The 208,083-nt window shown below is 63.5% G+C and carries 190 protein-coding genes, 4 tRNA genes, 5 pseudogenes and 5 riboswitches (1 of these 204 cut by a window edge); of the genes and pseudogenes, 129 read left to right on the top strand and 70 right to left on the bottom strand.

The annotated features are described in order from the left end of the window. The 6 genes and pseudogenes from ACSJJT_RS08945 to ACSJJT_RS08920 form a co-directional block, all read right to left on the bottom strand. Positions 1-1,109: prenyltransferase/squalene oxidase repeat-containing protein (locus ACSJJT_RS08945; protein WP_435917962.1), on the bottom strand; the 1,109-nt coding region annotated here is incomplete at its 3' end. An 80-nt stretch (positions 1,110-1,189) separates the two neighbouring features. After that, positions 1,190-1,323: riboswitch (cobalamin riboswitch) on the bottom strand. A gap of 181 nt (positions 1,324-1,504) precedes the next feature. Continuing rightward, positions 1,505-1,582: pseudogene (locus tag ACSJJT_RS08940) on the bottom strand (2-oxoglutarate synthase); the annotation flags it as partial. Positions 1,583-1,709: 127 nt separating this feature from the next. Further along, positions 1,710-1,973, bottom strand: a pseudogene (locus ACSJJT_RS08935) (hypothetical protein); the annotation flags it as partial. Positions 1,974-2,019: 46 nt separating this feature from the next. Beyond that, a pseudogene (locus ACSJJT_RS08930) lies at positions 2,020-3,155 on the bottom strand (hypothetical protein). A 153-nt stretch (positions 3,156-3,308) separates the two neighbouring features. After that, positions 3,309-4,403 (bottom strand): 2-oxoacid:ferredoxin oxidoreductase subunit beta, encoded by a 1,095-nt coding sequence (locus tag ACSJJT_RS08925; RefSeq protein ID WP_435917961.1) that lies wholly within the window; start codon positions 4,401-4,403, stop codon positions 3,309-3,311. 1 nt (position 4,404) lies between these two features. Continuing rightward, positions 4,405-6,357 carry a 2-oxoacid:acceptor oxidoreductase subunit alpha gene (locus tag ACSJJT_RS08920; RefSeq protein WP_435917960.1) on the bottom strand — a complete coding sequence of 651 codons (1,953 nt, stop codon included), beginning with the start codon at positions 6,355-6,357 and terminating at the stop codon, positions 4,405-4,407. Positions 6,358-6,519: 162 nt separating this feature from the next. On the opposite strand from ACSJJT_RS08920, the gene ACSJJT_RS08915 reads away from it, so the two are divergent. From ACSJJT_RS08915 to mptB (ACSJJT_RS08900), 4 genes are read left to right on the top strand one after another with little or no spacing between them, the layout of a single operon-like run. After that, a complete protein-coding gene (locus ACSJJT_RS08915) occupies positions 6,520-6,918 on the top strand; it encodes an NADH-quinone oxidoreductase subunit B family protein (RefSeq protein WP_435917959.1) in 399 nt (132 codons plus the stop codon). Next, positions 6,915-7,559 carry an NADH-quinone oxidoreductase subunit C gene (locus ACSJJT_RS08910; protein WP_435917958.1) on the top strand — a complete coding sequence of 215 codons (645 nt, stop codon included), beginning with the start codon at positions 6,915-6,917 and terminating at the stop codon, positions 7,557-7,559. Before ACSJJT_RS08915 ends, ACSJJT_RS08910 begins: the two co-directional genes overlap by 4 nt. After that, the gene (locus ACSJJT_RS08905) at positions 7,556-7,864 is read left to right on the top strand and encodes a 4Fe-4S binding protein (RefSeq protein WP_435917957.1); all 309 of its coding nucleotides are present in this window, start codon (positions 7,556-7,558) and stop codon (positions 7,862-7,864) included. Before ACSJJT_RS08910 ends, ACSJJT_RS08905 begins: the two co-directional genes overlap by 4 nt. After that, complete coding sequence (gene mptB / locus ACSJJT_RS08900) at positions 7,861-9,450, top strand: polyprenol phosphomannose-dependent alpha 1,6 mannosyltransferase MptB (RefSeq protein WP_435917956.1); 1,590 nt, start codon at positions 7,861-7,863, stop codon at positions 9,448-9,450. Before ACSJJT_RS08905 ends, mptB (ACSJJT_RS08900) begins: the two co-directional genes overlap by 4 nt. 155 nt (positions 9,451-9,605) lie before the next feature. Here the strand turns inward: mptB (ACSJJT_RS08900) and ACSJJT_RS08895 are convergent, their stop codons facing one another. Continuing rightward, entirely contained in the window at positions 9,606-9,806 is a 201-nt protein-coding gene (locus ACSJJT_RS08895; RefSeq protein WP_435917955.1) for a hypothetical protein, read from the bottom strand. Between the two features lie 207 nt (positions 9,807-10,013). Between ACSJJT_RS08895 and ACSJJT_RS08890 the strand changes: the two genes are divergently transcribed. Continuing rightward, entirely contained in the window at positions 10,014-10,949 is a 936-nt protein-coding gene (locus tag ACSJJT_RS08890; protein WP_435917954.1) for an enoyl-CoA hydratase/isomerase family protein, read from the top strand. A gap of 1 nt (position 10,950) precedes the next feature. Here the strand turns inward: ACSJJT_RS08890 and ACSJJT_RS08885 are convergent, their stop codons facing one another. Together ACSJJT_RS08885 and ACSJJT_RS08880 are read right to left on the bottom strand one after the other, a co-directional pair. Then, positions 10,951-11,844, bottom strand: a complete 894-nt coding sequence (locus ACSJJT_RS08885) for an exodeoxyribonuclease III (protein ID WP_435917953.1) — start codon at positions 11,842-11,844, stop codon at positions 10,951-10,953. A gap of 53 nt (positions 11,845-11,897) precedes the next feature. Continuing rightward, on the bottom strand, positions 11,898-12,314 hold the full coding sequence (locus ACSJJT_RS08880) for a GNAT family N-acetyltransferase (protein WP_435917952.1): 417 nt from the start codon (positions 12,312-12,314) through the stop codon (positions 11,898-11,900). 157 nt (positions 12,315-12,471) lie between these two features. On the opposite strand from ACSJJT_RS08880, the gene ACSJJT_RS08875 reads away from it, so the two are divergent. From ACSJJT_RS08875 to tuf, 25 genes are all read left to right on the top strand, one after another. Beyond that, positions 12,472-12,552 (top strand) — tRNA-Tyr (locus ACSJJT_RS08875). 200 nt (positions 12,553-12,752) lie between these two features. Next, positions 12,753-12,825 (top strand) — tRNA-Thr (locus tag ACSJJT_RS08870). A gap of 63 nt (positions 12,826-12,888) precedes the next feature. Beyond that, positions 12,889-12,963: transfer RNA gene (locus tag ACSJJT_RS08865), tRNA-Met, on the top strand. Between the two features lie 55 nt (positions 12,964-13,018). Beyond that, the gene (rpmG, locus tag ACSJJT_RS08860) at positions 13,019-13,189 is read left to right on the top strand and encodes a 50S ribosomal protein L33 (protein WP_004809087.1); all 171 of its coding nucleotides are present in this window, start codon (positions 13,019-13,021) and stop codon (positions 13,187-13,189) included. Positions 13,190-13,305: 116 nt separating this feature from the next. Beyond that, positions 13,306-13,734 carry an FAS1-like dehydratase domain-containing protein gene (locus tag ACSJJT_RS08855; RefSeq protein WP_435917951.1) on the top strand — a complete coding sequence of 143 codons (429 nt, stop codon included), beginning with the start codon at positions 13,306-13,308 and terminating at the stop codon, positions 13,732-13,734. Further along, positions 13,731-14,147, top strand: coding sequence for a MaoC family dehydratase (locus ACSJJT_RS08850; protein ID WP_435917950.1), 417 nt, complete (start codon positions 13,731-13,733; stop codon positions 14,145-14,147). The genes ACSJJT_RS08855 and ACSJJT_RS08850 overlap by 4 nt, the downstream gene beginning before the upstream one ends. After that, positions 14,144-15,274: a UDP-N-acetylmuramate dehydrogenase gene (locus ACSJJT_RS08845; RefSeq protein ID WP_435917949.1), complete on the top strand. Its 1,131-nt coding sequence runs from the start codon at positions 14,144-14,146 to the stop codon at positions 15,272-15,274. Before ACSJJT_RS08850 ends, ACSJJT_RS08845 begins: the two co-directional genes overlap by 4 nt. 102 nt (positions 15,275-15,376) lie before the next feature. Continuing rightward, positions 15,377-16,642 carry an aspartate aminotransferase type Ic gene (locus ACSJJT_RS08840; RefSeq protein WP_435917948.1) on the top strand — a complete coding sequence of 422 codons (1,266 nt, stop codon included), beginning with the start codon at positions 15,377-15,379 and terminating at the stop codon, positions 16,640-16,642. A 133-nt stretch (positions 16,643-16,775) separates the two neighbouring features. Then, positions 16,776-17,972 (top strand): LCP family protein, encoded by a 1,197-nt coding sequence (locus ACSJJT_RS08835; RefSeq protein WP_435917947.1) that lies wholly within the window; start codon positions 16,776-16,778, stop codon positions 17,970-17,972. A 108-nt stretch (positions 17,973-18,080) separates the two neighbouring features. Next, positions 18,081-18,153, top strand: a tRNA-Trp gene (locus ACSJJT_RS08830). A gap of 93 nt (positions 18,154-18,246) precedes the next feature. Continuing rightward, complete coding sequence (secE, locus tag ACSJJT_RS08825) at positions 18,247-18,906, top strand: preprotein translocase subunit SecE (protein WP_435917946.1); 660 nt, start codon at positions 18,247-18,249, stop codon at positions 18,904-18,906. 23 nt (positions 18,907-18,929) lie between these two features. Beyond that, on the top strand, positions 18,930-19,832 hold the full coding sequence (gene nusG / locus ACSJJT_RS08820) for a transcription termination/antitermination protein NusG (RefSeq protein ID WP_435917945.1): 903 nt from the start codon (positions 18,930-18,932) through the stop codon (positions 19,830-19,832). Between the two features lie 147 nt (positions 19,833-19,979). After that, positions 19,980-20,411, top strand: a complete 432-nt coding sequence (gene rplK, locus ACSJJT_RS08815) for a 50S ribosomal protein L11 (protein WP_435917944.1) — start codon at positions 19,980-19,982, stop codon at positions 20,409-20,411. A gap of 74 nt (positions 20,412-20,485) precedes the next feature. Continuing rightward, positions 20,486-21,184: a 50S ribosomal protein L1 gene (gene rplA, locus ACSJJT_RS08810; RefSeq protein WP_435917943.1), complete on the top strand. Its 699-nt coding sequence runs from the start codon at positions 20,486-20,488 to the stop codon at positions 21,182-21,184. Between the two features lie 315 nt (positions 21,185-21,499). Next, on the top strand, positions 21,500-22,114 hold the full coding sequence (rplJ, locus tag ACSJJT_RS08805) for a 50S ribosomal protein L10 (protein WP_003866501.1): 615 nt from the start codon (positions 21,500-21,502) through the stop codon (positions 22,112-22,114). A gap of 13 nt (positions 22,115-22,127) precedes the next feature. Next, a complete protein-coding gene (gene rplL / locus ACSJJT_RS08800) occupies positions 22,128-22,523 on the top strand; it encodes a 50S ribosomal protein L7/L12 (protein WP_435917942.1) in 396 nt (131 codons plus the stop codon). A gap of 323 nt (positions 22,524-22,846) precedes the next feature. Continuing rightward, positions 22,847-26,326: a DNA-directed RNA polymerase subunit beta gene (gene rpoB / locus ACSJJT_RS08795; protein ID WP_435917941.1), complete on the top strand. Its 3,480-nt coding sequence runs from the start codon at positions 22,847-22,849 to the stop codon at positions 26,324-26,326. Positions 26,327-26,494: 168 nt separating this feature from the next. Further along, positions 26,495-30,376, top strand: coding sequence for a DNA-directed RNA polymerase subunit beta' (locus ACSJJT_RS08790; protein WP_435917940.1), 3,882 nt, complete (start codon positions 26,495-26,497; stop codon positions 30,374-30,376). Positions 30,377-30,689: 313 nt separating this feature from the next. Then, positions 30,690-31,238 carry a hypothetical protein gene (locus tag ACSJJT_RS12200; protein WP_500861879.1) on the top strand — a complete coding sequence of 183 codons (549 nt, stop codon included), beginning with the start codon at positions 30,690-30,692 and terminating at the stop codon, positions 31,236-31,238. Positions 31,239-31,564: 326 nt separating this feature from the next. Beyond that, positions 31,565-31,936: a 30S ribosomal protein S12 gene (gene rpsL, locus ACSJJT_RS08780; RefSeq protein ID WP_002514884.1), complete on the top strand. Its 372-nt coding sequence runs from the start codon at positions 31,565-31,567 to the stop codon at positions 31,934-31,936. A 3-nt stretch (positions 31,937-31,939) separates the two neighbouring features. Further along, the gene (gene rpsG / locus ACSJJT_RS08775) at positions 31,940-32,410 is read left to right on the top strand and encodes a 30S ribosomal protein S7 (RefSeq protein WP_435917939.1); all 471 of its coding nucleotides are present in this window, start codon (positions 31,940-31,942) and stop codon (positions 32,408-32,410) included. Positions 32,411-32,543: 133 nt separating this feature from the next. Beyond that, positions 32,544-34,637 carry an elongation factor G gene (gene fusA, locus ACSJJT_RS08770; RefSeq protein WP_435917938.1) on the top strand — a complete coding sequence of 698 codons (2,094 nt, stop codon included), beginning with the start codon at positions 32,544-32,546 and terminating at the stop codon, positions 34,635-34,637. Positions 34,638-34,886: 249 nt separating this feature from the next. Next, entirely contained in the window at positions 34,887-35,384 is a 498-nt protein-coding gene (locus ACSJJT_RS08765; protein WP_435917937.1) for a hypothetical protein, read from the top strand. A gap of 113 nt (positions 35,385-35,497) precedes the next feature. Further along, positions 35,498-36,025 carry a hypothetical protein gene (locus tag ACSJJT_RS08760; RefSeq protein WP_435917936.1) on the top strand — a complete coding sequence of 176 codons (528 nt, stop codon included), beginning with the start codon at positions 35,498-35,500 and terminating at the stop codon, positions 36,023-36,025. 176 nt (positions 36,026-36,201) lie between these two features. Further along, the gene (gene tuf, locus ACSJJT_RS08755) at positions 36,202-37,395 is read left to right on the top strand and encodes an elongation factor Tu (RefSeq protein WP_435917935.1); all 1,194 of its coding nucleotides are present in this window, start codon (positions 36,202-36,204) and stop codon (positions 37,393-37,395) included. A gap of 183 nt (positions 37,396-37,578) precedes the next feature. Here the strand turns inward: tuf and ACSJJT_RS08750 are convergent, their stop codons facing one another. The 3 genes from ACSJJT_RS08750 to ACSJJT_RS08740 form a co-directional block, all read right to left on the bottom strand. Further along, positions 37,579-39,240, bottom strand: a complete 1,662-nt coding sequence (locus ACSJJT_RS08750) for an alpha/beta hydrolase (protein WP_435917934.1) — start codon at positions 39,238-39,240, stop codon at positions 37,579-37,581. Between the two features lie 187 nt (positions 39,241-39,427). Next, positions 39,428-41,395, bottom strand: coding sequence for a bifunctional metallophosphatase/5'-nucleotidase (locus ACSJJT_RS08745; RefSeq protein WP_435917933.1), 1,968 nt, complete (start codon positions 41,393-41,395; stop codon positions 39,428-39,430). Positions 41,396-41,497: 102 nt separating this feature from the next. Further along, positions 41,498-43,210, bottom strand: a complete 1,713-nt coding sequence (locus ACSJJT_RS08740) for a glutamine--tRNA ligase/YqeY domain fusion protein (protein WP_435917932.1) — start codon at positions 43,208-43,210, stop codon at positions 41,498-41,500. A 128-nt stretch (positions 43,211-43,338) separates the two neighbouring features. On the opposite strand from ACSJJT_RS08740, the gene gltX reads away from it, so the two are divergent. Next, a complete protein-coding gene (gene gltX, locus ACSJJT_RS08735) occupies positions 43,339-44,757 on the top strand; it encodes a glutamate--tRNA ligase (protein WP_435917977.1) in 1,419 nt (472 codons plus the stop codon). A gap of 56 nt (positions 44,758-44,813) precedes the next feature. Here the strand turns inward: gltX and ACSJJT_RS08730 are convergent, their stop codons facing one another. Next, positions 44,814-46,718: a 6-carboxyhexanoate--CoA ligase gene (locus ACSJJT_RS08730; protein WP_435917976.1), complete on the bottom strand. Its 1,905-nt coding sequence runs from the start codon at positions 46,716-46,718 to the stop codon at positions 44,814-44,816. A 562-nt stretch (positions 46,719-47,280) separates the two neighbouring features. On the opposite strand from ACSJJT_RS08730, the gene rpsJ reads away from it, so the two are divergent. The 25 genes from rpsJ to ACSJJT_RS08605 all read left to right on the top strand — a co-directional run bounded on the left by rpsJ (position 47,281) and on the right by ACSJJT_RS08605 (position 64,088). Beyond that, on the top strand, positions 47,281-47,592 hold the full coding sequence (gene rpsJ, locus ACSJJT_RS08725; protein WP_002514870.1) for a 30S ribosomal protein S10: 312 nt from the start codon (positions 47,281-47,283) through the stop codon (positions 47,590-47,592). Between the two features lie 11 nt (positions 47,593-47,603). Beyond that, positions 47,604-48,275: a 50S ribosomal protein L3 gene (gene rplC / locus ACSJJT_RS08720; protein ID WP_435917931.1), complete on the top strand. Its 672-nt coding sequence runs from the start codon at positions 47,604-47,606 to the stop codon at positions 48,273-48,275. Further along, positions 48,272-49,177 (top strand): 50S ribosomal protein L4, sunset domain variant, encoded by a 906-nt coding sequence (rplD, locus tag ACSJJT_RS08715; RefSeq protein WP_435917930.1) that lies wholly within the window; start codon positions 48,272-48,274, stop codon positions 49,175-49,177. Before rplC ends, rplD begins: the two co-directional genes overlap by 4 nt. After that, a complete protein-coding gene (gene rplW / locus ACSJJT_RS08710) occupies positions 49,174-49,482 on the top strand; it encodes a 50S ribosomal protein L23 (protein ID WP_435917929.1) in 309 nt (102 codons plus the stop codon). The genes rplD and rplW overlap by 4 nt, the downstream gene beginning before the upstream one ends. A 26-nt stretch (positions 49,483-49,508) precedes the next feature. Further along, entirely contained in the window at positions 49,509-50,345 is an 837-nt protein-coding gene (rplB, locus tag ACSJJT_RS08705; protein WP_435917928.1) for a 50S ribosomal protein L2, read from the top strand. A gap of 15 nt (positions 50,346-50,360) precedes the next feature. Further along, entirely contained in the window at positions 50,361-50,642 is a 282-nt protein-coding gene (rpsS, locus tag ACSJJT_RS08700; RefSeq protein ID WP_002516048.1) for a 30S ribosomal protein S19, read from the top strand. Positions 50,643-50,659: 17 nt separating this feature from the next. Continuing rightward, positions 50,660-51,121: a 50S ribosomal protein L22 gene (gene rplV / locus ACSJJT_RS08695; protein WP_435917927.1), complete on the top strand. Its 462-nt coding sequence runs from the start codon at positions 50,660-50,662 to the stop codon at positions 51,119-51,121. Position 51,122: 1 nt separating this feature from the next. After that, a complete protein-coding gene (rpsC, locus tag ACSJJT_RS08690) occupies positions 51,123-51,935 on the top strand; it encodes a 30S ribosomal protein S3 (protein ID WP_435917926.1) in 813 nt (270 codons plus the stop codon). A gap of 1 nt (position 51,936) precedes the next feature. Further along, a complete protein-coding gene (gene rplP / locus ACSJJT_RS08685; protein ID WP_435917925.1) occupies positions 51,937-52,356 on the top strand; it encodes a 50S ribosomal protein L16 in 420 nt (139 codons plus the stop codon). Beyond that, complete coding sequence (gene rpmC, locus ACSJJT_RS08680; RefSeq protein WP_435917924.1) at positions 52,356-52,604, top strand: 50S ribosomal protein L29; 249 nt, start codon at positions 52,356-52,358, stop codon at positions 52,602-52,604. Before rplP ends, rpmC begins: the two co-directional genes overlap by 1 nt. Before the next feature lie 2 nt (positions 52,605-52,606). After that, positions 52,607-52,879: a 30S ribosomal protein S17 gene (gene rpsQ, locus ACSJJT_RS08675; protein WP_435917923.1), complete on the top strand. Its 273-nt coding sequence runs from the start codon at positions 52,607-52,609 to the stop codon at positions 52,877-52,879. 382 nt (positions 52,880-53,261) lie between these two features. Further along, positions 53,262-53,630: a 50S ribosomal protein L14 gene (gene rplN, locus ACSJJT_RS08670; RefSeq protein WP_435917922.1), complete on the top strand. Its 369-nt coding sequence runs from the start codon at positions 53,262-53,264 to the stop codon at positions 53,628-53,630. Then, on the top strand, positions 53,631-53,999 hold the full coding sequence (gene rplX, locus ACSJJT_RS08665; protein WP_435917921.1) for a 50S ribosomal protein L24: 369 nt from the start codon (positions 53,631-53,633) through the stop codon (positions 53,997-53,999). Further along, positions 53,996-54,628, top strand: a complete 633-nt coding sequence (gene rplE / locus ACSJJT_RS08660; protein ID WP_435917920.1) for a 50S ribosomal protein L5 — start codon at positions 53,996-53,998, stop codon at positions 54,626-54,628. Before rplX ends, rplE begins: the two co-directional genes overlap by 4 nt. Before the next feature lie 7 nt (positions 54,629-54,635). Then, positions 54,636-54,821 (top strand): type Z 30S ribosomal protein S14, encoded by a 186-nt coding sequence (locus ACSJJT_RS08655; RefSeq protein ID WP_002515981.1) that lies wholly within the window; start codon positions 54,636-54,638, stop codon positions 54,819-54,821. A 175-nt stretch (positions 54,822-54,996) separates the two neighbouring features. Further along, positions 54,997-55,404, top strand: a complete 408-nt coding sequence (gene rpsH / locus ACSJJT_RS08650; RefSeq protein WP_435917919.1) for a 30S ribosomal protein S8 — start codon at positions 54,997-54,999, stop codon at positions 55,402-55,404. A 28-nt stretch (positions 55,405-55,432) separates the two neighbouring features. Beyond that, on the top strand, positions 55,433-55,975 hold the full coding sequence (rplF, locus tag ACSJJT_RS08645; RefSeq protein ID WP_435917918.1) for a 50S ribosomal protein L6: 543 nt from the start codon (positions 55,433-55,435) through the stop codon (positions 55,973-55,975). A 1-nt stretch (position 55,976) separates the two neighbouring features. After that, a complete protein-coding gene (gene rplR, locus ACSJJT_RS08640; RefSeq protein ID WP_435917917.1) occupies positions 55,977-56,360 on the top strand; it encodes a 50S ribosomal protein L18 in 384 nt (127 codons plus the stop codon). Positions 56,361-56,384: 24 nt separating this feature from the next. Further along, positions 56,385-57,032, top strand: coding sequence for a 30S ribosomal protein S5 (rpsE, locus tag ACSJJT_RS08635; protein WP_435917916.1), 648 nt, complete (start codon positions 56,385-56,387; stop codon positions 57,030-57,032). After that, on the top strand, positions 57,032-57,214 hold the full coding sequence (rpmD, locus tag ACSJJT_RS08630) for a 50S ribosomal protein L30 (RefSeq protein ID WP_435917915.1): 183 nt from the start codon (positions 57,032-57,034) through the stop codon (positions 57,212-57,214). Before rpsE ends, rpmD begins: the two co-directional genes overlap by 1 nt. A 1-nt stretch (position 57,215) precedes the next feature. After that, positions 57,216-57,656 (top strand): 50S ribosomal protein L15, encoded by a 441-nt coding sequence (rplO, locus tag ACSJJT_RS08625; RefSeq protein ID WP_435917914.1) that lies wholly within the window; start codon positions 57,216-57,218, stop codon positions 57,654-57,656. A gap of 314 nt (positions 57,657-57,970) precedes the next feature. Next, positions 57,971-58,954 (top strand): ABC transporter permease, encoded by a 984-nt coding sequence (locus ACSJJT_RS08620; RefSeq protein WP_435917913.1) that lies wholly within the window; start codon positions 57,971-57,973, stop codon positions 58,952-58,954. A gap of 12 nt (positions 58,955-58,966) precedes the next feature. Further along, the gene (locus ACSJJT_RS08615; RefSeq protein WP_435917912.1) at positions 58,967-59,974 is read left to right on the top strand and encodes an ABC transporter permease; all 1,008 of its coding nucleotides are present in this window, start codon (positions 58,967-58,969) and stop codon (positions 59,972-59,974) included. Then, the gene (locus ACSJJT_RS08610; protein ID WP_435917911.1) at positions 59,971-62,106 is read left to right on the top strand and encodes an ABC transporter ATP-binding protein; all 2,136 of its coding nucleotides are present in this window, start codon (positions 59,971-59,973) and stop codon (positions 62,104-62,106) included. The genes ACSJJT_RS08615 and ACSJJT_RS08610 overlap by 4 nt, the downstream gene beginning before the upstream one ends. A gap of 269 nt (positions 62,107-62,375) precedes the next feature. Then, the gene (locus ACSJJT_RS08605) at positions 62,376-64,088 is read left to right on the top strand and encodes an ABC transporter family substrate-binding protein (RefSeq protein ID WP_435917910.1); all 1,713 of its coding nucleotides are present in this window, start codon (positions 62,376-62,378) and stop codon (positions 64,086-64,088) included. Between the two features lie 81 nt (positions 64,089-64,169). Here the strand turns inward: ACSJJT_RS08605 and ACSJJT_RS08600 are convergent, their stop codons facing one another. Both ACSJJT_RS08600 and ACSJJT_RS08595 read right to left on the bottom strand, forming a co-directional pair. After that, the gene (locus ACSJJT_RS08600) at positions 64,170-64,841 is read right to left on the bottom strand and encodes a hypothetical protein (RefSeq protein ID WP_435917909.1); all 672 of its coding nucleotides are present in this window, start codon (positions 64,839-64,841) and stop codon (positions 64,170-64,172) included. Positions 64,842-64,879: 38 nt separating this feature from the next. After that, on the bottom strand, positions 64,880-66,769 hold the full coding sequence (locus tag ACSJJT_RS08595; protein ID WP_435917908.1) for a prenyltransferase/squalene oxidase repeat-containing protein: 1,890 nt from the start codon (positions 66,767-66,769) through the stop codon (positions 64,880-64,882). After that, a riboswitch (cobalamin riboswitch) is annotated at positions 66,755-66,990 on the bottom strand. Its footprint overlaps the gene before it by 15 nt. Next, positions 66,989-67,103, top strand: a riboswitch (cobalamin riboswitch). Its footprint overlaps the riboswitch before it by 2 nt. Positions 67,104-67,211: 108 nt before the next feature. On the opposite strand from ACSJJT_RS08595, the gene ACSJJT_RS08590 reads away from it, so the two are divergent. Continuing rightward, complete coding sequence (locus ACSJJT_RS08590; protein ID WP_435917907.1) at positions 67,212-69,659, top strand: leucine-rich repeat domain-containing protein; 2,448 nt, start codon at positions 67,212-67,214, stop codon at positions 69,657-69,659. Positions 69,660-69,790: 131 nt separating this feature from the next. Here the strand turns inward: ACSJJT_RS08590 and ACSJJT_RS08585 are convergent, their stop codons facing one another. From ACSJJT_RS08585 to ACSJJT_RS08530, 12 genes are all read right to left on the bottom strand, one after another. Further along, positions 69,791-70,489 (bottom strand): hypothetical protein, encoded by a 699-nt coding sequence (locus tag ACSJJT_RS08585; protein ID WP_435917906.1) that lies wholly within the window; start codon positions 70,487-70,489, stop codon positions 69,791-69,793. Next, positions 70,489-71,442 carry a VWA domain-containing protein gene (locus tag ACSJJT_RS08580; protein WP_435917905.1) on the bottom strand — a complete coding sequence of 318 codons (954 nt, stop codon included), beginning with the start codon at positions 71,440-71,442 and terminating at the stop codon, positions 70,489-70,491. Before ACSJJT_RS08580 ends, ACSJJT_RS08585 begins: the two co-directional genes overlap by 1 nt. Next, positions 71,439-72,428, bottom strand: a complete 990-nt coding sequence (locus tag ACSJJT_RS08575) for a vWA domain-containing protein (protein WP_435917904.1) — start codon at positions 72,426-72,428, stop codon at positions 71,439-71,441. The genes ACSJJT_RS08580 and ACSJJT_RS08575 overlap by 4 nt, the downstream gene beginning before the upstream one ends. Further along, positions 72,419-72,886 carry a hypothetical protein gene (locus ACSJJT_RS08570; protein ID WP_435917903.1) on the bottom strand — a complete coding sequence of 156 codons (468 nt, stop codon included), beginning with the start codon at positions 72,884-72,886 and terminating at the stop codon, positions 72,419-72,421. The genes ACSJJT_RS08575 and ACSJJT_RS08570 overlap by 10 nt, the downstream gene beginning before the upstream one ends. Beyond that, the gene (locus ACSJJT_RS08565; RefSeq protein WP_435917902.1) at positions 72,883-73,818 is read right to left on the bottom strand and encodes a DUF58 domain-containing protein; all 936 of its coding nucleotides are present in this window, start codon (positions 73,816-73,818) and stop codon (positions 72,883-72,885) included. The genes ACSJJT_RS08570 and ACSJJT_RS08565 overlap by 4 nt, the downstream gene beginning before the upstream one ends. Continuing rightward, positions 73,815-74,831 carry an AAA family ATPase gene (locus ACSJJT_RS08560; RefSeq protein ID WP_435917901.1) on the bottom strand — a complete coding sequence of 339 codons (1,017 nt, stop codon included), beginning with the start codon at positions 74,829-74,831 and terminating at the stop codon, positions 73,815-73,817. Before ACSJJT_RS08560 ends, ACSJJT_RS08565 begins: the two co-directional genes overlap by 4 nt. Beyond that, positions 74,815-75,774 carry a hypothetical protein gene (locus ACSJJT_RS08555; RefSeq protein ID WP_435917900.1) on the bottom strand — a complete coding sequence of 320 codons (960 nt, stop codon included), beginning with the start codon at positions 75,772-75,774 and terminating at the stop codon, positions 74,815-74,817. The genes ACSJJT_RS08560 and ACSJJT_RS08555 overlap by 17 nt, the downstream gene beginning before the upstream one ends. Beyond that, on the bottom strand, positions 75,771-77,171 hold the full coding sequence (locus ACSJJT_RS08550; RefSeq protein WP_435917899.1) for an ATP-binding cassette domain-containing protein: 1,401 nt from the start codon (positions 77,169-77,171) through the stop codon (positions 75,771-75,773). Before ACSJJT_RS08550 ends, ACSJJT_RS08555 begins: the two co-directional genes overlap by 4 nt. Next, the gene (locus tag ACSJJT_RS08545) at positions 77,168-78,148 is read right to left on the bottom strand and encodes a hypothetical protein (protein WP_435917897.1); all 981 of its coding nucleotides are present in this window, start codon (positions 78,146-78,148) and stop codon (positions 77,168-77,170) included. The genes ACSJJT_RS08550 and ACSJJT_RS08545 overlap by 4 nt, the downstream gene beginning before the upstream one ends. Next, positions 78,145-79,098, bottom strand: coding sequence for a hypothetical protein (locus ACSJJT_RS08540; protein WP_435917896.1), 954 nt, complete (start codon positions 79,096-79,098; stop codon positions 78,145-78,147). The genes ACSJJT_RS08545 and ACSJJT_RS08540 overlap by 4 nt, the downstream gene beginning before the upstream one ends. Further along, complete coding sequence (locus ACSJJT_RS08535) at positions 79,095-80,234, bottom strand: hypothetical protein (RefSeq protein ID WP_435917895.1); 1,140 nt, start codon at positions 80,232-80,234, stop codon at positions 79,095-79,097. Before ACSJJT_RS08535 ends, ACSJJT_RS08540 begins: the two co-directional genes overlap by 4 nt. 280 nt (positions 80,235-80,514) lie before the next feature. Continuing rightward, positions 80,515-81,168 (bottom strand): hypothetical protein, encoded by a 654-nt coding sequence (locus ACSJJT_RS08530; RefSeq protein ID WP_435917894.1) that lies wholly within the window; start codon positions 81,166-81,168, stop codon positions 80,515-80,517. Between the two features lie 170 nt (positions 81,169-81,338). Between ACSJJT_RS08530 and secY the strand changes: the two genes are divergently transcribed. From secY to ACSJJT_RS08460, 14 genes and pseudogenes are all read left to right on the top strand, one after another. Next, positions 81,339-82,661 carry a preprotein translocase subunit SecY gene (gene secY, locus ACSJJT_RS08525; protein WP_435917893.1) on the top strand — a complete coding sequence of 441 codons (1,323 nt, stop codon included), beginning with the start codon at positions 81,339-81,341 and terminating at the stop codon, positions 82,659-82,661. Further along, positions 82,658-83,227, top strand: a complete 570-nt coding sequence (locus ACSJJT_RS08520; protein ID WP_435917892.1) for an adenylate kinase — start codon at positions 82,658-82,660, stop codon at positions 83,225-83,227. Before secY ends, ACSJJT_RS08520 begins: the two co-directional genes overlap by 4 nt. Position 83,228: 1 nt before the next feature. Beyond that, a complete protein-coding gene (map, locus tag ACSJJT_RS08515) occupies positions 83,229-84,068 on the top strand; it encodes a type I methionyl aminopeptidase (RefSeq protein WP_435917891.1) in 840 nt (279 codons plus the stop codon). 195 nt (positions 84,069-84,263) lie between these two features. Next, complete coding sequence (locus ACSJJT_RS08510; protein ID WP_435917890.1) at positions 84,264-85,115, top strand: endonuclease domain-containing protein; 852 nt, start codon at positions 84,264-84,266, stop codon at positions 85,113-85,115. A 36-nt stretch (positions 85,116-85,151) separates the two neighbouring features. Next, positions 85,152-87,248, top strand: coding sequence for a prolyl oligopeptidase family serine peptidase (locus ACSJJT_RS08505; protein WP_435917889.1), 2,097 nt, complete (start codon positions 85,152-85,154; stop codon positions 87,246-87,248). Positions 87,249-87,403: 155 nt separating this feature from the next. Continuing rightward, the gene (infA, locus tag ACSJJT_RS08500; protein WP_002514837.1) at positions 87,404-87,625 is read left to right on the top strand and encodes a translation initiation factor IF-1; all 222 of its coding nucleotides are present in this window, start codon (positions 87,404-87,406) and stop codon (positions 87,623-87,625) included. A gap of 78 nt (positions 87,626-87,703) precedes the next feature. Continuing rightward, positions 87,704-87,817, top strand: a complete 114-nt coding sequence (gene rpmJ, locus ACSJJT_RS08495; protein ID WP_002514836.1) for a 50S ribosomal protein L36 — start codon at positions 87,704-87,706, stop codon at positions 87,815-87,817. 379 nt (positions 87,818-88,196) lie between these two features. Then, positions 88,197-88,571, top strand: a complete 375-nt coding sequence (gene rpsM / locus ACSJJT_RS08490) for a 30S ribosomal protein S13 (RefSeq protein ID WP_435917888.1) — start codon at positions 88,197-88,199, stop codon at positions 88,569-88,571. Between the two features lie 71 nt (positions 88,572-88,642). Then, complete coding sequence (gene rpsK, locus ACSJJT_RS08485; protein WP_303196835.1) at positions 88,643-89,050, top strand: 30S ribosomal protein S11; 408 nt, start codon at positions 88,643-88,645, stop codon at positions 89,048-89,050. A 30-nt stretch (positions 89,051-89,080) separates the two neighbouring features. Continuing rightward, the gene (gene rpsD, locus ACSJJT_RS08480) at positions 89,081-89,686 is read left to right on the top strand and encodes a 30S ribosomal protein S4 (RefSeq protein ID WP_435917887.1); all 606 of its coding nucleotides are present in this window, start codon (positions 89,081-89,083) and stop codon (positions 89,684-89,686) included. Positions 89,687-89,944: 258 nt separating this feature from the next. Continuing rightward, complete coding sequence (locus ACSJJT_RS08475) at positions 89,945-90,961, top strand: DNA-directed RNA polymerase subunit alpha (RefSeq protein WP_435917886.1); 1,017 nt, start codon at positions 89,945-89,947, stop codon at positions 90,959-90,961. Between the two features lie 378 nt (positions 90,962-91,339). Next, positions 91,340-91,780 (top strand): annotated as a pseudogene (gene rplQ / locus ACSJJT_RS08470) (50S ribosomal protein L17); the annotation flags it as partial. A 132-nt stretch (positions 91,781-91,912) separates the two neighbouring features. Further along, positions 91,913-93,151 (top strand): glycosyltransferase, encoded by a 1,239-nt coding sequence (locus ACSJJT_RS08465; protein WP_435917885.1) that lies wholly within the window; start codon positions 91,913-91,915, stop codon positions 93,149-93,151. Further along, positions 93,148-93,780 (top strand): hypothetical protein, encoded by a 633-nt coding sequence (locus ACSJJT_RS08460; protein ID WP_435917884.1) that lies wholly within the window; start codon positions 93,148-93,150, stop codon positions 93,778-93,780. The genes ACSJJT_RS08465 and ACSJJT_RS08460 overlap by 4 nt, the downstream gene beginning before the upstream one ends. A 44-nt stretch (positions 93,781-93,824) precedes the next feature. On the opposite strand, the gene ACSJJT_RS08455 is transcribed toward ACSJJT_RS08460, so the two are convergent. Both ACSJJT_RS08455 and ACSJJT_RS08450 read right to left on the bottom strand, forming a co-directional pair. Continuing rightward, positions 93,825-95,189, bottom strand: coding sequence for an MFS transporter (locus ACSJJT_RS08455; RefSeq protein ID WP_435917883.1), 1,365 nt, complete (start codon positions 95,187-95,189; stop codon positions 93,825-93,827). 355 nt (positions 95,190-95,544) lie between these two features. Beyond that, a complete protein-coding gene (locus ACSJJT_RS08450) occupies positions 95,545-96,165 on the bottom strand; it encodes a superoxide dismutase (RefSeq protein WP_435917882.1) in 621 nt (206 codons plus the stop codon). Positions 96,166-96,499: 334 nt separating this feature from the next. On the opposite strand from ACSJJT_RS08450, the gene ACSJJT_RS08445 reads away from it, so the two are divergent. Both ACSJJT_RS08445 and ACSJJT_RS08440 read left to right on the top strand, forming a co-directional pair. Next, a complete protein-coding gene (locus ACSJJT_RS08445) occupies positions 96,500-97,186 on the top strand; it encodes an ABC transporter ATP-binding protein (protein ID WP_435917975.1) in 687 nt (228 codons plus the stop codon). Beyond that, the gene (locus tag ACSJJT_RS08440) at positions 97,168-98,787 is read left to right on the top strand and encodes an ABC transporter permease (RefSeq protein WP_435917881.1); all 1,620 of its coding nucleotides are present in this window, start codon (positions 97,168-97,170) and stop codon (positions 98,785-98,787) included. The genes ACSJJT_RS08445 and ACSJJT_RS08440 overlap by 19 nt, the downstream gene beginning before the upstream one ends. Here ACSJJT_RS08440 and ACSJJT_RS08435 read toward each other — a convergent pair. From ACSJJT_RS08435 to trmB, 6 genes are all read right to left on the bottom strand, one after another. Further along, on the bottom strand, positions 98,771-99,598 hold the full coding sequence (locus ACSJJT_RS08435) for an ECF transporter S component (RefSeq protein ID WP_435917880.1): 828 nt from the start codon (positions 99,596-99,598) through the stop codon (positions 98,771-98,773). The genes ACSJJT_RS08440 and ACSJJT_RS08435 overlap by 17 nt on opposite strands. Continuing rightward, the gene (locus tag ACSJJT_RS08430) at positions 99,595-101,250 is read right to left on the bottom strand and encodes an ABC transporter ATP-binding protein (RefSeq protein WP_435917879.1); all 1,656 of its coding nucleotides are present in this window, start codon (positions 101,248-101,250) and stop codon (positions 99,595-99,597) included. Before ACSJJT_RS08430 ends, ACSJJT_RS08435 begins: the two co-directional genes overlap by 4 nt. Continuing rightward, on the bottom strand, positions 101,247-102,509 hold the full coding sequence (locus ACSJJT_RS08425) for an energy-coupling factor transporter transmembrane component T (RefSeq protein WP_435917878.1): 1,263 nt from the start codon (positions 102,507-102,509) through the stop codon (positions 101,247-101,249). Before ACSJJT_RS08425 ends, ACSJJT_RS08430 begins: the two co-directional genes overlap by 4 nt. A gap of 74 nt (positions 102,510-102,583) precedes the next feature. After that, the gene (locus tag ACSJJT_RS08420) at positions 102,584-103,204 is read right to left on the bottom strand and encodes a class I SAM-dependent methyltransferase (RefSeq protein ID WP_435917876.1); all 621 of its coding nucleotides are present in this window, start codon (positions 103,202-103,204) and stop codon (positions 102,584-102,586) included. Continuing rightward, positions 103,204-104,040: a tRNA pseudouridine(38-40) synthase TruA gene (gene truA, locus ACSJJT_RS08415; RefSeq protein WP_435917875.1), complete on the bottom strand. Its 837-nt coding sequence runs from the start codon at positions 104,038-104,040 to the stop codon at positions 103,204-103,206. The genes ACSJJT_RS08420 and truA overlap by 1 nt, the downstream gene beginning before the upstream one ends. Further along, the gene (gene trmB, locus ACSJJT_RS08410) at positions 104,037-104,861 is read right to left on the bottom strand and encodes a tRNA (guanosine(46)-N7)-methyltransferase TrmB (protein ID WP_435917874.1); all 825 of its coding nucleotides are present in this window, start codon (positions 104,859-104,861) and stop codon (positions 104,037-104,039) included. The genes truA and trmB overlap by 4 nt, the downstream gene beginning before the upstream one ends. A gap of 252 nt (positions 104,862-105,113) precedes the next feature. Here trmB and ACSJJT_RS08405 point away from each other — a divergent pair, with 252 nt between their 5' ends. After that, complete coding sequence (locus tag ACSJJT_RS08405; RefSeq protein ID WP_435917873.1) at positions 105,114-105,407, top strand: DUF1540 domain-containing protein; 294 nt, start codon at positions 105,114-105,116, stop codon at positions 105,405-105,407. A 117-nt stretch (positions 105,408-105,524) separates the two neighbouring features. On the opposite strand, the gene ACSJJT_RS08400 is transcribed toward ACSJJT_RS08405, so the two are convergent. After that, positions 105,525-106,424: a hypothetical protein gene (locus ACSJJT_RS08400; protein ID WP_435917872.1), complete on the bottom strand. Its 900-nt coding sequence runs from the start codon at positions 106,422-106,424 to the stop codon at positions 105,525-105,527. 236 nt (positions 106,425-106,660) lie between these two features. Further along, a complete protein-coding gene (locus ACSJJT_RS08395; RefSeq protein ID WP_435917871.1) occupies positions 106,661-107,608 on the bottom strand; it encodes a putative endonuclease domain-containing protein in 948 nt (315 codons plus the stop codon). Positions 107,609-108,106: 498 nt separating this feature from the next. On the opposite strand from ACSJJT_RS08395, the gene rplM reads away from it, so the two are divergent. From rplM to ACSJJT_RS08375, 4 genes are all read left to right on the top strand, one after another. Beyond that, entirely contained in the window at positions 108,107-108,550 is a 444-nt protein-coding gene (gene rplM, locus ACSJJT_RS08390; RefSeq protein WP_435917870.1) for a 50S ribosomal protein L13, read from the top strand. Positions 108,551-108,572: 22 nt separating this feature from the next. Then, the gene (rpsI, locus tag ACSJJT_RS08385) at positions 108,573-109,094 is read left to right on the top strand and encodes a 30S ribosomal protein S9 (protein ID WP_435917869.1); all 522 of its coding nucleotides are present in this window, start codon (positions 108,573-108,575) and stop codon (positions 109,092-109,094) included. A gap of 303 nt (positions 109,095-109,397) precedes the next feature. Further along, positions 109,398-110,750, top strand: a complete 1,353-nt coding sequence (glmM, locus tag ACSJJT_RS08380; protein WP_435917868.1) for a phosphoglucosamine mutase — start codon at positions 109,398-109,400, stop codon at positions 110,748-110,750. Positions 110,751-110,859: 109 nt separating this feature from the next. Beyond that, the gene (locus ACSJJT_RS08375) at positions 110,860-111,528 is read left to right on the top strand and encodes a hypothetical protein (protein ID WP_435917974.1); all 669 of its coding nucleotides are present in this window, start codon (positions 110,860-110,862) and stop codon (positions 111,526-111,528) included. Between the two features lie 37 nt (positions 111,529-111,565). Here ACSJJT_RS08375 and coaA read toward each other — a convergent pair whose 3' ends face one another. Both coaA and ACSJJT_RS08365 read right to left on the bottom strand, forming a co-directional pair. Further along, positions 111,566-112,549: a type I pantothenate kinase gene (gene coaA / locus ACSJJT_RS08370; protein ID WP_435917867.1), complete on the bottom strand. Its 984-nt coding sequence runs from the start codon at positions 112,547-112,549 to the stop codon at positions 111,566-111,568. 129 nt (positions 112,550-112,678) lie between these two features. Then, positions 112,679-113,695 (bottom strand): esterase/lipase family protein, encoded by a 1,017-nt coding sequence (locus ACSJJT_RS08365; protein ID WP_435917866.1) that lies wholly within the window; start codon positions 113,693-113,695, stop codon positions 112,679-112,681. Between the two features lie 179 nt (positions 113,696-113,874). Here ACSJJT_RS08365 and glmS point away from each other — a divergent pair, with 179 nt between their 5' ends. Then, positions 113,875-115,722 carry a glutamine--fructose-6-phosphate transaminase (isomerizing) gene (glmS, locus tag ACSJJT_RS08360; RefSeq protein WP_435917865.1) on the top strand — a complete coding sequence of 616 codons (1,848 nt, stop codon included), beginning with the start codon at positions 113,875-113,877 and terminating at the stop codon, positions 115,720-115,722. A 65-nt stretch (positions 115,723-115,787) separates the two neighbouring features. Here glmS and ACSJJT_RS08355 read toward each other — a convergent pair whose 3' ends face one another. From ACSJJT_RS08355 to ACSJJT_RS08340, 4 genes are read right to left on the bottom strand one after another with little or no spacing between them, the layout of a single operon-like run. Next, entirely contained in the window at positions 115,788-116,561 is a 774-nt protein-coding gene (locus tag ACSJJT_RS08355) for an amino acid ABC transporter ATP-binding protein (protein ID WP_435917864.1), read from the bottom strand. After that, the gene (locus ACSJJT_RS08350) at positions 116,558-117,223 is read right to left on the bottom strand and encodes an amino acid ABC transporter permease (RefSeq protein WP_435917863.1); all 666 of its coding nucleotides are present in this window, start codon (positions 117,221-117,223) and stop codon (positions 116,558-116,560) included. Before ACSJJT_RS08350 ends, ACSJJT_RS08355 begins: the two co-directional genes overlap by 4 nt. Beyond that, complete coding sequence (locus tag ACSJJT_RS08345) at positions 117,207-117,866, bottom strand: amino acid ABC transporter permease (RefSeq protein ID WP_435917862.1); 660 nt, start codon at positions 117,864-117,866, stop codon at positions 117,207-117,209. The genes ACSJJT_RS08350 and ACSJJT_RS08345 overlap by 17 nt, the downstream gene beginning before the upstream one ends. A gap of 24 nt (positions 117,867-117,890) precedes the next feature. Beyond that, the gene (locus tag ACSJJT_RS08340; protein ID WP_435917861.1) at positions 117,891-118,817 is read right to left on the bottom strand and encodes a transporter substrate-binding domain-containing protein; all 927 of its coding nucleotides are present in this window, start codon (positions 118,815-118,817) and stop codon (positions 117,891-117,893) included. Between the two features lie 265 nt (positions 118,818-119,082). Between ACSJJT_RS08340 and ACSJJT_RS08335 the strand changes: the two genes are divergently transcribed. Continuing rightward, positions 119,083-119,430, top strand: coding sequence for a holo-ACP synthase (locus ACSJJT_RS08335; RefSeq protein ID WP_435917860.1), 348 nt, complete (start codon positions 119,083-119,085; stop codon positions 119,428-119,430). 101 nt (positions 119,431-119,531) lie between these two features. After that, the gene (locus tag ACSJJT_RS08330; protein ID WP_435917859.1) at positions 119,532-120,659 is read left to right on the top strand and encodes an ROK family protein; all 1,128 of its coding nucleotides are present in this window, start codon (positions 119,532-119,534) and stop codon (positions 120,657-120,659) included. A gap of 13 nt (positions 120,660-120,672) precedes the next feature. Here ACSJJT_RS08330 and ACSJJT_RS08325 read toward each other — a convergent pair whose 3' ends face one another. Genes ACSJJT_RS08325 through ACSJJT_RS08310 form a run of 4 tightly spaced genes read right to left on the bottom strand, consistent with a single transcriptional unit; the run spans position 120,673 to position 126,087 of the window. Beyond that, on the bottom strand, positions 120,673-122,034 hold the full coding sequence (locus ACSJJT_RS08325) for an ABC transporter substrate-binding protein (RefSeq protein ID WP_435917858.1): 1,362 nt from the start codon (positions 122,032-122,034) through the stop codon (positions 120,673-120,675). Between the two features lie 10 nt (positions 122,035-122,044). Then, complete coding sequence (locus tag ACSJJT_RS08320; RefSeq protein WP_435917857.1) at positions 122,045-122,983, bottom strand: carbohydrate ABC transporter permease; 939 nt, start codon at positions 122,981-122,983, stop codon at positions 122,045-122,047. 7 nt (positions 122,984-122,990) lie between these two features. Continuing rightward, positions 122,991-123,899 carry a carbohydrate ABC transporter permease gene (locus tag ACSJJT_RS08315; RefSeq protein WP_435917856.1) on the bottom strand — a complete coding sequence of 303 codons (909 nt, stop codon included), beginning with the start codon at positions 123,897-123,899 and terminating at the stop codon, positions 122,991-122,993. Between the two features lie 28 nt (positions 123,900-123,927). Then, positions 123,928-126,087 (bottom strand): alpha-galactosidase, encoded by a 2,160-nt coding sequence (locus ACSJJT_RS08310; protein WP_435917855.1) that lies wholly within the window; start codon positions 126,085-126,087, stop codon positions 123,928-123,930. Between the two features lie 188 nt (positions 126,088-126,275). Between ACSJJT_RS08310 and ACSJJT_RS08305 the strand changes: the two genes are divergently transcribed. Continuing rightward, positions 126,276-127,721, top strand: coding sequence for an NAD(P)H-hydrate epimerase (locus ACSJJT_RS08305; protein WP_435917854.1), 1,446 nt, complete (start codon positions 126,276-126,278; stop codon positions 127,719-127,721). A 14-nt stretch (positions 127,722-127,735) separates the two neighbouring features. Here ACSJJT_RS08305 and ACSJJT_RS08300 read toward each other — a convergent pair whose 3' ends face one another. After that, complete coding sequence (locus ACSJJT_RS08300; protein ID WP_435917853.1) at positions 127,736-128,875, bottom strand: glycosyltransferase family 4 protein; 1,140 nt, start codon at positions 128,873-128,875, stop codon at positions 127,736-127,738. Positions 128,876-129,975: 1,100 nt separating this feature from the next. Between ACSJJT_RS08300 and ACSJJT_RS08295 the strand changes: the two genes are divergently transcribed. Continuing rightward, positions 129,976-131,445 (top strand): DEAD/DEAH box helicase, encoded by a 1,470-nt coding sequence (locus ACSJJT_RS08295; RefSeq protein WP_435917973.1) that lies wholly within the window; start codon positions 129,976-129,978, stop codon positions 131,443-131,445. A 27-nt stretch (positions 131,446-131,472) separates the two neighbouring features. On the opposite strand, the gene ACSJJT_RS08290 is transcribed toward ACSJJT_RS08295, so the two are convergent. Beyond that, the gene (locus ACSJJT_RS08290) at positions 131,473-132,153 is read right to left on the bottom strand and encodes an HNH endonuclease family protein (RefSeq protein ID WP_435917972.1); all 681 of its coding nucleotides are present in this window, start codon (positions 132,151-132,153) and stop codon (positions 131,473-131,475) included. 208 nt (positions 132,154-132,361) lie between these two features. Here ACSJJT_RS08290 and tsaE point away from each other — a divergent pair, with 208 nt between their 5' ends. From tsaE to ACSJJT_RS08260, 6 genes are all read left to right on the top strand, one after another. After that, complete coding sequence (gene tsaE / locus ACSJJT_RS08285; RefSeq protein WP_435917852.1) at positions 132,362-133,252, top strand: tRNA (adenosine(37)-N6)-threonylcarbamoyltransferase complex ATPase subunit type 1 TsaE; 891 nt, start codon at positions 132,362-132,364, stop codon at positions 133,250-133,252. Beyond that, entirely contained in the window at positions 133,252-133,920 is a 669-nt protein-coding gene (gene tsaB / locus ACSJJT_RS08280) for a tRNA (adenosine(37)-N6)-threonylcarbamoyltransferase complex dimerization subunit type 1 TsaB (protein ID WP_435917851.1), read from the top strand. Before tsaE ends, tsaB begins: the two co-directional genes overlap by 1 nt. After that, a complete protein-coding gene (locus ACSJJT_RS08275; RefSeq protein WP_435917850.1) occupies positions 133,917-134,378 on the top strand; it encodes a GNAT family N-acetyltransferase in 462 nt (153 codons plus the stop codon). The genes tsaB and ACSJJT_RS08275 overlap by 4 nt, the downstream gene beginning before the upstream one ends. After that, a complete protein-coding gene (gene tsaD, locus ACSJJT_RS08270; protein ID WP_435917849.1) occupies positions 134,371-135,414 on the top strand; it encodes a tRNA (adenosine(37)-N6)-threonylcarbamoyltransferase complex transferase subunit TsaD in 1,044 nt (347 codons plus the stop codon). Before ACSJJT_RS08275 ends, tsaD begins: the two co-directional genes overlap by 8 nt. A 132-nt stretch (positions 135,415-135,546) precedes the next feature. Next, entirely contained in the window at positions 135,547-136,881 is a 1,335-nt protein-coding gene (locus ACSJJT_RS08265; protein ID WP_435917848.1) for a C1 family peptidase, read from the top strand. Positions 136,882-137,035: 154 nt separating this feature from the next. Continuing rightward, a complete protein-coding gene (locus ACSJJT_RS08260) occupies positions 137,036-137,530 on the top strand; it encodes an NUDIX hydrolase (protein WP_435917847.1) in 495 nt (164 codons plus the stop codon). Positions 137,531-137,552: 22 nt separating this feature from the next. On the opposite strand, the gene ACSJJT_RS08255 is transcribed toward ACSJJT_RS08260, so the two are convergent. Next, complete coding sequence (locus ACSJJT_RS08255) at positions 137,553-137,978, bottom strand: hypothetical protein (protein ID WP_435917971.1); 426 nt, start codon at positions 137,976-137,978, stop codon at positions 137,553-137,555. Positions 137,979-138,229: 251 nt separating this feature from the next. On the opposite strand from ACSJJT_RS08255, the gene ACSJJT_RS08250 reads away from it, so the two are divergent. The 5 genes and pseudogenes from ACSJJT_RS08250 to groL all read left to right on the top strand — a co-directional run bounded on the left by ACSJJT_RS08250 (position 138,230) and on the right by groL (position 143,587). After that, complete coding sequence (locus ACSJJT_RS08250) at positions 138,230-139,417, top strand: THUMP-like domain-containing protein (RefSeq protein WP_435917845.1); 1,188 nt, start codon at positions 138,230-138,232, stop codon at positions 139,415-139,417. Positions 139,418-139,440: 23 nt separating this feature from the next. Next, positions 139,441-140,199 (top strand): annotated as a pseudogene (locus tag ACSJJT_RS08245) (LppM family (lipo)protein); the annotation flags it as partial. Positions 140,200-140,580: 381 nt separating this feature from the next. Next, positions 140,581-141,471, top strand: a complete 891-nt coding sequence (locus ACSJJT_RS08240; RefSeq protein WP_435917843.1) for an LppM family (lipo)protein — start codon at positions 140,581-140,583, stop codon at positions 141,469-141,471. 212 nt (positions 141,472-141,683) lie between these two features. Next, complete coding sequence (gene groES, locus ACSJJT_RS08235; RefSeq protein WP_002514778.1) at positions 141,684-141,980, top strand: co-chaperone GroES; 297 nt, start codon at positions 141,684-141,686, stop codon at positions 141,978-141,980. A gap of 11 nt (positions 141,981-141,991) precedes the next feature. Continuing rightward, complete coding sequence (gene groL / locus ACSJJT_RS08230; RefSeq protein ID WP_435917840.1) at positions 141,992-143,587, top strand: chaperonin GroEL; 1,596 nt, start codon at positions 141,992-141,994, stop codon at positions 143,585-143,587. A 372-nt stretch (positions 143,588-143,959) separates the two neighbouring features. Here groL and ACSJJT_RS08225 read toward each other — a convergent pair whose 3' ends face one another. Beyond that, positions 143,960-145,699 carry an alanine/glycine:cation symporter family protein gene (locus ACSJJT_RS08225; protein ID WP_435917839.1) on the bottom strand — a complete coding sequence of 580 codons (1,740 nt, stop codon included), beginning with the start codon at positions 145,697-145,699 and terminating at the stop codon, positions 143,960-143,962. 270 nt (positions 145,700-145,969) lie between these two features. Between ACSJJT_RS08225 and mptB (ACSJJT_RS08220) the strand changes: the two genes are divergently transcribed. From mptB (ACSJJT_RS08220) to ACSJJT_RS08205, 4 genes are all read left to right on the top strand, one after another. Then, positions 145,970-147,463: a polyprenol phosphomannose-dependent alpha 1,6 mannosyltransferase MptB gene (gene mptB / locus ACSJJT_RS08220; protein WP_435917838.1), complete on the top strand. Its 1,494-nt coding sequence runs from the start codon at positions 145,970-145,972 to the stop codon at positions 147,461-147,463. Between the two features lie 96 nt (positions 147,464-147,559). After that, positions 147,560-149,074 carry an IMP dehydrogenase gene (gene guaB, locus ACSJJT_RS08215; protein ID WP_435917837.1) on the top strand — a complete coding sequence of 505 codons (1,515 nt, stop codon included), beginning with the start codon at positions 147,560-147,562 and terminating at the stop codon, positions 149,072-149,074. Between the two features lie 34 nt (positions 149,075-149,108). After that, positions 149,109-150,212 carry a GuaB3 family IMP dehydrogenase-related protein gene (locus ACSJJT_RS08210; protein ID WP_435917836.1) on the top strand — a complete coding sequence of 368 codons (1,104 nt, stop codon included), beginning with the start codon at positions 149,109-149,111 and terminating at the stop codon, positions 150,210-150,212. Positions 150,213-150,270: 58 nt separating this feature from the next. Next, on the top strand, positions 150,271-150,636 hold the full coding sequence (locus tag ACSJJT_RS08205; protein ID WP_435917835.1) for a chorismate mutase: 366 nt from the start codon (positions 150,271-150,273) through the stop codon (positions 150,634-150,636). On the opposite strand, the gene cysE is transcribed toward ACSJJT_RS08205, so the two are convergent. Further along, on the bottom strand, positions 150,626-151,198 hold the full coding sequence (gene cysE / locus ACSJJT_RS08200; protein WP_435917834.1) for a serine O-acetyltransferase: 573 nt from the start codon (positions 151,196-151,198) through the stop codon (positions 150,626-150,628). The two genes, ACSJJT_RS08205 and cysE, sit on opposite strands and share 11 nt — an antisense overlap. Positions 151,199-151,399: 201 nt before the next feature. Here cysE and guaA point away from each other — a divergent pair, with 201 nt between their 5' ends. Next, complete coding sequence (guaA, locus tag ACSJJT_RS08195; protein WP_435917833.1) at positions 151,400-152,953, top strand: glutamine-hydrolyzing GMP synthase; 1,554 nt, start codon at positions 151,400-151,402, stop codon at positions 152,951-152,953. 65 nt (positions 152,954-153,018) lie between these two features. On the opposite strand, the gene ACSJJT_RS08190 is transcribed toward guaA, so the two are convergent. The 8 genes from ACSJJT_RS08190 to ACSJJT_RS08155 form a co-directional block, all read right to left on the bottom strand. Further along, positions 153,019-153,345 (bottom strand): PspC domain-containing protein, encoded by a 327-nt coding sequence (locus ACSJJT_RS08190; protein WP_435917832.1) that lies wholly within the window; start codon positions 153,343-153,345, stop codon positions 153,019-153,021. Between the two features lie 182 nt (positions 153,346-153,527). After that, positions 153,528-153,791, bottom strand: coding sequence for a GlsB/YeaQ/YmgE family stress response membrane protein (locus tag ACSJJT_RS08185; RefSeq protein WP_435917831.1), 264 nt, complete (start codon positions 153,789-153,791; stop codon positions 153,528-153,530). Positions 153,792-153,935: 144 nt separating this feature from the next. Further along, positions 153,936-155,198 (bottom strand): phospholipase D-like domain-containing protein, encoded by a 1,263-nt coding sequence (locus ACSJJT_RS08180; RefSeq protein ID WP_435917830.1) that lies wholly within the window; start codon positions 155,196-155,198, stop codon positions 153,936-153,938. Positions 155,199-155,277: 79 nt separating this feature from the next. Then, on the bottom strand, positions 155,278-155,931 hold the full coding sequence (locus ACSJJT_RS08175; RefSeq protein WP_435917829.1) for a methionine ABC transporter permease: 654 nt from the start codon (positions 155,929-155,931) through the stop codon (positions 155,278-155,280). Further along, a complete protein-coding gene (locus ACSJJT_RS08170) occupies positions 155,931-157,010 on the bottom strand; it encodes a methionine ABC transporter ATP-binding protein (protein WP_435917828.1) in 1,080 nt (359 codons plus the stop codon). The genes ACSJJT_RS08175 and ACSJJT_RS08170 overlap by 1 nt, the downstream gene beginning before the upstream one ends. A 30-nt stretch (positions 157,011-157,040) precedes the next feature. Beyond that, positions 157,041-157,985, bottom strand: coding sequence for a MetQ/NlpA family ABC transporter substrate-binding protein (locus tag ACSJJT_RS08165; RefSeq protein WP_435917827.1), 945 nt, complete (start codon positions 157,983-157,985; stop codon positions 157,041-157,043). A 341-nt stretch (positions 157,986-158,326) separates the two neighbouring features. Beyond that, positions 158,327-158,438: riboswitch (SAM riboswitch) on the bottom strand. A 125-nt stretch (positions 158,439-158,563) separates the two neighbouring features. Beyond that, a complete protein-coding gene (locus ACSJJT_RS08160; protein WP_435917826.1) occupies positions 158,564-159,562 on the bottom strand; it encodes a sugar phosphate isomerase/epimerase family protein in 999 nt (332 codons plus the stop codon). A 30-nt stretch (positions 159,563-159,592) separates the two neighbouring features. Continuing rightward, positions 159,593-160,795, bottom strand: coding sequence for a Gfo/Idh/MocA family protein (locus tag ACSJJT_RS08155; RefSeq protein ID WP_016666004.1), 1,203 nt, complete (start codon positions 160,793-160,795; stop codon positions 159,593-159,595). Between the two features lie 191 nt (positions 160,796-160,986). Here ACSJJT_RS08155 and ACSJJT_RS08150 point away from each other — a divergent pair, with 191 nt between their 5' ends. From ACSJJT_RS08150 to ACSJJT_RS08135, 4 genes are all read left to right on the top strand, one after another. Continuing rightward, positions 160,987-162,027, top strand: coding sequence for a LacI family DNA-binding transcriptional regulator (locus tag ACSJJT_RS08150; protein ID WP_435917825.1), 1,041 nt, complete (start codon positions 160,987-160,989; stop codon positions 162,025-162,027). A gap of 123 nt (positions 162,028-162,150) precedes the next feature. Then, positions 162,151-163,083, top strand: coding sequence for a sugar phosphate isomerase/epimerase family protein (locus tag ACSJJT_RS08145; protein WP_016666002.1), 933 nt, complete (start codon positions 162,151-162,153; stop codon positions 163,081-163,083). Positions 163,084-163,131: 48 nt separating this feature from the next. Continuing rightward, complete coding sequence (locus ACSJJT_RS08140) at positions 163,132-164,139, top strand: Gfo/Idh/MocA family protein (RefSeq protein ID WP_435917824.1); 1,008 nt, start codon at positions 163,132-163,134, stop codon at positions 164,137-164,139. A gap of 86 nt (positions 164,140-164,225) precedes the next feature. Continuing rightward, positions 164,226-165,095, top strand: a complete 870-nt coding sequence (locus tag ACSJJT_RS08135; protein WP_435917823.1) for a sugar phosphate isomerase/epimerase family protein — start codon at positions 164,226-164,228, stop codon at positions 165,093-165,095. A gap of 183 nt (positions 165,096-165,278) precedes the next feature. Here ACSJJT_RS08135 and ACSJJT_RS08130 read toward each other — a convergent pair whose 3' ends face one another. From ACSJJT_RS08130 to ACSJJT_RS08120, 3 genes are all read right to left on the bottom strand, one after another. Beyond that, positions 165,279-166,007: a sulfite exporter TauE/SafE family protein gene (locus ACSJJT_RS08130; protein ID WP_435917822.1), complete on the bottom strand. Its 729-nt coding sequence runs from the start codon at positions 166,005-166,007 to the stop codon at positions 165,279-165,281. A gap of 140 nt (positions 166,008-166,147) precedes the next feature. Next, positions 166,148-167,224, bottom strand: coding sequence for a transaldolase family protein (locus ACSJJT_RS08125; protein ID WP_016665998.1), 1,077 nt, complete (start codon positions 167,222-167,224; stop codon positions 166,148-166,150). Between the two features lie 102 nt (positions 167,225-167,326). After that, positions 167,327-168,070 carry a GntR family transcriptional regulator gene (locus ACSJJT_RS08120; RefSeq protein ID WP_016665997.1) on the bottom strand — a complete coding sequence of 248 codons (744 nt, stop codon included), beginning with the start codon at positions 168,068-168,070 and terminating at the stop codon, positions 167,327-167,329. Positions 168,071-168,290: 220 nt separating this feature from the next. Here ACSJJT_RS08120 and iolC point away from each other — a divergent pair, with 220 nt between their 5' ends. The 4 genes from iolC to iolD are packed head-to-tail and all read left to right on the top strand — an operon-like array spanning position 168,291 to position 172,931. Further along, positions 168,291-169,277 (top strand): 5-dehydro-2-deoxygluconokinase, encoded by a 987-nt coding sequence (gene iolC / locus ACSJJT_RS08115; protein WP_435917821.1) that lies wholly within the window; start codon positions 168,291-168,293, stop codon positions 169,275-169,277. Further along, positions 169,274-170,161 carry a Cgl0159 family (beta/alpha)8-fold protein gene (locus tag ACSJJT_RS08110; protein WP_016665995.1) on the top strand — a complete coding sequence of 296 codons (888 nt, stop codon included), beginning with the start codon at positions 169,274-169,276 and terminating at the stop codon, positions 170,159-170,161. Before iolC ends, ACSJJT_RS08110 begins: the two co-directional genes overlap by 4 nt. Continuing rightward, on the top strand, positions 170,158-171,033 hold the full coding sequence (gene iolB, locus ACSJJT_RS08105) for a 5-deoxy-glucuronate isomerase (RefSeq protein ID WP_063279534.1): 876 nt from the start codon (positions 170,158-170,160) through the stop codon (positions 171,031-171,033). Before ACSJJT_RS08110 ends, iolB begins: the two co-directional genes overlap by 4 nt. Beyond that, positions 171,033-172,931, top strand: coding sequence for a 3D-(3,5/4)-trihydroxycyclohexane-1,2-dione acylhydrolase (decyclizing) (gene iolD, locus ACSJJT_RS08100; protein WP_016665993.1), 1,899 nt, complete (start codon positions 171,033-171,035; stop codon positions 172,929-172,931). Before iolB ends, iolD begins: the two co-directional genes overlap by 1 nt. A gap of 157 nt (positions 172,932-173,088) precedes the next feature. Here the strand turns inward: iolD and ACSJJT_RS08095 are convergent, their stop codons facing one another. After that, complete coding sequence (locus ACSJJT_RS08095) at positions 173,089-173,325, bottom strand: hypothetical protein (RefSeq protein WP_435917820.1); 237 nt, start codon at positions 173,323-173,325, stop codon at positions 173,089-173,091. 490 nt (positions 173,326-173,815) lie between these two features. Between ACSJJT_RS08095 and ACSJJT_RS08090 the strand changes: the two genes are divergently transcribed. The 4 genes from ACSJJT_RS08090 to ACSJJT_RS08075 all read left to right on the top strand — a co-directional run bounded on the left by ACSJJT_RS08090 (position 173,816) and on the right by ACSJJT_RS08075 (position 180,011). After that, a complete protein-coding gene (locus ACSJJT_RS08090) occupies positions 173,816-175,309 on the top strand; it encodes a CoA-acylating methylmalonate-semialdehyde dehydrogenase (protein WP_435917819.1) in 1,494 nt (497 codons plus the stop codon). Positions 175,310-175,672: 363 nt separating this feature from the next. Next, the gene (locus ACSJJT_RS08085) at positions 175,673-176,884 is read left to right on the top strand and encodes a Gfo/Idh/MocA family protein (protein ID WP_065673822.1); all 1,212 of its coding nucleotides are present in this window, start codon (positions 175,673-175,675) and stop codon (positions 176,882-176,884) included. Positions 176,885-177,036: 152 nt separating this feature from the next. Continuing rightward, positions 177,037-178,644: an MFS transporter gene (locus tag ACSJJT_RS08080; RefSeq protein ID WP_036975443.1), complete on the top strand. Its 1,608-nt coding sequence runs from the start codon at positions 177,037-177,039 to the stop codon at positions 178,642-178,644. A 230-nt stretch (positions 178,645-178,874) separates the two neighbouring features. Then, entirely contained in the window at positions 178,875-180,011 is a 1,137-nt protein-coding gene (locus ACSJJT_RS08075; protein WP_435917818.1) for a zinc-binding dehydrogenase, read from the top strand. 127 nt (positions 180,012-180,138) lie between these two features. Here ACSJJT_RS08075 and ACSJJT_RS08070 read toward each other — a convergent pair whose 3' ends face one another. Further along, positions 180,139-181,002, bottom strand: a complete 864-nt coding sequence (locus tag ACSJJT_RS08070; protein ID WP_016665987.1) for a sugar phosphate isomerase/epimerase family protein — start codon at positions 181,000-181,002, stop codon at positions 180,139-180,141. Between the two features lie 198 nt (positions 181,003-181,200). Here ACSJJT_RS08070 and iolG point away from each other — a divergent pair, with 198 nt between their 5' ends. From iolG to purH, 11 genes are all read left to right on the top strand, one after another. Continuing rightward, complete coding sequence (gene iolG / locus ACSJJT_RS08065; protein WP_016665986.1) at positions 181,201-182,187, top strand: inositol 2-dehydrogenase; 987 nt, start codon at positions 181,201-181,203, stop codon at positions 182,185-182,187. A gap of 114 nt (positions 182,188-182,301) precedes the next feature. Further along, the gene (pcrA, locus tag ACSJJT_RS08060; RefSeq protein ID WP_435917817.1) at positions 182,302-184,791 is read left to right on the top strand and encodes a DNA helicase PcrA; all 2,490 of its coding nucleotides are present in this window, start codon (positions 182,302-182,304) and stop codon (positions 184,789-184,791) included. A 247-nt stretch (positions 184,792-185,038) separates the two neighbouring features. Beyond that, positions 185,039-186,214, top strand: coding sequence for an ADP-forming succinate--CoA ligase subunit beta (gene sucC, locus ACSJJT_RS08055; RefSeq protein ID WP_435917816.1), 1,176 nt, complete (start codon positions 185,039-185,041; stop codon positions 186,212-186,214). A 3-nt stretch (positions 186,215-186,217) separates the two neighbouring features. Next, on the top strand, positions 186,218-187,111 hold the full coding sequence (gene sucD, locus ACSJJT_RS08050; protein WP_435917815.1) for a succinate--CoA ligase subunit alpha: 894 nt from the start codon (positions 186,218-186,220) through the stop codon (positions 187,109-187,111). Between the two features lie 153 nt (positions 187,112-187,264). Next, on the top strand, positions 187,265-188,779 hold the full coding sequence (locus tag ACSJJT_RS08045) for a cell division protein PerM (RefSeq protein WP_435917814.1): 1,515 nt from the start codon (positions 187,265-187,267) through the stop codon (positions 188,777-188,779). A 105-nt stretch (positions 188,780-188,884) separates the two neighbouring features. Further along, positions 188,885-189,018, top strand: a riboswitch (FMN riboswitch). A 74-nt stretch (positions 189,019-189,092) separates the two neighbouring features. Further along, entirely contained in the window at positions 189,093-190,088 is a 996-nt protein-coding gene (ribD, locus tag ACSJJT_RS08040; RefSeq protein ID WP_435917813.1) for a bifunctional diaminohydroxyphosphoribosylaminopyrimidine deaminase/5-amino-6-(5-phosphoribosylamino)uracil reductase RibD, read from the top strand. Positions 190,089-190,096: 8 nt separating this feature from the next. Further along, positions 190,097-190,696: a riboflavin synthase gene (locus ACSJJT_RS08035; protein WP_435917812.1), complete on the top strand. Its 600-nt coding sequence runs from the start codon at positions 190,097-190,099 to the stop codon at positions 190,694-190,696. Beyond that, entirely contained in the window at positions 190,690-191,958 is a 1,269-nt protein-coding gene (gene ribB / locus ACSJJT_RS08030) for a 3,4-dihydroxy-2-butanone-4-phosphate synthase (RefSeq protein ID WP_435917811.1), read from the top strand. The genes ACSJJT_RS08035 and ribB overlap by 7 nt, the downstream gene beginning before the upstream one ends. Positions 191,959-191,977: 19 nt before the next feature. Further along, the gene (gene ribH / locus ACSJJT_RS08025; RefSeq protein ID WP_435917810.1) at positions 191,978-192,493 is read left to right on the top strand and encodes a 6,7-dimethyl-8-ribityllumazine synthase; all 516 of its coding nucleotides are present in this window, start codon (positions 191,978-191,980) and stop codon (positions 192,491-192,493) included. A 9-nt stretch (positions 192,494-192,502) separates the two neighbouring features. After that, positions 192,503-193,132 carry a phosphoribosylglycinamide formyltransferase gene (purN, locus tag ACSJJT_RS08020; RefSeq protein WP_435917809.1) on the top strand — a complete coding sequence of 210 codons (630 nt, stop codon included), beginning with the start codon at positions 192,503-192,505 and terminating at the stop codon, positions 193,130-193,132. After that, the gene (gene purH / locus ACSJJT_RS08015; RefSeq protein WP_435917808.1) at positions 193,129-194,679 is read left to right on the top strand and encodes a bifunctional phosphoribosylaminoimidazolecarboxamide formyltransferase/IMP cyclohydrolase; all 1,551 of its coding nucleotides are present in this window, start codon (positions 193,129-193,131) and stop codon (positions 194,677-194,679) included. The genes purN and purH overlap by 4 nt, the downstream gene beginning before the upstream one ends. 110 nt (positions 194,680-194,789) lie before the next feature. On the opposite strand, the gene ACSJJT_RS08010 is transcribed toward purH, so the two are convergent. Together ACSJJT_RS08010 and ACSJJT_RS08005 are read right to left on the bottom strand one after the other, a co-directional pair. Beyond that, complete coding sequence (locus tag ACSJJT_RS08010) at positions 194,790-195,110, bottom strand: hypothetical protein (RefSeq protein ID WP_435917970.1); 321 nt, start codon at positions 195,108-195,110, stop codon at positions 194,790-194,792. Between the two features lie 307 nt (positions 195,111-195,417). Further along, a complete protein-coding gene (locus ACSJJT_RS08005) occupies positions 195,418-197,919 on the bottom strand; it encodes an alkaline phosphatase family protein (protein ID WP_435917807.1) in 2,502 nt (833 codons plus the stop codon). A gap of 85 nt (positions 197,920-198,004) precedes the next feature. Here ACSJJT_RS08005 and ACSJJT_RS08000 point away from each other — a divergent pair, with 85 nt between their 5' ends. From ACSJJT_RS08000 to ACSJJT_RS07990, 3 genes are read left to right on the top strand one after another with little or no spacing between them, the layout of a single operon-like run. Continuing rightward, complete coding sequence (locus tag ACSJJT_RS08000) at positions 198,005-198,967, top strand: hypothetical protein (RefSeq protein ID WP_435917806.1); 963 nt, start codon at positions 198,005-198,007, stop codon at positions 198,965-198,967. Positions 198,968-199,025: 58 nt separating this feature from the next. Then, positions 199,026-199,889: a bifunctional methylenetetrahydrofolate dehydrogenase/methenyltetrahydrofolate cyclohydrolase gene (locus ACSJJT_RS07995; RefSeq protein ID WP_435917805.1), complete on the top strand. Its 864-nt coding sequence runs from the start codon at positions 199,026-199,028 to the stop codon at positions 199,887-199,889. Then, the gene (locus ACSJJT_RS07990) at positions 199,886-200,218 is read left to right on the top strand and encodes a DUF3017 domain-containing protein (RefSeq protein WP_435917804.1); all 333 of its coding nucleotides are present in this window, start codon (positions 199,886-199,888) and stop codon (positions 200,216-200,218) included. Before ACSJJT_RS07995 ends, ACSJJT_RS07990 begins: the two co-directional genes overlap by 4 nt. A gap of 49 nt (positions 200,219-200,267) precedes the next feature. Here ACSJJT_RS07990 and ACSJJT_RS07985 read toward each other — a convergent pair whose 3' ends face one another. From ACSJJT_RS07985 to ACSJJT_RS07975, 3 genes are all read right to left on the bottom strand, one after another. Further along, the gene (locus ACSJJT_RS07985; RefSeq protein ID WP_435917803.1) at positions 200,268-201,623 is read right to left on the bottom strand and encodes an aldehyde dehydrogenase family protein; all 1,356 of its coding nucleotides are present in this window, start codon (positions 201,621-201,623) and stop codon (positions 200,268-200,270) included. 428 nt (positions 201,624-202,051) lie between these two features. Beyond that, positions 202,052-203,035 (bottom strand): malate dehydrogenase, encoded by a 984-nt coding sequence (locus ACSJJT_RS07980; protein ID WP_435917802.1) that lies wholly within the window; start codon positions 203,033-203,035, stop codon positions 202,052-202,054. Positions 203,036-203,186: 151 nt separating this feature from the next. Next, positions 203,187-204,038 carry a formyltetrahydrofolate deformylase gene (locus ACSJJT_RS07975; RefSeq protein WP_435917801.1) on the bottom strand — a complete coding sequence of 284 codons (852 nt, stop codon included), beginning with the start codon at positions 204,036-204,038 and terminating at the stop codon, positions 203,187-203,189. 205 nt (positions 204,039-204,243) lie between these two features. Between ACSJJT_RS07975 and ACSJJT_RS07970 the strand changes: the two genes are divergently transcribed. The 4 genes in view from ACSJJT_RS07970 to ACSJJT_RS07955 are tightly spaced (at most 20 nt apart) and all read left to right on the top strand, a layout consistent with a single transcriptional unit that may run on beyond the window. Beyond that, positions 204,244-206,454 carry an NADP-dependent isocitrate dehydrogenase gene (locus ACSJJT_RS07970; protein WP_435917800.1) on the top strand — a complete coding sequence of 737 codons (2,211 nt, stop codon included), beginning with the start codon at positions 204,244-204,246 and terminating at the stop codon, positions 206,452-206,454. A 20-nt stretch (positions 206,455-206,474) separates the two neighbouring features. Further along, positions 206,475-206,663 carry a hypothetical protein gene (locus ACSJJT_RS07965; RefSeq protein ID WP_435917799.1) on the top strand — a complete coding sequence of 63 codons (189 nt, stop codon included), beginning with the start codon at positions 206,475-206,477 and terminating at the stop codon, positions 206,661-206,663. Then, positions 206,656-208,059, top strand: coding sequence for a hemolysin family protein (locus ACSJJT_RS07960; RefSeq protein WP_435917798.1), 1,404 nt, complete (start codon positions 206,656-206,658; stop codon positions 208,057-208,059). Before ACSJJT_RS07965 ends, ACSJJT_RS07960 begins: the two co-directional genes overlap by 8 nt. Then, positions 208,056-208,083, top strand: partial view of an aminoglycoside phosphotransferase family protein gene (locus ACSJJT_RS07955; protein ID WP_435917797.1) — the start only. It continues 1,211 nt past the right edge of the window; the window shows 28 of its 1,239 coding nt (coding positions 1-28); its start codon is at positions 208,056-208,058; its stop codon lies off the right edge, out of view. The genes ACSJJT_RS07960 and ACSJJT_RS07955 overlap by 4 nt, the downstream gene beginning before the upstream one ends.

Here is a 208,083-nt window from a genome sequence, read left to right as displayed (position 1 = left end):
GGGGGTTTGCCGGACCATGTTGAGGCGTAGCCGTGGCCGGTGATGGCCATGATTGCTTGGTCGGTGGCCATGATGTTGGGTTCGTGGTCGTTGCGTTGGGCTTGCCATGCGCCGACTTTCGTGAGGTTTTGTTGGCGGATGAGCCATTGTTTGACGGTTGTCATGTCTTCGCCGCGTTCTGCGAGTGCGCTGGCGAGCATGCCGGTGGAGTTGGCGGCGGAGTAGGTTTCCCAGTAGTCCCCGTCGTCGTGGGTTTTGGTGTTGAGTGCCCATTGGGTGGCGTGGTTGGCGGCTGTAGTGATTTTGGTGTTGTAGTTGTCTGGGATGAGGTGTGGGTTGTGTTGGAGGAGGGTTAGGTCTGATAGGGCGATACCGGTGTAGTCGGGGTCGCCGACGAAGGTCGTGGTGCCGTCGTGGTTCTTTTTGGTGTAGCCGAAAGCGCCGGCATCGGTGCCTCCAGTGCCCTGGGTGGACAACAGCTTGTCGATAATTGTTTTCGGTACTGGGCGGTTGGCTCGGGTTAGTGCGATGGTGATGAGGTGTGGGCCCCAGTACATGGTGACGCGGCGTTGCATGTTGGGGTTGGTGTCGTTGATGTAGCCGGCGAGTTTGATCCACAGGTTTCCGGTTTCCTTGCCGAGGAAGTAGGTGGGGTCGTCTCCGAGGATTTCGGCGGTCATGATGACTTTTGCCAGGCCGGCCGGGTTGTTTTCGATGTATTTCGGGCCGGTTTTTTTGAGGGCTGTGGTCATTTCTGTGACGGTGTCGGGGTGGGCATCGGAGCCGACCAGGGCGATGATGCCGTCAGCGATGCCGCCGGCTTGTCTGTAGTTCTTGGGGTCTTGTTTCCATTTGTTGGCGAGCCAGTCAGCGGCTTTTGCGACGTAGGTGCTGGTGGCGGCGGTGTCGTTGATCGATCCGGGCCACATGGCGCCTTTGACTGGGTTGGTTGGTGGGTTGAAGCAGTAGGGGGTGGAGCCGTCGTCGGTGGTGGTGAGGGGTGTGTGTGATGGGGTGGATGGTGGGTTGGCGAATGCTGATGTTGTGAATGGTGATGCGATGAGTGCACCGGCAGCGAGGCCGGCGATCCATCGAGTGAGTCTGAGCATGTGGCGGGTCTTCTTCCTGAGGCTGCGTTGCGGACAGGGAAGGCTCCCGGGTCGAACTCACCGCAGTCCTCGACGGTGTGTGATGTTCCTTCGACAACCCAGGTACTCCGACTCGGGGGTGGGCCCCTCACGGTTGCGGGTCAGTTCCGGTATCGCACCGAATTCCCCTGTGGCTGCGGTGCCAGCACCGCCCAAGGTGACGTGGATCGTCGGTCTTGGAGGGTACTGCCTGGCACAGAGTACACCTGTTAGGTGTCGGTTACCGGTCAGCACGGTGGCTAGAGCGGCGTCGTGGGAGTCTTGGTCGGTGGTGTCCCCGGCGGCGAGCTGGGCTTGGGTGCGGGCTTGGTCGTCGTAGGTGGGGGCGATTCTCATCGCGGAAGATGCCGATTGGGGTGTGCGCGGTCGGAGTCTATGGCGCGAGCCACGAAGGAGCATCCGGCACCCAGGGCCACGGCCAGGCTGGTGCGCGGCCATGGAGGAGTGCATATCGCAAGGTATTCATGCGGCACGGGAAGTCGATCAGCGTGGAACATCCTGGATCCACGAGGCTGGGTAACTGTCCGGATCCGCTCAAGGGTGCATGGGAATCACCAAGGGCTACACCGTCTGACGAGGCTTGATAAGCGAGATGAGGATTCCGAGAAGGCAAAGAACCCCGGACAATATCGCCGACATCACGTCCGCCCGATCCTTGATCGGCCATGACCACCAGGATGTGTAATTTTCCGTTCTCCCCAACAGAAAGCTTGTCAGAACCCAGATGATTGCAGGGGTGGATGACAATTTCTTGATGCCAATGGCGTTTGTGAGAAGGTTGAAGCCGGACAGCCCAACGATGTTGCGGGTGGAGACAATTCCGATGATCGATTGCGCGCCCAGGCTCTCCAACCAAGCGCTATGTGTCCTCTCAGCATTTTCGCAGTCGAGATCGATAATCTTCGAAAATCCTGGCTTGGTCCTGGATGGACAGCCGATCCATGGACTTCAGCCATTCGCGCGTCTCAGGAGAAAACTCCTGACCCGTCATCGCTATTCCCGAATGTTTCGTCAGTCAGGCGACGACGCGATCCTGAGTGTCGAGAACCCAGACTGCCACCTGATCTTTGTGGTCCTGACACGGGGCGATGGCCAATCCCGAGGCAACGGTCATAACCGCCTTCGACGGCGGCTCAGATACGGATATCGCAGATGTCGACCGCCACATGGTTTCGTGGGTTGATTCCTGCGCACCTTGCCTGTATTCCTTGGGGACGTGCTCTCCACGCTGTGTCTGCTTTCCGGGCCACGGGGCCCAACAGCTCGAGATCGTGAGATTCCCACGCGCACACCACGGGATCACTATCTCTCAGACAGATCTGTGGTCCGGTTCGGGGGCGGGCAGCGGACCTATGCCTTTGGCCGTGTGAAAGCCGATGAACGCCGTCGCAACCAATCCAATAATCAGGGTCACGGTGATACGTGCATGATGATTCCGTCTTCCTGCAATGAGGGCCAGGGTTGACACGATGAGGATCCCACCTGCCATCGTCATTCCAGCTGTGAGGACTCGAGGATTCAACATCTCACCTACGTGCAGCAGCCCATGTAGTAGCCAAAAAGATATCGCAGCTTCATGACCGATACGGCTGGCCCATACAAGACGAGGATGAAGGGCAGGAGAAAGGCCGTTGGTGCTGACAGTGCCAGCGGCCACGATGCCCCAATGGCAGCACCGAAGACGCCCCATGCGAGCATCCAAACGGCACCGATGGCCGACATTTCCATGATCTGGTTTCCAGATCCTGACGCCAGAACAGAAATGCCTACGGCCACGGTCGATGGGAGAACGGCGATGGCCCACCATGGAAGGATGATTCGCAGTCGAGACCTCCCGGTCGGTGTGGTGAGGATGTGACCTTCGGTGAACCTCCGAAGTTCCAGGCAAGCTCCCAGAGCCACGGGTCCAACGATCATCATGAAGGCGTAGAGCACGCTCGCAGATCGCTCGATGTCTGACGGTGAAGGAGGATTTCCCAACGCTCCGTAACACCATATGAGAATCATGACAGGTAAAAGGCGAACGCCATAGGATCGTCTTTACGAGATTTAGCCAAATATCCCTATGGAAGGTGTGGGTGTGGGGTACGATTCATGAGTCGGCCCCGGAGGAGTCGTCCCGCGATGGTGTGTTTGACTTCTCCGGGATGCGTGCCTTGCTCAGGTGTTTCGTTCCCGCACCTGCCACGTATCCGTACCGAGGAGCAGGCGTTGGAGTCTCTTGTCGCGATCCTGCGGTGTGGTGGTGTCCCCGGCGGCGAGCTGGGCTTGGGTGCGGGCTTGGTCGTCGTAGGTGGGACGCTCGACGTCGCGGAAGATTCCGACCGGAGTCTGGCTGACGATGACGCCGTCATCCAGGTGAGCAAGCTCGAAGGCCAGCGACGGGTCAGCACGGTGGGAGTCGTGGACGAGGATGTGGTCCATGCCGACTTCGGTGATGTCTGCGACCGTCAACTCGCCAGTGACGGGGTCGCGGACTACGCCGCGGGTACCGTCAGCGCCGACGAGGATCGGCTCGCCGTCGACCAGTCGGATGAGGTGCTGGTTGGCTTCGGGTCCTTTGTAGTTGTCGAAGGCGCCGTCGTTGAAGATGGGGCAGTTCTGGTACATCTCGACAAATGAGGTGCCGCGGTGTTTGGCGGCTGCTGTGAGCACTTGGGCGAGGTGTGCGCGGTCGGAGTCTATGGCGCGAGCCACGAAGGAACATCCGGCACCCAGGGCCACGGCCAGCGGGTTGAACGGGGTGTCGATGGAGCCCATCGGCGAGGATTTGGTGACCTTGCCGGCCTCCGAGGTGGGTGAGTACTGGCCCTTCGTCAGTCCGTAGATCCGGTTGTTGAACATGAGGATCGTCAGGTTGACGTTGCGCCGCATGGCGTGGATGAGGTGGTTGCCGCCGATGGAGAGGGCGTCACCGTCACCGGTGATGACGAACACGGCCAGGTCAGGGCGCGAGACTGCGACTCCTGTCGCGATGGCCGGTGCGCGGCCATGGATGGAGTGCATACCGTAGGTATTCATGTAATACGGGAAGCGCGAGGAGCAGCCGATGCCCGAGACGACGACGGCATTCTCCTTGGCAATGCCCAGATCCGGCAGGATGCCCTGGAAGGTGGACAGGATTGCGTAATCGCCACAGCCGGGGCACCAGCGCACCTCCTGGTCGGAGGCGAAGTCGCGACGTTTCAGTGACTCGATCGCCAGCGGCACACCGGCAAGTCCGGCGGGACGGTCCTCGGTGGTGATGTCAGTCATCTCAGGCCTCCTTGGTCTCGTCGTTGCAGTACTGGCACAGTTCCTCGCACAGGTCGGCCGGGGAGATCGGTAGCCCGCGCACCCGCGAGATCGTCTTGACGTCGACGAGATACCTCGAACGCAACAACATGGCGAACTGGCCGGTGTTCATCTCGGGGACGACGACCCGGCGGTAACGATGCAGTAGGTCGCCCAGGTCCTCGGGCAGCGGGTTGAGGTGACGCACGTGGGCCTGAGCGATGGACAGGCCACGAGCACGGACTCGACGCACCGCAGCGGTGATCGGACCGTAGGTGGAACCCCAACCCAGCACCAGGACGTCAGCGTCACCGGACGGATCGTCGACGACGGTCGGCGGAATGGTCCTGGCGATGCCCTTCACCTTGGCGGCACGGGTGGCGACCATGTCCTCGTGGTTGGACGGGTCGTAGGAGATGGCGCCAGTGCGGGCCGACTTCTCCAGACCGCCGATGCGATGCTCCAGACCCTTGGTGCCGGGCAGGGCCCACTGACGGGCGAGGGTCTGTGGATCGCGGTGGTACGGCATGAATCGCGGCGAGCCGTCGGCAGCGGTGGAGTTGGGCTCGGTGGCGAAGTTCGGGTCGATGCGCGGAATCTCAGCCAGATCCGGCACCTTCCACGGCTCTGCACCGTTGCCGAGGTAGCCGTCGGACAACATGATGACCGGAGTGCGGTAGGTCACAGCGATCCGACAGGCCTCCAGAGCGGTGTCAAAGCAGTCCGACGGGGACTTGGCCGCGAGCACCGGGACGGGGGACTCACCGTTGCGACCGAACATCGCCTGCAGCAGGTCAGCCTGCTCAGGCTTGGTCGGCATCCCGGTCGACGGGCCGGCACGCTGCACGTCGACGACCACGAGCGGCAGCTCGGTCATGACGGCCAGGCCGATGGCCTCGGACTTGAGGCTCATACCAGGTCCAGAGGTCGTCGTCACACCCAGGGAACCGGAGAACGAGGCGCCGATCGCAGAGCTGACGCCCGCGATCTCGTCCTCGGCCTGGAACGTGACGACGTTGTGGGACTTGCGCTTGGACAGCTCGTGCAGGATGTCGGAGGCCGGGGTGATGGGGTATGAGCCCAGGAAGAGCTGCAGCCCGGCCCGATTGGCACCAGTGATGAGGCCATAGGCGGTGGCGAGGTTTCCTGTGATCTGACGATAGGTGCCTTCGGGCATCGGGGCCGGTGCCACCTCGTAGCGGACCCGGAACAGCTCGCAGGTCTCACCATAGGCATGTCCGGCCTTGAGGGCGGCGATGTTTGCGTCACGGATCTCCGGTTTGGAGGCGAACTTGCCGACCAGGAACTTCTCCGAGGGGCCGAGCGGGCGTCCGTAGAGCCAGGTCAGCAGACCCAGGGCGAACATGTTCTTGGCTCGTTCGGAGTTCTTGCGACCGAGATCAAACGGTTCGACGGCGGCCACGGCCAGACCGGTGAGGTCCAGCTCGACGACCTGGTAGGACTCCAGGGTGCCGTCGTTGCGTGGGTCCTCGGCGTACCCGACCTTCTTCAAGTTCTTCGCGGTGAACTCGGCGGAGTCGAGGATGATGAGGCCGCCGCGGTGAAGATCGTCGAGGTTGGCGGCCAGGGCAGCCGGGTTCATGGCCACCAGGACGTCGGGCTGGTCACCCGGGGTGGCGATGTCGTAATTGGCGAAATGCACCTGGAAGCTCGAGACCCCCGGGACGGTGCCTTGGGGAGCACGAATCTCAGCGGGGAAGTTCGGTAGGGTCGAGATGTCATTGCCGTGGATGGCGGACTCAGCGGTGAAGCGGTCACCGGTCAACTGCATGCCGTCGCCGGAATCGCCGGCAAATCGAATGACGACTCGGTCGAGGGACTGGACCTCTCGCTCGTCAGTGGTGTGATGTGCCGTGTCGGTGGAAGGCACTCTGACCTCTTTTCTCGTCGCGGGACTCCGGTGGGGACGTGTCACGTGGTGACGAATGGTCGTACCCGCGAGGCGCGTCCGGATGCTTCGGAACCGGCTCCCAACGCTACCATCGCGCCTCTGCTCATCGAACTTGGCCGTCGTCAGGGTTGAGCGCCTCCCCACAGCGCGGATTTCCCTGGACGATGTCGTCGCTACGATGGCCCGGTGGAGTTCATCGACTGGTTTGCCGACGGGTCCGTGTACGTCGTCGACCTCGCCATGGCCTGTTGTGGGGTCGAGAGCGGGGTGGCGGTGCCGGTTGCGGCTCCCACACGTCAGGACGCCCCCTCAGGGTCGCTGGTCGTCGCGGTGGTGTCGGGAACCATCTCGACGGTGTTGGCGCCCGTGGTCCGCTCGACCATTGAAACCTTGCGTGAGGACCATCCGGTCGACGTCGTGGCCTTCGGTGCCTGTGCCTGTGCTGGTGGCCCCTACTGGGATTCATCGGGAGTCGTTGACGGGCTGCCCGCCATCGGTGTCGAGGCCGATCACTGGATTCCCGGTTGTCCGCCGAGCCCGGACGCCCTCACCAGTTTCCTGTCCTCCTCCCGGGAGGCAGCATGACCTCCGTTGATGTCGCTGCTGACACATGGCACGACGCCGTGGCCGAGGCGATCGCCACCCACCCGTGGCTGGCCCATCTGACGGCCATCGACGGTGCCGGCGAACGTGGCCAGGACCCCGACATCATCGTCGTCTGTCGATGCGAGGACCATGGCGGGGAGGACGTCACCGTGTCGACCCGTGTGCCTCGCGATGGCGGAAGTCTCGACTCCGTCGTCGACATCGTGGCCGGAGCCGCTTGGTACCAGCGGGAGATTCACGACTTCTTCGGGGTGACATTCGTCGGCTCAGGGGCTGACGATCGCGCCCTCCTCATTCACGACGCGCCCATACCGCCGCTGCGCAAGGAGGTCGTGCTGGCGCAACGAGCCGAGACGACTTGGCCCGGTGTGGCCGACCCGTCCACCTCCAAGTCGGCGAGCCGACGCCGTGCCCTGCCAGCCGGCGTTCCCGACCCCGACACCTGGCGGCGTATCAAGGATGGCGAGGACATTTCCGATGTCGAGGTCGTCGAGGCCATGTCGGGACGACGTCCACGATCGCGCGCCGGACGAGACGCCGGAGCCACACGAGCCGCACGAGGACACGCCACGCGCGAACAGAGCCCCCGGGAACGGACCACACGGAGGAGGCGGGTATGAGGCATTCCGCCATCGCTCTCGATGTTGACGCCTGCACCTCCTGCGTCATCTGCGCCCGCGCATGTCCGGCCTGGTGCATCACCATTGACGCCCACAATGAATCCGTTCCCGACTCGGACGTCCGCCGTCCCCGAACCGTCGCCGTCCTCGACGAGTTCACCATCGACTGGGGACTGTGCATGTACTGCGGGATGTGCATCGAGTCGTGTCCCTTTGACGCCCTGGCATGGAGTGACGAGCGGGTACCGGACTCGACGACGCGAACAGGCCTCGTCAGCGCGTGGGGATCGGATGGTGACCGGTGAAGCAGCCGGTGGGCTGGCGTCGACGCATCCAAGTCAAGTGGTTTGCCTATCTGCGCGCCTGGCGGTCCCGGTCGGTCCTGGAGGGACTGGGCGGGACGATTCTCATCACCGCTGGATCCCTGACCCCGGCGTATCTACCACTGAACTCACCGTGGTGGTCCCGTCTCGACGAGGCCGGTCTGCGTGGCTCGACCTGGCGCATCGTCGGGACCCTCCTTGTCCTCGTCGGCGTCGGTTTGTTGGTGGACTCCTGGCTTCGCTTGCGTCCGGGCCGTGAACCCCGTGGCCTCGCTGCCGAGCCACTTCCCACACATGTGCGTCGGTACTTCAAGCATCGTCCGGGGATCCGTGCCGGGCTGCACCCGTGGGCCGTCCTCGGCGTGTGGGGCTTGCCCTTTCTGCTCGCCCCACCCATCTTCAGCCACGACGCCTACTCCTACGCGGCCCAGGGATGGTTGCTGGAGAACGGCATCAGCCCGTATGAGGGGTACCCGGGGCTGTTGCCCGGTGCCTTCGCCGACCAGGTGGCCCAGGAGTGGCGGTACACCAAGACCCCGTACGGCCCTCTGGCCTTGGCTGTGCAGCACCTGATCGTCCATCTCACCGCTGACAATCCCTACTGGTCCGCGGTGTTCATGCGAATTCCAGCCCTTCTCGGCGTCATCGCCATCGGCCTGTTGATGTCGCGGGTGGCGCGCAGGGTCGGTCGTGACCCGCACTTTGCCGCCTGGTTCTCCACCCTCAACCCGATCCTCGTCGTCGACTTCATCGGAGGCGCCCACAATGACTCCCTCATGATGGGGCTGGTCGTCATGGGGCTGTGGTTGGCATGCATGACGAGCTGGTCGTGGCTCGTCGGGGCGCTCCTCGTCGGGGTGGCGGCGGCCATCAAGCAGCCGGCGTTCATGGTCGCTGTCGCGCTGCCGTTCATTCGTCATCCCATGGAGTCGTGGCATCCCCCTCACCTCGTCCCAGCGGTGGGGCGCATGGTGGGATCGCTCGCCGTGTCCGTGGCCGTGTTCGCGGGTATCTCGTGGGCATCCGGTTTGGGATTCGGGTGGTATCACGCCGTCGACGTCCCGGGCATGGTGCTGACGGTTTCGCCATTCACCCTCGTCGGTATGGGGGTGCGCATGATTCTGGGGCTCTTCGGGGCTCACCAAGCGGCGGCCGCTGTCATCCCCATCACCCAGGCGATCGGCGTACTGGTCGGAGCCGCGCTCCTGGTCGTCATGGCGATTCGGCTGCTGCCCCGCAAGCCGCTGTCCTTCCTGGCTCTGGGATTCCTGGTCGTTGCACTGAGCGCCCCGGCCCTGCACTCGTGGTACGTGCTGTGGGGGGCGCTGTTGTTGCCGTTGATCGACGAAGCTGCCCGATATGTGCGTCCGGCAGTATGGACCACCGTCATCCTGCTGTCCTTCGACGCCGTCAACCTGTCGTGGCGCAACAGTGCGGTGGCCCTTGGGGTCGCTCTGGTCCTGGTGCTCGCCGCTCGACTGGTCTGGCATGAGCGCAGCCTGGGACAAGGATGGACGCACAAGGATGTCCACGTCCCGCATCGGCACACACCTCACGAAGAATCATGACCGGTACTCTGCTGCCACGTCCGTGACCATTGCGGCTGAGAGTTCCCGGACCTACCGCAAGGCGACCTGGAATCTCCACGAGTGGTCTGACGACCCCGTCGCACTTCAATGCTTGGTCACCAAGGTGGGTGTGTGGCCACCGTCTCATCGAGATCTCACCCTGGGGTACCGATGGGACCAGGTTCATGAGAAGGCCGGGGGCACTCGCGCTCGTCGCCTCCGACTTCATGGGCGACCGCATCAACGAGTTGCTCGGCCACCCCGCCGAAGATCCTCACGGCGACCAGCTCGGCGAACAGCACGGTACGCAGCAGCGACCGCGTCGTCGGCGAGGTCGGACAGGGCGTGGACATCATGGGTGGACATGATGAGTGCTCCTCCCCGGTTGGCAAGGTCGTGCAGAAGATGCACGATCGCCGCTTCGCTGCGGTTGTTGGCCCTGGTAGAGGGCTGCCAACACGCAATCACGGCACCGAGCTTGGTGATCGACTCGACTGCAGACCGTTGCTGGCAATGTTCCTCGCGACGGCCTGCAGCACGGTGAAGGTGGCAGGCTTGGGGTCATGGATGAGGTGAAGATCAGCGGTGGCGATGACGTGGCGATCACCTTGGATCGTCCCCGAGCCATCAATTCACTGTCCGGTGAGATGCTGGTGGCCATCGGCAAGGCCGTCGAAGACTCGCCGCGCAGCATTGACCTGTCAGGTGCGGGAGAGCGCGGCTACTGCTCCGGCGCCGACATTCGAGAGCTCAGGTCGCTGGCTTTGGAGGACCCCGAGGCCGCAGGCGACTGGCTGGATTTCGAGTACGACGTCGATGCGGCGATCGCTGCGGTCGATTCCGGAACCGCGCATCTGCACGGGATCTCCATGGGCGGTGGCCTGGGTCTGGCCCTTCGCCTCAAGCAGGTCGAGGCGCACGAGGATCTCGTCCTGGCGATGCCGGAGACGGGAATTGGTCTGTGGCCCGACGTCGGCGTGTCGTTCGAGCTGTCGCGCGCCCCGCGCCTGGTTGGGCGTCACCTGGCCATGACGGGAGCCGCGATTGATGCAGCGTCAGCGCTGTGGGCCGGCCTGGTGGACGAGGTCGTTGGCACTGACGGCAACGCTGTCGACGTCGATCCGGCCACATGCCAGCTCGCCCACGACGCGGTGTGGATTCAGGAGTGCTACAACACCGATGACCCGGTCGAGGTGTGCCGTCGTCTGGCCGATCGCCCGGAGGATGCCGCACGTAGGGCCGCCGAGCACATCGCCACACGCTGCCCGCTGTCGGTGGCCGTCGCGCTGGCCGCCGTCATCAAGGCCGAGGGGGCGTCAGGTTTCGCCGAGGTCCTGGAGACCGACCGTGCCCTGGGACGCTCCTTCATGCGCAACTCGGACTTCTGTGAAGGGGTGCGGGCCCAGCTGGTCGACAAGGACCGCGACCCACATTGGTCTCACCAGAGTGTGGCGGATGTCCGCGCGCGTCGTGTCGAGGAGATGTTCGACCCGTCCTGACTCATAGGTCATAGTCGACGACCACGGCCGCGTGGTCGGAGGTGCGTTCGGAATAAGAGGGGTCCCGGTCGATCTCGGCCATGACAGCCTTCTTCGCCAGCTCCGGTGAGGCCAGGTGATAGTCGATACGCCATCCGGTGTCATTGACGAAGGCCTTGCCGCGCCAGCTCCACCAGGAGTAGGGGCCGTCGACATCAGGGTGCTGGGCGCGCACGACGTCGACGAGGGTGTCAGGGGAGAGGATGGTGTCGAACCACTGCCTCTCCTCTGGCAGGAATCCCTCGTTGCGCTGGTTGGACTTCCAGTTCTTGAGGTCGGCGTTCTCGTGAGCGATGTTGAAGTCACCCATGACGAGGAAATGACGCCCCAGGGTCGCGCACTCCTGGCGATGGGTCGCCAGGTGTTCACGGAATCCGGTCAGAAACGTCATCTTGCGGTCCTGTTTCGCCATGGACTTCTCGTCCTTGGGGTCCGGAGTGGCTCCTTTGGGCAGGTACAGGCAGGCGACGGTGAGGGGTACGTCGGCGAGATCCACCTCGATGTATCGCCCTTCGTCAGTGAAGGGAACCAGTTCAACCGGTAGTCCGTCGGTGTTTCCGGGGCGAACCTCGTCGAGATTGGGTGCCTCCCCGGGGGCCATGAAGAGGTGGGTTCCCCACGACCTCACCTCGGCCGGTGCGGTGCGGGTGAGCAGGGCGACGCCGTTACGTCCGGCCAGTGAACCCGGCGCCCAGGAGACGTGGGCGTCACCGAATGCCCCCTCCGGGAGATCCGCGGGACGGCAGCGCACCTCCTGCAGGCCGATGACGTCGCAGTCACGGGCCTCCATCCAGTTGGAGAATCCTCGTTTCAGGGCAGCTCGGATGCCGTTGACGTTGAAGCTGGCGATGCGCATGGACAGAGTCTGTCACAGGGAGATGACGCAGCGACGTGACGACGGCTCCGGCATCACTCGTAGAGGTACCTGACGAAGGCTTTTCCCTCCTCTCGGGCGATGTCATGGAGTCCACACGACTCGTAAAAGGAGACGATTCCCGGGACGTCGTCGCAGAGCAGGACGATCTGTCGCAGACTCGAGTAGTGCTCCATCATCGACATCAGCAGGTGTCGGCCAATCCCCTGTCGCTGCCATGTCGGATGAACCAGTAGATCCTGGATGAGGGCAACCTGGACGCCGTCGGAAATGGCCCGCGAGAAGCCGATGAGCTGTCCGTCGATCCTGGCGCATCGCAGCTGGTCGACTCGGTCGAGCAACCCCTCCATCTTGTACGGATGGGCGGTGTAGGCCGTCCAGCCAACCGAGGTGTACAGGGTCATCAATTCGTCGAGATGAGGGTGCTGATGGTCATAGGAGATGCCGGACACGGTGGCATCGTAACAACCTGTCTCGTGGGTGGGGGAAGCCTCACTGCAAGGCCACGTGCAGCGATCTCGGTTGGTCTGCCCGTCTCATTGACAGGCCGGATTGGTCACGGTGACGGCATGCCTGCTAGTATTTTCGATCGCTGGCTCGTGCCAGCACGGCAGGTTGCCCGAGTGGCCAAAGGGAGCGGTCTGTAAAACCGTCGGTTCGCCTACGTTGGTTCGAATCCAACACCTGCCACACAACCCCCGGGTCGGATGGATTCGGGGGTTGGTTTCGCCAAGGCTGGATACGTGACCGAATCGTTCGGCTGGGAAAGCAATTGAGGCGGAACGATCCGACCAAAAATGGTTTCCCACGAGGGATGTCACCCCGGCGGTCAGGGGAATCGTGTTTTGATTTGCCAACGATCGGAAGCTCGTGTAGTTTTCTCATTCGTTGCCCCTATAGCTCAGTAGGCAGAGCGTCTCCATGGTAAGGAGAAGGTCAGCAGTTCGATTCTGCTTGGGGGCTCTGGGTGTGAATCGGTTCCACTTACCCGGTGGGCTGGGCCCGAATGGGTGCCGAGGATCACATGGCGGGGTAGCTCAGGGGTAGAGCAAGCGGCTCATAATCGCTGTGTCGCGGGTTCGATTCCCGCCTCCGCTACCAAACAAACCGGGGAAACTCGGGAGCGCACACTCCACACGGCTCGAAAGTAGGAAAGATGGCCAAGAAGTCCGGCGACGTTCGCCCGAAGATCACGCTCGCCTGCACCGAGTGCAAGGAGCGCAACTACATCACCAAGAAGAACCGCCGTAACAATCCTGATCGCATGGAGATGGCGAAGTTCTGCCCGCGCTGCCACAAGCACACCGCGCATCGCGAGACGCGCTGACGTCGGGTCGTCAAGCCACGAACCTTTGACGAGGGGTCACCTGGGGGTGGCCCCTCGCTGATGTGTTCGTTGTCAAGCATTCTGGGTCGTCGGAGGTCTGGGATAGCCTGAATGACATGCCGATCAGTCCTGATGACGTCGGGCGCACGTATCCGACGACAGACCCCTACCTCGTTACTGCGGAGAAGATCCGGGAGCTTGCCACCGCGCTGGGCGACACGGCTCCGGCCTACCAGGGTGATGACCCCATTGCCCCGCCCACATTCGCCATGGTCCTGGCGTCCCGGGCATGGGAGCCATTGTTCGACGACGAACAGCTTGACCTCCGGCTGGAGCACATGATCCACACCGATCAGTCCTTCAACTGGATCCGTCCGCTTCACAAGGGCGACGAGGTCACCTCGACGCTGAAGATCACCTCGGTTCGTATCCGGGGCAACACCGACATCGTCGGCATCGACGTCTCCTTGGACCACGTCAACGGCGAACACCTCGGCAATGCCACCTCGACCCTGTGGCACACCCGTCCGGAGGCGAGTGCATGAGCGTGCAGCTGACGGAAGGCCAGACATTCGGGCCGCGCACCATTGACGTCACCCGGACCACCTTGGTCCGTTACGCCGGTGCGTCAGGGGACTTCAATCCGATCCACCACAGCGACCGTGCTGCCCGCGAGGCCGGCATGGAAGGCGTCATCGCCCACGGCATGTGGACGATGGGGGCGGCCCTGGGTGCCGTCATCGAGTGGGTCGGGGGGCCTGAACGGGTGCTGTCCCAGCGAGCTCGCTTCACCCGCCCGGTGCTCGTCCCCGACACCAAGGGGGGCGCCTCCATCGAGGTGGCCGCCACGGTTCGAAAGGTTGTCGATGACACCGCGACCCTGGGTGTCGACGTCAAGTGCGACGGACAGTCCGTTCTTGGACGAGTTGAGGTCGTCGTCAAGCAGGAGGAGCAGTGAGCACCACTGTCATCGGCCCCTATGAGGACGACGACCCCACCGAGGCATGCAGCACCATCCACCACGAGGCGATCGGCGCGACGACCACACTCACAGGAGGGGACGACGTCCCGCTCGCCCCGCTCACGACGTTCAACGTGGGTGGTCCGGCCCGTCACCTCGTCATTGCCACGACCAGTGACGAGCTCCTGCACACCGTCCGCGACTGCGATCGACGCGGTGAACCCTGCCTTGTGCTCGGCGGTGGCTCCAACGTCCTCGTCGGCGACGACGGATTCGACGGCACTGTCGTGCGCGTCGCGACCTCGGGACTGTCCGCCGAGGTGTCCTCGTGCGGCGGTGCCCTGGTAACGGTTGCCGCCGGTCAGGTCTGGGACGATTTCGTCGTCCACGCCATCGAGCAGGAGTGGATCGGCCCGGAGTTCCTCTCCGGCATACCCGGCCTTGTCGGTTCGACGCCCATCCAGAATGTCGGTGCCTATGGCGTCGAAGTCAGCGAGTTCATCGCCCGGGTTCGTACCTGGGACCGTCGCGATGACACCCAGCGCACCTTCACCGCGGATCAGTGCGGCTTCGGTTACCGGTCCAGCCGGTTCAAGGCCGAACCAGACCGATATGTCGTCCTGGACATCACCATGCAGTTCAACCTCGGTACCCGGTCGCTGCCGGTACGCTACGCCGAGTTGGCGCGTCGCCTGGGGGTCGAGCCGGGGGAGAGGGTCGCCACCTCCAAGGTGCGCGAGACGGTCCTGGAGGTGCGCGGGGGCAAGGGTATGGTCCTCAACCCTGATGACCACGACACCTGGAGTGCGGGGTCCTTCTTCACCAACCCTGTGGTGGCTCCCGACAAGGTTCCGGAGGCTGCACCCTCCTTTCCCCAGCCTGATGGTCGTGTGAAGACCAGTGCCGCATGGCTCATCGACCACGCCGGATACGGCAAGGGGTTCAGGGTGGCCGAGAACTCCCCGGCCAGCCTGTCGACCAAGCACGTGCTGGCCCTGACCAACCGTGGCAACGCCAGCTGCGACGATCTCACTGCTCTGGCACGCACCCTCATCGAGGGGGTTCGCGACGCGTACGGCATCACATTGGTGCCTGAACCGCGCCTCGTCGGGTGCGTCATCTGAGGTCGATACAACTCATCCAGCCCGATGACCCTCCAACCTCGCAGTGGCCGAGTTTGGAGGGTCGCCTGTTGTCGTGGTGGGTCCAAGGGTCAGAATTGGCCTATGACGACCTCGCTGACTGACTTGTCCCCCGATGACCTGTCCGCCCTGCACGAGCAGCTGAGCGGCGAGTATGCCGAGCTCGTCGCCCGTGGTGCCTGTCTCAACATCACCCGCGGCAAACCTTCCCCGGCACAGCTTGACCTCAACGCGGACCTGCTGACGATGGATGTTCCCTCCCACGCCGAGGACGGCCAGGATGTCCGCAACTACGGAGGCAGCCGCGGACTCCCTGAGATACGTCGCATCTTCGGCGAACTGTTGGGGGTCGACGTCGACCACATCATCGCCGCCGACAACTCCAGCCTGTCGATCATGCACGATCTCGCGATGTTCGCCTTCGTCCATGGCATCGCGAGTGAGGAACCGTGGTTCGGCCAGAACGTGAGGTTCATCGCCCCGGTCCCGGGCTACGACCGCCACTTCGCCATCTGCGAGCACCTCGGAATCGAGATGATTCCGGTGGAACTGGGGGAGCACGGCCCCGACGTCGACGAGGTGGCCACGCTGGCCGCCGACCCGTCCGTCAAGGGCATGTGGGTGGTACCGATGTACGCCAACCCGAACGGCGTCGTCTATGACGAGCAGACCGTTCGTGCTCTGGTGTCCATGCCTGCCGCCCCCGACTTCCGTATCTGGTGGGACAACGCCTATGCCCTGCACCACCTGACCGACGCCGAACGTCCACCGCTGCCGGTGCTGCAGTGGGCTGAGGAAGCTGGTAACCCTGATCGCGTGTTCGAGTTCGCCTCGACCTCCAAAATCACCTTTGCCGGCGACGGCATCTCCTTCCTGGCCTCCTCGAAGGCCAACCTGGACTGGTACCTGGGGCACGCCGGGATCCGCTCGATCGGCCCTGACAAGGTCAATCAGCTGCGTCATGCGAAGTACTTGGGTGACGCCGAGGGTGTTCGCAGGCTCATGCGCGCCCACCGCGAGATTCTCGCCCCGAAGTTCGCCCTCGTCGACGAGATCCTCACCAACCGTCTCGGCGGTCGTGAGGTCGCCACGTGGACTCATCCGGCCGGCGGGTACTTCATCACCCTTGACGTCATGGATGGTACGGCTTCTCGCGTGGTGTCCCTGGCCAAGGAAGCTGGTATCGCTCTCACCCCAGCCGGGGCGTCACATCCCCTCCACGATGACCCGCACGATCGCACCATCCGTCTGGCACCGTCCTTCCCTGGCATGGACGAGCTGCGTGAGGCCATGGAAGGCGTCTCGACCTGCGTCCTGCTGGCAGCCGCTGAGAAGCTCCTCGCCAACTGAGAGGCCATTCTGCAATCTTGCGAAACCCCCTTATGATGGCCCCGCACACTCTTGGTAGGTGTGTGGGGCCATTGGCGTTGCGTATCCTGAAGGCCAACTGGTTCGCTGAATGTCAGCAGGAGGGGGCATACCCATGGCTCACGACGACGGACTCAATCTGTTCAACGACCCGGACGACTTCGAGGGCGAGAATGGCAATGCCCCTGATGCCAGTGCCGCGCCTCGTCGTGGACTCCCCGCCGAGGATGCTGAGCCGACTGCCGGACGGCGCGGTTATGACCCAGGCGAAGAGGACGCCACCGTCGACGAGCTCTTCGAGGAGCGCTCCGACGATGATGCCGGGGGCCGTGCGGCTTCGGCAACCGAGGCCAAGCGCAAGCGTCGTTGGCCGAAGGTCTTCCTCGCCATCGTCCTGGCGTTGCTGCTCGCCGTCGTCGGCATCATCGCCTACTACCTGCGGTCGATCAATGCCGGCATGAACAACCTCAACCGGGCTCCGGTGGCCGTGCAGGGCACCCGTCCGCCCTCGGTCGAGACCGGTGCGCGGACGTTCGTCCTCGTGGGCTCAGACTCCCGCGGCTGGGATCGTGGCCGTTCCGACACCCTCATGGTTGCCTATCTTCCCGCCAATCGCGAGAAGCTGTACCTCGTCAGCTTCCTGCGTGACATGTGGGTGACGATCCCGGCCAATGACGTCGTCAAGAAGGATTCCAAGGCCAAGATCAACGCTGCCTACTCGTGGGGTGGGGTGCCTCTGACGATCAAGGTGTTGGAGGAGCTGACGAACGTCAAGATGGACCACGGCGTCGTCATCGACTTCAATGGGTTCAAACAGCTCAGCAGGGACCTCGGCGGCATCCAGGTCTACAACTCGCAGGAATTTGACAGCCTCGGTCACCACTTCGACAAGGGCAGCGTCACCCTTGAGGGCGACGCGGCCTTTGCCTACGTCCACGAACGCAAGAGTCTCACACATGGTGACGTGGACCGTGCAGCGAACGAGCGCGCCGTCCTCACCGCGATGATCGACAAGATCTTTTCGATGGACACGCTGACGAACCCGAAGAAGTTCTCCCAGGTGGTCTCCGACGTCGGCTCGACGATGACGGTCGACGATGCGCTCACCAACAAGGAGGTGCGCAAGCTGGCCACCAGCCTCAAGTTCGACTCCGGGGCTGGCATCGTCTCCGTGCAGGCCCCGATCAAGGGTTACGGCAAGTCAAAGGACGGGCAGCAGTACGACATCGTCGACGAGGCTGGTATGCAGGAGTTGGCGCAAGCGATGCGGACTGACACCATGGACCAGTACGCGGCCAAGCATCCTGCGTGATGGATGGTTGCCAGGGAGTGCCGGAAAGGGCCTGCGAGTCTGATTCGACGTGAGACCGGATTCTCTCCTATACTCCCTGTGCTGGCGTTACCACCCAGGCAGCGCCGAAGGGCACTAGCTCAATTGGCAGAGCAGCGGTCTCCAAAACCGCAGGTTGGGGGTTCAAGTCCCTCGTGCCCTGCGAGACGCATGTGCGGGGCGTATCCCTGGTGCGCAGCCGTGGCGAAATCCTGATCCACGGCACCAACCGTCAGACAGGACCCGAAGGAACAGCGTGACCGACGAGAAGCGAAACCCCAGTGGCGGAGAAGATCCTTCCGTCGAGGGCGAGCTGTCCTTGAGGGGAGAGGATCTCGCATCCCGCAACCTTCCGGAGACTGAGGAGTACGACGTCGTTGATCCCGAGGCCGAGGAGTTGACGACTCCTGACGATGTCGTCGACAAGACTCCTGACAAGGCCGACCCCGAAGACATGGTCGTTGACGATCCTGAGCAGCTCGAGGAAGCTGAGAAGGTTGCCGCCTCCGCTCGGTCCAGCCGCCCTGTCCGCAAGAAGGACGCCGTCGGGAGGCCCGCCCGTCATGGCAAGCCGGTGCGCAAGGGCGTCAGGAAGGCTGACGACGCCGATGAGGAGCCCGTGTCCGCTTCTGCCGCCAAGTCCGCTGGCTCCGAGCCGAAGCGCGAGTTGACCAAGGCTCCGGTCCGCAAGCAGAGCAGCAAGCAGAAGCCTGCCGAGCAGGGCAGCAAGCGTACTGGCCCGGTGACCTTCACCAGGCAGTCGGTTGCTGAGCTGCGCAAGGTCAAGTGGCCCACCGGTGACGAGCTGGGTCAGTACTTCCTCGTCGTTCTCGTCTTCGTTCTGCTCATCATCGCTTACGTCAGTGGCCTGGACGTCCTCTTCGGATGGATCATCATCAAACTTTTTGGCAACTGACGATCACATTGGAGAATTGACCTGTGACTGACAGCCCCCATTTCAGCGAGAACGACGACGTCGAGATCAACCTCGACGCGTTGACCCCCGACGAGACCGAGAAGAAGGACGACGAGGTCGAGATCGACCTCGGAGACCTCGGCGAGGAGGACTCCGCCAAGGAGCCCGAGATCAACCTCGACTTCGGTGACGACAAGGCCGAGGACACCTCGGACGACGACATCGCCCGTAACCTCGGTATCGGCCAGGCGGCCGACGACCAGGACGAGCCCGACGAGGACGAGTTGGCCAGCGCCGGCAACCAGGATGCCGTTGACGCCGCCATCGAGGAACTGCGCGACGAGCTGTCCTCGAAGTTCGGTGAGTGGTACGTGCTGCACACCTACTCCGGCATGGAGAACAAGGTGAAGCAGAACCTTGACGCTCGCGTGCAGAACTTCAACATGGAGGACTACATCTTCGAGACGGTCGTTCCCACCGAGGAGGTCGTTGAGATTCGTAACGGCACGCGCCGGACGATCACCAGGGTGTACCTGCCCGGGTATGTGCTGGTGCGCATGGACCTGACCGACGACTCGTGGGGCATCGTGCGCCACACCCCGTCGGTGACCGGGTTCGTCGGTCAGTCGGCCACCCCGATCCCGCTGACCTTCGACGAGGTCGTCAAGATGCTGACGCCGTCGGTTGTCGCCAAGGTCGCCCATGACAACGCCGACAAGGCTCCCTCGCCCAAGGCCAGGCCGAAGGTCGAGGTTGCCGATTACGAGGTCGGCGAGTCGGTGCAGATCACCGATGGTCCCTTCGCCGGCGTTCCGGCTCAGATCACCGAGATCAACACCAACAACCAGCGCGTCAAGGCCTTGGTCGAGATCCTCGGACGTTCCACCCCGGTGGACCTGGAGTTCAACCAGATCGAAAAAATCTGACCCAACATTGTGTCTGATCCTCATTTTGGACGCACCGGCCGAGTCGCTTAGACTGGGTCGGTGCGTCTGTCTCCGGACGCTCGTCACGCCCGGACTCGCACTGACGGCATCAACCGGTGCCGTCACCACCGAAAGAAGGACCCATCAATGCCTGCTAAGAAGAAGGTAGCGGCTCTCGTCAAGGTCGCTCTCCAGGCTGGACAGGCCACCCCGGCCCCGCCAGTCGGCACCGCTCTTGGTCCCCATGGTGTCAACATCATGGAGTTCTGCAAGGCCTACAACGCTCAGACCGAGGGACAGCGCGGAAACGTCGTCCCGGTCGAGATCACCATCTACGAGGACCGCACCTTCAGCTTCGTCCTCAAGACCCCGCCTGCTGCCGAGCTCATCAAGAAGGCTGCCGGAATCAAGAAGGGCACCGAGAACCCGCTGACCCACAAGGTCGGCAGGATCACCAAGGATCAGGTCCGCGAGATCGCCGAGACCAAGATGCCTGACCTCAATGCCAACGATGTCGAGGCCGCCATGAAGATCGTGGCCGGCACTGCCCGCTCCATGGGCGTCGATGTCGAGGCCTGAGACCCACAACCCACAGACAGTTTTTGTGGAGGGGCACGCGCTGCCCTCACCACACCTGGTGAAAGGAACCAGATATGAAGCGCAGCAAGGCATACCGCGCAGCCGCCGAGAAGGTGAACGTCGACCAGCTCTACTCCCCGGAGGAGGCTCTGAGCCTGGTGTCATCGGGCGCATCGGCCAAGTTCGACGAGACCGTCGATGTGGCTGTTCGTCTCGGCGTCGACCCCAAGAAGGCTGACCAGCTGGTCCGCGGTACCGTCAACCTTCCCAACGGCACTGGCAAGACGGCACGGGTCCTCGTCTTCGCCACCGGTGAGAAGGCCGAGGCCGCCCGCGCCGCGGGCGCCGATGAGGTCGGTGACGACGACCTCATCGCCAAGGTTCAGGGCGGATACCTGGACTTCGACTCCGTGGTCGCCACCCCGGACATGATGGGCAAGGTCGGTCGTCTGGGCCGCGTCCTCGGTCCCCGTGGCCTGATGCCGAACCCCAAGACCGGCACCGTCACCATGGACGTCGCCAAGGCCGTCGCCGACATCAAGGGCGGCAAGATCGAGTTCCGCACCGATCGCTACGCCAACCTCCACTTCCTCATCGGAAAGGTGTCCTTCGGGCCGGACAAGCTGACTGAGAACTACTACGCCGCTCTCGACGAGATCCTGCGTCTCAAGCCGAACGCCGCCAAGGGTCGTTACCTGCGCAAGGTGACCGTCTCCTCGACGATGGGTCCGGGCGTGCAGATTGATCCTGCCTCCGTTCGCGTCGCTGAGTGACCAACGTACTCACGCAACGGCCCCCCGTAGCGCTCTGGTGCTACGGGGGCCGTTGCGTGAGTCAGCAGTGGCGCTCCCGCCCAATTTGGTTCACCGTCCTCGGTCGGTTATGCTTTTGTCGTTGCCGTAGACCGCTGGTCGGAATTTCCGCCAAGCATCCGGAGCGATGGATGGCCCGCGCAGGTGAACGTCGAGATGACCTTGTTGCCCCGTCGTGCGCCTGTGCACCGGGGTTTTTCTGTTTGTCCTCCCTACGGCTTCGACGTTGGCAGTTCATCTGCCAGTGTGACGTACGAGAAGTGGGAAGGAGACCCAATGGCTAGGCCTGACAAGGTCGCCGCGGTCGCTGAGCTGAAGGAGAAGTTCTCCTCGGCCGACGCCACCGTGCTGACCGAGTACCGCGGTCTCTCCGTGTCGGCGCTCAAGGATCTGCGCCGTTCACTGGGGAGTGACGCCACCTACGCCGTTGCGAAGAACACCCTCACCCGCATCGCCGCCAAGGAGGCGGGTATCGAGGGACTCGACGACCAGCTCGTCGGCCCCACCGCCCTCGCCTTCATCAACGGTGACGTGGCCTCCGTGGCCAAGGGTCTGAAGAACTTCGCAAAGGACAACCCGCTCCTGGTCATCAAGGGCGGCGTGATGGACGGCAACGTCCTCGACGCCGACCAGGTCAAGAAGCTTGCCGATCTCGAGTCCCGTGAGGTCCTCCTCGCCAAGCTCGCCGGTGGCCTCAAGGCCAACCTCACGAAGGCCGCTGTGGTCTTCAACGCCCTGCCGTCCAAGGCCGCCCGCGGCCTCGGCGCCCTGCAGGAGAAGGCTGCTGCTGATCCGTCCGTGATCGGTGGAGCTGGAGAGGCTTCCGACCAGGAGCCCAAGACAACCGAGACCCCTGAGGCGTCCGCCGCCCAGGACAACACCAACGAGTGAAAGGACGCCCATCATGGCGAAGCTCAGCAACGAAGAGCTCCTTGACGCTTTCAAGGAGATGACCCTCATCGAGCTCTCCGAGTTCGTGAAGCAGTTCGAGGAGACCTTCGACGTCTCCGCTGCCGCCCCCGTGGCTGTCGCCGCTGCTGCCGGTGCTCCGGCTGCCGGTGGCGAGGCCGTTGCCGCTGAGGACGAGAAGGACGAGTTCGACGTCATCCTCGAGTCGGCCGGCGACAAGAAGATCCAGGTCATCAAGGAGGTCCGTGGCCTCACCAGCCTGGGTCTGAAGGACGCCAAGGACCTCGTCGAGGGCGCTCCGAAGCCCGTCCTCGAGAAGGCCAAGAAGGAAGACGCCGAGAAGGCCAAGGAGGCTCTCGAGGCCGCCGGCGCCACCGTCACCCTCAAGTGACAGTCCTCGCGTAGCGACTGTTCCAACAGGCCGAAGACCTGCGTCACCCATGGGTGACGCAGGTCTTCGGCGTTGTGGGGGGAGTGGCAGACGTGTCCACCGACCCCTGAACGAGGCCGTTTGGCGAGTCGGGTTGCGTCCGTGGCCGCTATCGGGCACAGTTTGGATGCGCTACTGACGCCGATTTGCATGACCCGTCAACGTTGACATATAGTTTTTCCTTGCACCATAGCCAGCGATCGCCCATGCTTGACATGGGCGGTTTGTCATGCCCCCAGGCCGGCCGACGGGTCGGTTGTAGGAGTTCTCGGAAGGACCGCACATTGGCCGCCACGCGCACTGCGTCGAAGAACACCAACGCCATTTCGCCCCAGTCGGGACGAATCTCATTCGCCAAGATTCACGAGCCGTTGGAGGTTCCCAACCTTCTCGACCTGCAGGTTGAGTCGTTCAACTGGCTCGTTGGCAACGAGATATGGCAGTCCCATGTGGACGCCGCCCTAGCAGAGGGGCGAACCGACACCAACACCAAGTCCGGCCTCGAGGAGATCTTCGAGGAGATCTCCCCGATCGAGGACTACTCCCAGACGATGTCCCTGTCTTTCCGCGACCACCGTTTCGAGGATCCCAAGCACAGCGTTGATGAGTGCAAGGATCGGGATGCCACCTATGCGGCCCCGCTGTTCGTGACCGCGGAGTTCATGAACAACGAGACCGAGGAGATCAAGTCCCAGACGGTCTTCATCGGTGATTTCCCGCTCATGACCTCGAAGGGCACCTTCATCATCAACGGCACCGAGCGTGTCGTCGTCTCCCAGCTCGTGCGTTCCCCGGGCGTCTACTTCGAGAAGTCCGCGGACAAGACTTCCGACAAGGACATCTTCACCTGCAAGGTGATCCCGTCGCGTGGCGCCTGGCTCGAGTTCGAGATCGACAAGCGTGACACCGTCGGCGTCCGTCTGGACCGCAAGCGCAAGCAGAATGTCACCGTCTTCCTCAAGGCCCTCGGCTGGACCGCTGATCGTATCCTTGAGGAGTTCGGCGACCACGAGTCGATCCGTCAGACCCTCGAGAAGGATCACGGTGTCGAAACCCAGGACCAGGCCCTCCTGGACATCTACAAGAAGCTGCGTCCTGGTGAGCCGCCGTCGCGCGACGCCGCCCAGCAGTTGCTGGAGAACTACTACTTCAACCCGAAGCGATACGACTTGGCCAAGGTCGGTCGCTACAAGATCAACAAGAAGCTCGGCCTGTCGTTGCCGTTCGACCAGCAGGTGCTGACGATCGACGACATCGTCGCCACCATTCACTTCGTGTGCGCCCTGCACGAGGGTACCGAGACCCTGCCGCGCGAGGGACGCGATGACATCGTCGTCGAGCCCGACGACATCGACCACTTCGGCAACCGTCGTCTGCGCACCGTCGGCGAGCTCATCCAGAACCAGCTCCGTACCGGCCTCGGCCGTATGGAGCGCGTCGTGCGTGATCGCATGACCACCCAGGACATTGAGGCCATCACCCCGCAGACCCTGATCAACATCCGTCCGGTGACGGCCGCGATCAAGGAGTTCTTCGGAACCTCCCAGCTGTCGCAGTTCATGGATCAGAACAACCCGCTGGCTGAGATGACCCACAAGCGCCGTCTGTCGGCCCTGGGCCCCGGTGGTCTGTCCCGTGACCGCGCCGGCATGGAGGTTCGAGACGTTCACCCGTCGCACTACGGTCGTATGTGCCCGATCGAGACCCCTGAGGGTCCGAACATCGGTCTCATTGGTTCGCTGGCCTCCTTCGCCCGCGTCAATGCTTTCGGCTTCATCGAGACCCCGTACCGCAAGGTCATCAACGGTCAGGTCACCGACGAGGTCGTCTATCTGACCGCTGACGAGGAGGATCGTCACGTCATCGCCCAGGCCAACGCCAAGGTCGACGACAAGGGCCACTTCGTCAACGACCGCGTCCTGGTGCGTCAACGTCACGGCGAGGCCGATGAGGTCCCGAACTCCGAGGTCGACTACATGGACGTCTCCCCGCGCCAGATGGTGTCGGTGGCGTCGGCCCTCATCCCGTTCCTTGAGCACGACGATGCGTCCCGAGCCCTCATGGGCGCCAACATGCAGCGTCAGGCCGTGCCGCTGGTGCGCACCGAGGCTCCGTTCGTCGGAACCGGTATGGAGTACCGCTGTGCGGTTGACGTCGGCGACGTCACCCTCGCCGAGAAGGCCGGTTCGGTCCTGTCGGTGAGCGCTGACCTCATCGACATCGCCTGTGACGACGGCACCTACCAGACCTACAAGCTGGAGAAGTTCCGCCGCTCCAACGCCGGTACTTGCATCAACCAGCGTCCGCTGGTCAAGGTGGGCCAGCGCGTTGAGGTCGGTACCCCGCTGGCTGACGGCCCATCCACCGACAAGGGCGAATTGGCGCTGGGCCGCAACATGCTCGCTGCCTTCATGCCGTGGCAGGGCCTCAACTACGAGGACGCCATCATCTTGTCCCAGCGCATCGTTTCCGACGACGTCCTCACCTCGATCCACATCGAGGAGCACGAGGTCGACGCCCGCGACACCAAGCTGGGTGCCGAGGAGCTCACCCGGGACATCCCGAATGTCTCGGAGGACATGCTGGCGAACCTGGACGAGAACGGCATCGTGCGCATCGGCGCCGAGGTCGGCACCGGCGACATCCTGGTCGGCAAGGTCACACCGAAGGGCGAGACTGAGCTGACTCCTGAGGAGCGTCTGTTGCGCGCCATCTTCGGTGAGAAGGCCCGCGAGGTCCGCGACACCTCCCTCAAGGTTCCCCACGGCGAGGAGGGCACCGTCATCGGCGTGCGCGTCTTCGATGCCGAGAACGGTGACGAGCTGGCCCCCGGCGTCAACCAGATGGTTCGCGTCTACGTCGCTCAGAAGCGCAAGATCTCCATCGGTGACAAGCTGGCCGGACGCCACGGCAACAAGGGCGTCATCTCGAAGATCCTGCCCGTCGAGGACATGCCGTTCCTGCCTGACGGCACCCCGGTTGACATCATCCTCAACCCCCTGGGTGTGCCATCGCGAATGAACGTCGGTCAGGTGCTCGAGATGCACCTGGGCTGGATCGCTCACTCCGGCTGGGACATCACCCAGGCCGAGGGTGACTGGGCCGAACGTCTGCGCGAGGTCGGCCTCATCGACGTCCCCGAGGAGTCGCGTCTGGCCACCCCGGTATTCGACGGCGCCACCGAGGAGGAGATCACCGGTCTGCTGCAGTACGGTCATCCGACTCGTGACGGCGACATGCTCGTCGACGTCGACGGCAAGGCCACCCTCTTCGACGGCCGTACCGGAGAGCCCTTCCCGTCCAAGGTGGGTGTCGGCTACATGTACATGCTCAAGCTGCACCACCTGGTCGACGACAAGATCCACGCTCGTTCCACCGGGCCGTACTCGATGATCACCCAGCAGCCCCTTGGCGGTAAGGCTCAGTTCGGTGGTCAGCGATTCGGCGAGATGGAGGTGTGGGCCATGGAGGCCTACGGTGCCGCCTGGGCGCTGCAGGAGCTGCTCACCATCAAGTCCGATGACGTTCCGGGCCGTGTCAAGGTCTATGAGGCGATCGTCAAGGGCGAGAACATCCCTGAGCCGGGTATCCCCGAGTCGTTCAAGGTGCTCGTCAAGGAGATGAAGTCGCTCTGTCTGAACGTGGAGGTGCTCAACTCGGAGGGCCAGGAGATCGACCTGCGCACTTCCGATGATGACACCCGGTCCGGTCTGGGCATCGACATCGGGCGTCGTCCCGGCGCCGACAACGCCATGGCCGACTGACCTGCCCACTGAGCCGGGACGACGATGCTGTCCCGGCCCCCTGAACACAGTCCGCTTGACGGGGGTGGGGACGGGCCCGGACAACCCGCCCCACACAGACACCCCGACTGGAACCCCTCCTGACGAGGAGGGGCCACCACTCACTCATGTGGGGGAAAGAGAACAATAGTGCTGGACACCAACTACTACGACCGGTTGCAGATCGGCCTGGCCACGGCCGACCAGATCCGTACGTGGAGCCACGGCGAGGTCAAGAAGCCCGAGACCATCAACTACCGCACCCTCAAACCCGAGCGTGACGGCCTGTTCTGTGAGAAGATCTTCGGCCCGACCCGCGACTGGGAGTGTTACTGCGGCAAGTACAAGCGCGTTCGCTTCAAGGGCATCATCTGTGAGCGCTGTGGCGTCGAGGTGACCCGTTCCAACGTGCGTCGTGAGCGCATGGGACACATCGAGCTCGTGGCCCCGGTGACCCATATCTGGTACTTCAAGGGGGTTCCCTCCCGGCTGGGGTACTTGCTCGACGTTGCGCCCAAGGACCTCGAGAAGGTCATCTACTTCGCGGCGTACATGATCACCGCCGTCGATGAGGAGGCCCGCCACCGCGACCTTCCTTCTCTGGAGGCCAAGGTGCAGACCGAGCGCTCGCGCCTGGAGCAGCGCCGTGACTCCGAGCTCGAGGCCCGCCGGGTCAAGCTCGAGGAGGACATGGCCCAGCTCGAGGCTGACGGGGCCAAGGCTGACGTTCGTCGCAAGGTCAAGGACGGCGCCGAGAAGGAGCTCAAGCACATCGAGACCCGCGCCCAGCGTCAGATCGATCGCCTGGACGCCGTGTGGGACCGCTTCAAGAACCTCAAGGTCCAGGACCTCGAGGGCGACGAGATTCTCTACCGCGAGATGAAGTCGCGCTTCGGCAAGTACTTCGAGGGTTCGATGGGTGCCGAGGCGATCAAGCGTCGTCTGGGTGACTTCGACCTGGCTGGTGAGTCCGAGAAGTTGCGCGACATCATCAAGACTGGCCGGGGCCAGAAGAAGACCCGTGCCCTCAAGCGCCTCAAGGTCGTGCAGGCCTTCCTCGACTCCGGCAACTCGCCGGAGGGCATGGTGCTGGACTGCGTCCCGGTCATCCCGCCGGACCTGCGCCCGATGGTGCAGCTCGACGGTGGCCGCTTCGCCACCTCGGACCTCAACGACCTCTACCGTCGCGTCATCAACCGAAACAACCGCCTCAAGAGGCTGGTTGACCTCGGTGCCCCGGAGATCATCGTCAACAACGAGAAGCGCATGCTCCAGGAGGCCGTCGACTCCCTGTTCGACAACGGCCGCCGTGGACGCCCGGTGAGCGGCCCTGGCAACCGTCCGCTCAAGTCGCTGTCCGACATGCTCAAGGGTAAGCAGGGACGTTTCCGTCAGAACCTGCTCGGTAAGCGCGTCGACTACTCCGGCCGTTCCGTCATCGTCGTCGGCCCGCAGCTCAAGATGCATCAGTGTGGTCTGCCCAAGACCATGGCCCTGGAGCTGTTCAAGCCCTTCGTCATGAAGCGTCTGGCCGACCTCGAGCACGCCCAGAACGTCAAGTCCGCCAAACGCATGGTCGAGCGTCAGCGTCCGGTGGTGTGGGACGTCCTCGAGGAGGTCATCAAGGAGCACCCGGTTCTGCTGAACCGTGCGCCTACCCTGCACCGTCTGGGTATCCAGGCCTTCGAGCCCCAGCTCATCGAGGGCAAGGCCATCCAGCTTCACCCGCTCGTCTGCTCGGCCTTCAACGCTGACTTCGACGGTGACCAGATGGCCGTGCACCTGCCTCTGAGCCCCGAGGCCCAGGCCGAGGCCCGAGTCCTGATGCTGTCGACGAACAACATCCTCAAGCCCGCTGACGGTCGCCCGGTCGCTCTGCCCTCGCACGAGATGATCATCGGTGCCTACTACCTGACGATGGCCCTTGACGGCCTCAAGGGTGAGGGACGTGCCTTCTCCTCGCTGGCCGAGGCGATCATGGCCCATGATCTCGGGGAGCTCGAGGTTGGTGCCAAGATCAAGCTGCGTCTCAAGGATGTCGTGCCGCCGCACGGCGAGACGGTTCGCGCTGACGGCTCCGTCATCCTCGACACCACCCTGGGACAAGCTCTGTTCAACGAGGTGCTGCCGGACGACTACCCCTACGTCGACTACCTCGTCGGCAAGAAGCAGATTGGCAAGATTGTCAACGACCTCAGCGAGCGGATGACCCAGCTCGAGGTGGCCCACGTTCTCGACAACCTCAAGAACATCGGTTACAAGTGGGGTTCGCTGTCCGGCGTGACCGTCTCCATCGGTGACGTCCAGACCCCGCCGACCAAGCCGGAGATCCTGGCCGGGTACGAGGCTCGCGCCGCCAAGGTCGACCGTGAGTACGATCGCGGCGCCGTGACCGAGGAGGAGCGTCGTCAGGACCTCATCCAGATCTGGACCGAGGCCACTGCCGAGCTGACCGCTGCCATGGAGGCCAATTTCACCCAGACCAACCCGATTCACATGATGGTCGACTCGGGCGCCCGAGGTTCCATGACCCAGATGCGTCAGATCGCTGCTATGCGTGGCCTGGTGGCTGACCCGAAGGGCGACATCATTCCTCGCCCGATCAAGTCGAACTTCCGCGAGGGCCTGACGGTTCTGGAGTACTTCATCTCCACTCACGGTGGTCGCAAGGGACAGGCCGACACCGCTCTGCGTACCGCTGACTCCGGTTACCTGACTCGTCGGCTGGTCGACGTGTCCCAGGACGTCATCGTCCGCGAGGAGGACTGTGGCACCTCCCGGGGCATGCCCAAGACCATCGCTGTCGATGACGGCAACGGCAACCTGGTGCGTGCCGAGGGGCTGGACACTGCGGTGTACGCCCGCTGTCTGGCTGCCGACGCCGTCGACGCCAATGGCAATGTCGTGGTGGAAGCCAACTCCGATCTCGGCGACGAGGAGATGTCCAAGCTCATCGCCGCCGGCATCTCGCAGATCAAGGTGCGGTCGGTACTCACCTGCACTGCAGCCCAGGGCTGCTGCGCCCGGTGCTACGGACGTTCGCTGTCGACCGGTCACCTGGTTGACGTCGGCGAGGCCGTGGGCATCATTGCGGCCCAGTCGATCGGTGAGCCCGGCACCCAGCTGACGATGCGTACCTTCCACACCGGTGGTGTCGCCGGTGATGACATCACCCAGGGTCTTCCCCGTGTCGTCGAGCTCTTCGAGGCCCGTAGCCCGAAGGGCAAGTCGCCACTGGCCGAGGCCGCTGGTGTCATCCGCATCGATGAGTCCGACACCCGTCGTAAGCTCATCCTGGTGCGTGACGACGGCGAGGAGGACGTGGAGTACGTGCTACCGCGTCGTGCCCGTCTCGAGTTCGACCTCGACGGCACCCACCGTGTCATTCGTGACGGCGTGCGGGTGGCCGCCGGCGAGCAGCTCATGGGTGGTACCGCCGACCCGCAGGACGTCCTGCGCATCTCCGGTGTGCGCCGGGTGCAGGAGTACCTCGTCAAGGAGGTCCAGAAGGTCTACAACACCCAGGGTGCTGGCATCCACGAGAAGCACATCGAGATCGTCATTCGCCAGATGCTTCGCCGCATCACCGTCATCGAGTCCGGTGACACCCAGATGATGCCGGGTGAGTTGGTGGATCGTAACTCCTACGAGAACGCCAACCGTAAGGCTGTTGCCGAGGGCGGTCGCCCTGCGGAGGGCCGTCCGGTGCTCATGGGCATCACGAAGGCTTCGCTGGCCACCGAGTCCTGGCTGTCGGCCGCCTCCTTCCAGGAGACAACGAAGGTGCTCACTGATGCCGCCATCAACGGCAAGACGGACACCTTGGTCGGCCTCAAGGAGAACGTCATCCTCGGTAAGCTCATCCCGGCTGGTACCGGCCTGGAGGTGTACCGCAACATGCGGGTGGAGCCGACCGCGGAGGCCAAGGCTGCTGCGTTCACGATGAACTACGACCCGTTCGACTACGACTTCGGTTCGGGGTCGGGTGCGGCTGTTCCGTTGGACGACTTGGACCTGGGTCCGATGGCCTGATCTGACTGACCCTTGGGAGCGGGGCGGTGCCGAAAACGGTGTCGCCCCGCTCTCGTCGTCTCGGGTGTGTCGTCGGGGCTGAAAAGGGTGGAGTGCCCCTGGTCGGTATGACGAGCTGGTGGCGTCCTTGATCCGCGACGCAAGTACCAAGGAGTGAGGCAAGCACCAAGAAGTATGAGCCCCGTGTCCATCGTGGGCGCTGGACTCGCCCCTGTTCTCAAGGCCAGGGACGTTGCCGAATTGTTGGCTGTCCCACCCGTGTCGTAAACTTGTCCGAGTATGAATACCGCTGGTATCGTTAGGGGATGAAGGAATGAAGCGCGCAGTTGTCGCAGGTGCCGTCGTGGCGTGTCTGGGAATGGCTGGCGCCGTGTCGGCCGCCACCAGTGCTCATGCGCAGAGCGCACCCGTTCCCACTCCGACGTCCCGAGCGACTGCAGACGCCCGCCCGACTCATCGTGCATCGGTGCATGTGAGTGTCGGCGTCAGCCGGTCGCCTCACCGTCGCGTTATCGTGCCCCCGGAGGTTCACGGCGGCACCATCCACCTTCCGAACATCAGTGCCGGCCCCATCGTACTGCCGACCATCAAGGGTGGGACGATCACCCTCCCCGACATCAACGGTGGCACCATCACCCTTCCCGATGTCAGTGGGCGGCCCATCGTCCTGCCGAAGATTGAAGGTGGGGTGGTGAGCATCCCGCCGATCGTGTTCCCCTCCCTGCACGCCTCGGGTGACATTCACGTCAACGGAACGATCAAGGGGCAGGTCAACGGCAAGAGCCATGGCAACTTCCTGGCTGCGGGTGACATGGGTGCTCCTGCCTCCCGTCCGGTGGCGCTTCCTCGTACGGGCGTCTGAGGAACAGCTGACGGTGACCCGTGGAGTTGAGCTCCACGGGACTGTCGCGATGCCTTTTCGACGCACCTCGTCGCAGCGACGGCGAGTTTGACCCTCTGCAACCCGGGGGATACGCTGTTAGCGCGTGTCCGGATCAACCGGGCACTTGTGCGTGCCCTGGCATGGCGACACACGACCACTCGAGTTGCTGCGAGAAGGTCCGCCCGTGCGGAGTTCGCACGGCACTTCCAATCTGCAGCGAGGGGCAGCGGTGATCCCGACGCAGCGATGGAGAAGTGCGAAGCCAGGGAATTCCGAACCCACCAGACGGAAAGAGATACCAGCCGGTGCCTACAATCCAGCAGCTGGTCCGCAAGGGCCGCACTGACAAGATCAGCAAGAACAAGACGCCTGCCCTCAAGGGCTCGCCGCAGCGTCGTGGCGTGTGCACCCGCGTGTACACCACGACGCCGAAGAAGCCGAACTCGGCTCTGCGAAAGGTTGCCCGTGTGCGCCTGTCGTCGGGCATCGAGGTCACGGCCTACATCCCCGGTGTCGGACACAACCTCCAGGAGCACTCGATGGTGCTCGTGCGTGGCGGTCGTGTGAAGGACCTCCCGGGTGTGCGTTACAAGATCGTCCGCGGCTCCCTCGACACCCAGGGTGTCAAGGGCCGCAAGCAGGCCCGTAGCCGCTACGGTGCCAAGAAGGAGAAGTGATCCATGCCTCGTAAGGGACCCGCGCCGAAGCGTCCAGTGATGGTCGATCCCGTCTACGGATCTCCTCTCGTCTCCCAACTCGTGAGCAAGATCCTTCTCGACGGCAAGAAGACTGTCGCCCAGAACATCGTTTACACCGCCCTTGAGGGTTGCCGCGCCAAGACCAACACGGATCCGGTGCAGACCCTCAAGCGCGCGCTCGACAACATCAAGCCCTCCTTGGAGGTGAAGTCCCGTCGCGTCGGCGGTGCCACCTACCAGGTGCCGGTCGAGGTCAAGCCCGCTCGCCAGACCACCTTGGCCTTGCGTTGGCTGGTGGCCTTCTCCCGTGAGCGTCGTGAAAAGACCATGGCTGAGCGTCTCATGAACGAGATCCTTGACGCCTCCAACGGTCTCGGTGCTTCCGTGAAGCGCCGTGAGGACACCCACAAGATGGCTGAGGCCAACCGCGCCTTCGCCCACTACCGCTGGTAATTGTCGGGCCCCCTTCCTGTCAGGAAGGGGGCACCATCACGTCCAGCCCAGAAAACCTCGCGGTTCACCGCAGGTTCATCTGCGTCGAGCATCATACGAAGACCACTAACTCCAAGATTCGAGGTCAAGAACAGTGGCCAAAATTGACCTGAGCAAGGTTCGCAACATCGGCATCATGGCCCACATCGATGCCGGCAAGACGACGACGACTGAGCGCATCCTCTACTACACCGGTAAGTCCTACAAGATTGGTGAGACCCACGAGGGCAACGCCACCATGGACTGGATGGAGCAGGAGCAGGAGCGTGGTATCACCATCACGTCGGCTGCCACCACCACCTTCTGGCACGACACCCAGATCAACATCATCGACACCCCCGGACACGTGGACTTCACCGTCGAGGTGGAGCGTTCCCTGCGTGTTCTCGACGGTGCCGTCGCCGTCTTCGACGGTGTGGCCGGTGTCGAGCCGCAGTCGATGACCGTGTGGCGTCAGGCCGCCAAGTACGGCGTGCCGCGTATCTGCTACGTCAACAAGCTTGACCGCACCGGTGCCGACTTCGATCACGCCGTGCAGACCATCAAGGACCGCCTGCACGCCATTCCGGTTCTGCTGCAGCTGCCGATCGGTGCCGAGGACAAGTTCGTGGGGATCGTTGACCTCGTCGAGATGAATGCCAAGACTTGGCGTGGCGAGACCGAGCTCGGCGCTCACTACGAGACCGAGGACATCCCGGCCGACATGAAGGATGAGGTCGAGGCCGCCCGCGCCGATATGCTCGAGACCGTCGCCGAGAACGACGAGGAGTTCATGGAGCTCTACCTCGAGGATCCGGACTCGGTGACCGTTGATCAGCTCAAGGCTGCCATTCGACGCGGTGTGCTGGCTTCCGCCTTCACCGCCGTCACCTGTGGCACCTCGTTCAAGAACAAGGGTGTGCAGCCGCTGCTCGACGCCATCGTCGACTACTTGCCGTCCCCGCTCGACGTCCCGGCCATTTCCGGCTTCAAGCCCGGTGACGAGTCCGTCGAGCTCCAGCGGCGCCCCTCCGACGAGGAGCCGCTGTCGATCTTGGCCTTCAAGATTGCCTCCGACCCGCACCTGGGCAAGCTGACCTTCGTGCGCGTCTACTCCGGCGTCCTGCACGCTGGTGGTCAGGTGCTCAATGCTACCAAGGGCAAGAAGGAGCGCATCGGCAAGATCTACCAGATGCACGCCAACAAGCGCGAAGAGATCGAGAGCATCGGCGCAGGCATGATCTGCGCCGTCATGGGCCTGAAGGACACCACCACTGGTGAGACCCTCTGCGACCCGAACAACCCGGTCATCCTCGAGTCAATGACCTTCCCGGCCCCCGTGATCGAACAGGCCATCGAGCCGAAGTCGAAGGCCGACCAGGAGAAGCTGTCGAACGCCATTCAGCGTCTCGTCGAGGAGGATCCGACCTTCCGCGTCCACACCGACGAGGAAACCGGCCAGACCATCGTCGCCGGCATGGGTGAGCTCCACCTGGACGTCTTCATCGACCGCATGAAGCGTGAGTTCCACGTCGAGGCCAACATCGGCAAGCCGCAGGTCGCCTACCGCGAGACCCTACGCAAGCCGGTCGAGAAGTACGAGTACACACACAAGAAGCAGACCGGTGGTTCTGGCCAGTTCGCTCGTGTCATCATCGCGATCGAGCCTCAGAGGCCCGGCTTCGGCTACGAGTTCGTCAATGCCGTCACTGGCGGTCGCATCCCCAAGGAGTACATCCCCTCGGTCGACGCCGGTATCCAGGAGTCCATGCAGTTCGGTGTTCTCGCCGGCTACCCGGTTGAGGACGTCAAGGTCACCCTGCTCGATGGCGCCTACCACGAGGTCGACTCCTCCGAGATGGCCTTCAAGATCGCCGGATCGATGGCCTTCAAGGAGGCTGCTCGTAAGGCCAACCCGGGTCTGCTCGAGCCGTTGATGGCCGTCGAGGTGACCACCCCCGAGGACTACCTCGGTACTGTCATCGGTGACCTCAACTCCCGTCGTGGCCAGATTCAGGAAATGGTCGAGGAGCACGGAAACAAGGTCGTGCGCGCCTTGGTCCCGCTGTCCGAGATGTTCGGATACGTCGGTGATCTGCGTTCGAAGACCTCCGGGCAGGCTACCTACTCGATGGAGTTCGACTCCTACGGCGAGTGCCCGTCCACCGTTGCTGATGAGATCATCGCCAAGGCCAACGGGGGCAAGTGAGCCCACGGTCGTAACTGACTGACAATTCGGCCCGGTCCCGCATCTGCGGTGCCGGGCCGAATTGTCGTCGGCGGCGTCACATTTCGGACTGACGATCACCTGAGCGGAAACAGATTAGTGCCCTCACCGAAATCAGGTGCAGACACGGTGCGCTGGTCGCCGTCGCGAACCCGATCGCCATCGTGGTGATGTGAGGCAGACGGGGACACCGTCATGGATGCCCATGTGACAACGGGAAGGTCAGAATGGATGATTCGGGAAGGATCGGCGACGGCATCCGCGCTGCGCCGCGGTATTGCTGTGCTGTGTGCCATGGCCGCTTCTGTGCTGTCGGGGTGCGGTGCCGTTGTCACTACGAAGTTGGGCGTCAAGGACGATGGCTCGGGAGCGCGGGTGATGACCGCGACGTATACCAATGACGACACGGACGAAGCCAAGAAGGTGTTCGCCATCAGCCCTGATCGGATCGAGAAGAGCATCAAGAAGCACCTTCCCTCGCAGCTGACGTTCAAGGGACTCAATGTCAGTGGCAAGACGATGACGGCGACCTTTGAACTGGACTTCTCCACTTATGACGACTATCTCGCGAAGGTGCGTGCCCTGACCGTTGGCTCCTCGCACGAGGATCCACACTCTGACGTCCAGAAGATCAACACCCCCCTCGTTCAAGGCGTGGTGGGCAATGAGGACTTTGCCTCTAGCCACCTTCCAGAAAGACTGCGCGACAGTGGAAGCCGCGATGCGTAGGTCAAGAAGATCACCGTCGACCCTACGGATGTGAATACCCTCAACAAGAGGGTGGCCCAGGCCCTGGGAATAGTTCGAGCGACATCAAGCTGACAACCGACGACGCTCATCCGATGGACGCGGACAGCAGTTCCGACCATCCCAGTCTCGGTGTGCCGGTGAAGCTGACGGCGAAGCCGACGTGTTCAGCCATCTGCACGCGCAAGAAGGATGCCATCGACACCAAGAGCAGCGCCGTGACCACGACGGTCGATCCTCAGGGAGAGGTGTCCTCGCTGGACATCGTTCCCGGTAACGCGGCCTACAGGGTTGCGTTGAGCCACGGCAGTTCTGCGAATGGCCACAAGGAACAGATCTGGAAACCGCAGGATTCCGACAGCAGTGAGTTCAAGGCAGCGGCGAGTACCTGGAAGCTGGCCCCACTCATCGCCTGGGGCGTGGTGCTCCTGGTCAACAGGGATGCCCGAATCCTCCTGGCTGGCCGGGCGCCAGTGGTCAACGGTGGCAGGGTAATCCACCACCGGCGGCGAACCCGCCTCAGGCTGACATCGGTCGGTGGAATGGGCCGGACGGCAACTGAGGGTTCCCGACGGCGCGTCGGCCTGCATGGCTCGACGTACCGTCATCCTGGGGGTGGTTGAGAAGAATTGCGTACGTGCTCGCGTGGGTTTGACTATCGCGGGCAGGTGTAGAACGATAGGACAAGTTCCCTGACCTCTGGTCGGGGGCCCGTCCAGAAACGTTCCTGGGAACCTCCCAGGAATATCCACATGACGCGTCCCGTGCACAAGCGGGCGACATTCCAGAAGGAGCCCCAGTGGCAAAGGCCAAGTTCGAGCGGACCAAGCCGCACTGCAACATCGGCACCATCGGACACATCGACCACGGCAAGACGACCCTCACCGCGGCGATCTCCAAGGTGCTGCACGACAAGTACCCGGAGCTGAACGAGGAGTCGCCGTTCGACCAGATCGACAAGGCTCCCGAGGAGCGTCAGCGCGGCATCACGATCTCGATCGCTCACGTCGAGTACCAGACCGAGAAGCGTCACTACGCTCACGTTGACTGCCCCGGTCACGCTGACTACGTCAAGAACATGATCACCGGTGCTGCCCAGATGGACGGCGCCATCCTCGTGGTTGCCGCCACTGACGGCCCGATGCCCCAGACTCGCGAGCACGTCCTCCTCGCCCGCCAGGTGGGTGTGCCGGCCATCGTCGTTGCCCTCAACAAGTGCGACATGGTTGACGACGAGGAGCTCATTGAGCTCGTCGAGATGGAGGTTCGCGAGCTGCTGACCTCGCAGGAGTTCGACGGTGACAACTGTCCCGTTGTCCGCATCTCCGCCTTCCAGGCCCTCCAGGGTGACGAGAAGTGGACCCAGTCCATCCTCGACCTCATGGACGCCGTTGACGAGTACATCCCGGCTCCCGAGCGAGACCTCGACAAGCCCTTCCTCATGCCGATCGAGGACGTCTTCACCATCACTGGTCGTGGCACCGTTGTCACCGGTCGTGTTGAGCGTGGCGTCGTCAAGCCCGGCGAGGAGGTCGAGATTGTCGGTATCCACGAGAAGACCCAGAAGACCACCGTCACCGGTGTTGAGATGTTCCGCAAGATCCTCGACGAGGGTCGCGCTGGTGAGAACGTCGGTGTTCTGCTCCGTGGCACCAAGAAGGAGGACGTCGTTCGCGGCATGGTCCTCTGCAAGCCCGGTTCCACCACTCCGCACACCGACTTCGAGGGCCAGGTTTACGTCCTGAAGAAGGACGAGGGTGGCCGTCACAAGCCATTCTTCTCGCACTACAGCCCCCAGTTCTTCTTCCGTACCACGGACGTGACTGGCACTGTTGAGCTCCCCGAGGGCACCGAGATGGTCATGCCTGGTGACAACACTGACATGACTGTCCACCTGATCCACCCGGTCGCCATGGAGGAGCGGCTCAAGTTCGCCATCCGTGAGGGTGGCCGCACCGTTGGTGCCGGTCGTGTCACCAAGATCATCAAGTGATGTGATCTGAGCTTTTCGACGAGGCCCGTCCCCACGTGGGGACGGGCCTCGTCGCACATCCGGGTGGGACGGAAGGGACCGGGCAAGACGTGGCCTGCATCTGGGGCAACTGGCCTCATGCCGCCTGTTCCTGACACCGGTCACAAGACACGACTTCCGCGCCTGGCCGAGAGGGGCCGGCGATCACCCAGGAGCCGACGTCTCGGGGATCACCTTCGCGATGGCATCCATGGTGTGACGATCGCAATGAATGCCGAGGACTGCCGACCACACGGGGATGAGCTCGCTGTGGTAGTTGTGCCCGTGTCCGCCGGGCGGGGTCGTCGACAAAGCCATGTCGGCCGTGACCTGCCAGAAACTCGACCATGGGGTCCAGTGAATGTGAGGATTGACGTCGTTGCCAGCGCGCTCGCGCATCCAGTCGGGTTCTGACCAGATCATCTCGGGGGACCACCACGTCACCGGATCGGACGGGTGCTGTACATAGGCGATACGCGTGTGCGCTGACCACGGGGGATAGGCGGCTCCCCAGTGATCGTGGTGGACCTCGCCCGGGTTGCCCATGAACCTCACGATTCGGCCATTGTCGATCACGGGGACGATGGCGGGGGAACCCTCTCGTCGGTTCGCCTCCAAGCCCTTCCAGATCGGCGTGAACCCGGGCGTCCCGACCCACACCGCACCGTCCACCTTGGAGATCATCTCGTCAATGGACGTAAAGGCCGACTGACCACCGTAGGACCCCAGCGACACCCCGCTCGTGTAGAGCTTCGGGCGAGTGTGCGGGTCCAGGGTGGCCCAGTAGTCATGGATGACGTTGAACAGGGCCTGGGCGCCTTCTTTGGGCGATTCGCGGTCCAGGAGGAAGGCCCCGACACTGCCCAGGTACGAGTACTGCATCGTCGCCGTTGCGCAGTCGCCACCGGTCAGATACTCCACCGCCGACACCGACCACTCCTCGATCCAGCCCGACCCGGTGCCGTTCTGGACGACGAGCACCTTGCGATTGAAGGCGTCAGTACGGATGAGCTCGGCGAGCACGCCATTCGCTTCTGCAATGTAGTCGCGACGGGAATTGAGTCCGGCGTAGACGCGGATTGGCTCCTTGGCCGGCTGGCCGGTGATCTTCTCGATCATGGAGGCATCAGGGCCGTTGGCGACGACATCCTTGCCTTCCCGACCCAAGCTGTCCCAGGTTTGAAGTGAGGCGGGGGATCCAGACCGAAGGGGTGACGTCGGGGGTTTCCGTCCGGCCGCTGTCTGCGCATTGGTCTCAGCCATGACGTGGGCCACGGCATTGGCCGTCGTCCTGACAATGACGTTGTTCGTCGCCCACAGCAGGACAGAGACGCTCAGCACCACGACGACAATCGCGAGCACGGGCTGGGCGATGAAACGGTGCACTCCGGTGTACAGACTTCGGATGCCCTGAGCGATGAGACGGATGAGCAGTACGGTCGCGGCGAACAGGATGAGACCGGTGAAGACGCCGACGGTCTGTGCGACCCAGACCTTTCGAGGTAACCCAACTGCCTCGGAGACGATCTTCTGCTGGCGTGTGCACCACACGAACATCCACAGCGAGATGAGGGCGAGGATGGCGTACCAACTACGCCGGATGCCACGTACGGCATTCGTCGAGACCGTCACCTGCAACCGTGTGATCTCGGCCAGCCACCGAGAGATCCGCCCAATGAGTCCGCCGACACCGTAGGCGAGAAGGGTCGACAGCCAGACGTTGATGGCCACCATCCACCAGGTCCGGGGAACCAGAGATGGTGTAAGAGCCGTCCAGAGGCCGAACAGAGCGAAGACGAGGCCAGCAACACTGGCACGGCGCAGCACCCTCGCCGGCCAACGTCGGTTGGTCAGCTGAGCCGGGAGTCCATGCTTTGGATCCCGTGGAACGATGTGGGTTGTCAGCGCTGTGTCCTTTCAGTGTCAGTGCCACAGCACACTCTTCCACGTCGTGGGGACAGTAAGGGCCTCGGCCCGCCACTCCTGGGCGGGCCGAGGCCCAGTTGTGGTCTCATCAGAGGCCAGTGCTCGGCAAAGTGGTGGGGCTATCGCCGGAACTGGGCTGGGACCCCTCACCGGGGTCCACGTCCTTGCCAGACGTGCTACCCGGCTTACCGCTGGTCGGCCAGGTCTGTCCGGTCGTGGTGATGAACCAGTTGAGATCGAAGAAGTCCTTCGGGTCGATGCTCTTCATCGTCGAGGCGGTGTCGATGAGCAGCTGACGGATCTCGAGGATCTCGTTCCAGACGACCGGGGCTTGCGCGACGTGCGGGTAAGTGCCGCCACCGCTCACGCGGTAGTTGTTGATGGCCAGGACGAACTTCTGCTCGTCGGTGACCGGCTCGCCCTGCCATGACAGACCCAGGATGCGCTTGCCGATCGGTTGTGAGATGTCGATGGAGTACTTGACACCCGTGACGACGTCGTAGTTGTAGTCCCACACCGGCTTGCCCTGGTAGTCAGCCTGGGTGTCGCCGCCCTCACTGGCCGGAGCCGGGTTGACGGTGGCGCCCTTCTTGACCCGCTTGAAGTACTTTGCGGAGTACTCCAGGTAGTCCTTGAGCTGCTTACCGGTGAGGAGGATGCTCGCCAGCGTGTTGTCGAAGACGTACAGGCCGGCAATGTCCTTGATCTTGACGTCACCCTTCGGGAAGGCGGCGGTACGGGAGAATGGCGACACCTGGGCGATGACCGGGATGCCGCCATATGTGCCACCCGTGATGGCCTTGGCGACGGTGTCGGCCTCGACCTTGCCGATGAAGTCGAGGATTGGGGTGTCCTCAACCATCGAGCGTTCGGTCGTGAGCTTCGTCGTCGAGGTGGCGACGACCGAGTTGACGTATTCGACGGTGGCTTGGTGGTCAGCGTACAACTCGGCGTCGGACGCGAACTCCTTGTCCTCCTCGACGTCGCGGGTGTAGCGCGGCTTGACGGCAACCTGGTCGTGGAGCACGCAGGCCTTGCCGGTGGAGAAGTCCAGCGGGATCGTCACCTGGGACACCGAACGGGCCCAGTAGTCGGGCTGGGTGATGACGACCTTGTGACCCGAGACGCCATTGACGATCTCGACCGGGTCGTCCTGGTGCGTGTGACCGATGACGACGACGTCGACCTCGGGAACGGACTTGGCCAGGACGGTGGCGTCGTTCTCCGGCAGACCCTTGTGGATCGGGGTGGCTTGGTCTTCAGAGAGCCCGGCGTGGATGAGGACGACGATGACGTCGGCTCCGTCCTTGCGTAGTTTGACCGAATATGTGGCAGCCGTCTTCACCGGATCGGCGATGTCGACCCTGTCGGTCAGATTCGCCTTGTCCCAGACCATCGATCCAGGGGTCGTGACGGCGACGACGCCGACCTTGACCTGGCGGCCGTCAACGGTCTTGGTGAGCATGAGGGTGCCCTGGGTGAGCGGCTTGCCGGTCTTGAGGTCGATGACGTTGGCGCACAGCAGGGGAGCCTTGAGGTCACTCTTGTAACGGTTGAGCTCCTTGAGTCCGTAGTTGAACTCATGGTTGCCGATGTTGGCGGCGTCGTAGCCGACGAGATTGTACGCCCGAGCCATGACCTCGGTGGGACCGAGTTTTTCAGGCTGCCTGGCCGAGAGGTAGGTCAGCGGGGTGCCCTGAATGGTGTCGCCGTTGTCGAGCATGACGACGGAGTCGGCGCCCCTTTCAGCACGGACCTTCTTGACGATGGTGGCCACTCGACTCACACCCAACGGAGCCGAGGAGCGCGCCTTGTGCGACGGCGGGTAGGGGGCGTCAGCGAAGTAGTCCCAGTCGAAGACGTGACCGTGGATGTCCGTGGTGGCCAGCACCGTCAGCGCTGCGGCGCCGACAGCGGAGCCCGATGCCTGCGGAGCGGACGACGTCGACGGCGACGCGAAGGAATTTCCGACAGCGGTCATCGCAAGCCCTGCCCCGAGGGTGCCGGTCAGCACGGCGCGACGCGACAGGTTGGTACCACGTGGGTTGTCATGCACCGAGGATGTCCTTTCAACGAGATGGGAAGTGGCACCATCCTTGCCGAAAGAAGTGACAGACGGGTGACAATGTGATGGATTGCTACGGTCAACATCGCGTCGTCAGCCCTGACGTTTCTGCAGCTGGGCCCATTCGTCACGAAGACCAACGGTGCGGTGGAACACCGTGGTGTCCTGGTCTGCCGCGAAATACCCCAGCCTCTCGAACTGAACGACCTCGCCAGGGACGACATCTGCCAGGGCTGGCTCAGCCATCACGGTGGTGAGGGTCTGGCGCGAATCCGGGTTGAGGTCGTCGAGGGCCTCGCCGCTCTCGGAACCTGGAATCGCCGCGGTGAAGAGACGGTCGTAGAGGTTGGCGGTCACCGGCACGGCGTGGGCAGCTGAGACCCAGTGCATCGTCGATTTCACCTTGCGACCGTCGGGGGCGGTCCCGCCGCGGGACTGCGGGTCGTAGCTGGCGTGAACCTCGGCGATGGCGCCGTCGGGGTTGGTGACGACGTGAGTGGCCGTCACCAGGTAAGCGCCACGCAGACGAACCTCGCGTCCGGGAGAGAGGCGGAAGAACTTGCGGGGCGGGTCCTCGCGGAAGTCGTCGGCCTCGATCCACAGCTCACCGGTGAAGGGGACGTGACGGGTTCCGTCGTCGGGGTTCTCCGGGTTGTTGACGAGCTGGAACCACTCAACGACCGGGTTGCCGTTCTCGTCGGTAGGCCAGCCGTCGAGCACCAGCTTGAGGGGGTGCAGGACAGCCATGCGGCGCTGCGCGGTCGCGTTGAGCTCGCGGCGTACGAAGGACTCGAACTCCTCAATGGCCTTGACGGAGTTGTTCTTGGTGGTGCCGACGGCCTGGCAGAAGGCGCGGATGGCGGCAGCCGGGTAGCCACGACGACGCATGCCGCGCAGGGTGGGCATGCGGGGGTCGTCCCAACCATCAACGACACCGTCGGTCACCAGGGACTTGAGACGACGCTTCGAGGTGATGGTGTGGGTCAGCTCGAGGCGGGCGAATTCGCGCTGTTTGGGGGCCGGGCCGTCGAGCGGTACGTGGGCGAGGAACCAGTCGTAGAGGGGGCGGTGGCTGTTGAATTCCAGGGAGCACAGCGAATGAGTCACACCTTCGATGGCATCGGACTGGCCGTGGGCCCAGTCATAGGTGGGGTAGATGCACCACCTGGCGCCGGTCGAGTGGTGGGCCTGGTGGCGAATGCGGTACATGACGGGGTCGCGCAGCCACATGTTCTCGGCCTGCATGTCGATCTTGGCGCGCAGGCAGCGGGACTCGTCCGGGAACTCACCGTTGCGCATTCGCTCGAGCAGGTCGAGGGACTCCTCGGCAGGACGGTCGCGGTAGGGGCTGTTGATACCGGGCTTGCCGTAGCCACCCTTCTGCTCACGGATCATCTCGGGGGACTGGTCGTCGACGTAGGCCAGGCCCTCGCCGATGAGGTACCGAGCCCACTCGTAGAGCTTGTCGAAGTAGCTGGAGGCGTGAACGACCCGGGCGGGGGAGTATCCGAGCCATTCGATGTCCTCGATGATCGACTGGACGTACTCAACCTCCTCGGTGCCGGGGTTGGTGTCGTCCAGACGAAGGTTGCAGATGCCGTCGAAGTCCTCGGCGACGCCGAAGTCGGTGACGATGGCCTTGGCGTGGCCAATGTGCAGGTAACCGTTGGGCTCGGGTGGGAACCGGGTCTGGACCCGTCCTCCGTAGGTGCCCTGTTCGTTGTCCGCGCGAACGACCTGACGAATGAAGTCCGAGCCGGACTCGGCTCGGGTGCCGGGAGCCGGGGTTCCAGTGGGTTCTGCCATGGCGGGAACCTTACCGGAGTCTGTCGGTACTTCCCGATAGACTCCGAGGTATCATGACTGACTTGCATCCCGCGCGCACGCGCGTCGCTCCTTCGCCCACCGGAGATCCCCACGTCGGCACGGCGTACATGGCCCTGTTCGACAAGGCGTGGGCACAGCGCACCGGTGGCCAGTTCGTGCTGCGCATCGAGGACACCGATCGCAGCCGTCTGGTGGAGGGCTCGGAGGAACAGATCTACGAGACCCTGGACTGGTTGGGCCTGTCCCCCGACGAGTCGCCGCTGAGTGGTGGACCGTACGAACCGTACAAGCAGTCCGAGCGGTTGGACACCTACAAGCCGCTCGTCGACAAGCTCATCGAGTCGGGCCACGCCTACCGCTGCTGGTGCTCCCAGGAGAGGCTCAAGGAACTGCGCGAGGAGCGCGCGGCTGCGAAGTCCTCGGACACCGGTTACGACCGCATGTGTCTGGGTATGTCCAAGGAGGAGCGGGCCAAGCTGCCGGGCTTCACCGAGACCCCGGTCGTGCGCATGCTCATTCCCGAGGACGTCGACCTGGAGTTCGACGACCTCATTCGTGGCAAGGTACACGCCCCTCGGCCCGACGATCAGGTGATCCTCAAGGCTGACGGGTTCCCGACCTACCACATGGCTGTCGTCGTTGACGACCACCTCATGGGCATCGACACCGTCGTGCGCGGTGAGGAGTGGATCTCCTCAACCCCCAAGCACCTGCTGCTCTACAAGTGGTTGGGCTGGGAGGCGCCCAAGTTCGCGCACATGCCGCTGCTGCGCAACACCGACAAGTCCAAGATCTCCAAGCGCAAGAACCCCGCCGCGCGACTGATGTGGTTCCGTGAGCAGGGTTACCTGTCCGAGGCGCTGCGCAACTTCCTGCAGCTGCTGGCCTATCCGACGATCGCCGAGGGCCAGGAGATGGAGGACTTCGACTCCTTCGTCGAGCGGTTCGACTGGGCGAACATCTCCACCGGTGGGCCGGTCTTCGACGTCATCAAGTTGGACTGGCTGAACGGGCAGTACATCCGTGGTCTCGAGGCCGAGGACCTCACTGACCGTGTGCTCGAGTACGCTGACCGCACCGGCCAGGCCCAGGAGGTGCTCGGTCGTGACCTCACCGGGCAGGACCGCGAGGTCATTCACGCCGCGATGCCGCTCATTCGTGAGCGTCTGGTCCTGTTGTCGGAGGCGCTGCCGAAGCTGGCCTTTCTCCTGACTGACGACGACGCCCTCGCCTTCGACGAGGATTCCGTCTCCAGGCTCAAGGCCGGGGCTGACGAGATCCAGCGCGCGTCCACCGAGGTCCTCAAGGAGCTTGATGACTTCACCTGTGACGTCATTCAGGCCGCGCTGCGAGCCAAGCTGTGTGACGAGATGGGCATCAAGCCGCGTCTGGCCTTCACCCCGGTGCGCGTCGCCGTCACCGGGTCGCGGGTCTCCCCGCCGCTGTTCGAGGCCATGGAGATCTTGGGCAAGGAGTCGACGCTTCGTCGTATGGAAAGGTTCTGTGCCGAACTGGGTTCCCGGTGATCTGAACCTTTCAGACAGAAGGGTGCGTCCGAAGTGATGTCGGACGCACCCGCTCTTCACACGACGTCAAGGACCTCGCGCAGTGAGGCGACCAGGGCGTCAATGTGTGCATCGGTGTGTTCGGCGGTCACGCACACCCGCAGGATTGCCTCACCCCTGGGGACTGCCGGGTAGCGGATTGCTCCGATCATGAGTCCTCGTCGGGCCAGCTCCTCCTGGGCCGAGACGGCACGATCCTCGGGGCCCACAGGAATCCTGATGATCGGACCGACGTCGTTGGCCGTTGAAGTGGTGATGAGCCCTGCCCTGGTCAGGAGTCGGCGTGCCCGGGAGACGTTGCCCTGCAGGTTCTGCACCCGGGAGGAGTCGGTTCTCAGGAACCGGATGGCCGCTGTCACTGCGGCCGCGACGGCGGGGGAGGGGGCGCTGGAGAACACGTACCCTCGTGCGCAGTGTCGTATCAGCGTTGCCAAGGTCTCGTCCACACAGACGAAACCTCCCTCGACACCGAGAGCCTTGCTCGCCGTTGCGAGCAGGACGTCTGGTCGCAGTTGCCGGGACAGGCCCTCTGTGACGCCTCGTCCGGTGGGCCCGACGGTGCCTATCCCATGCGCGTCATCAACGACGGCGAGAGCGCCGTGACGGTGGGCAATCTTCACCATGTCGGCCACAGGGATGACGTCGCCGCTCATGGAAAAGACCCCTTCGGTGAGTACGAGGGCCCTGTCAGTGGTCGCTCGAGCAAGAGCGGCGTCGACAGCGTCGAGGTCAGCGTGGGGGACGACGACGGTGCGTGCCCGCGCCAGTCGACACCCGTCGATGAGGCTGGCGTGGTTGTCCGCATCGGAGACGACGGTGACGTCAGGACCCGCCAACAGCTGCAGGGTCGCGAGATTCGCCTGGTAGCCGCTGGCCATGAGGACCGCTCGGGGATACCCCAACCATGTGGCGATCTCGTCCTCGGCATGGTGGTGTGCCACTGAGGTGCCCGTCGTGAGACGTGAGCCACCAGAACTGCATCCCAGCTCACCGACGGCGTTGATCATGGCCTGCCGGACGGTCGGCTCGGTGGACATGCCGAGGTAATCCGAGGAGGAGAACAACAGGGCCGGGCCGTCGGTGGTGACGGCGTCGGGTAGTTGGGGTGAGGCAAAGGTGCGGGGCCGACGTTCCAGACCGGCATTGCGCCATGCCTTCAGGCGCCCAGCGACGTGATCGTGCCAGCACGTGGTGGTGTGAGTGCCGCAAGGATGGGTCGCGGCGTTGACGAGAACCGGGTGGTTCTCCAGCCAGTTCGTGATCATGGCGGGATCGGCGCATGAGGTGTCGACGAGGATGACACGACCACCATTGGGATCACCCTCGGCCTTGACATTGGTCACCGTCGTGTACACCCCGTCAACGCAGACATAGCCACGGGTGTAGTGGAGATCGTCGGAGATGCACAGTTCCGCGACGACTCCGGGTGCAGCAGCAACCTTGCTCGCAAGGAGAACTGCTTCGTGGTGGTGCTTCTTGCGTGCCAAGGTCCTCCCTGGAGCAGATTCGGTGAGGTCTCCGAATCGAGTCACCCGTACGCCACGCAGCGGGTCGGCCTCCAGCCGTCGTCCACTACCCACCTCGACCATGGCGGCTCCGCGCATCGTCGGCCCGGCGGTGAGAATGCGTAAGGTCTCGTCGGGATGGGGAACGAATCGGGAGAGGACGTCACGGAAGTGGCGATGTGCGGAGTCGACGTCAGGACATTCCTCGATGTCGGTGGGCAGGGCAGGGATGACAGTGGGATCGACGTCGAGCTGATCCAGGCTGAGACGGACCTGTCGAGCCGTGACGGTGTGGCCAGGCAACAGCGCGCGTTGGGTGAGACCCGCCACGGTCTGGCCGATCATGTCCGGGGACACCAGTGACTCGGCCCCACTGACGTGGTAGGGCTCGTCGTCAAGCATCCCGGTGGCGCGCATTCGCACACTCCACCAAGGCGCAGGGTGAGGGCCGTGCTCCGGAACTGGCATGATGACTCCTTGACCTCGGTAACCGACCATTGTTGAACACCATTCAATTCTTGCAGGGCGGGGGAGGTTCGTCAGGCTGATTTGCCTTGCAGGTCCATTGATGACAAACTGTAAAAGTTGCTCCGAACGGGGCTGCAGTGTGTCACACCCATGATCCTCGAGATCGGGTCCGGCCACTGTCAAGCCCGACGGCAGAGGTGTCACCACCACGGTGAGTCCGCTGTCGGACCCACGGAAGCGGGTCGGCGTCGGAAACCGGCAGACAAATCCACAGTGTTCACGGGGTCCTCAACGGCTGGTGAGCGGTGGGTGTTCTGCGGTTCGTGATGCGCGACACGCCCGAGCGCGTGGGTCGGGGAGGGGCGACGTGACCTCTCGGTTTTCACGTCAGTGGAAATCGTCAGGTTGGGACCAACGAGGACTTCGGTCCTCACGCCGGAACCCTCTGGGCGTACCGGACTCCCACGCCAGGGAATCTTGGACGCGGCAGAGACGAGTAGAAGGAACAACTGTGGCGGGACAAAAGATCCGCATCAGGCTGCGGGCCTACGACCACGAGGTCATCGACTCGTCGGCGCGCAAGATCGTCGACACGGTGACCCGCACGGGCGCCAAGGTCGCCGGCCCGGTGCCGCTGCCGACCGAGAAGAACGTTTTCTGTGTGATCCGTTCGCCCCACAAGTACAAGGACAGCCGCGAGCACTTTGAGATGCGCACCCACAAGCGGCTCATCGACATCCTCGAGCCGACTCCGAAGACGGTCGATTCGCTCATGCGTCTCGATCTGCCGGCCGGGGTCGACATCGAGATCAAGCTTCCGTGAGGTTGAGCACCATGACCAATGAACGCACTGTCAAGGGCGTGCTGGGCACCAAGCTCGGCATGACCCAGCTGTGGGACGAGCACAACAAGCTCGTTCCCGTGACCGTCATCCAGGCCGGGCCGTGTGTCGTCACCCAGGTGCGCACCCCTGAGACCGATGGCTACTCCGCCGTCCAGCTTGGCTTCGGGGCCGTCAAGGCCAAGAACGTCACCAAGCCGGAGGCTGGCCACTTCGACAAGGCTGGTGTGACCCCTCGACGTCACCTCGTCGAGCTGCGCACCGCCGATGCCTCTGAGTACACCCTGGGCCAGGAGATCACCGCTGACGTGTTCTCCGAGTCCGATTTCGTCGACGTCACCGGCACCAGCAAGGGCAAGGGCACCGCTGGCGTCATGAAGCGTCACGGCTTCGGCGGCCTGCGTGCCACCCACGGTGTGCACCGCAAGCACCGCTCGCCGGGCTCCATCGGCGGCTGCTCGACGCCAGGCAAGGTCATCAAGGGCCTCCGCATGGCCGGCCGCATGGGTGCCGAGCGCGTGACCGTCCAGAACCTGCAGGTTCACGCCGTCGACGCCGAGCGCGGGATCATGCTGGTCCGCGGCGCTGTCCCCGGCCCGAAGGGGTCCCTGCTCGTCGTCCGTAGCGCCGCCAAGAAGGCCGCCAAGAATGGGGATGCCGCATGAACGAGACCAAGACCATCGACGTCCTCGACGTCAAGGGCAGGAAGGCCGGATCGGCTGAACTTCCCGGTGATGTCTTCGACGCGAACACCAACATTCCGCTGATCCACCAGGTCGTCATCGCCCAGCTCGCGGCTGCCCGTCAGGGCACCCACGCCACGAAGACCCGTGGTCTGGTCTCCGGCGGTGGCAAGAAGCCGTGGCGTCAGAAGGGCACCGGTCGTGCCCGTCAGGGTTCGACCCGTGCACCGCAGTGGGTCGGCGGCGGAACGGTTCACGGTCCGCAGCCGCGCTCCTACGCCCAGCGCACCCCCAAGAAGATGGTGGCTGCTGCTCTGCGTGGCGCCCTGTCCGACATGGCTCGCGACAACCGCGTCTTCGTCGTGACCTCCCTGGTTGACGGCGGCAAGCCCTCGACCAAGCAGGCCAAGGCCGTCCTCTCGGGTCTCGCCGAGCTCCGCAAGGTGCTCGTCGTCCTGGATCGCAGCGAGGAGATCGCCTGGCTGTCCGTGCGCAACCTCAGCGAGGTCCACGTGCTGGCCGCCGATCAGCTCAACACCTACGACGTCGTTAACGCCCGGACCATCGTGTTCAGCCAGGCCGGGCTCGATGCCTTCGTCGGTGCGCGCAGCGCCAGCACCCAGGCCCTGGCCGCTGAGCCGGAGGTCCCGGAGACCAACGTTGCCGACCAGCATCCCTACGGTGAGGACTCCTTCCGTGGAGACAACCCGCCGGCCGGATTCGACATCAAGGGCAACGAGGACTCCATGAAGTTCCACGCCCCGACGTCGCCCTGGTACGGACGCACCATCGCTGAGGTGTGGTTCCGCTCCGCCGAGGCTGCTGAGGCCGCTGGCTTCGTCAACGCCGTCAAGTCCGACTCCAACAAGGAGGACGTCAAGTGAGCGAGCTGAAGATCCGAGATCCCCGGGACATCATCCTCGCCCCGGTCGTCTCCGAGAAGAGCTACGGCCTGCTCGACCAGAACAGCTACACGTTCCTGGTCAAGCCGACTGCCAACAAGACCGAGATCAAGATCGCGATCGAGCAGATCTTCGGTGTGAAGGTCACCTCGGTGAACACGATGAACCGCAAGGGCAAGGCGCGCCGCACCCGCTTCGGCATGGGCAAGCGTCCCGACACCAAGCGCGCCATCGTGACCGTTGCCGAGGGTGATCGCATCGACATCTTCACCGGCCCGGTCGCCTGAGCCGCGAGAGAAGGAACGAAGTACCAATGGGTATCCGCAAGCACAAGCCCACCACTCCGGGCCGTCGCGGCTCGAGCGTGTCGGACTTCGTCGAGCTCACCCGCTCGACCCCCGAGAAGTCCCTGCTCGTTGCCAAGCCCAAGACCGGTGGACGCAACAACACTGGCCGCATCACCACCCGTCACATCGGTGGTGGACACAAGCAGGCCTACCGCATCATCGATTTCAAGCGTTACGACAAGGACGGCGTGCCGGCCAAGGTCGCTCACATCGAGTACGACCCGAACCGCACCGCTCGCATCGCCCTGCTCCACTACGCCGACGGTGAGAAGCGCTACATCATCGCCCCCGATGGCGTCGGTCAGGGAACCGTCGTGATGTCTGGCTCCGAGGCCGACATCAAGCCGGGCAACAACCTGCCGCTGCGCAACATCCCGGTCGGTACCACGGTTCACGCCGTGGAACTGCGCCCAGGCGGTGGCGCCAAGATGGGTCGCTCCGCTGGTGCGTCGGTGCAGCTGGTCGCCCGCGAGGGCAAGTACGCCACCTTGCGCCTCCCCTCCGGTGAGATGCGCATGGTCGACATTCGCTGCCGCGCCACCATCGGCGAGGTCGGCAATGCCGAGCAGACCAACATCAACTGGGGCAAGGCTGGCCGTAACCGCTGGAAGGGCATCCGCCCGACCGTCCGTGGTGTGGTCATGAACCCGATCGACCACCCGCACGGTGGTGGCGAGGGTCGTACCTCCGGTGGTCGTCACCCGGTGAGCCCCTGGGGCAAGCCCGAGGGTCGTACCCGTAACAAGAACAAGGCGAGCAGCCGTCTCATCGTGCGTCGCCGCAAGTCCGGCAAGAAGCGCTGATTGGGAGTCTGAGACATGCCACGCAGTCTGAAGAAGGGCCCCTTCGTCGACGAGCACCTGGCCAAGAAGGTCACTGCCCAGAACGAGGCGGGCACGCACAACGTCATCAAGACCTGGTCGCGTCGGTCCATGGTTACCCCCGACATGATCGGGCACACCATCGGCGTGCACGACGGTCGCAAGCACGTCCCGGTTTTCGTGACCGAGTCGATGGTCGGGCACAAGCTCGGAGAGTTCGCCCCGACCAGGACCTTCAAGGGTCACGTCAAGGACGACAAGAAGGCGCGCAGGCGCTGACGAGAGGGATCTGATTTATGAGCAACACTGAGAGGCCCAGCCGTCGCGCCGCCCTGCTCGGCGATCGCCCCGGCTCGTACGCCATCGCGCGTCACGTTCGGATGAGCGCCAGCAAGTGCCGTCGCGTCGTCAACCTGGTTCGCGGAATGGACGCCGTTGACGCGGTGACCATGCTGAAGTTTCAGCCGCAGGCCGCGGCCGAGCCGGTTCGCAAGGTCATCGCCTCGGCCATGGCCAACGCCGAGCAGACCGAGGGTCTGCGCGCCGACGACCTGTACATCTCGCAGGCCTTCGTCGACGAGGGCGTCACCATGCGCCGCATCCGTCCCCGCGCCAAGGGATCCGCCAGCCGAATCCTGAAGCGTTCCGCCCACATCACCGTGGTTGTCGAGCCCAAGGACGCCCGTCCGGCCCCCAAGAAGGCCAAGAAGGGTCGCCCGGCTGCTGCAGCCAAGTCCGAGACCGAGAAGGGAGCCTGACATGGGCCAGAAAATCAATCCCCATGGTTTCCGTCTCGGTGTGACGACCGATCACAAGACCCGCTGGTACGCCGAGAAGCAGTACGCCGAGCTCGTGGGTGAGGACGTCAAGATCCGCGAGTGGCTTCAGAAGAACCTGGAGCGCGCCGGTATTTCGTCCATCGAGATCGAGCGTCGCTCCGAGCGCGTGACCATCTTCCTCTATGCCGCCCGCCCGGGTATCGTCATCGGGCGTAACGGCGCCGAGGCCGAGCGCGTGCGCGGTGAGTTGGAGAAGCTCACGGGCAAGCAGATTCAGTTGAACATCCTCGAGGTGAAGAACCCCGAGACCGACGCCCAGCTCGTCGCCCAGGGAATCGCCGAGCAGCTTGCTGCCCGTGTCGCCTTTCGTCGCGCCATGCGCAAGGCTCAGCAGTCCGCCATGAACGCTGGCGCGCTTGGCATCCGCATCAAGTGCTCCGGTCGTCTGGGTGGCGCCGAGATGAGCCGTTCCGAGGGTTACCGCGAAGGCCGTGTGCCGCTGCACACCCTGCGCGCCGACATTGACTACGGCTTTTTCGAGGCCCGCACCACCTTCGGCCGCATTGGCGTCAAGGTGTGGATCTACAAGGGCGATGTCACTGGCACCCGTGCCGAGCGCGCTGCCCAGAAGGCTGCTCATCAGACCGCCCAGGGTGGACGCGGCGGACGCGGTGGCAACCGTCGTGGCCGGGGCGATCGTCCCGACCGTCGCGGTGGACGTCGTCGCGCCGAGGCCGCCAAGCAGCAGCCCGCCGAGACCTCGGCCCCGCAGACCGAGAACGCAGGAGCCTGACATGTTGATTCCTCGTCGAGTGAAGTACCGCAAGCAGCACCATCCCAAGCGGACCGGTGCTGCCAAGGGTGGCACCCAGTTGGCCTTCGGTGACTACGGCATCCAGGCCATTGAGGGCGGATACCTGACGAACCGTCAGATTGAGGCCGCCCGTATCGCCATGACCCGCTACATCAAGCGTGGTGGAAAGGTGTGGATCAACGTCTACCCGGACCGCCCGATGACCAAGCACCCCGCAGAGTCCCGCATGGGCTCCGGCAAGGGTACGCCTGAGTGGTGGATCGCCAACATCAAGCCCGGACGAGTTCTCTTCGAGCTGTCGGGTGTGCCGGATGACGTGGCCCGTGAGGCCATGCGTCTGGCCATCCACAAGCTGCCGATGAAGGCTCGTTTCATCTCCCGTGAAGGCGGTGACAACTGATGCCCAAGCTTTCTGCTGCAGAGCTGCGCCAGCTTTCCGGTGAAGAGTTGCGCAACAAGGTTCGCGAACTCAAGGAGGAGCTGTTCGGGCTGCGTTTCCAGTCGGCCACCGGCCAGCTCGAGAACACGGCTCGTCTGCGTGAGGTCCGCAAGGACATCGCTCGCGTCTACACCGTGCTCCAGGAGCGCAACCTGAACATCGTCGATGATCCCGACGCCACCAATCCCGAGAACGACAAGGAGGCCTGAGTATGAGCGAGAACACCGCTGAGCGGACGACCCGCCGCAAGGTCCGTGAGGGACTGGTCGTGTCCGACAAGATGAACAAGACGATCACCGTCCTGGTCGAGGACCGTGTCAAGCATCCGCTGTACGGCAAGGTCATGACCAAGTCCGTGCGTCTCAAGGCTCACGACGAGAAGAACGAGGCCGGCATGGGCGACCGCGTGCGGATCATGGAGACCCGCCCGCTGTCCGCCACCAAGCGCTGGCGTTTGTTCGAGATCGTCGAGAAGGCCAAGTGAGTCGCTGGTGAGTTGCGAGGCAGGGCGACCCATCCGAAAAGGGTGGGTCGCCCTGTTGAGTGTGGGGCCTGGCCGGGTCGCCGATCCGGGTAGGGCTGCGGACACCGCCGCCACACCAGGTCACCGCCAATTCGCAATCGCCGACGAAGCGAGTTAAACTGCACAAGTTGTCTTGCGACTGTGCCCACCTTCAAGCACAGCGCGGAGCCCCTGACCTCACGGAGACGGGGACACCGTGCGCCGCCCGAGGGTGGCGGGACCTCTCGCGGACGACAGCCGCGTACCCCCTGAGGTGCGGGTTGCCTCCTGGCAAAATCCAGGGGGTTCGTGTTCAACGGTCCTACCAGGCCCGGGAGGGAACCAGTGGGACGAAGGAGAAGACATGATCCAGCAGGAGACGCGACTCAAGGTCGCCGACAACACTGGTGCGAAGGAGCTCCTCTGCATCCGTGTTCTCGGTGGATCCAAGCGTCGCTACGCCTACCTCGGTGACACCGTCGTGTGCACCGTCAAGGACGCCATCCCCGGCGGAAATGTGAAGAAGGGCGAGGTCGTCAAGGCCGTCGTCGTTCGTACCGTGAAGTCGCACCGCCGTCCCGACGGGTCCTACATCAAGTTCGACGAGAACGCCGCCGTGCTACTCAAGAACGACGGGGAGCCTCGTGGCACCCGTATCTTCGGCCCCATCGCCCGCGAGCTGCGCGAGAAGAAGTTCATGCGCATCGTCTCGCTCGCCCCGGAGGTGATCTGAGTGAAGTCCCTCAACATCAAGAAGGGTGACCGCGTCAAGGTCATCGCCGGAAACGACAAGGGCACCATCGGTGAGGTTCTCTCGGTGGACCCGGCCCGTGGGCGCGTCGTCGTCGAGGGTGTGAACATCCGTAAGCACCATCGTCGTGACATGCCCACCCCACAGGGCGGCACCACCAAGGGCGGAATCATCCAGTCCGAGGCCCCGATCCACGTCTCGAACGTCCAGCTCGTGACCAAGGTTGACGGCAAGGACGTTGTGACCCGCGTTGGCTACCGCCGCGAGGACGTCACCAAGCGTCGTCCCGATGGTTCTGAGTACGCCGCTCAGCGCAGCGTCCGCTACCTCAAGAAGGAGGAGGCCAAGTGAGCACCGACGCCTTAGCGCACGAGATGCCTCGTCTGAAAAAGCAGTACCGCGAGCAGATTCGTCCGGCCATGCAGGAGGAGTTTGGCTACAAGAACCCGATGCTCATCCCCGGTCTCGAGAAGATCGTGGTGAACATGGGTGTTGGGGACGCCGCTCACGACTCCAAGGTGATGGACGGTGCCGTTCGCGACATCACCGCCATCACTGGCCAGAAGCCGCAGGTCACCAAGGCCCGCAAGTCCATCGCTCAGTTCAAGCTGCGTGAGGGACAGCCCATCGGCTGCCACGTCACCCTTCGCGGCGACCGCATGTGGGAGTTCGCTGACCGTCTTCTGACCTTGGCCCTGCCTCGCATCCGTGACTTCCGCGGCCTCAACTCGAACCAGTTCGACGGCAAGGGCAATTACACCTTCGGCCTGTCCGAGCAGGTCATGTTCCTCGAGATTGACCAGGACAAGATCGACCGTGTCCGTGGCATGGACATCACGTTCGTGACCACTGCGCAGACGAACGAAGAGGGCAAGGCCCTGCTCAAGCACCTGGGATTCCCGTTCAAGGCAAAGGATGACCCGAAGAAGGCGAAGGCCAAGCGCGGTCCCGCCTACTACGCCAAGAAGAAAAAGAAGTGAGGATCTGATGGCCAAGACAGCTCTGAAGGTCAAGGCGGCCCGTAAGCCCAAGTTCGGTGTCCGTGCCTACACCCGTTGCCAGCGCTGCGGTCGTCCGCACTCGGTGTACCGCAAGTTCGGCCTGTGCCGAATCTGCCTGCGCGAGATGGCCCACGCCGGTCAGCTCCCGGGTGTCACCAAGTCTTCCTGGTGACGAGCGCGCGACCGTCAAGGACGCAGATCCACGGGCCCTACCAGGCTCCGGCGGGTTGGTAACCCGCCCCACACACACGTGAACAACACAGAAGGTCCCCGTGGCCGGAACTCGGACGAGACAGTCCGGAAGACGACAGGAGGGAAACCGCTGTGAGAAAGAGGCCAAACCAGCCATGACCATGACTGACCCGATCGCAGACATGCTGACTCGTCTGCGTAACGCCAACCAGGCGTACCACGACCAGACGGCGATGCCTCACTCGAAGATCAAGGCCGGCATTGCCGAGATCCTCAAGTCCGAGGGGTACATCGCCGACTACAAGGTCAACGAGCCCAAGGAGGGCGAGGTCGGCAAGACGCTGACCCTCATCCTGAAGTACGGCGAGAACCGTGAGCGCTCCATCGCTGGCGTCCGCCGTATCAGCAAGCCCGGACTTCGCGTCTACGCCAAGTCCACCGCCCTGCCGAAGGTGCTCGGCGGCCTGGGCATCGCCATCATCTCCACCTCTCAGGGACTGCTCACTGACAAGCAGGCCCATGAGAAGTCCGTGGGCGGGGAAGTCCTCGCCTACGTGTGGTGACCGTCGACGAGACAGATAGGAGTAATCAATGTCGCGCATTGGCAGGCTTCCCATCGCCGTCCCGTCCGGTGTCGAGGTGAAGCTTGATGGGCAGGACGTGGAGGTGAGGGGTCCGAAGGGAACCCTGAGCCTTACCGTTCGCGAGCCCATCACCGTGAGCAAGGACGATGAGGGACAGATCGTCGTTGAGCGTCCGGATGACGAGCGGGAGAACCGCTCGCTGCACGGCCTCACCCGTACCCTCGTCAACAACATGGTCATCGGTGTGACCGAGGGCTACGAGAAGAAGATGGAGATCCAGGGCGTGGGTTACCGCGTGCTGTCCAAGGGTCCCAAGCAGCTCGAGTTCAACCTCGGCTTCTCGCACCCGGTGATCGTTGACGCCCCGGAAGGAATTACCTTCGCCGTCGAGAATCCCACCAGGTTCTCGGTCCAGGGCATCGACAAGCAGGTCGTGGGCGAGACTGCGGCCAACATCCGTAAGATTCGTAAGCCGGAGCCCTACAAGGGCAAGGGTGTGCGTTACGAGGGCGAGAACGTCCGTCGCAAGGTTGGAAAGGCAGGTAAGTGACATGGCAAGCACCCTGACTGTTCGCAAGAGCCTGTCCGACCGCACCAAGGCACGTGCTCGTCGCCAGGCCCGTGGTCGCAAGAAGATCTTCGGGACCGTCGAGCGTCCCCGCATGGTCGTGACTCGTTCTTCGAAGCACGTCTTCGTCCAGGTCATCGACGATGTTGCCGGGAACACCCTCGCGTCGGCGTCCACCATGGAGGCCGAACTGCGCGAGATGTCCGGAGACAAGACCGCCAAGGCTGCCCGAGTGGGCACCATCATCGGTGAGCGCGCCAAGGCCGCCGGCATCGACAAGGTCGTCTTCGACAAGGCCGGGAACCAGTACCACGGGCGGATCGCCGCGCTGGCCGATGCGGCCCGCGAGGCCGGTCTCGACTTCTGACCCACGAAAGGCAAGTGAGCAACGATGAGTGGAACCCAGCGCCGCGGTGGCGGTGCAGGTGGTGAGCGTCGTGGCCGTGACAACCGTCGTGGCCAGAACGATCGCAACCGCAATCAGAACGAATATCTCGAGCGCGTCGTGTCGATCAACCGCGTCGCCAAGGTGGTCCAGGGTGGCCGTCGCTTCAGCTTCACGGCGTTGGTCGTCGTGGGAGACGGCGAAGGCACCGTGGGTGTCGGCTATGGCAAGGCCAAGGAGGTGCCCGCGGCCATTGCCAAGGGCGTTGAGGAGGCCAAGAAGCACTTCTTCAAGGTGCCGCTGGTCGGTCGTACCATCACCCACCCGGTGATCGGTGAGAAGGCTGCCGGTGTCGTCATGCTGCGTCCGGCTTCTCCCGGTACCGGTGTCATCGCCGGTGGTTCGGCCCGTGCCGTTCTCGAGTGCGCCGGCGTGCAGGACGTGCTCGCCAAGTCCCTCGGCTCCTCCAACGCGATCAACGTGGTTCACGCCACTGTCGCCGCGTTGCAGCAGCTCGAGGAGCCCGAAGAGGTTGCCCGTCGCCGTGGCAAGTCCGTTGAGGACGTCGCCCCGGCAGCCATGCTGCGCGCCCGTAAGGAGGCCGACGAGGCCGCCGCTGCCGTCCGCATGGAGGAGAAGGCAGGGGTCAACTGATGAGCAAGCTGAAGATTACCCAGATCAAGTCTGGCATCGGCACGAAGCCGAATCATCGTGAGACCTTGCGCAGCCTCGGACTGAAGCGCATCGGTGACACGGTCATCAAGGAGGACCGCCTCGAGTTTCGCGGCATGGTCCAGACCGTTCGTCACCTCGTCACCATGGAAGAGGTGGACTGACATGGCTATTGAGCTCCATGATCTCAAGCCCGCTCCTGGCGCCCACAAGGCCAAGACCCGCGTTGGTCGTGGTGAGGGCTCCAAGGGTAAGACCGCTGGTCGCGGTACGAAGGGTACCGGCGCACGCAAGAATGTGCCCGAGTTCTTCGCTGGCGGCCAGATGCCGATTCACATGCAGGCCCCGAAGCTGGGCGGGTTCCACAACCCGTTCCGCACCGAGTACCAGGTCGTGAACCTGGACAAGGTCGGGGCCCTGTTCCCCAAGGGCGGCAAGATCACCGTTGATGATCTCGTCGCCGTTGGTGCCGTCCGTGACAACGAGCTCGTCAAGGTTCTCGGAACCGGCGAGCTGACCGTCAAGGTTGATCTCGTTGTCGACGCCTGGTCCAAGTCGGCCCAGGAGAAGATTGAGAAGGCTGGCGGCAGCGTCACCAAGCGGTGACGTGACCTTCGTGTGACGTCGTGAACACGACTGAATGACGTGCGAGGGACGGGAAACCTGACCGTTTCCCGTCCCTCGTGTCATCTGCCGGGGCAACGCACGTGCAATGACGACATGCCTTGCCCTTGTGACCTCAGCAGACTGGCCCAGGGGTTGGGTGTGTGTAAGATCACACGCATCAAACGGCCAGCGTGCCGAGATGACCCCATGCCAGACCGTGTGCAGCGGCACGACCTGCCGCCTGGGTTACGGCCACCCGCCTGCGGCCCACCTGCCCTCCCAGCAGGCACTGCACACTGTGAGAAAGGACGATCGTGCTCAAGTACGTGGTGCGTCGCCTCATCAATTACGTCGTGCTGTTGTTCGTTGCGGTTTCCTTTGCATACCTGCTCGCCTCGTATGCCCTGGACCCGCGCAACGCTTTCGACCAGACGAATCCCAAGCTCAACTGGACGGCGATCAACCAGTCACTGACCAACTACAACATCAATCCCGACACCAGCATCTGGGTGCGGTACGAGCGATGGTTGAAGATGGTCTTCCTGCACTGGAACTGGGGCTGGACCCCACATGGTGACTCGATCAACTCGCTGATTGGCACCCGCATTGGTGTGTCCGTCCGTCTGGTGATCTGCGGAACGATCATTGGCATGGTCGGTGGTGTCGCCGTCGGCGCATGGTCGGCTGTGCGCCAGTACTCGGTTGCTGATCGAATCGTGTCCTTCCTGTGTCTGCTGCTCATCTCGACGCCGACGATGGTGTTGGCCGTCCTGCTGCAGCTCGGTGCCATTCAGTTCAACCAGGCAACCGGCACGCAGTTCTTCCAGTTCATCGGTGAGGTTGGATCTCACGGAGACTACGTCGGAGCCGAACTGTTCAGCCGGATGCAGCATCTCCTCCTACCGACGATCTCCCTGTCGGCGTTGAGCTTGGCGAGTTACTCGAGATACCAGCGCAACTTGATGCTCGACACCCTCGGTGCCGACTACGTCCGTACCGCTCGAGCCAAGGGTCTGCGCAAGGGACGCGCCATTCGTCACCACGCCCTGCGCAATGCCATCATCCCGATGGCCACCTACTTCGCCTTCGGCGTGGCCAACATCTTCGTCGGTGCCACCATCTCCGAGCAGGTGTACGCCTGGAACGGTGTCGGTTCGTACTCAGTGATGTCGATCCAGCAGAACGACATCAACGGATCTGTTGCGGTGGTCGCCTTCTCCGGCCTCTGCACGCTGACCGGTGCCCTGTTGTCCGACATCCTCATCGCGGTCATCGATCCGCGTGTCCGGGCTCGATGAGGAGGAGCCGTCATGTCTGAACCCACGAACAACGCCAGCGTCGAGCTCAACACCCCGAAGGCGGGCCCTAGCGCGCCCATCGAAGGCCCTGACGCCTTGAGCGCTGCCAACCGCAACGAGAAACACAAGCCGGGACGCAATGAGCGTGACGGCAAGCACATGTCACGTGGCCGTCTGATCCTGCGCCGCTTCTGGCGTCCGGTCGGCTCCAAGATCGGTGTCATCGGGCTGGCTCTCATCATCCTGCTCGCCCTCGTCGGCCCGTACATCGCCAACTGGGACTACTGGGTCGTTGACGACAACGCCTTCCTCTCCCCGCCAGACCAGTACCACTGGTTCGGCACCAGCCAGGGCGGTTTCGACCTGTTCGCCATGACGGTCGAAGGTTTACGCAAGTCCCTCATCATCGGTTTCTGCGTCGCGATCATCGTGGAGACCCTGGCCGCCCTCATCGGCTCGGCTGCGGCTTACTTCGGCAAGGTGGCGGAGAAGATCATCTTGTGGTTCATCGACCTGCTGCTGGTGATCCCGTCCTTCCTCATCATCGCCATCCTGAGTCAGCACACCTCTGGCAAGAGCACCTCGACCGCACTGCTGATCCTGCTGCTGTCGGCCTTCAGCTGGATGCTGTCGGCCCGTGTGGTCCGCGCCATGACGCTGTCGGTGGTCAACCTCGACTACGTCACGGCTGCCCGGTTCATGTCGGTGCCGCCGTTCACGATCATCGTCAAGCACGTCATCCCGAACATCGCCAGCTACCTCATCATTGACCTGACGCTCGGTGTGGTCGCGGCCATCATGAGTGAGACGGTGCTGTCCTTCTTCGGCTTCGGCGTGCAGAAGCCTGAGACCTCCCTGGGTACCTTGCTGGGTGACGGCATGACCGCTGTCACGACCTCGCCGTGGCTGTTCATGTTCCCGGCCGGCGTGCTGGTGATCCTGCTGTTGAGCGTTAACTTCATCGGTGACGGCCTGCGCGACGCCGTCGATCCCTCCTCCAAGTCTGGTGGTAAGGCATGAGCAAGAAGACTGCCACTGCGGCGAACCTGTCCGACGCCCTGCCGGAGCGTCAGGAGGGTGTGCCGGTCCTGCAGATCAAGGACCTCAACGTCCGTTTCCCCTCCGAGGATGGCGTCGTCCACGCTGTGCGCGGGGTCAACCTGAGTGTCGATGCCGGCGAGGTCGTCGGCTTGGTGGGTGAGTCTGGCTCCGGTAAGTCCGTCACCTCGATGTCGGTGATGGGCCTGTTGGACGAGGGCGCTCGCGTCAATGGGTCGGTCAAGCTTCACGGCACCGAGCTGCTGGGACGCGACGACGACTGGATGTCGGACGTGCGCGGCAAGAAGGTCGCCATGATCTTCCAGGACCCGTTGAGTGCCCTGACTCCTGTGTACACGGTCGGTGACCAGATCGTTGAGGCCCTTCAGATTCACTCGGACATGTCCGACAAGGATGCCTGGGCTCGTGCTCTCGAGCTGCTCGACATGGTTGGTATCCCGAATCCGGAGGTGCGTGCCAAGGCCTTCCCGCACGAGTTCTCCGGCGGTATGCGCCAGCGCGTCGTCATCGCCATGGCGATCGCCAACGACCCGGATCTCATCATCGCCGACGAACCGACGACGGCCCTTGACGTGACGATTCAGGCTCAGATCCTTGACCTGCTCCGCGTCGCCCAGCGTGAGACCCATGCAGGCGTCGTCATGATCACCCATGACCTCGGTGTCATCGCTGGTCTGGCCGACCGCGTGGCCGTCATGTACGCCGGGCGTATCGTCGAGCGGGCCAACGTCGACGAGCTGTTCTACCGCTCCCGGCATCCGTACACCATCGGCCTGTTGGGATCCTTGCCTCGTCCTGACCTTGACAAGGATGAGCCGCTGACGCCGGTCGAGGGCAACCCGCCCTCCCTGCTCACTCTCCCGCCGGGATGCCCCTTCGCCCCGCGTTGCCCGATGGCCGTGGATGCCTGTCGCGAGGCAGAGCCCGATCTGAGCCCGACCGACCTTGAGCATCACGAAGCTGCGTGTGTTCGTCACCGCGAACTGATCGACCGCACCTACGCGGAGGTCTACCCGCATGTCGGTGAGCGCAAGGGCCGCTTCAAGGCGACAGCCCTTGGTACGTCGGACCGCGAGGCGCTCGAGGACGTTCTGGAGGTCAAGGGCCTCGTCAAGACCTACCCGCTCATGAAGGGTGCGGTCTTCAAGAGGCGAGTTGGCACCGTCCATGCCGTTGACGGCATCTCCTTTCGGATCAAGAAGGGTGAGACCCTCGGTCTGGTGGGGGAGTCGGGCTGTGGCAAGACGACGACGATCATGTCGATTCTCGAGCTGGCCAAGCCGGAGGCGGGCACTGTCGTCGTCCTGGGACGCGACGCGGCGACGATGAACGCCAAGGACCGCAAGGAGACCCGACAGGACCTCCAGGTGGTGTTCCAGGACCCGATGGCATCCCTGGATCCGCGTCTGCCGATCGCCGACATCATCGCCGAGCCACTGAAGTACAACGGGTACCCGAGGAGCAAGATTCCGGAGCGGGTTGACGAGCTGATGGCCCTGGTGGGGCTGGAACCTGCCCATGCCAACCGCTACCCGCGAAACTTCTCCGGTGGCCAGAAGCAGCGTGTCGGTATCGCCCGTGCGCTGGCGCTGAACCCGAAGCTGCTCGTTCTCGACGAGCCGGTCTCGGCCCTGGACGTGTCGATCCAGGCCGGTGTGCTGAACCTGCTGGAGGATCTACGCGAGAAGTTGGAGCTTTCCTACCTCTTCGTCGCCCACGATCTGTCGGTTGTTCGCCACATCGCCAACCGCGTGGCCGTGATGTACCTGGGACGCATCGTCGAGCTCGGAGAGGTCTCCGAGGTCTTCGACCATCCGATGCACCCATACACCCAGGGCCTGCTCTCAGCCATCCCGGTGCCCGACCCGTCCAAGGAGCACAACCGCCACCGCATCCTGCTGGAGGGTGACCTGCCGTCACCGGCTGCGCCGCCGTCCGGGTGCCCGTTCCACACTCGCTGCCCGAAGTTCAAGGAGCTCGACGAGGTCTCCCAGGCGAAGTGCATGGGGGAGCGTCCGGAGTTGTCGTACCCGCGGGCGGACATCGACCGGCGCACGGCGTGTCACTTCCCCGAGGAGATTCGGGTGTTCTGAGACTCTGCAGTGGATCCCTGACATGGGGTGGTGTCGTTGCGACGACGCCACCCCATGCGTCATGGTCACGGGACCACTGGTGGTCTCATCTGCGCATTGCCCGACGGGCAGATGTGAGCTGACGACAATCACGGTCGGATCGAGGAAAAGTCAAGATTTCATAACGAAACCGAGTTCTGAGGCTGTTCTCGCTGGTTGGTCCGGAGGAGGAGTGCCAAGCTCAAGCCATCATGATCCATCCAGGATCCTCAACTTTGCGGAGGTTTACCGTGCGCAAGACCTTGACGACCGCAGTGGCTGCTCTGGCCGTGGGCTCGCTTGCCCTGACTGGCTGCGGACAGAAGAACCAGTCCGGCGGCGACCAGAACAACGGCGACAAGACCACGTCGGCGAACGCGCCGCTGGCTGCCCTGAACATCAAGCCCCGGGACCAGATCAAGGACGGTGGCACCCTCCGTCTTGCGATCGGTCCCCTGCCGACCGGTTGGAACCCGCTGCAGGTCGACAACAACACCGCCGACCTCGCGACGACGATCTGGAATTTCATCGGCGCCCAGAACTTCTACTACACCGAGGACGGCACCCCGAAGGCGAACCCGGACTACATCGAGTCGGCCAAGGTTGACACCAAGGACGGCAAGCAGGTCGTCACCCTGCACCTCAACCCGAAGGCCAAGTGGAACTCCGGTCGAGTCATCGACTACACCGACTACCAGGCCATGTGGAAGGCCTGCAACGGTCAGAACGACAAGTTCCTGCCGGCCACCACCGACGGTTTCAACCAGATCACCTCGGTGGAGAAGGGTGACAAGGACACCGACGTCGTCATCACCTTCAAGAACACCTATCCGGACTGGACCTCCACCATGAGTATGCTCATTCCGAAGGAGGGCTCTTCCGACCCGGACGTCTTCAACGCTGGCTGGAAGAAGCCGAACCCCGACTGGTTCACCGGCCCGTTCATCCCCACCAAGGTGGATCAGGCTTCGAAGACCCTGACCGTCAAGCGCAATGACAAGTGGTGGGGCGAGAAGTCGAAGCTCGACACCGTCACGTTCAAGCAGATGGAGGATGCCGCCAAGACCAAGGCGTTCGCCAACAAGGAGATCGACGTCGCCGACACCATCATCACCAAGGACGGTTACCAGACCGCCAAGAAGCGTGATGACGCCGACATGCGTGCTGCCGGTTCGCTGCAGTGGCGCCACTTCACCTTCAACGCCGAGTCGGCCAACTTGTCTGACAAGACCGTCCGTCAGGCCATTGTCAAGGGCATCAACCGCCCGGCCATCGCCAAGTCCGACCTTGCCGGTCTGCCGATCCAGGCCGACTCGGTGATGCTCGGAAACCACTTCTTCATGCCCGGCCAGCCTGGCTACAAGGACAATTCGGAGGAGTTCAAGTACGATCCGAAGGCCGCTGAGAAGCAGTTGGACGATGCCGGTTGGAAGAAGCAGGGTGACTACCGCGTCAAGGACGGCAAGACCCTGACCGTCAACTACGCTCAGCTGACTGGTGTCCCCACTTCTGAGAATGAGGGTGCGCTGTTCAAGCAGGACATGGCGAAGATCGGGGTCAAGGTCAACCTTGTCAACACCCCCTCCAGCGACATGCAGAAGGTGTTGTCGAACCACTCCTTCGACGTCATCGCGTTCACGTGGCAGGGTACCCAGTACCCGATGGCCAACGTCCGTCAGATCTATGGCGCTGCTGACCAGGGCTCCAAGAAGCCGTCGCAGTCAAACTTCTCCCAGATCGTCGATCCCGAGATCGAGAAGCTCATCCCACAGATCGACACCGAGATGGACGTCAACAAGCGTCGTGAGCTCACCAACCAGGCCGACAAGATCATCTGGGACGACGTCATGACTCTGCCGCTGTACCGCCGCATCATGTTCACCGCCACCCCGAAGGACCTCGCGAACTTCGGTGCTGCGACCTTCCAGATCGTGCACGCGGAGGACATCGGCTTCCAGAAGTGACGATGAGTTCTCACCTGTGAGAAGCGGGGCCGGGGATGTGATCCCCGGCCCCGCAGTCGTTGCGGGTTGTGATGGTGGGGGTCAGGACTGGCGACGACGCATGACGATCGCGACGATGAGGGCAATGACCACGATGGCAATGACGCTGATCGTGGCAATTGGGCTGTGAGACGAGAAATCGGTGTTCTGAGCCTTCTTGGCGCTGTTGTTGGTCAGCTGGAAGGAGGAACCCTCGGTGCTTCCAGCGGCCAACGTCGGGGGAGTACACGACTTGGTCGTCGGCCTGTTGTAGCACCATCCCTCGATGGATCCGGCGGTTGGCGTGTACTGGTCGGCGCCCTTCTTCGAGTAACCCCACACAGCACCGGCGCCGGAAGCGTGGTAATACGCCCAGTACTGGCCGTTGAAGGTCTTGGGGCAGGTCTCGGGGTGATCGTTCATCGTGCAGATGAGACCCGACTTGTTCCTGCCGATGGTGATTCCGGCCTTCTCCAGCGCGTCGGCGCCGGTCGATGGTGAGTCGACGCACTGGTTGGCCAGCACCTTCTCGTCGTCAGTGATGACGAAGACCCAGACCTTTCTGGTGTTGAGGCAGTCGTCAATGGCTGTCGTCTGACCAGTGCCGACGCTCGGCGAGGGGGCCGCGTGCGCAAAGAACGGGAAGAAGATCGTCAGGGCTGCGAACAACAGAGCGGCGAGCACTCCTCCCATGGTCGGGAGTGCTCGCCGGTTCTCGATGTGGGAAATACTCACATGACGATCATGCCTCAGAGAAGAGCATTCGTCCTGTCTCAGACCCCGGTACGGGGAAGAGCTGTCGCACGATCTGAAGGTGTCGCACGATCTGAAGGGCGGTTCGACGGTCCGACCGGAGCTGGGGTGACCGGGGTGTGCGCGGTAGCGGTGGCCGTCGCAGTGGCGGAACCAGTAGCGATGGCTGACGGGGTCGGGGTGGCCGATCCGGTCGGGGTCACCGTGGGCGTCTCGGTCGGGCTCTCAGTCGGAACAACGGTGGGCGTCACCGTGGGAGTCGGCGTCACCGTAGGGGTAACAGTCGGGGTCGGGGTGGCCGAGGGATCGTATGGTCTCAGATGGGCATCCCAGTTCGGTCCGGCATTCTGGTCAGCGGCGAGGGGCTTGAAGTACCAGCCCTCGATGGAACCAGCCTTGGGATGGGCGTTGCCAGCACCGGTCGTCAAGGACTCCCACGTCACCGACTTGTCAGCGCCGGCCGGGGTGGCGTGCCAGTAAGACCAGTATGCCTCGTGGGTGTCGACCTTCGTCGGGTAACCATCGATCATGGTGACCATGCCGCCGTCGGACGTGACGACGAATCCGGCGGACTCAAGAGCCTCCATGCCGTTGCCGAACTTCGAGGCACACGCACCCTTGGAGGTGCCGTTGTCCTGCTCGATGTAGACCCACACGTGGCCCACGGCGATGCATTTCTGGGCGCCGCTCATGTCGCCGGGCTTGCCGGTCGGAGTGGCCGTGGGAGTGACTGTCGGGGTCTCGGTCGGGGTCACCGTTGGGGTGGGGGTTGGGGTGGTTGTGCAGGTTGGGGTGTTTTTGGGGGGTTTGCCGGACCATGTTGAGGCGTAGCCGTGGCCGGTGATGGCCATGATTGCTTGGTCGGTGGCCATGATGTTGGGTTCGTGGTCGTTGCGTTGGGCTTGCCATGCGCCGACTTTCGTGAGGTTTTGTTGGCGGATGAGCCATTGTTTGACGGTTGTCATGTCTTCGCCGCGTTCTGCGAGTGCGCTGGCGAGCATGCCGGTGGAGTTGGCGGCGGAGTAGGTTTCCCAGTAGTCCCCGTCGTCGTGGGTTTTGGTGTTGAGTGCCCATTGGGTGGCGTGGTTGGCGGCTGTAGTGATTTTGGTGTTGTAGTTGTCTGGGATGAGGTGTGGGTTGTGTTGGAGGAGGGTTAGGTCTGATAGGGCGATACCGGTGTAGTCGGGGTCGCCGACGAAGGTCGTGGTGCCGTCGTGGTTCTTTTTGGTGTAGCCGAAAGCGCCGGCATCGGTGCCTCCAGTGCCCTGGGTGGACAACAGCTTGTCGATAATTGTTTTCGGTACTGGGCGGTTGGCTCGGGTTAGTGCGATGGTGATGAGGTGTGGGCCCCAGTACATGGTGACGCGGCGTTGCATGTTGGGGTTGGTGTCGTTGATGTAGCCGGCGAGTTTGATCCACAGGTTTCCGGTTTCCTTGCCGAGGAAGTAGGTGGGGTCGTCTCCGAGGATTTCGGCGGTCATGATGACTTTTGCCAGGCCGGCCGGGTTGTTTTCGATGTATTTCGGGCCGGTTTTTTTGAGGGCTGTGGTCATTTCTGTGACGGTGTCGGGGTGGGCATCGGAGCCGACCAGGGCGATGATGCCGTCAGCGATGCCGCCGGCTTGTCTGTAGTTCTTGGGGTCTTGTTTCCATTTGTTGGCGAGCCAGTCAGCGGCTTTTGCGACGTAGGTGCTGGTGGCGGCGGTGTCGTTGATCGATCCGGGCCACATGGCGCCTTTGACTGGGTTGGTTGGTGGGTTGAAGCAGTAGGGGGTGGAGCCGTCGTCGGTGGTGGTGAGGGGTGTGTGTGATGGGGTGGATGGTGGGTTGGCGAATGCTGATGTTGTGAATGGTGATGCGATGAGTGCACCGGCAGCGAGGCCGGCGATCCATCGAGTGAGTCTGAGCATGTGGCGGGTCTTCTTCCTGAGGCTGCGTTGCGGACAGGGAAGGCTCCCGGGTCGAACTCACCGCAGTCCTCGACGGTGTGTGATGTTCCTTCGACAACCCAGGTACTCCGACTCGGGGGTGGGCCCCTCACGGTTGCGGGTCAGTTCCGGTATCGCACCGAATTCCCCTGTGGTTGCGGTGCAATTCTAAGCTCGCGGCCACCGCATGTCCACATCCGGGTTCGTCGACGCGAACACTGTTGGTAAGATCCGAGTGGTTTCATCGATGGAGAACCTGGTGCGAATCCAGGACTGTCCCGCAACCGTGTAGGTCGGCAGAGATGTCGACACAGTCGGATCGCTGTCGTTGAAATGTCTCGTACTCAATTCCGTCGTGGACAGCGGAATGGTCGGTCCTGGCTGTGGACGACGACGAAGCGTCCACATGTGAAAGGCAGGACCTGTGAGACGGTTCAAAGGATTGGCCGCGGTGCTCTCCGCGGCCCTGGCCATACCGATGGCCATCGTGTTCCTCGCCCCGGCATCGGCAACGCCGGCCGCGTCCTATGACGATGAGGCGCAGACGTGCATCAATCAGAAGCACGTGTTCGTGTATGCCGAGCGTGATGACGGGCATGTCGACACCGGTTGCGCGTCGAAGTTCTCCAATGGGGTGGAGGCGTTGGAGTCAGCCGGTTTCGACATTGGAAGCACCGATTTCGGTGGCGACCTGGGAATGTTCGTCGATTCAATTAACGGGTACCCGGAGAATCCTGACAAGTTCTACGCCTATTGGGGTTATTTCCATGGCCAGCCGGCAGGTAAGGACGCCACGGTTGACTGGGAGTACTCGCAGTTGGGCGCCAGCAACTATCACCCCAAGCCTGGCTCGATCGAGGCATGGCACTACATGCTCATTGATGGTCCGTGGGAGGTCCCTCCGACCTGGAAGCCGAAGGTCGATCCAGCCCCGAGCACTCCGGCGGCGTCCTTCGAGATTCCTGACAAGGCCCTGCAGAAGTGCATCACTGACAAGCTCGGCACCACCACCCCTACCAAGGAGCAGCTTGCCGGCGTGACGAGTCTGAGCTGCCGGAACTTGGGAATCAAAGACCTCACCGGCATAGATCAACTGACCGGTCTGGAAAAGGCCTTCCTATCGGGCAACAGGATCAGCGATCTCAAGCCGCTGGCCGCCTCCACCGGCATTTTCAGTCTGGATGTTAACAGCAATGAGGTCTCCGACATCTCGCCCCTGAGGTCTTTGACGAAGCTGTCGCGCCTGGATGTCGGCAAGAACCACATCCGCGACCTGTCCGCACTCAAGGACATCAAGGGTTTGGGCGACGCCGACATCACCTCGAACTTCCAGAGCGTTGACGGCGGCTCGGCCATCGCTGGGGGTGAAGTTCCGGTGCCGACCGCTGTCGATCACCACGGGACGACCTTCGTGGCTGACCGCGAAGTGCCCGAAGGCGTCAAGATCAAGGGCAACAACGTCACCTATCCCTCCGCCGGTGACTACGTGTGGCAGTTCCGCGACGCCTCGATGTATTTCAACGGGTCCATCACTGTCCATGTCGTCGCGGCTCCCGAACCGCCGAAGCTCGTCGATATCCCCGACGCGAACTTCAAATCCTGCCTCCAGGACGCCGTCGGTGCCAGCAAGCCCCTGACCGCTGAGAATCTTGGTGCGCTGGCTGAGGTCAAGTGCATCGACAAGGGCATCAAGGACATCACCGGTTCCGAGGCCCTCACCAATGTCAAGACTCTGTACCTGACGACCAACGAGATTGAGAGCGTCGATCCGCTTGCCGGTCTGACGAGGCTCGAGACCCTTTACCTACCCAACAACCGCGTCAAGGATCTGGCTCCGTTGGCGGGTCTGGGGAATCTCAGGACGATGAGCCTGGACCAGAACCCCATTACCTCGGTGCGGCAGCTGTCCTCGCTGACGAATCTCACTGATCTGACGATCAATCAGAACACGCGCGGCAAGTATACCTATCCCGGTGTGACCAGCCTTGACAGTCTGGGTTCGCTTCCCAAGCTCACCCGCCTGGTGGCCAACAACAACGTCAACCTGGCCGATCTCTCCGGGATCTCCGGTGCCACCTCGTTGAAGAAGCTCTTCCTCAACAATGACAAGATTTCGGACCTGACCCCGATCAAGGGATTGACGAACCTCGTCGAGATCGGTTTCGACAACAACGACATCTCCAATGTCTCTGCACTGGCCGCGATGACGAAACTCACCAAGGTGGGACTCAGCTCAAACCACATCTTTGACCTGTCCCCGCTGTCGGGTCTGGGCGACATCGCCTTCATGGGTCTGCGTGCCCGGTGGCAGACGGTGACGCTCCCGGCCGTTCCAGCCCAGCAACCGGTTGCGGTTCCGGTGGCGAAGGCTGCCGACGGCTCCAAGGCTGAGCTCATCGCTCCTGAAGGTGTGACGGTAGCTGGTGACATAGTGACCTATCCGAAGGCCGGCGATGGTTACACGTGGACGTGGTCGCACAAGGACGCCACCAGCCACTCCGAGGACTTCGCCGGGACGTTGATCCAGCCGGTGACGGCTGCGGTTCCGACGCCTACGCCGACTCCTACGCCGTCGGTGACCCCGACTGTCACTCCCACGGTGACGCCGACGCTTACGCCGACGGTGACGCCCACCGTTGCTCCAACTGTCGCCCCGACCGAGACGCCGACGCCGACTGTTACCCCCACGGTGACGCCGACGCCGACGGTGACCCCGACCGGGACTCCGACTGTCAGTCCTACGGCGATGCCGACTCAGGTGCCATCGAGCTCTCCGACCAAGCTCGGACCTCAGCAGGGCAACATCCCGGTGAATCCATCCTTCCCGGACGATCCCACGCGCCACCCCGGACTACCTTCCACGGGAGCGTGATCTCCGAGTAGCAGAAGGGGCCCCACCGCCATGGTGGGGCCCCTCGTCGTCTCACGTGCGAGTCGAGCCAGACCAGGAGATCTGTTCGCGGGCCCGGCTCCGAGTTCCGGAGTGGGATGCGTGCCGGCGAGCTACCACGTCCGTCCAGTACCGGAACCCGAGTTCTTCTGGGAGGTGTCGGCCTGGTCGAGCGCCTTCTGACGCTGTTCCTGGGCCTTCTTGAGCTTCTCCTCGAGATCATCCTTGGTGCTCTGCTGACCAGAGGAATCCGCCTCCTTACCGGCATCTCCTCCGCCACCATTCTGGCGCTTGCGATCAAGTCGAGACCTGGTGCTGCTCGCCGCAGCCTTCTGTGACGACGAGGTGCACTGGGCGTCAGCGAGCACTTCCTTGCCCTGACGCCACCGCACGAGGGCTTCGTCGCGGTTGTCGGCCTTGGCATAGCGATCAGCCGACGCCTCCAATGACCACGCCCAGTTCAGACGAACCCGGCACTGCTCCTCAGCAGGGGCCAGACCTGCGGCCTTCTCAAACTTGCCGACCGCTCCGTCGTAGTTGCCACGGGTGTACCGAGCGACCCCGGCGTCATAGGGGGCGATCCACGTGTCGATGAGCGCCCACTTCTCAGCGGCCATGAACTTCTCCTCGGCACTGGTGGCATCTGCCTGGTCAAGGTCCGATCGTCCGCGATCCACGAGGATCATCGTCCGTGCGGGAAGGGCTGCCGCCGCGAGGGCGACGAGGGTGACGACTCCAGCCCCAACTCGTAGCGTCCATGGGGGCCTGACACCGTGCATGCCACGACGTCCTGGTCTTTCCAAGTTCGCCATCACGCCACCTCTCTGCGCATCCGACGCCATGCCCGCACGCTGAGCCAGGCATCCGCCGTCTCGCAGATCAGAGCGGCTGCGGCGAACCACCAGGCCCAGTGGTGAATGCGTCCAGGCTGTGGATCGGCCGGCTGCTGGAGCGGGTTCTCCCACCAGGTCACCGTGCTGGTGGCGTCACGCTGGAGGAATTGTCCCCCCAGCTGCCTGGCCATGGTTCGCAGGGCCTGCGGATCAGCATGGGACACCGCAGCTGAGCCATTCCTGGTCACCTTTTCAGTGGCGCCAGGACGGATGGGCATGGTGCCACCCGAGGTCGTCCCGTAACCGAGAACCAGACCGCCGTCGATGAGCCCGGACACGTCGGAGAAACTGTGCGGAGCCGAGGACGCTGTCTGCTCGCCGTCGCCCATGTACACCAGATATCTCTTCGCAGTGGGACGGCTTTCTCGCGCCTTGACGAGCATTTGGCGGGCCAGAGGTTCGGCCAGGCCAATGTCGGTACCAGTGGCGTTCACCGTTTCTCGCCAGCCCAGGGTCTCGGCGAGGGTGCGCAGCGCAGCTGGGTCGGTGCTGGGAGGTAGGGCGATCCGTGCCTGGTTGTCCGAAGCGATGACGCTCACCCGTGCCGACGGCATCGCGGCGGCCAGGGAGGTGAGGTCTGCGGTCACCCCGGACATTCGCGGCTTGCCAGCAAAGTCGGTCGCTCCCATTGAGGTGGTGCGGTCAACGATGACGATGACCTCGGCGCCAGCTGCCTCGTTGCTGCGTGAGGGGTCGGCGCCCCCGGGGCGCAGGGCCACCCCCACGAGAGCCAGGGCAGCGAGCGCCCGGCACCACATCGCCGTGGTAGATCGGGGAGAAGAACGGCGATGTGCCGTCACCGCGATGGCAGCCAGGGCGAGTGCTGCCAGGATAGCCACGACGAGGAGGACCCAGTCGGGATTGACGGTCATGAGTCCTCCCTTCGACGCCTTGGGCCGATCTCCATCGCCGTCGCCGCGATGAGGCACACCAGTGCCAGCACCCCGAAGGGCCAGACGACGTCGACCTGGGCCCATCGGGCGGTTGCGCCGGTCGCACGTGCCTCCTGGTCACTGACGGCGGTGATGATGCGATCTGGGTCCTCCAGATGTGTTCCGGTGATCAGGGTGACGTCACCTCCCGTGTGTGCCACGGCGTCATGAAGGATGGAGACCGCGGCGGCATCCGCCTCCGAGGGGGCAATCCCCTGGACGAGGACCTTCCTCGTGACGGTCTGGCGGATCGCCTCGTTGAGGCTGAAGACCGGTGTGCCAGAGAGTTGATTGTCGGTAGCCAGCACGACGGTGCGCCCGCGTCGATCGTCAGACCCGTCGAAACGCTGGAGGCAGGAGGCCAGACCGTCGCCGATGAGGCTCGAACCGCTCGCGCCTGCCCGGGATCCCGGGATGGGTCCACGGCTCAGGGCATGGGAGAACTGATCGAGATGGGAATCGATGTAGTCGGCGTCGTCGGTGAGCGGAAAGATCGTCACGGCAGCCGAGTCAAAGGCCACCAGCCCGATCCGGTTACCGCCAAGGTTGTCCGCCAGCTTCCGGTAGGCCTTGATGACGTCACGGTCGACGTCGGCCATGGACCCGGATACGTCGAGGCAGAGCACGACGTCATGGGTGCGACGATGCTGCCAGTTCTTGTCAGGCTTTGCGGGACGACCCACCAACACCACCAGGCATGCCGCAGCGACGAGAACGCACATCACCTGGATGAGGTGGCGTCGGAGTCGAGCCCGAACGAGATGCTGGTAACGGGGTAGGGCCCGCAGCCGGTCCAGGTGGTCCAGCGGGACTGCCGAGTGCTGGATCCGACGGTGTCGATTGAGTGGCCACAGGAATGCCGCGATGACGACCACAAGTACGACGACGGCAGCGACGATGGCGAGTGGCCATTGCATCAGTGCCATGAGGTCACCACCCCTCGTCCAGACTCGATGAGATCGCGAGCACGGGACTCGCTGGGCGGCGGGCCGAAGCAGGCGTCACGAGCCTGCTCCGAGAATGCGGCGGCTGATTGCAGCCTAGGTTCACGTCGAGCGGCCCGCGACAGGTCGGAGGCGGTGAGGTAGTCGGCATCCTCCGTGCTGACCAAACCGATGAAGCGACGCACGATCCGGCTGGTTTCCTGACAGACTTGGCGTGGGGAGAGGTCCGTGCCCAACCTGGCCGAGACGTCGTCGAGGACTCTGAGACACTCGGATGACAGTTGCGCGACGTCATCGCGGGGATCCTCGCTGGCGTCATGGCGTCGAGACATCACGACGAGAGCAACGAGGGCGGCGATGCCGCTGGCAACAAGGACAGCGACGAGGATCCACCAATGGGCGGGGACGGGAACGGTGGGATTGATCTTAAGGAGAATCATGATCGCCTCCCACGTCGTGACAGGGCCAGGGCAAGGGCCTCCGGCGCCTCGGCGACGGTCCGTACCCGAGCGTGGGTGACACCGAGATCATCAAGCATGGCGTCGCTGCGCCGGGCGAGGTCGATCTGGGCGGACGCGGTCTCCTCGCAGAGCTGACGGTCGCCAAGGACCTCCTGCATCACGGAAGGGCCACCGTCGGCTGCCACGATGGCGCGGCCGGCAAGCCTGGGATCCGTGGCCAGCATGTCGGTGAGGGTGACGACGATGACGTCGTGACGTACTGCGGCTCGGCTCAACGCATTGGCCTGGGCTGAGGTGAGCTCCTCGTCTTCACGGATGAGAAGAAGCAGCCCGGGGCCTCGCATAGCATTCGTGGCTGTCTCGAGCACCGCTTCCACGACGTGAGGGTCGGGGGAGCCGCTGGCATCCTCGAGGCTGATGATCTCGTGGAGCATCCGTTCCACCTGTGGCATGCGGACGGTCGGACGCCACGAGGACGTCCTGCTGGGTCCGGCGCAGATCATGGCAACCCGGTCGCCATGGTCCATGGCGATCTGGGCCATGATCGTGGTCACCACCGCTGCCAGATGGGCCTTCGTCACGTCCATGTCGCACCAACCGTGTATTGCCGACGTACCGCAGATCCCGACCATGAGGGTGGCCTGACGCTGAGCGACGTGACGACGGATGAGCAACTCCCCGCGGCGGGCCGTGGCCTTCCAGTCGACGTCCTTGACGTCATCGCCGGGGGCATAGGCGCGCAGGTCGTTGAAGTCGAGGCTGCGACCGACGTGGACCGAGTCGTGGTCGCCGTCAAGGAGAGACTCCACCCGGCGCCGCAACACCAGCGGCACCCGGGAGCGGACGGCCTGGATGAGGGCTCGCTCCCGGCTGCTCAGCACGCTGGTGGAAGTGCTCGTGGTGACAGTCACGGGGTGGGCACCGCCTCAAAGACGGCGTCGATGACGTCGGTGGAACGCACTCGCTGAGCCTGGGCCTCGAAGCTGAGGACCAGACGGTGACGCAGTACGGCGTGACGCAGGGTGACGACGTCCTCCGGGATGACGTGGGTGCGACCCTTCAGCAGGGCCAGAGCACGCGCAACTGCCATGAAGGAGATCGAGGCACGCGGAGATGCTCCGTACTCGATGGCACGAGCAGCGGAATTCGACAGGGCGGACTCAGGGTGACGGGTCACCGCGACGAGGTCGACGATGTAGCGCTTGATGGCCTCGTCGACCACGACACGACGGGTGAGGTCCTGCAGGGTGAGGACATCGTTGGTGCTCACCGCCGGGGCCACCAGTGCGTCGATCGATCCGTCCTCGATGCGGTTGAGGACCTCGAGTTCCTCGGAGACGTCCGGGTAGTCGAGCACCTCCTTGAGTAGGAAGCGGTCCATCTGGGCGTGCGGGAGGGCGTAGGTGCCTTCCTCCTCGATGGGGTTCTGGGTGGCCAACACCATGAAGGGGTCGGGTAACGGGTGGACGACGCCACCGATCGACGTCTGACGTTCCTGCATCGCCTCGAGCATGGCGGACTGGGTCTTCGCGCTGGAACGGTTGATCTCGTCGAGCAGGACGATGTTGGCGTGCACCGGACCCAGCTCAGTGCGGAAGGTTGCCGTCGACTGGTCGAAGACCTGAGTGCCGATGATGTCGGAGGGCAGTAGGTCAGGGGTGCACTGCACGCGGGTGAAGGACCCGTCAACCACCGAGGCCAACGTGGAGGCCGAGAGGGTTTTCGCCAGGCCGGGGACTGACTCGAGCAGCACGTGCCCACGAGCTAACATCGCCACCAGCAAACTGGTGCGTAGGGCGGACTGTCCCACCACGAGATCGCTGAAGGCGGCCACCAGGGCGTCGAGTCGATCCGCCGCCCAGTTCAGCTCCGGCTCACCGAGCGCGGGACGTGCCTGAGCGTCGGCGTCAGTGTGGTGTGTCATCGTCGTCTCCTGAATGGTGAGTGGTGGTCGGGAAGGAAAAGGAAGTGGTGAGGCCACTGAGGCCTCGTTTGTCGAGGGCCGTGTCATTGACAGCCGAGATGACGGGTCTCACTCGCGCCGATGCGCGACGATCCGGAGCCAGCGCCTGACGCAAGGCACGAATAACGAACGGGATCACGACGAGCCAGACGACGGCGTTCGAGATGGCTCGGGTCATGTCGAAGGCCAGCGAGGTTGCTGTCGTCCAGGCCCACAGGCGCTGTGCCTCCTCGACCGGGCCGAGCCCGGCGAGGAAGGACTGCCCGGGGTCGGCCTCCGCCCACGCCCATCCCATGAGGTTGAGCAGAAGCCCGGTGATCGGGCCGAGGACCACGCACCACAGGGCGCCGACAAGCCACGTCGTGACGGTGCGTAGCCGAACCATGGCAGCTCCGGCCAACCCCCACAGCTGCCAGACGACGAGCTGTCCGGCGAGTGGGGTGGCGACCGTGCCGGTGGCGGCCGACGAGACCAGACAGGTGAAGGTTCCCGCGAGTACGCCACCGGGCGCTCCCAGCACCGCACCGACGAGCATGGGAATCCAGAAGACCGGCTCGATGCCGTTGTCTCCCGGCGCCAGACCGGCACGGACCCCGGCTGCGAGGACCGCTGCACCCAGCACCAGGCTGAGAGAACGAGCGGACCTCGTCTCGCGGACGAGGACGACTGTCATGGCAGCGCTGACGCCGATCTGGGCGGCGACGAGCCATGGTGCAGTTGACGCGGCCTGGGTCTGGAGGGCGGCGGTACGGGAACTCCACACCGGCCAGGTGAGCCAGATGACGCCAAGCAGGACCTGGACGATGGCGATGGTGCGGCAGAGGCGGCCCGAGGTCGCGCCGACTGTGCGCCAACGGGCAGGACGCTCCGTGTGGGCGGTGGTCACTGTGTTGGTGGTCGTCATGACGTCCTGCCTTCCACGAGATCGAGGGAGTCGATGACGTCACCCAGGGTCATGTGATGGCGGGAACCGGTGAGGGCTCCGACCCAGGTGAGGGGGGCGAGCCCCAGGGCCAGTGGGGACCGGTCGGCAATGACGCGATGACCGTCGATGACGATGACGCGATGGACTGCTCGTACCAGGAACTCCACGTCCCGGGTCGTGATGATGCGCAGACCGGCCGGTTCGTCGAAGAGACTCTCGGAGACCTGAGACCTCTCGATGGGGTCGAGGTCGTGGTCAGCGTGGGCGACAAGCAGTGGGTCGGGAGACACCAGGCAGTCGTGGAGGCGGAGCCATGCTCGTTCGCCGCGGGACAGGTCACAGTGACGTCGAGACGCCAACTCGGTCGTTCCTGCCACCTTGTGAAGATCCCGGCTGGGGCGTAGCGACGCCGAGGGCAGGGAGCGGCCCGGTCGTGGGAGCGCATGCAATAACTGTGAGGCGACCGATTCCGGACGGACGGGGTCGTCCGGGTCGGGGGCAGCCTTGAGAGCAGTGGCCCCAGCGAGGTCCACAGCCCGGGCGATGGCCAGCGACTCACGATCATGGATGGCGAGGTCGGGGCCGTCCAGACCGAGATCGTGGCAACTGATCACCGTCATGACAGGCCCAGCGCGGTGTTCGTGGTTGCGACGGGGCCGTGGTAAGCCCGAGAAGACGGTGGGGAGGGTGCCAGCGGTGACGGCAGAGTCATGGCGGCCTGCCAGGGAAGCCAGAGCTCGACCGATCGGCAGTGGGAGGCTCTGGGGCGCCCAGGACTCAACAGTCGAGTCGGACATGACGGATCCTGCCGACATCTCCACGATGCGGTCGGCCCGGGCCCAGGCGGCGTCAAGGTCGTGATCGGCCCACAGCACCGTTGCGCCACGATCGGCGAGTTCGCGCAACCGCGCGGTGAGGGCATCACGTTGCGAGCCATTGAGTCCGGAGGTCGGGTGGTCGACGAGGATGATTCGTTGCGAGCTTGCCACGGCGGGGGTGACGAGGGATTCCGCAAGTTGAGCTCGGGCGTCGAGTGGCCATGTGTCGAGAGGACGACGAGTCCAGGGGCCGGCTTCGACGGAATCCGAATATGGTAAATCCGCCCAGGTCAGCAGGTCAGTGTCGACGATCAGACTCATCTCCGTGAGGAGGTCTGGCCCCAGGTCCATGACGTCGGTGCCATCAATGATGGCCCTTCCTCGCACTCGGGAACCAGCCGGTAAGTGTCCGGCCAGTAACCGCAGCAGCATCGTCGTCCCTGATCCGCGACGGCCGACGAGGCACGTCACGGTGCCGGCATCGAGGCAGAGATTGACGTCGTTGATGACGGTGCCTCGGCCGGGCAGCCACACCGTCACGTCGTCGAGAACAATCACGCTGACACCTCCTGACGACGACGCGGGGTGGTCACGGCGACGACCAGGGGCAGTGCGACGGTGCAGATGAGGCTGGTGACCGGGATTGGTGGCCAGCCCGGGTGGGGAGTGACCGCAGACCCGTTGACGCCGATCATCCACAGCGCGAGGGTGACGGCGGCCAGGACCGCCACGACGAGGTTGGGACCCGAGACCGTCCCGATGGGCTCCCCGGTCGGCAACAAAGCAGTGAGGAGGACCGCCACGATCAAGGCCAACAAGGCGGTCGTGGGCTGGTCGATCCTGGTTAACGGATGCATGGACACCAGCGTGACGGCTGGTACCGTCATGCAGATGACAAGGACCAACGCACGCACCGGGGCAGTCCAGACGGCCAGCGGACGGTGTTGACGAGCCAGCCCGGAAGCCCCTTCACGGGTCGTTGCGGCGATCTCGGCAGGACGCATCGACGCGGCGACAGCGTGGCGATCCAAGGCGTCAGGTAGGGCAGCGAAGGGCTCCAGAACAGGAGACCACGAGCCCAACAGGCGACGTCCCGCAGCTGATGCGTCGGCTGGTCGCACTGCTGACATGCCGATTCCCGCGATCGCAACGAGAACGAGAGCTCTCAGCGTGGACGTCACGGTCAGCAGGAGACCCGAGGCAGTCATGGCGCCACCGAGGTGGACTCCCGGTCCGGGAGACCACGTCGGCAATCGCCACACGACAGAACCCAAGGTCGAGTTCGCCGAGGGGCTGACGATCGCCATGATGATCCACCACACGACGATGATGCTTGACAGCCAGCGAGCCGTGGCCAGCACTCCCGGACGGCTACCCAACATCGCGAAGGTGACCACGAGGCACAACCACATCACCGCGAGAAGCAGGAGATTCGTCGTCGAGACGGCGATGGTGGCCAGAACGAGAAGCTCAGCTCCCCATGCCCAGGCAGGGGTCGGAGTTGCTGAGGTGGAGTGAATGTGTGAGACCGTCATGGAGCACTCACCTCGCCCTTGTGGCGTTGAGGACGAGACGTGGCGGTGAGGGCGAGGGCAGAGACGACTCCCACACCGAGGAGGACTCCGGCGGCGGCCTTGACGGTTCCCTCGGGATGGTCATCCCGATCAGTCGTCGGCACGTCGAGGTTGGTGCCGACCGGCGGGGGAGTGAACAACGGACTACGAGCAGCCTTGATCCCGTCGACGGCCGGAATGAGCGTCCACGAGGTCGTTCGCTGTGGATCAGTGACCGACTGCACCCTGACGTCGTGTTTCGTACCTGTCAGACCGCGCGGCACCGTCCAGCGGATGTGGCTGATCTGTGAGGGATCGGCGGCTGCTTCAGGGGTTTCGCCGATCGCGGTGGCGTCATGCCAGGTGTCGCCCTGCCTGACTTGCACCCGGTAGGTCTCGCCGGGGACTGCACCGACAGCCTGCATGTCGAGGGTCTGGCCGGCGGGTTTGCGTTCGGAGTAGCCGTCACCCAGGAGATGCGGTACGAGGGAGCCGAAGGGGATGAATTGGCCTGGCATCCGGGTGGTGTCGAGGCCCTGGATGTCGGAGACGCTCACCAAGGCCCAGCCGCCCTCACCAATTCCCGGGGAGGAGGCGATGGGGATCAACACATCGGCGACGCCCTGCGCGTCGGTGTAGAAACTGGCCCCCTTGCCGATCGGCTCGAGTCCGGTCAATTTGTTGCCCGTGATGGAGGCTTGGAATATCTGCACCGTGCCACGGACATGTGGATTTCCGCGCACGATCACCTTCGGGGTCGTTCCCTCACGTAGCCAACGATCGGTGGTCAGACTGCACACCTTCGCCCCGGAACACAGGCTGGTCGTCTGGGCGCTCTGCTCGGCGTGGGCGGGAGCGGTCCCGACCACAGCGGCGACAGAGACCGTCAGAAGAGCGACCGCCACCGCACTGATTGTGGAGATGTGGCTCATTCCTCGTCCTCCCGGTCAGGACGACGGCGATGACGACGACCGATGGCCGCAAAGGCCAGGCCAGCCAGGGCGACGACCCCGACACCGACCGGTACCCACCACGGGGCACCTCCATGTTCGTCGTTGTCCGGAGAATGACGCGTGCGGTCCTCACGCCCCCATACCGGGGAGGACGATGACTGCGGGGCCAGCGCGGGGCCAGCACTCGCAGCGGGAGGGGATGCGCTGGAGCTTGGGGTCGGCGAGCTCGGGGTGGCCGGGGGGGACGACGGACGAGAAAGCGGCGTAGGCGACGTGGTGGTCGGACGGACAGTCACGATGGTGTTGGGGCGGCTGTCTGCGTTGTCGTGGTTCTTACCGGGCTTCGGTCCGGTGCCGTGCGTCGGCGCCGTCGGGTTGAGACGATTGTGATGGTTCCCGCCGTGGCCGTGACCAGGCTTGTGGGACGGCTTGTTTCCGCCATGCCCCGGTTCGTGGGCGGGCTTGTTCGTCGGCTTGGCATGGCCACCAGTCGGCTCGTGGGTGGGCTTGCCGGTTGGCCTGTGGCTGGGTCTGCCGGTCGGTCCGGTCGACGGTCCGGGGCCCGGGCCTGGTTTGTCGCCGTCGTCACCGCCCTTGGCGAACTTCGGCGTGATGGGAGGCAGATGTGTGTTGTCAGTGGAGAACACCACAACGCTGAATCCGTTGATCTCGAGACTCGGATCCCAACGGGGAGTCTCGTCCCATCTGCCACCGGACCCCTCCTCCCAGGTGCCGGTGTGGTACCACCACGTCGCTGGGCTCTCGGCGAAGGGGTCAGCCTCGATGCCGTTGATGCTGGTGACGATCTGGCCCGAGCCCCCATCATGGGAGAAGCCAGCCAGAGTCAGGGCGTCCGCCCTGCCGTCGTGGCCAGACACCTTGTGCGCCCCGATGATGCATCGCACGAGAGTCTTCGAGTTGAGGTTGCCCGGAATCTCGGGCACGACCTCAGCGGGTTTGGCCGGCCAGTACAGGACGACCGCGTAACCTTCGTCCTTCTGACACCACCCGTCGTGGAATCCTGCTCCCTCGGCATTGGTGGGGGAGGCCATCATCGACCCCGCCGCACACGTGGATGCCAGCAGGCTCGCAATGGTGACCGGGCGGCGGCTCATCAAGTTCCTCTCGGCGGGTCACCGCGACGAACGAGAGGATCGTCACGCCACGCAACCCACGACATGGCATCAACACTCAACTGATTCGGCGATCCGGCTCAGCCGTACGGCATCACGGTTGCGGGACAGCGCCGGACTCTCACCGGCTTCTCCGTCACAGTTGTCGGCCCGGGGCACATGACCTCGGACGCCCCTCAGCCTACGGCGTGAGCTTCTGGGATGCGACGTCGGCCACCCGACGAGAACTCAAGGAGCCCTGATCGGCAGGGACGAGACGCCGTCAGACGATGAAGGCGGCAGCGACGAGAACGACGGTGATGCAGATCGTCATCCAGTTTGGGTGAACCTGAATCTCTCCGCCGCGAGACTTCCCGTCCTTGGGCTGCGTGTGGTCTGGCCCGTGCATGGCCTGCGTCGCAGCCGTCCGCCCGGCCGTGGGACGACGCTCGATCTTCTCCATCTCGATGAGACGGGAGGTTGAGTGCGAATCCAGCGACCACCTCATCGGGACCTCGGACCCGACGATGACCTGCGGGATGTGGTCGGCGTTGCCCCTCATCGCGGTGGCCGTGCCGCGTGCCGGGGCAGCCCATGCCGAGATCGTGCGCGGCTTGCGTACCCCATCGGCGCCAGGACGACGCTCGGCCGTCAGCGACAGCCCCCAACGCCCGGTGACCTCGGTGATTCGACGCCAGGGAATGTCCCAAATTCGGAATTGATTGACGACGGTCACCCCTTCGTCAGTGATCCGAATCTCGGCAACTCCCCAGATGATCCACACCAGCCACACGAAGAGCAGCAGGGCTGGCAGATTCGTCAATCCAGCGAGGCCAGAACGAATGAGGTCGAGAACCGTCAGCACGATGATCACCGCAAGGACGATCCCGACGCCGATCCGTCCTCGGTGCGAGGAGATGATGATCGGCGGTCTCATGGCGCTCCAGACGGGGGTCAGACAGGTGGTGATGTACGGCGACGTGGGTATTGCCGTCGTGAGTTGATAGGCTACCCGCGCTGTGTCCATGCTCCCAGACATTTGCCGGCAGCGCGTCATGGGGGTTGGATCTGCGTCGTCAGTAGTCCACGAGATGGGAGAGGGCCCGGATGCTTTCCGCCTTCGCCAATGCCTTCAGAACGCCGGATCTTCGCCGCAAGATCCTGTTCACGCTCTTCATCCTTGCGGTGTTCAGGTTCGGGTCCGTCATCCCCGTACCGAACGTCAACGTGTCGAACATCAACACGTGCGTCAGTCAGGCGAGTTCCGGGTCCTCTGCCGGTCTGTACTCGATGATCAGCCTGTTCTCGGGTGGTGCCCTGCTGAAGCTGGCAATCTTCGCGCTCGGCATCATGCCCTACATCACCGCGTCGATCATCCTGCAGCTGCTGACCGTCGTCATTCCGAAGCTGGAAACCCTCAAGAAGGAGGGCGCGTCCGGCCAGAACAAGATCACCCAGTACACCCGTTACCTCACCCTGGTGCTCGGACTGCTGCAGGCGACGGCCTTCGTCACCCTGGCCACCTCGGGCCGTCTGTTCACCACCTGCGCCCTACCGGTCGTGTACTCCACCTCGATCTTCGAGGTCATCGTCATGATTCTGACGATGACGGCAGGCACGACGATCGTCATGTGGATGGGTGAACTCATCACCGACCGCGGCATCGGTAACGGCATGTCGATCATGATCTTCACCCAGATCGCTGCCCGTTTCCCCGACTCCTTGTGGGCCATCAAGGTTGCTCGTAACGGTGCTGGTCAGGCCCACGCCTGGTTCGTGTTCAGCTTGGTGATCGTCATCGGTCTGCTCGTCATGGCAGCCGTCGTCTTCATCGAGCAGGGTCAGCGGCGAATCCCGGTGCAGTATGCGAAGAGGATGGTCGGGCGTCGGATGTTCGGCGGCTCCACGACCTACATTCCGCTGAAGGTGAACCAGTCCGGCGTCATCCCGGTCATCTTCGCCTCGTCGATCCTGTACCTGCCGGTGCTCTACGCCACCTTCCGACCGCAGACCGGCGCGGCGAAATGGATTGGTCACTACTTCCAGCGTGGTGACCACCCCGTGTACAACATCGTCTATTTCCTGCTGATCATCTTCTTCTGCTACTTCTATGTCGCCATCACCTTCGACCCAGTCGAGATGAGTGACAACATGAAGAAGTATGGTGGCTTCATTCCCGGCATCCGGGCCGGGAAGCCCACCGAGGACTACTTGGCCTATGTGTTGTCGCGGCTGACGGCACCTGGGTCCTTGTACTTGGGCCTCATCTCGATGATCCCGACGCTCGCGTTCGTCTACCTCAACGCGAACGAGAACTTCCCGTTCGGGGGTACCAGCATCCTCATCATCGTGGGTGTGGCGCTGGACACCGTCAAACAGGTCGAAAGCAAGTTGCAGCAACGACACTATGAAGGATTCCTGTCATCATGAGACTGCTGATCATGGGCGCCCCGGGCGCAGGCAAGGGAACTCAGGCCACCGCCATCGCTGAGCACTACTGCGTGCCCGCGGTCTCCACCGGCGACATGTTCCGTGTCAACATCAAGAACGGCACCGAGCTGGGCAAGAAGGTCAAGGCCATCATGGACGCCGGCGACCTCGTCCCCGACGAGCTGACCGACGCCATCGTCGTCGATCGCCTCGACCAGGACGACGCCGCCAACGGTTTCCTGCTCGACGGTTATCCCCGCAACATGCATCAGGTCGAGGCCCTCGGCGCGTACCTCAAGGAGCACGGTCAGGAGCTCGACGCCGTCATCAGCCTTGACGTCGACCCCGAGCTGCTCACCCAACGTCTGCTCAAGCGCGCCGAGGTTGAAGGGCGTACCGACGACAACGAGGAGACCATTCGTAACCGGATGAAGGTGTATTCCTCGCAGACGGAGCCGCTGCTTGAGCACTACCGCTCGGCTGGAGTTCTTGTCGGTGTGGATGGCGTCGGAGAGATCGACGAGGTGCGCGAGCGTATTTTTGCCGCCCTCGATGCGAAGAACTGACGTGTTGGGTCGCCACCGATTCCAGATCAAGACACCCGACCAGATCCGCACGATGCGTCGGGCGGGACTGGTCGTCGTCGAGGGCTTGGAGGCCATGTGCGCGAGTGCCGTGCCTGGGGCCACCACTGCCGACATCAACCGGGTCGGTCGCGAGGTCCTCGAGCGTCACAACGCAGGGTCGAACTTCCTCAATTACGGAGGAGATTGGGGCCTGCCGCCCTACCCGGGCGTGGCATGCGTGAGCCCGAACGAGACCATCGTCCACGGCATTCCCGGTGATCGGGAGCTCAAGGATGGCGACATCGTCTCCATCGACTACGGAGCCATCGTCGACGGATGGCATGGCGATGCCGCCCGAACGGTTCTGGTGGGAGATGTCAGCGAGGAGGCCCGAACCCTGTCCGAAGTGACTCGTGAGTCCATGTGGGCCGGGATCGCCAAGATCGCCCCTGGAGCAAGGATTGGTGATGTTTCTGCCGCGGTGCAGGCATCGCTGGAATCTCACGACCGAGAGTACGGCATTGTGCGCGAGTACACCGGTCACGGGATCGGAACCGAGATGCACATGGATCCCGACGTCCCCAACTGGGGCCGAGCTGGACGTGGCCCGAAGATCGTCGAAGGCATGGTGCTGTGCGTCGAGCCGATGGCGACCCTCGGTTTGGAAGACACTGCCACCCTGGACGACGAGTGGACGGTTGTCACTGTTGACAGCTCGTGGGCCAGCCACTGGGAGAACACCGTTGCCGTGACCAACAAGGGTCTGTGGGTGTTGTCCGAACCCGATGGTGGCAAGGCCGAACTCGAGAAGCACGGAGTGCCGTTCGGGCCTCTCGACTGAGGTTGAGCACTTGTTGTGTGGGGCGGTCTTCGTGTCAGCGAAATCTGCCAAAAATGGGGCGAGATCTGCCATGGACACGTTGTCATGCGAGTTTTTTGGCAGATTTCGCTGAGTTCGCCGAGTATGAAGCTGCTGAGGGAAGGTTTCCCTGTGGATAAGTGACGTATTCAGACTCCCGCGACGACAACTGTGGGTATGAGTACCACGCGCTTGACTGAGATTGCCGTCCCTGCACAGCTGTGCCTTGGGGGAGTTGTGTCGACCGCTGCGTTGATGGGGAGCGGAATGTCGAAGGCCAAGATCGACACTGCTCGGCGCCACGGTTCCATCATCCGGTTGCGCCAGGGGTGGTGGGCCCTGCCCAGTGCCGATCCCAATGTGGTCAGCGCAGTGAGGGCGGGTGGTGTTCTGGGATGTGTCAGTGCTCTGAAGATGATGGGTGTCTGGTCTCCGCTTGATTCCCGGGTCCACTGTCGAGGTCACCGAGAACCGCCGTCGCCAGCGGTCCGTTCCTGTCCCGCGCCCCGCCGCGCCGCTCCCATCATTGCGGTGGATCCGCCCGACATTGCCGTGCAGTCGGTGGTGCGCTGTCTCGGTCATGATGAAGCCGTGGCGGTCCTCGACTCCGTGGTGCGGAAAGGGTTACTCACTCACGAAGGGCTTGAGGAACGCCTTTTGCCAATACCGGCAGGTCGGCGCATCCTTGCCGACCTCGACTGGGCCGACTCGGGAACTGAATCCCTGGTTCGGTGCCGCCTGCGCCGTCTCGGTCTTGCGGTGAGAACCCAGGTCAGCATCAATGACGTGGGCAGGGTCGACATGTTGGTGGGGGACCGGCTCGTCATTGAGGTTGACTCCGTGGCCCACCACACCGATCTCGCTGCTTACTCGAACGACCGACGACGGGACCTCGAACTGGTGTCAAGAGGTTATATCGTCGTGCGGATACCTTGGCACCAGGTCATGTACGACTGGGATCGGGTTGAGCCACGCATCCTCGAGATCGTCAGTGCCGGTGACCACCGAGGTCACGTTCGCGCAGGTTGATGTCAGAGGGTCGACGAGGGTGGTTGAATGTCCGCCATGAGCTTCGACGCAGGCCCCGCCCCGCAGACTCGCCGTGACGACGTCGTCGAGACCCTCCACGGGCACATCATCGCGGACCCTTACCGCTGGCTCGAAGACGCCGATTCCCCCGACACCGTCGACTGGGTGGAACGACAGCGAGCACTCACCGAGGATGCCCTCGCCACGTTGCCAACCCGTGAGGCCTTCCGCAACCGTCTTGCCAAGCTGTACTCCCTCCCCGGTGACATGATCGACAAACGCTGTGGCGGTCGCTACCTCATGTGGCACGACGACGGTCACACCGCGCAGCCGGTGGTGCAGGCCGCCGAGGACTGGCGCGACCTGTTCGATCGTCCCACCACTCTCCTCGATCCCAATGGTTGGTCCGAGGACGGCACGACCTCCCTGGCCGACGCTGCGATCAGCCCCGATGGTTCGACCTTGGCGTGGGCGAGCTCGGCGGCGGGATCGGACTGGACCTCCTTCACCCTCCGCGATGTGGCCACCGGCGAGGAGCGGGACCCGGGCATCCGTACCAAGTTCAGTGCAGTCAGGTGGTTCCCCGATTCCGTGAGTGTGCTCGTCCTGGACTTCCCGGACAAGGAGTCTGGCGAGACTGCGGTCACCAAGGCGGCGGGAGACCCGCGTCTCGTCGTTGTCCGCACTGACACGGGTGAGCAGATCGAGGTGCTTCCGGCTGGCCCACCGGGAACCTTCTACTGGGGCGGGGTCACGCACGAGACTGACGAGAACAGCAGCCGTACCGGAAGTGGCTGGATCGTCGTCAGCGACATCATTGGCACCTCGCACGACAGCGGACTGACGGTCTTCCGTCATCACCTCGTCGACGGCCACTCCGTGGTCGGGGAGGGTCGCCGCATCGCCGAGGCCGACGCCAGTCACCATCCCGTCGGCATCGTCGGCTCGACCCTCTTCGTCCTCACTGACGACGCCACCCCGACCTACCGACTCGTCGCCATTGACCTTGCCGCGGACGAGCCAACACCGACCGAGGTCATTGCGTCCTCGGAGTACCCGTTGTCGACGGTGGTGCTGGCGGGGGAGAGCCTCGTCGCCGTGCACATGGTTGACGTCACCCCGCGCATCAGTCGGTGGTCGACCTCAGGGGAGTGCCTCGGCGACGTCGACGTCGAGGCTGGTGACGTCTATCTCACCGTTCCAGACGAACGCGAGCCAGATGTGTTCATCCATGCCACCGGCCCGAGCAGCCCGAACGTCATCTACCACCTGGACGCCGCATCCGGTCAGCTCGACCATGTCCAGTCGTCCGGGGTCGGACAGTTCCATGCCAGTGTGGAGCGTCGTCATGCCACGAGTGCCGACGGCACCCAGGTGCCCTACTGGTACATGCGCGACGAGTCCCTCAACGCGACCGGTCCTCTGCCAACCATCGTCTACGGCTATGGCGGATTCGACATCACCATCACCAACACCCATTCCCCGCTGTGGCAAGCATGGATGGAGGCCGGTGGTGCAGTGGCCCTCGTCAACTCTCGTGGCGGTGGTGAGTTCGGGGCCGAGTGGTATCGCAGCGGTATCCTCGACGACAAGCAGCACGTCTTCGACGACCACATCGCCGTTCTCCTTGACCTCGTCGACGCCGGGCTGGCGACCCCGGATACCTTGGCGATCACTGGCGGCTCCAATGGTGGTCTGATGGCTGGTGCGGTGCTCACCCAGCGTCCGGACCTGTTGGCTGCGGCAGTTCCCGAGGTCGGAGTGCTTGACCTGCTGAGGTTCCACGAGTTTTCCTCAGGGGCCGCGTGGATGTCGGACTACGGCAACCCGGAGGACGCCCACGACTTCGAGGTCGAGCTGGTGTACTCGCCGCTGCACAACGTGGTGGAGGGACGCCGTTACCCGGCAACTCTCGTCATGACCGGTGACCACGACGATCGCGTCGTACCGGCCCACAGCCACAAGTTCACCGCTACCCTGCAGCGAGCCCAGGGAGGGGATGCCCCGATCCTCACCCGCATCGACCACTCGGTGGGTCATGGCGCCGGGCGTCCGCGTGCTTCCCGCGTCAATGCCTCCGCTGACAAGCTCGCCTTCATCGCTGAGTTCACCGGCCTGACGCCGCGGTTCTGATGTCGTCCCAGCAGCCGGCCAATCCGGCCTGTTGACCGCACTTGCGTCGATTTGGGGACGCGACGGCGAGCAGGTAGTATCGCTTGTTGGCTCCGTGTGTGCGGAGCCAATAGCCGTGCCCGCAGGGGGTACGGCCAGCGGACAGATGGGATGTAATGGCCAAGAAAGAGGGAGCACTCGAGCTGGAGGGAACTGTCGTTGAGGCTTTACCCAACGCTATGTTCCGTGTCGAACTCAAGAATGGGCACCGCGTTCTTGCCACCATCAGCGGCAAGATGCGTCAGCACTACATCCGAATCCTGCCGTCGGACCGTGTCGTCGTCGAGCTGTCGCCCTACGACCTGACCCGAGGCCGGATCGTCTACCGCCACAAGTGAGCTAGGGCTCATTGCCAAGCGCTTAGCGGCGCACCACCCAGGTTCCCGTCAGGGGACCGTTACGCGAAAGAGAATCTCATGAAGGTTCAGCCGAGCGTCAAGAAGATCTGCGACAAGTGCAAGGTCATCCGTCGCCACGGCCGTGTGATGGTCATCTGCGACAACCCGCGCCACAAGCAGCGTCAGGGCTGAGCCCACGCCGCGACGGGATCGCAGATCGTCATCGCGACGGTCAGCAGGAATGCAGGGGTTCGACCCCTGAGGTCCACCGTCAGGCCCACCCGCCAGGTGGGAGCGGTGAACAAGTGAACTGCACAACAGAAGAAGCACCGGTTGTCCACACTGGTGCAGACCTCCCGGGCATTGCCCCGGGACACCGTGGAAGCACGTCCCGGGCCCCCGCTCGAAACCATCGAGCACGGATCTGGGCCACCACCCCCGGACGAAGGCCGGGGCCCCGTCGGATGGTCAGACACCATCCATCGTTCCCAGGAATGACGAGGAAGCTCCACGCCGGACACCTTCGCGGCTCGACATCGTTCGGGTCGAAAGAACAAGAAAGGGATGCCACATGGCACGCCTCATCGGAGTTGACCTGCCGCGCGACAAGCGTCTCGAGGTCGCCCTGACCTACATCTACGGAATCGGTCGCACCCGCGCCACCGAGACCCTCAAGGCCACCGGAATCAGCGGTGACCTGCGCGTCCACGAGCTGACCGACGATCAGTTGGTGGTTCTGCGTGACCACATCGAGGCCAACTACCACGTCGAAGGTGACCTTCGTCGTGAGGTGGCCGCCGACATCCGCCGCAAGATCGAGATCGGCACGTACCAGGGCCGTCGTCACCGCAGCGGACTCCCGGTCCGTGGTCAGCGCACCCGCACCAACGCCCGTACCCGTAAGGGCAAGAAGAAGGCCGTCGCTGGCAAGAAGAAGGCCAAGTGAGTCACTGCCCGTCGGGCACTCACCAACCTTCATCGATGCGCAGATCACACTGATTTCAGGAGAGACATCACATGGCTACTGCAGGCCGCAAGGGTGCACCCAAGACTAAGGTGCGCCGCAAGGAGAAGAAGAACGTCGTCGCCGGACAGGCGCACATCAAGAGCACGTTCAACAACACCATCATCGCCATCACCGATCCTTCCGGTGCGGTGATCTCGTGGGCCTCTGCCGGCACCGTCGGCTTCAAGGGCTCTCGTAAGTCCACCCCGTTCGCCGCTCAGATGGCCGCCGAGGCCGCTGGACGTCGCGCCATGGAGCATGGCATGAAGCGGGTTGACGTCTTCGTCAAGGGTCCCGGCTCCGGCCGTGAGACCGCCATCCGTTCCCTCGGGGCCGTCGGCTTGGAGATCGGCCCGATCTCTGACGTCACTCCCGTCCCGCACAACGGATGCCGCCCGCCGAAGCGCCGCCGCGTCTGACCCACTCCGAGAGCAAAGGACTGATACACAATGGCCCGTTACACCGGCCCCCTTACCAAGAAGTCCCGTCGCTTCGGGACTGACCTTGTCGGCAACGACAAGTCCTTCGAGCGTCGTCCGTACCCCCCGGGTGTTCATGGCCGCGGTCGCACCAAGGACTCCGAGTACTCGCTGCAGCTGCGCGAGAAGCAGAAGGCTCGTTACGCCTACGGTGTCCTGGAGAAGCAGTTCCGTCGTTACTACGAGGAGGCGGACCGCGCCCAGGGCAAGACTGGTGACGTCCTGCTGCAGATCCTCGAGTCGCGCCTCGACAACGTCGTGTACCGCGCAGGGCTTGCTGCCACCCGTCGTCAGGCTCGCCAGATGGTCAGCCACGGCCACTTCCTGGTCAACGGCAAGAAGGTCAACATTCCTTCCTACCGTGTGAGCACCCACGACATCATCGACGTTCGCGAGAAGTCCAAGGACCTCCACCCGATCGTCATCGCCCGCGAGACCTTCGAGACCCGCGACATCCCGGCATGGCTGGAGGTACGCCCGAACAGGGGACGCATCCTGGTTCACCAGCTGCCCACCCGTGAGCAGATCGTCGTCGACGTCAACGAGCAGGCCATCGTCGAGCTCTACTCCAAGTAAGTAGTGCAAGGGGGGCGACCCCTTTGCATCCCCCGAGTGGGTCATGACTCTGTGCGCGCCCACCGGATGGGTGGTTGTGTTCGGGGTTGGGTCTGTTCGGGATCTTGTGAGGGGGCGACCCTCTGCAACCCTGCTCTCCCCGGGTCGACTTTGGTCGGCCCGGGGAGCCACAATCAAATAATCTCCCGGCGGGGAGTTCCCCGTCATCCTGTTCCCCTCTGCGCCTTCATATAGCGGTTGGCGCGAAAGGTAGAAAACATGCTCATCGCACAGCGTCCCACCCTCACCGAGGAGTCCATCTCCGAGTTCCGCTCGAAGTTCATCATCGAGCCCCTGGAGCCCGGCTTCGGCTACACCATCGGCAACTCGCTGCGCCGCACCCTGCTGTCGTCCATCCCTGGCGCATCCGTGACGAGCATCAAGATCGAGGGAGTCCAGCACGAGTTCTCCACCATCGAGGGCTGCGTCGAGGACGTCACCGAGATCATCCTGAATCTCAAGGGCCTGGTCCTCTCCTCTGAGGAGGACGAACCCGTCGTCATGTACCTGCGCAAGTCCGGAGCTGGCGAGATCACCGCTGCCGACATCAACCCGCCGGCCGGTGTGACCATCCACAACCCGGATCTGCACATCGCCACCCTCAACGACGATGGTCACTTCGAGATGGAGCTCATCGTCGAGCGCGGGCGCGGCTACGTGTCCAGCGCCCTCAACGACGACCCGAACTCCGAGATCGGTCGTATCGCCGTCGACTCCATCTACTCCCCGGTCCTGAAGGTCACCTACAAGGTGGAGGCCACCCGAGTCGAGCAGCGTACCGACTTCGACAAGCTCGTCGTTGACGTCGAGACCAAGCCGAGCATTCAGCCGCGCGACGCTGTCGCCTCTGCGGGTAAGACTCTCGTCGAGCTGTTCGGCCTGACGCGTGAGCTCAATGCCGACGCCGAAGGTATCGAGATCGGTGCCGGCCCGGTCGACGAGGAGTATGCCGAGAACCTCGGAACCCCGGTCGAGGAGCTCAACCTCACCGTCCGTTCCTACAACTGCCTCAAGCGCGAGGGCATCCACACCGTTGGAGAGCTCGTCTCCCGCTCCGAGCAGGACCTGCTTGCCATCCGCAACTTTGGATCCAAGTCCATCGACGAGGTCAAGGAGAAGCTGGCCGAGCTCGGTCTGGCTCTCAAGGACTCCGCCCCGGGCTTCGATCCGCTCGCCGCCGCTGAGGCCTATGACGAGGCCAACGACGACGATTACGCAGAGACCGAGCAGTACTGAGTAGTGATGCAAGGGGGACGACCCCCTTGCATCCCCCGTTCCCATGTGCAAGGGGGACGACCCCCTTGCATCCCCCGTTCCCATGTGCAAGGGGGACGACCCCCTTGCATCCCCCGAATGGGTCGAGCCTTGAGCGCAGTTGTCAGTTTGACCGAGGGCTGCGTTTGGGCTTGAGTTTGTGTGGCTGGCTTGCTGGGGCGTCCCGGCGAACCTCTGTCACCGAAGATTTCCTCTCTTCGGAGGGGAGGCCAGGGGGGTGGACCCTGGCCACACCCCCACCCGTCACTGACGGGGAAGGGGAGGGGAGGACAACCGTCCTCCCTCAGCCGGATCGCGGTGGGTCCACCTGCCCACCACACCGACACACAAGGAGAAATTATGCCGAAACCCACTAAGGGTCCCCGTCTAGGCGGCTCCCCGGCCCACGAGCGGATCATCCTGCGCAACTTGGCCAGCCAGCTCTTTGAGCACGGCCACGTCGTGACCACGGTCACCAAGGCCAAGCGCGTCCGTCCGCTCGCCGAGAAGCTCATCAATCGAGCCAAGACCGACACCGTCGCCAACCGTCGCATCGTCAATCGTACGATCACCGACCGCGGCGTCGTGCACATCCTCTTCACCGAGATCGCCCCCCTCATGGAGGGTCGCGACGGCGGCTACACGCGCATCACCCGTATCGGCAACCGTAAGGGCGACAACGCCCCCATGGCCGTCATCGAGGTCGTCACCGAGAAGGTGGCCCCGAAGGCTCCGGCCAGTGCTGCTGATGCCAAGGCGCAGATCAGCACCGCCACCGAGCAGGATGCCGTTGAGGTCGAGGAGAAGACCGAGGCCTGATCCTCCTTCAACACACGAGCGCCGGTCCTTCATCAGGGGCCGGTGCTCGTCGTTTCTGCGAACTCGCCTTAACCCCGAGCACCGTCATGCATCGTCGCCACATAGGCTGAAGGAGTGACGACCCTTCGCATCGCTCAGCTCGCCAACTTCGTCGGCCCCGTCTCGGGTGGCATGAAGGTGGCCATCGACGCCCTTGGTAAGGGATACGTCGCCGCAGGGCACGAGCGAATTCTCGTCATTCCAGGACCGAAGGACCGCATCACCGAGTCGGGGTCCGGCATCACGGTCGAGATCGCGGCTCCGCGCGTGTCCGCCGGTTACCGCATGATCGCCACGCCCTGGCGTGCTCTTGACATCCTCGACCGCTTCCGTCCCACGTCCATCGAGTCCTCCGACAAGTGGACCCTCACCCCCGCTGCGGGCTGGGCGTCCCGACGCGGCGTAGGTTCGGTCCTCTTCAGCCACGAACGCCTGGACGACATGCTGACGATGTGGGTGCGACGTCAGTTTGGTGTCGCCGCCGCGGTCGGTGCCCTCAACCGCCGTCTCTCCAAGTCCTTCGACGTTGTCGTCGTCACCTCGGACTACTCGGCTGGAGAATTCGCCGACACCGGAGCCCACCTCGTCAAGGTGCCCCTCGGCGTCGACCTGGAAACCTTCAATCCAGACAAGCGCGAGCCCGGCCTGGCGACACCGCGTCCCGACGGGCTCCTCAGACTGTGTTACGTCGGCCGGATGAGTCACGAGAAGAGCCCGCAGCTGGCCGTCGCTGCTGCTGCCGAGTTGCACCGCCGCAGTGTCCCGCTGCGGCTGGACATGTACGGTGTGGGGCCCGATGCTGATGCCTTGAAGGAGCAAGCTGGGGATGCCCCTGTCTTTTTCAACGGGTTCGTGGAAGGGCGCGACGAGGTTGCCCGAAGATGTGCGGCGGCCGACATCTCCATGTCGGTGTGCCCGGCAGAGACCTTCGGGTTGGCATCCTTGGAAGCTCTCGCCTGCGGAACCCCGGTCGTCACCGCGAACCGAGGAGGTGCACACGAGATCGTCGACGCCACCAGCGGAGAGGCTGGCAGTCCCGACGCCGACGGTTTGGCGGATGCAACCCTGCGTCTGGCGGACCGGCTCGGACCCGACCTGCGCAAGGCCGCCCGACGCCGAGCTGAGCAATTCACCTGGGATGCCAGCGTTGACAAGATGCTGGCCGTCCACTCCGAGATCGCCGCACGTCCTGGTGGTAAGTCCTACTGGAAGCAGAAACTCAAGGACAGGCACGACGCCCGAAGGGGCGTCCATGATCCACTTGCCCCGCAGACCGACGACCAGCAGATCGACGACCCTCAGGAGCGCAGATGAAGAAGATCCCACTCGTGCTGGCCGGTGTGGCAGCAGCCGTCGTCCCGGTCGTCGTAGCGGCGCCGAGACCAGAACCTGTCCTACCTGAGGGGCCAGTCGGCGAGCCACTGCGCACTGTCGACGACGTCATCGCGGCCTGCCGGGCGACCGGCGAGACCGGCTGGGCTCTTGTCGACGAGGCCACCCAACTCGTTCACCGGATGTACACCTGTTACTCCTGCTGGCATCTGTGGCTCAGTCCGGAAGCATCTCTCGCGGCTGGCCACGGGCACTCGGGGCAGTACAACATCGTCCTCGGGCGAGTACTCGAGGAACTCGGATTCCAGGTGAGGCCGGTCCATGCTGCCCGCGTTCGGCTGGAGCACCACCCCTGGTACCACACCGGCCACAGCTGGCTACGCGTCATGTACGACGGCAAGGAGCTCGACGTCTGCGCATCGCGTCCGGGCAACACAGCCGGAGACGTTGCCTTCGTTCCCATCACCGACGTCCTGGACCGCTCCAAGCTCAACAGCATCGACACCACCGTGGCCCTGGCCCCTATCGTGGTCGTCAGTGTCTGGAAGTCCTGGCTGACGAGGTCGGGAATCCCGAGGTGGATGTACCGACCATTTGGGGTGTCTGCCTGACATGGCTGGCCTGGGACCGAGCGAGAGCCCAGGTCTCGAGCGGCTCAGGTGTCCATGAGCTCGCCGGTGGACGTCCTGGTGAGGGAGCGGTTCATGGTTTCCGGAGCCATGAATTGGCCCGTCACCGCGCCAATGACACACAGTCCTGCCGCAATGACCATGCACCACTTGACACCGATCGTCCCAATGCCGATGGGCAGCAGATAAGTGCCGACGAAGGCGCCGATACGGCTCATCGCCGACCCGAATCCGACACCGCTGGAGCGAATGTCGGTGTCGAAGATCTCCGACGGGTACACCGCTGTCAGGATGTCACTGAAGGAGTTGACCAGGGCAAAGACCGCCAGGCCGACCACCAGCACCCAGGATGGCGCGTTCGTCCACAGGCCGACGACCAGTAGGACCACCGTCTGTACCCAGAACGGGCCAATGAGCATGCGACGGCGACCGATCCGGTCGATGGCCAGCAGTCCGATGAGGGCACCGACCGCACCGATGGTGTTCGAGAGGATCGTGCCTGTCGCCTGGGACTTCACATTGAGGGACTCCAGCACCTTCGGGGCGTAGGTGAAGATGGCGAAGTACGGGGTGACGATGCAGGTCCAGAAGATACAGACGAAGACGGTGCGTCGCAGCTGCCCCTTGCGGAAGAGCTTGCGGTACCCATCCTTGCCGACCGACTCCGCGGCGAGCTCCTCGGCCTCGAAGAATTCCGGACCCATGTACCTCTCGACGATCTCACGCGCCTCGGCCTCATGCCCGTGACGCAGCAGCCAGCGTGGGGATTCCGGAAGACCGATCCGTAGACCCAACACGACGAGGGCAGGGATGGCCGAGGTGGCCAGGATCCATTTCCACGAGACCCCGAGCCACAGCAGCGCGTAACCCAGCAGGACAGCGATGAGGAAGCCGATACGCCAACACAGCTCGAGGAAGGCCAGTTTCGATCCGCGCTCCCGGGCCGGGGCGAACTCCGAGAGCATCGGGGCGCCGATCGAGTACTCGGCACCGACGGCCATGCCCAGTAGAAATCGGAGGATGGTCAGGGAGACCCCGCCGATGGCGAAGGCTTGGGCGACACCGATGACGATGAAGGAAATGATGTCGACCATGAACATCTTCTTGCGGCCGAATTTGTCGGTGAGGTAGCCGAAGAGCGGAGCGCCGATGAAAATACCGAGCAGGCTTGCGGCGCCGACCAGACCTTCCATCGCGGGGGAGAGCCCCAGATCATGATTGATGTGCAGGATGACGACGCTGATGATCCCAAGGTCGAATCCGTCGAGTCCGCCTCCGAACGCCGTGGCAGCGGTGACACGGCGCAGAAAGCGTCTGGATTCCGGAGAGATGTGTGGTGACGCCATCTCAGTATTGGGCATCGAACTGGTGGGCAGCGTGTTGGCGGCCATCGTGGCAGCCCCTTCCGGTGGCGGACAGTGCACCACGAGACGATGCCGAGCGGATCGCAATCTACTCGGTGTTTCGTGGCTGGTGAGCCGTTGGTTACGGTTTCGGTCCTGTTGAAATTTAGCCGTGGAGGGTGTCGCCTCGCAGGGATCGGTCAGTCCCGTGGACATGTCGAAAGGATGAGGTGAGGCTGCCAGCGTACGTGGCAGCGGGCCAATGAGCTTTCAGGATTACCACCGGTTGGTGGGTCAAAGTGGTGGGTCAAGCCGATTGAGGCAAGGCTTCTCGGGAAGTATGGCCCAGACACACCACGAGGGGCTCGGCATGACGAGCCCCTCGTGGTTTTCAGACGGTCTCTCAGATGAGACCCGGGGTCTTGGAACGGGCGCGATCGAAGCGAGCCTGGGCGTCGGCCCAGTTCACGACGTTCCACCAAGCGGTGACGTAATCAGCCTTGACGTTCTGGTACTGCAGGTAGTAAGCGTGCTCCCACATGTCGAGCTGCACGATCGGGATCTGTCCGGACGGCAGATTGCCCTGCTGGTCGAACAGCTGCATGGTGTTGAGGCGCTGGCCCAGGACATCCCAGACGAGCATGCCCCAGCCGGAGCCCTGAACGCCCTTGGCAGCCTCCTCGAACTGCTTCTTGAAGCCGTCGAAGGAACCGAAGAACTCGTCAATGGCAGCGGCGAGCTCATTGCCCTCGGGGCGGTCGCCACCGTCGGGAGACATGTTCTTCCAGAAGACCGAGTGGTTGATGTGACCACCGAGGTTGAAGGCCAAGTCCTTCTCGAGCTTGTTGATGGCTCCGAAGTCGCCCTTCTCACGGGCTTCGGCCAGTTTTTCCAGAGCGGTGTTGGCACCCTGCACGTAGGTGTTGTGGTGCTTGTCGTGGTGGAGCTCCATGATCTTGCCTGAGATGTGGGGTTCCAGGGCGCCGTAGTCGTAGTCGAGATCGGGAAGGGTGTAAACAGCCATTCTTCCTCCTGTGGAACGAGATGCGCCATGGCTTCCGTCATGACGTGGCCCTTGGCGGGGCCGCTTGTTCGGTCCAACACCGAAACCGTCCCCATCATTCCCACAACTGCGAGATTTTCACCAAACGTGCCCGAAATGGCTGATGTGAGGTGCCTTGAGTATGGCCTGACAACCTGATTTGATGAGTGCCGTGACTGAATTCACTGGTCCTTCGCCCGTCGCACACCCAGGTGGTTCGACGCCCCCGACAACTCCGAGGACGAGCGACCCAGCCATCAGGATTGAGGGGCTGACCAAGAGATTCGGCACCAAGGTTGCCGTGGACAACCTGACGATGTGGGTCCCGCGCGGATCAATGTTCGGCTTCGTCGGTCCGAACGGTGCCGGCAAGACGACGACCCTCTCGATGGTCACCGGACTGCTACGTCCTGACTCCGGGCGCATTGACGTGCTGGGCCACGACGTCTGGGCTGATCCGGCCGCCGCCAAGGCCCGGATGGGGGTACTCCCCGACGGCATGAAGACCTTTGACCGTCTCTCTGGCCGAGAGTTGCTGCACTTCTGCGGGATGCTGCACCGGATTGACGAGGCCACCGTCAACGAACGCACCGACAGACTCCTCGACACGTTCGGGCTGACGGAATCCGCAAACACCCTGGTCTGCGACTACTCGGCCGGCATGGCCAAGAAGATTGGTCTGGCCTGCGCCCTCATCGCCGACCCAGCACTGCTCGTCCTCGACGAGCCCTTGGAGTCGGTCGACCCGATCTCCGGCCAGACGATTCGCGCTGTCCTGCGTCACTTCGTCGACGGTGGCGGCACGATCGTCATCTCCAGCCACGTCATGGAGCTCGTCGAATCCCTGTGCGACTCGGTAGCCGTCATCGCGAAGGGACAACTTCACGCCATTGGGAGCATCGACGACGTCCGTCAGGGCAAGTCCCTGCAGGACAGGTTCGTCGAGCTCGTCGGCGGGAACGCCAACACCGGGGAGGGACTCACGTGGTTGCACAAGTCCTGAAGTACCAGTGGCGAACCACCCTCGCTCCCTTCCGTGAAGGCGCCAAGACACAGGAGACGGTTGGGCTGCTCTTTCTCATCTTGATGGCCCTGTTCCTTGGTGGGAATTACGTGCTCTACGTGTCTGCGACCGGTCGACTTGGCGTCGACCTCCGCGGAGCCACCACCTCGGCCGCAGGGGCTTCGCTGATGATCTTCTGGATCGTGCTGCCGGTACTTTTCGGTGCTCAACCGATCTACACCGACCCCTCGCGATACGCCATCTTTCCCAAGCGTGCTCGGGAACTGATGCCTGCGTTCGTGACAGCTGGTCTGTTGGGCATGGGAGGAATCGTCACCCTGGTCGCGGCAGCGTCACATGTTTTCGCATGGTCCAGCGCGGGCGCTGCTTCGGTCGTTGCGGCCATGGTCGGTGTCCTCCTGGGATGGTCCGACGCCATGATCGCGTCGAATCTCTTGCTGGCCGCGATGTCGGCGGTGCTGGCCAAGCGTCGATTCCGCGAGGCCATGATGGTCCTGCTCGTGCTCCTGTGCTGCGGATTGAGCGTCGGGATGCAGTTCGTGACAAGGACTGGTGCGACGACCAATGTAATTCCGGGCAACGTCGGACGAATCGTCGGCTGGACCCCGTTGGGGTGGGCCTGGTCGATGCCGTGGGAGGCTGCCAGCGGCACGTGGCTGACACTCATGGCCAAGCTCGTCCTCAGCATCGCTGGTCTTGCGCTCATGGTGTGGGCTTGGCGAACCATCGTTGACCATCGCCTCGTCTCGCCAACCGGAGATGGTGGCGGCGCCGAGAAGGTCAAGGCCGAAAGCTGGATTGATCGCATGTTTCCAGCCACCCCGACCGGTGCGATTGCCGGACGCACCCTGCGCTACATGAAGCGCGATCCCCGGATGGTGTCCCTGCTGCTCAACACCTTCCTCATCCCGGTCCTCGGGCTGGTCCCGATGCTCATCAATGGCGGGGACGAGATGAGCGGCACGACGTCAGCCCTCGTCTTCACCGCGCTCCCCTTCATGATCATGCTGTGTGCAGTGCCGCTCTACGCGGGTTCACTCATCAGCTATGACGGGACGGCCTTGTGGCATCACATGGAGGCGTCGGTCACCGGTGCGCAGGATCGACGCGGTCGCGCGATTGCTTACCTCGTCGTCACGATGCCGGTTGGTTTGCTGCTGGCACTTGTCATGGTGTGGCGGTGCGGTCAGTGGGAGCTGCTGCCGGTGGTGGTCGCCGAAGCTTGGAGCGCCTTACTGCTCTCGACGGGGATCGGCTCGTGGATGGGTGTCGTCAATCCGGTGCAGGTGGCTGACAACCGCAAGGGGAGCGGGTTCAACTCCGGCTCCGGACCGTCGGCGGGTGCTGGCTGCCTGGGGTTGCTCATCGGCATGGTGGCAGGAGTCATCACCGCCATCCCGATCGTCCTGCTCGTGGCGCTGGTAGGGGTGACGGACAACTCGTGGTGGAGCATCCTCCTGACCTTCGTCCTCGGGCTGGGGTGGTCCCTCATGGTGCTGCACGTCGGGATCATCATGGGCGGGCGGCAACTTGACCGCGGCTGGGACGAGGTGCTGAGAAAGGTCACTCCGGTGGCGTGAGCTGTGGTGCCGATTCTGCCGAGGACTCGCCAAATTGGGCACGTCGGGAGGCTCGGCGCAGCACCCGTAGTATCGGACCGCCCAGCAGCGCCAAGCAGATGACGTTGGTGATCGCGCGTCCCAAGTTCCAGCCCATGGACGTTGCGACGTTGAACAGCACGAAGTGCCACAGGTTGGTCAACGCAGACGCGCGTGGGTCGAAGGAGAGTTGGGTGCTGGTCCCCAGGTTGAACGGCCAGAAGGCGAAATCCATCAGCCAGCCGTAGATGAAGGCGGAGATGAATCCCCAGCTGCACAGCCATGCTACTTCGGCTCTTCCCTTGGCGCGAGGGAGGATTCCTGCTCCCAGCCCGACGAAGCCCGAGGCGATCATCTGGTATGGCAGCCACGGTCCGAAGCCTGCCGTGAGCAGGGCGGACGCGAACATCGTCGTCGTACCGAGGACGAATCCAAATCCTGCGCCGAACACCCTCGCGCCGAGAATCATGAGGATGAAGACGAAGGAGATACCGGCCATAGATGGGCTGAGGGTTCGTAGTGCGGCCCCACAGGCGGTAAGGACGCCGATCATGGCGAGGGCCTTGACGTCGATACCGTCCGAACTGAGTTGGGACACCACTACCGCGAGAACCACCGGCAGGATGGCTGCGAAGAGAAAGGGGGTGCGCGTCTCGTAGTCGGCCGAGCTGCCGGGGTCGAGGAACAGCGGCCAGCAGAAGGCCAGCAACCCCATGAGCGCGGTGACGACGAGCAGCACCCGCGATGTCGTTGACGTGCGAACGGCGACGTTCTGCCTCTGTCGGTTGCTCATCGGCCCACACCTCCCGAGTTTTCCACGAGCCTCTTGACGTCGGCGATCGTCATGACGTCGGCCGGGTGGAAGACCTTGGCGATCTGTGGGCTGAAGGCCGGTGAGGAGATGCACACCGAGCGCGTGGATCCGTCGGCCACAATGTGGCCGGTTGCCATGACAATGGTGCGGTCAGTCGTTGCTGCCGCGAATTCCACGTCATGGGTGGCCAACAGGACGGCGGCAGGAGCTCCGGTGGCACCGGCGGCGATGTCCTTGACGATTCTCGCCAGCTCGTTCTTCATGGCGTAGTCGAGGCCACGGGTGGGCTCGTCAAGGAGGAGGACGTCAGGGCGGCTGGACAACTGGATCGCGAGCACGAGGGCCAGCCGCTGCCCCTCCGACATGTCACGAGGGTTGCGATCCTCCGGTAGTCCTGCACCCAACTGGGAGAGGATGGCCCGCGTGGTTCCCTCGGGAACCTCGGACTCCTTGTCGGCCTGGGCGCACTCCTCGGCCACCGTCGGCAGGTAGAGCAGGTCAGCGGCGGACTGGGGAACCAGGCTCACCATTGTCCGCGCAGTCTCGGCGTTGGCCTTGCGCGGGTCGGTCCAGGACCCGTCATGGTTGACGAGGACCTTTCCTGAGGACTTCGTCGCCCCCTGGATGGCCCACATCAGCGATGACTTGCCCGACCCGTTTCGCCCCATGAGGCAGGTGACGGTTCCGCGACCCAGAGTCGCGGTCATGGCGTCAACGGCATGAACGTGGCCGTAATCGACACCAACTTTCTCCAGCCACAGCACCTCGTCACCGTCGCCCTGCCACGTCATGGCCTCGGAAGGGTGTGGTGCTTTCGGGAGGTTGGGGTGCGTGCCGACGCGACGACGGGCATCGCGCACTGACAATGGGACGGTCGGCCATCCCAAGGTCCGTCCCAGCGCGGCCAGGGGCGGGACGACATCAGCGTGAGCCAGGACCTCTTCCGGATGACCCTGCACGACAGACCCGTCACCGGGGAGCCACCAGACGGTGTCGGCGGCATGCATGACGCGTTCCAGCCGGTGTTCGGCCAGCACCACCGTCAGCCCGACGTCATGGACGAGCGTGGTGATGGAGGCAAAAACGTCCTGGGCTGCGGTGGGATCCAGCGCGCTGGTGGGTTCGTCGAGGACGAGGATGCGAGGCTGGGCAGCAAGTACCGCGGCGATGGCCACCCGCTGCTGTTGACCGCCTGACAGGCCCAGCAAGGCCCGACGCCGCAGGTCGGCGATCCCCATGAGGTCCAGGGTCTCCTCGACCCTCTTGCGCATCACCGACGGGGAGATCCCCAGCTGTTCCATGCCGTAAGCGATCTCGTCCTCGACGGTGTCGGTGACGAATCCGTTGACCGGGTTCTGCCCAACGATCCCGATGACGTCAGCCAGGTCGCGGGGACGATGTATGCGGGTATCCCGTCCGGCCACCGTCACGGTGCCGTCGAGACGCCCACCGGTGAAATGGGGGACGATCCCGTTCAGCGCTCCCAACAGGGTTGACTTGCCGGTGCCAGTACGCCCGACGACCAGCGCCAGATCACCCTCCTGGACGGTGAGGTTGATGTTCCTGAGGGTCGCAGCCGTGGCACCGGCGTGGGTGATCGACACATCCGACAGGGTGATGACATCAGTCATGGCTTGCGCACCTGATCTTTCCGGGATTTCCACGCGACCGCCTGCTCCGGGTCGGTTGACGTGGATCGTTGAGGCGCCGGGGTGAACACCCCGGGAAGGGCAACCGCAACCACCACGATGAGCATGGCCGGTTCCAATGGCGGCCAGACCACCGGCGAGGTGGAGACGGTGATGGCCTTCGGGTTGGCCTGGGACAGCCAGATCATGGCGATCATCGCGACAGCCCCACACAGGCATGACGTAGTGGCCTGCCAGGTCCAGGGATCCGGGCGGTAGCGGCTCACACCGAGACGACGCCCGGAGATCCGTAAGCCGATGATCGACCCGACGGTCCCAACGACGATGAGCACGATGCCGATGTGTTGGCCCATCCGGTCGGCCAGGAACCACGAGCACAGGCTCCCGGGGGCACAGGTCGACGGGTCGGTGCCGAAAGATCCTGTCGGGTTGGCGAGAATCCCGTAGCAACCCAGGGTCAGCACCATCACCGACAGGACGAGCAGAGTCCGTGTGCCAGGGCGGACCCTCCGGTCGTCACGGGTGCGACCGTATCCACGTGACTCCATTCCACGGGCCAGGGACATCGAGGTCTCCACCGAGTCCTCGAGTACGGGGACGAGCACTGCGGCGAGGGCCCTCATTCCTTTCTTGGTGTCACCGCGCAGCCTTCGGGCCCGTCTGACTCGTTGCACCGACGCGATGAGTTGAGGAAAGACCGACAGGGCGATGACGATGGCCACCGAGACGTCATGGAGGGCGGCCGGGACCGATTTGAGGACTCGTCGTGGGTTGGCCAGGGAGTTTGCGGCACCGAAGCAGATCAGCATCCCGGCCAGGTGAAGGGCGTCGAAACTGGTGGCAGCCAGGCCCTCAGCGGTGACCGGTCCACCGAGCCGGATCCCGGCTGCCCAGTCGGGCAGGGAGACCTCGGGTAGCCGGAAGAGGACGGTTCCTGTCCCGTCTCCTCCTATCAGAACTTGGAAGAACACCCGGATGACGACGACCGTCAGGGCCATACCGGCGTAGACACCGGCAGAACGGGCCCAGGGTTCGTCGGTGCGACGCAGGGTGACGACGAGAGCCACGGCCGCCGTGACGAGTACGACGAGAAGGGGATTGTTGGTGAGGCTGATGGCGATTCCGCAGCCGGCCGCCCAGCCCCACCACGACCATGGGTGGACTGTCCGGGTGCTGCCGTGCGTCGTGGCAGAAGGATTCTCGACGACCGGGTCGGCCGTCCTCGTCACCAATCTCGACACAGCTCAGCGCCGGTCCCAGTCGTCGTGAGGCACGGCTACCCTTCCTATCATCACCACATCAGTCTACGACGAGCTCAGGCGTTGACGTCGATGACCCGGAAACCCTTTGCGGAGGCTACCCGGGCAGCGTCGAAACCTTGGTCGCACAGCCAGCGGGTGAGAGAGTCCGCACCGAGGTTCTTTCCGACGACGAGGTGCGCTACTCCCTCGTCGGTCAGCCGTGACAGCCAGGTCGTCAGCATCTCGTGCAGGATCGGCTTGCCGACGCGGATCGGCGGATTGGACCAGATCTCGTCGAAGCGCAGGCCCGGATCGACCTCCTCGGGACGGCAGGCGTGGACGCGGTCGCCGACCTCGAGGGCTTTTGCATTGCGGTTGGTGAGGTCGATGGCGAGGTCATTGACGTCGACCGCGACGACCTCTGACCCGCGGCAGGCCCGTGCCAAGGCGCAGGCGATGGGTCCGTACCCGCATCCCAGGTCGAGGAAGGTGCCGTCGGAGGGTGGGGGAGTGATCTCGCGCATGAGGACGGCGGTCCCCGGGTCGAGGCGTGTGCCGGAAAACACTCCACCGGCGGTCGTCATCGTCATGGAGCCGTCCCAGACGTTGACGGTGATGGTGCGGGTCTGCACCGGCTTCTCGGGGGTCGTGAAGTAATGACTGGGCGCGTGGCTATCGCGGTGGGATTGGCTCATCAGTCCTCCCAACAGGTGTCGCAGATTTCGTCGTGGCTTCGACGGGAACGGGCTTGGGCAGCACGCACTGCAAGGTCGCCCTCGGACGGGTAGCCAACCTCCTCCAGGGTGAGACCGCAGGCTGGCATGACGAGCACTGACGACGCCCGCGACGTGCTGGCGGCGACCTCGTCGAGCCAATGCTGGTCGCGGCGACCTGAGGCGACGGTTGTCAGAGCGCCAATGAGGGACCTGACCATGGAGTGGCAGAAGGCGTCGGCCCGGACGCTCACCTCAACGGTTCCGTACGGGCCGTTGACACGCTCGGCGCGACACTCCAGAAGGGTGCGGATGGTCGTGGCTCCCTCTCGGTACTTGCAGAAGGCGGCGAAGTCGCGAAGCCCGAGAAGGGATTCTCCGGCCGTGTTGAGACGGTCAAGATCGAGGTGCCCCCGTACGGACGCCACGTGGAATCGCGTCAGCGGATCGGGTCGGGAGCCCTCGTCCCACAGCCGGTAGACGTAACGGCGCCACAGGGCCGAGAAGCGGGCGTCGAACTCGTCTGGGACAGGACGGATGGACGTGACGACGACGTCAGAATCGAGGACCCGCGCCAACCGGCGCAGCATCGAGGAGGTGTCGACGTCGTCGGGGAGATCGACGTGGGCCACCTGGCCTCGGGCATGGACACCGGCGTCAGTCCGCCCAGCCACCGTCAGTGGGGTTGGCCCGTCGAGCCGGAGCACTCGGGGAATCCATGTCTCCAATTCCCCCTGCACGGTGCGACGATCCGGTTGTGCCGCCCATCCTGAGAAGTTCGCCCCGTCGTAGGCGATGTCCAGACGCCAGCGGGTCATGACTCGTCCACGCGACGCCAGGTGAGGTCGTGGACGGTTCGCCCGGCCGCCAGCCCCTTTTTCTCGTAGCGGGTCACCGGACGCTCCTCCCAACGCGGACTGAAGCCGTCAGGCCCCGCAGTGACTGATTCGAGCAGCGGTTCTGCCGACAGCACGTCGACCATCCAGGTGGCGTAGTCGTCCCAGTCGGTCGCCAGACGCCACAGACCGCCGGGGCGTAGTCGTGACGCGACCAGACGGGCCACGTCGGCGTTGACGATGCGACGTTTGTGGTGGCGCTTCTTGTGCCACGGATCAGCGAAGAAGGTCCAGATCTCGTCGACCTGACCGGGCTCGACGAGGTGGTCCAGGCCGGCCGTCGCGTCGGCGAGGACGAGGCGCGCGTTCGTTGCTCCGGCGGCATGGAGCTTGGTGAGAGCGCTGGCGGCTGAGGGCAGGTAGACCTCGAACCCGATGAAGTCACGCTCGGGGTGGGCTGCGGCGAGGGTGGCCAGGACGTCGCCGGATCCGGTCCCGATCTCGAGGGTGAGTGGGGCGACGCGTCCGAAAATCGTCGGCAGGTCGAGTCGGGCGTCAGGCGCGACGGACGTGCTGGTGGTGTCACGAGGAACGTCGATCATGTACGTGCTGGCCAGGGTGTCCATGGCGCGTTGCTGGGAGACGTTCATGCGGGGGGACCGGCGGACGAAGGAGACGACGCCGCGTCGTGCGCGGTCACCCGAACGATGTGCACCGGCTGAGTGGGCGTCGGAGTATTCCGCGGTAGTGGACTGCGGGTAGGAAGAGTCGCTCCCGGATGGGGAGTCGAGGTCGTCGGTCATGGGCACACATGCTAGGCGATTGCGCCGACAGCAGGTGCGGATGAATTTGCGAAGGTCTGTGTTTTGGAATTTCCAACGTTGTGGAAAGCATGAATATCTGAATGTTCAGCGCATCAAAAGATAAACAGTCAATTCGCTAATTCGAGACGTGTTCTTCCTTGTCAGATGCGACTCTGAGATGAGGCTTACCTTGCTTGTGAACGCTGTTTTGAGTGTCTAGCATTGGCAGTGTCAGACACGCGGTGGTCATTTATGAAAGGTTTCGACATGTCTACCGCAACTCCCGTTGTTTCCTGCAACCGCACCGCTTGTGCCTTCAATGATTCCGGCTGTACCGCCTTCGCGGTGACGGTCGGTGGAACCGCCGGAAAGCCCACCTGCGCAACCGTTGCTCACCTTGACGCTCGCGCCGGCCTTTCCTCGACTGACGGGCGCGTTGGTGCCTGCCATCGCATCGAGTGCATCCACAACGACAAGCTTCTGTGCACCGCCAAGGAGGTCACCATCAGTGACGCTGCGGCTTGCACGGCATACCAAGCGCGCTGAGTCAGGCGTAGGCGTCTTGCCTGTTGAAGGGATGATGCCCTGACGCAACTGACCGCCGTGGTTCAGGCGTGGGCCCCCTCGGGGGAGAGAGGGCCCACGCTGTCGCGGATCCGGCTGTCAGACACGCGTAGGGCGTACCGGACCCGAGTTCATCAGGGGGAGTCGCGCAACAGCGGCCCCGAGTTCATACAGCGACGTCACGTCCCGGTCCAGAGGAATGAACACCACCCCCGTTTGATCGGGGTTGACGTACATGAGAGTCAGCCCGGTGCGGTCAATGTCGGCGCAGAACACCCTTCCCACGGTGTGAGGGCATGCGTGGTGGGTGGCTCGCGACCAGCAGGTGCAGCCCGGCAGGGCTTGTTGTCTCACCGCATCGCACAGCTTCGACAGGTGGAAGTCGCCAATGGAGGCGACGACGTCAAGGGCTGACAACTCGTCATCAGTGGACGGGAATACCTCGTCATTGGGCATGTCGGCGATGAGGGTGGGGATGTCGATCTCGGCGCTTCCCGCGGCGTCGTGCAGGATGGCCTGGCGTGGGTCAATGATGCCGACGAGGCCATCGTCGAATCCGGTTATCAGTGACACCTCACTCGGCAACACGTCGGTGGCCAGCAAGTGATCGACCTGGTCGGTGCTCAACCAGGTGACGGTTCCGAGGATGTGGAGGGTGGCCGCCAGCAACCGGATTGCAGGTTCTGGGGCGTCCTTGGAAATCTCCAGGTGAACGTCGGTCGGTACGCCAGCAGGAATCTGGCAGAGCGACTGTGTTGGGTGGGACCGCATCGCGACGACGAATCGCCCCGACGCTGTGACTCCGTGAGCCTGCAGGTCGCACGTCCACTCGTCGGGGTGACCGTTGGCCGAGATCATCGTGTGGGCGACCATCGTGGTCATGCCCGCGCCGCCGAGTATGCGCCGCGCGAGAGAAGAGCTGCGTTGTGGCAAGATCGATGCGATGTGGGCCTCCAGATCTGAGGCCGCGCCGTCGTTGGTGTTGCCGGTGGCAGTCATCGTCACATCCCTTCGGTTTAGGCGAGCCTAATCTAACATGAAGGGACTATGGGGGGATGAGCCGGGGGTCAATTTGTTGGAAGGTCCCGTGGTGATGGCGAGAACTTGTGGGGTTCGTGCCATCTGGAGTGGCAGGGGACCTCAATCTTGTCGGGAATTCCACGAGCTGACCAGTATGAGTCATCGGTGGTAGTGGCGGGCCTGAGTCCAGTGGGTGTGGGTGAGAACGACCAGCATCAGGCGGGAACGATGCCAGCCATGATCTGGCGCAGGACGTGTTCGGGGAATACCGTCCGAGGGCGGTGCCGCCGGTGAAGGTGGGAGGCAAGCCAGTCCAGCACAAATTGTGGGTGTTGCCTGATCATGGTGGGAGTGGCGTGGAGGATCTTCCAGCCCGACCGGTCGAGGTTGGCTGAACGCATCATCGTGTTCTCGTAGCCGTCGATCGTTCCGTGTATCACCCGGCCGTCAATCTCCACGGCGACCTTTTCGGCTTCGAAGGCCTTGTCGAGGATGTATCGGCGATCCCCGGCTCGCACTGCATGATTTGGCTTCACGCCAGTGATGCCGACGGCTCGTATCAACCTTCCGAATTCCAGTTCGGGGATCGACCAGGACCTGAGGTTGATGTCGGCGAGGGCGGACGCGATCTGATGTCGGCTGAATCGCCAGGACAAGCTGGATCGCGAGGTTCGACACGACTCCGGGCTCACCAACCCCTGTCGGAGTGCCTCACAGACCCATGCCCAGTCCCCGCGGATTGCCAGGAGGAGCACTGACACCTCGGGCTCCACGACCCACATGCCATGTCTGTCTGTCACGTACCGACGGGGGACTCGCCACCGGTGGACACGGATGCCCTCCCGTTCAATTGAGCGGGTACGTGAGTAGGCCTCGACTTCCTTCACGGCATCGAGACCGTGAAGGTACTCGCCTGGTGGTTTCAACCCCTGCATGACGAGGGCGGCCTTGCCGATGAGTACGGCATCCCGGTGCCACAGGTGCACCCCTTTGATCCGTACTCTCGGGTCACGTGCAACTGTTGCCGGGGACACCACACCGGGGAGTATCCGCACCGCATTCCCGGCGGCTACCGCCCGGTCTGCTTGTCCTCGCAGGTGGCTAAATCGATGGATGCGGGCCACTCCGCCGTTTGCGCGCCATTCGAAGCCGAGTTCGTTCATACCCTCAGTTGTCGCCTGAGGTTCTGAAATCCGTCACCCTCGGTGAAATCTGTGGACAAGAGTGTGGGGGCACTCCAACATCTCTGTGGAAAACTTCTGAAGGGCGCTTCTGGCTGCTACCACTGGTGGCAACCAGGCCGCGACCTCACGGCATTACCTCGCGGTTTGGGGGTGAGGGGCATGGGCCGGGGGGTGGATGCGCCTCGGGGAATTGGGGTACCGGCGGGGCCTTGATGTCGGTGACCAGAGGAGCGCACGCCCTACCGCCTCCAGTTTGAACCTCGGTGTGCAACCCGTGTATGCTTCTGCCGTTGCCCTCGAGCAAACGGGAGTTGGCCGCCGCGGTCGCTCCGTCTGTCCGACACAGCGATGTCGTGATGCGGTTCCGATCTCCGGCGTGTCACGTCGTCGAGTGGAGGAATCGCCCGCAGAGCACCACCACGTTGCAAGATCCCTGTGCGTGATCTCACGCATGGGACCGAGTTCGAGAAGGTACCTGTGACCACCTACAGCCCCAAGGCCGGCGAGGTGCAGCGCAATTGGTACGTCATCGACGCCGAGGACATCGTCCTGGGCCGTCTGGCCACCACCGCTGCCACCCTCCTGCGCGGCAAGCACAAGCCGCAGTACGCCCCCCACATCGACACCGGTGACTTCGTCGTCGTCGTCAACGCCTCCAAGATTGCGCTGACCGGCAAGAAGGCCACTGACTCGCTGCGTTACGACCACTCCGGTCGTCCGGGTGGCCTGCGCGTCACCAGCATAGGCGAGATGCTCGAGAAGGACCCGCGCCGCGCTGTCGAGCGCGCGGTGTGGGGCATGATGCCCAAGAACAAGCTGTCGCGTCAGCAGCTCAAGAAGCTGAAGGTCTACGGCGGCCCTGAGCACCCGCACGCTGCGCAGAACCCGCAGCCCTACGAGATCACCCAGATCGCCCAGTGATCGTCCACGAAGGATTGTGACAGTGACTGACACCGCAACCGAGAACCTCGAGAACACCGAGGTCACCCCGTTCATCGAGGGCGACCGTGAGATCGCCTACCGCACCGACTCCACCCCGGCCGTGGCCGCTGGCGAGTCCAATCGCCCCGCCATGATCGCCGCTGGTGCTGCCACCGGTCGCCGCAAGGAGGCCATCGCCCGCGTCCGCATCATCCCCGGCTCCGGCCAGTGGAAGATCAACGGCCGCACTTTGGAGGACTACTTCCCGAACAAGGTCCACCAGCAGATCGTGACCGAGCCCTTCACCACCGCTGGTGTTGAGGGTGCCTACGACGTCATCGCCCGTATCGGCGGTGGCGGCATTACCGGCCAGGCTGGCGCACTGCGTCTGGGCATCGCCCGCGCGCTCAACAACGTTGACGCCGAGGCCTCCCGCCCCGCCCTCAAGAAGGCCGGCATGCTGACCCGTGACGCCCGCGTCAAGGAGCGTAAGAAGGCCGGACTCAAGAAGGCCCGTAAGGCTCCGCAGTACTCGAAGCGTTGATCTGGTCCTTTCCCAGAAACTCGGGGCGGCTCTCCCATGGTGGAGGGCCGCCCCGAGGCGTTTCTCGACCCACCCCCGGCTGTCGACGAGCGGAATGTTCCTGCGACGCGCGTGGATTTCCTGGGAAGTTGCCGACCCGCTGCCACGTCTCGTGGCAGCACCCCAGGTACCTGTCAGCATCTCCACGGGTGATCGGAGGAGGCTCGAGGACACCCCCCGACGCCAGTGTCGAATCCCCCGATCCTGGCAGGCTCGGCGGGTATTTCGTTCACTTGGCGTGAGCGGTGGGTAGAGTGGTACTTCGTGGCACGACTTTTTGGAACTGACGGAGTACGCGGCGTGGCCAACCAGGACCTCACCGCCGAACTGGCCCTCGACCTCTCGGTTGCGGCCGCCCACGTCCTGGGTGAGGCTGGCGCCTTCGGGCACCGCCAACCCACCGCGTTGGTAGCACGTGACCCTCGCGCCTCGGGCGAGTTCCTTGAGGCGGCCGTATGCGCCGGTTTGGCAAGTGCAGGTGTTGACGTCCTGCGCGTGGGCATCATCCCGACTCCGGCTGCGGCTTACCTCGTGAACGAGTACCGCACCGACCTCGGCGTCATGCTGTCAGCCTCCCACAACCCCATGCCTGACAACGGCATCAAGTTCTTCTCGCGCGGCGGTGTGAAGCTCCCCGACGACCTCGAGGACGCCATCGAGCAGCGTATGGGTGAGCCGTGGGCTCGACCCATCGGCGACAAGGTGGGACGCATCCGTTACACCCCACAGGCCGTCGACACCTACGTCGACCACCTGGTGCGTTCACTGCGCCAGCAGGACACCCTCAAGGGGCTCAAAATTGTCCTCGACACCGCCAACGGCGCCTCCTACTACACCGCCTCGGCGGCCTTCAGGGCCCAAGGGGCGGAGGTCATCGCGCTCCACGACCAGCCTGACGGTCTCAACATCAACGAGCGCTGCGGTTCCACTCACCCGGAGAAGTTGCAGGTCAAGGTCGTTGAGGTTGGGGCCGACATGGGCCTGGCCTTCGACGGCGATGCCGACCGCTGCCTGGCCGTCGACCACGAGGGCAACATCATCGACGGCGACCACATCATCGCCATCCTCGCCCTGGCCCTCCAGGAGGACCATCGTCTGGCCTCCAACACCGTCGTCGCGACGATCATGAGCAACCTCGGCCTCATTCTGGCGATGCGTGAGCACGACATTCACGTCGACCAGACCAAGGTTGGTGACCGCTACGTGCTCGAGTCGATGAACGCGAACGGGTTCTCGCTCGGCGGCGAGCAGTCCGGTCATGTCATCATGAGCGAGTTCGCCACCACCGGTGACGGCGTCCTCACCGGTCTGCATCTGTCGGCCCGTGTCGCCCGCACTGGCAAGACCCTCAAGGAGCTGGCGTCGGTGATGACCCGCCTGCCGCAGGCCCTCGTCAACGTACGCGGGGTCGACAAGCTTCGTGCCGGCATCGACCCGGACGTCAACAAGGCGGTCGCCGACGCCAACCAGAAGCTCGGTGACACCGGGCGCGTCGTGCTTCGCCCGTCGGGCACCGAGCCGGTCGTGCGGGTCATGGTCGAGGCTGTCACCCAGGAGGAGGCCGACCAGATCTGCTCCGAGCTGGCCAAGACCGTCAAGACCTGCCTGGCCCTGTGAAGCTCTGATCGTGGCATTGTTCCGTCGCCGCCCTGATGCCGACCTGCCCGGTCTGGACGTCGGGGCGGCGAATTGTCTGCGTGGCATGGTCGAGGAGTCCTTGGCAGCCATGGGGATCGACGCGAGGGTTGAGGGCGATCATGCGGTGACTTCCGTTGGTGACATCCCCTTGGCCCCCATGGTCGACGAGCTCGACGGTCATGATCGCAGGGACTGGCAGGTGGTCGTTGACGAACTCGTCACGCGCATGGTGCGCTCCCTTCTCGACGGGGCGACCCGCCTGACCGACGCCACCCTCGCTGACCACGTCGTCGTGAGGATCGTGGGAGATCGGGAGCGAGCCGGACGCAGTTTCGATTACGCGCGTCCTCTGGTGTCGCCCGCGACGGGGTCCCCGATTCCCGGACTCCTCGTCGCCCTGGCGTGGCTGAACGACGAGGTCGAGCTTCTCAATGACGCGGCTCTGGCCGAGATCGACGATCTGGACACCGCTTATCGTCTTGGCTCAAAGAGGCTGGCAACCGTATTGACCGACGATCTCGACGTCACCCGGCACGGAAACATCATGACCGTCGCGGGGTCGTCCTGGTTGGTGTCCTCCTGGCTCCTCGTGCCCGAGTTGGGACAGCCCGTCGCTGACGAATTGGGACATGACGTCCTCGTCGGGATCGAGTCCCCGGACAAGGTCCTCATCTCGGCGATCAGCGACGCACACGAGCTCGATTCGGCCGTGTCGCCGTCGCGAGTCGCTGACCCCTTCGCCTGGCACATCGGCTGAACAGTCACCCAGGCGGATCGGGGTGACCCGGTGTGGCTCAGACCTTCCGAATCCACACGTTGCGGACCTCGTGGTCGGGGCCCTTGTGAAGGATCGCGGTGGCGCGGCCGCGGGTGGGTAGCACGTTCTGAACCAGGTTTGGGCCGTTGATGGTGTCCCAGATCTCCCTGGCCACGCAGATGGCCTCGTCGTCGGGCATGCGCGCGTAGTCGCCGAAGAAGGAATCCGGATCGGTGAACGCGGTCTGGCGTAGGGTCAGGAATCTGTTGATGTACCACCGAATGATGTCGGTCTCCTCAGCGTCGACGTACACCGAGAAGTCGAAGAAGTCGCTCAGCGCCAGTCCCATCGTCCCGCTGCTGCGACGACGCGGTGGCTGCAGGACATTGAGGCCCTCGATGATGAGGACGTCAGGTTGACGGACGACGAGCTGTTGACCGGGGACGATGTCGTAGGTGACGTGGGAGTACACCGGGGCCGTGACCTCGGGCATCCCGGACTTCACGCCGACGACGAATTTCAGCAACGCCTTGCGGTCGTACGACTCCGGGAATCCCTTTCGCGACAGCAGGCCGCGCTCCTCGAGAACCTTGTTGGGGTAGAGGAATCCGTCGGTTGTCACCAGATCGACGATCGGACGACGGGGGGATCGTCCCATCAATTCCTGCAAGAGGCGGGCGACGGTTGACTTGCCGACCGCCACCGACCCAGCGATCCCGATGATGAACGGGGTACGCCGCATGCCATGGCGGGTGAGCTGCAGAAAGGTGTTGGAGGCGTCGAAAAGGGCGCCGGTGTGCATGCAGTACAGGTGGATGAGCTGAGTCAGCGGGCGGTACACCTCAACGACGTCGCGGTGGCTCGTGGGGTCGCCAAGACCGCGGATACGATCCAGGGTGGCCTCATCAATGTCGATCTCGGTGGACTCGGCAAGGGCGGCCCAGGACTCCCGCGACAACTCGATGAATGGACCTGGTTCGGTGTTGTCGTCGTCTGCGGGAGCAGGTGGGGTGAGATTCACGGTGGACACCTCATCGTGGCTGTGTATGACGTCGAACGACTGTACTCATCCGAGGGCACCGTGCACAGTCCAATGCGTGGACGGCGCAGCCCTGCAAGGCTGCGCCGTCAGTGGTGAGAACGAACAGGATCAGCCGAGGAAGGGCTGTGGGGCGCAGACCACGGGCTTGGCCTGGTCAGGGTCCAGGGCGTTGACGGCCATCTGGTACACGTTGGTGTCGTAGGTGAAGTTGACATGGCTGGCGTGGTCAGCGTGGCAGGTGTTCTGAACGAGGATGTTCTTGACGCCGGGCTCGTACAGGAAGGCGTTGGTGAACGGCACCACGACGTCGTCGTAGCGGCCTTCGATGACTGTGTACTTGACGCCGGGGCGGGTCACCGGGCCGTTGCCGTACAGTTCCTTGTTGAAGCGGGACGAGCCGAGCTGCTGTTCGTAGCTGGCGATGTTGGCCTTGGCGAAGGCGCTCTCGATCTGCTCGTGTGTGGCCTCGTCAACGGCCTCGTTGACGAACTTGGAGACGGCCTTCGGGCCGACGCCGTGGTTCGACGGGGCGAGGGCGATGAGCTTGTCGACCTTCTTGTCGCCGCCGAGCTTGGTGATGTAGTAGTTCGGCAGCGGGCCGCCACCCTGGGACCATCCGATGATGTCGACCTTCTTGGACCCGGTGGCCTCGAGAACGCGATCGACGAAACCGGCAACGGCCTTGGCGGAGACTCGGATGTCACCGGTGTAGGCGAAGTTCGGTAGCAGCTTCAGTCCGTTGAAGTTGGGGGAGAAGACGCAGTAGCCGAGTTTGGTGAGCTTCGGGGAGTACATCGACCAGGATGCGTAGGCGTCGGAGTTCGTGCCGGGCAGCAGGACGACGGGGTTCTGGCCCTCGCGCGGCTTGCAGCCGAAGTCGTTGGCTCCCTGGGGATTGGTACCAGGGTGGGCCAGGGCGTAGATGGAGGCCGGGTAGGTGAACAGCTTGCGGGGCCCGTCACCAGCCGACGGAACACCGTCCGGGCTGCCAGGCATGGTGATCTCGGGCGGAACCGAGGTGTCGGCTTCGGCGGCATGCGCCGGGGCAGTCGAGATGGCCGCGAAGGCGGTGGCCACGACGGTGGTCAGGGAGGTCAGGACTGCTGCGAACTTCTTTGATCTCATGCGTTGTTTCCTCAATCATGCGTCGGTGCAGGATGTGCAAGAACCTATGAGTCGGCAGGGTCATGGGAGATGGGTATCCGTGAACCAGGCTATTTGTGCAAATCGCGAGGTCATCACACGTTCAAATGTTCAGGCGTTGCGGTTCGCCACCCGCTCATGATTCATGTACGTTTCTTGCCATGTGCGGAATCGTTGGTTACTGCGGTCATCGACAGGCCGAGCGCGTCATCATCGACGGGCTCCGGCGTCTCGAATATCGAGGATATGACTCAGCTGGATTGGCGGTCGTGGCAGATGGGGGCCTGCATCGGGCCAAGAAGTCAGGCAAGTTGACCAATCTTGAGGCAGAGCTCGCTGCTCATCCGCTCCCGGAGTCCAATCAGGGCATCGGCCACACCCGCTGGGCGACCCACGGTGCCCCGACTGACGAGAACGCCCACCCTCACCTGTCCTTCGACGGTCGGGTCGCGGTCGTCCACAATGGCATCATTGAGAACTTCGCCTCGCTGCGTGCCGAGCTCCAGGGACAGGGCGTCACCTTCACCTCGGAGACGGATACCGAGACTGCAGCGCACATGCTCGCCCTGCACATGCAGCAGGGTTCCTCCCTGGCTGAGGCTATGGGCGCGGTGGCCTCCCGACTCGAGGGCGCCTTCACCCTCGTCGCCATCAGTGCCGACGCCCCGGACACCGTCGTGGCTGCTCGTCGCAACTCCCCGCTGGTCGTCGGGCTGGGACAGGGGGAGAACTTCCTGGCCTCCGACGTCGCCGCCTTCATCGAACACACCCGCGAGGCCCTCGAGCTGGGTCAGGATCAGGTCGTCGTGCTGACCTCCGAGGATGTCACTGTCACTGACTTCGACGGTCATCCCAGCCAGGCCCGCCCCTACCACGTCGACTGGGATCTGTCGGCGGCTGAGAAGCAGGGCCACGACTGGTTCATGCGCAAGGAGATCTTCGAGCAACCGCGCGCTGTCGCCGACACCTTGCTGGGTCGCTGGTCCGACCGAGGCGAACTGGTCCTCGACGAGATCCGCATCTCTCCGGAGGATCTGCGACGCATCACCAAGATCGTCGTGGTGGCATGCGGGTCCTCCTACTACGCCGGCATGGTCGCGAAGTACGCCATTGAGCACTGGACCCGCGTGGCCTGTGAGGTCGATCTGGCCAGCGAGTTCCGTTACCGCGACCCGATCATCGATCCGACGACCCTGGTCGTGACGATCTCCCAGTCCGGCGAGACCGCCGACACCCTCATGGCCATTCGGCACGCTCGTGAGCAGCATGCCAAGGTCATCGCCATCTGCAACACCAATGGTGCGACGATTCCGCGTGAGTCCGACGCCGTCATCTACACCCACGCCGGCCCGGAGATCGGCGTCGCGTCGACCAAGGGATTCCTCACCCAGGTGGTTGCCTGCTACTTGCTGGGCCTCTACCTGGCTCAGGTGCGTGGCATGAAGTACGGCGACGAGATTCGCGGCGTGATGTCCGAGCTCGATCAGATGCCGGGCAAGATTCAGGAGGTCCTCGACGAGATCGAGCCGGTCTACGAGCTGGCCCGGGTCATGGCCAAGGAGGAGGAAGCCGTCTTCTTCCTGGGCCGCCACGTCGGTTACCCGGTGGCCCTGGAAGGCGCGCTCAAGCTCAAGGAGATCGCCTACATGCACGCCGAGGGCTTCGCCGCTGGCGAGCTCAAGCACGGCCCGATCGCCGTCATCGAGGAGGACACCCCGGTCTTCGTCGTTGTGCCTCCGAAGGGTCGCGACCAGCTTCACGACAAGGTGGTGTCCAACATTCAGGAGATCCGTGCCCGCGGTGCCCGGACAATTGTGCTCGCCGAGCGTGGTGACGACGACGTCAAACCATTCGCGGATACCTTTGTCGAGCTGCCGGCGTGCTCGACCCTGCTGCAGCCCTTGGTGGCTGCCGTGCCGTTGCAGGCGTTTGCCTGTGAATTGGCAACGGCCAAGGGTCACGATGTTGATCAGCCACGGAACTTGGCGAAGTCGGTCACCGTGGAGTGATGTCTGCACGAGTTCGCCCCCGGAATCCGGGGATTCCGGGGGCGATGTGCGTTGTGCCTGAGACGTCAGCGGGACGGTTGCTCCTGGTGATCGGCCTCGTCGAAGTTGAAGATCTGCAGGAATGTCCTCGCGCGCTCGCTCGTCGGGTTGGTGAAGAACTGGTCCGGTTTCGAGATCTCGACGATCTGTCCGGCGTCCATGAAGACGATTCGGTCGGCAATGGCTCGCGCGAAATCCATCTCGTGAGTGACGAGAACCAGGGTCATGCCGTCTCGGGCAAGCTCGAGGACGACGTCGAGGACCTCGTGGACCATCTCGGGATCCAGGGATGCCGTCACCTCGTCAAGGAGGACGACCTCTGGCTCCATCATGAGTGCTCGCACGATCGCCACGCGCTGCTTCTGGCCACCCGAGAGCTGGCGGGGAAGGGCCGAGGCGCGGTCGAGCAGCCCGACGCGGTCGAGCAGTCGGCGGGCGCGTCCTCGCGAGACCTCCTTGGGCTCGTGCTTGACGAGTCGGGGGGCCAACAACAGGTTGTCCTCGACGCTCAGATGTGGGAACACCTCGTAATTCTGGAAGACCATGCCGACGCGTTCGCGTATCTGGCGCAGCCCCGACGGGGTGTACTCCAGGGCCTTGCCGTCGAAGGTCACGGTGCCCGAGTCGATCGTCTCGAGGCCGTTGATGGTGCGCAGCAGGGTCGACTTGCCGCAGCCGGAAGGGCCGACTATGACGACGACCTCGGACCGGGCGACGTCGAGGGAGACGTCACGCAGGGCCGTCACCCCATTGGCATAGGTCTTGGTGACCCCCTCGAGGGTCAGGTGGTGATCTGTCATGACAGCGCCATCTTCCTTTCGAGGTGACGGGAGTACATGGAAATGACGAAGCAGACGGCGAAGTACAGGAAGAAGACCGTCCCGTAGATCCACAGCGCGGCGTCCGGGTGATCGAAACGGTTGCGATCGATGATCGCCTGGGCCACCTTGAGGATCTCGACGACACCGATGAGGCAGACGAGGGCCGTCGTCTTGATCATGCGGGTGACGAGATTGACCGTCAGTGGCACGAGCTGGCGAAGTGCCAGCGGCATGACGATGTGTCGTCGTACCGCACGGTCAGACATGCCGAGGGCTTGGGCGCTGACGATCTGGTGATGGGGTACCGCCGCGATGGCTCCACGCACGAGGTCGCCCATCTCCGCAGTGCCCCACAGGGTGAAGACGATGATCGCAGCTGCCTCGCCACTGACGTCGAGGCCGGCCACTTGAGCCATGTCGAAGTAGACGACGAAGAGCAGCACGAGCTGGGGGAGCAGCCTCAACGCCTCGACGTAGCCACGAGTCAGGATTCGCACCCACAGATGCCGGGAGTCCATGACCAGCCCGAGTGGGAGGGCAAGCGCGATGGACAACACCATCGAGACGAGGGCGATCCGCACCGAGACCCACAGCCCCTGTAGCAGCAGGACCCAGGTCTGGGGATCAAGCAGTGGCTGCATGACGACGTGTCCTCCTCTCGAGGTAGCGGCCCAGCAGGGCGATCGGGATGAGGATGAGCAGGTAGAACACGACGAGGAGGAAGAGAGCCTCGGTCGTCGTGTAGGAGTTGCCGATCTGTTCCTTGGCCCGATAGACGAGGTCCGGCAGGGCGACGACGGACACCATCGAGGTCTCCTTGACGAGGAAGATGGTGTTGGCGGTGAGTGCCGGCATCGCGGTGGCCACCCCCTGGGGCGCCAGGACGTGGACGAAGGTCTGCCGGCGATTCAGTCCGAGGGCCGCGGCGCTCATGCGATGGATCTGGGGGATCTCGTCGAGGCCGGACCGCAGCGCCTCAGCCATGTAGGACCCGCCCAGGAACGTCAGTCCGACGATGGCGCAGGTCTCGCCGGACATGATGACGCCGACCTTCGGCAGGCCATAGAACAGAAAGAACAACTGGACCAACAGCGGGGTGTTGCGCGACAGCTCGACGTAGACGGCGACGATCTGGCGTACCACCGGGATGCGGAAGTACTGCACAGCCGCGCAGAGCGCGCCGAGGAGCAGTGACGCGAGGACACCGATGATGCCGATGCGAGCAGTGAGGGCGGCCGCCTCCGCATAGAGCGGGAGCGACCGTCCGATGACGTCGAAATCCATGTGATCTGACGTAGGGGGCGAGCCCTACTTCCTTCCACCTTCGATGACGAGCTGGTCGGGCTTGATGGTGTCGCCGTAGACCGGCTCCAGGGTCTTCTTGAAGTTCTGATGGAAGAACTTCTCCTTGCCGAGCGTGACGAGGTCGTCGTTGATCCACTTTCGCAGCGGGTCGTTGCCCTTGTGGACTGCCGGGGCGATGGTCGCCTTGTCGCCGAAGGAGGTGATACCGGTGACGAACTTGTCATTCTGGCGCGTGAATGCCACGGCCTCGGTGTTGTCGGTGATCCAGACGTCGCCGCGGCCATCGGCCAGGGCACTGGTGACCTCGGCGTATTGCTCGAACTTCGTCACCTTCCACTCCGGATGGTGTTCCTGGACCCAGGCATCCTGGCTGGTGCCCTTGACGACGAGGATCTTGGCGTGGTCGAGATCGGAGACCTTCGTGATCGGGTGGTCGGTCGGGGAGACGGCGCCGAAGGCCACCTGCATGTACGGATTGGCGAAGTCGACCTTCTTGGCGCGGTCTGTGGTGACGGTGAAGTTGGCAAGGATGATGTCAACCTTGCCCGACTCGAGGAACTCGACGCGGGATGCGGCGTCGACAGGGACCCATTCGAGCTTGACACCCATGTCCTTGGCGAGACGCTCGCCGTAGGTGATGTCGTAACCCTCGTAGGTGTTCTTGCCGGTGAGAGAGCCGAAGGGGGCCTTGTCAGCGAAGGTGCCGATGTGAATGGTGCCGTCCTTCCTGATCTGCTCGGGAGTGCGAGTACCGACGTTGCTTGCGGTCTCTGCGGAGTCTCCGGAGCTGCCTCCCACGTCAGGGGATCCACACCCGGCAGCGGCCACGACAGTCATCAGTCCGCACAACATGGCGACGACTGCGTGGGGGCGAGACCTGACAGTGGTGCGCGGGCTCGTGGCCTGGTTGTGACGCGTGATGCGGGACATGGGAATCTCCTGTTGCTGGTGACGTGTCCTCCAAGACTGGACTATCACATTGTCCTTGGGCTCTTCTGCCATTGTTGACGGTGTGAGATCGTCGTCCAACGGCGTCGTGAAGCCAAGAAAGTAGCTTGTTCATGGATCAAGAATTTTTTGAAAATGTCTTGTATTGAGAGATGTGCTCTCATCATGTAAGACTAGATGTCTGGTGAGCTCAGTTCAAGGTTGCTCGTTGCAATGATGTGCAGCGTCCAGCGCGTACCCTTGACGGGTGATCATGGCAATCGGGGTGGACGTCTGTGACGTCTCCAGGTGGGAGGCGGCTCTCAAGCGTCATCCGGGAATGGCCCGCAAGGTCCTCACCGACGCCGAGGTTGCGACGCCGTCACGCTCCCAGGCTGCCCGATTTGCCGCCAAAGAAGCTCTGTTCAAGGCGTTGGGTGGGGCAGACGGGCTGTCCTGGCAAGATTGCGAGGTGGTGTCCGACGGTGGCGTTCCGCAGTTCGAGTTGCGTGGATCCCTGGCACGACGGGCATCCGACCTGGGGGTGACGCGGGTGCATCTATCACTGAGTCATGACGCCGGCGTGGCTGTGGCCATGGTGGTGTGCGAGGGGTGACCCTCACGAGGGCCCACCCGGTGGCACCACGTCACCGAGCTGATGAGTGGTGAGGAGCAGGGGTGTTTGTCGACCCGCGAAGGACCGCACCCTGGGACAGGGTGTTCGGTGCGAGGAGCGTCATTCCGTGCAAGGTCCTTGATGACCTGCTGCGCCAAGGACCGTGCACCCGAGCTCAGTTGAGCCGGATGATCGGGGTCCCCAATGGCTCCATCACGAAGGCCGTCAATGTTCTGCTCGACTGCGGACTGGTGACGGCCGGGGAGATGACGACGTCTGCAGCGCGGTCCGGAATGGGGCGTCCGGGGGAGATCATCAATCCCAACAGCAGCCACGTGAGTCTCTTGGGGATGAAGATCCTGCCGACCTCGATCGTGGGATGTCGGACGAATCTCGCGGGCGATGTCGAACAATCGGAGACGATCGAGACGGGAGGTACCACTCGAGACCAGATTCTGACGGGATTGGTCCATGCGGCTCTTCGGCTCTCAAAGGAGAGCACCGTCATCGGGATCGGGGTTTCGATCGGAGGGATCGTCGGTACTGATCACGCCACCCTCCTGGTCAATGACTTGGTCGAGGCGGAGCCCGGGAGGATCCTTGACGGCCTTGCTGAGCGTGTGGGAGCCCCGGTGTACCTCGAGAATGATGTTCGATGTCTCGTTGCGATGGAACAACGAGTCGGGCTCGGTCGTCGAGCCTCCTCATTCAACGTCATCACCGTCGGAATGGGTGTCGCTGTCTGTGTCGTCGATCAGGGAGTCCAGGTGCGGGGAACGGGCGGCAAAGCTGGTCTGCAACAGCACCTCATGACGTATTCGCACACTCACGAGCGGTTGGTTCCTGCATCGCAGGTTCTCACGACCGACCCAATTCTGGCGCGAGCAGGGGAGCTCGGTCTGCCCACCGATGTCGATCAGTTGACGGCATTGGCCGAGACCGACGCGGATGCGGTGGCTGGACTGGGACGATACATGGCGGTCGGTTTGGCGCCGATTGTTGCGAATCTTCAGGCATTCACCGATCCACAAGCCTTGTTGGTCGGAGGTGAGCTCGGGCCAATTGTGGAGACCGGTATCCAAGATCTTGAGCGGGAGGTGGGACGCATCACCGGAGGATGCGTCCACCTTCCGCCTGTGCACTTCGCTGATTGGCATTTCGGTGACTGGGCCCGTGCAGCGGCGATGACCGCCTTGACATTGATACTGGCCCCCGAGCCCAGTTCGTGAGTGGGTCAATCAGCTATCGAATGGCTTTGTTCACGCGCTCATTCTGTGTGACGAAGACAGATGGCTCTTCCGTTCCCATCCACACCGAATCCAACGATGGCTGCAGGATGGAATCGACAGTGGCTGTGTTGTCGGCGATTGGATACAGCGCAGTTTCGCGACGTGTCACCCGATCGGTGAATGGCGTCACGTCGAGGCCATCCCTGTCGAAGGCCGCGATTGCTGCGTCGGTTCCCCGGGGCCGGGCCGGAAACACGATGGCGTCCTTTCCAATGACGACCTGGCACGCATCGGAGCCGAGATAGGACACGAGTTTTCCTGCTTCGGTCTTGTGCGTGGAACTCCGCGATATCGAGTCGCCGAGACCGTTGTACAACGAGACCGGATGGCCAGACGGTCCGCTCGGGAGGGGAGCGATGCCGAGTGTGATCCCCTCGAGATGGGCGTAGGTCTGAAGCATCCACGAGCCGGTGAGACTCATGGCGACCTTTCCGGACCCGAGCTGTTGATCACTGGTCACGCTCTTGCCGAACTGACCCATCTTGGGCATGTACCCCTTACGAGAGAGGCCGGTGTACCAACCGATGGACTTGATGAACCGGGGATCGTCGTATTGGAATCGAGTGCCCCACGTGGGCTTGTCCGTATGACGCCAACCGGTCGACAGGGCAAAGGGGGACCAGTTTGTCTGGCCGGCATAGTCGAAATACGGGTCAGTACCAAGCGCGTACTGCTTCACATGCGCCGGGTCGAACGTCGGGTCATCGCCTCGGCGTCCCTTGTCGTCGATGGTGAGCTTGGCCAAGATCTTCTCGAGGCTGCCCCCGTCATCTGGGTTCCAGGTCGCAGTTTCCAGTTCCTTCGTGGTCACTCCGGCGTCTTCGAGCTTCTTCTGGTCGTACATCAGGGCGATGGTGTCGTAATCCTTCGGCATCCCGTAGAGGTGTCCGTCGTCCCCGGTCCACAGGGATGTCAGACCGGGCATGAAGTCAGAGGGCTTGACCTTTCCAATGCTGTCCACCTCGTCCAGTGGTTGCAGGACGTTTCGGCGCATGAACTGCGGATAACGGCCGACATGGTCCGTGAAGACGTCGGGGGCGGTTCCGGCGACGAAGCTGGCGGTGAGCTTGGTCCAATAATCGCCCCATCCCATTTGGGTGATTCGAACCGAGATGTCAGGATTCTCTGCCTCAAAGTCGTGGATGCACTTCGCATAGGAGGGAAGCTGATTTGCGTCCCACAACCAGTAATCGATCTGGGCCTTGGCGGATGTCGTTTGGCTGCAGCCCGCACTCGCAGCAGTCATTGCGGCGGCGAGGGCAAGTGACGCGATTCGGGACCGAATCTTGCAAAAGTTCTTCTTGTGTTCCTTCATGATTGATGACTCACTTGATTCCGTTGAAGCCGATGGAGTTCACGATGCGCTTGGCAAAGCATGCGAACAGGATGAGCATCGGGAGGGCAGACACGAGAGTGGCGGACATGAGTCCTGACCAGTCGGTGCCAGACTGCGGGGACTGAGCCCTGAACACTCCGAGGGCGACGGTGAGGACGCGTGACTTGTCGGTGTAGGAGATCATCAGCGACCAGAAGTACTCGTTCCACGCCGTGATGTAGGTCAGGAGCGCGAGTGTGGCGATGGGGGCCGACGACATGGGAAGGACGAGCTGCCAGAACACCCGCGTCTTTGACGCGCCGTCAATGAGGGCGGCTTCCTCGACCTCGCGGGAAATGTTCATGAAGAACTGCCGGAGGAAGAACACTGCGAATGGGGAGATCAACAGGGTGGGAAGCATGATTCCCAGCAAGGTGTCGATGAGGTGCAGATGCTTCATGAGGACGAAGTTGGGCAGCAGGGTGAAGATCGATGGGATCATCATCGCTCCCAGGAAGATGGCGAAGACGGCGTCCCTGCCACGCCATTTCAGACGGGCGAAGGCATATGCAGCCATGGCACAACTCAATGTCTGCACGACAGTGATCACTGTTGCCACGATCACCGAGTTGAGGAGGTAGCGCCAGAAATTCATCGACGCTCCCGAACCGCCCTGTGCTACCGCGGTGGCGACATCCTGTGTGCCGAAGACACGCTCGAAGCCACCGAGATTCGTTCCCACTGGGAGAAGGGAATCGGGGTTGGTGGCGAGCATGTAATTGCTGGAGAGCGCAGTTCGAAGGATCCAGTAGAACGGGAAGAGCGTGATGAACAAGATGATGAGCATGAACGCCCAACCGATGATCCGTCCAATGGTCGGCCGCTTCTTGTGTGATCCTGAGGATGCGGCCTGAGCGGTCTTGGGTGATGCAATCGTGAGTGATGACATTGGTCCCTCAGTTCAGATCGGTCTGGCCGGCGCGGGTCAGTTTGTATTGGATGACGGTGATGATGACGAGAATGATCAACAGGGCCACGGACAGGGCCGAGGCATAACCGAAGTCGTACTCGCCGAAGGCCTTCTGATAGATGTACATCTGCAGCACGTTCGATGCGTCGGCCGGTCCGCCGGTCGTGGAAACCGCGACGGTGTCGAACACCTGGAACGATCCAATGATCGTCATGATCAGGACCAGGGCGAGGATGGGCCGCAGTAGAGGCATGGTGATGCGGAAGAACATCGACACCTCGGAGGCGCCGTCCGTTCGTCCGGCCTCGTAGAGGTTCTCGGGGATTCCCTGTAAGCCTGCGAAGATCAGCAATGCTGTGTAACCCATGTTTCGCCAGACATTGACTAACGCGATCGTCGGGATGACCCACTTTGGATCACTCCAGAAGCCGATGGCCTCCCCGCCCAGCTTGACGATGAGCTGGTTCACGATGCCGAACTGGATGTCGAGCATCCACAAGAAGGTCAGCGCCGTGACGACGTTTGACACAAGGTACGGGCTGAGGATGAGTGACCGGACCACTGTCGACGTCGTCAATCTGTGCATGAGAGCGGCGATGAGGACGGCGAGGATCGTCTGGACACCGATGTTGATGGCGACGTACTCGACGGTCACTTTCAGGGAATTCCAGAACCTGTCGTCTGCGATGAGGGCTCGGTAGTTGTCCAGGCCCGTCCATCGAGGCGGGGTGAGGACGTCATAGCTCGTGAAGCTGTAGTAGATGCCGGTCACGAGGGGCCAGATGAGGAACGCGATCAGGCCGATGCTGGCCGGGGCGATGAAACACAGTGCCAGGCTCAAGTCTGAGCCGTGTGCTGGACGTGATCGCCTCATCGTTGAGGCAGAGATGGACATGTGATCTTCCTTCTGTGATCTGTTGTCGTCAGTTCTTCGACATGCCGGAGATCTCGATAAGCAGTGCATGCTCGGAATTGAGTCCTGGAGCCTGGATGCCGACAGCCTCCAATGAAGCGCCGGTGAGGTCGACCCCGTCGAACCATGACGCATCGACCATTCCCTTGACCGGATGGCCCACCTGGACTGGTCGGACGTGATACGTCATCTCGGGGTCGAGTCCTGGGAAGCGGATGTTGCCGCGTGGGGACATGGGCGAGCGGTACCTGGCAACCAGGCTGAACAGAGCGTGGTGACGATCTTGAGAGACGACTCCGTGCAGCCACAGGGACTCGTCCGCGCGGTCGGCCCTGACGACCGTCCCGGTGTTGAGGAACTGACGGTTCTCCTTGTAGAAGTCGATCCATTCCTTGAGCTCAGCCAGCTCGTCGTCATCGATGGAAGTGATGTCCCACTCGATGCCAAGGTGTCCAAAGATGGCGGTCGCCGCACGGAAGGACAGGTCATGGGTACGACCGGAGCTGTGGGAGGTGGCCGAGGCGATGTGGCTTCCCAGGAACTCCGGAGGGAGGAGTTGCTTGGCCCAGCGCAGCATCACCTGGCGTTCCAGCGGATCGATGCAGTCGGACACCCAGATCCGAGAGCAGCGGCGTATCAGTTCGAGGTCGACGCGAGAACCACCTGACGAGCATGACTCGATCTCCAGACCGGGGTGTTCGGCCAACAAAGTCTCGATGAGTCGGTAAGTCGCCAGTGTCTGTTCGTGCACGGCGGGTACACCGGTCGCGCGGGTGCCCGACTCGAGAAGGTTTCGGTTGTGGTCCCACTTGATGTAGTCGAGCCCGTACTCCTCAATGATTGCCGCAATACTGTCGTGGATGTACTGCCACGCCTCTGGGATGGTGAGGTTGAGTACTTGCTGGTGGCGCCATTGGCGGGGGAGACGCTGCCCAGGAGCCATCAGCCAGTCCGGATGGTTGCGAGCCAAGTCGGAATCCTCGTTGACCATTTCGGGTTCAAACCACAGCCCGAACTGCATGCCGAGGGACTTCACGTGAGTGACCAGGGGATGGAGGCCTTCGGGCCACACGTCGGGAGAGACGGTCCAGTCTCCCAAGCCTGAGTAATCGTCACGACGAGAACCGAACCATCCGTCATCAACGACGTATCGCTCGACGCCGACAGCGGCAGCGCGGTCGGCAAGGGTCATGAGCTTGTCGAAGTTCTGGTCGAAGTAGACGGCCTCCCAGACGTTCAAGGAGACCGGGCGATCAGGGGACAGCGGATGAAGATTGTGACGGACGTGGTCGTGGAAGCGTGAGGCGATCCCGTCGAGGCCGACTGCATGGTTGAGGTAGAGGGTGGGCGAGGTGTGGCTCTCGTCGGGATGCAGAACAACCTCGCCCGGCAACAGGATCTCCCCAGCAGCCATCACCTGGAATCCCTGGACGAGCTTCTCGACGTAGTAGCGATTGTTTCCTGACCAAGCCAGATGGGTCGCCCAGATCTCACCATGACGGAATCCGAATCCGGGAGTGCCGACGTGCATGACCCATGCGGTGTCGGGGCCCGTGACGCCGCGGCGCACCTCTCGGCAGTGAGTTCCGTAGCTGACTGGGGTGCGTTGCGGAGTGTGTTCAAGTCCCCAACGTCCAGTGAAGTCAAGAATCTCGCTGGCTTCAAAGGGGACCGGAGCGCAGTGCTGGAGCGAGTTCAGGTGGTAGTCGTCGGGGCCGGTGTTGATGAGGCGGGAGCTGACCGTGACAAGGCCGGAGGACAGCATCGTCAGTGTCGAGGTGAGTGCAATGCCTGCGTCGGGGTCGACCGAGTCAACCTCCAAGGTGCCGGTGGTCGCCTCAGCGAACCCCTCGACCTCACGACCGTCAAGACGGATGGCTGTGGTGTGGAGATGCGGTGAGAAACCACTCCGGGACCCACGATGACCCTCGATTCCGGGCCGACCGAGCCAGCCGTCCCCGGACTGAGGCAGTAGCGCGACGTGGACAGGTTCGTCGATGGAGTTACCGACCTGGGTCTGGATGCACGAGGTCCGCAGGTCCTCGGCGAGGTGCTCGTCAAGGTGGCCGAGGTCACGGCCCCAGTGGGTGATTGATGCCTGCCGGTCATCGACCACGGATACGACGAATGAGACACCGGCAGTGTGCAAGTGAATGGTGGTGCTCTTCATGGCGGCCTCCTGTCATCGAGTGAACAACTTTGTTTCTCTAGAAAGTAAATCGCGTCAACGGTATCCCAGGCATGTGTGCATCGCAACGTGTGACGTTCGAGCTGCGCCTACCCAACCCGACCCTCCCACCGTGGTTGAATGAAACTCAGTCTGCAGCGAGAACCCTTAACGGGGTTGGAGGGAGCGTCATGGCAATTGTCTGCACCGCCGAGGCCACCCGAGCCGCTGAACAGAGGTGGTTCGACACCCACCCCGGACAGGACCTCATGGACGTCGCCGCCCATGCCGTCGCCCACCAGGCCCAGGAATTGCTCCTCGGCGGAGCCGTCAGCGACATGGTGCCGGACTGGGTGGCCACGCAGTGCGTTCTCGTTCTCGTCGGCGGCGGAAACAACGGCGGCGATGGGCTTTTTGCAGCCGCTGCACTGGCCCAGCGTGGTTGGCGGGTCGAGTTGGCCCAGATCATGGGCCAGCCTCACGAGGCTGGTATGGCGGCCGCCCTCGCTGCGGGATGCATCCGAGTCTCGCTCGGGGAGGTCACGAGCCACTCTTACGATCTCGCAATCGATGCAGTTCTCGGTATTGGGGGCCGTCCAGGTATTCCGCAGTCCTTGGAGCGAATCGACGCGTGGCTGCGTGATCGCCGAGTTCCGGTGCTTGCAGTCGATGTGCCTTCTGGGTTGGACGCGAATTCGGGGGAGGTGCAGTCGTGTGTTCATGCCGCTCATACCATGACATTTTCGAGTCTGAAGTGGTGCCACATCGCGCACCCCGCGGCCCGCTGTTGCGGGGAATTGGAGGTTCACGACATCGGTCTCGACCTCGTTGACGACCACGGCGAGACCCTCGAGGGTGTTGACGAGTATTGCGATCTCGCCGAGATGTCGTCACTGTGGCCAGTTCCCGGTATGCACGACGACAAATACTCCCGCGGCGTCGTCGGCGTCGACACCGGATCTGAACGGTTCCCGGGGGCAGCGGTCCTCAGCGTCCTGGGGGCATTGCGCACGGGCCCGGGGATGGTCCGGTTTGCCGGGCCAACCGCCATCATGGCCTTCATCCTCAGCCGAGCCCCCTCGGTCGTCATTGGGGAAGGGCGCGTCCAGGCATGGGTTCTGGGCTCCGGCTGGAGCGCCCACGACAGTAATGCCGATCGGTTCATCCGGCGAGCTGCTGACGGTGTCCCCATGGTCATTGACGCCGACGCCCTGAGTCTGTTACCCGCTGAATTGCCGGAAGGATGCCTGCTCACCCCACATGCCGGTGAGCTGGCCCGGATGCTGCGGATCGAGCGCAGTCAGGTGGAGGCCGACCCGCGGGCGGCAGCCGTCCGTGCGGCTCAGCGCTTCGATACCACGGTCTTGGTGAAGGGGGCGATCCAGTGGGTCGCGCGCCCCGACGGCACCGTTCGCGCCGCTCTGCCGGGCCCGGCATGGACAGCTCAGGCGGGTTCTGGTGATGTGCTTGCTGGAATGTGCGGCACTCTCATGGCAGCGGGTCTGGATGCTGCTGACGCGGCTCTGTGCGCTGCCAGTATGCAGGCTGCCACGGCGATTTCCATGCCCGGTCCCTACGCTCCCGACCAGATTGCCGAGTTGCTGCCCGGGGTCGTCACGACGGTCCTGGGCCGCTGATCGGGCAGGCCCTCTCAGAGGGCGGTGCGAATCCTCGTCGAGCGTCCCGCCAGTCGGATCGCATCCTCATAGTGCCCGACGAGCTCGCCACACAGGTTCTCCCAGGTGCGATTCTCGATCGAGGCGCGGGCGGCCACGCCCATGGCGTGACGCTTGTAATCGTCGCCAACGAGATCGATGACTCGGGAGCGGAAGTCGACCATGTCTCCGGGCTCGTACAACCATCCGGTGCGCGACGGGTCGATGAGATCGATCGGCCCGCCCTTGCGGGGGCTGATGACCGGGACGCCACAGGCCTTGGCCTCCTGGACGGCCTGGCAGAAGGTTTCGAGTTCGCCGGTGGAGCAGAAGACATCCATACTGGCGACCGCGCGGGGGAGTTCCTGCCCGCCCAGACCCCCGGTGAAGATGGCATTGGGGAGCTGTTTCTCCAACTCGGATCGAGCCGGTCCATTTCCGACGATGACGAGCCTGGTGTTGGGGATGTCTGCAAGGTTGGCCATGTCGGCGACGCGCTTCTCGGCGGCGAGCCGTCCCATGTATCCGACGACGACCTCGCCGTGGGGAGCCCATTCGTCGTGGAGTTCCTGGGAGCGCTTCGACGGGTTGAAACGGACCTTGTCGACGCCACGGCCCCAGATGCCGACTCGCGGCACTCTGTGGTTGACGAGCTGATCGCGGGAGAAGGTGGACGGCGCATAGGTCGCGACTGCCAGAGAATGGATCTGACGGACGCGGTACCAGCCGTAGAACTCCAACTTGCCGAGACCGTAGCGGCCGGCGTAGGAGGGGATGTCAGTCTGGTAGATCGCCACCACGGGGACGCCGAGGGATGCGGCTGCCAGTGCGCCTTTGTACCCGATCATGAAGGGTCCGGCCAGGTGAACGACATCAGGCTTGAACTCAGCGAGGTAACGTTCCATGGTCCACTGGGGGCTGGTGGAGACGCGGACGTCCTGGTAGCCCGGCCAGTGCAGGGAGGCCAACGGGATGACGGGGAATCCGGCGTACTCGCGGGGGGTCTGGGCATCGCCGGGTGCCAGCACGAGGGCCTCGTGGCCGTTGTCGCGCAGGTGCTCCAGCACTCGCAGGACCGAGTTCGTCACTCCATTGACCTGAGGAAGGAATGACTCCGTGATGATCGCAACACGCACGTGTCCATGGTAACCGGGGTGTGTGACGAGTCAGCAGGGTCGCGTTGTCGAGGTGGTGAACGTGAGGTGACGCCGTGGGCGGCCCGATTTTCGTCACCGTGGTGATCTCGGGTAGGGTGAACACGTTGGCAACGGCCCGACTTGCTCGGGTCCATGATGCGTTTCAGTTGCTCGATGTGCCCTCGGGGCATGACGGAGCCACCGGCTCCGGGATTGATTCACTGCATTCACCTGCACAGCAGCTATTCGCCCGGCCATCGAGACAGACAAACAATCCAGGATTCCATCACCGAGACCCGCTGGGTCTGGTGCGTCGTGGCCAGATTCCGCGACCCCGTGCAGTGACGCCGCGCCCTCATGCGCGGTGGCGTGGGCCGCCTGCGTCAAGGATTCCGCCCATCGTGAGGGATGACCCATTGAGCAACAAGAAACACAACCCGAAGTCCTTCAAGGCCGACGGCACCCCGAAGCGTCGCTGGACGGCCGCCGAGCGTGCTGCTCGCGGCCACAAGCCTCGCACCAGGGGAGGGGTCCGCAACGGCCACACCGATTCCCGTGGCCGCAACTTCGAGCCGTGGACTCCCTGGGAGGACGCGCGTCGCGATGACGGTGGTGCTGGCAAGGACCGTCGCTACTCACAGGATCGAAGCGGTCGTGGTGAGTGGTCCGACCGTCGTGACGACCGCCGCCGGGATGACCGATGGGGTCGTCGCGATGGACGCCGTGACGACCGTCGCTGGTCCGATGACAGCCAGTTCCGGTCCCGCAAGTCGCGTCGCCCCAACAACCACGCCAACCATGACTGGGATCGTGACGATCGGCGCGGGTCGAAGTGGGATCGTGACGACTGGCGCGATGACCGTCGCGGTCAGCGTCGCAATGACCGTTGGGATCGTCGTGGTGGCGGTCGTGATTTCGATCGCCACGGGTCCCGTGACTGGCGCGATCATCGCGGCTGGGATCGCCGTGACGACCGTGCGGATCGCGGAAACCGTGACGACCGTGACCGTCGGGGCTTCCAGGAGAACCACGACGTCCGTGAGGACCGTCGCCGCGATGACCGCAACGACTGGCACGCCGATCACGACGACGCCGACAACATGGACTGGAAGGCCACTGAGCTGACCGACCTGGACGTCTCCGGCGTCGACCACGAGGGTGGGTTCTCGGCCCTCGGTGTTCCCGATGAGATCGTCGCCGCCCTGGCGGCCACCGGCATCACCGAGCCCTTCCGCATCCAGATCGCCGCCATCCCGGACGCCATTGCCGGTCGTGACGTGCTGGGTCGTGCATCGACGGGTTCGGGCAAGACCCTGGCATTCGGTGTTCCGCTGTTGTCGCGTCTGTCGGCCGAGCCGCGCGAGGACAAGCGTCCCCGTGCCCTCATCCTCTCGCCCACCCGCGAGCTGGCCATGCAGATCGCCGACGTGTTGTCGCCGTTGGCCTCGTCAATGGGCCTGTCGACCATCCTCATCGCCGGTGGGATGAGCTACGGTCCGCAGACCAAGGCTTTCAAGAAGGGTGTTGACCTCGTCGTCGCCACCCCGGGACGCCTCGTCGATCTGCTGGAGACCGGTGACGCCGACCTGTCCGGCGTCACGGTGACCGTCCTCGACGAGGCCGATCACATGGCCGAGCTGGGTTTCATGGAGGCCGTTGGGTCGATCCTCGACGCCGTCCCCGCACAGGGTCAGCGTCTGCTCTTCTCGGCAACCCTCGACGGTGCCGTCAACAAGCTTGTCAAGCGCTACATGCACGACCCGGTCACCCACGAGATCGACTCCGGCAAGGGATCGGTCTCGACGATGACCCACCACGCCTTCCAGATCAAGCCACACCAGAAGGTCGGGCTGATGTGTGAGATCGCCAACCGCAGCGGTCACACCATCGTCTTCGCCCGTACTCAGCGTGGCGCCTCTCGGATGGCTGAACAGATGCGTGAAGCCGGAGTCATGGCCGGTGCCCTGCACGGTGGGCTCACCCAGGGTGCCCGCGCCCGCGTGCTGACGGCCTTCAAGGACGGCTCCTTGCCGGTTCTGGTTGCCACTGACGTCGCGGCCCGAGGGATCGACGTTGACGACGTCACCCTGGTGCTGCAGGTTGACCCGCCGATGAACTCCAAGGACTACCTGCACCGTTCCGGCCGTACCGCTCGCGCCGGGCACGACGGGGCCGTGGTCTCGCTCGTCCTGCCGCACCAGCGCCGCAGCATGTCGCGTCTCTACCGTCAGGCCGGGGTCAAGCCGGTCGAGGCCCAGGTCATGATTGGTGACGAGCATGTCGCCGAGGTCGCTGGTTGCAGCCCGACCCTGGGCGCACCGATCGACGAGAAGGACTACGAGGCCCTCGTCGCTCCCAAGCAGCAGCGCGGCAAGAAGTCTCGTGACGGCAAGCCTGGCCGCGGCAAGGGCCGACGTAATCGTGGTGGTCGCGGTTACGACCGGGATCGTCGTGGTGGGCACGGTCATGATCGTGGACGCGATTTCCGTGGTCACAACTCCCGTGGTCATGACGGACATCGTCACGACATCGAGGCCAGGTATGGCCGCTCCAGCAACGACACCTGGTGATCCGACTCGTGGCGAGGCGAGGCCGGGTCACCGCGCGGGCAACGGATGGTTCGGGCATGTCGACAGCACCCGAACCATCGCGTTGCGTTCCGCCGAGGTGACCCAGAGGTGGTACTTCTTCTTCACCGCGATCTGACGTGACACGTAGTCACAGCGGTAGGACTTGTTCGGCGGAAGCCAGGTCGCGGCATCCCCGGCCCCCTTTTGCTGGTTGGCCCGTCCTTCGACGGCCAGCAAGTTGAGGGGATCGTTCGCCAACGCCTGGCGTCGGTCCATCGGCAGCTGCTGGGCCCCGGTGACCCAGGCGTTTCCCATCGCGACGACATGGTCGATCTGGACGATGGCCGATGTCTCGCGCCCGCGTTTCCACGTGATCGTCCGGCCTGTGTAGGGATCGTGCAATTCCCCGGACACCACGCGACACCGGCTGTCGGACTTCAACGTCGCCCCGACGAGGTCGCGAGCCAGAGCGTCGTCACGGGTGCCACAACCGTTGTGTCCCCATGGGCTCGTCAGGACGGGGTCGGAGTTGTCGCTCCAGGCCTCGCCGAACTGTTCGCGGGAGTAGCCGGTCATGGGCGCCCGTCCCTTGACGGGAAGCTGTCCCAGGACTTCAGCTGCCTGTCCGTAGGCCGTCGATCCCTCATGTGGGACGGCCCGGCGGTAGACGCCGACCAGGGCCAATGATGCGGCGATGAGCAGCACCAGCCACGTCCACCGTCGACGTGTCCTCGTTGCCATGTCATCATCCTCACACTCTCGGCAATCTCCGTACTCTCACTGGAGAGACGAGGCCTGACGCTACTCCCGACCACTGACTCAGCAGAAGGGTTGGGGCGAACACGTCTGCCACACCTGGACAGCGGCGTCGCGATGACGAGGACCTGACAGGATTCGGGGACTATCCTGAACCCTTGTGGATGAACAGACGAGACCGCAGGACGTGACCCCGGAACTCGCGGTCGCAACCCACGAGGAAACCGCTGACCTGGCGCGCGCCTTCGACCTTGGCGAGACGACCGTGTCCACCTGGTTGACCCAGGGCATCGCAATCACGGCCCGCCGCGGTGCCACGACCGTCGGTCTGGCTCATCTCCTCGACGAGGGTGGTCATGCCGAGGTCGCCGATCTCGTCGTCAACCCCGACGACGTCGCCACCACCGCAGCCCTCATCCAGGGGGCCGAGCAGATCGCCACCGACCTGGGGTCGCGCATCCTCGTCGTCTCCTGCCTGCAGTCCGCACCCAGCACCGCCTACCAGTGTGACGGTGACGACTGGGTGCGTGTGTTGCCGACCCGGGTCGTCATCCCCACCACCGAAGCCATGCACTCCTTCGGAGCCGCCCTGGCCACCGAGCTTTGCGCAGGTGACATCGTGCTGGCTTCGGGAGACCTCGGGGCCGGCAAGACCACCCTGGCCCAGGGAATCGGCCTGGGCCTGGGAGTCGAGGGTCCGGTGATCTCCCCGACCTTCGTACTGGCCCGACGCCATGCCGGGGCCGAGGGTCGCCCGGGGCTCGTCCACGTCGACGCCTATCGACTCGGATCGGCTGCGGAACTGGTCGACCTGGACCTTGACGAGACCATGGACCAGGCCGTCACCTTGATCGAGTGGGGAGCCGGTATCGCCGAGGACCTCGGTGGCTCCCACCTGGACATCGACATTCGTCGCAGCGGGGATCCTGCCGACGAGACCCGCGTGGTCTATCTGGAAGGTTTCGGCCCGCGCTGGCAGGACGTCGACCTGTCGCCGCTGTCCGAACTGCCCCTTCACACCAGCTCTGACGAGACCGGAGGCAACAACTGATGAACACGATCGTTCTGGGAATCGACACCTCGACGGCCGTCAGCGTCGGTCTGGCACGCGGCTCCGAGGTGCTCGTCAGCCTGCACCACGATGACCCTCGTGCCCATGCCGAGCAGCTCATGCCGCTCATCCGTCAGGCCTGTGAGAAAACCGGGATTGCATTGGTCGACATCGGTGACGTGGCGATCGGGGTCGGCCCTGGCCCCTACACCGGACTACGCGTCGGCGTGGCCACCGGACGGGTGCTCGCCCATCTGGCCGACCTCACCCCGCACCCGGTCTGTTCCCTCGACATCCTGGCCCGCCAGTGGGTCGACCACGGTATCGACGGGGAGTTCGTGGTGTGCACCGACGCCCGTCGGCACGAGCTGTACTGGGCTCGCTACGACGCCTCCGGAAACCGTCTCGACGGCCCCAACGTCACCCGCCCCGAGGAGCTGCCAGAGGGCCTTCCGGTAGGCGGCCCGGGATGCCCGGTTCGCGGCTTGACCCCCGTCCCCGGATCCCCGGAGCGCCTGGACGCCGGGGTGCTCGCCGCGTCCTGGCAGACCATGCCCGACGTCGGTCTGGAACCGCTCTACCTGCGCGACCCTGACGCCACCGTCCCGACGACCCGCAAGGCCACCCTGACCCCGACCCGACTCACCTTGCCCGGTATCAAGCGATGACCAGAACCGCCAGCCTGGCCGATCTCGACGCCGTCATGGCCGTCGAGCAGGCCAGCTTCGACCCGTCCCAGCAGTGGTCACGGACCTCCTGGGCCGAGGAGATTTCGCCGGTCGACCACCGCCTCACACTCATCGCCGGGGATGACGAGGTCACTGCCGTCGCCACCTTCCACGGTTTTGACGTCGCCGACCTCGATCGGATCATGGTCACGCCCGCGGCACGAGGGCAAGGACTGGCCATTGACCTGCTTTCCCGTGGCATCGACTGGGCACTCTCCCGGAAATGCCGCACGATGATGCTTGAGGTGCGCCGCGGTAACGACCCGGCCATCTCCCTGTACCGACGCTTCGGGTTCGAGACGATTTCCCAGCGTCCCAACTACTACGGAGGCGGGGTTGACGCGCTCGTCATGTCCACCGACCTGCCCGCGACCACAACCGAGGAGAACCATGTCTGAACCGCTCATCCTGGGCATCGAGTCGTCCTGCGACGAGACCGGAGTCGGCATCGTCCGTGGCAACGATCTGCTCGCCAACGAGGTCGCCTCCTCGATGGAACAGCACGTGCGTTTCGGCGGGGTGGTCCCCGAGGTGGCCTCGCGCGCCCACCTGGAGGCGATCGTCCCGGTGCTGGAGAAGGCCACCGCCACCGCGGGGGTGGACCTCCTCGAGCTCGACGGCGTTGCTGTGACGGCCGGTCCCGGTCTGGCTGGTGCGCTCGTCGTTGGTCTGTCAGCCGCCAAGGCGCTGGCGAGCTGGCTCAACACACCGCTCTATGGCGTCAACCATCTGGCCGGGCACGTCGCCGTCGACCTGCTGGAGCACGGGGAACTGCCGATGCCCTGTGGTGCCCTGTTGGTCTCGGGAGGTCACACCAGCCTGCTGCGGGTCAATGGCATCGCGACCGATATCGTCGAGGTCGGTTCGACGATCGATGACGCCGCTGGCGAGGCCTACGACAAGGTCGCGCGAGTGCTCGGCCTGCCCTACCCGGGAGGCCCGGTCATCGACAACGCCGCTGCCGAGGGAGACCCCGAGGCCATCCGCTTCCCGCGTGGACTGACGGCTCGTCACGACATGGTCAAGCACCGCTTCGACTACTCCTTCTCCGGGCTCAAGACGGCGGTGAGCCGGTGGGTCGAGACCCAGCAGCGTGACGGGGTCGAGTTCCGGGTCGAAGATGTGGCTGCCAGCTTCCAGGAGGCCGTTGCCGACGTGCTGACCGCCAAGGCCGTCGACATGTGCCAGGAGTACGGCCTCAAGCACTTCCTCATCGGCGGCGGAGTGGCGGCCAACTCGCGGCTGCGCACCCTGCTCGCCGAGCGGCTGGAGGCCGCTGGGGTCGAGTTGCGACGCCCACGTCCGGGACTGTGCACCGACAATGGGGCGATGATCGCTGCTCTCGGTGTGCAGGTCGTCAAGGCTGGTCTGCCGCCGTCATCGATGGACATCTCCGCTGATTCCGGGCTGCCCATTGAGAAGGTGCTCGTCTGAGGTGGTCAACGTCGGCAGTCTTGTGGGGTGTGAACGTACAACGGCTTGAAACCTGCTGGTCAGACCCCGCTCGCAGGTTGTCCCGCTGTGCCATGGTGTGGGGCATCAGTATTCGACAGAAATGGATGAGGAATGAGTGAACCCTTCGTTCTCGATGCCAGTTTCAGCGCCTTTCGCGCCAAGTCCTTCGCCAATGACGCCACCGGGCGACTGGTTCAGAATGCGGTGACCGGCACCGGGGCCGACACCGTCAGCCTGGATCGCACCGTGACCAACAGCATCGACGAGACGACCTCCGAGCGGTTGGACTCCTGGGGAGTGACCGATCAGAAGCGTTCCGGACGGTGCTGGGAATTCGCAGGGCTCAACGTCCTGCGGGCCAAGGTCATCAGCGAGCTCAAGGTCGACAACCTCGAGTTCTCGCAGAATTACATCGCCTTCTTCGACAAGCTCGAGAAGGCCAACCACACCCTTGCTCGCGCCATCGCCACCGCATCGCGTGATGCTGACGAGGAAGAGGTGCGCGCCCTCATGGACTATCCGGCCGAGGACGGCGGATGGTGGATGGAGTTCACTGATCTTGTCGCCAAGTACGGTGTGGTGCCCTCCTGGGTCATGCCCGACACCGAGTCGGCCGGTAACACCGTGCAGATGAACCGTGCCCTGTCGACGGTGCTGCGCCGAGCCATTGGAAGGATCCGTGACGCCGCGACCAGTTCCGACGTGGCCGAGGGGGCCTCCCAGATGGAGGCAGCCCGAAGCGAGGCCCTGAACGCGGTGTGGCGGATCCTCGCGATCCACCTGGGTACCCCGCCCGCCAGCTTCACCTGGCAGTATCGCGACAAGGACAAGAACTTCCACCGTAAGGGCGCCTACACGCCGCTGGAGTTCGCCCACGAGATCGTGCCGCAGGCGTTCGAACCGTGGGTCAGCCTCGGCCATGACCCGCGTGAGGAACACCCCGTCGGTCGCACCTACGTCCACGAGCACACCCCGTACATGGAGGGTGGCACTCCCTACTGGCACCTGTCGGTGGAGCTGGACGTCATGAAGAAGGCCGTCATCGACTCCATCGCCGCCGGAGAGCCTGTCTGGTTCGCCTGCGACGTCAAGAAGCAGTTCGACAAGGACCTGGGCGTCTGGGATGCGAAGCTGCATGACTATGAGGCCCTCTACAGCATCGACATGGAGATGTCCAAGGCCGAGCGGTTGCGCTTGCGCGAGTCGGGTGGAACCCACGCCATGACCATTGTCGGTGTGGACCTCGTTGACGGTGTTCCGGTGCGCTGGCGGGTTGAGAACTCCTGGGGCGATGAGGTGGGCCGCAAAGGGTTCTTCACGATGAACGACTCGTGGTTCGACGAGTACGTCTACAACGTCATCGTGCCTCGCTCCCGGGTGTCCGAGGATGTCGCCAAGGCGTGTGACCAGGAGCCGATCGTCCTGCCGCAGTACGACATGATGTGAGTCCCCTCACGACACGAGCTGCCCGTCCGTGTCCCTGCGGGCGGGCAGCTCGTGGTCGTGCGTGCACAATCCGTTGAGCCAGGGAGCCTCTGCCAGCTGTCGTGGCTGCCAGTCGCTCGGCAGCCGTCTTCGTCGCCCTGAGAGGATGTCCCCCATGATGACCCCGATACTCACCACCCTTGGTTTCGTCATGCACCCTGACGGAGAGCGCGTCCTCATGGTGCATCGCATCGCACGCCCTGGCGACGAGCAGCTCGGCAAGTACAACGGGCTGGGAGGCAAGGTGGAACCGGGGGAGGATGTCGTCGTTGGCATGAAGCGCGAATTGCGCGAGGAGGCCGCGATCGAGGTTGACGCCATGCGCCTACGTGGCACCGTGTCGTGGCCGGGGTTCGGGCGTCACGGAGAGGACCATTTCGGTGTCATCTTCGTCGTCGATGCCTGGCATCCCATTGCCGACGCCATCCCTGACGAGAATGAGGAAGGACCCCTGGCCTGGGAGCGCGTCGACTCCCTCGACGACCTACCGATGTGGGAAGGAGACCGCCACTTCCTGCCGTTGGTCTTCGATCCTGAGGTCACGCAGTTTCACGGTTGCCTGCCGTACTCCGACGGTCGTCCCACGGGGTGGTCCTACTCGACCCTGTGATGACGCCGCCATGGCGAAAGAATCAGCCAGCCAACCCGACGATCCACAGGATGAGGCAGACGACCGGGGCGACCCAGCGGGAGCTCCACGCCCCGTAGTGGGTCTCGGCGAACATGCTGTCAGCACGTGGATTGCCGCCCGGCAGGCTGTATGGCGCAATGATCGTCAGCGCCAAGCTCACTGGCAACAGGACCGAGAAGGCGATCGGCGTCGTCACGATCGGTGTCGCCGCCAGAATGCCCATGGCGATGATGCCGCCGAGGCCCAGCATGAGGGTCACCGCAGTGACGACGTCCTGACCGCTCCCGTCGGGCTTCACGAAGGACTCCGCGAAGGTCAGCAGGCCGGGAATGACGATGAGTGCCACGAAGAGCAGTGCCCAGCTGACATGGGTGCGGGCGTCCATGGTGAGGGGCTCGGTGCGCGACCCGTAGTAGGTCGTTGCCATGGCTCCGAGCTGACAGGCTGAACCGATGAAGTGATGGACGTACCACCCTGCAGAACGGCGCGAAGGATCTTCCTCAGAGGTCATGTTCCTGGACCCCCGGGACTGCAGGCGTTGGGTAAATCGTGATCGATTCTCGTAAGTGGTGATGGCCACGACGGTACTGGTTGCTCCTCGTACGGAAAACAGTGCAAAGCGATGTCTCGCCCGAAGAGTGTACCCAAACTGTTCGAAAGTACCTCTATGGTGGCAGCGTGGATCGCACCGTGGCACGCCGTCTGGCCGGAGATGAAGGGATCGCCGCCCTAGACCTCGCCGGCGCTGAACCTGATCCGGATTCGCTGTCCGCCGCGAGCCGACTGCGGCGTCACATGAATGCCGATCTCGCTGCTGCGGCCCTCGACCAGATCAGCCTGAGGCGTCGATCCGTCAGCAAGGTTGGTCCGGTCGGAGAAGACATGCTGTGGACCCGCGATGGTCTCGAGCAGGCCACCCGCGGCGACGTCTCCCGATGGCGTGCACAATGCTTGGTCTCCGCAGGGTTCACGAACGTCATTGACCTGGGTTGCGCATGCGGCGCGGACTCCCGGGCATACCTCGAGGCTGGCTTGAGGGTGACCGCTGTCGAGATCGACCCTGCGACCGCCGAACTGGCCCGCCACAACCTCCCCGGAGCCACCGTGTTGTGTGCCGATGCCGCCGAGGTCGCCGGTGACCTGCTCAAGGATGCGTCCGACACCACGGTCGTCATGCTTGACCCCGCTCGGCGCACTGGGCGAGGCCGGACCTGGCGCTTGGAGGATGTGCAGCCGTCATGGTCCTTCGTGGAAAAGGTGATCGCCGTGGCGCCGACCGTGGTCAAGCTCGGGCCAGGAGTCGATCGCTCTCAACTGCCCGGCACACCCGTCACGTACGTGGGCCATCGCGGGGATCTGGTTGAGGCGACGCTGTGGTCCGGGCTCGGCGACTTGTGGTCGGGCGACCGTGCCATTCTCGTGAGCCCTGAGACGACCCTTGAGCTGCCCGGTGCGCTACCCGATCCGGACATTGGTGATGTGGGTCCCTTCGTGGCTGAGCCCCACCCGGCAGCCATTCGGGCTGGCAGTCTCTCGGCGATTGACGACTCGCTGCGCATGGTGTCTGACGGCATCGCCTACCTCACTGCGGACGCCCCGGTCAATTCTGCGTGGTTGACGTGGTTTGCCGTCAAGGACGTACTCCCTCTCGACGTCAGGACCCTGCGTTCCTGGGTACGTGACCATCGCGTCGGAACCATCGAGATCAAGAAGCGCGGTGTCGACGTCGATCCCGTTGCGTGGCGACGAAGGCTCAAGCCCTCTGGACCACGTTCTGTCACTCTCATATGCACTCCGACAGGTCAAAACGCCAAGGCCTTGGTGTGCGACCGACTTCACTTATCACCAAGCCGTATCCAGAATTGACCTGTCTGTGATGTCATGTGTTCGTGGTGACCACTCGGCGTTCAGCAAGATACCTCGTTGCATTGCTGTTGACTCCGCTCCTTGTGCTGTCAGGTTGCGGAAAGTTCAACGCTGGTTTCGTCATCAAGGACGAAAACCATGTTGATGTAACCATTACTGTCGGCGCTCTCAAGTCGACCCTCGACGAGCTCGCGGGAGGCGAGGCCGAGGACGTCACGAAAGAGCTTCGCGATTGCTCAGAACTCGCAAGATTGTATGAGTCGGATGGGAACGCTGCCGGCGCGATGACGGTCAGGCCCTTTGACAACGACAAATATGTGGGCTGCACGGTGACCAGCACGATGACGGTCGCTGAGCTGACGGGCCAGTCGTCCCCGTCTCCGCGTGGTGCAAAACCGTCGGCCACGCCCTCGCAAGACGTCAAGGGCGACGGCCCAATTTTCGTCGCCTTTGACGACGACAAGGTCCGGTTTCGTTGTGATGGTTCTGGTCTCTGGGATGCCCTTTCCCGATTTGACTCCTCGCAGTTGGGTAGTTCAGCCAAGATCTCTGACTTCAAGGTCTCTGTGACTTTCCCCGGCAAGGTCCTGAGCCACTCGGGATCGAGCAGGGTTGACGGCAGGACCGTGACCTGGACCGACATCAAGGACCTTGAGTCCCATTCGGGCTTGGAAGCCTCGGGCAAGCGCGGAGCTGGCTTCCCGGGCTGGGCATGGGTGGTCCTTGCGGTGGTCGTCGTCCCCATGGGTGGTGCCGTTGCAGCAGTGGTCATGAGCAAGAGGAAGAATGGCCAGTCGACCGGTGTCCCGTGTCAGCCAGGCATGCCCAATCCCGGGGGCGGGCCGCCGCAGGGTCGTCCCGGGCCGCTACCGGGACAGCCGTGTCTGCCGCGAGGACCGCAGAATCCGGATCATGGCCCTGCTCGAGGAGTCCATCGGTCGCCCCATGGTCCTGGCGGTGAGCCTGGTCCGGACTCACACTGATTCCGGGTACGTGAGGATCCTGGAATCACGTGGTTGCCAGGACCCGTGTCATGAGTCGCACATGGGGTGACGAGAAGAGGCTCAAAAGTGCACTGGAATGTCCACCGAGGGCCGTCATGGTACGTGCTTGTTGCCAGGTGGACCTACCGTCAGACCCCATGTCTGTGGTGTCATGGTGGCATGCAGAGTGTATCCCGCCATCTGAGACGCTGTCTTGCCGTGCTTCTTGCACCCCTGTTGTTGCTCGCCGGGTGCGTCAAATTCGACACGGCGATGGAGATCAAGGACGAGGATCACATCCACGTCAAGGCCACCGTTGGCATTTCCAAGTCCATGGCCGACATGTCGGGGGAGGACCTCACCTCCCAGTTCTCCGACTGTGACGACACGAAGGGTGTCGGCGGGGGAACCTCGAACGCCAAGGGCGAGAAATTCGAGGACGATCAATACATCGGCTGCACCTACTCGGGTGACGTCACCGCAGCCGAGTACAACAAGGGTAATGAAGGCAGCAAGGTCACCTTTGACAGGGACAAGGTGACCTTCAAGATGAACAACGGCTATTTCGATGGCGCAGGTGGTTCCACCGAGTCCCTTGACGCAAGCATGTTCAGCGATTTCAAGGTCTCCATCATCTTCCCCGGCAAGGTGCTGAACCACTCTGGATCGAGCAAGGTCGACGGGAATACCGTCACTTGGACCGATCCCAAGGACATGTTCTCGAGTGAGGGTCTCAGCGCCACCGGTGAGCGCAACAACGGTGTGCCGACGTGGGTCTGGATCGTCGTCGCGGTGTCAGTCTTGGCGATCATCGGGGTCGTCGTGGCTGTCCTGTTCAAGAAGAAGGGTCAGAGGGCGAGCAAGCCGGAGAACGGTGATACCCCGTGGGCGATGCAGTACCCCGGGCAGCCTCAGGGTAATCCCCAGGCACAGCAGCCGCCCTACCAGAGTCCGAGCCAGTCAGACCAGCCGTGGGGACATGTTCCGGGGAATGCGACGGGCGCTGCTCAACCTGATCAGCAGCCGCCGTCACATCCTGACGACTTCTGGAAGAACCACGGATCCAGCTGACGACTGCCGATATCGATATGCGGAGCGTCATTTCTGGCACTCCCTTTGCCTGAGTGCCAACCACGGGTGTACTTTCGTAATTGGCACTCTCGTGGTGAGTGTGCCAACGGACCTCAAGCACCCGCGACGCTGACGGTCCGTGGCGCTCGGGGCTCGCAACCCCTGGCGAGAGACAACGACACAATCCGTCTTCAGTAGAAAGGGGTCTTGACGTGGCAACCACGATCAAGCCGCTCGAGGACCGCGTCCTCGTCCAGCCTCTCGAGGCCGAGCAGACGACCGCTTCTGGTCTCGTCATTCCGGACACCGCCAAGGAGAAGCCGCAGGAGGGCAAGGTCATCTCCGCCGGCCCCGGTCGTGTCGACGACAAGGGCACCCGCGTTCCCATGGATGTCAAGGAGGGTGACGTCGTCATCTTCTCCAAGTACGGCGGCACCGAGGTCAAGTACGACGGCCAGGAGTACCTGCTCCTCAACGCTCGCGACATCCTCGCCGTCGTCGAGAAGTGAGGCGCTGATACATGGCAGCCAAGCAGCTTCAGTTTGACGAGGAGGCCCGTCGCGCCCTCGAGCGCGGCGTCGACACCCTCGCCGACACCGTCAAGGTGACCCTCGGCCCCAAGGGCCGCTATGTCGTTCTCGACAAGAAGTGGGGAGCCCCGACCATCACCAACGACGGCGTGACCGTCGCCAAGGAGGTCGACCTCACCGATCCTTACGAGAACCTCGGCGCCCAGCTCGCCAAGGAGGTCGCCACCAAGACCAACGACGTGGCCGGTGATGGAACCACCACCGCCACCGTGCTCGCCCAGGCCCTCGTCCACGAGGGATTGCGCGCCGTGGCCTCCGGGGCCAACCCGGTCGGCCTCAAGCGCGGTATCGAGAAGGCTGTCGACGCCGTCGTGGAGGAGCTTCGCTCCATCTCGCGCGCCATCGACACCACCTCGGACATGGCCAGCGTCGCCACCATCTCCAGCCGTGACGAGACCATCGGCTCCCTCATTGCCCAGGCTTTCGACAAGGTTGGCAAGGACGGCGTCATCACCGTCGACGAGTCCCAGACCTTCGGCACCGAGCTCGACTTCACCGAGGGCATGCAGTTCGACAAGGGCTATCTGTCGCCCTACATGGTCACCGACCAGGACCGCATGGAGGCCGTGATCGAGGATCCTTACATCCTCATCCACTCCGGCAAGATCTCGTCGATGAACGACCTGCTCCCGCTGTTGGAGAAGGTCATCGCAGCCCACGGCAGCTTGTTCATCGTGGCCGAGGACGTTGACGGGGAGGCCCTGAGCACCCTCGTCGTCAACAAGATCCGCGGCACCTTCAACTCGGTGGCCGTCAAGGCTCCGGCCTTCGGTGACCGCCGCAAGGCCATGCTGCAGGACATTGCCACCCTCACCGGTGGTCAGGTTGTCGCCCCCGAGGTCGGGCTCAAGCTTGACCAGGTGGGCCTTGAGGTCCTGGGTCGCGCCAAGAAGGTCGTCGTCACCAAGGACAACACCACGATCGTCGACGGTGCCGGCTCCAAGGCCGACGTCGAGGGACGCGTCGCCCAGCTGCGTGCTGAGTATGACAACTCCGACTCCGAGTGGGACCGCGAGAAGCTCCAGGAGCGTATCGCCAAGCTCGCCGGTGGCGTGTGTGTCATTCGCGTGGGTGCGGCCACTGAGGTCGAGCTCAACGAGAAGAAGCACCGCATCGAGGATGCTGTCTCCGCGACCCGTGCCGCGATCGAGGAGGGCATCGTCGCCGGTGGCGGCTCCGCCCTCATCCACGCCGCGCACGTACTCGACGAGAACCTTCACCTCGAGGGTGACGAGAAGGCCGGTGTCCAGATCGTCGCCAAGGCCGTTCGTGAGCCGCTGCGCTGGATTGCCGAGAACGGTGGCGAGCCCGGCTACGTCATCGTCTCCAAGGTCGCCGAGATGGAGCCCGGACACGGCTACAACGGCAAGACCGGTCAGTACGTGGACCTCATCGCCGACGGTGTCATCGACCCCGTCAAGGTGACCCGCTCCGCCCTGGCCAATGCCGCCTCCATCGCTGCTCTGCTGCTCACCACCGAGACCCTCGTGGTGGACAAGCCGGAGGACGAGGACGACGACAACTGAGTCACTGATCCTCTCTGATCGCAACGGGCCCCGGAACCACATGGTTCCGGGGCCCGTTGCTCGTGCTCGCCATGAATGGCCGGCTTCTCGTTCGGTCTGGTTGCCGCTCGCCCGAGCACGAGAGGGTCCGACGTGTGGTCTGTTCGATGACCCGACGTACGTGTGGAAATCTCGACAAGACAGGGGAGGGCTGCCACCTGGGATGGCACGGACCGGTCTTCCTTTCAGGAGTTCCACGGGCGTTGCGGGTACTGGCCCGGCGGGCATGGTGACAACTCCGTCACGTGACCAAGTGCTCTGGTGTCGAATGTCCCCACCAAGCAACTGGGCCCGGGGAACAGTCCCCGGGCCCATCACGACGCGTACGTGGTGTCAGTCCTCGAGCGGCTTGCCGTCACGGTCCATGGTGGTGAACAACTCATGGTTCTCGGGCAGGTGCTCCAGGTAGTCACGCTCGGTGTCGGGAGCCGTGTGCCCCAGATCGAGCTCCTTGCTGCGAGCGTCCATGGCTGCCGCACGCAGCGCGTACTCCTCGTCAGCAGTCTTGAGCTGTTCCGAGGTGGCCTCGTTGGCAATCATCATGCCGGCCTGAGCGTCCTCAGGCACCTGAGGAATGACGCCGGCGTCCACACGCTCCCGGTGACCCTTGATCTCGCGAGCCACGACCCGGGCGAGGAAGTACATGCCGAGCACGTTCGGGACAGCCATGAGGAAGAGCATGGCGTCGGCCAGGCCGAGGATCGAGGTCATGTTGGTGGCCGCACCGACAACCAGCAGGAGCAGGAAGATGCCGTTGTAGATGCGCTCGGCAGTGGCTGAGTTTCCGAACAGGAAACCAACAGCCTTCTTGCCGTAGAAGGAGTAGGACAGCATGGTCGAGAAGGCGAAGAGCACGACGGCCAGGGTCAGCAGGGAGCTGAACCACGGGGCAACCGTCTTGAGGGCGTGGGCGGTCATCTGAACACCATCGGCCTGGGAATCCTTGTAGACACCGGTAATGATGATGGTGATGGCCGTCATGGTGCAGACGACGACTGAGTCGATGAACGGCTCCCACATCGCGACGAAACCCTCCTGGGCCGGACGGCGGGTCTTCACGGCAGAGTGGGCGATGCCCGCGGTACCGACACCGGCTGCGTTCGAGAACGCGGCACGCTGCACTCCGACGATGAGTACGCCAAGTACCCCACCGGCGACGCCGTGGCCGGTAAAGGCGCCAGACCAAATGGACATGAAGGCGTCACCCACCTGAGAAATATTGGCGCCAATGACGGCGAGGCACATGATGACGTAGAGGATGCCCATGAAGGGGACGATCTTGGAGGTGGCAGCGCCAATCTTGGAGGCACCGCCGACGATGACGAGGCCGACGAGGATCGCGAACAGCAGGCCGACAACCCACATGTGGGTGCCGATCCAGGAGTCCTTGCCACCGGCGAACATCGCCAGCTGATAGGCGGCCTGGTTGGACTGGAACATGTTGCCCGCACCGATGACACCGAAGGCAGTACAGATGGCGAACAAGGTGGCGAGCACGCGACCGAGCTTGGGCTTGCCGATCGAGGCCAGGCCGTCACGCAGGTAGTACATCGGGCCTCCGGAGGTGGTCCCATCCTCATTGACGACGCGGAACTTCACACCGAGGGTCGCCTCGGACATCTTGACGCTCATGCCGACCAGACCGGCAGCAGCGATCCAGAAGGATGCGCCTGGTCCGCCAGTCGCGATCGCGATGGCAACACCGGCGATGTTTCCCAGGCCGACGGTACCTGACAACTCGGTTGCCAGTGCCTGGAAGCTGGTGACGTCACCAGGATCGGTGTGACGGGAGAAGTGGCCCCGCAGCACATGGCCGGAGTGACGAATTGACGCTGGACGCAGCTGTTGAAAACCCAGATAGATCGTGAAGAAGACGCCAGCCCCGAGTAGCCAGGCCAGGATGAGGGGGAACTCATTTCCTCCTGGCATGGGAACAACCCAGAACACCACGTCAGAAATGGCGGTAGCAATGGGGGAGACGAAGCTGTCGATGGCTTGGTCCAAGCTCAGGGGAGCTGGGACAAGTGCCTCGAGACTTGTGGAAACGGGTGATGACGTGATGCCAAGTGGCACGAATGGTCCTATCCGTCGACGACGTTCGACACCGAGTCTGGCAACACCGCAGTGCGGTACCGATCATTTCCCGACCGATCTCGACACGCAAAGATACCGGCGACCCGGTGGGCACGACCACACATCCCACGTCAGGGGGAGGGCCGCGCCTGTGGCGGAACACAACCGCCTCGCGCACACTAGCGGGTAGGTGTGACAATTGGCCGAAACGCCCGACATTGGTACTTTCTCGCGCCACCTGGTTGTGTGCCTCCCCTACGCTGAATGCTGATGACCTCAACGACCCACCCCCATGATCGTCAGCGTGTGCTGGCCCATTCCCATCCCGGTCGACGCCGCCTCATCGAGGTGCTCGTGATGGGATTCGTCGGCTCCGCCTTGATGACGGTGTGGGGATGGGGTTCCCCCAATGCCGGTATGCCGGAGCAGGTGCGTCCCAGCGGGGTGGCAGTGGTTGCCAGCAGCATCGTCGGTCTGAGCGCCATGATCATCGCGTGGTTGCGCTCCCGAAACCTTGTCGGCGCTCGTCTCCTCACCCTCGTCACGTCGTCGCTACCGCTGCTGTTCGGCCCGCCGCTGCTCAGCCGGGATGGTTGGGCCTATGCCGCTCAGGGATGGATCCTGGCTCAGGGTCTCGACCCCTACGTGGTTCCTCAGGGTTTGGCAGGTGTGCTCGGTCAGGCCGTCGACACCCCATGGCGTGGGACGACGGCGGTGTACCCGCCGGGATCACTGTGGATCCAGGCAGCAATGGTGACGATCGCTCACGCCGATCCGTTGTGGTCGGTCCTGCTCATGCGTGTGCCGGCCATCATTGGCGTCGCCCTGATGTTCTGGACGGTGCCGCAGCTGGCGCGATACGCCGGAACCGACCCTGATCACGCCCTCTGGCTGGCGGTCTGTTGCCCTCTGACGACGCTGAGCATCATCGGCGGCATGCACAATGACGGTCTCCAGGTCGGCCTGTCCCTTGCGGCGTTGGTCGTGGCGATTCACCTCGCCATGTCCGGACGCGGATGGCTGGGGCTCGTCGCTGGTGGGGTGATGGTCGGTCTGGCCGGCACCATCAAGCAGCCGGGCGTCCTGACCGGGGTGGGCGTCGTCGCCCTGGTCCACGTCGATGCGGTGCGTCATGGCGGCCACCGTTGGTCGACTCGAAATTGCTGGTCGGTCCTCCTTGCCCGCACCGCTGCGGGAGCCATTCCGGCCCTGGCGGTCTTCGCCGGGATCTCCGCCATCCGTGGCCTGGGGCTGGGATGGCTCAATCCGACGGCAGGCAGTCCCGTCTCCGTGACGAGCGACTCACCGATCGCCCTGGTGGTTCAGATTATGCGGGGAAGCGGTGGAATTGCGTTTGACAAGCTGGTCGGCCCGGTCACCGTCGTCAGTCTTGTCCTCACAGCGATCGCGATGGTGTGGTGCTGGGCACGGTGGGGCCCCGGCCCACCCATGCGACGCGGTGACGACTCCCTCGGCCATCTGGGTAGCCCGCTGCGACTGCAGGCTGGCGTCATGATCGCCTTCGCCGCCTTCGGGGCGTCCTTGCAACCCTGGTACCTCATCGGGCCGCTGGCCCTGGTCGCCTCGGTCCAATTGCGTCGCACCCACCGTGACATTGTCACTGCCGGGGTGGTGGCCGTCGTGATCCTGACCTATTTGCAGTGGTACTGGTCGCCATATGTGTGCCTGCCGCTGGTCATCGTCGGATATCTCATCGTCTGGAAGATCCCCAAGGCCTGGGCCTTGGTGACGGCCACGACCTGACGACAACCAGTGTTCCCGGCCAACTCACAGCGATCGGTTGGGCGCTCTTGACGCCTGCGGCGATAGGATGACGTGCATCCCGGCGAAAGGTGGCTCATGACCTCGGATTCCCGCCCGACCACGATTGAGGAGCTGGCACCGCTGGCCCTCACCTTCGACGACGTCTTGCTCCAGCCTGTCGAGAGCAACGTCATTCCCTCCCAGACCAACACGACGACCAAGGTCTCCCGCAACATCGACATCGCAATCCCGCTCGTCAGCGCAGCGATGGACACTGTCACGGAGACCCGGATGGCGGTGGCGATGGCCCGTGAGGGTGGACTTGGCATCCTGCACCGCAACCTGTCCATCGAGGATCAGGCCGCGATGGTCGATCAGGTGAAGCGTTCGGAGGCCGGCATGATCGACGAGCCCATCACGATCTCCCCGGACGCCACCCTGGCCGATGCCGAGGAGCTCTGCCACACCTATCGCATCTCCGGTGTTCCGGTCGTCGACGAGAACGAGAACCTCGTCGGCATCATCACCAACCGTGACATGCGCTTCGAGGAGAACCCGCGGCGCCTCATCCGGGAGGTCATGACCCCGACCCCGCTGGTCACCGCTGCCGTGGGCACCAGCCCCTCCGACGCGCTTTCCCTGCTGGCAGCACACAAGATCGAGAAGCTGCCACTGGTCGACGCCGACGGCAAGCTGCGCGGCCTGTTCACCCTCAAGGACTTCGTCAAGGCCAACAAGTACCCCAACGCCACCAAGGACCCGCAGGGGCGTCTGCGGGTAGGTGCTGCCATCGGCTTCTTCGGCAACTCGTGGGAGCGTGCCATGGCATTGGTGGAGGAGGGCGTCGACCTCATCGTCGTCGACACCGCTCACGGCCACACCCAGGGCGTTCTTGACATGATCGCCAAAATCAAGGCTGAGCCGGCCGCCAGGGGAGTCGACGTCGTCGGCGGCAACATCGCCACCCACGAGGCTGCCAAGGCGCTCTGCGAGGCCGGAGCCGACGGCATCAAGGTCGGTATCGGGCCGGGCTCGATCTGCACCACTCGCGTCGTCGCCGGCGTCGGTGTTCCCCAGGTGACTGCCATCTTCGAGGCATCCCGTGCCGCTCGTTCGTATGGTGTGCCAGTCATCGGTGACGGTGGCCTGCAGTATTCCGGTGACATCGCCAAGGCCATGGTTGCCGGCGCCGACTCCGTCATGCTCGGCTCCCTGCTCGCCGGCTGCGAGGAGTCCCCGGGAGAGCTTGCGTTCATCAACGGCAAGCAGTTCAAGACTTACCGGGGTATGGGGTCGATGGGTGCCATGTCGGCGCGCGGGGAGAAACTGTCCTACTCCAAGGACCGTTACTTCCAGGGTGACGTCACCACCAACGACAAGATCGTCCCGGAGGGCATCGAAGGTCAGGTGGCCTACCGTGGCCCGCTCGGCGCGGTGGCCTATCAGCTGGTTGGTGGTCTGCGGCAGTCGATGTTCTACACCGGCGCCCGCACCATCGACGAGTTGCACGAACGTGGTCGTTTGGTGCGCATCACCTCGGCTGGCCTGCGAGAGTCTCATCCGCACGACATCCAGATGACGGTCGAGGCCCCCAACTACTCCGCCCGCTGACGGGCGAGCCGGAGAATCCGGCAGGAAAGGAATCATGTACGACATCGGACGCAGCAAGCGTGCCACCCGGGCATACAGCTTGGATGACATTGCCCTCATCCCCTCCCGGCGCACCCGTGGCACCGAGATGGTGAACCTGGAGTGGCGCATTGACGCGCTCACCTTCGACTTCCCGATCATGGCCGCCCCGATGGACTCGGTGATGAGCCCGGCGACGGCCATCGGGTTCGGGCGTCTGGGAGGCCTCGGTGTGCTCAACCTCGAGGGGTTGTGGACCCGTTACGAGGACCCCACGCCGTACTTCGAGGAGCTGGCCGAGCTGGGCGACGACGTCGCCACCACCCGACGCATGCAGGAGATCTACTCCGAGCCGATCAAGGCCGAACTCATCACCGCCAGGATGGCCGAGATTCGGGCCGCCGGGGTGCCGGTGGCCGGGTCCTTGTCGCCGAAGAACGCGTCTCGGTTCTCCGAGACCGTCGTCAACACCGGGGCTGATTTCTTCGTCATTCGTGGTACGACGGTCTCTGCCGAGCATGTCGGCAGTAGCGATGACGTCCTTGACCTGCGCAAGTTCATCTACGAGCTCGACGTGCCGGTCATCGTCGGTGGATGCGCGACCTACCAGGCGGCCCTGCACCTCATGCGTACCGGTGCTGCCGGTGTGCTCGTCGGCTTCGGTGGGGGAGCGGCCCACACCACCCGTCAGGTCCTTGGCGTCGAGGTGTCGATGGCGTCGGCGATCGCTGATGTCGCCGAAGCCCGTCGTGACTACATGGATGAGTCGGGCGGACGATACGTCCACGTCATTGCCGATGGCTCAGTGGGACGCTCCGGCGACATTGCCAAAGCCATCGCCTGCGGTGCTGACGCCGTCATGGTCGGATCCCCGCTGGCCCGCGCCACCGAGGCTCCCGGCAAGGGATGGCACTGGGGGGCCGAGGCATGGCACGCCGACCTGCCGCGTGGTGCTCGGGTTCACTTCGAACCGGTGGGGACCCTCGCTGAAGTCCTCAACGGTCCTTCGCGCGTCCCTGACGGCACCATGAACCTCGTCGGTGGGCTGCGTCAGGCCATGGCCACCACCGGCTACTCGGAGGTCAAGGAATTCCAGCGGATCGAGCTGACGATTCGCTGATCGTCCCGTCAGTCAGGACACCGTCCGGGCGAGTGGGATGGGTGGCTAGCCTTCGGGCATGAGCGAAGTGCCCGAAGAATTGGTCGTGTTGCGCGGCGCGATTGACAACATGGACGCCGCCCTCATCCACCTGCTCGCCGAGAGGTTCCGGATCACCCGCGAGGTGGGTCGTCTCAAGGCTGAGCGCGGCCTGCCGCCGGCTGACCCGGCCCGTGAGGCCGAGCAGATCGCGCGGTTGCGGCGGCTTGCCGTCGAGTCGAACCTCGATCCCGAGTTCGCGCAGAAGGTCATTACCTTCATCGTTGCCGAGGTGGTCCGTCACCACGAGGCCATCGCAGACGAGTCCCAGGACGGCCCTGAGGGCACCCCTGAATCGGATGCGGCCACCTCGAACACCTCCGAGAACCGACAGGTCAAGCGATGACGTCGCCCCGGTGAACCTTCGACGAGATACCGACGACGACCGTTCCGGGGGCGACGTCCTTGATGACCAGCGCGTTGGCGCCAATCTTGCAGTCGTCACCGACGGTGATGTCTCCGATGATCTTGGCGCCGGCGCCGATGAGGACGCGGTTACCGATCGTGGGGTGACGCTTGAAGTGCCCACGCGCGCGTCCGCCGAGCGTGACCTGGTGATACATCAGTACGTCGTCGCCGACGACCGCTGTCTCGCCGATGACGACGCCCATGCCGTGGTCGATGAAGAACCGTCGCCCGATCGTTGCCCCCGGATGGATCTCGATCCCGGTGAGATGGCGAGAGAACTGGGACAGCAGGCGAGCCAGCGGGCGCAGCGCCGGGTGCTTCACCCAGATGGCATGGGCGAGGCGGTGCGCCCAGATTGCGTGGACGCCCTGGTACGTGATGGCGACCATGAATTTCGACGTGGCGGCGGGATCCTCGCGCATGGCGGCCTCGAGGTCCTCCATGACGCGTTCTTTCCATCGCTTGAGGACGTGGAGGAGTGCCGTCGTCTCAGTCGTCATGGCCAACCTCAGTTCTGCTGCAGTCAGTGGTACCGGTGGATGAACCATATCGAGCCCAGGCCCGTCGACCAATGGAAAGGGGGGGTTGAGCCCGGCTTCGTGATCATCTGACTGCATTACCACGCCCATCGATGGACGTTCGCACAGGCTGGGACCGGGCGAGTGGCGCGACATGGGGCTGTGGGCCATAGACTCGGCCTCATGGAACAACTCCACGACGTCGTTCTGGTGGTCGACTTCGGGGCGCAGTACGCCCAGCTCATTGCTCGCCGGGTGCGCGAGGCGAACGTCTACTCCGAAATCGTCCCGCACAACATGCCAGTGCGCGAGATCCTCGCCAAGGAACCTGCTGCGATCATCCTTTCCGGTGGTCCGGCCTCGGTCTACGCGGATGGTGCACCGAGTGTCGACCCGGCCCTGTTCAACGCCGGCGTTCCGGTGATGGGCATCTGTTACGGATTTCAGGCCATGGCTCAGGCCCTTGGTGGCCAGGTCGCCCATACCGGGGCCTCGGAGTACGGACGCACCAGCCTGTGCATCACCTCCTCGGGACAGCTGCTCTCCCGTATTCCGCACACCATCAGCGTGTGGATGAGTCACGGTGACTCCGTCTCCCGTGCTCCGGTGGGGTTCTCGACCCTCGCTCGTACCGCAGGTGCCCCGGTGGCAGCCTTCGAGGACGTCGAGCGCAAGCTCGTCGGTGTGCAATGGCACCCGGAGGTGCAGCATTCCGAATCCGGTCAGACGGTCCTGGAGCACTTCCTCTTCGACATCGCCGGATGCCGCCCGGACTGGAACGCCAGCTCCATCGTCGGCGATCAGATTGCCCAGATCCGTGGCCAGGTCGGTGATCGTCGTGTCATCTGTGGGCTGTCAGGCGGCGTCGACTCCGCAGTTGCCGCTGCTCTGGTGCAGCGTGCCGTCGGTGACCAGCTCACCTGCGTCTTCGTCGATCACGGTTTGCTGCGTCAGGGAGAGGCCGAGCAGGTCAAGCACGACTTCGTCGAGGCCACTGGCGCCGACCTGGTGGTGGCAGATGAGTCCCAGCGCTTCCTGGACGCCCTGGCCGGAGTCACCGATCCCGAGACCAAACGCAAGATCATCGGCCGCGAGTTCATTCGCACCTTCGAGGACGTCGCCAAGCGTCTCAACGCCGATCAGACGATCGACTTCCTGGTGCAGGGGACCCTTTACCCCGACGTCGTCGAGTCCGGCGGTGGCGAGGGGGCTGCCAACATCAAGAGCCACCACAACGTCGGGGGCCTTCCCGACGATCTGCAGTTCAGCCTCGTCGAGCCGCTGCGCATTCTTTTCAAGGACGAGGTACGAGCCGTCGGTCTGGAGCTGGGCCTGCCCGAGGAGATCGTGTGGCGTCAGCCCTTCCCGGGCCCAGGCCTGGGCATCCGCGTCATCGGCGAGGTGACCAGGGAGCGCCTCGAGGTGCTGCGTACCGCCGATGCGATCACTCGTGAGGAGATGAGCGCGGCTGGTCTGGACCGCAAGGTGTGGCAGTGCCCGGTGGTTCTGCTTGGTGACGTCCACTCGGTGGGTGTGCAGGGGGACGGACGGACCTACGGCTCGCCGATCGTGCTGCGGCCGGTGACCAGTGAGGACGCCATGACGGCTGACTGGGCACGCATTCCGTACGGCGTGCTGGAGAAGATCTCCACCCGAATCACCAACGCATGCCCGCAGATCAACCGAGTTGTGCTCGACATCACCTCGAAGCCACCGGCCACCATCGAGTGGGAGTAAGACGGCTCCATGACGTGACAGGGCCCGTACCGCGACTGATCGGTACGGGCCCTGTGTGTTGAAGGTCAGTCTTCCCTGTACGGGTCGAAGGTCTCGTCGGGACGATGTGGAGCCGTCGTCCGAGTGACGTTCCAGGTGTCTTCGGACCGGCGCGCTGACTGCTTGTCCCGTGCCTTCCTCGCGACATCACCAGCCACGCTCGCGCCGCTGCCCTCGTCCGGGATGATCATCCACAACACGAGATAGATGAGTGGTCCCGAACCGGCAGCGAGAATCAAGACTGCTGCGACGATGCGGACGAGGGTCGGGTCCAGATCGAAGGCGTTGGCAATGCCCTGGCAGACGCCGCCGATGATGCGGCCCTCCTCGGGCCGGGTGATCTTGGTGGCCATAGGTCGGTCCTCCTGAGTAGTGGCTTGCATCCATGGTGCCATGATGTCTCCACAAGTCCGTGTCCCTGTGACGGACCGGGGGAGCATCAATGAGCGCGGGTTGCCCCGGAGATGGCCACACATGCAACGGGCCCCGTCATATGACGGGGCCCGTTGCATGTGTGGGGTGACAGATCAGGAGGTCACTGGTTCTTCTTCTTGGTGATGGCGCCCCAGATCCACAACACGATGAGAGCGCCGACGATCGAGACGAGCCAGGTCCACAGGTTCCAGAAGGTGCCGAGGGGCTTGTCGAAGATGAGTGAGCCGAGCCAGCCACCGAGCACCGCGCCCACGACCCCGAGGAGGAGGGTGACGAGGATGCCGCCGCCCTGCTTGCCCGGCATGATGGCCTTGGCTATGGCGCCGGCGATGAGTCCGAGAATAATCCATGCAAAGAATCCCATGCATCCAGTGTCGTTGACGATGGGGCAAAACGTCCAGCAACGATGGCCGATCCCGGTGGAAAATTAGCCAAAAACACACATTGTTATCGACGTCAACAGCAATTTGACTAGGTAATACGATATTTTTACGCTGGCGACGGAATCTCAGAAAAATGGCCGCCACGGCAACAACAGTGTCTCGGTGAATTTCGCAATGCGCGATCGGGACTGCCATTCGTCGAGGGTGAGCTCCACGCAGTTCGCCATGTCAATCTCGAATATTTCAGCCATCCGCTCGGCGACGGTGGGATCCGTGATGGCGATGTTGACCTCATAGTTGCCCTGGAGGGACAACCTGTCGAGGTTGGCCGTGCCGATCGTCGACCAGATGCCGTCAATGGTGCAGGTCTTGGCGTGCACCATGGCGCCCTGGTAGAGGAACAACCGCACCCCCTTGTGGAGGAGCTGGTCGTAGTATCCACGGCTCAGCCAGTCGGCGATGACGTGGTTCGACTCGGCGGGAATGACGATGCGCACGTCGACCCCGCGGGAGGTCGCCTGGTGCAGGGCAGCGACGACGTCGTCGTCAGGGATGAGATAACCCTGGGTCATCCAGATTCGCTCGCTGGCACGGTCGATGGCCTCGAGGTACATGTTCCGAATGGGGTAGACAGCCATCCGCGGGGAGTTGCGGTGTACCGCGAACGGTGTGTCCCAGTAGCGCACCTCGGGGGAGGGCAACACCGGCTGAGTGTGCCGCAAGACCAGCGCCCCCTTGGGTCGCTGGTTCCACATGTCGACGAAAGTGTTCTCCAACTCTCCGACGGCCGGGCCGGTGAGACGGGCGTGGGTGTCACGCCACCGATCTGCATAGAGGGACCCGATGTTGTACCCACCGATGTAGGCGACGTCGGAGTCGACGACGAGGAGCTTGCGGTGGTCCCGGCCCATGTTGCGGATGGTCGGCACCCACGACGGGGTGACCAGCGGTTGGGCGCGCACATGGACACCGTGCAGGTTGCGGAAGAAGCGCGGATCGACGACCAGGTTGGCGAAGGTGTCCCACATCGCGTAGACCTCGACGCCTCGGGCGGCGGCATCGACGAGAGCTTGCCGGAACTGCCGACCGACCTCGTCATTCTTCCAGATGAAGGTTTCGAGATAAATGGTGTGCTGGGCAGCCTCGATGTCGGCGATCATCGCCGCGTAGAGATCACGGCCGAAGGTGAAGATCTCGACCTGGTGCTCACCCACCTCGAGGGACTTCACCGGTGCGGTGGGGAAACGGTAGGGACGGCGGCCTCGCCGCTTGACGCCGTTGAAGGCGACGAGCCCTGCCATTGTGGCCATCTGAGCGGCAATCGTTCCGCCTGCCACCCAGTGCAGGACTCGGCGGCATGTGATTTTCTGGCGAGGGCCCCGGATCATGTGCTCAGGGTACCGGGCCTCGAACACCGGCTGAGAGGTAGTCGGCGTCGAGAGCCCGGGATCGTGGTGCCGGGGGTCATCAGCGGCGCAGCGCCCGTCGCGCCAACCAGTTACCCAGGAACTGGGCCAGCTGGACGACGATGATGATCGTCACGACGGCAATGGCCGTCACCGTCCAGTCGTACCGCTGATAACCGTAAGTGATGGCGAACTGCCCCAGGCCACCACCGCCCAGAGCACCGGCGATGGCCGTCATGTCGACGATCGCGATGAGGATGTAGGTGTACCCGAGGATCAGCGGGCCCAGGGCCTCGCGGGCCACGACGTCGAAGAGGATCCGCCAAGGACCGGCACCCATGGCGCGCGCAGCCTCGATGACGCCCGGCTCGACGGTGACGAGGTTCTGCTCGACGATCCGGGAGATCGCGAAGGTGGCCGCGATGCACAGCGGGAAGGTGGCTGCACGAACGCCGATCGTCGTTCCGACGACCTTGAGGGTCAGTGGCGCAATCGCCGTCATGAAGATGATGAACGGAATCGGCCGGATGATGTTGACGATGACGTTGAGGACGGTGTGGACGACCTTGTTGGCGAGCAGCCCACCCCGACGGGTGGCATAGAGCAGGATGCCCAGCACCAGTCCACAGATACCGCCGATCACCAAGGTGATCAGGGCCATGAAGAGGGTTTCCCAGATGGACTGCAGATATATCGGACGCAGGTAGTCACTCATCAGTGATCCTCCTGACTGGTGGCCGTGGTGGACGCCGTGTGGGAGGCGTCAGCCAGGATCCTGGCAGCCTTCTCGACGGCCCTGGCGGGACCCGACAAGGCTACGGTGTAGTTCCCCAGTGAGCCGCCGTGGACCTTGATGACCCCACCGTGGATGATCCGGAAGGCCGCCTCGGTCTGGCCGATACGAGCTAGCGCGTCCCCGAAGGCGTCACTGGACACCGAGCTGACGTCGACCAGGCGAGCGTCAGGGTTCTCGGCGCGCAACCGGGCTTCTTCCTCCCCGCTGGGATGCTGACCGATGATCGTCGACAGGAAGCGCTCGGTGGTCTCAGACTTCGGATGGGCAAAAACCTGTTGGGTGCTCCCGGTCTCGACCAGGTGTCCAGCTTCCAGCACCGACACCTGCTGGGCGATGGAACGGACGACCTCCATCTCGTGGGTGATGACGACAACCGTCACCCCGAGAACCTCGTTGACACGCTTGAGCAGGGAGAGGACGTCAGCCGTCGTCTCCGGATCGAGGGCGGAGGTGGACTCGTCGGCCAGCAGGATGGACGGCTTGGTGGCCAGCGCCCTGGCGATTCCGACTCGCTGCTTCTGCCCGCCGGAGAGCTGGTCCGGATGGTCCCACGCCTTGCTCGTCAGTCCGACGAAGCTCAGCAACTCAGTGACGCGCTCCTTCTCCTGTGCCTTCTTCCAATGAGCCAGCTTGAGCGGATAGGCGACGTTGTCGTAGATGGTCCGTGACCCGAACAGGTTGAACTGCTGGAAGATCATCCCGATGTCGGCCCGCAGCGGGCGCATCGCCTTGTCGGAGAGCTGGGAGACATCGGTGCCGTCAACCAGGACCCGTCCGCTCGTCGGGGTCTCCAACCCGTTGATGAGGCGTACCAAGGTGGATTTTCCGGCGCCAGAGTGTCCGATGACCGCCGAGATGGATCCTCTCTTGATCGCCAGGCTGACGTCGTCAAGGGCTCTCACCGATCCGGTACGGGTATGGAAGTCCTTGGTGACGTGGTCGAAGACGATGTGATCGGGACACTGTGGCGCCGAAGCAGGCGTGACGTCTGTTGCCATGGTGGAGCCTCGCTGGAAAACGGATGAGTGTCAGGAATTCGACTTCTTGATCTCGGTGGTCAGATCGTCCAAGATCTTGTCGAGATCTGCCTGGGGACGATCAGCGACGATCTTCGCCGTTCCGCCGGACTGCCTGATGATCGACTTCTGGACATCAGGATCGGACCACAGCTTAGCGACCTTCTTGTAGGTCTCGTTGTTCTTGTCGGCGTCCTTGGCGGCGATGATGTTGATGTAGGGGTCGGCTGACTTGCCGGTGGCGTCGTCCTTGTAGACAACCGTGTCCAGGTCCAGTCCGGCATCGGTGGCGAAGTTGTTGTTGACGACCGCGGCGTCGACACCGCTGAGGGAGGCAGCCGTCTGGGCGGCGTCAATGGCCTTGACCTTCACCTTGGACTGGTTGGCGATGACGTCGGCAGGGGTCGACAGGGCAGACCCGCCGTCGCGCAGCGTGAGCAGCCCGGCCTTCTGCAGCACGAGGAGGGCGCGCCCCTGGTTGGTGGCGTCGTTCGGAATGGCGACGGTGGCCCCGGCTGGGAGCTGGGAGACCTGCTGGTACGTCTTGGAATAGATGTTCAGCGGCACCACGTAGGTCGCGGAGATCGCGGTGAGGTTGTCGTGATTCTTCACGTTGTAGTCGGCCAGGAAGAGCAGGTGCTGGAAGACGTTGAGGTCGACCTGGCCCTGGGAGAGAGCGACGTTGGGCTGGGTGTAGTCGTTGAAGCTGACGACATCGATGTTGATGCCCTCCGCGGAGGCCTTCTTCTTGAGGACCTTCCAGTAGTCGTTGGCGGCCTCGGTGGTACCAATCTTGACGGTTGTCGTCCCGCCAGCTGCCGAGTCATCCCCCTTGTTCTTGTTCACTGCGAAGATGATGCCGGCGATGAGTGCGACGACGATGACGATGATCGCGACGATGACACCCTTGGAGGGACGGTTGTGGGGCTTGTCGGGGAGTGCTTCGGCGGTGGTCATGGTGATGCTCCTGAAATCTGGTCTGGAAAGGACGACGAATGAGGCTGGGATGGGGCGAGATGGGGGTCGCAGGTCGGACGTGCCGACTCGGTGTCGTGCTCGCGGGCCCGATCATGCTCAATGCACAGAGCTTCTCGCAGGAAGGGTGTGTGGCGAGTATCAGGCCACTGTTCCCGTGGTCCCGCTGGGGTGAACGACGACGTATCCGTTCAGCGGGTGCCGGTCATTCGTGAGGTGCACATCATCATGGCGAACATCTCGACGGCGCACTGGTGGGCGTCCACGAGGTGGCGAAAGACCACTGCCATGATTCCTGCTCCTGTGTTGGGGTGCTTGGGGCACCGTCGCGCTTGTCGTGCCGTCTGGACACGACCAGGTCGTCACACGGGGCACCCTGCTCTCGCGATGGGTTGCCGTCCGGCAAGCCGTGGCTTGACACCGGATCTCAAGACCTTGTCGGCAGGCTATGGGCGTGGAGGTCGCGATGTCAACTCGTGGTGTTCATGTGGTAGGACGAGACGGGAAAGGTTGATGAGGACATTCCCGTCTCGTCCCCCTCGGACGGTGGTGAGGCCTGCTCACAGGTTGTCGGCAGCCTCCAGGAGATTGTGCGCCGAGATCCTCAGTCCCTCGACATCGCCGTACTCGGCGTCCTCATGTTCGATGCTGACGTTCATGGTGGCAGTGGCGGTGTGGACGGCTCGCAGGAACCTTGTCCAGTACTCGACATCGTGTCCGAGCCCGAATGCGACGAAACGCCATGCCGGGTCCTCGGGCCATGAGGTGCACCAGTAACCGGGTGCCACGGGGGTCTTGTTCGGCGCTTCGGCGGGGACGTGGCCGAAGTCGGTGTCCAACACACCACGGTATGCGGCTCCAGGCAGAATCGCCGTGTCCTTGGCGTGGACGTGACCGATGAGCTCACCCATGCGCTCCACGATGGCGATGGGATCCATCTGCTGCCAGAACAGGTGGGATGGATCCATGTTGACTCTCAGATTCGTCGCTCCAGTCTCCGAGATGAGCCGCTCGAAACTGGGCACATTGAAGACGAGATTGCGTGGGTGCAGCTCCAGACACACGTTGACGTCGTTGTCGCGAGCCAGCGCATCAATCTCCTTGAGGAACGGGACGACGACGCTCCACTGGTAGTCGAGGATCTCCATGTCGATCCCATTCCAAGGATTGACGATCCAGGTGGGGTAGTGGGCGTCGGGGTCGGTTCCAGGTGTGCCAGACATGGTGACGACGTCCTTGATGCCGAGCTTCCCGGCAAGACGGATCGCGTTCCTCAGGTCTTCGGCATGCTTGATTCCTTCCTCGGCAAGTGGGGAGGTCGGATTGCCATTGGCGTTGAGACCGATGATCTTCATCTCCTTTTCGGCGAACAGCCCCAGGTAGTCGTCACGCGCTGTCTGGGAGGAGAGAAGTGAGTCCACCGGGCAGTGGGGGGACGGGATGAATCCGCCCACATTCACCTCGGCACCAGTGAGACCAGTGCTCTTGAGGATGTCGAGTGCCTCCGAAAGGCTGTAGCTGGAGAGACAGGCTGTGTAGGCGCCGTATGTCATCGTCATGGGAGTTCTCCTGTCGTTGAGTGTGGCTGGTCAGTTGTTGAGGTGGGAGACGTCGACACGGGCCCCTCCGCGTGCAGCAGATTCGGCGACTGCCTGGGCTATGAGCATTTCTCGATATCCGTCGGCAAATGTTGCGCAACGAGGGAATGAGTCATCTTCTTCCATTCCTGCGACTTGTTGCAGGAACGCATATGCCTGGTATGTGAACTGCTCGATCTGGGTGCAGCCCACCCCTCCGAAGGCCATGGACGAGCCTCGCTCGAAATAGGGGAAGGTGGGGTTGACGAGCACTTGGCGTGGTCCGGACAACCCGGCCGGGGCGCTGGCGTCGTCGACCATGATCTCGCCGGTGCGCGCCAGGTCCCAGTAGGCGCGACCCCGTGATCCGTGGACGTCGATCATCATGGCGTTGGGCATTCCCCAGGCGATTCGGGACGCCGAGAAGGTGCCCACGGCACCATTGGAGAAGGTTGCGGTGAAGGATGCGACGTCGTCATTGGTCACCGAGGCCATCTCGGCCGAGGCATTGTCCAACGTGGTACCCCGAGTGACATGGCCACGGGCGACCGGACGCTCCTTGATGGCGGTGAGGAAGGTGCCACCTGCCACCGAGACGAGTGGTCCGCAGATGGTTTCGGCAGTGTCGATGAGGTGGGATCCGACGTCCCCCAGGGCCCCCGACCCCATGGGCCCGCTGTAGCGCCAGGCCATCGGAGTGGAGGGGTCGGCGCCGTAGTCGCACCAGTAGCGGGCGTTGATGTGGTGAATCGTGCCCAGATGCCCGGTCTCCACGAGTTTCCTGATTTGTGCCACGGATGCATTGCGACGGTAGGTGAACCCGGTGGAGGTGATGATTTCGGGATGATCCTCCTCGGCCTGGGCCATTGCCTTGGCATTTTCCAAGGTGTCGGCCAGAGGTTTCTCGCACAGGACGTGTTTTCCGGCCCGGATCATGGTTTCGGCGATCTCACGGTGCAGGGCATTGCCGACGACGACGGAGACCATGTCGATGTCGGGATCATCGGCTATCTCATGCCAGTCCGTCACGGCTCGCTGATAGCCGTAGCGTTGTGCTGCGTCCTGGGCGAAGGGTTCGTAGGCGTCGGCGATGGCAGCGAGCCTGACCTTGGGCAGGCCGAGATCGAAGACCGTGCCGACCTGTCGCCACGCATTGGCATGTGTTGTCCCGGCCATTCCGGCGCCGATGACGGCGACCGATAGTGTCTTGTCCACGATGTGTCCTCCTTGACATTGGTGGGGAGCCTCGGTGGAGGCGCTTGTGGGGGTGTCCGTGAGCGTCCATGGAGATCTCAGGATTTGTCCGGACTTATTGGCGGTTCAGTGAGTGTAGCGCTGGTGCCGGGGTTGAGGAAGGGGGATCAGAAACGTTTTTGTCATCAGGATGTGAGCGAAAGGAAGCAGAAATGCGCAGTGGGAAGGATGGTGTGACGATCGTCGCGGTGGCCAGAGCGGCCGGTCGATCCATCTCCACGGTGTCTGCTGCCCTCAATGGGGCACCTGGAGTGGCCCCGCAGACCCGCCAGGACATCTTGCGGGTAGCGGCAGAGCTGGGATACCGGCCAAACCCTCGTGCACGTCTCATGCGCGCGTCACACACTGGCCTCATCGGCGTGTCATACCGGCCCGGGCAGGCCTTTCAGGCTGAGCTCGTCGATGCGCTGTATCGGGCAGCTGAGTCCTGTGGGCACGGACTCGATCTCACGGCGTCCACCCCGCGTCATGGTGAGGTCGATGGCATCAGGGCTCTGGTGCGCAACCGCTGTGAGGCCATCATCGTCGTCGACTCTCGTGTGGCACCCGGTGAGCTCTTGGCTGCTGCTGAGGGGGTGCCTCTTCTGCTGATGTGTCGAGAGCCATGCGCGGGAGCTGATGCGGTGCGCTCCCAGGACGAGGTGGCACTGACTCGGCTGGTCGATGAGATCGTCATGACTGGGCGCCACGATGTGGTCTACGTCGACGGTGGGGAAGCACCGTCGACGCAGTTGCGGGCCAGAGCCTTTCGGGCAGCGATGAGAGCCCACGGGCTGAAGGCGCAGGTCATGAACGGCGGTGAGACCGAGGAAGCGGGTATTCGCGCGGTCTGTGACCTGGCTGAGGGGCCTGGTCTGCCGCAGGCCATGCTCTTCTACAACGATCACGCGGCACTGGGTGGGTTGCTGGAGCTTCGCCGACGCGGGGTACACATCCCCGAGAGGGTTGCCCTGGCTGGGTTCGACGGGATTGCGGCCTCGGCGTTGAGTGCAGTTGGGCTCACGACAGTGCGTCAGGATGTCGATGTCATCGCTGAGGTTTCGGTGCGTCATCTCATTGGTCGGCTGGGTTGCCAGGATGGTGGGGTGCAGATGCCCACGGGTCTCGACGTGCATCGCGCGCAGAGTGCCGGTGGTGGAGTGGTCTACACCGTTCCAGCTCGGGTGATTCGGAGAACGACGACGCAGGGGTGATGGACGTGTTCTCAAAAATGTAAGAACAAATATTGGCGAAAACTGGATCGGACATGTATCCTGAAGGTCATCCGAAACGATTCGGATGACCTTCGCGCTGAGTCATTGACCAGAGGAGTGACGATGATGTCCAAAGCGATCAACACTGTTGACCCGAAGTTTTCCCAACTCACCATCGGTGTGTGTCCAGACCAGTGGGGAGTGTGGTTCCCCGACGACCCCGCACAGATGGATCCGCGACAGGCGTGGCAGGAGATGGCCGAGGCCGGGTTCGATGTCGTCGAGACCGGTCCATTTGGTTACTTTCCCACCGATCCCGAGGAACTCCAGAAGTGGTGTGACGACTACGGGATGCGTGTCGTCGCCGGGACCGGCTGGGGAATCCTGCACAAGGAGGAGGCGTGGCCCCAGACGTTGAAGACGTTCCGCGCCATCGCACAGACCCATGCCGCGGTGGGTGCAGAGTACATCGTCCATCTTCCTCCGCTGTACCGTGACGACAAGACGTGGGAGTGGACGGATGAGCGTGTTCTGGACGGTGACACCTGGAAGCTGTACGTCGAACACGCCAATGCGCTGGGCCAGATGCTTCTTGACGAGTACGGCCTCAAGATGGTGCTGCATCCTCACGGAGACTCCCACATCGAGACCCCCGAGGAGATCGCGCGCATCCTCGAGGCGACCGATCCCACCTACGTGAACCTGTGCCTGGATTCCGGGCATGTCGTCTATGGCGGGGGAGACCCCGTCGAGCTGTGCCGGAAGTACCCCGAGCGAATCGGTTACGTGCACATCAAGGCCTTTGACGAGGCCATCACCAAGGAAGCCCACGAGAAGGACTGGCCATTCGGCGAGGCTGTCACCAAGGGGGCATCGGTGTGTCCGCCCGAAGGCCTGCCCGAGATGCATGAGTTCGTCAATGCTCTGGCCGACCTCGACAAGCCGATCTACGCCATCTGTGAGCAGGACTGCTACCCCTGTGACCCCTCCTTCCCCAAGCCCAACGCCATGAAGATGCGTTCGTACCTGGCTGAGTGTGGGCTCGGACTGGCCTGACCGGATTCGACACCTTCCATGTAACTGTTCAGACGGAGGACAAGGACAATGACAGTACGAATTGGACTCATCGGTGCCGGTGGGATGGGACGTGCCCATCTGGCTCGTATCCACGACGATCTCGCAGGTGCACAGGTCGTGGCAGTGACCGACGTGGTCAACGATGCCGCGCGCTGCGCAGCGGAACCCTATGGTGCCAAGGTGTGTGACAACTCCAGTGACCTCATCAATGATCCCGAGGTTGACGCCGTCGTCATCGCGACCTTCGGCAAGGTGCATGCCCCCGATGTCCTGAAATGCATCGAGGCTGGCAAGTACGTCCTGTGTGAGAAACCCCTGGCAACCACGGCACAGGACTGCCTCGACATCATGGCGGCGGAGGGGAAGGCCGGCAAGAAGCTCGTCACCGTGGGCTTCATGCGTCGGTTCGACTCCGCCTACAACGAGATGAAGACGATTCTGGACAGGGGAGCCAACGGAGAGGCGCTCTTGGTGCACAACCGGCACCGCAACCCCAGCGTCCCGGAATCGTACACCTCGCGAATGGCCATCGATGACACCGCGATCCATGAGATCGACACCATGCGGTGGTTGCTGGGTGAGGAGATCACCGAGGTCCGAATTGATCGACCGAAGCTCACCCAGCGTCGATTCGACCATCTCATCGATCCTGTGGTCGTCGTCATGCGCACCGAGTCCGGCGTGCTCATCGACGATGAGGTCAATGTCAACCTGGAGTACGGGTACTCCATCGAGTGTGAGCTCGTCATGGAGAACGCTGCGGTGCGACTGGGCGATCAGGAGAAGATCCACATTCGTGACATCCACGGCGATCGGAACGCCATGTGTCAGTCGCACATCGACCGGTTCCAGGGCGCATTCAATGCGGAAGTCCAGTCGTGGATCAATGCCGTTGCCGTTGATGAGCACACTGGCTCCACAACATGGGATGGATATGCGGCGACGGCCGTCGTCGAAGCTGCGGTGGAATCCTTGGACAATGGCGGTCGGACCGTGACCGTCGACCTCGTCGAACGTCCCAGTCTGTATCGCTGATTTGTATGTGACCCGTGGCCTTGACACATCCAGGAGGCGTGGCAGTCGCCTCGTGGTGACGAGGCCAGGGTCGGAGAGGAACACCCATGGTGGACATTGCCCTTGATCCCAACATGTACTACATGACGATGTCGACTCCGGACACGTTGCGAAAGGCACGTGAACTGGGCTTCGACTTCGTGGAACTGTCACCCAACAACGAGCTGCACCTGTGGCATCACTATCCCAAGGCCGATCGCGCATTCCTTGACGAGATTCTTCGTGCCGAGAATCAGACCGGGGTGAAGGTACGTACCCTCAACCCGGTGTTCAACTGGTCCTCCCCCGACGAGGCCGAGCGCCGGGCCCAGGTGCGCAACTGGCGTCGTCTTCTCGAGATCGCCGACTATCTCGACGTGCGCGACATCGTCTCGGAGTTCTCTGGTGATCGCAATCGGGCCAGCCGATCGGAACAGCAGTGGTACCGATCGATGGAGGAGTTGATCCCTGATTTCGAGAAGTACGGTGTCCGACTGGCCATGGAGGCCCATCCGTACGATTTCGTCGAGCTCCATGACCGGGCGTTGGAACTCGTCCGGTCCATCGACAAGGACTGGGTCGGCTACGAGTACTGCTGCCCGCACACCTTCCACCTGTCGGATGGGGCCGGAGACGTGTCCCGGATGATTCGTACTGCTGCTCAGGCCGGAAAGCTGCGTGAGGTCCACGTCGCAGATGGTTTCAACCACCGCGCCAATGATGGCAACAGGTACATCATCAATCCCCCCGGTGCCGACGTCACCGTGCACCAGCACAATGTCATCGGGCAGGGCGAGGTGCCGTGGGAACAGGTTTTCTCGACGCTGCGCGAGGTGAAGTTCGATGGCGTGCTGAGTGTGTGCGTCTTTGGCTGGCATGAGTACGCAGACGACTACAACCGCGCGGTCCTGAAACGGTTGAAGGACGAACTTGGCTGAGGGAGTTCGACAACTCTGCTGATGTGGTGCTTGTGGGGGAGGGCAACCTTCCTGCAAGCACCACACCCTTGCGGGGCGGTACGGGGAACGACGTGGTCCGGGTGTCGATCCCGGGCGCGCCGTGACGCTGTTGTTGAGTGTGATCGGTTCTGCGTCGGTGCGTTGCCTCGAGAGCCGCATGTCTCACATCAGCAGGTAGAGGGCAGAGATGATCGTCAGAACCGTGACGATCGGCGTGAAGACTTTGTCGGTCATCCTCCTGGCAAGAGCGCGTCCTGCACACCCGGAGCCGATGACGACGGGGGCCAGAATGGCATCGATCATCAGCGTCCCGGGCTGAATGATTCCCAGGCCGATGGAGAACGGCACCTTGATGACGTTGACCAGGAAGAAGAACCATGCCGTGGTGCCCAGAAAGGTGGACACGGGGAAGCGAGATGCCAGGAAGTACATGCTGGTGACCGGCCCACCGGCATTGGCAGCCATGGTTGTGAACCCAGCGAGAGTGCCGTACGTGGCTCTGCCAATCCGGCCCTGCACCTTGGGCGGGTGGGGGAGTCGCATGAGGACGAGCGTGGCGGCGATGAGGACGAGCAACAGACTGCCGATGAACACCTTCGTCGTGGAGTCCGAGGCGAATCTCAGGAAGACGGCGCCGAGGACGATCCCCATCAGCACTCCGGGGACGAGCCGGCGCAAGGTGTCCCAGTCCGCATCGTGACGGTACGTCCAGACGGCAAGGACGTCGCCGACGAGCAGCAGCACGAGCATAGTTCCGGTGGATGCCTTTGCGGGAAGCACGGCAGCGAACAGTGCGACGGCAAGGGTCGCTGCGCCTGGAAGAGCCGTCTTCGAGACGCCGATGCAGATCGCGGCTGTCGTGAGGAGGAACCAGTCAAGGAGAGACATCATTGTCAGCACGAATAAGGTCCATCTCTTGGTGTCGCACGGCAAGGTGCGATTGTCGATCGTGTGAGGTCTCAGGGGAACACAGGTGGGCCTACCGTGGGAACGTCACGGTAGGCCCACCTGTGCTCTGGTGATCAGTGGGGTCAGGGAGCTGCAATGAGTACGTCACGTACCAAGGCGTCGAGGTCGGCGTCAGCCTGGAGGAACTGGCGGAGGGTCTTGCGGGTGGCGCCGAAGTCGTCGAACTCCTCGATCGTCATTCCATCCGGGTCATAGGCACGCACGAACTCCGGCATCTGCATGAGGGCGTCAAGACGCTCTGCAGCAACCGGCTCGTCAATGCGGGCAACGGCCTTGTAGTCGGAGTCGTTGATGCGCTTCTGCCACTTGAACGGAGGGGAGACGACGAGGTCGCCGCCGACCAGCTCGGACCACTGGAGGACGTTGCGGAACGCGGCGCACAGCACCCGGGAGTGGAATCCGCGCTCGGTGAAGATGCGGTGGGCGCGCTTGATCGCTGCGATACCGGCCCACTCCAGGTGCCCGGGGTCGATGAAGAGGCGGTCGCGTTCGGCAACTGTCTTGAGCCAGTCGTCGAGTCGCCCGGCCATGATCGTGACGACCGGCCCCATCTCGTCAATGGGCTTGCCCTCGTCCACGCGACGCTGCAGCCCGCGCTCGATGGCCTCGGCGGAACGCACTGCCTGGGCAACGGTGAACGACACCGTCACGTTGACCGAGACGCCACGGTAAGTGGCCTCTTCGATAGCCTTGATGCCCACCGAGGTGCAGGGGATCTTCACGATGATGTTCGGTGCAAGGTTGCTGAACTCCTCGGCCTGGTCCGCCAGTGCCTCGGCATCACGGTGCAGGCGCGGATCGGTCTGGATGGAGAGGCGGCCATTGCGGCCCTTGTGCTCGATGAAGATGGGTTCCAAGAGTTGTGCGGCCTCGACCGACATGTCCTTGATGGCCTGCCACCCAATGTGGGACTCTCCCCAGGTGGGATTGTTCTCGGCGATGACGCGGATGCGGTCCTCCCAGACATCTGGGTGTTTCCTGATCGTCGTGTAACCGATGACGGGGTTGCAGGTGGCGCCGACGCCGCCATACGCGATGGATTGACGAAGTTCATCCAGGTCGGCCGAGTCGTTCCACAGCGCAGTGGGCGTCGTGCGGGAAGCGTCAAGGAGTGGGCCGGGGGTGTACTCGATGCTCATGGCAGCTCCTGTGCGAGATCTTGTCGGCGCGTCGTCGTCGCCGAGTCCATGAGTACAGTGAACACCCCAGGCATTGTCCTGTCAAATGAGCGTGCCGGTGGATCAAGCGTACACCGTGTTCTCGTAGGAGTAGATGGATGCGCGGTACACGTGCTGGCCAAACTCGATGACACGGTTGGAGTCGTCGCATGCCGTGCGCTGCATCGTCAGCAGCGCGGCGCCAGGTGGTTCGTTGAGCAGGCGTGCCTCATCGGATGTGGCGAGTCGGGCGCTGAACTTCTGGTGTCCCACGGCAACGACGACACCCCTGTTGCGCAGATGGTCATACAGGCCAGTGTCCGCGAGCTCGTCTGCGCTGGGGGCGAGGTCCACCGGCATCCAGTTCGTCAGGATCGCGAGAGGCTCGTCGCGTGACATGCGCAGTCGACGGAAATGGGCCACCTGGGAGTCGTTGGGCAGTCCGAGCGCTGCGGCTATGGCAGGTGGAGCTGCTTCCACGTTCCAGTCGAGCACGCTGGTACGTGGAGTCTGACCAGAGGCCTGCAGGTCGTCGTAAAGGCTTGTGAGGTTCATGGAGCGGTGCACCCGAGTGGGGGTCACCTGGGTGCCTACGCCGCGTCGGCGGATGACGAGTCCTCGTTGGGTGAGGGTCTCGAAGGCCCGCCGTGCCGTGGGGCGCGACACGTGCAGACGGGCAGCCATAGACACTTCGTCCTCGATGCGGGTGCCGGGGGCGAGTTCCCCGGATTCGATGAGCCTTGCCAAGGGTTCGGCGATCTGGCTGTGGAGCGGCTCCGAGCTTGACCTGTCAATGATGATGTCAGCGATGTAGGTCTCGTTCTCCACTGCCGTTCCTCGTTCATGGGTGTGTCGGTATGCGTTCAACTGGGGTAATGCGCCGGGTGGTGCTGTGAACGTTCGTCCTGGGCGATTCTACGGATGTGATGGTCCATGTGCTGCCCATCCTGCTGATGGCGTATCGGACGCCGATCTTATTTGTATTGACATAGTGCCTTCGGCTGGTAGGATACGAGACGTCCGGCATCCTCGATGAAGTGGAGTGGTCATGGTATCCAGTCGGCGTGATCTCGATGTGCTCACGATGGGGCGTATCGGTGTCGACATCTATCCCCTGCAGTACGGAGTGGGGTTGGAGGACGTTACCTCGTTCGGCAAGTTCCTTGGTGGCAGCCCGACCAACGTCGCCGTTGCTGCAGCCAGGCTTCGTCATTCCGCAGCTGTGGTCACAGCAGTGGGCAACGATCCATTCGGTCGATTCTGCCGACGCGAGATGGCTCGGCTCGGCGTCTACGACGACTACGTGCTCGTCGATGACGACCTTCCCACCCCGGTGACATTTTGCGAGATCTTCCCGCCGGACGACTTCCCGCTGTACTTCTATCGACGCCCCACCGCTCCGGATCTGAGGATCACTCCAGATGACATACCCGAGGAGGCTGTGCAGAATGCTCGGGTCCTGTGGCTGTCGGTGACTGGTCTGTGCCAGCAGACTTCCCGGGATGCACATCGCCGTGCCCTGGAGATCAGGGGCAGGACGGAGCACACGATTCTCGACCTGGACTACCGTCCCATGTTCTGGGAGTCCAAGGAAGAGGCCCATGAAGCAGTCTCGGAGATCCTGCCGCAGGTGACGGTCGCGGTTGGCAATCGCGAGGAGTGCGAGGTGGCCGTGGGTGAGACGGACCCCGATCGAGCCGCCCGTGCACTGCTGGACGCTGGGGTTCAGCTCGCCGTCGTCAAGCAAGGGCCCAAGGGCACCTTGGCCATGACTCGTGATGAGCGGGTGGAGGTCGCCCCCACTCCGATCGATGTCACCAATGGGCTTGGAGCCGGGGATTCCTTCGGTGGCAGCCTGTGTCATGGTCTGCTGGAGGGATGGAGCCTGACCGAGACGATCCAGGCGGCGTCGGCTGCGGGTGCCTTGGTGGCCACTCGGTTGGAGTGCTCCACTGCCATGCCCTCGGAGCCGGAACTGTTTGCGATGATGGCGGACCATCCGGATGTCGCCGTCAAAGAGGAACATCTGTCATGACAGGTACACCACTCATCGACAAGCTGGTGGATCTTCGGCTCTCCGACGCGGTGGGATTTGCGGCTCGGATCAGGCAACGTCCGCGGGCCACGTGGTCTCCCACCGACCCGCTCATGATCGTCGCAGCTGATCATCCCGCCCGTGGTGCGCTCGCCGCCGGTGGTCAGCTTGATGCCATGGCAGATCGGGAGCAACTCCTCGAGCGGTGCGTCACCGCCCTGGGACGTCCCGGGGTCAATGGGTTCTTGGGAACCGCTGACATGGTCGCCGATCTGGCCAACCTTGGTGCGCTGGACGGCAAGGTCGTCTTTGGATCCATGAACCGAGGTGGATTCGCTGGTGCGTCCTTCGAACTCGATGACCGGATGACCGGCTACGACGTCAACGGCGTCGTCACTGATGACCTTGCCGGGGGCAAGATGTTGCTGAGGTTCGACCTGTCCGATCCGGGAACGGTCCAGACGGTGCAGACGTGCGCTGAGAACGTGACTGCCCTGGCCAGGGCGCGGCGAATCGCCATGGTGGAGCCATTCATCTGTCACCGTACTGCCGACGGTAGGGTCGTCAACGACCTCTCGACCGACGCAGTCGTCAAGTCGGTGGCCATGGCTTCAGGGCTTGGTGCAGATACGTCGTGGACCTGGCTCAAGCTGCCAGCGGTCGATGACATGGAGAAGGTGGCGTGTGCCACGTCGTTGCCCATCCTCCTGCTCGGGGGAGAGGTGAGTGAGGACCCCGAGTCGACTCGGCGTCGCTGGGCCAGGGCGCTCGCCCCACGCAACGTCCGCGGACTCGTCCTGGGACGTTCTGTCCTCTACCCGCCGGACTCAGACGTGGCAGCTGCCATTGACAACGCTGTTCAACTGTTGGGAGCACAAGCATGACTGAACTGGTTCTTCGATCTGGGAGCACGGGCTCGGGTTCCTGTGACGTTGACGTCACCCCTGAGCGAGCTGGATGGACATACTCCGGTCTCACCGTTGCGAAGCTCGCGGAGGGCGAGACCCTCGAGCTGGACACCAACGGCCATGAGTACCTGGTCCTGCCTCTGGAAGGGGCGTTCGCCGTGCAGGTCGGTGACGTGCACGCTGATCTTGCCGGGCGCAGCACCATCTGGGGTGAGGTGACTGACTACGTCTTCGTGCCCCGTCACAGCACAATCAGCATCACTGCGCTCGGCGATGGACGAGTGGCGCTGCCACATGCCCTTGCCGACGAGGACCTCGAGCCCAGGTACTGTCCGGCGGAAGAAGTACGTGTCGAGCTGCGTGGGGCAGGCAACTGCTCGCGACAGGTGGTGAACTATGCCGTTGCCAACCCGGTGCGCACGTCCCGGTTGCTGGCCTGTGAGGTTCTCACCCCAGGTGGCAACTGGTCGTCCTACCCTCCGCACAAACATGACGAGGAGTCGGAGGTCGAGCGCGAGCTCGAGGAGATCTACTATTTCGAGATCCGTGGCGACGAGCACGGTCCGGGAATGGCCTTCCATGGAACCTACGGGACGCCCGAGCGCCCGATCCATGTGGCAGAGATGATCGCCAATGGCGATGTGGCCCTGGTGCCGCACGGTTGGCACGGGCCGTGTGCGGCTGCTCCCGGGTACGACCTGTACTACCTCAACGTCATGGCTGGGCCCGGGAAGGCCGAGTGGAAGTCAGTCGACGACCCGCACTACGGGTGGATCCGCCAGACGTGGGAGAACCAGGGAATTGATCCCCGTCTGCCGATGGCAGTGGACGACACGAAGGAGCGATGATGATTGAACAGACTGTGAGGCTCAGCGTCGGGCAAGCCATCGTGCGGTACCTGACGCACCAGTACACGGAGCGTGACGGAGTCGAGCATCGCTTCATCCCTGGGGTCTTCGGGATCTTTGGTCATGGGAACGTCACTGGTCTGGGGCAGGCCCTCCTCCAGAACGAGGTGGATCCCGTTGATGAGGAAGGGCATCTTGACTACTGGATGGGCCGTAACGAACAAGGCATGGTTCACGCCTGCTCGGCCTTTGCCCGTGCCACCAACCGGTTGCAGGCATTGGCTGCCACGGCGTCCGTCGGTCCCGGCTCCCTCAACATGGTCACTGGTGCGGCCCTGGCCACCACCAACCGGGTGCCGGTTCTGCTCTTTCCGGCGGACATCTTCGCTAACCGTGCGCCCGATCCCGTGCTGCAACAGTTGGAGGACCCCACCAATCCCGACGTGTCATGCAATGATGCGTTCCGTTCCGTCTCGAAGTTCTGGGATCGGGTGAATCGCCCGGATCAGCTCATGGTGTCACTACCGCGCGCGATGCGGGTGCTCACCGACCCCGTGGACACCGGCGCCGCTGTCATCTGCCTGCCCGAGGACGTGCAGACCGAGGTCTACGACTGGCCGGTGTCCTTCTTCGCCAAGAAGGTCTGGCACATTGACCGGAGGGTCCCCGACCGTGCCGCCGTCGCCCGGGCGGTGGAGGCGATTCGTGGTGCACGACGTCCACTCATCATCTCTGGTGGAGGCACGATCTACTCCGAGGCATCCCAGGAACTGCGTGATTTCGCGTCGGCCACCGGTATTCCGGTCGCCGACACCCAGGCTGGAAAGGGTGCCATCAACTGGGATCATCCGTGTGCAGTGGGCGGTGTTGGGGCGACCGGTTCCGACTCGGCCAATGCGTTGGCTGCCCAGGCCGACCTCATCATCGGTATCGGCACCCGGTACTCCGATTTCACCACTGGTTCGCAGACAGCCTTCAGAAACCCGGACGTGAACTTCGTCAATGTCAATGTGGGATCCTTCGACGCAGCCAAACAAGGTGCCCAGATGCTGCTGGCAGACGCTCGAGAGGCTCTGATGGTGCTGTCGGATGAGCTCGCGGACTACCACGTTCCCCAGGAATGGAGCGATCTCGCCGTCAAGGAGGCCAATGCTTGGGCCAAGGTGACCGATCGGTGCTACCACCTGGACCACGGTCCATTGCCGGCGCAGACCGAGGTGTTCGGGGCTCTCAATGAACTCATGGGTGACGATGACGTGATCATCAATGCCGCAGGGTCGATGCCTGGTGACCTGCAGTGTCTGTGGCGCGCCAGCACTCCCGTGCAGTACCACGTCGAGTACGCGTTCTCATGTATGGGTTATGAGATTCCGGCGGCCTTGGGCGTCAAGATGGCACGGCCGGACTCCGAGGTCGTGGCCATCGTGGGTGACGGCACCTACCAGATGCTCCCGATGGAGTTGGCGACGATCGTCCAGGAGGGGGCGAAGGTCATCCTCGTGCTGCTCCAGAACCATGGTTTCGCATCGATCGGTGCGCTCTCCGAGTCCCACGGATCTCAGCGATTCGGCACGAAGTATCGGCAGCACGACGGTGGTCAGGGACACGTCGTCGGGGACGATGCCCTGCTGCCTCTCGACATTGCGGCCAATGCTCGTTCGTGGGGGGTGAACGTCTTGAAGGTCCACACCATTGACGAGTTCAAGGAGGCATATCGCCAGGCCGAGGCATCTGATCGTGCCACGATGATCCACATCGAGACCGACCTGTACGGACCCAACCCGCCTGCCTCGGGTTGGTGGGACGTCCCGGTGCCTGCGCAGTCGCGGTTGGAGTCGACGCAGCGAGCCCACGCCGAGTACGTCGAACAGGTTGCCGCACAGCGCAGGTTCTTCTGACTGGCTCGCAGGCCGGTGCCGCAACGACTGACGGCGTGAGACATGTGGAGGGGATCCCCGCTCAGGCGGGGGATCCCCTCAGTGTTGTGGTCCCTCACCGTCCGTGCACCACGTGTCACCTCGTGATCGTCACGACCTGGACTGGGGCCGAGTGCGTTCAGGCGTTGTCGAAGAAATGCATCAGGCTCAACGCGATTGACGCGGTGGCGGTCAAGAGGCCGGAGACGATGGTCAGGTATGGAGCATCGTTGACGAGCCCTGCGATTGCCAGGGCGAAGAGGACCAGTGCTGCCGGGATGAAACGGAGCAGAGTGACTGCGTGATGCTGCATGCCCGATCTCGCGCTGGCCAAGGGGTTCAGGGTGATTCCAGATTCGACATGGCTGTAGGTCATGTGCGGTGTCTTAACTTCCTCTCGGACGCCGAGACACGGCTGCACGGCCGCGCTCGGCACGGCCGTGTGCACGCCCGAAGAGTGCTTCGGGCGGGTGGGCTGGCACCCACCGGAGCCCATGTTAACACAATTGACCGTGAGCCTGCACCGATTGCGGTCGTGAGCTTGACGCAGTCCCATTGACTCCCGAGGGACTCCCTCGACGATGTGGAGCCAGCCGGAGGCCCCGGGTCGGGTCGAACTGTGGTCTCCCACCGGTCACACCTCCTGGTTTTGAAGGGTGCGTCAACGGCGACCTGTTGGAGGGTGTCGCAGGCCCAGCCCTTGTCCTGACTGGCGCACATGCCTCCGGACGGACAGCACAAGAGGTGAGATCTGTCTGAATGGTGATATTTGTTAGTACAAATAGCGCTTGATGGGCTATCCTGAAGATGTTGGTCACACAGCTGGCCAACATCGACGTCCATCGACAACGAAGGAGTTCTCGAGCATGAAGACCATCAAGCACTGGGTCGGCGGTGAATACTACGAGGGATCCCCGCTGGGTGTGATTCCCGTTGAGAACCCTGCGACTGGTGAGGTGACCGCAGAACTGCTGCAGGCGTCCAAGGAGGATCTGGGCCACACCGTCGAGGTGGCACGCGAGGCGCAGAAGGAGTGGGCGAGCTACTCGCTGGCGAAACGAGTGGCCATCATGTTCCGGATGCGTCAGCTCGTTCTCGATCATCAGGACGAGATGGCACGGCTCATCGTCAGGGAGCATGGCAAGAACTATTCCGACGCCATCGGTGAGATCCAGCGTGGCCGGGAAACCCTTGACTTCGCGACCGCCATCAACGTGGCTCTCAAGGGCGAGTACTCCCACGACGTGTCCACCGGGGTCGACATCCACACCACCCGCCAGCCGGTCGGTGTCGTCGCAGGTATCTGCCCGTTCAACTTTCCGGCCATGGTCCCGATGTGGATGCATCCGCTGGCCATTGCGACCGGAAACGCCTTCATCCTCAAGCCGGCCTCACCCACACCGTCGGCATCGCTTCTCACGGCAGAGCTGTACAAGGAGGCTGGACTTCCCGACGGTGTGTTCAACGTGCTCTCGGGCGATCGTCGCAGTGTCCAGGACATCTTGGTCCACCCGGGTATTGATGCCATCTCCTTCGTTGGTTCGACCCCAGTGGCTCACATCGTCCAAGACACCGGCGTGAGCCATGGCAAGCGCGTCCAGGCTCTCGGCGGTGCGAACAACCATGCCATCGTCATGCCCGACAGCGATCTTGACTTCGCTGCCCAGCACATCTCCGCATCTGCCTTCGGTGCCGCCGGTGAGCGTTGCATGGCTCTTCCCGTGGTCGTCGCCGTGGGAGGTTGTGGTCCGAAACTGGCTGAGAAGGTCAAGAAGCATGCCGAAGCCATCAAGGTCGGCGAAGGCATGGGTCACGGTGTTGAGATGGGGCCGGTCATCTCTGCCAAGGCCAAGAACCGTATCGTCGGCCTCATCGATGACGCGCAGGAGCGCGGCTCGAAGGTCGTCCTCGACGGTCGTGGCCTCACCGTCCCCGGTTACGAGAATGGTCACTTCCTTGGACCGACCATCCTTGACGATGTTCCCCTGGACGCCCCGGTCTACACCGAGGAGGTCTTCGGTCCGGTGCTCGCCATTGTTCACGCCGACACCTACGAAGAAGCCCTCAAGATCGTCAATGACCAGCCCTTCGGCAACGGTTCGGCAATCTTCACCAATGACGGAGGTGTGGCCCGTCGCTTCACCCTCGACGTGGAGGCGGGCATGGTCGGTGTCAATGTACCGATCCCGACCCCTGTCGCGTTCTACTCCTTCGGTGGGTGGAAGGAGTCGCTCCTGGGTGACACCCACATTCATGGTCCCGAGGGTGTCACCTTCTACACCCGTGCCAAGGCCATCACCGAGCGGTGGCCAACGGAGAAGACCTACGCGGCGACCATGTCGTTCCAACGTGACGAGTGAGGTCCGAGCACAACAGCCTCGGGCGCCGTTGATCGTGCAGTCGTGTCCGTGATGCTGATGGCAGTGGGGTGGAGTGCGCATGTCGTGCTCCACCCCACTGTGTTCACTCAGCTGTCGAGGTTCCCTGCTCATGGGTGTTTTCGAGGCAGTGGTCGTTCTTCGTGCGTGGCTGTCGGGAAGGGATGAATGGTGCGATGCAGGCCTGTTGCCGTATCGGAGTGATCATGACGGGAGCTTGCTCGAGATGAGTGACACTGAATGCCGGGGGCACTGGACATGTGTGTTCGGCGTGCTATCCTTTTGACAGGACATATGCACGGGGTGGTGCACATGTCATTCGGCTACCCAAGCCGATGGTGATTCATGGGGGTCATGATGAAACGTAACCGAACCCTTGGCGTGGGTCTTGTCTCGCTGGGTTGGATGGGCAGATTGCACACCCGCGCCTACAAGTCGCTCGCAGAGAAGTTCCCAGAAATCGATGCAGGCGTTCGACTCGTGTCATGTTGCGATCTGCTGGAGGAGAACAGACAACAGGCTGTGGATCGCCTGGGATTCTCCACCGCGGTCGATGACTATCATGACGTGATCGAGAACTCCGAGGTTGATGTCGTCTCGATCTGTGCACCGAATTTCCTGCACCGTGACATTGCTCTTGCGGCAGCAGAGGCGGGAAAACCATTCTGGATCGAGAAGCCGATGGGGATCAGCGCAGCACAGTCCCGACAGATCGCCGAGGCGGCTGAGGACAAGGAGCTGGTGACCTCGGTCGGGTTCAACTACCGCCACACCCCCGCGGTCGAGTTCGCGCGCCAGCTCATCGCCGACGGTCGACTCGGCACGGTGACGAACGCCAGGGTTTGGCTCATCGCCGACTATGCCTCGGACCCCCGCGGACCGCTCACATGGCGCTACGACAGGCAGAGAGCCGGTGCCGGTGTCATCCTCGACCTCATGGGTCACGGCGAGGACCTCGTCCAGTACCTGCTCAAGAAGCGGATCACCGAAGTCTCGGCCATCTCCGACACATTCATCCGGCAACGTCCCAAGCCACTCAAGGAAGGTGTCGGACATACCGGGTGGGTTGTCTCCGACGAACTCGGGCCGGTTGGCAACGAGGACTACTGCGCTGTCATGGCACGTATGGAGGATGGGGTGACGTGTACCTTGGAGTCCAGTCGAGTCAGTGTCGGACCGCGTGCGGAATACATCATTGAGGTCTACGGGACCGAGGGGTCGATCCGATGGAACTTCGAGGACCTCAATCACCTGCAGGTCTGTCTGGGACGCGACAATGGCGCTCTCCAGGGATACATCAACTGCATGGCAGGACCTGATTATCCTGAGTTCCTGCGCTTCCAGCCCGGAGCCGGGACATCCATGGGCTTTGACGACATGAAGGTCGTCGAAGCTGCGAAGTTCGTCCGAGGTGTTCTGGACGGACAGCAGTATGGTCCATCCGTTGCCGACGGTTGGGCCTCGGCGGAGATCAATGACGCGATCATCGCGTCCTGTGCCGACCGTGCCTGGCACGACGTGGAGCCGGTGTCGGGAAGAACCACATTCGACAAGTGACCGCGTCATCGCGTGTCTCCGAGAAGGCTTGGCATCGGAGCCGGGCCACCGGTGGGAATGGACCAACCGGTTGATATCGAGGGCCGAGAGCCGCCCCTGACCGAAAGGGTGACATGAGTACACCTTCACACATCAAAGAAGACATCAGTCAGATGGTTGAGGAAACCCCTCCATCTGGCAAGCATCGAGGAATCGGTGCGCTCGCTGCCGTGGCGACCTTGGGCTCGCTGCTCTTCGGCTACGACACGGGTGTCATTTCCGGAGCGCTCCCGTACATGTACATGCCCGACCTGGCCGGTGGTCTGGCACTCACCCCTGTCCAGGAGGGTGCCATTGGCGGCACGCTCCTCATAGGAGCCGCAATTGGAGCGGTGACCGGGGGCATCATGTCGGACCGATGGGGTCGCCGTCACAACATCACGATCCTTGCGATCATCTTCTTGCTGGGTGCCCTGGGAACGACATTCTCGCCAAACGTGGCAGTGATGTACATCTTCCGGTTCGTGCTGGGGTGTGCAGTGGGTGCTGCCTCGGCCACGGTTCCGGTGTACTTGGCCGAGACGGCGCCAAAACGGATTCGAGGGTCGATCGTGGCCATCGATCAGCTCATGATCGTCACCGGTCAGCTTCTGGCCTTCTCCATGAATGCCGCCATCAATGCCGCTCATGGTGGGCCGCAACTGACTGTCAAGGCCAACAACAACCCAGACAGTCTCGGGATCACGAACGGTAGCTACTCCTGGGATCAGATTCTCGCGCTCCAGGCGTCCAAGGGTGGTCCTCTGGACGAGTCCCAGTACCGCACATTCGTGGAGAACCTCGTCATCCAGTCCGGCAACGGTGCTGCGTGGCGTTGGATGCTCGTGCTGTGCTCCATTCCTGCCATCGCTCTGTGGATCGGTATCCGTCTCATGCCGGAGTCCGCTCGCTGGTACCTGGCCAAGGGACGTGTGGCTGACGCCATCGCGGCTCTCAAGCGAGTGCGGGATCCCGAGAAGGACGGGCCTCTGGACGCCGAGGTCGAGGAGATGTTGGTCTCCCAGCAGCGCGAGCTGGAGAACAAGTACCACGGCAATGCCTTCGCCCATGTGTGGAAGACGCCGTGGCTGCGAAAGCTCATGCTCGTGGGTATCTTCCTGGCGATTGTCAACCAGACGACGGGTGTGAACACCGTCATGTATTACGCGCCCAAGGTGTTGGAGTACGCGGGCATGACGACTTCGGCGTCGATCACGGCGCAGGTGGCCAATGGTGTCATGTCCGTCATTGGTTCGGCTGCTGGTCTGTGGCTCATCCTCAAGTTCAGTCGGCGCAGCCTGCTCATTTTCGACGTCACGGCCGTGGGCGTCACCCTTCTCGCCATTGCGGCAACATTCCAGTTCACCATTGCCCCACACATCGCCGACAAGACGGCTCCTCCAGCATGGGCCCCGTTCCTCATCCTCGGCCTCATGGCGGTGTTCATGCTCATCGTCCAGTCCACCAACGGCACGGTGGTGTGGACCATGATGGGTGAGATGTTCCCGGCAAATGTTCGTGGGATCATGAATGGCACGGCCATCTTCTTCATGTGGGTGGTCAATGCCATCATCACGTTCACCTTCCCGTCAATGATGGCTGGTCTGGGTGGCGGGTTGACCTACACCATCTACGGTGTTCTCAACCTCGTTATTGCCGTGGTCCTGTTCAAGGTCATGCCGGAGACCCACGATAAGTCCCTGGAACAGATCGAGACGTACATGGAGGAGCGCTACTCCTGATCGTTCCTCTCATTGAAATGGGGTGAGTGCATTCATGGATGCACTCACCCCATTCTTGTTTTCAGAATTGGGTGTGCCATCGCATCTCTTTTGGAGATGTGGGATTCATGTTCTTTCGCTCGTGAGATGTGGGATCCACTCATCGTCATGGGTTCGAGATTGTCGCGGGGGTCTTGTCGGGTCAGCAGGTTCGTGATTTAATGGAATTAAATGTAAGGACAAAGGAGTGTATGGTTATGGCCCCCCTACCAACAACCATGCGTGCCGCGGTGCTGCGGAAGCCCGGTGAGCCGCTCGTCATCGAAACCCTCAATGTTCCTCGACCCCGTCATGGCGAGGTTCTTCTCAAGGTCACTGCCTGTGGTCTGTGTCACTCGGACCTGCACGTCCTGGGTGGAGCGATCGATTTCCCGGTGCCAGCCGTCCTGGGGCATGAGGTCAGTGGTGTCATTGCCGAACTTGGTGATGGGTTGAGTCATTCCGGTCTCGACGTCGGACAGCCCGTCTCCGGCGGATTTCTCATGCCGTGCGGCGAGTGCGAGGCGTGTCGCCGGGGACGAGATGATCTGTGTGGCCCGTTCTTCGAGATGAATCGACTGCACGGCACCCTTTACGACGGGCAGACCCGTCTGTTCACTCCCGACGGTGAGCCGGTGTCGATGTACTCCATGGGTGCCCTGGCGCAGTACTGCGTCGTCCCGGCGACGGCTGTTGCGCCATTGGCCAGCGGCCTCGATCCTGTCAACTCCGCGATCCTCGGGTGTGCGGCCATGACTGCCTATGGTGCGGTCCGGCATGGCGCAGACCTGCGATACGGAGAGTCAGTGGCAGTCGTCGCCACAGGCGGAGTGGGATCGAACATCCTGCAGTTCGCCAGCGCGATGGGTGCCGATCCGGTCATCGCCATTGACGTCAAGGAGGAAAAGCTGGCGGAGGCCAGGGGGCTCGGCGCCACCCACACCGTCAATTCCACGACCGAAGACGTCAGGCAGAGAGTCCTCGAGATCACGGGTGGCCGAGGTGTCGAGGTGTCCTTCGAGGCACTGGGTATTCCTGCCACCTGGAAGACAGCTCTGGATGCCCTCGCAGATGGTGGACGTATGGTGCCAGTGGGGCTGGGCGCGGGTGTGCAGACTGCTGGTGTGGAGATCAATCGGACGGTGCGGCGTGGCCAGTCGATCCTGGGGTCTTATGGCGCACGTACCCGGGTGGATCTGCCAGCTGTTGTCTCCATGGCCGCTCGTGGCGTGATCGACGTCGACAGGGTGGTCCACAAGACATTCAGCCTTGATGAGGTGAATGAGGGTTACGCCATGCTCCATGACGGTTCGATGGTGGGCCGAGGGGTCATCGACATGGCGTTGTGAGATCTTGATCGTCCCAAGGCCGACACCTGCCTTGAGATGACGACAGCTTCGAGATGATGGTGGCCCGTCCCTGAAAGGGGCGGGCCACCATTCGGTAATTCAGGCTGAGCGAGCCAGCATCAGGAGCTCATCGTCCGAGCGATGCCAGAGCCTCGTGGGACTTCTTGGCATTGAGGACCGGACCACCGCCAGCAGGGGGTTCCCCGTCGATCATGATGTCCTGCTCCAGAACGTAGTAGCCGTCGAATCCGGCCTCGTCGAGAAGTGTCACGATCGCGGCGAAATCGATGTCTCCCTCGCCGATGGGGGCGAACATGCCGGCTCGGATGCCCTGGGACCAGGTGATCTCACCTGGCAAGAGCTTGTCGGTCATCTCCTTGTGGACATCCTTGGCGTGGACGATGTCGACACGATCTGCATACTTGCGAACCAACTCGACGACGTCGGTGCCACCGCAGGCCAGGTGGCCAGTGTCCAGGCACAGCCCGATCGAGGAGTTGTCGAGTACCCTGACCACCTCGTCGTAGTTCTGGACCATCGTCCCCCAGTGCGGGTGGAGGCAGGCGGTGACCTTGCGGCTGGCGCAGACCTCGCGGATGCGATCGAGATTGCTGAACAGGGTGTTCCAACCTGCTTCGTCAAGGACGGGGCGTGCGTCGTACCCGTCACGACCGGAATCGGCGGCGAGGATGAGATAGTCGCCGCCGGCGGCCTCGAAGGCGTCGAGCTCCTTGTTGACCATGGGGATCGGGTCGAAATCCGGATCGTGCATGATGGCGAGGAAGAAGGCTCCGACGGGTTTGAGGTTGTACTTCTTCACCTCTGCGGCGCGGGCTTCGGCCTCGATGGGCAGCCAGCCCTGGGGGCCGAACTCGGTGGCGGTGAGGCCGATCTGCCTCATCTCGGTGAGAACGCGCTCCGGTGTCATCTGATAGCCCCAGCCCGGGACCTCGCAGACACCCCAGCTGATGGGTGCTCCAGCAATCTTCATCGATGTGCTCCTTGTGTGTTGAGGGTCTGAGCTTCTGTGCGTCAGGCCAATGACAGTAGTATATGTCCGGTCAATAAGGGTGACAATGGCCTCTTTGCTCCGCGGGACATGCTGGTGTGATCGATATTTGTGCTAACATAGCAGTATCTTGTAGGTGCTGGCTGAGAGCCAGCTATGTCGAACACAGGGGTTCACAGCATGATCAGGATCGCCATCATTGGGGCTGGACGTATTGGCCACGTCCACGCTCGAGCCGTCGCCGGACGTACCGATGCCACTTTGGCACTTGTCTGCGACCCATTCGAGCAGAACGCACGTGCCCTCGCCGAGGAGTACGATGTGCGCTACTGCTTGGAGCCGGACGACGTGTTCTCGGACCCGATGATCGATGCAGTCGTCATCGGGTCGCCGACGAAGTTCCACGTCGACCACATCCTCAAGGCCGTCAGCGCTGGCAAGCGGGTGATGTGTGAGAAGCCGATTGCACTCGATCTCGAGTCGGCAAGGAGGTGCATCGAACAGCTGGGGGAGCGCGCCGATCAGGTGATGATGGGATTCAACCGTCGTTTCGACCCAACCTTCCACGCCTTGAAGAGTCGCCTTGATGAGGGGGAGATCGGTGACCTCCAGCAGCTCACCGTCATCTCACGAGATCCGGCTGCTCCGCCGGTCTCCTACATCGCCGGATCCGGGGGCATCTTCAAGGACATGACAATCCATGACTTCGACATGGTGCGGCACTTCCTCGGGGACATCGCTGAAGTCAATGCCGTGGGTACCAATGTGTCTGCACAGATCGCGGAACAGGGTGATCTCGACCAGGTGGTCATCACCCTCAAGTCCCGTGAGGGCAAGCTTGCCACCATCATCAACTCGCGGACCTGCGCTTTCGGCTACGACCAGCGAATCGAGGCATTCGGTGCCGATGGCATGCTCAGCGCAGACAATCTTACCGAGACCGCAGTACGCAAGGCCACCAGCACCCAGACCGATGCCAAGACCGCGATCATGGATTTCTTCTTGGAAAGGTACGAGGATGCCTACCGCATCGAGCTGGAGACCTTCCTTGACTCGATCGTCGATGGCGGTGTCATCTCGCCATCGGTACGCGATGGTTACGAGGCACTTGTCCTGGCCGATGCCGCGAGGCGCAGCGTGGAGGAGCATCGCGTCGTAACTCTCTGACGCGTCCTGGATGGGGACATGCGGCAGACGGTCCGCCCGATCCACGGTTGCGCTGCGGGAAGGTGTGGGGCATGAGGACAACGTCATGCCCCACACCAATTAGAGTTACTGACCATGACTGAGCCCGACCTGTCTGCCTTCTTCGCGTCTCGCCCGTCCCAGGGTTCAGCCGGGCCCGGGACGCTGCCAGCGGATGTGGCACGTACCGGGATGGGGCGGGCGGTCGACGTCCATGAGCTTCTGGACCATCTCAACCCGCCCCAGCGTGAGGCGGTGCTGCACACGGGGTCGCCGGTGCTCGTGGTGGCAGGAGCCGGGTCCGGCAAGACGAGGGTGCTCACCCGTCGGATCGCCCACCTGGTCACCCAGCGCGGGGTGCACCCGGGCTCGATCCTCGCCATCACCTTCACCAACAAGGCTGCGGCGGAGATGAAGGGGAGAGTGGTCGATCTCGTGGGGAATCGGGCTCGGTCGATGTGGGTGTCCACCTTCCATTCCAGCGCGGTGCGCATCCTGCGCTCGGATGCCGACAAGCTGGGATTGTCGAGGAACTTCTCCATCTACGACGACACCGATGCCAAACGTCTCATCTCCTTGGTGGCTCGGGACTCCAACGTTGATCCGAAGACATTCAAGCCGCGCGCCATCATGAACTGGATCTCACATCGGAAGAATGAGCTCATGGGTCCGTCCGAGGCGGCGCAGAAGGCGCAGACCGGAAATGACGAGCTCCATGTGTCGCTGTATGCGGAGTATCAGCGTCGTCTTCATGGCGCCAATGCCCTCGACTTCGACGACCTCATCATGAAGACAGTCGTTCTGCTTCGACAATTCCCTGAGGTTCGCGAGCAGTATCGTCGAAGGTTCCGACATGTTCTGGTTGACGAGTACCAGGACACCAACACTGCCCAGTACCAGATGATCCGAGCCCTGTGTGCCGACGAGTCCTCCCGTGTCGAGGAGGGAGTAGCGCTCCCGGGGCAGCGTCATGTCGATCCCCCTGAACTCATGGTGGTGGGAGACTCCGATCAGTCGATCTATGCCTTCCGGGGTGCCACGATCCGTAACATCCTTGATTTCGAGAAGGACTTCCCAGGGGCAAGGACGATCCTGCTGGAGCAGAACTACCGTTCCACCCAGAACATTCTCTCGGCTGCCAACTCCCTCATTCAGAAGAACACCGAGCGACCTGCGAAGAATTTGTGGACCGATCAGGGTGAGGGTGCCCCGATCACTGGTTACGTCGCCGACACCGAGCATGACGAGGCATCCTGGATCGTCGGCCGGATCGACGAGCTCGTCGACCAGGGGCGGACCACCTACGGTGAAGTTGCGGTGTTCTACCGCACCAATGCCCAGTCCCGAGCGTTGGAGGAGGTGTTCATCCGTACCGGCCTGCCCTACCGGGTGGTAGGCGGGGTGCGATTCTACGAGCGCAGGGAAGTGCGCGACGCCGTGTCGTACCTGCGCGCCATCGCCAACAAGGCCGATGACGTCTCGGTGCGTCGCATCCTCAACGTCCCCAAACGCGGTATCGGTGCTCGGGCCGAAGCGGCCCTGGAACTCTTCGCCACCGCCCGGCGCATCTCGTTCAGCGAGGCCATCGAACGAGTGGACGAGATTGACGGTCTGGCCACCAGATCCGCCAATCAGATCCGCGCTTTCGGTGAACTCATGGCCCAACATCGGGCAATGATGGAGCGAGGGGGCCGAGCCGACGAGATCACCGCGTCGATCCTCAAGGAGTCCGGCTACATCACCGAGTTGGAGAACTCCAAGGACCCCCAGGACGAGACCCGTCTGGAGAACCTCGTTGAGCTGGTCTCGGTGGCCGAGGAATTCGTGGCACGAGCGCACACTGCCGACGTACCCGACGACGAGACCGTTGTAGGTGAGGTGGACGACCTCGTCCTCGCCGGTGACGACTCCCTGCCTGCTTTCCTCGAGCAGATCGCCCTGGTCGCCGATGCGGACCAGATCCCGACCGAAGGGGACGGCGTCGTCACGCTCATGACCCTTCACACGGCCAAGGGGTTGGAGTTCGACACCGTGTTCCTCACCGGCTTCGAGGACGGTCTGTTCCCGCACGAGCAGTCCTTGGCCGATCCCGCGCAACTGCAGGAGGAACGACGGTTGGCCTACGTGGGCATCACCAGGGCCCGCAAACAGTTGTTCATCTCCCGCGCCGTGGTGCGCACCATGTGGGGGTCGCCACGGTACAACCCCGTAAGTCGATTCGTCGAGGAGATCCCGGACAGGCTCGTCGACTGGGAACGTGTGGTGGATTCCCTGGGCTGGCAGGCCCAGGCGCAGGAGACCACCAGAATTTCCCGAAACAGGGTCCTCAGCAGCCAGCGCCCGGGACGCTCGGGCCCGCACGGTGACGAGGGCCACGCGATTGGTTCGGGCAACGGATCGGTGCGTGGTCTGGGCACACCGGAGCTCTCACTGCAACCCGGCGACAAGGTGTTGCACACCACCTGGGGGCTCGGCACCGTGACGGCGACCTCGGGCCATGGCGCAGGGGCCAAGGCAGATGTCGACTTCGGTTCGGTGGGCGTCAAGCGATTGGCCCTGAGATTCGCCCCGATCGAGAAACTCTGAGTCTGCGACGGTGAGTTCAAGGCAGAGCACTGGTGCGATCGTCACCAGAGGCCTGCTGACGGCTGGGGAGTGGCGGTGGAGATGTGGACTACACGTCTGTCTGTGATTGGGTGAAAGGGAATGCACGTTTGTGCCTCATGGCTGTAAGCTACTCCTGAGGTCGGATGACGACCGTCCTGTACGGCGTCGGTCCTTCCGACAACGACCTGCCGGAGAGCGGTGGGCCACCTCGCAGAGTGGAGAGATTGTGGACCTGTACGAATACCAAGCCCGCGACCTGTTCGAGAAGCACGGTGTGCCAGTGCTTCGGGGCGTCGTCGCGGAGACTCCCGAGCAGGCGTCCGAGGCCGCAGCGAAGCTCGGCACCCCCGTCGTCGCCGTCAAGGCGCAGGTCAAGGTGGGTGGCCGTGGCAAGGCTGGCGGCGTCAAGATCGCCAAGTCCCCTCAGGAGGCGGCCGAGCGCGCCGATGCCATCCTGGGCATGGACATCAAGGGTCACACCGTTCACAAGGTGATGATCGCTGAGGGTGCTGACATTGCCGAGGAGTACTACTTCTCGATCCTGCTCGACCGCGGTGAGCGTCGCTACCTGGCGATGTGTTCTCGCGAGGGAGGCATGGACATCGAGACCCTTGCCAAGGAGCGTCCCGAGGCCCTGGCCAAGGTGCCGGTCGACCCGATCGACGGCATTGACGAGGCCAAGGCCCACGAGATCCTCACCGAGGCTGGCTTCCCCGAGGGTGAGCAGGACGCCATCGTCCCGGCCGTCATCAAGCTGTGGGAGACTTACCGTGACGAGGACGCCACCCTCGTTGAGGTCAACCCGATGATCAAGACCGGCGACGGGCGCATCCTCGCCATTGACGGCAAGATGACCGTCGACAACAACGCGTCGTTCCGTCAGCCCGAGCACGCGGCCTTGGTGGATCGCGCCACCACCGACCCGCTGGAGCTGCGCGCCGGTGAGCTCGGCCTCAACTACGTCAAGCTCGACGGCAACGTCGGCGTCATCGGAAACGGTGCCGGCCTCGTCATGAGCACCCTGGACTGCGTCGCCTACGCCGGCGAGGGATTCCCGGGCTCCCCGAGGCCCGCCAACTTCCTTGACATCGGCGGTGGCGCCTCGGCCGAGATCATGGCCAACGGCCTTGACCTCATCACGAGCGACGGGCAGGTTCGTTCCGTGTTCGTCAACGTTTTCGGCGGTATCACCGCCTGTGATCAGGTGGCGTTGGGAATCAAGGGTGCCCTCGAGAAGCTGGGCGAGAAGGCCTCCAAGCCGCTCGTCGTCCGTCTCGACGGTAACAACGTGGCCGAGGGCCGCAAGATTCTCGAGGAACTCAACCATCCGCTCGTGACCATGGTTGCGACCATGGACGAGGCCGCCAGCAAGGCCGCCGAGCTCGCATCCAAGGAGGCCTGAGACATGGCGATCATTCTTGACCAGAACTCCAAAATCATCGTCCAGGGCATGACCGGCTCGGAGGGCATGAAGCACACCCAGCGCATGCTCGACTCCGGCACCGCCGTCGTCGGCGGTGTCAACCCGCGCAAGGCTGGCACCACTGTGTCTTTCAATGGTGGCGCCACCGTCCCGGTCTACGGCAGCGTCAAGGAGGCCGTAGAGGCCACCGGTGCCAACGTGTCCGTGATCTTCGTCCCGGCCAAGTTCACCAAGTCGGCCGTCATGGAGGCCATCGACGCCGAGGTGCCGCTGGTTGTCTGCATCACCGAGGGTGTTGCCGTCAAGGACACCGCGGAGTTCTTCACCGCCGCCCAGCGCTCCGGCAAGACGCGCATCATCGGCCCGAACTGCCCCGGCATCATCAGCCCCGGGAAGTCCAACGCCGGTATCATCCCCGCCGACATCTCCGGTCCGGGGCGCGTCGGTCTGGTCTCCAAGTCGGGCACCCTGACCTACCAGCTCATGTACGAGGTGCGAGACCTGGGCATCTCGACGGCCATCGGCATCGGCGGTGACCCGATCATCGGCACCACCCACATTGATGCCCTGCAAGCCTTCGAGGACGACCCGGAGACCGACATCATCGTCATGATCGGTGAGATCGGTGGTGACGCCGAGGAGCGGGCCGCCAAGTACATCCGTGGGCACATCACCAAGCCGGTCGTGGCGTACGTGGCTGGTTTCACCGCTCCTGAGGGCAAGACGATGGGCCACGCCGGCGCCATCGTGTCCGGTTCCTCGGGTACTGCGGTCGCCAAGAAGGAGGCTCTCGAGGCTGTTGGCGTTCGCGTCGGCAAGACCCCGACCGAGACCGCCAAGCTGGCTCACGAGGCGATGGACTCGCTCAAGAAGTGACGCCCTGATCCTGCGTTCTCAAGGAACCCGGCCCCCTGTGGGGCCGGGTTCCTTGCGTTGTGCCGTGCTCACAGGTGTGGTGATTCAGCATCGTCGCTGGAGGACGGTAGGGTTCCGGATGACATCCTTCCCCGAACCGAACAGGATTTCCACATGGGCGCGACTGGCTCGACATCGACCTCGGCGAGGTTCGTCGTTGAGTCCTCCAAGGCCGACAAACCTCGTGAGCCTCGCGTCTCGTGGCCATGGCCGGTCGTCGTCGTGGTGGCCGCAGCCGTGGCCATCCTGGCCCAATGGCTCGCCTTGGCCGGGATCATCGTCGCGGAGTGGCTGGTCAGCAACGGTCAGTCGTTCCCGAGCATCCTCGCCGCGGCGTCGAGCTTCTGGCTGGGTGGCCACGGTGTGCCCATCGACATCGTCGGGATCCATGTCGGTCTCGTCCCGCTGGGGCTCACCTGCGTCAGTCTGCTGCTCGGTGAGGAGGCCTGTCGCTATGGCACCCGCGTCTTGTGGCATCGCCACGACGGACAGCCGCCACGCCGACATGTCGGTGAGGCGGTTGCCCTTCACACCACCATCGAGCTTCTCGCGGCAATCATCATGACGGCTGCCGCCGGTACGTCCCACTGGGTGACGGCCCTCGTTGGCGCCCTTCTCATCGGACTGTGCTCAGGCGTTGTCGGGGCCTGTCGCGGAGCACGCCTGAACCCCTTCAACGGTCTGCCCCACTGGGCGCGAGGGCTGCCGAAGGCCGTCGGATCAACCGTTGCCCTCTGCTTGGCAGGCGGATCAACCGCACTCGCGGTCACCCTGCTCGTGCACGCGAGCAACGTGGTCCATCTGCACCAGCAGATCGGGGCCACCGGGTGGGGAGGGATCTGCCTCATCCTGCTGCAACTGGCGTGGCTGCCCACCATGGCGCTGTGGGGAACCGCGTGGACAGTCGGTCCGGGGTTTGCCTTCGGAACTGAGACCTTCGTCTCACCGCTCGGAACACACCTCGGTATCGTTCCGGCGTTGCCAGTACTTGGCGCCCTGCCCTCCAGTGGTCCGTTGAGTCCGGCCGCCTGTGCCTGGTGCGCCGTCCCGGTGGCTTCCGGAATCATCGGCGGGATCCTGCTCATGAAGTCCTTGCCGGAGGCCGGGTTCGAGATCGGTGCGGGCATCGGTGCCCTTTCTGGTTTGTTGTCCGGGCTCGTGTTGGCCATCCTGGGCCTGCTGAGTCACGGCAGCCTCGGTGACGGACGCCTCAGTGAGGTCGGCACGATCATGCCGGCAACGGCAGGATGCGCGGTCGGCATCCTCACGCTGGTGACGATGCTGTGCGGATTCGCCATCGGGATCACTCGCCGTCTGCAATCCGAGGAGTCGCGGCGAAGGCGCGCAGAGCGTCGCGAGGCACGTAAGGAAAACCGCGCAGCCAAGTCCGAGCAGAGGGCTCAGGCTCGTGCCGTTCAGGCCGAGGACCTGGATGCGGATGAGGGTGCGACCTCGGTCGGGGACGAGTCGTCACGGAAGGACTCTGGGTCGAGGAGGATCACCCGCCCCGCGGCTGTGTCCAAGGACCCCAGACTGGTCAAGGAAGAGGCCATCGGTCACGACATCTACGACTCCATGTGCAACGATCGCGAGAGCCCCGAGAACGAGGACACCACTCACCATTCCTGAGCCGGTCGAGACCACCTTCAAGGGCGACATCGTGCCTCGAGACGACGAACCTCTGAGGGTGTCGCCACATGCCGTGGTAAAAAGGTGCATACTTGTCCGCAAGCACACGTGCTCCGGGGGTCGGTGAAAGTCCGAACCGGCGGTGACAGTCCGCGACCCGAACCGTCCTCGTGACGGTGAGGTTGAACCGGTGGAATTCCGGTGCCGACGGTGAAAGTCCGGATGGGAGGAGGCACGGTCGGTGGCTGGCGTCGTCGTCAGCCCCGTGCGACGTCCTTGCGCACCCCGGAGCCGCAACGGCCCGGGAGGACAGATGGACCAGCGGTGGGACGACGCCATGACGCTCGCCCTGAACTTGGCAGCCAACTCACCATGCCCCGACCCGAATCCGCGCGTCGGCTGCGTCATTGTCACCGACCGTCAGGTTGTCGGACAGGGATGGCATCACGGGGCAGGAACCCCACATGCCGAGGTGGAGGCACTGCGTCAGGCCGGCGACGCCGCCAGGGGAGCCACCGCCGTCGTCACCCTGGAACCGTGCAACCACACCGGACGTACCGGTCCGTGCAGCCGTGCCTTGTGTGAGGCCGGGGTTTCCCGCGTCGTCATCGCCCAGTCCGACCCCAACCCGGTGGCAACTGGGGGAGAACAGTTCCTGCGTGCCAACGGGGTCGAGGTCGTCACGGGTGTTCTTTCCGAGTCTGCCATGGCTCTCAACGCCGACTGGACCTTCAGCCAGACCCACCGACGCCCCCGGGTGTGCTGGAAGTACGCCGCCACCCTCGACGGACGAAGCGCCGCTCCTGACGGCACCAGCCAGTGGATCACCGGGGAGCAGGCGCGTCACCAGGTGCACATCGGTCGCTCCCGGTGCGGGGCCATCGTCGTCGGTGCCGGAACAGCTCTGGCGGATGATCCTCGGCTGACTGCCCGGCTACCCGAGGTCACCCGTCAGCCGCTGCGCGTCGTGGTGGGAATGAGAGATTTGCCCGCCGGTTGCCATCTCCACGACGATTCCGCCGAAACCTTGCAGATTCGAAGCCACGACCCCGCCGAGGTGCTTGACGTGTTGTGGCATCGCGGCATTCACCGGGTGTGGCTGGAGGGCGGCCCATGCCTGGCTGGAGCATTCCTGGCCGCCGATCTCGTTGATGAGGTCGTTGCCCACATCGCACCGACGGTATTGGGAGGCGGTCGGGCAGCCGTCACCGATCCCTCGGTCAACACCTTGGCCCTGGCCCACCACTTCGTCATCGACGACGTGTGTCGGCTGGGCCCGGACATCCAAATCAGCGCACATCACGAGTGAGGAGACCCATGTTCACCGGAATCATTGAGGAGATTGGCGAGGTCGTCGCCATTGACAAGGGACAGGAGTCGGCTCGACTGTCCATTCGCGGACCCTTGGTCTGCTCCGACGCCCGGATTGGATCGTCCATCGCCGTCAACGGCACCTGCCTGACAGTCACCGATCTCGACGAGGGGACCTTCGGTTGCGACGTCATGGCCGAAACCCTCAATCGCACTGCCCTGGGGCGGTTGGCCCCGGGGAACAGGGTCAATCTGGAGCGCCCGGTGGCCGTCGACGGACGCCTCGGCGGGCACGTCGTCCAGGGGCATGTCGATGGGGTTGCCGAACTCGTCTCTCGTACTCCCGGCGACCACTGGGAGGTCTTCCGATTCAGCCTTCCCACGACCCTGGCCAGGTACGTCGTCGAGAAAGGATCGATCGCCATCAGCGGCGCGTCCCTGACGGTCTGCGAGGTCAGTTCCCAGTGGTTCGAGGTGAGCCTCATCCCGACCACCCTCACTGACACGATTCTTGGGTCACTGGCACCTGGCGATCCCGTGAACATTGAGGTTGACGTCATCGCGAAGTACCTGGAGTCCCTCATGAACAAGGAGAGGCCATGCTGAACACCATCGAGGAGGCTCTGGCCGAGCTGCAGGCCGGACGTCCGGTGCTCGTCACCGACGACGCTGACCGGGAGAACGAGGGAGACGCCATCCTTGCCGCTGAACTGGCTGATCCACGTTGGGTCGGATGGATGGTCCGTCACACCTCCGGGTACCTGTGCGCACCCATGACCGACAAACACGCTGACCAACTCGGTCTGCCGCTGATGTGGCCCGCCAACCAGGACCCGCTGCGTACCCGCTACACCGTCGCCGTTGACGCGGCGTCCGGGATCACAACTGGTATTGATGCCGCTCAGCGAGCCCGGACCGCTCGAGTTCTCGCAAACGCCACGTCGACTCCCGCCGACCTGGTCCGCCCCGGCCATGTCCTGCCGCTGCGGTCCCGCGCCGGGGGAGTGCTGGAAAGGCGCGGTCACACCGAGGCTGCCGTCGACCTCGCCCGGCTGGCCGGCTTGGAACCCGTTGGTCTCATCGGTGAACTCGTCGGGGATGACGGTATGTGCCTGCGTGCTGACGCCATAGCTGAGTTGGCCCGCGCCGAGGGTCTCGTCTACATCACCATTGATCAGCTGGCGCAGTGGCGTCTCGTCCATGATTCGGCCGACACCGTCCCGGCCCCTCGCGTGACGGCCCTGGCCAGCGCGGAATTGCCAACCCGTCACGGCCGATTCACGATGACCGGCTATCGGGACAACCTCACCGGGGACGAGCACCTCCTACTCGCTTCTGACAAGGGGATTCACGCCGATGATGATGGTCCGGCCTGGGTGCGGGTGCACTCGGAGTGCCTCACCGGTGATGCTCTGGGATCCCTGCGATGCGACTGCGGTGACCAGCTGGCAGCCGCCCAGGCCCACGTTGACGAGCATGGTGGGGCCATCATCCTGCTGCGCGGCCACGAAGGCCGAGCAACTGGTCTGCTCAACAAGATCGCGGCCTACCGAGCCCAGGACGGAGGACTCGACACCGTCGACGCCCAGACCCACCTCGGTCTACCCATCGATGCTCGGGAGTACGGCGCGGCGGTGGCGATCCTGGCTGATGTCGGTGTGTCTGCCGTCCGTCTGTTGACGAACAACCCTGCCAAGGTGGATGCCCTGCGTGCAGGAGGACTCGAGGTGACGATGTCGCCCCTCGAGATCCCGGCCCGTCCTGAGGACGAGCGGTACCTACGTACGAAACGCGACCGGATGGGACATCTGTTGGCACTTGACCACGACATGTCCAAGATCACCACGCCCAACCCGACTCACCCCTGAGCACCCAAGGAGAATGATCATGAGCTCTTGTACCAATCTGGGGTCCGCTGCCCCTGACCTCAGCAATGTCGACGGCGGTGGCCTGCAGATCGCCATCGTCGCCTCGCAATGGCATGACAAGGTCATGACGGGTCTGCTCGACGGCGCCCTGCGTGGCCTGGCCGACGCCGGGGTGGTCGATCCTGTCGTCGTCAGGGTGCCAGGGTCCTTCGAACTCCCGGTGGCCTGTGCAGCCCTTGCAGACCACTTCGACGCCCTCGTCGCCCTGGGCGTGGTCATTCGGGGAGGAACCCCGCACTTTGACTACGTCTGCGACGCCGCCACCCAGGGCATCACCGACATCGCCGTGCGCACCAAGACCCCCATCGGTTTTGGCGTCCTGACCTGCGATGACGATGCCCAGGCCCTCGACCGTGCAGGTCTTGAAAGGTCCCACGAGGACAAGGGATATGAGGCCGCCCAAGCCGCCGTCGCCACCTTCACGACCCTGTCCGCGGTCATCGCCTCGCGCTCCACGCAGACTTTGAGGGCCTAGGGTGGAGTCGTGACCTTTCGTGTCGTCGTGCTCGTCTCGGGCACCGGAACCCTGTTGCAATCCCTCATAGACAACCTGCCCGAACAGGTGACCATTGTCGCCGTCGGCTCCGACCAGCCTGACGCCGTCGCCCTGCAACGAGCCGAGAAGGTCGGCATCCCCACTTTCGCCGAACCCCTTCCTCGGGCCGACGCCGACCAGCGGGCCTCCATGAGAGCGGTCTGGGACGCGCGGCTGACCGACGACGTGTCCCGGTTCGATCCTGATCTGGTCGTCTGTGCTGGCTTCATGAGGCTGCTCGGGGCGAGCTTCCTGGATCGTTTCGGGGGACGCACCATCAACTCTCATCCGGCCTTGCTGCCGTCCTTCCCCGGGATCCACGGCCCCCGCGACGCCCTCGACTACGGTGTCAAGATCACCGGTGCCACCGTCTTCATGGTCGACGCCGGGGTCGACACCGGCCGGATCCTCGCCCAGCGGGCCGTACCCGTCCTGACCGACGACACCGTCGGCTCCCTCCACGAACGTATCAAGGTGGAGGAGCGCGAGATGCTCGTCAAGGTCGTCACAGAACTTGCCGGGGCACGCCCCGGTACCCAAGAACTCGGCACCGAACCGTCCCGGAAGGATCCACAGTGAGCGAACGCCAACCCATCCGTCGCGCCCTCATCTCCGTCTACGACAAGTCCGGCCTTGACCAGCTGGCCGAGGCCCTCATCGACGCCAAGGTCGAGGTCGTCTCGACCGGCTCGACTGCCAAGGAGCTGGCCTCCCACGGGGTGAGGGTCATCGAGGTCAATGAGGTCACCGGGTTCCCGGAGTGCCTCGACGGTCGCGTCAAGACCCTCCACCCGAAGATCCACGCCGGCATCCTTGCCGATCGTCGCCTGGAGTCCCACCGCGACCAGCTGGCCGAGCTCGACGTCAAGCCGTTCGACCTCGTGGTGTGCAACCTCTACCCCTTCTCCGAGACCGTGGCCCGCGGGGGAGATTTCGACGAGTGCATCGAGAAGATCGACATCGGTGGCCCGGCGATGGTCCGCGCGGCTGCCAAGAATCACGCGAGTGTCGCCGTCGTCACCAACCCCGACCAGTACGGGGACCTCGCCGACGCCCTGTCCGAGGGCGGCTACACCGTCGAGGAGCGTCGGGTCCTGGCGGCCCGAGCCATCGCCCACACCGCTGCCTACGACGTCGCCGTGGCCACCTGGTTCTCCACCCGAAACGGGGTCGCCGTCGAAGGAGTGCCAGCCTTCGTCGGCATGACCGGTGAGCTCATTCGGCCGCTGCGCTACGGCGAGAACTCCCATCAGGCTGCTGCGGTCTACCAGAGCACCGGGGAACCCGGACTGGCCGGCGCCCGTCAGCTCCACGGCAAGGCCATGAGCTACAACAACTACGTCGACACCAACTCGGCCCGTCGCGCCGCCTTCGACTTCGAGGAGCCGTGCGTCGCCATCATCAAGCATTCCAATCCGTGCGGTATTGCCATCGGTTCCGACATTGCCGAGGCCCATCGCAAGGCCCACGCCTGTGACTCTCTGAGTGCTTTCGGCGGCGTCATCGCCACCAACCGCCCGGTCAGTGTCCAGATGGCCGAGCAGGTCGCCGAGATCTTCACCGAGGTCGTCGTCGCTCCCGGATACGAGGACGGGGCCGTGGAGATCCTGTCTCGTAAGAAGAACATCCGCCTGCTGGAGGCGCTCGCACCCAAGGTGGCCGGCTGGGAGTTGCGCCAGATCGACGGTGGCCTGCTGGCCATGGAGCCTGACGTCTTCCAGGCCGAGGGTGACGACCCGAGCCAGTGGACCCTCGCTGCTGGTGAGGCCGTTGACGATGCCACCCTGGCCGATCTGTTCTTCGCGTGGAAGGCCTGCCGCTCGGTGAAGTCCAATGCCATCCTGCTGGCCCATGACACAGCCTCGGTCGGCGTCGGCATGGGCCAGGTCAACCGCGTCGACTCCTGCCGTCTGGCCGTGGAGCGGGCCGGCGATCGCGCTGCCGGATCGGTGGCCGCATCCGACGCCTTCTTCCCCTTCGCCGACGGCCCCCAGGTGCTCCTCGATGCCAAGGTCGAGGCCATCGTCGAGCCGGGCGGATCGATTCGTGACGACGAGACCATCGAGGCCTGTCGCAAGGCTGGCGTCGCCCTCTACCTCACGGGAACGAGGCACTTCTTCCACTGATCTGGAACCTCGTGCCGAGACGGACATCTCGGCGTAAGGGTCAGCTCGAGACGACACGTGAAGGGGCCCGGACCATGATGGTCCGGGCCCCTCGTGGTTCTTCGGGGAGGTCAGTCGAGCTCAGCGATGTAATCCCACAGGGCGACGACGTGCTTGCCGTCAGGTGCCCAGCGAACCATCCCTTCGCCTGAGGAGGCGATGGTGTGGATCGTGAAGGTCACCTCCTGTCCCTTGTTGATCGTGGCGGGAATCGTCGATCCCTTGACCGGCTGTGCCCAGTGGTACTCGCCGGCTTCGTCCTGAACGTTGAACTGCTTGACCGACAGCGGAACTGTCCCGGTCGCTTCGCGGACTGTCACCGTCCACGTGAGGTCTGCTTCCTCCGCGCCAACCTTCGTTCCAGGTGGGGCGGTGGGACCGTTGACGTTCATGATCACCGAGTTGCCACAGTCAAGGTTCACCTTGACCTCAACTCCCTGGTAGGAGAGGGCCGGCTTCTGGGCGGTTCCGACGACGGTTCCCGGGGCGCTCTGCGAGGGCAACCAGGAAGGCATGGACTGGGCAGCCAGCTGCTCGGCGAGATCGTGAGCCTCGGCCGAGGTTGACGGCGCGGGCGAGGCGGCGTCGTGACCGGTCGCCGAGCATCCCGAGACAAGGGCGACACCTGTACACAGGCCGGCGACGACAGCCTTGCGAAGGCCCGTGGCGAGTGCGTGACGAGTACTCATCCCCCACCTCTCAGCGTCGTTTGCGACGGATGGTCCAGGCAGAGACGGCGGCACCGACGACGACCAGACCGGCAATTGCGGACTCCGCGGCAGCCGGGTCGGAAACCTCACTATTACCGGTGCGCGGCAGGCTGGGGTGCGAACCGTTGCCGTCGTCACCAGGAGCAGCGCCGGGGGCAGTGCTCCTGGTGGCGGTGGCAGTCGGGGTAGCGGAGGCGGTCGTGGATGCACTGGCTGAGGCGCTCGAGGTGGTGGTGGCCGACGGATTCGGGGTCACCGAGGTACTCGGAGTGGTCGAGGCGGACGGCTGTGGCTCAGCCGGCAGGTTGTTGAAGACGTCCTTGCCGAAGGTCCCCAGACCAGCCTGAGCAGCAAAACCGAGGTGGCCGGCTCCATCGAGCCCGGTGGAGACGGTGCCAGCTTCGAGCTCACGGGTGTCATTGCCTCGGGAGACCTCGAAGAGATCCTCCATGGTGCGCAACCATGAGAAATGGTTGTAGTAGGTGTTCGAGACGGTCCCCGGCTTGATGTACGGGGAGATGAGCACCGACCCGGTGGCACCGCCGCCAGGGGTGGCGTCCTGGGCGTTGAAGGTGGCCAGCGGGGACTGGTCGTCAGCCAGGTGTCCGGGGACACCAGTTGCCGACAGGGTCACCGAGGTGACGTCAGCGGTGGTCTTCAGAGGCTTGTCGTTGGCATCGACGATGACGAAGGAGGGGTTCGTCACCTCATCCTTGGGATCGGCGACCATGTTCGGGCCCTGGTTGGCGACCTTGCCGACGTAAGCACCGTCAGGGATGCCCTCGCCGGTGACCTTGCGACCCAGATCGGTGACGGTGACCTTGCCGGTCAACGTGGAGGTGCCAGCAGTGGTGGTGACGTCAATCGTCTTGGCCTTGGAGTAGCCCCAGTCGGCGCCGGTGTTCTTGGCGCCGTGCACGCAGTTGGACTTGTCGGCGTTCACCAGGTCGGTGTCCTGCTCACAGGACGGCGGCCGGGTGATGTAACCGTTGTCGCCCGGTCCTGGGAACAACTGGTTGCCGTGTTCGTCGGTCTCGAGGGTCGAATTCGGGCCGGTCGGCTCCCAGTCGACGTTCTCGCCGTTGATGTTCTGCCCGGCGAGGTCGGCCTTGACGTAGTTCTTCGACATCTTGGACGGTTTCGGGAAGGTGTTGGCCTCGTACTTCTTGTACCCCTCCGCGAGATCCTTGATGGTCTGAGGGGAGTAGGTGTACAGCTCTTCCTTGCGGGCGGTGTTCGCAATGGTGGTGTCATCGGTGGCGTTGTTGAACGACATGTTCGTGAAGGGTGGGTTGGCCTCGTCGAAGGTGATGTCGATGAGCCCACCGTCCTTGAAGGCATCCGACTTCTCGATGAGCGGGATGTAGTAGCGCAGCCACAGATCAGCGGCGTAGAGGCCACCGGTGTGGTTCTTCGGTGGGGTGGTCAGCGGCCTGGAGTAGTCCGGCTTGCCGTCGGCGTCGAAGAGGCCGGAAAGATTGTTGCCCTTACAGGTGGCGTCGTGGGCGTCCGAGCAGTTGTTCGGTGTGATCCAGCTGAAGGCCGGTACCTCGTCGGCGGGCTTCGCCAGGTCGGTGAGAAGTCCGTTGGACGGGTCGTCGGCGTTGGCAATGTGCTTGGAGTCCGACGGAATGCCACCGTCGGCGGGCTTGGTCAAGGAATCCTTGCCAGTGCCGTCATGACCGATGATGGAGTGGAACCACGGGAAGGGGAAGTGTTTTGCGACGTATTGGTCGTCGGGCTGAGCGCCGGTGAAAGACGTGATGCCCTTGGCCTTGTCCTCCTCGGTCGGCTTCATGGCCTTGGGGTTGTTGTCCGGGGTGTTCTCCAGGGTGCCGGGGGAGCCAGCCAGACCGTCCTCGCGGCCGGGATGGTTGCGCAGGTCCTGGGCGTATCCCTTCCAGGTGACGCCGGCAGCGTCGAACTGGTTGAAGAGGGTGGGGACGTCCTTGGGGTAGGTGCAGCCATTCTTGCCATCGGCTGCGTTCGGGCCGGCCAACGAGAGAACTTGGCCGTAGTTGTCGTCGCGCCCGAACTCCTTGCCGGTGTGACGGTCGATGATCGACGCGTTCGAGCCGAAACTGGTGTTGGCGACGTCGCAGTCGGACTGGAGGTCCATCTCGGCGGACTGTCCGGAGACCATCGAGGTGTAGTTGTCCTGCGAGTAGTGGCCGGTGCCGAAGTAGTGGGGGAGCAGCGCGCCCTGCTTCGGCAGGTCCTTCCACAGGTAGGAGTTCTGGTTGAGTCCGGAGAAGGTGGCGTCGTAGGACTTGTTCTCCAGGATAATGAGCCAGACGTGCTTGATCTTGCCGCTGGCAACGTTCGTCGAGGTGATGGCGGTGTGTTTCGTGGCGCTGCTGGATGCGCCGGGTGTGGGCTCGTTGCTGGGCTGGGCATGGCTTGCGATCGGCGCGACGAACCCGAAGGTAGCCATGCCGGCAGCGACGGAGGCGCTCACCAATCGGGTGAGGCGAGGATGCGATGTGTGCATGGCACCGGTCTACCCACGGCAGTCGGAAGGTGAGAGAGTAGCCGGTGAACAGCGAGGGAATTGCTGGTGAATGTGTGGTGGTGGCATGCAGGCGACGACGTGGGTGGCACTGGGGCGTCAAGCCTTTGCCGTGGTCGCCAGATGGCTTCGTGACGGGGTGTGTCGCGATCGCGCACCGTTCCGGTGTGTTCCTGCGAACACCCTTGTCGTGCCGTGGTTCTGCTGCCAGACGATGATCACTCCGTGGCAATTGGAGGGGTACCGGGTGCGACGGGTGGAGATCGGTGACGATTTCCTGGTGGACGCCGACTCCCTGGCCGCAACCATGACGTCATGTCGTCGACGAGGCGAACACCCGGTGGTGTTGAGCTGCGAGACCTTTGGGATCCAGCCTGGTTCGGCCCTGGCTGACGTCCTCGAAGAAACCCGACGACACCACATTCCCGTGGTCGTCGATCGGACCCACTCCTTCCTGGCGCCGTCGTCGTCACCGGCTGACGTCGAGGTCGTCAGTACCCGAAAGCTCCTGCCGGTGCCAGAGTTGGCGTGGGCCAGAGCCGCTCACGACCTGTCCGGTCTGCTGGGAGCACGCGACGAGGGGGACGAGCTTCTCACTGCGGCACGACGACGTTTCCTGGCTCGACGGGGACTGGCCACCTTCGAGGCGGCAGAGGATCTGGCTGACGAGTGCTGGGCGCCGGTGCCACCACATGACGACGCACGGCGTGAGTTCGAGGCGTGTGATCTGACTGGGTATGCCCGGCTCGTCGACCGGACGAGGGACGAGGTAGTGGCCGGGGTGTCCGGGGCAGGGGCGATCCGCGTGGTCAATCCGAGGGCCTCGTGCTCGGTCGTCCTTCAGCATCCGGATGCCGGGGAGATCGCTGACGGGTTGCGAAGGGTCGGTGTCGTCGGCCCGTTGTACTGGGACCGCCCGCGTCATCTGGACGTCGAGTGGCCGGACGATCTCGTCAGTCTGCCGCCGGTCATGGACGTGAACACCATTGATCGGGTCATTGACGTCGTCACCTCGGTCGTCGGTCGGTGAGGGACTGTGTCTCGTGACAAAATGGTGGCTTGTCGAGGCCGTGACACAAGGAGGATCCATGACAGCTCAGAAACTCGACGGCAAGGCCACCGCTGCCACCATCAAGTCCGAGCTTGCCGAACGTGTGGCAGTCCTACGCGACAAGGACGTTGTTCCGGGACTGGGAACGGTGCTCGTCGGGGATGATCCGGCGTCGCACCAGTACGTCGCGGGCAAGCATCGCGACTGCGCTCAGGTGGGAATCGAGTCGATCCGGGTCGACCTACCAGGTGACGTCACGGCGGAGGATCTTGCCCAGGAGATTCGTGGGCTCAATGCCAATCCGCGGTGCACGGGGTACATCGTCCAGCTGCCGCTGCCTCGCCACATCGACACCAACTGGGCCCTCAACCTCATTGATCCCGACAAGGACGCCGACGGCCTGACCCCCGCATCGCTGGGGCGTCTGGTGCTCAACGAGCCGGCGCCGCTGCCGTGCACCCCGCGCGGCATCGTCGAGCTGCTGACCCGTCACGGGATCGAGCTGCCGGGAGCCAACGTCTGTGTGGTGGGCCGTGGCACGACGGTTGGTCGGCCGCTGGGACTGCTACTGACTCGACGCAGTGAGAATTGCACTGTCACCTTGTGCCACACCGGTACTCGTAACCTCGCTGACCACACCCGTCAGGCCGACATCATCGTCGGCGCGGCTGGGGCCCTGGGGCTCATCGATGCGAGCATGATCCGCGAAGGAGCCGTGCTGGTCGACGTCGGTGTGTCGCGGTCGGCGGAGGGGAAGATCCAGGGTGACTTCGCTCCTGACGTGTGGGAGAAGGCCGCATGGGTCTCGCCCAACCCGGGCGGGGTCGGTCCGATGACCCGCGCCATGCTGCTGTCCAACGTCGTCGACAGGGCCGAGCGGCTCGCTGCGGATCCTTCATGAGTCGACAAACGGCTGAGGCACCCACCGGAGGTGCCACCCGGTCACCGCGACCTGATGACCGCCGTGTCGCCTCGACGGGGCACCTGGAGTCCTGGTGGGCGCTGACCGTGTGCCTGCTCGGAGTCGCCGCGTCCGCGATCGTCATGGCGACGGGGCACTGGCGGCGTGGGGCGATGGTCTTCGCTGCCTCGGCGCTGCTGGCAGGTGTGCTCAGAGCGGTGTTGCCTGACAATCTCGCCGGACTGTTGGCAGTAAGGGCACGGTGGGTGGATTCGGTGCTCTTGCTGGGGCTGGGAACCCTCATGGTCGTCGTCATCATGACGAGGTGACGGCCTCGACAACGTACATGCCACCAGAAAGACGCACGTGGCTGTTGGCTCAGTGTGCGTCCAAGACGCAACGACGCCGACGGGCGAAGCTACGGGCCGAGGTCAACCCCTCACCAGTCGGTCCGGCGATGGTGAAGGTCGCGAACCCCTCACCGTTGATGCCGATACCCGCGTAGGACGGTCCATTCTTGACGAAGATCGTCGTCTGGATGCGGCGGGCCATGAGGTCGAGTCGCGAGACATCCTTGGAGTGCATGATCGCGGTGTGGCGGTTGCCATGCTCCAACTCGACAGCCAGGTCAATGGCGGCGAGGTAATCGGCGGCAGGCACCACCGGGACGACCGGCATGAGCATCTCGACCTGGACGAAGGGGTCCAGCGGGTCGGTCACCATGGTGATGAGTCGGGTGTCCTGCTCGGGCTCGATACCGGCGGCACGTAGGATTTTCTGAGCGTCCTGGCCCACCCACTTGGTGTTGGGCTTGGCGCCTGAGGGATCGAGCAGCAAGGACCGCAGCCTGGCAAGGTCATCCTTGTCGCTGATGACCTGGGCGCCATTGGCCTGCAGCGCAGTCATGAACTCCGGCAGCACCGAGGCGACGACGATCATCTCCTTCTCGGCGGTGCACGGCAGGTTGTTGTCGAAGGCGGCACCCTGGACGATGTCCGTGGCGGCCTTGGCGATGTCGGCGGTCTCATCAACGACGACGGGCGGGTTGCCCGACCCTGCGCCGATGGCCTTCTTGCCACTCGAGAGCACCATGTTGACGATCTGCGGGCCTCCGGTGGCCACCAGCATCGTGATGTCCGGGTGGCCGATGAGCTGCTTGGTGGTGGACGGGGTCGGGTTCGCGATGAGGGTGATGAGGTTGGCGGGGGCGCCGGCCTCCATCATCGCGCGGTTGAGGATGTCGACCAGCCAGGCGCTGAGGTGACGGGCTCGCGGATGGGGGCTGAAGACGACGGTGTTACCTGCCGAGAGCATGCCGACGGTGTTGCAGATGATGGTCTCGGTGGGATTTGTCGTCGGGGTGATGGCGCCGATGACGCCGTAGGGGCTGTACTCGAGGGTGGTGAGCCCGTCGTCACCCTGATGGGCCTCAATGACGAGGTCCTCCACACCGGGGGTGCGAGTGGCAGCATAGAAGTTCTTGAGTACTTTGTGATGGGCGTTGCCCATCTTGGTTTCCTCGACGGCAGCGCTGGCCATGTACTCCAGACGGTCTTGCTGGGTCGCGGCCTCACGGACGGCATCAACGAAGGCGCGACGCTGGGCCAGGGAGCATTCCGAGAAGGCGACAAAGGCCCTACGAGCGGCGCCCACCGCAGAATTGACATCGTTGAAGACTCCGGCGAGGTCCTCGACGTTGGGTTCGGTGACGGGACGTTCGGCTGTGGTGGTCATGGCTGCTGGCTCCTTCGGATGTGGAGTCCTGGGAGATCCGCCTCCTTGCGGTGGACATCAGGACATCTGACGTTTCGACCATAAGAATGGCCACTCACGTTCGTCCAGAGCTAAGCCAAGAACAGGTCCGAGGTGCAGTTGAGGCAAACCTGGGCGTGCACTGATGTGCATTTTGGAGGAAGGGTCATTTGTGGCTTTTGCCACTGTGTATCGAGGGCTGAAGAACCGATGAAAACCCTGCAGCGACAGGGTGACAAGCATCATTGTGAGCGGACTTGGCGACCCGGACCCTTGCACGTTCGTGCAAGGGTGTGGTGCATCTCTCCAGACGGACGACAACCTGCTCAAAGTCCCGAAAATGGCGCCATGACGCGCAGAACGGGCCCGGGAACTGAAGTTCCCGGGCCCGTCCCTCAGTGATCGGTCGATCAGATGAGGCCGAGCTCCTTGACGGCGTCGCGCTCGTCGGCGAGCTCCTTGACGGAGGCGTCGATCTTGGCACGCGAGAAGTCATCGATCTCGAGACCCTGGACGATCTCGACCTTGCCGTCCTTGACGGTTACGGGGAAGGAGGAGATGAGTCCCTCAGGCACTCCGTAGGAGCCATCGGACGGGATGGCCATGGAGACCCAGTCACCCTCGGCGGTGGAACCCATCCAGTCGCGCATGCACTCGACGGTGGCGTTGGCGGCCGAAGCGGCCGAGGAAGCGCCACGGGCGTCAATGATGGCGGCGCCGCGCTTGGCGACGGTCGGGATGAACTCGTTCTCGATCCAGGCCTCGTCCACCAGATCGGTGGCCTTCTGGCCAGCGACCTCGGCGTGGAAGACGTCGGGGTACTGGGTGGAGGAGTGGTTGCCCCAGATGGTCATGTGACGCACGTCGTTGACGGTCTTGCCGGTCTTGCGGGCCAGCTGAGTCTTGGCGCGGTTGTGATCCAGACGGGTCAGGGCGGCGAAGTGATCGTTCGGGATGTCGGTGGCGTTGGTGGCGGCGATGAGGGCGTTGGTGTTGGCGGGATTGCCGGTGACGAGAACGCGGACGTCGTCGGCGGCGACCTCGCTCAGGGCCTTGCCCTGGGCGGTGAAGATGGCACCGTTCTTGGTGAGCAGGTCGGAACGCTCCATACCGGCCTTACGGGGCATGGCGCCGACAAGGAAGGCGGCGTTGACTCCGTCGAAGACCTTCTTCGGGTCGTCGCCGATCTCGATGTTTACGAGGTTGCCGAAGGCGCAGTCGTCAAGCTCCATGACGACACCTTCGAGGGCCTTGAGGGCCGGGGTGATCTCGAGAAGACGAAGCTCGATGGGAGTGTTGCCGAGCAGCGAACCGGAGGCGATGCGGAACAGCAGGCTGTAGCAAATCTGGCCGGCAGCACCGGTGACGGCAATCTTGACTGGGGTCTGGGTCATGGATCTCTCCTTGAAAGTCCTCGATGACACTTGGATACCTCCGAGCGTACTCGCGGCCCGAGCGTGAGGTGGGTCGGGGGAGAATACTCACCAGGACCAGCTCGACGCGGTGAGAAATCTCCCGTTGCACGCCCAGCGGCTGCATGGCCCCTCAGCTGAGGATGACGGTACGCATGCCGTCCAGGAAGGTGCGATGTTCGGCGAAGAGACGCACGGCCTCGTCAAGGGTCGCCGACTCGGTGTCCTGTCCAACGGCTGTCAGCTGGGCGACGCTCTGGGAATGATCCACGCGCTGGACCCGCTGTTCGATGATGGGTCCCTCGTCAAGGTCGACGGTGACGAAGTGGGCGGTCGCCCCGATGAGTTTGACCCCGCGGGAATGCGCCTGGCGGTAAGGGTTGGCCCCTTTGAACCCGGGCAGGAATGAATGGTGGATGTTGATGCAGCGGCCCGACAGCTGCTCACAGAGTTCGGGCGAGAGGATTTGCATGTAGCGGGCCAAGACCACCAACTCGACGTCGAGATCATCGACGGTGCGCAGCACGGCCCCCTCGAAGGCTGCCTTGGACTCCTTGTCGACCTTCTGCCACCGGAACGGCACCTTGTGGAACTGCGCCAGGTCCGCGAGGTCAGGGTGGTTGGCCATCACCTGCACGACGTCAATGGCCAGCCGACCGGTGTCGCGGTTGAACAACAGGTGAGACAGACAGTGGGGTGCCTTGGACGCAAGGATGAGGGTGCGGACCGGACGTCCCAGTTCGTCGATGTGGAATGTCGCGTTGTAGCGCTGTGCAAGTTCTGCCACGGCAGATTCCAGATCGGCCCGGCAGTTCACCGACTCGACCTGCAGTCGGATGAAGAAGTGTCCGGTGTCAGCGCTGGTGAACTGCTGGCATTCGGTGAGGTTGCCGCCAATCTGGGCGCATGCTCCGGTGACGGCATGGACGAGTCCGGGCTGATCGGGGCTGGTCCAGGTGACGACGAGCTCGTGGGGTTCCGACATGACCAGTACGGTAGTCGGCCCAGCGTCATGACGAGAGTGGTTTCGGGGAGCGGATTGACAGACGGCTGTGGCGTGAGGCGTGTCCCGCATGCTCCGTTTCTGCCCGGGCTGTGTTGTCCGCGTCCTCCACTATTGTGAGCAGCAGTGTCGCACCGGGCCTTCGACGGCCGCATCGCGGCGTTCCCTCGACCACAGGAGTTCGTGCATGCCCACCATCGTCTGGACCAAGATCGACGAGGCCCCCGCTCTCGCCTCGTCTTCCCTGCTGCCCATCGTGGAGGGATTCCTCAATGAGTCGGGCATCGACATCACGACCTCGGACATCTCCCTTGCCGGGCGTATCCTGGCTCAGTTCCCGGATCGTCTGGGCGAGGACCAGAAGGTGGCCGATCACCTCGCCGAGCTCGGTGAGCTCACCGGATCCCCGGATGCCAACATCATCAAGCTGCCGAACATCTCGGCATCAATCCCACAGCTGAAGGCCGCCATCGCCGAGTTGCAGTCCCAGGGCTATGACCTGCCGGACTTCCCGGACAAGCCTTCGACCGACGAGGAGAAGGAGATCGCTGCTCGCTACGCCACCGTGCTCGGCTCGGCTGTCAACCCGGTGCTGCGTCAGGGCAACTCCGACCGACGTGCCCCCTCAGCCGTCAAGGCTTACGCCAAGGCTCATCCGCACCGCATGGGCACGTGGTCCGATCAGGTCAAGGCTCGCGTCGCCCACATGGACCACGGCGACTTCTTCGACCATGAGGAGTCCTTCGTCTCCAAGGGCCAGGATCTCGACATCGTTCTCGTCGGGGGTGACGGCTCTGAGACCCCCCTCGCTGGTGGCATCAAGACTCTCGAGGGAGAGATCGTCGACGCCACCTACATGTCCGTCAATGCCCTTGACGAGTTCTACGCCGCCACCCTGGCCAAGGCCAAGGAGGAGGACCTGCTGTGGTCGGTTCACCTCAAGGCGACGATGATGAAGGTCTCCGACCCGGTCATCTTCGGACACGCGGTGCGTACCTTTCTGGCAGACGTCTTCGACAAGTATGGTGACGACTTCGACTCCGTCGGCGTCAACCCGGCTCTCGGTCTGGGGGATCTCTACGCGCGTGTGGACAAGCTCCCGGCAGACCGCGCTGCCAAGATCAAGGCCGCCATCGATTCTGCGTTCCGGGCTCGTCCGGCCCTGGCCATGGTCGATTCCGACAACGGCATCACCAACCTGCACGCCGGCAATCTCGTCATCATCGACGCCTCGATGCCGACCGTCGTCCGTGACTCCGGATGCATGTGGAACGCCGAGGGCAAGCGCCAGGAGACCCTGGCCTGCATCCCGGATCGCAGCTACGCGACGATGTACGCCGCGATCATGAACGACTGCCGTCAGAACGGTGCCCTCGATCCCGCCACCATGGGCGATGTCCCGAACGTCGGCCTGATGGCCCAGAAGGCCGAGGAGTACGGCTCCCACCCGACCACCTTCACCATCGCCCACGACGGCCGTGTCGAGGTGCGATCCGGTGACGAGGTGTTGACGAGCCAGCAGGTTGAGACTGGCGACATCTGGCGCATGAGCCGGGTGCGTGACATCGCGGTGCGTGACTGGGTGCGTCTGGCCGTCGACCGGGCTCGCATCACCCACACCCCGGCCATCTTCTGGCTGGACGAGAACCGTGCCCATGACGCCCGCGTCATCGAGAAGGTCAAGACCTACCTGGCCGAGCACGACACCGAGGGTCTGGACATCCACATCCTCGCCCCGGCCGAGGCCATGAAGTTCACCCTGGAGCGCATCCGTCGCGGTGAGGACACCATCTCGGTGACGGGCAACGTGCTGCGTGACTACCTGACCGACCTCTTCCCGATCCTTGAGATCGGCACCAGCGCCAAGATGCTCTCGGTCGTCCCACTGCTGGCCGGTGGTGGTCTTTTCGAGACCGGTGCCGGTGGCTCGGCCCCCAAGCACGTGGCCCAGTTCGTCGCCGAGGACTACCTGCGCTGGGACTCCCTGGGTGAGTTCTGCGCTCTGGGCGCCTGCCTGGAGCACATCGACCAGACCACCGAGGGTACCACGGCGGGAGTCCTCGCAGCCACCTTGGACAAGGCCATCGGCGCCTTCCTGGAGAACGACCGTTCACCGGCCCGCAAGCTCGGCCAGATCGACAACCGTGGTTCCCATTACTGGCTGGCCCGCTACTGGGCTGCAGAGCTGGCTGACCAGAAGGACGATCCCGAACTCGCTGACCGGTTCTGCGACGTCGCCACCGAGCTGGCTGCCCGCGAGGCCCAAATCCTCGAGGAACTCAACGGCGTCCAGGGCCATCCGGTCGACATGGGCGGTTACTACCACCCTGACGAGGAGCTCGTTGAGGACGCCATGCGTCCCAGCTCGACCCTCAATGCCATCATTGAATCCCTGTGAGTGTCGGCCGGACTTCGGTCGTGCCTGGTGACGTCGACCGACGTCGGTGGTTCATCGCCCTCGTCGGTCAGGTGGTGTTCGTCCTTGGAGTCGTGTTGGACCAAACCCGTATTCTTGGCCCCATGCACAATGACGACCGGGAGGGCGACAGTCCCGACACCTTCATCCTTGCCCCCATGGCCACAGGAATGGTGAAGGCCCGTGGCTGACGCCCTTGAGAACGCCGCCCTCATCCTTCTGTTTGTCCTCCTGGGAGGAGTGTTCTCAGCTGCCGAGATGGCGTTGGTGAGCCTTCGTGATTCTCAGGTCAAGCACTTGGCGGCCACCCGTGGATCGCGTGGCCGTTCGATCCAGAAGCTGCACTCAAATCCCAACCGCTTCCTGTCTGCGGTCCAGATTGGCGTCACCCTGTCGGGCTTCCTGGCCTCGGCATTCGGCGGTGCCACGCTGGCGAATCAACTTGCGCCGGTTCTTGAGTCCTGGGGAATGTCGGCTTCCGTTGCCCGCACCGTAGCCCTCGTCATCATCACGATCATCATTTCCTACTTCTCGATCGTGTTGGGAGAGCTGGTCGCCAAACGACTGGCCATGCAGCGAGCCGAAGGTTTCTCCTTGGCGCTGGGCCCGATGGTCAACGGCATCGCGACCCTGTTCCGCCCGATCATCTGGTTCTTGGGTGTCTCAACCAACTTCGTCGTCAAGATCCTCGGTGGTGACCCTGCTGCCGCTCGCGAGGAAGTCACCGACGAGGAACTCCGCTCGATGGTCGTCTCGTCGGCCACCTTGGGCGACGAGGAGCGCACCATTCTCGACGAGGTTTTCGCCGTGGGGGAGAAGTCTCTGCGTGAGGTCATGGTGCCGCGAACCGAGGTGGACTTCCTGCAAGGGTCGATGAAGGCTGTTCAGGCAGCCCAGGTGGTCCGGGAAGGATCTCACTCCCGTTACCCGGTCATTGACGGCTCTGCGGACCGAGTGCTCGGATTCGTTCACGTACGTGACCTGCTCGAGCTCGATCCCCAGATCCGTAACAGCCGGGTGTCACAGCTCGTGCGTACTGTCGTCTCCCTGCCCGACACTGTGAAGGTGCTCAAGGCCCTCACGGAGATGCGTCGCACCCATGCCCACCTGGCCATCGTCCTTGACGAGTACGGCGGCACGGCTGGCATCGTCACCCTGGAGGACCTCGTCGAGGAGATCGTCGGCGATATCACCGACGAGTACGACACTGTCGAGCCCTCGGACCTGGCCCACGTCCGGCAGCGTGACGTTGATGGCTTGACGACCATCGAGGAGTTCTCCGAGAAGGTCGGTCTGGTGCTGCCCGAAGGGCCTTACGACACCGTCGCCGGATATTTCATGGCCCAGACCGGACAGGTTCCTGTCAAGGGGGCCCAGGTTGACGTCCATCTCTACCCGGTCGGTGTCGTTGCCGAGGAGGATGAGGACGAGGACCCCGCTCCCAACATCGAGCTGACGGTGACCGAGGTGGACGGCCTTCGTGCTGCATGGCTGAGGATTCGCAGGCTCGACGCGCCTACGACTTCAAGTGTGCCAGCTGAAGCCGCTGCTGCCCCGCGGCCTGAGCGGGAGGCGGCGAGCACGTGAGACGACCAGCGTGGCTCGGTGGTC

The sequence above is a fragment of the Cutibacterium nasicola genome, assembly GCF_051303185.1.
Lineage (GTDB): Bacteria > Actinomycetota > Actinomycetes > Propionibacteriales > Propionibacteriaceae > Cutibacterium.
The sequence above is the reverse complement of the archived record's forward strand: the minus strand, read 5'-3'. Positions and strand labels throughout refer to the sequence as shown.

Coding starts and splice junctions, on each gene's coding strand:
- ACSJJT_RS08925 (WP_435917961.1), bottom strand. CDS start 4,403: ATGACTGACATCACCACCGAGGACCGTCCCGCCGGACTTGCCGGTGTG.
- ACSJJT_RS08910 (WP_435917958.1), top strand. CDS start 6,915: ATGACCTCCGTTGATGTCGCTGCTGACACATGGCACGACGCCGTGGCC.
- ACSJJT_RS08905 (WP_435917957.1), top strand. CDS start 7,556: ATGAGGCATTCCGCCATCGCTCTCGATGTTGACGCCTGCACCTCCTGC.
- ACSJJT_RS08895 (WP_435917955.1), bottom strand. CDS start 9,806: ATGATGTCCACGCCCTGTCCGACCTCGCCGACGACGCGGTCGCTGCTG.
- ACSJJT_RS08890 (WP_435917954.1), top strand. CDS start 10,014: ATGGATGAGGTGAAGATCAGCGGTGGCGATGACGTGGCGATCACCTTG.
- ACSJJT_RS08885 (WP_435917953.1), bottom strand. CDS start 11,844: ATGCGCATCGCCAGCTTCAACGTCAACGGCATCCGAGCTGCCCTGAAA.
- rpmG (WP_004809087.1), top strand. CDS start 13,019: ATGGCCAAGAAGTCCGGCGACGTTCGCCCGAAGATCACGCTCGCCTGC.
- ACSJJT_RS08855 (WP_435917951.1), top strand. CDS start 13,306: ATGCCGATCAGTCCTGATGACGTCGGGCGCACGTATCCGACGACAGAC.
- ACSJJT_RS08850 (WP_435917950.1), top strand. CDS start 13,731: ATGAGCGTGCAGCTGACGGAAGGCCAGACATTCGGGCCGCGCACCATT.
- ACSJJT_RS08840 (WP_435917948.1), top strand. CDS start 15,377: ATGACGACCTCGCTGACTGACTTGTCCCCCGATGACCTGTCCGCCCTG.
- ACSJJT_RS08835 (WP_435917947.1), top strand. CDS start 16,776: ATGGCTCACGACGACGGACTCAATCTGTTCAACGACCCGGACGACTTC.
- rplK (WP_435917944.1), top strand. CDS start 19,980: ATGCCTGCTAAGAAGAAGGTAGCGGCTCTCGTCAAGGTCGCTCTCCAG.
- rplA (WP_435917943.1), top strand. CDS start 20,486: ATGAAGCGCAGCAAGGCATACCGCGCAGCCGCCGAGAAGGTGAACGTC.
- rplJ (WP_003866501.1), top strand. CDS start 21,500: ATGGCTAGGCCTGACAAGGTCGCCGCGGTCGCTGAGCTGAAGGAGAAG.
- rplL (WP_435917942.1), top strand. CDS start 22,128: ATGGCGAAGCTCAGCAACGAAGAGCTCCTTGACGCTTTCAAGGAGATG.
- ACSJJT_RS12200 (WP_500861879.1), top strand. CDS start 30,690: ATGAAGCGCGCAGTTGTCGCAGGTGCCGTCGTGGCGTGTCTGGGAATG.
- rpsG (WP_435917939.1), top strand. CDS start 31,940: ATGCCTCGTAAGGGACCCGCGCCGAAGCGTCCAGTGATGGTCGATCCC.
- ACSJJT_RS08765 (WP_435917937.1), top strand. CDS start 34,887: ATGATTCGGGAAGGATCGGCGACGGCATCCGCGCTGCGCCGCGGTATT.
- ACSJJT_RS08760 (WP_435917936.1), top strand. CDS start 35,498: ATGGACGCGGACAGCAGTTCCGACCATCCCAGTCTCGGTGTGCCGGTG.
- ACSJJT_RS08740 (WP_435917932.1), bottom strand. CDS start 43,210: ATGGCAGAACCCACTGGAACCCCGGCTCCCGGCACCCGAGCCGAGTCC.
- gltX (WP_435917977.1), top strand. CDS start 43,339: ATGGCCCTGTTCGACAAGGCGTGGGCACAGCGCACCGGTGGCCAGTTC.
- ACSJJT_RS08730 (WP_435917976.1), bottom strand. CDS start 46,718: ATGCGCGCCACCGGGATGCTTGACGACGAGCCCTACCACGTCAGTGGG.
- rplC (WP_435917931.1), top strand. CDS start 47,604: ATGACCAATGAACGCACTGTCAAGGGCGTGCTGGGCACCAAGCTCGGC.
- rplD (WP_435917930.1), top strand. CDS start 48,272: ATGAACGAGACCAAGACCATCGACGTCCTCGACGTCAAGGGCAGGAAG.
- rplB (WP_435917928.1), top strand. CDS start 49,509: ATGGGTATCCGCAAGCACAAGCCCACCACTCCGGGCCGTCGCGGCTCG.
- rpsS (WP_002516048.1), top strand. CDS start 50,361: ATGCCACGCAGTCTGAAGAAGGGCCCCTTCGTCGACGAGCACCTGGCC.
- rplV (WP_435917927.1), top strand. CDS start 50,660: ATGAGCAACACTGAGAGGCCCAGCCGTCGCGCCGCCCTGCTCGGCGAT.
- rpsC (WP_435917926.1), top strand. CDS start 51,123: ATGGGCCAGAAAATCAATCCCCATGGTTTCCGTCTCGGTGTGACGACC.
- rplP (WP_435917925.1), top strand. CDS start 51,937: ATGTTGATTCCTCGTCGAGTGAAGTACCGCAAGCAGCACCATCCCAAG.
- rpmC (WP_435917924.1), top strand. CDS start 52,356: ATGCCCAAGCTTTCTGCTGCAGAGCTGCGCCAGCTTTCCGGTGAAGAG.
- rpsQ (WP_435917923.1), top strand. CDS start 52,607: ATGAGCGAGAACACCGCTGAGCGGACGACCCGCCGCAAGGTCCGTGAG.
- rplN (WP_435917922.1), top strand. CDS start 53,262: ATGATCCAGCAGGAGACGCGACTCAAGGTCGCCGACAACACTGGTGCG.
- ACSJJT_RS08655 (WP_002515981.1), top strand. CDS start 54,636: ATGGCCAAGACAGCTCTGAAGGTCAAGGCGGCCCGTAAGCCCAAGTTC.
- rpsH (WP_435917919.1), top strand. CDS start 54,997: ATGACCATGACTGACCCGATCGCAGACATGCTGACTCGTCTGCGTAAC.
- rplF (WP_435917918.1), top strand. CDS start 55,433: ATGTCGCGCATTGGCAGGCTTCCCATCGCCGTCCCGTCCGGTGTCGAG.
- rplR (WP_435917917.1), top strand. CDS start 55,977: ATGGCAAGCACCCTGACTGTTCGCAAGAGCCTGTCCGACCGCACCAAG.
- rpsE (WP_435917916.1), top strand. CDS start 56,385: ATGAGTGGAACCCAGCGCCGCGGTGGCGGTGCAGGTGGTGAGCGTCGT.
- rpmD (WP_435917915.1), top strand. CDS start 57,032: ATGAGCAAGCTGAAGATTACCCAGATCAAGTCTGGCATCGGCACGAAG.
- rplO (WP_435917914.1), top strand. CDS start 57,216: ATGGCTATTGAGCTCCATGATCTCAAGCCCGCTCCTGGCGCCCACAAG.
- ACSJJT_RS08615 (WP_435917912.1), top strand. CDS start 58,967: ATGTCTGAACCCACGAACAACGCCAGCGTCGAGCTCAACACCCCGAAG.
- ACSJJT_RS08610 (WP_435917911.1), top strand. CDS start 59,971: ATGAGCAAGAAGACTGCCACTGCGGCGAACCTGTCCGACGCCCTGCCG.
- ACSJJT_RS08595 (WP_435917908.1), bottom strand. CDS start 66,769: ATGCTCAGACTCACTCGATGGATCGCCGGCCTCGCTGCCGGTGCACTC.
- ACSJJT_RS08585 (WP_435917906.1), bottom strand. CDS start 70,489: ATGGCGAACTTGGAAAGACCAGGACGTCGTGGCATGCACGGTGTCAGG.
- ACSJJT_RS08580 (WP_435917905.1), bottom strand. CDS start 71,442: ATGACCGTCAATCCCGACTGGGTCCTCCTCGTCGTGGCTATCCTGGCA.
- ACSJJT_RS08575 (WP_435917904.1), bottom strand. CDS start 72,428: ATGGCACTGATGCAATGGCCACTCGCCATCGTCGCTGCCGTCGTCGTA.
- ACSJJT_RS08570 (WP_435917903.1), bottom strand. CDS start 72,886: ATGATTCTCCTTAAGATCAATCCCACCGTTCCCGTCCCCGCCCATTGG.
- ACSJJT_RS08560 (WP_435917901.1), bottom strand. CDS start 74,831: ATGACACACCACACTGACGCCGACGCTCAGGCACGTCCCGCGCTCGGT.
- ACSJJT_RS08555 (WP_435917900.1), bottom strand. CDS start 75,774: ATGACGACCACCAACACAGTGACCACCGCCCACACGGAGCGTCCTGCC.
- ACSJJT_RS08545 (WP_435917897.1), bottom strand. CDS start 78,148: ATGACGGTCTCACACATTCACTCCACCTCAGCAACTCCGACCCCTGCC.
- ACSJJT_RS08540 (WP_435917896.1), bottom strand. CDS start 79,098: ATGAGCCACATCTCCACAATCAGTGCGGTGGCGGTCGCTCTTCTGACG.
- ACSJJT_RS08535 (WP_435917895.1), bottom strand. CDS start 80,234: ATGAGCCGCCGCCCGGTCACCATTGCGAGCCTGCTGGCATCCACGTGT.
- ACSJJT_RS08530 (WP_435917894.1), bottom strand. CDS start 81,168: ATGAGACCGCCGATCATCATCTCCTCGCACCGAGGACGGATCGGCGTC.
- secY (WP_435917893.1), top strand. CDS start 81,339: ATGCTTTCCGCCTTCGCCAATGCCTTCAGAACGCCGGATCTTCGCCGC.
- ACSJJT_RS08520 (WP_435917892.1), top strand. CDS start 82,658: ATGAGACTGCTGATCATGGGCGCCCCGGGCGCAGGCAAGGGAACTCAG.
- ACSJJT_RS08510 (WP_435917890.1), top strand. CDS start 84,264: ATGAGTACCACGCGCTTGACTGAGATTGCCGTCCCTGCACAGCTGTGC.
- ACSJJT_RS08505 (WP_435917889.1), top strand. CDS start 85,152: ATGAGCTTCGACGCAGGCCCCGCCCCGCAGACTCGCCGTGACGACGTC.
- infA (WP_002514837.1), top strand. CDS start 87,404: ATGGCCAAGAAAGAGGGAGCACTCGAGCTGGAGGGAACTGTCGTTGAG.
- rpmJ (WP_002514836.1), top strand. CDS start 87,704: ATGAAGGTTCAGCCGAGCGTCAAGAAGATCTGCGACAAGTGCAAGGTC.
- rpsM (WP_435917888.1), top strand. CDS start 88,197: ATGGCACGCCTCATCGGAGTTGACCTGCCGCGCGACAAGCGTCTCGAG.
- rpsK (WP_303196835.1), top strand. CDS start 88,643: ATGGCTACTGCAGGCCGCAAGGGTGCACCCAAGACTAAGGTGCGCCGC.
- rpsD (WP_435917887.1), top strand. CDS start 89,081: ATGGCCCGTTACACCGGCCCCCTTACCAAGAAGTCCCGTCGCTTCGGG.
- ACSJJT_RS08475 (WP_435917886.1), top strand. CDS start 89,945: ATGCTCATCGCACAGCGTCCCACCCTCACCGAGGAGTCCATCTCCGAG.
- ACSJJT_RS08460 (WP_435917884.1), top strand. CDS start 93,148: ATGAAGAAGATCCCACTCGTGCTGGCCGGTGTGGCAGCAGCCGTCGTC.
- ACSJJT_RS08455 (WP_435917883.1), bottom strand. CDS start 95,189: ATGGCCGCCAACACGCTGCCCACCAGTTCGATGCCCAATACTGAGATG.
- ACSJJT_RS08450 (WP_435917882.1), bottom strand. CDS start 96,165: ATGGCTGTTTACACCCTTCCCGATCTCGACTACGACTACGGCGCCCTG.
- ACSJJT_RS08445 (WP_435917975.1), top strand. CDS start 96,500: ATGTGGGTCCCGCGCGGATCAATGTTCGGCTTCGTCGGTCCGAACGGT.
- ACSJJT_RS08435 (WP_435917880.1), bottom strand. CDS start 99,598: ATGAGCAACCGACAGAGGCAGAACGTCGCCGTTCGCACGTCAACGACA.
- ACSJJT_RS08430 (WP_435917879.1), bottom strand. CDS start 101,250: ATGACTGATGTCATCACCCTGTCGGATGTGTCGATCACCCACGCCGGT.
- ACSJJT_RS08420 (WP_435917876.1), bottom strand. CDS start 103,204: ATGAGCCAATCCCACCGCGATAGCCACGCGCCCAGTCATTACTTCACG.
- truA (WP_435917875.1), bottom strand. CDS start 104,040: ATGACCCGCTGGCGTCTGGACATCGCCTACGACGGGGCGAACTTCTCA.
- trmB (WP_435917874.1), bottom strand. CDS start 104,861: ATGACCGACGACCTCGACTCCCCATCCGGGAGCGACTCTTCCTACCCG.
- ACSJJT_RS08405 (WP_435917873.1), top strand. CDS start 105,114: ATGAAAGGTTTCGACATGTCTACCGCAACTCCCGTTGTTTCCTGCAAC.
- ACSJJT_RS08400 (WP_435917872.1), bottom strand. CDS start 106,424: ATGACTGCCACCGGCAACACCAACGACGGCGCGGCCTCAGATCTGGAG.
- ACSJJT_RS08395 (WP_435917871.1), bottom strand. CDS start 107,608: ATGAACGAACTCGGCTTCGAATGGCGCGCAAACGGCGGAGTGGCCCGC.
- ACSJJT_RS08375 (WP_435917974.1), top strand. CDS start 110,860: ATGGGGATCGACGCGAGGGTTGAGGGCGATCATGCGGTGACTTCCGTT.
- ACSJJT_RS08365 (WP_435917866.1), bottom strand. CDS start 113,695: ATGAGATCAAAGAAGTTCGCAGCAGTCCTGACCTCCCTGACCACCGTC.
- glmS (WP_435917865.1), top strand. CDS start 113,875: ATGTGCGGAATCGTTGGTTACTGCGGTCATCGACAGGCCGAGCGCGTC.
- ACSJJT_RS08355 (WP_435917864.1), bottom strand. CDS start 116,561: ATGACAGATCACCACCTGACCCTCGAGGGGGTCACCAAGACCTATGCC.
- ACSJJT_RS08350 (WP_435917863.1), bottom strand. CDS start 117,223: ATGCAGCCACTGCTTGATCCCCAGACCTGGGTCCTGCTGCTACAGGGG.
- ACSJJT_RS08345 (WP_435917862.1), bottom strand. CDS start 117,866: ATGGATTTCGACGTCATCGGACGGTCGCTCCCGCTCTATGCGGAGGCG.
- ACSJJT_RS08340 (WP_435917861.1), bottom strand. CDS start 118,817: ATGTCCCGCATCACGCGTCACAACCAGGCCACGAGCCCGCGCACCACT.
- ACSJJT_RS08325 (WP_435917858.1), bottom strand. CDS start 122,034: ATGAAGGAACACAAGAAGAACTTTTGCAAGATTCGGTCCCGAATCGCG.
- ACSJJT_RS08320 (WP_435917857.1), bottom strand. CDS start 122,983: ATGTCATCACTCACGATTGCATCACCCAAGACCGCTCAGGCCGCATCC.
- ACSJJT_RS08315 (WP_435917856.1), bottom strand. CDS start 123,899: ATGTCCATCTCTGCCTCAACGATGAGGCGATCACGTCCAGCACACGGC.
- ACSJJT_RS08310 (WP_435917855.1), bottom strand. CDS start 126,087: ATGAAGAGCACCACCATTCACTTGCACACTGCCGGTGTCTCATTCGTC.
- ACSJJT_RS08305 (WP_435917854.1), top strand. CDS start 126,276: ATGGCAATTGTCTGCACCGCCGAGGCCACCCGAGCCGCTGAACAGAGG.
- ACSJJT_RS08295 (WP_435917973.1), top strand. CDS start 129,976: ATGGACTGGAAGGCCACTGAGCTGACCGACCTGGACGTCTCCGGCGTC.
- tsaB (WP_435917851.1), top strand. CDS start 133,252: ATGAACACGATCGTTCTGGGAATCGACACCTCGACGGCCGTCAGCGTC.
- ACSJJT_RS08275 (WP_435917850.1), top strand. CDS start 133,917: ATGACCAGAACCGCCAGCCTGGCCGATCTCGACGCCGTCATGGCCGTC.
- tsaD (WP_435917849.1), top strand. CDS start 134,371: ATGTCTGAACCGCTCATCCTGGGCATCGAGTCGTCCTGCGACGAGACC.
- ACSJJT_RS08265 (WP_435917848.1), top strand. CDS start 135,547: ATGAGTGAACCCTTCGTTCTCGATGCCAGTTTCAGCGCCTTTCGCGCC.
- ACSJJT_RS08260 (WP_435917847.1), top strand. CDS start 137,036: ATGATGACCCCGATACTCACCACCCTTGGTTTCGTCATGCACCCTGAC.
- ACSJJT_RS08255 (WP_435917971.1), bottom strand. CDS start 137,978: ATGGCAACGACCTACTACGGGTCGCGCACCGAGCCCCTCACCATGGAC.
- ACSJJT_RS08240 (WP_435917843.1), top strand. CDS start 140,581: ATGCAGAGTGTATCCCGCCATCTGAGACGCTGTCTTGCCGTGCTTCTT.
- groL (WP_435917840.1), top strand. CDS start 141,992: ATGGCAGCCAAGCAGCTTCAGTTTGACGAGGAGGCCCGTCGCGCCCTC.
- mptB (WP_435917838.1), top strand. CDS start 145,970: ATGACCTCAACGACCCACCCCCATGATCGTCAGCGTGTGCTGGCCCAT.
- guaB (WP_435917837.1), top strand. CDS start 147,560: ATGACCTCGGATTCCCGCCCGACCACGATTGAGGAGCTGGCACCGCTG.
- ACSJJT_RS08210 (WP_435917836.1), top strand. CDS start 149,109: ATGTACGACATCGGACGCAGCAAGCGTGCCACCCGGGCATACAGCTTG.
- ACSJJT_RS08205 (WP_435917835.1), top strand. CDS start 150,271: ATGAGCGAAGTGCCCGAAGAATTGGTCGTGTTGCGCGGCGCGATTGAC.
- cysE (WP_435917834.1), bottom strand. CDS start 151,198: ATGACGACTGAGACGACGGCACTCCTCCACGTCCTCAAGCGATGGAAA.
- guaA (WP_435917833.1), top strand. CDS start 151,400: ATGGAACAACTCCACGACGTCGTTCTGGTGGTCGACTTCGGGGCGCAG.
- ACSJJT_RS08190 (WP_435917832.1), bottom strand. CDS start 153,345: ATGGCCACCAAGATCACCCGGCCCGAGGAGGGCCGCATCATCGGCGGC.
- ACSJJT_RS08185 (WP_435917831.1), bottom strand. CDS start 153,791: ATGGGATTCTTTGCATGGATTATTCTCGGACTCATCGCCGGCGCCATA.
- ACSJJT_RS08180 (WP_435917830.1), bottom strand. CDS start 155,198: ATGATCCGGGGCCCTCGCCAGAAAATCACATGCCGCCGAGTCCTGCAC.
- ACSJJT_RS08175 (WP_435917829.1), bottom strand. CDS start 155,931: ATGAGTGACTACCTGCGTCCGATATATCTGCAGTCCATCTGGGAAACC.
- ACSJJT_RS08170 (WP_435917828.1), bottom strand. CDS start 157,010: ATGGCAACAGACGTCACGCCTGCTTCGGCGCCACAGTGTCCCGATCAC.
- ACSJJT_RS08165 (WP_435917827.1), bottom strand. CDS start 157,985: ATGACCACCGCCGAAGCACTCCCCGACAAGCCCCACAACCGTCCCTCC.
- ACSJJT_RS08160 (WP_435917826.1), bottom strand. CDS start 159,562: ATGACGATGACATACGGCGCCTACACAGCCTGTCTCTCCAGCTACAGC.
- ACSJJT_RS08150 (WP_435917825.1), top strand. CDS start 160,987: ATGCGCAGTGGGAAGGATGGTGTGACGATCGTCGCGGTGGCCAGAGCG.
- ACSJJT_RS08145 (WP_016666002.1), top strand. CDS start 162,151: ATGATGTCCAAAGCGATCAACACTGTTGACCCGAAGTTTTCCCAACTC.
- ACSJJT_RS08140 (WP_435917824.1), top strand. CDS start 163,132: ATGACAGTACGAATTGGACTCATCGGTGCCGGTGGGATGGGACGTGCC.
- ACSJJT_RS08135 (WP_435917823.1), top strand. CDS start 164,226: ATGGTGGACATTGCCCTTGATCCCAACATGTACTACATGACGATGTCG.
- ACSJJT_RS08130 (WP_435917822.1), bottom strand. CDS start 166,007: ATGATGTCTCTCCTTGACTGGTTCCTCCTCACGACAGCCGCGATCTGC.
- ACSJJT_RS08125 (WP_016665998.1), bottom strand. CDS start 167,224: ATGAGCATCGAGTACACCCCCGGCCCACTCCTTGACGCTTCCCGCACG.
- iolC (WP_435917821.1), top strand. CDS start 168,291: ATGGTATCCAGTCGGCGTGATCTCGATGTGCTCACGATGGGGCGTATC.
- ACSJJT_RS08110 (WP_016665995.1), top strand. CDS start 169,274: ATGACAGGTACACCACTCATCGACAAGCTGGTGGATCTTCGGCTCTCC.
- iolB (WP_063279534.1), top strand. CDS start 170,158: ATGACTGAACTGGTTCTTCGATCTGGGAGCACGGGCTCGGGTTCCTGT.
- iolD (WP_016665993.1), top strand. CDS start 171,033: ATGATTGAACAGACTGTGAGGCTCAGCGTCGGGCAAGCCATCGTGCGG.
- ACSJJT_RS08095 (WP_435917820.1), bottom strand. CDS start 173,325: ATGACCTACAGCCATGTCGAATCTGGAATCACCCTGAACCCCTTGGCC.
- ACSJJT_RS08090 (WP_435917819.1), top strand. CDS start 173,816: ATGAAGACCATCAAGCACTGGGTCGGCGGTGAATACTACGAGGGATCC.
- ACSJJT_RS08085 (WP_065673822.1), top strand. CDS start 175,673: ATGGGGGTCATGATGAAACGTAACCGAACCCTTGGCGTGGGTCTTGTC.
- ACSJJT_RS08080 (WP_036975443.1), top strand. CDS start 177,037: ATGGTTGAGGAAACCCCTCCATCTGGCAAGCATCGAGGAATCGGTGCG.
- ACSJJT_RS08075 (WP_435917818.1), top strand. CDS start 178,875: ATGGTTATGGCCCCCCTACCAACAACCATGCGTGCCGCGGTGCTGCGG.
- ACSJJT_RS08070 (WP_016665987.1), bottom strand. CDS start 181,002: ATGAAGATTGCTGGAGCACCCATCAGCTGGGGTGTCTGCGAGGTCCCG.
- iolG (WP_016665986.1), top strand. CDS start 181,201: ATGATCAGGATCGCCATCATTGGGGCTGGACGTATTGGCCACGTCCAC.
- pcrA (WP_435917817.1), top strand. CDS start 182,302: ATGACTGAGCCCGACCTGTCTGCCTTCTTCGCGTCTCGCCCGTCCCAG.
- sucD (WP_435917815.1), top strand. CDS start 186,218: ATGGCGATCATTCTTGACCAGAACTCCAAAATCATCGTCCAGGGCATG.
- ACSJJT_RS08045 (WP_435917814.1), top strand. CDS start 187,265: ATGGGCGCGACTGGCTCGACATCGACCTCGGCGAGGTTCGTCGTTGAG.
- ribD (WP_435917813.1), top strand. CDS start 189,093: ATGGACCAGCGGTGGGACGACGCCATGACGCTCGCCCTGAACTTGGCA.
- ACSJJT_RS08035 (WP_435917812.1), top strand. CDS start 190,097: ATGTTCACCGGAATCATTGAGGAGATTGGCGAGGTCGTCGCCATTGAC.
- ribB (WP_435917811.1), top strand. CDS start 190,690: ATGCTGAACACCATCGAGGAGGCTCTGGCCGAGCTGCAGGCCGGACGT.
- ribH (WP_435917810.1), top strand. CDS start 191,978: ATGAGCTCTTGTACCAATCTGGGGTCCGCTGCCCCTGACCTCAGCAAT.
- ACSJJT_RS08010 (WP_435917970.1), bottom strand. CDS start 195,110: ATGAACGTCAACGGTCCCACCGCCCCACCTGGAACGAAGGTTGGCGCG.
- ACSJJT_RS08005 (WP_435917807.1), bottom strand. CDS start 197,919: ATGCACACATCGCATCCTCGCCTCACCCGATTGGTGAGCGCCTCCGTC.
- ACSJJT_RS08000 (WP_435917806.1), top strand. CDS start 198,005: ATGCAGGCGACGACGTGGGTGGCACTGGGGCGTCAAGCCTTTGCCGTG.
- ACSJJT_RS07995 (WP_435917805.1), top strand. CDS start 199,026: ATGACAGCTCAGAAACTCGACGGCAAGGCCACCGCTGCCACCATCAAG.
- ACSJJT_RS07990 (WP_435917804.1), top strand. CDS start 199,886: ATGAGTCGACAAACGGCTGAGGCACCCACCGGAGGTGCCACCCGGTCA.
- ACSJJT_RS07985 (WP_435917803.1), bottom strand. CDS start 201,623: ATGACCACCACAGCCGAACGTCCCGTCACCGAACCCAACGTCGAGGAC.
- ACSJJT_RS07980 (WP_435917802.1), bottom strand. CDS start 203,035: ATGACCCAGACCCCAGTCAAGATTGCCGTCACCGGTGCTGCCGGCCAG.
- ACSJJT_RS07975 (WP_435917801.1), bottom strand. CDS start 204,038: ATGTCGGAACCCCACGAGCTCGTCGTCACCTGGACCAGCCCCGATCAG.
- ACSJJT_RS07970 (WP_435917800.1), top strand. CDS start 204,244: ATGCCCACCATCGTCTGGACCAAGATCGACGAGGCCCCCGCTCTCGCC.